Source organism: Rhizobium sp. BK289, from assembly GCF_014193575.1.
GTDB lineage: Bacteria > Pseudomonadota > Alphaproteobacteria > Rhizobiales > Rhizobiaceae > Rhizobium > Rhizobium tropici_C.
The window spans coordinates 171066-401751 of sequence record NZ_JACHZO010000004.1 but is presented as its reverse complement, the minus strand read 5'-3'; the positions used below and the strand labels follow the sequence as shown (position 1 = coordinate 401751).

General features: G+C 59.3%; 209 protein-coding genes and 3 pseudogenes (1 of these 212 running past the window's edge). 104 read left to right on the top strand and 108 right to left on the bottom strand.

The window, feature by feature from the left end; all coding sequences use genetic code 11:
• The first annotated feature begins 257 nt into the window (after positions 1-257).
• Positions 258-704, top strand: coding sequence for a hypothetical protein (locus FHT84_RS10350; RefSeq protein ID WP_112345904.1), 447 nt, complete (start codon positions 258-260; stop codon positions 702-704).
• A 218-nt stretch (positions 705-922) separates the two neighbouring features.
• Here FHT84_RS10350 and FHT84_RS10345 read toward each other — a convergent pair whose 3' ends face one another.
• Positions 923-1246, bottom strand: a complete 324-nt coding sequence (locus FHT84_RS10345; protein ID WP_112345588.1) for a DUF1236 domain-containing protein — start codon at positions 1244-1246, stop codon at positions 923-925.
• 91 nt (positions 1247-1337) lie between these two features.
• Between FHT84_RS10345 and FHT84_RS10340 the strand changes: the two genes are divergently transcribed.
• Positions 1338-1670, top strand: a complete 333-nt coding sequence (locus tag FHT84_RS10340) for a hypothetical protein (protein ID WP_245430527.1) — start codon at positions 1338-1340, stop codon at positions 1668-1670.
• Between the two features lie 87 nt (positions 1671-1757).
• Here FHT84_RS10340 and gcvA read toward each other — a convergent pair whose 3' ends face one another.
• Positions 1758-2654, bottom strand: a complete 897-nt coding sequence (gcvA, locus tag FHT84_RS10335; RefSeq protein ID WP_112345590.1) for a transcriptional regulator GcvA — start codon at positions 2652-2654, stop codon at positions 1758-1760.
• Between the two features lie 140 nt (positions 2655-2794).
• Between gcvA and FHT84_RS10330 the strand changes: the two genes are divergently transcribed.
• From FHT84_RS10330 to FHT84_RS10300, 7 genes are all read left to right on the top strand, one after another.
• Positions 2795-3061, top strand: a complete 267-nt coding sequence (locus tag FHT84_RS10330; RefSeq protein ID WP_183762058.1) for a hypothetical protein — start codon at positions 2795-2797, stop codon at positions 3059-3061.
• Positions 3062-3073: 12 nt separating this feature from the next.
• Entirely contained in the window at positions 3074-3526 is a 453-nt protein-coding gene (locus FHT84_RS10325) for a VOC family protein (RefSeq protein ID WP_112345592.1), read from the top strand.
• Positions 3527-3821: 295 nt separating this feature from the next.
• Entirely contained in the window at positions 3822-4841 is a 1020-nt protein-coding gene (locus FHT84_RS10320; protein ID WP_112345593.1) for an AraC family transcriptional regulator, read from the top strand.
• Between the two features lie 85 nt (positions 4842-4926).
• Positions 4927-6021 (top strand): efflux RND transporter periplasmic adaptor subunit, encoded by a 1095-nt coding sequence (locus tag FHT84_RS10315; protein WP_145644823.1) that lies wholly within the window; start codon positions 4927-4929, stop codon positions 6019-6021.
• The gene (locus FHT84_RS10310; RefSeq protein WP_112345595.1) at positions 6018-6728 is read left to right on the top strand and encodes an ABC transporter ATP-binding protein; all 711 of its coding nucleotides are present in this window, start codon (positions 6018-6020) and stop codon (positions 6726-6728) included. Before FHT84_RS10315 ends, FHT84_RS10310 begins: the two co-directional genes overlap by 4 nt.
• Positions 6725-7867, top strand: coding sequence for an ABC transporter permease (locus FHT84_RS10305; RefSeq protein ID WP_112345596.1), 1143 nt, complete (start codon positions 6725-6727; stop codon positions 7865-7867). The genes FHT84_RS10310 and FHT84_RS10305 overlap by 4 nt, the downstream gene beginning before the upstream one ends.
• 4 nt (positions 7868-7871) lie before the next feature.
• Positions 7872-9071 (top strand): ABC transporter permease, encoded by a 1200-nt coding sequence (locus tag FHT84_RS10300; RefSeq protein ID WP_145644824.1) that lies wholly within the window; start codon positions 7872-7874, stop codon positions 9069-9071.
• Between the two features lie 36 nt (positions 9072-9107).
• On the opposite strand, the gene FHT84_RS10295 is transcribed toward FHT84_RS10300, so the two are convergent.
• On the bottom strand, positions 9108-9431 hold the full coding sequence (locus FHT84_RS10295; protein WP_112345598.1) for a hypothetical protein: 324 nt from the start codon (positions 9429-9431) through the stop codon (positions 9108-9110).
• Positions 9432-9839: 408 nt separating this feature from the next.
• On the opposite strand from FHT84_RS10295, the gene FHT84_RS10290 reads away from it, so the two are divergent.
• Positions 9840-10337 (top strand): hypothetical protein, encoded by a 498-nt coding sequence (locus FHT84_RS10290; protein WP_112345599.1) that lies wholly within the window; start codon positions 9840-9842, stop codon positions 10335-10337.
• Here the strand turns inward: FHT84_RS10290 and FHT84_RS10285 are convergent.
• Positions 10331-10975, bottom strand: a complete 645-nt coding sequence (locus FHT84_RS10285) for a response regulator transcription factor (protein WP_112345600.1) — start codon at positions 10973-10975, stop codon at positions 10331-10333. The genes FHT84_RS10290 and FHT84_RS10285 overlap by 7 nt on opposite strands.
• Entirely contained in the window at positions 10972-12405 is a 1434-nt protein-coding gene (locus tag FHT84_RS10280; protein ID WP_112345601.1) for a sensor histidine kinase, read from the bottom strand. Before FHT84_RS10280 ends, FHT84_RS10285 begins: the two co-directional genes overlap by 4 nt.
• A gap of 277 nt (positions 12406-12682) precedes the next feature.
• Here FHT84_RS10280 and FHT84_RS10275 point away from each other — a divergent pair, with 277 nt between their 5' ends.
• A complete protein-coding gene (locus FHT84_RS10275; protein WP_112345602.1) occupies positions 12683-13354 on the top strand; it encodes a hypothetical protein in 672 nt (223 codons plus the stop codon).
• A 291-nt stretch (positions 13355-13645) separates the two neighbouring features.
• Here FHT84_RS10275 and FHT84_RS10270 read toward each other — a convergent pair whose 3' ends face one another.
• Complete coding sequence (locus FHT84_RS10270; RefSeq protein ID WP_112345603.1) at positions 13646-14044, bottom strand: DUF1236 domain-containing protein; 399 nt, start codon at positions 14042-14044, stop codon at positions 13646-13648.
• Positions 14045-14496: 452 nt separating this feature from the next.
• On the opposite strand from FHT84_RS10270, the gene FHT84_RS10265 reads away from it, so the two are divergent.
• Complete coding sequence (locus FHT84_RS10265) at positions 14497-15384, top strand: LysR family transcriptional regulator (protein ID WP_183762053.1); 888 nt, start codon at positions 14497-14499, stop codon at positions 15382-15384.
• Positions 15385-15414: 30 nt separating this feature from the next.
• Here the strand turns inward: FHT84_RS10265 and FHT84_RS10260 are convergent, their stop codons facing one another.
• Positions 15415-15807 (bottom strand): Ivy family c-type lysozyme inhibitor, encoded by a 393-nt coding sequence (locus FHT84_RS10260; RefSeq protein ID WP_112345605.1) that lies wholly within the window; start codon positions 15805-15807, stop codon positions 15415-15417.
• Between the two features lie 217 nt (positions 15808-16024).
• Complete coding sequence (locus FHT84_RS10255; RefSeq protein ID WP_183762050.1) at positions 16025-17080, bottom strand: DUF1176 domain-containing protein; 1056 nt, start codon at positions 17078-17080, stop codon at positions 16025-16027.
• Positions 17081-17238: 158 nt separating this feature from the next.
• On the opposite strand from FHT84_RS10255, the gene FHT84_RS10250 reads away from it, so the two are divergent.
• The 3 genes from FHT84_RS10250 to FHT84_RS10240 all read left to right on the top strand — a co-directional run bounded on the left by FHT84_RS10250 (position 17239) and on the right by FHT84_RS10240 (position 20199).
• Positions 17239-18297 carry a helix-turn-helix domain-containing protein gene (locus FHT84_RS10250; RefSeq protein ID WP_183762046.1) on the top strand — a complete coding sequence of 353 codons (1059 nt, stop codon included), beginning with the start codon at positions 17239-17241 and terminating at the stop codon, positions 18295-18297.
• A gap of 143 nt (positions 18298-18440) precedes the next feature.
• Positions 18441-19316, top strand: coding sequence for a hypothetical protein (locus FHT84_RS10245; protein WP_183762043.1), 876 nt, complete (start codon positions 18441-18443; stop codon positions 19314-19316).
• Positions 19317-19791: 475 nt separating this feature from the next.
• A complete protein-coding gene (locus FHT84_RS10240; RefSeq protein WP_112345609.1) occupies positions 19792-20199 on the top strand; it encodes a hypothetical protein in 408 nt (135 codons plus the stop codon).
• Positions 20200-20336: 137 nt separating this feature from the next.
• Here FHT84_RS10240 and FHT84_RS10235 read toward each other — a convergent pair whose 3' ends face one another.
• Complete coding sequence (locus FHT84_RS10235; protein WP_245430528.1) at positions 20337-20774, bottom strand: chromate transporter; 438 nt, start codon at positions 20772-20774, stop codon at positions 20337-20339.
• Between FHT84_RS10235 and FHT84_RS10230 the strand changes: the two genes are divergently transcribed.
• Both FHT84_RS10230 and FHT84_RS10225 read left to right on the top strand, forming a co-directional pair.
• Complete coding sequence (locus tag FHT84_RS10230) at positions 20773-21228, top strand: hypothetical protein (RefSeq protein ID WP_112345610.1); 456 nt, start codon at positions 20773-20775, stop codon at positions 21226-21228. The genes FHT84_RS10235 and FHT84_RS10230 overlap by 2 nt on opposite strands.
• A 27-nt stretch (positions 21229-21255) precedes the next feature.
• Positions 21256-21750, top strand: coding sequence for a hypothetical protein (locus FHT84_RS10225; RefSeq protein WP_245430547.1), 495 nt, complete (start codon positions 21256-21258; stop codon positions 21748-21750).
• Between the two features lie 85 nt (positions 21751-21835).
• Here the strand turns inward: FHT84_RS10225 and FHT84_RS10220 are convergent, their stop codons facing one another.
• Positions 21836-22648, bottom strand: a complete 813-nt coding sequence (locus FHT84_RS10220; protein ID WP_246698503.1) for a LysE family translocator — start codon at positions 22646-22648, stop codon at positions 21836-21838.
• 413 nt (positions 22649-23061) lie between these two features.
• On the opposite strand from FHT84_RS10220, the gene FHT84_RS10215 reads away from it, so the two are divergent.
• Complete coding sequence (locus tag FHT84_RS10215) at positions 23062-23634, top strand: cysteine hydrolase (RefSeq protein ID WP_145644829.1); 573 nt, start codon at positions 23062-23064, stop codon at positions 23632-23634.
• Positions 23635-23709: 75 nt separating this feature from the next.
• Positions 23710-23952 carry a hypothetical protein gene (locus FHT84_RS10210; RefSeq protein WP_246698504.1) on the top strand — a complete coding sequence of 81 codons (243 nt, stop codon included), beginning with the start codon at positions 23710-23712 and terminating at the stop codon, positions 23950-23952.
• On the opposite strand, the pseudogene FHT84_RS31400 reads toward FHT84_RS10210, so the two are convergent.
• Positions 23946-24137: pseudogene (locus FHT84_RS31400) on the bottom strand (hypothetical protein); the annotation flags it as partial. The gene FHT84_RS10210 and the pseudogene FHT84_RS31400 sit on opposite strands and share 7 nt — an antisense overlap.
• A 325-nt stretch (positions 24138-24462) precedes the next feature.
• On the opposite strand from FHT84_RS31400, the gene FHT84_RS10200 reads away from it, so the two are divergent.
• From FHT84_RS10200 to FHT84_RS10185, 4 genes are all read left to right on the top strand, one after another.
• Complete coding sequence (locus tag FHT84_RS10200) at positions 24463-25803, top strand: MFS transporter (RefSeq protein ID WP_145644830.1); 1341 nt, start codon at positions 24463-24465, stop codon at positions 25801-25803.
• Between the two features lie 80 nt (positions 25804-25883).
• Positions 25884-27770 (top strand): sugar phosphate isomerase/epimerase and 4-hydroxyphenylpyruvate domain-containing protein, encoded by a 1887-nt coding sequence (locus FHT84_RS10195; RefSeq protein ID WP_183762041.1) that lies wholly within the window; start codon positions 25884-25886, stop codon positions 27768-27770.
• A gap of 83 nt (positions 27771-27853) precedes the next feature.
• A complete protein-coding gene (locus tag FHT84_RS10190; RefSeq protein ID WP_112345617.1) occupies positions 27854-28525 on the top strand; it encodes a TetR family transcriptional regulator in 672 nt (223 codons plus the stop codon).
• Positions 28526-28666: 141 nt separating this feature from the next.
• A complete protein-coding gene (locus FHT84_RS10185) occupies positions 28667-29542 on the top strand; it encodes a shikimate dehydrogenase (RefSeq protein ID WP_183762038.1) in 876 nt (291 codons plus the stop codon).
• 28 nt (positions 29543-29570) lie between these two features.
• On the opposite strand, the gene FHT84_RS10180 is transcribed toward FHT84_RS10185, so the two are convergent.
• From FHT84_RS10180 to FHT84_RS10150, 7 genes are all read right to left on the bottom strand, one after another.
• Entirely contained in the window at positions 29571-29954 is a 384-nt protein-coding gene (locus FHT84_RS10180) for an NAD(P)H-binding protein (protein WP_348647344.1), read from the bottom strand.
• 23 nt (positions 29955-29977) lie between these two features.
• Positions 29978-31081: an NADP-dependent oxidoreductase gene (locus tag FHT84_RS10175; protein WP_246698505.1), complete on the bottom strand. Its 1104-nt coding sequence runs from the start codon at positions 31079-31081 to the stop codon at positions 29978-29980.
• Positions 31082-31239: 158 nt separating this feature from the next.
• Positions 31240-32610: an MFS transporter gene (locus tag FHT84_RS10170; RefSeq protein WP_145644834.1), complete on the bottom strand. Its 1371-nt coding sequence runs from the start codon at positions 32608-32610 to the stop codon at positions 31240-31242.
• 60 nt (positions 32611-32670) lie between these two features.
• A complete protein-coding gene (locus tag FHT84_RS10165; RefSeq protein WP_183762035.1) occupies positions 32671-35079 on the bottom strand; it encodes an FdhF/YdeP family oxidoreductase in 2409 nt (802 codons plus the stop codon).
• A gap of 147 nt (positions 35080-35226) precedes the next feature.
• A complete protein-coding gene (locus FHT84_RS10160; protein ID WP_183762033.1) occupies positions 35227-35529 on the bottom strand; it encodes a hypothetical protein in 303 nt (100 codons plus the stop codon).
• Positions 35530-35739: 210 nt separating this feature from the next.
• The gene (locus FHT84_RS10155) at positions 35740-37182 is read right to left on the bottom strand and encodes a CHAD domain-containing protein (RefSeq protein ID WP_145644836.1); all 1443 of its coding nucleotides are present in this window, start codon (positions 37180-37182) and stop codon (positions 35740-35742) included.
• 250 nt (positions 37183-37432) lie between these two features.
• Entirely contained in the window at positions 37433-37582 is a 150-nt protein-coding gene (locus tag FHT84_RS10150; RefSeq protein ID WP_112345624.1) for a hypothetical protein, read from the bottom strand.
• 347 nt (positions 37583-37929) lie between these two features.
• On the opposite strand from FHT84_RS10150, the gene FHT84_RS10145 reads away from it, so the two are divergent.
• From FHT84_RS10145 to FHT84_RS10125, 5 genes are all read left to right on the top strand, one after another.
• Entirely contained in the window at positions 37930-38460 is a 531-nt protein-coding gene (locus FHT84_RS10145; RefSeq protein ID WP_145644837.1) for a 2Fe-2S iron-sulfur cluster-binding protein, read from the top strand.
• Positions 38457-39446: a xanthine dehydrogenase family protein subunit M gene (locus tag FHT84_RS10140; protein WP_169645416.1), complete on the top strand. Its 990-nt coding sequence runs from the start codon at positions 38457-38459 to the stop codon at positions 39444-39446. The genes FHT84_RS10145 and FHT84_RS10140 overlap by 4 nt, the downstream gene beginning before the upstream one ends.
• Entirely contained in the window at positions 39443-41728 is a 2286-nt protein-coding gene (locus FHT84_RS10135; protein WP_145644839.1) for a xanthine dehydrogenase family protein molybdopterin-binding subunit, read from the top strand. Before FHT84_RS10140 ends, FHT84_RS10135 begins: the two co-directional genes overlap by 4 nt.
• A gap of 349 nt (positions 41729-42077) precedes the next feature.
• Positions 42078-42254, top strand: a complete 177-nt coding sequence (locus tag FHT84_RS10130; RefSeq protein ID WP_169645414.1) for a hypothetical protein — start codon at positions 42078-42080, stop codon at positions 42252-42254.
• 97 nt (positions 42255-42351) lie between these two features.
• A complete protein-coding gene (locus FHT84_RS10125; RefSeq protein WP_112345627.1) occupies positions 42352-42852 on the top strand; it encodes a ferritin-like domain-containing protein in 501 nt (166 codons plus the stop codon).
• Between the two features lie 77 nt (positions 42853-42929).
• Here the strand turns inward: FHT84_RS10125 and FHT84_RS10120 are convergent, their stop codons facing one another.
• The 3 genes from FHT84_RS10120 to FHT84_RS10110 form a co-directional block, all read right to left on the bottom strand.
• A complete protein-coding gene (locus FHT84_RS10120; protein ID WP_145644840.1) occupies positions 42930-44024 on the bottom strand; it encodes a PAS domain S-box protein in 1095 nt (364 codons plus the stop codon).
• Between the two features lie 181 nt (positions 44025-44205).
• Complete coding sequence (locus FHT84_RS10115) at positions 44206-44367, bottom strand: DUF1328 domain-containing protein (RefSeq protein WP_113248975.1); 162 nt, start codon at positions 44365-44367, stop codon at positions 44206-44208.
• A gap of 71 nt (positions 44368-44438) precedes the next feature.
• Positions 44439-44966, bottom strand: coding sequence for a hypothetical protein (locus FHT84_RS10110; protein WP_145644841.1), 528 nt, complete (start codon positions 44964-44966; stop codon positions 44439-44441).
• 344 nt (positions 44967-45310) lie between these two features.
• Between FHT84_RS10110 and FHT84_RS10105 the strand changes: the two genes are divergently transcribed.
• Positions 45311-45730 carry an HD domain-containing protein gene (locus FHT84_RS10105; protein ID WP_113248973.1) on the top strand — a complete coding sequence of 140 codons (420 nt, stop codon included), beginning with the start codon at positions 45311-45313 and terminating at the stop codon, positions 45728-45730.
• A gap of 67 nt (positions 45731-45797) precedes the next feature.
• Here FHT84_RS10105 and FHT84_RS10100 read toward each other — a convergent pair whose 3' ends face one another.
• Complete coding sequence (locus FHT84_RS10100; RefSeq protein ID WP_113248972.1) at positions 45798-46085, bottom strand: DUF3175 domain-containing protein; 288 nt, start codon at positions 46083-46085, stop codon at positions 45798-45800.
• Positions 46086-46308: 223 nt separating this feature from the next.
• On the opposite strand from FHT84_RS10100, the pseudogene treS reads away from it, so the two are divergent.
• From treS to FHT84_RS10085, 3 genes and pseudogenes are all read left to right on the top strand, one after another.
• A pseudogene (treS, locus tag FHT84_RS10095) lies at positions 46309-47955 on the top strand (maltose alpha-D-glucosyltransferase); the annotation flags it as partial.
• Positions 47956-48270: 315 nt separating this feature from the next.
• Positions 48271-48504 (top strand): DUF2934 domain-containing protein, encoded by a 234-nt coding sequence (locus FHT84_RS10090; protein WP_145644843.1) that lies wholly within the window; start codon positions 48271-48273, stop codon positions 48502-48504.
• Between the two features lie 196 nt (positions 48505-48700).
• On the top strand, positions 48701-48922 hold the full coding sequence (locus FHT84_RS10085) for a hypothetical protein (protein WP_113248969.1): 222 nt from the start codon (positions 48701-48703) through the stop codon (positions 48920-48922).
• A gap of 23 nt (positions 48923-48945) precedes the next feature.
• Here the strand turns inward: FHT84_RS10085 and FHT84_RS10080 are convergent, their stop codons facing one another.
• Positions 48946-49551: a hypothetical protein gene (locus tag FHT84_RS10080; RefSeq protein WP_246698506.1), complete on the bottom strand. Its 606-nt coding sequence runs from the start codon at positions 49549-49551 to the stop codon at positions 48946-48948.
• Between the two features lie 258 nt (positions 49552-49809).
• Here FHT84_RS10080 and FHT84_RS31395 point away from each other — a divergent pair.
• Positions 49810-50048: pseudogene (locus FHT84_RS31395) on the top strand (four-helix bundle copper-binding protein).
• 123 nt (positions 50049-50171) lie between these two features.
• On the opposite strand, the gene FHT84_RS10075 reads toward FHT84_RS31395, so the two are convergent.
• Together FHT84_RS10075 and FHT84_RS10070 are read right to left on the bottom strand one after the other, a co-directional pair.
• Positions 50172-51317, bottom strand: a complete 1146-nt coding sequence (locus tag FHT84_RS10075) for a DNA topoisomerase IB (protein ID WP_348647341.1) — start codon at positions 51315-51317, stop codon at positions 50172-50174.
• Positions 51318-51330: 13 nt separating this feature from the next.
• Complete coding sequence (locus tag FHT84_RS10070) at positions 51331-51534, bottom strand: hypothetical protein (RefSeq protein ID WP_112345637.1); 204 nt, start codon at positions 51532-51534, stop codon at positions 51331-51333.
• A gap of 252 nt (positions 51535-51786) precedes the next feature.
• Here FHT84_RS10070 and FHT84_RS10065 point away from each other — a divergent pair, with 252 nt between their 5' ends.
• The 4 genes from FHT84_RS10065 to FHT84_RS10050 all read left to right on the top strand — a co-directional run bounded on the left by FHT84_RS10065 (position 51787) and on the right by FHT84_RS10050 (position 57525).
• On the top strand, positions 51787-53574 hold the full coding sequence (locus FHT84_RS10065; RefSeq protein WP_183762028.1) for a thiamine pyrophosphate-requiring protein: 1788 nt from the start codon (positions 51787-51789) through the stop codon (positions 53572-53574).
• A 210-nt stretch (positions 53575-53784) separates the two neighbouring features.
• The gene (locus FHT84_RS10060; RefSeq protein WP_145644845.1) at positions 53785-54639 is read left to right on the top strand and encodes a WcbI family polysaccharide biosynthesis putative acetyltransferase; all 855 of its coding nucleotides are present in this window, start codon (positions 53785-53787) and stop codon (positions 54637-54639) included.
• Positions 54636-55700 (top strand): GSCFA domain-containing protein, encoded by a 1065-nt coding sequence (locus FHT84_RS10055; RefSeq protein WP_145644846.1) that lies wholly within the window; start codon positions 54636-54638, stop codon positions 55698-55700. Before FHT84_RS10060 ends, FHT84_RS10055 begins: the two co-directional genes overlap by 4 nt.
• 58 nt (positions 55701-55758) lie before the next feature.
• On the top strand, positions 55759-57525 hold the full coding sequence (locus FHT84_RS10050) for a hypothetical protein (RefSeq protein ID WP_183762025.1): 1767 nt from the start codon (positions 55759-55761) through the stop codon (positions 57523-57525).
• A 247-nt stretch (positions 57526-57772) separates the two neighbouring features.
• Here FHT84_RS10050 and FHT84_RS10045 read toward each other — a convergent pair whose 3' ends face one another.
• From FHT84_RS10045 to FHT84_RS10035, 3 genes are all read right to left on the bottom strand, one after another.
• On the bottom strand, positions 57773-59866 hold the full coding sequence (locus FHT84_RS10045; protein ID WP_169645412.1) for a catalase: 2094 nt from the start codon (positions 59864-59866) through the stop codon (positions 57773-57775).
• Positions 59867-59964: 98 nt separating this feature from the next.
• Positions 59965-60402, bottom strand: a complete 438-nt coding sequence (locus FHT84_RS10040) for a PPC domain-containing DNA-binding protein (protein ID WP_145644849.1) — start codon at positions 60400-60402, stop codon at positions 59965-59967.
• A 15-nt stretch (positions 60403-60417) separates the two neighbouring features.
• Entirely contained in the window at positions 60418-61182 is a 765-nt protein-coding gene (locus FHT84_RS10035; RefSeq protein WP_145644851.1) for an SDR family NAD(P)-dependent oxidoreductase, read from the bottom strand.
• Between the two features lie 192 nt (positions 61183-61374).
• Here FHT84_RS10035 and FHT84_RS10030 point away from each other — a divergent pair, with 192 nt between their 5' ends.
• From FHT84_RS10030 to FHT84_RS10005, 6 genes are all read left to right on the top strand, one after another.
• A complete protein-coding gene (locus FHT84_RS10030; RefSeq protein WP_112345642.1) occupies positions 61375-62232 on the top strand; it encodes an SDR family oxidoreductase in 858 nt (285 codons plus the stop codon).
• A 154-nt stretch (positions 62233-62386) separates the two neighbouring features.
• The gene (locus FHT84_RS10025) at positions 62387-62539 is read left to right on the top strand and encodes a hypothetical protein (protein ID WP_169645411.1); all 153 of its coding nucleotides are present in this window, start codon (positions 62387-62389) and stop codon (positions 62537-62539) included.
• 101 nt (positions 62540-62640) lie between these two features.
• Positions 62641-62823: a hypothetical protein gene (locus tag FHT84_RS10020; RefSeq protein WP_112345643.1), complete on the top strand. Its 183-nt coding sequence runs from the start codon at positions 62641-62643 to the stop codon at positions 62821-62823.
• A 9-nt stretch (positions 62824-62832) separates the two neighbouring features.
• Positions 62833-63030 (top strand): hypothetical protein, encoded by a 198-nt coding sequence (locus FHT84_RS10015; RefSeq protein WP_112345644.1) that lies wholly within the window; start codon positions 62833-62835, stop codon positions 63028-63030.
• 194 nt (positions 63031-63224) lie between these two features.
• A complete protein-coding gene (locus FHT84_RS10010) occupies positions 63225-63674 on the top strand; it encodes a DUF2231 domain-containing protein (protein ID WP_183762183.1) in 450 nt (149 codons plus the stop codon).
• Positions 63671-65002: a sorbosone dehydrogenase family protein gene (locus FHT84_RS10005; protein WP_183762022.1), complete on the top strand. Its 1332-nt coding sequence runs from the start codon at positions 63671-63673 to the stop codon at positions 65000-65002. Before FHT84_RS10010 ends, FHT84_RS10005 begins: the two co-directional genes overlap by 4 nt.
• A gap of 96 nt (positions 65003-65098) precedes the next feature.
• On the opposite strand, the gene FHT84_RS10000 is transcribed toward FHT84_RS10005, so the two are convergent.
• The 3 genes from FHT84_RS10000 to FHT84_RS09990 form a co-directional block, all read right to left on the bottom strand.
• Positions 65099-65536 (bottom strand): CBS domain-containing protein, encoded by a 438-nt coding sequence (locus FHT84_RS10000; protein ID WP_183762020.1) that lies wholly within the window; start codon positions 65534-65536, stop codon positions 65099-65101.
• 112 nt (positions 65537-65648) lie between these two features.
• The gene (locus FHT84_RS09995) at positions 65649-66317 is read right to left on the bottom strand and encodes a BON domain-containing protein (protein ID WP_210278828.1); all 669 of its coding nucleotides are present in this window, start codon (positions 66315-66317) and stop codon (positions 65649-65651) included.
• 190 nt (positions 66318-66507) lie between these two features.
• A complete protein-coding gene (locus FHT84_RS09990) occupies positions 66508-66789 on the bottom strand; it encodes a hypothetical protein (protein WP_113248957.1) in 282 nt (93 codons plus the stop codon).
• A gap of 217 nt (positions 66790-67006) precedes the next feature.
• On the opposite strand from FHT84_RS09990, the gene FHT84_RS09985 reads away from it, so the two are divergent.
• The 7 genes from FHT84_RS09985 (at position 67007) to FHT84_RS09955 (ending at position 75440) form a co-directional block, all read left to right on the top strand.
• Positions 67007-67381: a hypothetical protein gene (locus FHT84_RS09985; RefSeq protein WP_112345650.1), complete on the top strand. Its 375-nt coding sequence runs from the start codon at positions 67007-67009 to the stop codon at positions 67379-67381.
• Between the two features lie 501 nt (positions 67382-67882).
• Positions 67883-69364 carry a M81 family metallopeptidase gene (locus FHT84_RS09980; RefSeq protein ID WP_183762016.1) on the top strand — a complete coding sequence of 494 codons (1482 nt, stop codon included), beginning with the start codon at positions 67883-67885 and terminating at the stop codon, positions 69362-69364.
• An 82-nt stretch (positions 69365-69446) separates the two neighbouring features.
• Positions 69447-70964: an ABC transporter substrate-binding protein gene (locus tag FHT84_RS09975; RefSeq protein ID WP_183762015.1), complete on the top strand. Its 1518-nt coding sequence runs from the start codon at positions 69447-69449 to the stop codon at positions 70962-70964.
• 21 nt (positions 70965-70985) lie between these two features.
• Positions 70986-71927 (top strand): ABC transporter permease, encoded by a 942-nt coding sequence (locus FHT84_RS09970; protein ID WP_183762180.1) that lies wholly within the window; start codon positions 70986-70988, stop codon positions 71925-71927.
• Positions 71924-72784 carry an ABC transporter permease gene (locus FHT84_RS09965; protein WP_145644858.1) on the top strand — a complete coding sequence of 287 codons (861 nt, stop codon included), beginning with the start codon at positions 71924-71926 and terminating at the stop codon, positions 72782-72784. The genes FHT84_RS09970 and FHT84_RS09965 overlap by 4 nt, the downstream gene beginning before the upstream one ends.
• A gap of 2 nt (positions 72785-72786) precedes the next feature.
• Positions 72787-74589, top strand: a complete 1803-nt coding sequence (locus FHT84_RS09960; RefSeq protein ID WP_113248954.1) for an ABC transporter ATP-binding protein — start codon at positions 72787-72789, stop codon at positions 74587-74589.
• 551 nt (positions 74590-75140) lie between these two features.
• Positions 75141-75440 (top strand): hypothetical protein, encoded by a 300-nt coding sequence (locus FHT84_RS09955; protein WP_183762013.1) that lies wholly within the window; start codon positions 75141-75143, stop codon positions 75438-75440.
• Positions 75441-75658: 218 nt separating this feature from the next.
• Here FHT84_RS09955 and FHT84_RS09950 read toward each other — a convergent pair whose 3' ends face one another.
• The 6 genes from FHT84_RS09950 to FHT84_RS09925 all read right to left on the bottom strand — a co-directional run bounded on the left by FHT84_RS09950 (position 75659) and on the right by FHT84_RS09925 (position 82493).
• Positions 75659-77296 (bottom strand): GMC family oxidoreductase, encoded by a 1638-nt coding sequence (locus tag FHT84_RS09950; protein ID WP_112345656.1) that lies wholly within the window; start codon positions 77294-77296, stop codon positions 75659-75661.
• Between the two features lie 18 nt (positions 77297-77314).
• Positions 77315-78397, bottom strand: coding sequence for an ABC transporter ATP-binding protein (locus tag FHT84_RS09945; protein WP_113248951.1), 1083 nt, complete (start codon positions 78395-78397; stop codon positions 77315-77317).
• A 4-nt stretch (positions 78398-78401) separates the two neighbouring features.
• Positions 78402-79289 (bottom strand): carbohydrate ABC transporter permease, encoded by an 888-nt coding sequence (locus FHT84_RS09940; protein WP_113248950.1) that lies wholly within the window; start codon positions 79287-79289, stop codon positions 78402-78404.
• On the bottom strand, positions 79289-80176 hold the full coding sequence (locus FHT84_RS09935) for a sugar ABC transporter permease (RefSeq protein ID WP_113248949.1): 888 nt from the start codon (positions 80174-80176) through the stop codon (positions 79289-79291). The genes FHT84_RS09940 and FHT84_RS09935 overlap by 1 nt, the downstream gene beginning before the upstream one ends.
• A gap of 72 nt (positions 80177-80248) precedes the next feature.
• Positions 80249-81481, bottom strand: coding sequence for an ABC transporter substrate-binding protein (locus FHT84_RS09930; RefSeq protein WP_183762011.1), 1233 nt, complete (start codon positions 81479-81481; stop codon positions 80249-80251).
• A gap of 58 nt (positions 81482-81539) precedes the next feature.
• Entirely contained in the window at positions 81540-82493 is a 954-nt protein-coding gene (locus FHT84_RS09925) for a sugar phosphate isomerase/epimerase (RefSeq protein ID WP_183762009.1), read from the bottom strand.
• A 221-nt stretch (positions 82494-82714) separates the two neighbouring features.
• On the opposite strand from FHT84_RS09925, the gene FHT84_RS09920 reads away from it, so the two are divergent.
• A complete protein-coding gene (locus tag FHT84_RS09920; protein WP_183762006.1) occupies positions 82715-83785 on the top strand; it encodes a LacI family DNA-binding transcriptional regulator in 1071 nt (356 codons plus the stop codon).
• 73 nt (positions 83786-83858) lie between these two features.
• Here the strand turns inward: FHT84_RS09920 and FHT84_RS09915 are convergent, their stop codons facing one another.
• Positions 83859-84110 carry a hypothetical protein gene (locus FHT84_RS09915; RefSeq protein WP_145644870.1) on the bottom strand — a complete coding sequence of 84 codons (252 nt, stop codon included), beginning with the start codon at positions 84108-84110 and terminating at the stop codon, positions 83859-83861.
• A 239-nt stretch (positions 84111-84349) separates the two neighbouring features.
• Positions 84350-85546 (bottom strand): glycosyltransferase, encoded by a 1197-nt coding sequence (locus FHT84_RS09910; protein WP_112345663.1) that lies wholly within the window; start codon positions 85544-85546, stop codon positions 84350-84352.
• 376 nt (positions 85547-85922) lie between these two features.
• Between FHT84_RS09910 and FHT84_RS09905 the strand changes: the two genes are divergently transcribed.
• The 6 genes from FHT84_RS09905 to FHT84_RS09880 all read left to right on the top strand — a co-directional run bounded on the left by FHT84_RS09905 (position 85923) and on the right by FHT84_RS09880 (position 95450).
• Positions 85923-87209 carry a polysaccharide biosynthesis/export family protein gene (locus FHT84_RS09905; protein ID WP_246698508.1) on the top strand — a complete coding sequence of 429 codons (1287 nt, stop codon included), beginning with the start codon at positions 85923-85925 and terminating at the stop codon, positions 87207-87209.
• A 28-nt stretch (positions 87210-87237) separates the two neighbouring features.
• Complete coding sequence (locus tag FHT84_RS09900; protein ID WP_183762003.1) at positions 87238-90489, top strand: Wzz/FepE/Etk N-terminal domain-containing protein; 3252 nt, start codon at positions 87238-87240, stop codon at positions 90487-90489.
• A 4-nt stretch (positions 90490-90493) separates the two neighbouring features.
• Complete coding sequence (locus tag FHT84_RS31755; protein ID WP_348647342.1) at positions 90494-91801, top strand: glycosyltransferase family 4 protein; 1308 nt, start codon at positions 90494-90496, stop codon at positions 91799-91801.
• A gap of 131 nt (positions 91802-91932) precedes the next feature.
• Positions 91933-92625 (top strand): sugar transferase, encoded by a 693-nt coding sequence (locus FHT84_RS09890; protein WP_113248942.1) that lies wholly within the window; start codon positions 91933-91935, stop codon positions 92623-92625.
• Positions 92626-93058: 433 nt separating this feature from the next.
• Entirely contained in the window at positions 93059-94576 is a 1518-nt protein-coding gene (locus FHT84_RS09885; RefSeq protein ID WP_113248941.1) for an oligosaccharide flippase family protein, read from the top strand.
• 37 nt (positions 94577-94613) lie between these two features.
• Positions 94614-95450, top strand: a complete 837-nt coding sequence (locus FHT84_RS09880) for a methyltransferase, TIGR04325 family (protein ID WP_183761997.1) — start codon at positions 94614-94616, stop codon at positions 95448-95450.
• Here FHT84_RS09880 and FHT84_RS09875 read toward each other — a convergent pair.
• Positions 95432-97159, bottom strand: a complete 1728-nt coding sequence (locus tag FHT84_RS09875; RefSeq protein WP_183761994.1) for a GMC family oxidoreductase — start codon at positions 97157-97159, stop codon at positions 95432-95434. The genes FHT84_RS09880 and FHT84_RS09875 overlap by 19 nt on opposite strands.
• A 213-nt stretch (positions 97160-97372) precedes the next feature.
• Between FHT84_RS09875 and FHT84_RS09870 the strand changes: the two genes are divergently transcribed.
• Positions 97373-98557 (top strand): DegT/DnrJ/EryC1/StrS family aminotransferase, encoded by a 1185-nt coding sequence (locus FHT84_RS09870; RefSeq protein ID WP_112345671.1) that lies wholly within the window; start codon positions 97373-97375, stop codon positions 98555-98557.
• Position 98558: 1 nt separating this feature from the next.
• On the top strand, positions 98559-99296 hold the full coding sequence (locus tag FHT84_RS09865; protein ID WP_113248938.1) for a 4'-phosphopantetheinyl transferase superfamily protein: 738 nt from the start codon (positions 98559-98561) through the stop codon (positions 99294-99296).
• On the opposite strand, the gene FHT84_RS09860 is transcribed toward FHT84_RS09865, so the two are convergent.
• The 5 genes from FHT84_RS09860 to FHT84_RS09840 all read right to left on the bottom strand — a co-directional run bounded on the left by FHT84_RS09860 (position 99266) and on the right by FHT84_RS09840 (position 114383).
• Positions 99266-100867, bottom strand: a complete 1602-nt coding sequence (locus FHT84_RS09860; RefSeq protein ID WP_246698509.1) for a hypothetical protein — start codon at positions 100865-100867, stop codon at positions 99266-99268. The genes FHT84_RS09865 and FHT84_RS09860 overlap by 31 nt on opposite strands.
• Before the next feature lie 47 nt (positions 100868-100914).
• Positions 100915-103398, bottom strand: coding sequence for a condensation domain-containing protein (locus tag FHT84_RS09855; protein ID WP_183761988.1), 2484 nt, complete (start codon positions 103396-103398; stop codon positions 100915-100917).
• Positions 103395-111473, bottom strand: a complete 8079-nt coding sequence (locus FHT84_RS09850) for a non-ribosomal peptide synthetase/type I polyketide synthase (protein ID WP_183761985.1) — start codon at positions 111471-111473, stop codon at positions 103395-103397. The genes FHT84_RS09855 and FHT84_RS09850 overlap by 4 nt, the downstream gene beginning before the upstream one ends.
• Positions 111470-113383, bottom strand: coding sequence for a non-ribosomal peptide synthetase (locus FHT84_RS09845; protein WP_183761982.1), 1914 nt, complete (start codon positions 113381-113383; stop codon positions 111470-111472). The genes FHT84_RS09850 and FHT84_RS09845 overlap by 4 nt, the downstream gene beginning before the upstream one ends.
• 307 nt (positions 113384-113690) lie before the next feature.
• Positions 113691-114383, bottom strand: a complete 693-nt coding sequence (locus tag FHT84_RS09840) for a glycoside hydrolase family 16 protein (protein ID WP_246698510.1) — start codon at positions 114381-114383, stop codon at positions 113691-113693.
• Between the two features lie 309 nt (positions 114384-114692).
• Here FHT84_RS09840 and FHT84_RS09835 point away from each other — a divergent pair, with 309 nt between their 5' ends.
• From FHT84_RS09835 to FHT84_RS09820, 4 genes are all read left to right on the top strand, one after another.
• Complete coding sequence (locus FHT84_RS09835; protein ID WP_245430535.1) at positions 114693-116117, top strand: hypothetical protein; 1425 nt, start codon at positions 114693-114695, stop codon at positions 116115-116117.
• Positions 116114-117334 (top strand): polysaccharide pyruvyl transferase family protein, encoded by a 1221-nt coding sequence (locus FHT84_RS09830; protein ID WP_169645399.1) that lies wholly within the window; start codon positions 116114-116116, stop codon positions 117332-117334. Before FHT84_RS09835 ends, FHT84_RS09830 begins: the two co-directional genes overlap by 4 nt.
• A 255-nt stretch (positions 117335-117589) precedes the next feature.
• Complete coding sequence (locus tag FHT84_RS09825) at positions 117590-118261, top strand: Crp/Fnr family transcriptional regulator (RefSeq protein ID WP_246698511.1); 672 nt, start codon at positions 117590-117592, stop codon at positions 118259-118261.
• Positions 118262-118521: 260 nt separating this feature from the next.
• Complete coding sequence (locus FHT84_RS09820; protein ID WP_113249078.1) at positions 118522-119289, top strand: response regulator transcription factor; 768 nt, start codon at positions 118522-118524, stop codon at positions 119287-119289.
• A 508-nt stretch (positions 119290-119797) separates the two neighbouring features.
• Here FHT84_RS09820 and FHT84_RS09815 read toward each other — a convergent pair.
• Positions 119798-120223 carry a hypothetical protein gene (locus FHT84_RS09815; RefSeq protein WP_113248932.1) on the bottom strand — a complete coding sequence of 142 codons (426 nt, stop codon included), beginning with the start codon at positions 120221-120223 and terminating at the stop codon, positions 119798-119800.
• Between the two features lie 95 nt (positions 120224-120318).
• Here FHT84_RS09815 and FHT84_RS31385 point away from each other — a divergent pair, with 95 nt between their 5' ends.
• The 9 genes from FHT84_RS31385 (at position 120319) to FHT84_RS09770 (ending at position 126425) form a co-directional block, all read left to right on the top strand.
• On the top strand, positions 120319-120669 hold the full coding sequence (locus tag FHT84_RS31385; RefSeq protein WP_246698512.1) for a hypothetical protein: 351 nt from the start codon (positions 120319-120321) through the stop codon (positions 120667-120669).
• The gene (locus FHT84_RS09805) at positions 120620-121252 is read left to right on the top strand and encodes a hypothetical protein (RefSeq protein ID WP_162736898.1); all 633 of its coding nucleotides are present in this window, start codon (positions 120620-120622) and stop codon (positions 121250-121252) included. Before FHT84_RS31385 ends, FHT84_RS09805 begins: the two co-directional genes overlap by 50 nt.
• Positions 121253-121468: 216 nt before the next feature.
• Positions 121469-122557 carry a hypothetical protein gene (locus FHT84_RS09800; protein ID WP_162736923.1) on the top strand — a complete coding sequence of 363 codons (1089 nt, stop codon included), beginning with the start codon at positions 121469-121471 and terminating at the stop codon, positions 122555-122557.
• 27 nt (positions 122558-122584) lie between these two features.
• Positions 122585-123013 carry a curli-like amyloid fiber formation chaperone CsgH gene (gene csgH / locus FHT84_RS09795; RefSeq protein WP_113248928.1) on the top strand — a complete coding sequence of 143 codons (429 nt, stop codon included), beginning with the start codon at positions 122585-122587 and terminating at the stop codon, positions 123011-123013.
• A complete protein-coding gene (locus FHT84_RS09790) occupies positions 123010-123513 on the top strand; it encodes a hypothetical protein (RefSeq protein ID WP_113248927.1) in 504 nt (167 codons plus the stop codon). Before csgH ends, FHT84_RS09790 begins: the two co-directional genes overlap by 4 nt.
• A gap of 42 nt (positions 123514-123555) precedes the next feature.
• Positions 123556-123861, top strand: a complete 306-nt coding sequence (locus tag FHT84_RS09785) for a curli assembly protein CsgF (protein WP_246698513.1) — start codon at positions 123556-123558, stop codon at positions 123859-123861.
• A gap of 142 nt (positions 123862-124003) precedes the next feature.
• Positions 124004-124897, top strand: a complete 894-nt coding sequence (locus FHT84_RS09780; protein WP_246698514.1) for a CsgG/HfaB family protein — start codon at positions 124004-124006, stop codon at positions 124895-124897.
• 309 nt (positions 124898-125206) lie between these two features.
• On the top strand, positions 125207-125542 hold the full coding sequence (locus FHT84_RS09775; RefSeq protein WP_183761979.1) for a hypothetical protein: 336 nt from the start codon (positions 125207-125209) through the stop codon (positions 125540-125542).
• A gap of 250 nt (positions 125543-125792) precedes the next feature.
• A complete protein-coding gene (locus FHT84_RS09770; protein ID WP_113248923.1) occupies positions 125793-126425 on the top strand; it encodes an invasion associated locus B family protein in 633 nt (210 codons plus the stop codon).
• Positions 126426-126453: 28 nt separating this feature from the next.
• On the opposite strand, the gene ugpC (FHT84_RS09765) is transcribed toward FHT84_RS09770, so the two are convergent.
• From ugpC (FHT84_RS09765) to FHT84_RS09740, 6 genes are all read right to left on the bottom strand, one after another.
• Positions 126454-127509, bottom strand: coding sequence for a sn-glycerol-3-phosphate ABC transporter ATP-binding protein UgpC (gene ugpC, locus FHT84_RS09765; protein WP_113248922.1), 1056 nt, complete (start codon positions 127507-127509; stop codon positions 126454-126456).
• A 21-nt stretch (positions 127510-127530) separates the two neighbouring features.
• A complete protein-coding gene (locus tag FHT84_RS09760) occupies positions 127531-128385 on the bottom strand; it encodes a sugar phosphate isomerase/epimerase family protein (protein ID WP_183761976.1) in 855 nt (284 codons plus the stop codon).
• 31 nt (positions 128386-128416) lie between these two features.
• The gene (locus FHT84_RS09755) at positions 128417-129655 is read right to left on the bottom strand and encodes an ROK family transcriptional regulator (RefSeq protein WP_183761973.1); all 1239 of its coding nucleotides are present in this window, start codon (positions 129653-129655) and stop codon (positions 128417-128419) included.
• A gap of 38 nt (positions 129656-129693) precedes the next feature.
• Entirely contained in the window at positions 129694-130536 is an 843-nt protein-coding gene (locus tag FHT84_RS09750; RefSeq protein ID WP_113248919.1) for a carbohydrate ABC transporter permease, read from the bottom strand.
• On the bottom strand, positions 130533-131462 hold the full coding sequence (locus FHT84_RS09745; protein WP_183761970.1) for a sugar ABC transporter permease: 930 nt from the start codon (positions 131460-131462) through the stop codon (positions 130533-130535). Before FHT84_RS09745 ends, FHT84_RS09750 begins: the two co-directional genes overlap by 4 nt.
• 67 nt (positions 131463-131529) lie before the next feature.
• Complete coding sequence (locus FHT84_RS09740; protein WP_183761967.1) at positions 131530-132828, bottom strand: extracellular solute-binding protein; 1299 nt, start codon at positions 132826-132828, stop codon at positions 131530-131532.
• Between the two features lie 275 nt (positions 132829-133103).
• Here FHT84_RS09740 and FHT84_RS09735 point away from each other — a divergent pair, with 275 nt between their 5' ends.
• The gene (locus FHT84_RS09735; protein WP_183761964.1) at positions 133104-134150 is read left to right on the top strand and encodes a Gfo/Idh/MocA family oxidoreductase; all 1047 of its coding nucleotides are present in this window, start codon (positions 133104-133106) and stop codon (positions 134148-134150) included.
• A 28-nt stretch (positions 134151-134178) separates the two neighbouring features.
• Here FHT84_RS09735 and FHT84_RS09730 read toward each other — a convergent pair whose 3' ends face one another.
• Entirely contained in the window at positions 134179-135315 is a 1137-nt protein-coding gene (locus FHT84_RS09730) for an ROK family transcriptional regulator (RefSeq protein WP_183761961.1), read from the bottom strand.
• A 1252-nt stretch (positions 135316-136567) separates the two neighbouring features.
• Here FHT84_RS09730 and FHT84_RS09720 point away from each other — a divergent pair.
• A complete protein-coding gene (locus FHT84_RS09720) occupies positions 136568-139594 on the top strand; it encodes a glycoside hydrolase family 38 C-terminal domain-containing protein (protein ID WP_183762177.1) in 3027 nt (1008 codons plus the stop codon).
• Between the two features lie 109 nt (positions 139595-139703).
• Positions 139704-141344, top strand: coding sequence for an FAD-binding dehydrogenase (locus FHT84_RS09715; protein ID WP_183761958.1), 1641 nt, complete (start codon positions 139704-139706; stop codon positions 141342-141344).
• A 247-nt stretch (positions 141345-141591) separates the two neighbouring features.
• Here FHT84_RS09715 and FHT84_RS09710 read toward each other — a convergent pair whose 3' ends face one another.
• Positions 141592-142455, bottom strand: a complete 864-nt coding sequence (locus FHT84_RS09710) for an AraC family transcriptional regulator (RefSeq protein WP_183761955.1) — start codon at positions 142453-142455, stop codon at positions 141592-141594.
• A gap of 158 nt (positions 142456-142613) precedes the next feature.
• Here FHT84_RS09710 and FHT84_RS09705 point away from each other — a divergent pair, with 158 nt between their 5' ends.
• The 9 genes from FHT84_RS09705 to ehuA all read left to right on the top strand — a co-directional run bounded on the left by FHT84_RS09705 (position 142614) and on the right by ehuA (position 151106).
• Positions 142614-143459 carry an oxidoreductase gene (locus FHT84_RS09705; RefSeq protein WP_183761952.1) on the top strand — a complete coding sequence of 282 codons (846 nt, stop codon included), beginning with the start codon at positions 142614-142616 and terminating at the stop codon, positions 143457-143459.
• A 281-nt stretch (positions 143460-143740) separates the two neighbouring features.
• Positions 143741-144718, top strand: coding sequence for a hydroxyectoine utilization dehydratase EutB (gene eutB / locus FHT84_RS09700; protein WP_183762174.1), 978 nt, complete (start codon positions 143741-143743; stop codon positions 144716-144718).
• A complete protein-coding gene (gene eutC, locus FHT84_RS09695) occupies positions 144715-145731 on the top strand; it encodes an ectoine utilization protein EutC (RefSeq protein WP_183761949.1) in 1017 nt (338 codons plus the stop codon). The genes eutB and eutC overlap by 4 nt, the downstream gene beginning before the upstream one ends.
• The gene (doeA, locus tag FHT84_RS09690) at positions 145728-146906 is read left to right on the top strand and encodes an ectoine hydrolase DoeA (RefSeq protein ID WP_183761946.1); all 1179 of its coding nucleotides are present in this window, start codon (positions 145728-145730) and stop codon (positions 146904-146906) included. Before eutC ends, doeA begins: the two co-directional genes overlap by 4 nt.
• A gap of 9 nt (positions 146907-146915) precedes the next feature.
• Complete coding sequence (doeB, locus tag FHT84_RS09685) at positions 146916-147935, top strand: N(2)-acetyl-L-2,4-diaminobutanoate deacetylase DoeB (RefSeq protein ID WP_183761942.1); 1020 nt, start codon at positions 146916-146918, stop codon at positions 147933-147935.
• 104 nt (positions 147936-148039) lie between these two features.
• Complete coding sequence (gene ehuB, locus FHT84_RS09680; RefSeq protein ID WP_183761939.1) at positions 148040-148897, top strand: ectoine/hydroxyectoine ABC transporter substrate-binding protein EhuB; 858 nt, start codon at positions 148040-148042, stop codon at positions 148895-148897.
• Positions 148898-148990: 93 nt separating this feature from the next.
• Positions 148991-149656: an ectoine/hydroxyectoine ABC transporter permease subunit EhuC gene (gene ehuC, locus FHT84_RS09675; RefSeq protein ID WP_145644921.1), complete on the top strand. Its 666-nt coding sequence runs from the start codon at positions 148991-148993 to the stop codon at positions 149654-149656.
• Positions 149653-150345: an ectoine/hydroxyectoine ABC transporter permease subunit EhuD gene (gene ehuD, locus FHT84_RS09670; protein WP_169645386.1), complete on the top strand. Its 693-nt coding sequence runs from the start codon at positions 149653-149655 to the stop codon at positions 150343-150345. Before ehuC ends, ehuD begins: the two co-directional genes overlap by 4 nt.
• The gene (gene ehuA, locus FHT84_RS09665) at positions 150342-151106 is read left to right on the top strand and encodes an ectoine/hydroxyectoine ABC transporter ATP-binding protein EhuA (protein WP_112345704.1); all 765 of its coding nucleotides are present in this window, start codon (positions 150342-150344) and stop codon (positions 151104-151106) included. The genes ehuD and ehuA overlap by 4 nt, the downstream gene beginning before the upstream one ends.
• 20 nt (positions 151107-151126) lie before the next feature.
• Here the strand turns inward: ehuA and FHT84_RS09660 are convergent, their stop codons facing one another.
• From FHT84_RS09660 to FHT84_RS09640, 5 genes are all read right to left on the bottom strand, one after another.
• Positions 151127-152557 carry a PLP-dependent aminotransferase family protein gene (locus FHT84_RS09660; RefSeq protein WP_183761936.1) on the bottom strand — a complete coding sequence of 477 codons (1431 nt, stop codon included), beginning with the start codon at positions 152555-152557 and terminating at the stop codon, positions 151127-151129.
• A gap of 143 nt (positions 152558-152700) precedes the next feature.
• Positions 152701-154080 carry an aspartate aminotransferase family protein gene (locus FHT84_RS09655; RefSeq protein ID WP_183761933.1) on the bottom strand — a complete coding sequence of 460 codons (1380 nt, stop codon included), beginning with the start codon at positions 154078-154080 and terminating at the stop codon, positions 152701-152703.
• A gap of 31 nt (positions 154081-154111) precedes the next feature.
• Positions 154112-155608 (bottom strand): NAD-dependent succinate-semialdehyde dehydrogenase, encoded by a 1497-nt coding sequence (locus tag FHT84_RS09650; protein ID WP_169645384.1) that lies wholly within the window; start codon positions 155606-155608, stop codon positions 154112-154114.
• Positions 155609-155738: 130 nt separating this feature from the next.
• Positions 155739-156233 (bottom strand): Lrp/AsnC family transcriptional regulator, encoded by a 495-nt coding sequence (locus FHT84_RS09645; protein ID WP_112345708.1) that lies wholly within the window; start codon positions 156231-156233, stop codon positions 155739-155741.
• A 178-nt stretch (positions 156234-156411) separates the two neighbouring features.
• Positions 156412-157866, bottom strand: a complete 1455-nt coding sequence (locus tag FHT84_RS09640; RefSeq protein ID WP_113248903.1) for an MFS transporter — start codon at positions 157864-157866, stop codon at positions 156412-156414.
• 112 nt (positions 157867-157978) lie between these two features.
• Between FHT84_RS09640 and FHT84_RS09635 the strand changes: the two genes are divergently transcribed.
• Positions 157979-158854: a helix-turn-helix transcriptional regulator gene (locus FHT84_RS09635; protein ID WP_113248902.1), complete on the top strand. Its 876-nt coding sequence runs from the start codon at positions 157979-157981 to the stop codon at positions 158852-158854.
• An 84-nt stretch (positions 158855-158938) separates the two neighbouring features.
• A complete protein-coding gene (locus FHT84_RS09630; RefSeq protein WP_113248901.1) occupies positions 158939-160237 on the top strand; it encodes an MFS transporter in 1299 nt (432 codons plus the stop codon).
• An 81-nt stretch (positions 160238-160318) separates the two neighbouring features.
• On the opposite strand, the gene FHT84_RS09625 is transcribed toward FHT84_RS09630, so the two are convergent.
• From FHT84_RS09625 to FHT84_RS09595, 7 genes are all read right to left on the bottom strand, one after another.
• A complete protein-coding gene (locus FHT84_RS09625) occupies positions 160319-162415 on the bottom strand; it encodes a carboxy terminal-processing peptidase (protein ID WP_113248900.1) in 2097 nt (698 codons plus the stop codon).
• 273 nt (positions 162416-162688) lie between these two features.
• Positions 162689-163069 carry a hypothetical protein gene (locus FHT84_RS09620; protein WP_112345713.1) on the bottom strand — a complete coding sequence of 127 codons (381 nt, stop codon included), beginning with the start codon at positions 163067-163069 and terminating at the stop codon, positions 162689-162691.
• A gap of 212 nt (positions 163070-163281) precedes the next feature.
• Entirely contained in the window at positions 163282-163668 is a 387-nt protein-coding gene (locus FHT84_RS09615) for a type II toxin-antitoxin system HigA family antitoxin (protein ID WP_113248899.1), read from the bottom strand.
• Positions 163668-163964 (bottom strand): type II toxin-antitoxin system HigB family toxin, encoded by a 297-nt coding sequence (locus FHT84_RS09610; RefSeq protein ID WP_183761930.1) that lies wholly within the window; start codon positions 163962-163964, stop codon positions 163668-163670. The genes FHT84_RS09615 and FHT84_RS09610 overlap by 1 nt, the downstream gene beginning before the upstream one ends.
• Before the next feature lie 361 nt (positions 163965-164325).
• Positions 164326-165741: an MFS transporter gene (locus FHT84_RS09605; RefSeq protein ID WP_113248898.1), complete on the bottom strand. Its 1416-nt coding sequence runs from the start codon at positions 165739-165741 to the stop codon at positions 164326-164328.
• 41 nt (positions 165742-165782) lie between these two features.
• On the bottom strand, positions 165783-166820 hold the full coding sequence (locus FHT84_RS09600; RefSeq protein ID WP_113248897.1) for an L-idonate 5-dehydrogenase: 1038 nt from the start codon (positions 166818-166820) through the stop codon (positions 165783-165785).
• 97 nt (positions 166821-166917) lie between these two features.
• Positions 166918-167565, bottom strand: coding sequence for a GntR family transcriptional regulator (locus FHT84_RS09595; protein WP_348649336.1), 648 nt, complete (start codon positions 167563-167565; stop codon positions 166918-166920).
• A 191-nt stretch (positions 167566-167756) separates the two neighbouring features.
• On the opposite strand from FHT84_RS09595, the gene uxuA reads away from it, so the two are divergent.
• Positions 167757-168974, top strand: a complete 1218-nt coding sequence (gene uxuA, locus FHT84_RS09590) for a mannonate dehydratase (RefSeq protein WP_113248895.1) — start codon at positions 167757-167759, stop codon at positions 168972-168974.
• Positions 168971-170446 (top strand): mannitol dehydrogenase family protein, encoded by a 1476-nt coding sequence (locus FHT84_RS09585; RefSeq protein ID WP_113248894.1) that lies wholly within the window; start codon positions 168971-168973, stop codon positions 170444-170446. Before uxuA ends, FHT84_RS09585 begins: the two co-directional genes overlap by 4 nt.
• 338 nt (positions 170447-170784) lie before the next feature.
• Here the strand turns inward: FHT84_RS09585 and FHT84_RS09580 are convergent, their stop codons facing one another.
• Together FHT84_RS09580 and FHT84_RS09575 are read right to left on the bottom strand one after the other, a co-directional pair.
• On the bottom strand, positions 170785-171411 hold the full coding sequence (locus FHT84_RS09580; RefSeq protein ID WP_113248893.1) for a class GN sortase: 627 nt from the start codon (positions 171409-171411) through the stop codon (positions 170785-170787).
• A complete protein-coding gene (locus FHT84_RS09575) occupies positions 171408-173666 on the bottom strand; it encodes a marine proteobacterial sortase target protein (RefSeq protein ID WP_113249072.1) in 2259 nt (752 codons plus the stop codon). Before FHT84_RS09575 ends, FHT84_RS09580 begins: the two co-directional genes overlap by 4 nt.
• Before the next feature lie 169 nt (positions 173667-173835).
• Here FHT84_RS09575 and FHT84_RS09570 point away from each other — a divergent pair, with 169 nt between their 5' ends.
• Positions 173836-174597, top strand: a complete 762-nt coding sequence (locus FHT84_RS09570; RefSeq protein WP_112345721.1) for a helix-turn-helix transcriptional regulator — start codon at positions 173836-173838, stop codon at positions 174595-174597.
• Positions 174598-174612: 15 nt separating this feature from the next.
• Here FHT84_RS09570 and FHT84_RS09565 read toward each other — a convergent pair whose 3' ends face one another.
• The 13 genes from FHT84_RS09565 to FHT84_RS09505 all read right to left on the bottom strand — a co-directional run bounded on the left by FHT84_RS09565 (position 174613) and on the right by FHT84_RS09505 (position 186985).
• Complete coding sequence (locus FHT84_RS09565; protein WP_113248892.1) at positions 174613-175362, bottom strand: 2OG-Fe(II) oxygenase; 750 nt, start codon at positions 175360-175362, stop codon at positions 174613-174615.
• 262 nt (positions 175363-175624) lie between these two features.
• Positions 175625-176245 carry a YdeI/OmpD-associated family protein gene (locus tag FHT84_RS09560; protein WP_169645374.1) on the bottom strand — a complete coding sequence of 207 codons (621 nt, stop codon included), beginning with the start codon at positions 176243-176245 and terminating at the stop codon, positions 175625-175627.
• A 118-nt stretch (positions 176246-176363) separates the two neighbouring features.
• On the bottom strand, positions 176364-176795 hold the full coding sequence (locus FHT84_RS09555; protein ID WP_113248890.1) for an SRPBCC domain-containing protein: 432 nt from the start codon (positions 176793-176795) through the stop codon (positions 176364-176366).
• Positions 176792-177115 (bottom strand): metalloregulator ArsR/SmtB family transcription factor, encoded by a 324-nt coding sequence (locus FHT84_RS09550; protein ID WP_112345725.1) that lies wholly within the window; start codon positions 177113-177115, stop codon positions 176792-176794. Before FHT84_RS09550 ends, FHT84_RS09555 begins: the two co-directional genes overlap by 4 nt.
• Positions 177116-177294: 179 nt before the next feature.
• Positions 177295-178359: a sn-glycerol-3-phosphate ABC transporter ATP-binding protein UgpC gene (gene ugpC, locus FHT84_RS09545; protein WP_112345726.1), complete on the bottom strand. Its 1065-nt coding sequence runs from the start codon at positions 178357-178359 to the stop codon at positions 177295-177297.
• A gap of 52 nt (positions 178360-178411) precedes the next feature.
• Positions 178412-179710, bottom strand: coding sequence for a D-tagatose-bisphosphate aldolase, class II, non-catalytic subunit (locus tag FHT84_RS09540; RefSeq protein WP_113248889.1), 1299 nt, complete (start codon positions 179708-179710; stop codon positions 178412-178414).
• Positions 179707-180660, bottom strand: coding sequence for an SIS domain-containing protein (locus tag FHT84_RS09535; protein ID WP_113248888.1), 954 nt, complete (start codon positions 180658-180660; stop codon positions 179707-179709). Before FHT84_RS09535 ends, FHT84_RS09540 begins: the two co-directional genes overlap by 4 nt.
• Positions 180661-180672: 12 nt before the next feature.
• Positions 180673-181530: a carbohydrate ABC transporter permease gene (locus FHT84_RS09530; protein WP_113248887.1), complete on the bottom strand. Its 858-nt coding sequence runs from the start codon at positions 181528-181530 to the stop codon at positions 180673-180675.
• Positions 181530-182447: a sugar ABC transporter permease gene (locus FHT84_RS09525; RefSeq protein ID WP_113248886.1), complete on the bottom strand. Its 918-nt coding sequence runs from the start codon at positions 182445-182447 to the stop codon at positions 181530-181532. The genes FHT84_RS09530 and FHT84_RS09525 overlap by 1 nt, the downstream gene beginning before the upstream one ends.
• Positions 182444-183700 carry a sugar ABC transporter substrate-binding protein gene (locus FHT84_RS09520; protein ID WP_183761927.1) on the bottom strand — a complete coding sequence of 419 codons (1257 nt, stop codon included), beginning with the start codon at positions 183698-183700 and terminating at the stop codon, positions 182444-182446. The genes FHT84_RS09525 and FHT84_RS09520 overlap by 4 nt, the downstream gene beginning before the upstream one ends.
• Entirely contained in the window at positions 183693-184691 is a 999-nt protein-coding gene (locus FHT84_RS09515) for a BadF/BadG/BcrA/BcrD ATPase family protein (protein ID WP_113248884.1), read from the bottom strand. Before FHT84_RS09515 ends, FHT84_RS09520 begins: the two co-directional genes overlap by 8 nt.
• Complete coding sequence (locus FHT84_RS09510) at positions 184688-185482, bottom strand: DeoR/GlpR family DNA-binding transcription regulator (protein ID WP_112345733.1); 795 nt, start codon at positions 185480-185482, stop codon at positions 184688-184690. The genes FHT84_RS09515 and FHT84_RS09510 overlap by 4 nt, the downstream gene beginning before the upstream one ends.
• Positions 185483-185668: 186 nt before the next feature.
• The gene (locus tag FHT84_RS09505; RefSeq protein WP_113248883.1) at positions 185669-186985 is read right to left on the bottom strand and encodes an alpha-glucosidase/alpha-galactosidase; all 1317 of its coding nucleotides are present in this window, start codon (positions 186983-186985) and stop codon (positions 185669-185671) included.
• Between the two features lie 112 nt (positions 186986-187097).
• On the opposite strand from FHT84_RS09505, the gene FHT84_RS09500 reads away from it, so the two are divergent.
• From FHT84_RS09500 to FHT84_RS09490, 3 genes are all read left to right on the top strand, one after another.
• Positions 187098-187970 (top strand): helix-turn-helix domain-containing protein, encoded by an 873-nt coding sequence (locus FHT84_RS09500; protein WP_113249071.1) that lies wholly within the window; start codon positions 187098-187100, stop codon positions 187968-187970.
• Positions 187971-188111: 141 nt separating this feature from the next.
• Entirely contained in the window at positions 188112-188621 is a 510-nt protein-coding gene (locus FHT84_RS09495) for a cytochrome P460 family protein (protein ID WP_112345736.1), read from the top strand.
• A 514-nt stretch (positions 188622-189135) separates the two neighbouring features.
• The gene (locus tag FHT84_RS09490; RefSeq protein ID WP_113248882.1) at positions 189136-190419 is read left to right on the top strand and encodes an epoxide hydrolase family protein; all 1284 of its coding nucleotides are present in this window, start codon (positions 189136-189138) and stop codon (positions 190417-190419) included.
• A 155-nt stretch (positions 190420-190574) separates the two neighbouring features.
• Here the strand turns inward: FHT84_RS09490 and FHT84_RS09485 are convergent, their stop codons facing one another.
• The 3 genes from FHT84_RS09485 to FHT84_RS09475 all read right to left on the bottom strand — a co-directional run bounded on the left by FHT84_RS09485 (position 190575) and on the right by FHT84_RS09475 (position 193450).
• Positions 190575-191732, bottom strand: a complete 1158-nt coding sequence (locus tag FHT84_RS09485) for an MFS transporter (RefSeq protein WP_113248881.1) — start codon at positions 191730-191732, stop codon at positions 190575-190577.
• A gap of 226 nt (positions 191733-191958) precedes the next feature.
• Positions 191959-192870 carry an alanine--tRNA ligase-related protein gene (locus tag FHT84_RS09480; protein WP_183761923.1) on the bottom strand — a complete coding sequence of 304 codons (912 nt, stop codon included), beginning with the start codon at positions 192868-192870 and terminating at the stop codon, positions 191959-191961.
• Positions 192871-193168: 298 nt separating this feature from the next.
• A complete protein-coding gene (locus FHT84_RS09475) occupies positions 193169-193450 on the bottom strand; it encodes a type II toxin-antitoxin system ParD family antitoxin (RefSeq protein ID WP_183761920.1) in 282 nt (93 codons plus the stop codon).
• 345 nt (positions 193451-193795) lie between these two features.
• Here FHT84_RS09475 and FHT84_RS09470 point away from each other — a divergent pair, with 345 nt between their 5' ends.
• The 6 genes from FHT84_RS09470 (at position 193796) to FHT84_RS09445 (ending at position 197300) form a co-directional block, all read left to right on the top strand.
• Entirely contained in the window at positions 193796-193942 is a 147-nt protein-coding gene (locus tag FHT84_RS09470; RefSeq protein ID WP_162736897.1) for a hypothetical protein, read from the top strand.
• 29 nt (positions 193943-193971) lie between these two features.
• Positions 193972-194208 (top strand): 30S ribosomal protein S21, encoded by a 237-nt coding sequence (rpsU, locus tag FHT84_RS09465; RefSeq protein WP_112345742.1) that lies wholly within the window; start codon positions 193972-193974, stop codon positions 194206-194208.
• Between the two features lie 60 nt (positions 194209-194268).
• Positions 194269-194463, top strand: coding sequence for a hypothetical protein (locus tag FHT84_RS09460; protein ID WP_112345743.1), 195 nt, complete (start codon positions 194269-194271; stop codon positions 194461-194463).
• Between the two features lie 309 nt (positions 194464-194772).
• Positions 194773-195984 carry a glycosyltransferase family 4 protein gene (locus FHT84_RS09455; RefSeq protein WP_113248878.1) on the top strand — a complete coding sequence of 404 codons (1212 nt, stop codon included), beginning with the start codon at positions 194773-194775 and terminating at the stop codon, positions 195982-195984.
• A 16-nt stretch (positions 195985-196000) separates the two neighbouring features.
• Positions 196001-196987 (top strand): NAD(P)-dependent oxidoreductase, encoded by a 987-nt coding sequence (locus FHT84_RS09450; RefSeq protein WP_210260700.1) that lies wholly within the window; start codon positions 196001-196003, stop codon positions 196985-196987.
• 202 nt (positions 196988-197189) lie between these two features.
• Positions 197190-197300, top strand: coding sequence for a type II toxin-antitoxin system ParD family antitoxin (locus tag FHT84_RS09445; RefSeq protein ID WP_183761917.1), 111 nt, complete (start codon positions 197190-197192; stop codon positions 197298-197300).
• A gap of 278 nt (positions 197301-197578) precedes the next feature.
• Here FHT84_RS09445 and FHT84_RS09440 read toward each other — a convergent pair whose 3' ends face one another.
• The 6 genes from FHT84_RS09440 to FHT84_RS09415 form a co-directional block, all read right to left on the bottom strand.
• A complete protein-coding gene (locus FHT84_RS09440) occupies positions 197579-198160 on the bottom strand; it encodes an NAD(P)H-dependent oxidoreductase (RefSeq protein ID WP_113248877.1) in 582 nt (193 codons plus the stop codon).
• The gene (locus tag FHT84_RS09435) at positions 198157-199566 is read right to left on the bottom strand and encodes an FAD-binding oxidoreductase (RefSeq protein ID WP_113248876.1); all 1410 of its coding nucleotides are present in this window, start codon (positions 199564-199566) and stop codon (positions 198157-198159) included. Before FHT84_RS09435 ends, FHT84_RS09440 begins: the two co-directional genes overlap by 4 nt.
• Position 199567: 1 nt before the next feature.
• A complete protein-coding gene (locus tag FHT84_RS09430) occupies positions 199568-200881 on the bottom strand; it encodes a cytosine deaminase (RefSeq protein WP_113248875.1) in 1314 nt (437 codons plus the stop codon).
• Entirely contained in the window at positions 200881-201744 is an 864-nt protein-coding gene (locus FHT84_RS09425; RefSeq protein ID WP_112345748.1) for an ABC transporter permease, read from the bottom strand. Before FHT84_RS09425 ends, FHT84_RS09430 begins: the two co-directional genes overlap by 1 nt.
• Positions 201744-202568 carry an ABC transporter ATP-binding protein gene (locus tag FHT84_RS09420; RefSeq protein ID WP_113248874.1) on the bottom strand — a complete coding sequence of 275 codons (825 nt, stop codon included), beginning with the start codon at positions 202566-202568 and terminating at the stop codon, positions 201744-201746. The genes FHT84_RS09425 and FHT84_RS09420 overlap by 1 nt, the downstream gene beginning before the upstream one ends.
• Positions 202569-202713: 145 nt before the next feature.
• Positions 202714-203730, bottom strand: a complete 1017-nt coding sequence (locus FHT84_RS09415; protein ID WP_113248873.1) for an ABC transporter substrate-binding protein — start codon at positions 203728-203730, stop codon at positions 202714-202716.
• A 184-nt stretch (positions 203731-203914) separates the two neighbouring features.
• Between FHT84_RS09415 and FHT84_RS09410 the strand changes: the two genes are divergently transcribed.
• On the top strand, positions 203915-204883 hold the full coding sequence (locus tag FHT84_RS09410; protein WP_112345751.1) for a LysR substrate-binding domain-containing protein: 969 nt from the start codon (positions 203915-203917) through the stop codon (positions 204881-204883).
• On the opposite strand, the gene FHT84_RS09405 is transcribed toward FHT84_RS09410, so the two are convergent.
• The 6 genes from FHT84_RS09405 to FHT84_RS09380 all read right to left on the bottom strand — a co-directional run bounded on the left by FHT84_RS09405 (position 204871) and on the right by FHT84_RS09380 (position 213727).
• Positions 204871-205668 carry a creatininase family protein gene (locus FHT84_RS09405; protein WP_113248872.1) on the bottom strand — a complete coding sequence of 266 codons (798 nt, stop codon included), beginning with the start codon at positions 205666-205668 and terminating at the stop codon, positions 204871-204873. The genes FHT84_RS09410 and FHT84_RS09405 overlap by 13 nt on opposite strands.
• Before the next feature lie 257 nt (positions 205669-205925).
• Positions 205926-206975 carry a porin gene (locus FHT84_RS09400; protein ID WP_112345753.1) on the bottom strand — a complete coding sequence of 350 codons (1050 nt, stop codon included), beginning with the start codon at positions 206973-206975 and terminating at the stop codon, positions 205926-205928.
• A gap of 698 nt (positions 206976-207673) precedes the next feature.
• The gene (locus tag FHT84_RS09395; RefSeq protein ID WP_113248871.1) at positions 207674-209236 is read right to left on the bottom strand and encodes a glycosyltransferase family 39 protein; all 1563 of its coding nucleotides are present in this window, start codon (positions 209234-209236) and stop codon (positions 207674-207676) included.
• Positions 209237-209558: 322 nt separating this feature from the next.
• Entirely contained in the window at positions 209559-210752 is a 1194-nt protein-coding gene (locus FHT84_RS09390; protein WP_246698522.1) for an adenylate/guanylate cyclase domain-containing protein, read from the bottom strand.
• A 48-nt stretch (positions 210753-210800) separates the two neighbouring features.
• Positions 210801-212423, bottom strand: coding sequence for an MDR family MFS transporter (locus FHT84_RS09385; RefSeq protein ID WP_113248868.1), 1623 nt, complete (start codon positions 212421-212423; stop codon positions 210801-210803).
• A gap of 77 nt (positions 212424-212500) precedes the next feature.
• The gene (locus tag FHT84_RS09380) at positions 212501-213727 is read right to left on the bottom strand and encodes an HlyD family secretion protein (protein WP_113248867.1); all 1227 of its coding nucleotides are present in this window, start codon (positions 213725-213727) and stop codon (positions 212501-212503) included.
• 138 nt (positions 213728-213865) lie between these two features.
• Between FHT84_RS09380 and FHT84_RS09375 the strand changes: the two genes are divergently transcribed.
• Both FHT84_RS09375 and FHT84_RS09370 read left to right on the top strand, forming a co-directional pair.
• Positions 213866-214768, top strand: coding sequence for a LysR family transcriptional regulator (locus tag FHT84_RS09375; protein WP_113248866.1), 903 nt, complete (start codon positions 213866-213868; stop codon positions 214766-214768).
• A 255-nt stretch (positions 214769-215023) separates the two neighbouring features.
• A complete protein-coding gene (locus tag FHT84_RS09370; RefSeq protein ID WP_113248865.1) occupies positions 215024-215512 on the top strand; it encodes an Rrf2 family transcriptional regulator in 489 nt (162 codons plus the stop codon).
• Here the strand turns inward: FHT84_RS09370 and FHT84_RS09365 are convergent.
• The 5 genes from FHT84_RS09365 to FHT84_RS09345 form a co-directional block, all read right to left on the bottom strand.
• Positions 215495-216523 carry a mechanosensitive ion channel family protein gene (locus FHT84_RS09365; RefSeq protein WP_113248864.1) on the bottom strand — a complete coding sequence of 343 codons (1029 nt, stop codon included), beginning with the start codon at positions 216521-216523 and terminating at the stop codon, positions 215495-215497. The genes FHT84_RS09370 and FHT84_RS09365 overlap by 18 nt on opposite strands.
• A gap of 98 nt (positions 216524-216621) precedes the next feature.
• Positions 216622-217038, bottom strand: a complete 417-nt coding sequence (locus tag FHT84_RS09360) for a cupin domain-containing protein (protein ID WP_113248863.1) — start codon at positions 217036-217038, stop codon at positions 216622-216624.
• A gap of 67 nt (positions 217039-217105) precedes the next feature.
• On the bottom strand, positions 217106-217858 hold the full coding sequence (locus tag FHT84_RS09355; protein WP_113248862.1) for an SDR family oxidoreductase: 753 nt from the start codon (positions 217856-217858) through the stop codon (positions 217106-217108).
• A 157-nt stretch (positions 217859-218015) separates the two neighbouring features.
• Positions 218016-218933, bottom strand: coding sequence for an MBL fold metallo-hydrolase (locus FHT84_RS09350; protein WP_183761911.1), 918 nt, complete (start codon positions 218931-218933; stop codon positions 218016-218018).
• Between the two features lie 78 nt (positions 218934-219011).
• Entirely contained in the window at positions 219012-219491 is a 480-nt protein-coding gene (locus FHT84_RS09345) for a carboxymuconolactone decarboxylase family protein (protein ID WP_183761907.1), read from the bottom strand.
• A gap of 129 nt (positions 219492-219620) precedes the next feature.
• Here FHT84_RS09345 and FHT84_RS09340 point away from each other — a divergent pair, with 129 nt between their 5' ends.
• A complete protein-coding gene (locus FHT84_RS09340) occupies positions 219621-220532 on the top strand; it encodes a LysR family transcriptional regulator (protein WP_183761904.1) in 912 nt (303 codons plus the stop codon).
• 221 nt (positions 220533-220753) lie between these two features.
• Here the strand turns inward: FHT84_RS09340 and FHT84_RS09335 are convergent, their stop codons facing one another.
• The 4 genes from FHT84_RS09335 to FHT84_RS09320 form a co-directional block, all read right to left on the bottom strand.
• The gene (locus FHT84_RS09335) at positions 220754-221785 is read right to left on the bottom strand and encodes an ABC transporter substrate-binding protein (protein ID WP_183761900.1); all 1032 of its coding nucleotides are present in this window, start codon (positions 221783-221785) and stop codon (positions 220754-220756) included.
• Between the two features lie 33 nt (positions 221786-221818).
• Positions 221819-222589 carry an ABC transporter permease gene (locus FHT84_RS09330; RefSeq protein ID WP_183761897.1) on the bottom strand — a complete coding sequence of 257 codons (771 nt, stop codon included), beginning with the start codon at positions 222587-222589 and terminating at the stop codon, positions 221819-221821.
• The gene (locus FHT84_RS09325; RefSeq protein WP_183761894.1) at positions 222586-223404 is read right to left on the bottom strand and encodes an ABC transporter ATP-binding protein; all 819 of its coding nucleotides are present in this window, start codon (positions 223402-223404) and stop codon (positions 222586-222588) included. The genes FHT84_RS09330 and FHT84_RS09325 overlap by 4 nt, the downstream gene beginning before the upstream one ends.
• Positions 223405-223596: 192 nt before the next feature.
• Positions 223597-224157 (bottom strand): type 1 glutamine amidotransferase domain-containing protein, encoded by a 561-nt coding sequence (locus FHT84_RS09320; protein WP_183761892.1) that lies wholly within the window; start codon positions 224155-224157, stop codon positions 223597-223599.
• A gap of 124 nt (positions 224158-224281) precedes the next feature.
• On the opposite strand from FHT84_RS09320, the gene FHT84_RS09315 reads away from it, so the two are divergent.
• Entirely contained in the window at positions 224282-224788 is a 507-nt protein-coding gene (locus FHT84_RS09315; RefSeq protein WP_183761889.1) for a cupin domain-containing protein, read from the top strand.
• 9 nt (positions 224789-224797) lie between these two features.
• On the opposite strand, the gene FHT84_RS09310 is transcribed toward FHT84_RS09315, so the two are convergent.
• The 3 genes from FHT84_RS09310 to FHT84_RS09300 form a co-directional block, all read right to left on the bottom strand.
• A complete protein-coding gene (locus FHT84_RS09310) occupies positions 224798-225493 on the bottom strand; it encodes an isoprenylcysteine carboxylmethyltransferase family protein (protein ID WP_183761886.1) in 696 nt (231 codons plus the stop codon).
• A gap of 206 nt (positions 225494-225699) precedes the next feature.
• On the bottom strand, positions 225700-226341 hold the full coding sequence (locus FHT84_RS09305; protein ID WP_183761883.1) for a 4'-phosphopantetheinyl transferase superfamily protein: 642 nt from the start codon (positions 226339-226341) through the stop codon (positions 225700-225702).
• 8 nt (positions 226342-226349) lie between these two features.
• On the bottom strand, positions 226350-230393 hold the full coding sequence (locus tag FHT84_RS09300; RefSeq protein WP_183761879.1) for a Pls/PosA family non-ribosomal peptide synthetase: 4044 nt from the start codon (positions 230391-230393) through the stop codon (positions 226350-226352).
• Positions 230394-230632: 239 nt separating this feature from the next.
• On the opposite strand from FHT84_RS09300, the gene FHT84_RS09295 reads away from it, so the two are divergent.
• Positions 230633-230686, top strand: the beginning of a protein-coding gene (locus tag FHT84_RS09295; RefSeq protein WP_245430540.1) for a hypothetical protein. The gene runs 198 nt beyond the window's last position; only the first 54 of its 252 coding nucleotides appear in the window; it begins with the start codon at positions 230633-230635; its stop codon lies beyond the right edge, outside the window.

Genomic DNA, 230686 nt, shown 5'->3' with positions numbered 1-230686 from the left:
ATCCGATCGGATGATAGGGACTACCGCGATGCAGATCGGAAGTTTCGGGGACATGTATCGTGCTGAACTTCAGGAGCTCACCAGTGCCGGAAAGCAATTGGTCGATTCGTGGCTGGCGAATGCCGAGACTGCATCGCATCCGCCGTTCAAGAACGCTTGTCCACCTCGGGCACAAACCGGATCGAATGATCTCGTCGGAACCCCTCTCAAACTTGGAATGTCGCGAATGGACGGATATCGTCCGAAAGGAGCCTTCGATGAAACACCATGCCCTTCAAGAAATTCGGACCCGCGCCAACGTTAACCTCGAATATCGGCACGCGCTGCCTGCGACGCGCCGCGACCGCCTTGAGCGGTGGGCGGAGCTCCTCGAACGCCGCGGGCAACAAGCACTCTCGACGTTGCATGAAACGGAATTTCAGCCCGCCAGAGAGCGTGCGATCATGCGCGCTGACGATTCGCCGCTGTCGGTGGCATTTGCCGACCCCGTCCTGCGGGCAGCCGGGCTCAATGACGACACCTATGGCGAAATCAAGCAATTCTTCGGGCTGAGTCACAATCAGCTGCATAAGCTCGTCTGTTATTGTCACTTCGGAGCCACGATTAATGCCTCGGTAGCCGCCCATAGCGTTCGTGCGTTGATTGCTGCAGGCGATCGACCGGGCATTCTTGCCAGGCTGCGTGGGATGTTTCGCGATAGATAAAAATCCTTCGCTTCACGTTATGAGCGACGAGAAGCCGACACGGCGCAGCGATGTCGCCGTGTCGAAGGCGTCGCGATCACGTCTCAAACAGAGAGCAAGGGATATCCACAACCGTTGCCGCTTTCGAGCATGGTGATACCTATGACTGACAGCTGCGACTACCGGACCGCATTTTGCCGATAAAAGGCGCCGCAATCAACAGGTGCATACATGAGCGATCATTTGACGATTTCGATAATCTTATGAGTGTGAGGATTTACGATAACTCTCTTCTTGTTGATGATGGTGTAGGCATAGTCACTATTGCTTGGCACAGGATATACCTCGACGGAACTCGGCAACGCGCTACCAACTGCGATATCGCCTTCGTAAGTTACTGATGGGACCTCTTGTCCTGTCACGTATGTCGTGACATCTCCGGGAACAACCACGGTTGATCCGCTGGTGTCGGAGCTGTCCGGAGTTACAACCACACTGCTTTGAGCAAAAACCGTTCCGGATGCGAAGAGTGCCGCACTCATAACAGCGAGCAATCTTTTCATAGCGACCTCCATTGATCTCTAAAAATTCCCAACTGTCGTGAACCGCGAATGTTCCTGATCAAATGGGTGAACTTGCGCGTCGCTTCGCTGCATGAGCACGGTGATCGGGCCGCGCCATCGAAACATCTGTCATTTTTCTGCACGTCTTATCGACGCATCGGCACAAAACATCGGCCGAGGAGTTTTCAGGAAAAGGAGATTCGATATGGCAGACAAAAAGCTCACCACCGGTTTGAATGATCGGCCAAAGGATGCCTCGATCGGCCAGACGGCCGAGGGTTTTCCCGATGACAGCGGAAGGCCTGTCGATGTCGCCGACGAGAAGATCAAGGCGACCAGGAATAAACTTTCCGACGATCCGCGGGAAAAACTGCTGAAAGAAGTCAGACAACAAGAGGATGCATCCCGATCCGGATCGGAATGATTGGAAAAACTAGCCCGCATTGGCATTAAATGTGGTTAGGCATCCACGAACGCTGCTGGCTAAGACCTTGGCATGGCAGACGCCCCGTCAAGGCCCGGTAGCCGACGTCATTTCGCTAAATAGCCAGTCGCGGAAGGATCTGACCTTTTTCAGCCGCATGGCGCCTTCAGGATAGACGACATAATAATTCCACCGCGATTTAAGCGCGAGATCGAAGGGGCGCACCAAGCGCCCGGCTGCGAGATCGTTCGAGACCAGCGCACTCCTGCCCAGCAATACCCCTTCGCCCTGGACGGCGGCTTGGACCGCATAGGCGGCCGAGTCGAATCGGACGCCACTATCGGGATTGATATCGTCCAATCCAGCGGCCTTGAGCCAGGTGGCCCAATCAATGCGGAAGTTGTCGTGAATAAGCCTATGATATCTCAAATCAGCGGGCGAGCAGAGAGGATGCTCGCCTTCAAGCAGCTCCGGACTGCAGACAGGAGAGACATCTTCCTCTGCCAGCATCTCCGAAACCACTCCGTCATAGTCGCCCTCTCCATAGCGGATTGCGATATCGATCCCGTCTCTCAGGAAGTCCGCGAACCCTCCCGAGGTGGAGAGACGCACATCGATGTCGCGGTTGGCGCGGTGAAACCGATGCAGTCGCGGAACAAGCCATCTTCCGGCAAACCCGTCCGACGTGCTGACATTGAGCACGCCTGATGATTTCGGCGCCGTAGCGGCGCTGGTTGCGATTCCTATTCGATCGAGAGCCGCGCCGATTTCGGCGGCATAAGCGATGCCCGCGGGTGTCAGCCGGACGGATCGCGTTCCTCGCTCGAACAGCAGGGTACCGAGCCTTTCCTCCAAGTTCCGGATGGCGCGGCTGATCGCCCCATGGGTCACATTCAGCTCCACGGCTGCTTTCGTAAAGCTCAAATGGCGAGCCGCAGCGTCAAAAGCCGGAAGAGTTGTCAAGGGTGGAAGCTGGCGCGGCATCGATTACCTGTGAGTGAAACTCACATATCCTGCACGAATATTCGGTTGTCGTCCAGCCACCTGGAGGGCAATCTTTGGCTATCAGCATCGCTTTTTAAGCGTGGCGTTCGTTGCCAATGCAATTCAAACAGGAGGTTACTGTGAGTGTTATTCATGCATATACTGAGATGGTCGATCGCGCGGCTCCCGCCTCCATCGGCTTGCCCATCGCGGCAATCAGATCCGCGCTCACCATGATCGCGCGGCGAACGGCCTGCCTGGTTGCCCATGTCCAGCATATGTGGGCGATGCGCCTCGTCACCCGTTTTTCGGCCCATCGTCTGCGCGATATCGGCTTTGAGCGAGATTGGGACGGGTCGCTGATCCGGGCCGATGGTGGCCCTGTGTCGGCGTGCAACGGTCAGTGAGGGAGCGTTGCCATGAAAATCTATCCCCATCTCTGGTTCAAGGCGCAGGCCGAAGAGGCCATGGCGTTTTACATGTCGGTGTTCAGGGACTCGAAACTCCAGGGGCGAATCGACCTTCCGGATCCTGAATTGTCGAGGGTTCGGTTTGAATTGGCCGGACTGCCAATCGCTGCCCTTAATGCCAATTCTCACGTACCCTACAATGAAGCATTCTCCTTCCAGATCGAAACGGCCGACCAGGCGGAAACTGACTATTATTGGAATGCGCTTACGGCCGGCGGCGGCGAGGAAAAGCCGTGCGGATGGCTAACCGACAAATTCGGCGTCTATTGGCAGGTCACGCCGACGATCCTTCTGGAAATGATCGCCGATGCCGACAGAAGCAAGGCGACGCGCGTGCTGCAGGCCATGTACAAAATGAAAAAGATCGTCATCGCGGACCTCGAGCGCGCCTATTACGCATAGCGGCATCTCCACTGCGCCGCGCCATGCGGTTCCAAGTAGACCGAGGTTTCCGTGAGGATCAGAAAACCAAACTCCCAACTGAGCGTCTGGAGCAATGGCTGCCCTGGACGCTAGCCGCGCTCGCGAGAATTCTCCGATAGCCCCGAGTTTGGTATACGGGGCGCCCGCGCTTGACCGGCAGCGGGCGTCAATCTATGGCAATGACACGGTACTGAAACGCGATCGAGGTCGTGCGAGGCGGCAGTTGCTGACATGATTTCATTCTATTGCTTTCGAGCTGCCGAGGGTGACCGTCATGCTTTTTATTCCATTTCCTTTCGCGGTCGCCATCGTGCTGCTCGTGTTGTTTGCCATGGTGGCCGGGCGGGATGACGAACGGCCGGCCAATCTGCCCTTTCTGACCCTTATCCTGGTCAGTGCTTTTCAGTCCGTGTTGTCCGGTTTGCGATGGGGGTACGGGATCCAGGCCGTCATGTATGCGGCCCCTTTGGTTGCGGCCACCATGCCGCCGCTGGTCTATGCGGGCGTGTTTCAGCTGGTCAAGAAGAGCGTGAGACCGCCTTTCCTGCGCATCGGCATCCATTGTCTGCCCGCGGTTCTTGTTCTGATATCGATGATCGTCTGGCGCGACGCGATCGATATCGTCCTCGTTCTTACCTTTATCGGTTATGCGATCGCCATATTGCGCCTGATGCGACCGGGAATGGACGCCCTTCGCCTTGCCGCGCTCGACGAAGCCAGGCCTGCCTATCATGCGATCCTGTTGGCGGCCGCTTCGCTGCTTCTTTCTGCGGCGCTTGATACGGTCGTGGCCCTCGATTTTATGTGGGCGCATGGTCAGTACACGCCGGCCCTCATTGTCGGTGGGAACCTGGTGGCGCTCATCATCTTGTCGGCCGCGGCCGCAGCTGCCAGCCGCAGCGGCGCGGCAAAGGAAGCGCCTGAGATCGCCGAAGCTTCAAAAGCGGATGCGGGCGATATCGAGACGATGGCTGCCGTTCAAGCGCTGATGTCGGAGAGGCGGCTCTACGAGGATCACGATCTGACCTTGAACAGACTGGCGCGCAAGGCCGGCCTCTCGGCGCGTCAGATTTCCGAAGCGATCAATCGGGCCACGGGGAAAAACGTCTCGCAATATGTCAACGAGTTTCGTATCGCCGCCGCCTGCAAGCTGCTGACCGAAACCGAGAAGTCGGTCATCGAGATCATGTATGCAGTCGGGTTTCAGACGAAGTCCAATTTCAATCGCGAGTTTCGGCGCGTGACCGAGGTCACGCCTCTGGAGTGGCGGAAGAAGACCCTGGCCGCCGCCTAGGGGGAAAAAGTACCAGATCGCGATCGAGTACGATCTGGAACGCGTTTGAGGTCGAGTTTTCGGGCGTCTCGTTCATGCTGGCGGCATGAACACGAACACCGAACAAAATCGCAAACTCGCCGAAACGCTCAGGTCATTATCCCTTGAGCCTTCGTTCCAAACAGCGGAGCCGCCGGTCAGGAAAAGCCGGCGACTTTTCCTCTCGAGTGTTCTGCTCGCCCTTGGCGTCGGTGCGGTCGCATTCTTCTGGCCGGATATCGCGCCACGCCTCAAAACCGCCCTCCAGCCGCCGCCGGCGATCACGACGCCAACCACCCAGGCGGCGTCCGGTATTGGCTCGCCCATCCCTTCAGCCAATTCGCTGAGACCGGCATCCGCGCCGGAGATAACCGGGTCCGGGTTTGTCGTCGCGCCGCGTATCGTGACGGTCTTTTCCAAATACGAGGGAGAGATCGCATCGGTGGGTGTGCGCGTCGGCGATCGCGTCGAAGCCGGGCAGGTTCTCGTTGGGATCGGCGATATCAGCGCTGACTTCTCACTCGAGCAAGCGAGGGCTGATCGCGATGCCGCCAAGCTTGTCCTTGACGGCAAGATCCTAGCGCTCAAGCAGGCCGAGAGCTCGCTGCAGCGCAATGCGGCGCTTTCAGCAAAGAACGCTGTCTCCGTCCAGACCGTTGAGGAGGCGCAAACCGCAAGGGATGCGGCGTTGAATGCAGTCGATCAGGCGCGCCAAGCTTATGCCAGAACGCAACTCGGCGTGAAGATCGCGCAGGAGCATGTCGACGCGTTGACCGTTAGAGCCCCGATTTCGGGTACGGTGACGCGGCTCGACGCCCGTGTCGGTGGCCGGGTTCTGGCCCGGGTGGACGGTATCAAGGAAAATGAAAGCCTGCTGACGATTACCGATACCAAAAGCATGGTGATCGACGCCGACGTCGCCGAAACCAATATCGGCGAGCTTCGTCCGGGCCTTCGCGGCGAGGCCGTCCTCGACGGCTTTCCGGATAAGCCCTTCATGATCGAGATCCTGCAGGTTTGGCCGATCGCTTCGGCGGAAAAGGGCACGATCACGCTGCGCCTGGCGCTCCTCGATCCACCTGACGGCACCATGCCCAACATGGCCGCCCGCATTCGAATTTCGACCATTCCAGCACAACAGCCAGGAGACACTTCTCGATGACTGCTTCGACAAGCAACGAGCCGTATATCGTGCTCAACAATGTCAAGAAGGGATACAGGATCGGGACCGAGACCATCCCGATTTTTGCCGATCTCAATCTTGAGATAGCACAAGGCGAATTCGTCGCGATCATGGGGCCTTCCGGATCCGGGAAATCGACGCTGCTTAACATGCTGTCGGGCATAGACAGGCCGGATCAGGGCCGCCTGCGCATCGGGGTCAGCAATCTCGACCAAATGGGAGAGGCAGCCCGTTCGTCCTGGCGCGCCCATAACATGGGGATCGTTTTCCAGTTCTATAATCTCCTGCCGATGCTGAACGCGGCCGAGAACATCGAACTGCCGCTTCTCTTGAAGCCGCTCTCATCAAGGGAGCGCCGGGTCCGCGTCGACAAGGTCCTGGATCTGGTGGGACTTTCGGGTCGCCAGAAGCAGTATCCGAAGCTGATGTCGGGCGGCCAGCAGCAGCGTGTCGGCATCGCGCGCGCCATCGTCGCGGACCCGGCATTGCTGCTCTGCGACGAGCCCACGGGCGACCTCGACCGCCGGTCGGCGGACGAGGTGCTGGAAATGCTGCGCTTTCTGAACCGCGAGCTCGGCAAGACCATCATCATGGTGACCCACGACCCGCAGGCCGCAAGTTATGCCGGCCGAACGCTTCATCTCGACAAGGGCAGGTTCGTCGAAGAGCGGAGGGCCGACGCATAACATTCCTCGATCTCGTGCAAAAGAGCGCCTGGCGAAAGCCTTTGCGCACGATATTGCTGATGATAAGTGTCGCCACCGCCTTTCTCATCTACGGCCTGACGACGAGCTTCATCGACGGTAGCCAGGGCTCGTCGGCGGCGAGCGACGACATCCTCGGGGTCATGAGCGCGGCTGGCCGCGCCCAGCCGCTGCCGATTTCCTACCTGAACCGGATCGGCGCCGAGCTAGGTGTAGCCGCCGTCGGCTATATGTCGCGTTTGCGTGGCTTTGCGACGGTCGAAAAGAACATCATCGCTGTGAGTGCCGCCAATCCCGCGCGGCTTTACAGTTCGAACGGCAAGGAGCTCGGGCTAACGCCGGATCTGATCAGCGTGCTCGCCAGGGACCGCAGCACCGTCCTCGTCGGCCGGGCGCTTGCCGAGGCGCAAGGCTGGACCGTCGGCCAGAAGATCACTGTCACCAGCTTCGACATGGCAAAGCAGGATGGCAGCCGTGACTGGTCCTTTGAAATCGCCGGTATCTTCAATGGCGAGAACGCCTCGACCGACACCTATTTCGTCGTTGCCCAATACGACTATGTCAATGCGCTCAGAGCCCGCAACAAGGACACGGTCGACGCCTTCATCATCCGACCGCAGCCGGGTGTATCGGCCGCAGAGCTCGCCTCCGGGATCGATCAGCTGTTCGCCAATTCGGCGGCGCCGACACAGACCAGGTCGGAAAAGCAGTTCCTCGAGGCCTTTCTGCGCCAATATGCCGATATCGGATTGATCGTGAACATGGTCGTCGGGGCGGCATTCGTCACACTGCTGATGATCGTCGGCAACACCATGGTCTTTGCCATTCGCGAGCGCACCTTCGAGATCGGCGTTTTGAAAACCCTGGGCTTTTCCGGCTCCTGGATCATGGCGCTGATCCTCGGTGAAACATTCTTCATATTCGTGGTCGGCGGCACCATCGGCCTGCTATTTGCACTGCTTGCAACGGTCATCACGGGACCTGCGATCGGCCTCGTCTTTTCCCATGCGATTTTTGCAAGAGCCCTGGCGATCGTCACCCTGCTTGCGCTCGTAACCGGTGCCCTTCCGGCGCTCAACGCGCTCAGGATCCCGATCATTTCCGCATTCAGAACGAGGTAGATACATGTCCTCCAATGCCAGGCAAGCATTCGTCATGATCAGGGCAAATCTGTTCAGCCTGCCGCGACGCATCTCCATTTCCGCCTCGATGGTTCTTTCCGTGGCGCTCGTCGTCTGCGTTCTCGCGGGCTTCCTGGCCATGGCAAGAGGTTTCGAGACGGCCCTGCAAAGTGCCGGCTCCGCCTCCGTTGCGGTCGTCCTGGGTGGCGGCACCAACCAGGAGACCGGCTCCGATGTACCCGCCTCGGTCATTCGCACCCTGGGCGCAATGAACGACGATATCGGCGTGGCGCGAGACGCCAACGGCATGCCGATTTTCTCGCGTGAAATCGTCGTTGCCGTCGATACCAAATCGAACAGGTCGGAAGAGGGCCGGACCTTCGCTCTTCGCGGCATGGATCAGTCCGGTCCCTCCATCCGTGACCATATCGCCTTGTCGGCCGGCCGCCTGTTCACACCCGGCTCGCGCGAGATCGTCGTCGGGGACCGTCTCGCGCAGCAGTTCGGAATATCGATCGGCAGTACCTTGCGGCTCGGCACGGTCGGCTGGACGGTGGTCGGCTTGTTCTCGGCGCGAGGCAGTGCCTTCGAGTCCGAGATCTGGGCCGACCTCGACGCGGTTCGATCGGCCTTCGACCGGCAGGGGCAGGTCCAGAGCCTGCGCTTGCGGCTGTCCAATCCCGCCTTGTTGCCACGACTTCAGGCCAAGCTCGACACGATCAGGACCACGCCGCTTCGCGCTGTTGTCGAAGCCGACCTCTATACGGCGCAATCGGCCCGCACGGCCAGTCTCATCCGGCTGTTCGGCTGGCCGCTTGCGCTGTTGATGGCCGTTGGAGCGACCGCCGGTGCGCTCAATACGATGATGAATTCCGTGTCGGACCGTACCGTCGAGATCGCCACGGTTCGAGCGCTCGGCTTCAGCCGGATATCCGCGTTTCTCGGCACATGGATGGAGGCAGTCATGCTTGCCGCCCTTGGTGTGGCGGTCGGACTGCTGGCTTCGTGGCTGGCCTTCAATGGCTGGCAGGCAAGTACGGTTGGGACGAATGGCGCGCGTATGGCGTTCCAGCTCTCCGTGACCGGCGATGTCATGGCGACGGCCGGTCTGCTCGGACTTGCGATCGGCATTCTGGGCGGCGCCTTGCCGGCAACCGTTGCAAGCAGGCTTCCTTTGACTGCAGCCTTGCGATCACGCGGATAGGGTCTTGGCGCGACATGGCATGGTTTGACGAAAATCTCAGGCGGCTTGATCGCAACTGCTTTTCATGCTCCGTGTCGAGCAATATTCGAGTTCGATCTCGAGCAGCCTTGTTGCCTGGGCAAGGGCATCTTCCGCCTCCGCGAACAACAGCGATTTATCTCCTATTCTGGCCTCGCCATACCTCTGCGCGCGCAGCAGCACGAGCTCGGCCAGATCAATGCATTCCGGCGTCGGTTGGACGAGTTTCAGGCAATAACGAAGATTGACGGCAACCTCGATGGCAAATTCGGCGGCCGAGAAATCCAATATTGCGCCTGGCGGGGTTAAACGGGCCAGAAATATCCTCCATTGCTGGGTCATAATACTCCCCCATCGGACCGTTCGCGTAAGTGCTGCCGCACCGCGTGTGCCAATTTTTAAGAGACGTTATTGGGTCCCGACCACCGCATCCGCGTCGATAGAGTCCCGGCGAGCGCAGTCATATCGGCCGGGGAAAATTGCTTTCAATAATGCAACCACACAATTGGGCTTCGGTCGGTCTTCTTCTCCGACGTTGGTCTGATCCCACGTCGGCAAAAGGTCCCTGACGCGATTGCTGAAGTCCAAGCCGGGCTTTGTCCCGCGTGATAGAACTTGACCGCTCGCGGTGTTGCGACGATCTGATATGGAGATCGGAACTTGCCAATCGGCGATAGAGGGCGGCGCTTTCGCGCCAGGGGACGATGGCCGCCCGTCGCTTGAACGACTTCAAGCCTCAGGAGGCTACTGGTGTCATTGCGTCGAAAGCTTATTGCTGCCTTGCCATGCTTGTTGCTGACTTTCGTCAGCGCCGCGCTCCCTTACACCGTCAAAATCCATGGCGGTTCGGCGATATTTGCGCAGCAGATGGCGGAGGCCAAGGGCGGGAACGGCAATGGCGGTGGCAATGGTGGAGGCAATGGCGGAGGTAACGGAAACGGCGGAGGTAATGGAAACGGCGGCGGCAACAGCGGCAATGGAGGTAACGGCGGCGGTAACGGCAATGGCAATGGGAAAGGAAATGACAAGGGCCAGTCATCCAGTGCCAAGAGCGCGACGCAAAGCCAGGTCGATGCCGAGCAGTCCACCGACACGGGCAACGGCGCGATTACCGTTCGCCACAAGGATGGCATGAGCGAAAAGATACAGAGTGGACGTTATGTGATGCAGGATTCAAAGGGCCGCACAATCGTCAACCGCAATGCCACGATCGCCGATGAGCAGCGGCTCAAGTCCTTCCTTCACTGACGGCGCCTTTCAAGCTCGTCCCGGAACGCCATCGCCGCTTCCGTTCTATTGCTCACCTCAAGCTTGGTGAAGATCTGGGTCATGTGATGCTTGATGGTTTTCTCGTGCAGATCGAGCTTCAGGCCGATATGTTTGTTGCTCAATCCGGCTGAGGCCAATTCCAGCACCTCCCGTTCCCGATCCGTCAGCGTGTTGAAGGGATTTATTTGAGCGCTCGATCCGGTTTCCGAAATCAGGCGAGCCGATAGCGTCGGTGCGACATAGCTGTCGCCGGCGGCGATGCTGCGAATGATATCGGCTAGCATCCTGGATCCAACGCCCTTCAGCACATAGCCTTTCGCACCGCTCTTGAGCGCCGCCATCACGTCGTCGCTTGCCTCGGAGACCGTCAGCATCACGATCTTCTGGTTCGGTATCTGGGCGAGTATGAGAGGAATGGCGTCCAGCCCTCCTCCCGGCATGGAGATGTCGAGCAGCAGGATGTCCGGCCGGCACTCCGCCGCAATCCGCAACGCGTCCTCTCGGCTGCTTCCTTCGCCGACGACGCTAAATCCATCCATTTCAGTCAGACTTCGGATAACACCTTCCCTGAAAAGCGGGTGGTCATCGATGACTGCCAAGCTGATCGGAGCTGTCATGCCTGTTCCATTTCCTCGATGTTCAAAGACATTCGAACGGTTGTTCCACGGTTCGACGATAAAAGCTGAAACGTGCCGCCAAGGCTCTCGACCCGGTCCCTGAGGCCGGCGAGGCCGAGTTTTTGCGGGCCGACATCTTTCGGATCAAATCCCGGCCCTTCATCGGCGACCTCGATCACGATCTGGCCGTCTTCCAGGGATTGCACGACCTTTTGTCCGATCCCGCCGGCATGGCGATAGCCGTTGTTCAAGGCTTCTTGTACAAAGCGATAGATGCAGATCTTCGCCGAGGTGGAAAGGTCCGCCGGTATCGCGCCGACGGAGAGCGCGACGGTAACGCCGGTGCGCCGCTCATGGGCGCGGATTGCGCGCCCCAATAATCCGGGCAGATTATCCGTTTCGATGTGTGGCAGCATCAACCCGCCGCAGATGCCTCGGATCTCCGCCATCGCATCGTCGAGGCTGGCTTTGATGGTGCGCAGCGACGCCTCGCGTTCGTCCGGCGCAGTGGCGGGATTTGTCAGGGTCTGGCTATCCAGGCGCAGAGAGGCATAGGCGACCAACTGGGCAGGACCGTCATGCAGGTCGGCGCCGATGCGGCGCAAATAGCTCTCGTTGAGCGCGGCCGAGCGCTGTGTCGCCCGTTGAACGCGCGCGCGCAATGCCTCGTTCTGTCGAAGAAGCGTCGACAGTTCTCCGATACGGCCATTGAGCGCCTTGCGCTGATTGTCGATGGTGCGGCTGCCGCGCAGAACGATGATCGAGAGAAGCGCGAAGAATGTCAGTGTGAACAAGGCGACCACAAGCCAGCTCAACAGCCGCGCTTGTGTCAGGCTCCCCTCGAAGTCGTAGGCGACTTCGTAAAACTCGGAAACGGCGACGACCTTGCCCGACCAGGGCTGCAGCACCGGATTGTAGATTTCCAGCAGCGGTTTGCCGCTATTGCGCTCGGCAACGCTTTCCACATCGTCGAGCCGATTGAACTTGGCGACCATTTGGCCGGAGAAAGCGGTGTTGAGACTATCCGAGAGCGGAAACTGCTTGCCGGAAAGATTTTTGTCATTGGAATAAAGGATCGTCCCGTCGCTGCGCCACAGCCGGAATGAAAACAGCCGTGTCCCGAGCGCCCCCTGGCCGAGTGTCTCGTCAAGGGCCCGCGTTACCGTATCATCGAGAACCTGCGTGGTTTGCATATCGGGCAGAAGCGGGGCGATGACGCTGTCGACGTAAAGGGCTGTCGTCGCCGCTGAATTGCGCGTTACCGCGTTTTCGATCAGGCCCGCAACGAAGGAGCCGATGACGAGCATGGCACAGATCGCGACGAAGCCGCCGGCAAGCAGGAACTGTCTTGCCAAGGATTGAGAGTTCCAGCGTTCGATCAGACCTGCCAGAGATAGCTTGTGTGTACGATTTGCTCGCAGAACCGGCATAGTCAGCACTGATCTCCCAACCCCTTATAGCTATCCCAGCTGGATCGAGTGTCAACCGTTGCCCGTCCGCACCGGCCGGGTCGTCATCTGAAGATGGTAGCGCTATCCGGCCCATGCAATCTAAGGGACCATCGGGCGGGATCAATCGGACCATGGTCCTAATGCCCAAGGCATAAGTCCCACCAATGTAGAAACCTCGGAATTCAGCAATATTGTAGTGCGCATTGATTTTGCTGTCCGCTGTCCCGGACAACGGATTTTTTTGAAGGAAATGCGCATGAAAATCGGTTCTATCATCGGTACCGCAAGCCTCGGCCTGGTATTGGCGGTCGCTCCCATGGGAGGAACTGCCGTCGGCTTCATACAGACGGCATTCGCCAAGGGCGGCAATGGCGGCGGCAATGGAAATGGTGGCGGTAACGGCAATGGAAATGGCGGCAGTCATGGCCAGGGAAAATCCGACCACGCAAAGTCCGGTGACGACGATGCCAGCGACACTTCCGCGAATACGGCCACGGCCTCTGGCACTTCATCATCCTTGTTGGCACATCACCCCGACAAGCACTCCAAGTCCCATAGCGCAAGCGCAAAGACACATGTCTCGAAGCCCGGCCAAGGCAGCCTGAGTTCGCTCAAGAGAGATTACCACGCCTACTTGAATTCGAAGGACCCCAAGATGGCGGCGCTCTCAGCCTATGTGAGGGCATATGCAGAGTTCGAAATGCAATATGGAACGACGGCGGTGCCGACGGATCCCGCTCTCAGCGACAGCGCCTTGCGTTCGGCGCTGGCGCAGCTGTCGAACAAACCAGTGACGGACCAGACGTTTGCCGAGGCAAAGAGCATTCTCGGAGCCGGAACGGATACGGGAAAAATCGCAGAAGTGCGTGACGCACTGGAAAGGCAATCCACCGCCGCGTCTCAGAGCGATACCGAGATCGACGACTGAGGCGCTGCCATAGCGGATTTGCAGGATAAGCATATCGATTGCCGCGCGTCTGGCATCGGCGGTTCCTGGGGTTAACCTTTTGAGGGTTCCGCGCCGCTGACGCCACGTCATAGCCGGTCCGCCCGCCGGCTCTATCGCCGGGTCGAAGCTTTCCGCCCCGGACGCTGCTCGATCCGGCGATAGGCAATTTGCTCTTCACGTCATGATCATGCATGACCAGTCGTTTCTACCGGATGGGTAGCGCAACGACAAAGGGAGGATTGGAGAGCGTGTTTCCGCTCTCCAGCCTGGTCACTCAACGATCTGGATGACCTTGCGCGATGATGGTTCAACGATCACCCGTTCGTGGTTGACCACAGCATAAGCATATCGCGGATTCGTCGGAATGGTTCTTATGACGACCCTTTCCGGCAATGGTTGGCCGACAACCACTCGCTCACGGACAACCACTCCGTCATCGGGCAGGGGCTGTTCGCGCACATAGGTAACCACCTTCTGCGGCGGCGGATCGATGGCCGTGCCGACGATGGCACCAGCCACGCCGCCTATGGCAGCTCCGACAGGTCCACCGACCACGGCTCCGGTTGCGGCGCCGCCTGCCGCGCCAGTGACGGTCGACGACTGGGCGAAGGCACATCCGGCGGCCAGGCCAAGCGAGAGTGCCGCTATGCTAAGTACTTTGGTTTTCATCAGAATCTCCTTTCACCTGCTATTCGTCCGTCATTGACGGAGCTGTTGGTAAAACAGGGCCTGATTGCAATCGGTTCCTTTTCTCAGGCTTCAGTCGGTTGGATTGGGACGTGGGTCGCAAGGATGTTCGGACCAAAGTCTCAAGAGAATGGATTCACGCTCATTTGAAGCTCCATTGCGGTGAGCTCCTTGTCATTCATGGCATGAGACGCATGACAATGGCTGCCGACCTCGACCAGAGGCCCCGATTGCCGCACCAAGCGGAGCACGGCCGGCCATGAGGACGGCGTAACTGGGCGCCAGCGTCACGATGCTATCCGACAGGCGATCAGGGAGTGATTGCTGTGCCATGGCCGCAAGATAGACACTGCGCATTCCCATGGCTGGTCATTGCAATTTGTTCGGACTTATCAATCTTTGATATTAATCGATTGTCGAGTCGGAGATAAGAGATGAAGCGCGAAGACCTCAACGAGATGCTGTGGTTCCTGGCGGTCGCGGAGGAACGGAGCTTTACGAAGGCGGCGGCGAAACTCGGTACTTCTCAATCCTCAATCAGCCATGCGGTCAAGCGCCTGGAGGCTCGCATTGGACTCCGTCTTTTGACGCGCACGACCCGCAGCGTCGTTCCCACGGACGTGGGAGAGCGGCTTATCCGGTCGCTCGCACCACGACTTGCGGAGATCGACACCGAAATAGACGAACTCATGGCGTTTCGGGATAAACCTTCCGGCACCGTGCGCATGACGCTCTCGGACCATGCTCTCGACAGCGTCGTCTGGCCGAAGCTGCGTCCTGTCTTGAAGGAATATCCGGACGTAAAGCTGGACCTAAACATCGACAACGGCTTTCGCAACATCGTGGAGGAAAGGTTCGATGCAGGCGTCCGGCTTGGCGAAAGCCTGGACAGGGACATGATCGCCGTCAGGATCGGTCCCGATTGGCGTCTCGTCGCCGTCGCATCGCCGGAATACCTTTCCACGCGTGGGGTTCCTGACGATCCAGGGGAGCTTGTCTCCCACATCTGCATCAATCATCGGCAGGCGCGATCAGGTGGCCTTTATGCGTGGGAGTTCGAGAAAGGCGGCAGGGAATTACGCGTGCGCGTGGATGGGCAGCTGACCTTCAACACCTCTTACGCGATGATCGATGCAGCCCTGAGCGGATACGGGATCGCTTACCTGCCGGAAGATCTGGTTCAAGCGTCCATCGAATCGGGACGTTTGGTTCAGGTTCTGGACGATTGGTCGCCGGCCTTTCCCGGCTATTATCTTTGCTATCCGAGCCGGCGGCAGAATTCGCCCGCCTTCAGGATCGTGATCGATGCCCTCCGGCAGTGAGGGTGGCGCCGCGTGGGTGCTTTGGCGTGATTATTCCGCCAGAGCCTTGTCGAGCGCATTCTTTTGCGCTGCCGAGGGGTTGCCCAAATAGCGCTTTTGGCTTCCCTCTTCCTGGATTTCCGCCCATGCCTGCGTCCCATCCATGGTGAAGAGGATTGCCGCTTGGCCGTCATTGGTTGCATGCTGTTCGGCGATGATGCTGAGCGAGTAATCTGTCGAGCCAGCGGATATGGTTTTGACTGGTTCCGCAATAAACCTATTCTCGTCGCGGACCCAGGCCGGCGCCTGTTTTGCCGATGACAGCATGGTTTTCCATGACTGGGCGTGAACCGGGTCCTTCAGGAGGTCATAGAGATAGACGTCCTTGCCATAGGCGGCATCTGCAACGCCAAGAAGTGCAAGCAACAGTATAAACCTACGCATAAATCCCTCAGGCTCTTAACAGCAATGTGCTAGCGCACGAAGGCTCGGTTTGGCATGGGTCGTCACCCGAGCGGCAGCTCGTAGCTAACGTCTGCGGTGATCTTCCTCCAGCCGGTTCGCAAAATCCAAACGCATGTACACCTATCTCGGACAATCGTGCACCATGCGACTTTTCACCGGGGCAGGGCATCAGATCAGAGAGAAAGAGTATTACCCTTCACCTCGTCCGAAACAGAACCGGCCAATCTCCGAGTTGACTGCCGCCGCAGGTCCCCTGATAGGATACCGCCGCCAGCTGAAACCGCGCGCCATCCCATACCCATTCGGCGGTAAGCCCACAATCGCCGACCGCGCGCCCCCTGCCTGCCATCTGCAATGATCCGCTCTTCATGTCAAAGCCCGGTTCCGTTAGTATTTTCAGTTCGGTTCCGTCACCGCCGAGAGGAAGTATCGGCTGAAACGGAATGGGAGCACCCTTTCCGTTCCGTGGCACGATGAAAGCCAGCGATGACCCTTGATAAGCGCCCATGATGCAGGGAATGAATACAAGGGCGTGATCGGCGTCGAGCGGGTAAGCTTCCTCCATTAGATCTTCCCCTGATGCGTTGCCCTCGCATTCTTCCGCCTCAAACACGGCCTTGCCGGAATTTCTTGCCTGGAGGATAAGCCGCTGTTTTTCCACATCGGATAAAGCGATATCAATCTTTCGACGCGCGACGATGGGCAAGGCAGGAGCGGCTGCCACGCTTGATGCAGGAGCGGCGCCTCGCTTGATCAAAGCGGTCACATTGCCGAGGCGGCCTTGACGATCGTCCATATGCAACAGAGCAGCGACCATGCCATCGAGCGGGATCACGGCTTTATCGGCCCCAACTTCCAGTTGGGCGGCATTGCGTAAAGCCGAAAGCAGCTCCATGACCGCTTGGGGATTGCTGGTCGAGATCGTTGTGAGATTTTCATCGCGACTGAGCTGCCATGCCGATCCAAAATGCAAGGATACGCCATCGGCGCGAAAATCGTTCAAGCCGACCGGAAACGGGACTCCAATCGCCACCTCGGTGAGCGCATTAGGGCCAGCGGCGCGATGAAAGTGCATGTCGGGACGGCTTATGACGCCATTCTCGAAACCCTTGGCTTCGCAGGTCAAACCATTGTCGCATGCAATCAGCCAGGACTTGTAACGATCATAGGAAGGATCCGCCGCGTTCGCCGTGCCGCCCAGCGCGAGGCTCACCAGCAGGGGGGCGATGAGGCGCTTGTAGAGATGCTTCATGCAGATTTCCTTATCGATCGCGCTTCGAATAAAGTTGTGTTTTCTAATTTAGAAAAGGCAATTCTGATAAACACTCAATACGGTCCAACCAGCCTATTGCCACAAGCTATGGTTCGCCTATCTATGCTTGCAGGCCAAAAGGGGCCGGGATTGCATTCATGACGCAGACATCGTCCGATTTAGTCTACAATTTTTCAACCGTTAATTTCCCCGAGAAAGATCGGTTTCATCTCTGGGTAAAGGACAATCACTGCGACTGCAGGTTACAGGACTTTGAATCCGGCCCTTTTGACGCGGAGGCGACCGGTGCCGCGCTTGGTCCGCTCATCCTGTCCGGCAGAAGGCTGCTTCGCCAAGGCCGGTCTGCCGCCTACGAAGTCCTGAGATCCGAGCGGCGCATCCGGACCGACGGGTATGATTTTTACCGATTTACGTCAATTCTGAGTGGCCGCTTCACCTATCGATCGACCGACGCCTCATCGATCAAGACGGCCGGCGACTTGTTCATACTCGATGCCGCCCAGGTCAACGACTGCCTGGTCGAGGCCGACAGTACCATATCGCTTGCCGTTCCGCGGGATCTGCTGCCGAGCCAAACAGCGCTCCTGCATGGACATACGCTTTCAACTGGCGTCGCCCAACTCCTGACGGATCATCTCGTTTCGCTGCTGCGCAATCTCACCAGCTTGCGGCCGCAGGAAATCCCCTATGTGGTGCAATCGACACTGCAGCTCCTGATGGCCGCGGTTTCGTCCGCATCCGATGCGATGCAGGAGGCGGCCGGCCCGATACGCGAGCTGTTGCTTGGCCGCATCTTGCGCTATCTCGATGCCCATTTACTCGAATCCGATCTGACGCCGGACCGGATTTGCCGTGATATCGGGGTCTCGCGGGCGAAGCTTTACCATTTGTTCGAGGGCAATGGGGGCATCATGCGGCAGATACAGCGGAAGCGTTTGCGCCGGGCCTATCAGATGCTGGCAAATCCGAGCGGGCCAAGACTCCATATAGCGGAGCTTGCATGGAAACATGGTTTCTCGAACGAGAAGTACTTTTATCGTCTCTTCAAGGCTGAATTCGGCCATACGCCGGGTGAGACACTGGAGGTCGTCTCTCGATCGAATCCAGTGTCAGGAACGATTGCCCTCCACCCCCGCGAGAAGCCGGTCAACGGCCCCTTGGGCTGGACCTTGCCCTTTGGCGTGCCGGATCGCTAAGTTCGTCTGCGAGAGCACAAGATGTACGAATGTACACTCGAAATGGACATGGGCAAACCGGCCGTTAGTCAGCATGCCTTGAAGGATGTTTGGCCTTTCACTAGACATCACTGAGTTTTTCCACCGATCGGCACCCTCCACCCATGCTTGCCTTCAAACGTTTCTCCATTTTCCCGGCGGTCTATGCTCTGCTGATCTTCGCCCTGCTGACCTCGATGGGTTCATTCGCCGCTCCGGCGAGCGGGAAAGACCGGATTGCCCTGAAATCCGCCGTGCCAGGCCTGAAGATCACCCGTCTCGCAAAACTGCCCGAGGCACCGGACTCGGACACCTCCGGAGCGCCATCATGCGGTGTATTGCCCGAGACGAAAAGCGCCGGCGCCAAGATTGCCTCCGATCTCGGCTGGGGGGTGACCGGTGAGGCGAAACTCGGCCCATACGAGGCAGTCAGCTTCGCGGCCGAGTTCGATCAGGCGACCGGTTCTGCCTGCGCCATAGACCAAGGCAACATTGCGCTTTTTGACGGTTCGAACCTGCTGGCTCTGATTTATGCCGACAAGAACAGCAAATTGACGATCGGCAGGATTACCACGGTCAACGACCATCTGCGCATTCTCGACGGTGATCTCGTGCAGATGCCTATCGGCGAGATCAAGCTTAAAGGTGAGGATGTGGAGGTGAAACCGCTGGCGTCTGAAGAGCAGGTTTGCGACGGCAAGGCGGTGGTGCCGAATATCTATGGCAAGCCCATCACCGAAGTCCGACGGGCAATCATTGCCAAGGGATGGGAGCCATTTCAGAGCCCGCCGCCATCCTACCCGGATGCTTTCGGCGACAGTCTTCGCAAGATGGGGATCGTCGAGACGACCGATTGCGCCGGCACGGGTTTGGCCTATTGCAGTTACTACTACCGCAACGGTGACTTGGAGCTGGAGCTGAGCAGCTTTGGAGACGGCACACCGACGGTCTCGGATTATGACACGGCCTGCGAGCGTTCGAAATGGCATAAGGCGCAGTAGCGGCTGAGGGCCGGCGCCTTCCTCGGAATTCAAGCTCGATCGGCCTCGCTCGAGGTGACCTCGTGCTCCTCCGTGGGAGGGGAGATTACCGTAGATCGTCGTGCTAAGATTGGAACCTGCGTGCACTTGTTATGGACGAAGCTGCACAAGATGAACGAGCTGTTGTCGTTGCTCGGAAAAATTTTACTGCTATCTTCCTGAAATGGAATGGAAATTGGTCAGGGGCCGCAATTCCTTTTCAAAGGTGACAATTATGTGCGGGGGTATACGAATAGGCGGGTCCGCCCGAGGTCGCCTTTTATTCATCGTCGCAGCTGTCAAACCCGTTATGCTCCCAATCCCTGGCGCGAAGGAAACGAGTTCCTTTCAACGCTGCAGGAAACCAAGGGACAGTCAGTCGCAAAGCTTGGCCGTGACCACGGCATGAGCAATCACGGAAGTATGCATCAGTCATTCGTCAACAGAGGAAATTCCCTTGCGTAAGATAATTTGCGCTTTTGCATTTGTCGCACTTTCATTCACGTCCGCAGCAGCCAGCGTATGTTCGCAGCACTACCAAAGCAGCGGCGTCCCCCTCGTCACCGGTGTAACCTACAAGACCTGGATGGAATTCCCCTCCGTCGGTCCTGCCGCCGCCTTCGATAAGGTGTCGAGGGCGGTCCTGGCTGAAGGTTTTGTGGACGTGAATGTCGAGAAACAACTCGGCACGCTGACAGCTCAACAGGAAACGACCGGATCCGGCCGCCCTCAGACCTTGCGCGTCGTCGTCCGAAAGAGTGGCAAGGGCAGCCGTGTCGATGCCGTTTTCATGGTGCCGCAGGGGCAGGTGGCTCCCAGCATGAGCGACAATCTCTGCCGTGTCGTCAATGCCGTGGCAGAATAAGCGTTGCGGCCATCGCCAAAAGCAATTGGCGATGGCCGCATATCTCAAATGAAAGAGAGGTCTCCCGCGCTTATCGGGAACACCACCGCCCGTGGTGGCGAGTGTCAGGCGACGAGTAGCACGAAGCCTGGATCCTATTATAAAGCGCTGCATAAAGTGCTGCCCCGAGAATCCCGACGACCGCGGCACTTGCGCCGCCGCACAAGGCCGCCTGCGGCTAGGGAGTTGCGACGGAAATCATCCAAGAACGGCAAGAGAACTGGCACGAAGATCCCGACAAGCGCCTCGCCGCTCCGGCGGCGCCATGCGGGGGAGGGCCTGTCACGGCGCGAAATATGCCGCACGATGAACAGCGGTTCCGGGGCTGTCTGGGCTGCGCCATAGCCCGCCGGGAACGTGTCGGAATTGATCCAGCCGGTGCTGACCACTTCTGCCTTCAGGAGCGGCAGCACGACATCTCCGCCTCCGCTCGCCGTGATCACCCCGACAATCTCGAAATCCGGAACCAATTTGGTTGCACGGCAGTTAGGATCAAACGGAAGAAGGAGAGGGCAGGGATAGGAGAACAACAACATGTCGAATGTGTCGAGAACGGGAACCGACGATGTCAACAACGCAACCAGCCGCACAAGATTCGGACGTTCCGTCGAGAGCAAGGCCCAATTGCAGGATGCAGCTACCCTCTCATCCACGATCGATGGCGCGCAGACGCTGAATGTCTATCGCCTGGAACCCATCGCTGCCCCAGAAGATCCGCATTGGGATAATGCGCCCAATCAAGGCACGATCATCGTGGCAGCGAGAACCGCGGGCGACGCTCGCATTGTAGCGGCAGGCAGCGAGCTTGATTTTATGGAAGTCGATGCAGCACCGGCCGAAGATGTAACGACCAGTAACGCGAGCGCGTTTCGCGACGATAAGCTTTATACCGTCATCGAGATCGATCGCGGCCGAACCGACCTGAAACGGGGCATATTGGAAGGCGAGGTCTCGGTCGACACGATTCTTCCCACGCAGGTCGACCGTTGATCGTCCGGACTCAGAGCGAGCCTGCTGGTGTCGGGAGCCGACCGGGTGGTGCAAGCAAGTCGTTGGAACAAATCGATCAAATCGCCGTTGCCTTTACAGGAGTATCTATGCCGGCGGCAGCGTTCACCGAATATCTTCTTCCGATCCGATCTTTTGTTAACGGAGCGAAAAATGCCCGAGCGAAATGAATCACCAGCAGTTCAATCCTTGCGGAAAGAACAGAAGCGGCAGCAAAGAAACGGCCCGGCAAGCGAACTTGACAAAGCGCTTGAAAATACTTTTCCGGCCTCGGATCCGGCTTCGGTGACACACACATCAGCCATGGGTGCTATTGCCCTTGAGGATAAGGCTGGCGATACACCTGGGAGTGTCCTTGCACGCCGGAAGGATCAATCCGGTTCGTCAATGGGATCAAATACCGATCTCGGCACTTTGGGGATTGGGCGGCGAATTCGCGAAAAGCCGATCGCTTCCGTTCTGGCAGCCATGGCAATAGGATTTGTTTTCGGATTGACGCGCTGAAGACGCCGCGGGCGTCCTATGGCAGGCGATGGGAACGTCCAAGCATCGGACGGATCCGTTAAGGCGTTGGCATGCGGCGGAAGCGTCACGGCGAACGAGTGTCGCCGGCAAAGAGAAGCCGCAGGCCGAGCAATATCATGATGCTCCCGGCAAATCGCTCTTGCCACGCGATCAGGATCGGTCGGCGCGAAAGCCAGCTGCCGAGCGTACCAGAGCCATAAGCGACCGCGCTCAGGATGAGGAAGTTCGAGAGTTTTGTTACCATTCCGAGAAGAAGGATCTGCGCCGCCACGGGCCAAGAGCTCATCGGATCGACAAATTGCGGTAGAAAGGCAAACAGAAAGGCGAGTGCTTTCGGGTTGGTCAGATTGTTGATCGCGCCCTCGCGTAACGCTGCCGTATCCGAGATTGACGGCATTTCCGCCCGCCAACCTTGTTTGTTGTGCCGTATGGATTTCAAGACCAGTCTGATTCCGAGCCACACAAGATAGCCGCCTCCCGCCCAGCGCAAGATATCGAAAGCCAGCGGCGAGGCGCGCAGCAGCGATGCGATACCCAAGATCAGAAGCGAAATCTGGATGACGCCGGAGACAAGCGTCATGCCGAGGGCACTCAAAAAGGCAGTGCGCCGGCCCTGACCGATGCCTCGGCCAATGACTAAAACCATGTCCGGTCCCGGCGAGAGCTGAATTGCCAGAACGGCGACGTAAAAGGTCAGGAATGTCCTGATGTCCAGCATTACGGCACCTCCAGAGAGTGAATGACAATGCCGGGAAACTGCCCGTCTATGAACTGCCGACGATCTTAGGCTTGAGGCGCAGTTGGTTTGCACCGATTTTTCGCCTTCATTGGGTTTGATCGAGGGCATGGGGAGACGTTTGACCGGGCCGTCCAGCATCGCCGCGATAAAGGGCTATGCTACCGATAATCAGCACACATCCCACCACCACGATGAGGATGATGTATACGATCAATGCGCTGTATTTTCGGTTCTCTGTCGCTGGCATTGTCGTTCTTCCTCCGCGATCTATCCGCATCCAAACATCGACAGCACCCGAAGGTTCCTTCCCTTGCTTCGGCAGCTGCGCGATCCATTCGCCCAATTCGCGTCGGCGAAATAGATGGACATGGGCAAAATTCTATAATTCCGGAACATTATCTCATGTCGGCTGTTTGGCCGGTATCGGGATATTGGAGATCGCGTTATTGCAGATCGCGACGAAAGCATCGACTTGAGGCGGCAATGAAGAGTGGGAATCGGCCACCTCGACAAAAGCCCAGCTCACCATGGATCGCTAAGGCGGTGTCTGCATGAGGACCTGGCTGCATCTTTGTATCGATATGCAACGGATGTTCCTTGAAGAGACGCCATGGCATGTGCCTTGGATGGCGCGCACTTTGGACCAGGTGACCGAAGTGACGAGGCGGTTTCCCGAGCGTACGATCTTTACCCGCTTCATTCCACCGCCGAGTCCAGACGGCATGCCGGGGAAATGGCGGGATTATTACGAAAAATGGGAAATGATGACCACAAATCGACTTCCGCACGATTTGCTGCTGCTTACTGACCCGCTTCAGCGCTACGTTCCGCCGGCGCGCATCTTTGACAAGCACACCTATTCGCCCTGGACCGATGGTCGCCTCCAGCGCCATCTTGTTCAAGAACGCGTAGACACCCTGGTGATCACTGGAGGTGAGACGGATGTCTGCGTCATGGCTGCTGCGCTTGGCGCCATCGAGCTCGGATATGGGGTCGTCGTTTTAAAAGATGCGGTCTGCAGCGGCGACGACGATGCGCATGAAGCCGCACTTACGCTTTTCGAAAGACGGTTCTCCGTTCAATCTGAAATCATGACGGCCGAGGAGTTTCTCTCAGCCGGATGATGAAAGCGGCCGCTTCCTTGAATTGCTGCGAGGGTCCGCTACATCCGCCCCCAATAAGATCGGAGGAGATCTGCCATGCCTCATCGCGTTCCCACAGGAAACGATTGGCGAATGCTCGCGGAAGCTGTGGTGGAATGGTATAGTTTCTATGAAGTGCCGCCGGATGACGAGGCTTCGAGCGCCCTCGTCGGTGCGGCCCTCGACTTCTTTCGTGATGGTTATCACACGACAGAGGACATCGCGATGATGTTGATCGGAACCTATATCGGCATCTGGTCGACGAAGGTCAACGCGCCCACCTCCGCCGCTATTCATTGATCCTGGCGTTCACTGGCACCGTCTTCTGAGAAGAGTTTCGGGGCGCCCTCGATGTCGAGGCATGCGGCGTTGCCGTCCGCCATGCGAAACATGTGCATCACCCCTTTGTCCTTCAATCCGTGGGCCTGATCCTTCGGCGGCTGACCATCGAGATCGAATACCAGTTGAGTCACCTTAACGGCGACGACAGCCTCACGCCTTGCGACGTAGAGCCGTCATCACACACATCCCAGGCTTCGACAAAGCCGAGCAAGCGACCACGCGAGTAAAAGCCGAGCCGGCGGCGCGGTGCGTCGTCGCAAGCCATGCGTCGAGCCATCGCGAAATGCCAGAGCTTTACAAAACGAACTAGTTCGTACATTATTGGGCAGAGGAGTGAGGAATGCTGCCCTGGCAGCACCGATGACCGTCAGGATGACCTTGAATGTCCTGCGAGCGAGTGCGGGATAGAACCCTGCGCATCTCGGTCGCGGCGCTCTTTTGACATCGGAATTTCGGGGAGGAACGACAATGACAACACAGTTTGAACAAAAGACGCCCAGGCGGGCAGCGCTTGCGAGTTGGCTCGGAAGTGCCGTCGAGTACTATGATTTCTTCGTCTACGGGACAGCGGCTGCGCTGATCTTTCCGAAAATCTTCTTTTCGGCGGAAGATCCGCAAACAGCGGCCATCGCCTCATTTGCAACCTTTGGTGTAGCTTACATCATGCGGCCGCTGGGAGCGGTCGTTCTCGGTCATGTCGGCGACAAGTTCGGCCGCAAGAAGGTGCTGACCTTCACATTGCTTCTTATGGGCTTTTCGACCTTCATCATCGGTTGCCTGCCGACCTACAATCAGGCTGGCATTCTGGCGCCGATTCTTCTGGTTCTCGCGCGCCTGCTGCAGGGCATTTCGGCTGCCGGCGAACAGGCTGGCGCCAGTTCAATGACGCTCGAACATGCCCCTGAAAATCGGCGCGCCTTCTTCACAAGCTTCACGCTGAGCGGAACGCAAGCGGGACTGATCCTTGCCACATTGGTCTTCATCCCGCTTGGAAAGCTCGATGAGGCCGCATTGATGTCATGGGGCTGGCGCGTGCCCTTCTTTCTGAGCTTCGTGGTCGTCATCGTCGGATTCTGGGTCCGCCGAACGCTCGCTGAAACGCCCGCCTTCCTGCAGGAAACAAAGAAAGGTGAGGTCGCAAAAGTGCCGCTCGTCTCGCTTTTCACCAACTATTGGGCCGATGTTCTCCGCATCGTCTTCGCTGCGTTGATTTCCGTCGTCAGCACCATTTTCAGCGTCTTTACGCTGTCCTATGCGGTCAATACCATGCATATCGATCGCTCGACGATGCTGACCGTTCTGGTGCTTGCCAATATCGTGGCATTGGGCGCCATTCCGGCATGGGCCACTCTTGCAGATCGCATCGGCCGCAAACCGGTGTTCATCTTCGGTGCCGTCGGCTGCGCGGTGCTGATCTGGCCCTACATCTGGGCCATCAGCCAGAACAATCTCATGCTCATCTTCGTTCTCGGCATTCTGCTCTCGGGCGTGGTCTACAGCGCTTCCAACGGCATCTGGCCGGCGCTCTATGCGGAGATGTTCGATACCCGTGTGCGTCTGTCTGGCATGGCGGTCGGCACCCAGATCGGCTTTGCGCTCGGCGGTTTCGCACCGACGATCAGCGCCGCCGTGATGGGTACCGGACCGATGGGATGGGTGCCGGTTGCCGTGTTTACATCGATTACGGCCTTGATTGCTGCCGTCTCTGCGGCAACGGCAACGGAGACATACCGAACGCCGATCGATCAGCTCGGCAGGGACGGACGACGCTTTGCAGCCTCGGTTCGCCACGTCGATCGGACTGTCTAGCAGCTGGCTTCGGGACAGCGCTGACGGCCAGCGATCGCGGATGAGTTTGTTGAAAATCGCCAAGTGAACGGGATGAAACAATGAAAACCTCGATCGCGACCGTTTCGATCAGCGGTGACCTCAAGGAAAAACTTCAGGCCATCGCCAAGGCCGGCTTCGATGGTGTCGAAATCTTCGAGAACGATTTCCTCGCCTTCGATGAATCACCGCGCCAGGTTGGGCAAATGGTTCGGGATCATGGGCTGGAAATCACACTCTTTCAGCCCTTCCGGGACTTCGAGGGCATGCCTGAACCCTTGCGCAGCCGGACCTTCGATCGGGCCGAACGCAAGTTCGATCTGATGCAGGAAATGGGGACAGACCTCGTTCTCGTCTGCTCCAACGTTTCGTCCGCGGCGCTGGGCGGGATCGATCGCGCCGCAGCCGATTTCTTCGAACTCGGCGAGAGAGCGGCCAAGCGCGGCCTGCGCGTCGGATACGAAGCGCTTGCCTGGGGACGGCATATTCACGATCACCGTGATGCCTGGGAAATCGTCCGCCGTGCCGATCATCCGAATATCGGTCTCATTCTCGACAGCTTCCACACCCTGTCGCGCAAGATCGATGTCAATTCGATCCGGTCGATCCCGAAGGAGAAGATCTTCATCATCCAGCTTGCCGATGCGCCGCTGATCGACATGGATCTTCTCTATTGGAGCCGCCACTTCCGCAACATGCCGGGTGAGGGGGATCTTCCCGTTCTCGAATTCATGAAGGCCGTCGCCGCGACAGGCTACGACGGCTATCTGTCGCTGGAAATCTTCAACGATCAGTTTCGCGGCGGCTCACCGACCGCCATTGCCGTCGACGGCCGGCGGTCGCTCGTCTATCTCGGCGATCAGGTTCGCCGCGCGGAGACCAGCAGCCTGACTTTGCCGCCCATGCCTGCGCGTGCCGATGTGGCCGGCATTGCCTTTATCGAATTCACCGTCGACGAAGCCGAGGCGCCCGTTCTGTCCGATCGGCTGCGGGCACTGGGCTTTCGCCATGCGGGGCGTCACAAGACCAAGCGTGTCGATGTCTTCCGGCAGGGCGATATCAATCTGGTCGTCAATACCGATCCGGACGGGTTCGCCGGCGTCTCCTATGCTTTGCATGGGCAATCGGCCTATGCGATGGGATTGTGGGTGGATGATGCCGAAGCCGCAGTTGCGAGGGCTGTGGCCCTGGGCGCGGAACGTTTCGAGCAGCCATTGGATCCCGGTGAGATCGAAATGCCTGGTGTCAGGGGCGTCGGCGGTGGAGTCCTGTACTTTCTCGACCATAAAGGCCCCCTCGGACGCATATGGGAGATCGAATTCGATCCCGCCAACGACGAGACCGATCTGCGGCCAATCGGTCTGACGAGGATCGATCATGTCGCGCAAACGACGAAATATGAGGAGCTGCTGACCTGGTTGCTTTTCTATACGGCAATCTTGAATGCACATAAGACGCCGATGGTCGATATTATCGATCCCGCCGGCGTCGTTCGCAGCCAGGTCGTCGAAAACGAGCCGGGCAGTTTGCGCATCACGCTGAACGGCGCGGAAAATCGCAACACCCTGGCCGGGCACTTTATCGCCGAGACCTTTGGTTCGGGCATTCAGCATCTCGCCTTTGCAACGGACGATATCTTCGCGGCAGCGTCTGCCTTATCGGATAACGGCTTTGCCACCCTGACGATCTCGCCCAACTATTACGACGATCTGGAGGCGCGGTTTGGTTTGGATCCGGCTTTCACCGATCGTCTGAAGGCTCACAACATCCTCTATGACCGCGACGATCACGGCGAATACTTCCAGCTATACAGTCCGACCTATGGCGAAGGCTTCTTCTTCGAGATCGTCCAGCGCAGCGGCTATCGCGGATATGGTGCGGCGAACGCCATTTTCCGCATCGCTGCGCTCAGGCGTCACCTGCGGCCGATTGGTCTGCCGAAACTTTAGGCTCTCCCCATCCGTGTAAAGCCTGTGTTAAAGCTTTGATCTTCAATGATGGGCAGGGGCAGACCCAGGAAGACGGGCAGGGCATGACGAAAGCGCAAGCGGCCAAGATCGAGCGTCTGACGCGAAAGAACGATCCAGACGCGACCAAGGAAAATATTCTGAAGATCGCGACCGAGGAATTCGTCGCAGCCGGTTTTTCCGGTGCGCGCGTGGATGAGATCGCCGAGCGCACCAAGACGTCCAAGCGCATGATCTACTATTATTTCGGCAGCAAGGAAGGGCTCTATCTCGCCGTTCTCGAGCAAGCCTACACGAAGATCCGTACGCTGGAGAGCGAGCTCGATCTCGAAAACATGCCGCCCGTCCAAGCGATGGCGCAATTGATCGCAAGCACCTTCGATCACGATGATCAGAATCCCGATTTCGTGCGCCTCGTCAGCATCGAAAACATCCATCGTGCCGAGCATATGAAGCGTTCGGTCGTCCTTTCGCAGACGAACATCGCAGTCATCGATATCATCACGGACATTCTCGAACGCGGCTATGCCGACGGCAGCTTCGTGCGTCGTGTGGATCCGGTCGATCTGCATATGATGATCAGCGCCCAGTGCTTCTTTCGCGTTTCTAATCGCCACACCTTCGGAGCGATCTTCGAGCGGGATCTGTCCTCGGAGGAGCTGAAGAAGCGGCACAAGTCCTTGATCATCGACGCCATTCTCGCCTTTCTAAGACAGCCTTCTTCCGAATTGGCTTGACGGCGCCCAAAGCCGCCTGGTTTGCGGCTGGGGATTTTCCCGGGGCGGGAAAGTATGCCTCTTATTGACTTTACGTACTAGTTCGTACATTTTGCAGGCAAGCCTGTGGCATGGCTTCGATTTGCCGCTCGGGAGGAAAAATTGAATACTCAAGCCGCCATTATTCCGCGCCAGCTTCATGTCGGATTGATCGGTGCCGGCATTGGCCGTTCGCTAACGCCGGCCATGCACATGCATGAAGGCGAACATTGCGGCCTGTCCTATCGTTACGATCTCATCGACCTGGATGCGCGTGGCCTTTCCGTGTCGGACCTGCCGGCTCTTGTCGACGAGGCAGAGGCGCAAGGCTTTGCCGGCCTCAACATCACCCATCCCTGCAAGCAGGCGGCGGTCGCCCTGATGGACGAGCTGTCGCCGGATGCGCAGACGCTGCGATCCATCAACACGGTCGTTTTCCAAGGGAACCGCAGGATCGGGCACAATACCGATTGGTGGGGATTTGCCGAAAGTTTCCGGCGCGGACTGGCCGGCGTTTCACTCGATCACGTCGTGCAGCTGGGTGCGGGCGGGGCCGGCGTTGCCGTTGCCCATGCTGTGGCTGGGATGGGAGCAGGTTCGATCAAAATATTCGATCTCGATCCCTTGCGCGCAAAGGCACTCGTGGATCAGCTGCAGCCGGCTCACAGCACCTGCACTTTCTCGGTTGGCCATGATCTGGCCGCGGCCCTGGATGCTGCTGATGGCCTGGTTCACGCAACGCCGACGGGCATGGCCGCCCATCCCGGAATGCCGCTCGACACGCAACTCCTCTCGGATCGCCTGTGGGTCGCCGAGATCGTCTATTTTCCGATCGAAACCGAATTGGTGACGATTGCCAGAAAAAAGGGGTGCCGCGTTCTCGATGGCGGCGGTATGGCGGTGTTTCAGGCGGTGAAGGCTTTCGAACTGTTCACCGGTATCCGACCGGCGGCGGAGCGTATGATGCAGCATTTCAATTCGTTGCGCAGCACGATCTGACGGCAGATGGCCTCAGATGCTCGATGGCTTAAGTCATGAGCAGGATGATCATGTCTCTGGCGCCGTTCGATGAAACGAGATCAGGGAAATGATGTTGTGGTGCCGTCGGCAATCGGTTCGCTTGCCGCGTCACGCCGATTGGACGGGTCTGTTCAAGATTGTGAGTTCCATCCAGAATGGGGAAGAAATCGGTTTGCCAGCGGTGATAGGCGGCCATCGCACACATGAAGATCGCATCGGCCCCATCGCTGAGGCGCGCCAACGCTTCCACATCAGTCGCGTCCGTCGAAACGGTGCGCACCGCGCCGGCATCCATCGCCCCTGCGTTGCGGCTGGTAAGAGTGACTTTATGGCCCTCCTCGGCAAGAAGCCGAGCAGTTTCGCGACCTATAGGGCCTGCACCAACGACAATCTAAGTACCCACTTTCAATTCATTCAGTTCAGCACCTTCAGGACGATTTTGCCTCGGATATGATCTTCTTGAAGGGCCTCTTGCGCCGCCGCTGCCTCACGAAGCCCGTAGGTGCGATCGACGTGGACTTTCACCCTGCCGCTGTCGATCAGTTCGGCGATCTTCTGGAGCTGTGCGCCGTTCGGCTGGGCGGTGTAGCGGCCGGACCTGATGCCTCGGGCTTCGGCGCGCTGTCTATTGGGCTCCGTGAGGGTGGAAATCAACGCGCCGCCGTTTTTGATGATCGAAAAGCTCCGATTCTGTGTCTCGCCGCTCACAAGATCGAAGACGAGATCGACCGGTTCGACGACAGTCTCGAAGCGTTCTGATTTATAGTCGATGATCTGGTCGGCGCCCAAGCCATTTAGGAAATCCCGGTCAGCCGCTGAAGCCGTAGTCGCCACCCAAGCACCCTTGGCCTTGGCGAACTGAATTGCAAGGTGGCCGACGCCGCCTGCGCCGCCATGGATGAGAACGCGCTGGCCAGCTTCGAGCTTGCCGTGATCGAAGAGGCCTTGCCATGCCGTGATGCCCGCAAGCGGCACGGCAGCGGCTTGAACGTGGTCCAGTGATTGAGGCTTCGTGGCGATTTCGTCCGATTTGGCGATCACGAATTCTTCGTAGCCGCCGTGATCCGGTGCCAGAAAGGCGAAAACCTCGTCACCTATCAGAAAACTTGAAACCGACTGGCCCGCATCGGCAATTTCGCCACTGACGTCGCGACCGAGCACATACGGGAAATCTTTTTCGGTGACGACAGGATATTTGCCTTCGCGCATCTTCGCATCGACCGGATTGATGCTCGCGGCAAAAACCTTGATGACGACTTCGTCGGTCGCTGGTATCGGCTGCTCGATTTGGTCGAGCTGCATGACTTCCGGCCCACCAAAACGATGAATTCGTACGGCTTGCATCGTTGAATCTCCGTGCTGATTTGATCTGAGAACCGCAATCTGCCGATGAGACGCGGAGGCGTCTTCATGTTGTAGTGGCGATGCAATCAAAGCCTGCCGCGGCGCTTGGCAGCTTGCCTGAGAAGTAGGAGGTCTCTCCTTTTCTCGAGCATGTAATCGACATAGCCGATGCATGCACAGACAAGCAGGCTACCGCTTGCAGCCAGAATCATCAGCAATCCGATCACGATCGCTATCGTCATCATCGGCACCCGATTGAACCGCAACCGAACAAGCCACTCTGCCGGAAGTTCCAAAACCGGAGATATGAAGAATGCATGATCCGAAAGCGCTCATGTCCGTGACAGGTATCTCCACGCCGCGACGCTGCCGAGAAGCTGAGTGACGCCACCACATAGCATAGCTGTGATGAAGCCGAGCTGAGGCTCATGGAAACATGCAAAGACCGATCCGAGTGACGCCACGCCGATGGTAGCGCCGACCATCCGCGCAACGTTGATGAGTGCGCTTGCGGTTCCGGCTCGTTCGCTCCCCACGCTCGACACCGCGACTGCCGTGAGCGGCCCCGTCGCCAATCCCATGCCGATGCCGGTCAGCAGCAGGCCGAATTCCTCGGCGATCAACAGGTTTTCGGTAAAAGCAATGCCGAGCAGCATGTTTCCCAGACCCATCACAGCCAGCCCCAGCGTAGTCGTTCGCTGCTTGCCGAAATTTTCTGAAAGCGAGCCGGAAAAAGGCGATATCCCCACAAAGCTCAATGCCATAGGTAGGAGCGCCAGGCCGACATCGGTCGGGTCCAATCTGTCAAGACTGAGCGAGGTGAGTGGAAACAGAAAGAGCGTGCCATACATGCCGAAAGTCATTGCGGCCGTTCCCACCATGGCGCCGCTGAACCGCCTGTTGGAGAACATAGGGACCGGCACGAGAGCACGCTGATCCAGGCGCCGTTCCACCACAACGAAAAACGAGAGCAGAACCAAGCCGCAAGACGCCAGCAAGATGGTCCAGAGCAAGGGTAGATGCGAGGATTCAATGGCTGCGAGGGTGATTGCCCCCAGCGATACCACGCCCAAGATTTGGCCGAGCGCGTCGAAGGATCTTCCCTTTCGGCCCGCGCTCTCCGGAACCCAAAGCAATGCCCCGATGGCAGCCATCACACCGATGGGAACGACGACAAGAAAGACAGCCCGCCAACCGAAGCTGTGGATCAGATATCCGCCGAGGCTCGGTCCGATGGCGAGCGACATGCCGTTGCATCCCGCCCAGATGCCGAGCGCGCGCCCGCGAACCTTCTCGTCCGGATAGATCACCCGAATGAGCGAGAGAGAGGCGGGGATCAGAAGGGCGGATCCGCAGCCGGTTACCGCCCTGGCGCCGATCAGGATCGCGATCGCTGGAGCCAGGGCGCATCCAAGGCTTGCAATTGTGAAGATGATGCAGCCGATGATGAAAGTCAGACGCCGCCCATAAAGGTCAGCCAGCAGGCCGCCGGTAATGAGAAGGGCGGCGTAGACAAGATTATAGGCATCGACGACCCACTGCAATTGCGTGACCGAAGCCGCGAGGCTCTTGCCGATTGGTTGAATCGCCAAGTTGACGACCGATGTGTCGACTTGCGCAACGATGACGCCGAGGCAAAGAACGATGAGCGAGGAGGGATGCAGTTTCGAAAGGTGTTTTTCGCGTTGCTCGATCGAGTGCATGGTTTTTCCTCTCGGAAGCAAACGTAGCGCGATTAACGTGAAGGAGCAGGGTAACGAGCGTCATCCATCCACGGCGGTCGTACCGATCGAGCGAGAGACCAAGACCGGCAGAAGCTTGTAGGACGGCGTCTTTGATTTCTTGTCGTGATGAGCCAATGGAAACAGCGGATTGGCTTCAGGGTAATAGGCCGCGCAGCATCCTTCAGGGATGGCGTATTCAATGATCCGCAGGCCCGAGATGTGTCTGCCCGCCGCATCTGCAAGCGCGGTGTGAAGATCGATGCTCTCGCCCTCGACAAAACCGAGGCGGCGGATGTCCTCACCATTCATGAACACGACCATCCTGGTTCCTTCCACGCCGCGGAAACGATCGCTGTAGCCGTAGACGGTGGTATTGAACTGATCGTTGGAGCGCAGAGTCGCAAGATAAAGAAGGCGACTGGTATCGCCGCGGATATCGAATTCCGGAAACAGGCGGGCCGGCGCGATGAAGTTTGCCTTCCCTGTCGGCGTTACCCATTTGCGTTCGCGCGCCGGAAGCGGGCGCGGAAATCCCCCGGGCTGGAAAAGGCGTTTGTTGAAGTTCTTGAATGTCTCCGGATAGGTCTCTTCGATCGCGTCGCGGATTTCCGCATAGTTCGCGACCCATCTGTCCCATGGAACTGCAGTGGCGCCGAGCGTCGCCTTGGCGAGGCCGGCAATGATCGCCGGCTCCGAACGCAAACTTGTGCTTGCAGGTGTTGCTCGCCCTCGCGAACCGTGAAAATGCGCGATGGAACTTTCGATCGAAACCGCTTGCGGACCGCTCTCCTGTTCGTCGATTTCCAGGCGCCCAAGACACGGAAGCAAATAGGCGATCTCGCCATGGATGACGTGCGAGCGATTGAGCTTCGTGGCGATCGCGACCGTCAGGCGAAGCTTTCGCCACGCCTTTTCCATCAGGTCGGTGTCGGGCACAGCTCGCAGAAAGTTGCCGCCGAGGCCAATGAAGGCACGGCTCTCTCTACGCAAGATGGCACCGCACGTCTCGACCGTCGAATGTCCCAGCCACCTCGGCGGCTCGAAACGATAGAGCTGTGCCAGCTTATCGAGCGGCGCCAGGCCCGGCTTTTCCGTAATGCCGACGGTGCGCTGTCCCTGCACGTTTGAATGGCCGCGCACGGCGCATATGTTTGCCCCTGGCTTGCCGATATTTCCCCTCAGCAGGGCGAGGTTGGCTATCATGTGCACATTGTCGACACCCATGATGTGCTGAGTGACCCCCATGCCATAGGCAATGACCACCGCCTGGGCGTTTGCATAGGTATTCGCGGCCTGTTCCATCTGTTGCCGGCTGAGGCCCGAAATGCGTTCCAGCTCCTCCCAGGAATGGGCTCTCGTGATCGAGGCAAATTGCTCGAATCCCGTCGTGTGTTCCTTGATGAAGTCGTGATCCAGTATGTGTTTCTTGTCGGCCGCCACGATCGAGGCGGCGAAGGCGACCTGGGCAGCATTGGTCTGATCCTTCGGCTCGGCGTCCGCACCGGTGACCTTGCTGGTGCCAGTCAGGCGCAAGGCATCATCCGTTTCGATCAAAGCCTTGCAAATACCAAACAGAGCTGCGGTATCCCCACCGTTGCGCACCTGATAATATTCCGTGGAAATAATCGTCTCCTTGCCCGAGAGCATCTGACTCGGCGCCTGCGGATTCTTGAAACGCTCCAGTCCGCGTTCGCGCAGGAGATTGATGGTAACGATCCGTACGCCCCGATCCGCGGCATCCTGCAGGTCGTGCAGCAGGCGAGGGGAAGAAGTTCCGACGTTCTGTGCGATATAGAAGATGCAGTCGCAGTTTTGGAAGTCGGAGAGGATTGCGGTGCCCACGGACGCGCCGATGCTCTCCGGCAGCGCGACGGAGCTGCTTTCGTGGCACATGTTCGATGAGTCCGGCAGGTTGTTGCTTCCGTACATGCGCGCAAAGAGCTGGTACATGTAGGATGCTTCCAGCGAGGCTCGGCCGGAGGTGTAAAAATCCACCTGTTTGGGGGCCAGGGCGCGCAGTTCGCGGCCGATTTCGGCAAAGGCCGCCTCCCATTCGACGGGTTCGTACCGGTCGCTATCGGGATTGAAGCGCATGGGCTGCGTCAGGCGGCCCTGCTCCTCCAGATCGTGATCGCTCCAGCTCGCCAATTCCGTGAGGGAGTGTCGGGCGAAGAACTCCACATCCGCCCTGCGATCGGTGACTTCCCAGGCCGTGGCCTTCGCGCCATTCTCGCAGAATTCCAATGGATGAGGCTTCGCCGGTTTTGCCCAGGCGCAACTGACACACATATAGCCGTCAGGTTTGTTCTGATGCGCAAGCAGGTTCGGTCCCTTTGCCGGGATGTGCTCGCGAAGCAGCACTTCACCCACAGATCTTGCCGATCCCCAGCCACCGGCTGGACCGTCATAAGCTCGAATTTTGGGAGGATTTTTTGGGTTGCCGGTCATCCGCATGCGTCCTGCATTTGTCGAACCTAAATCGAACAAAGAGCAGAACAATTGGTTCCACGTATCGGGGACGTGAAATCACAGGGGCAAACGATTGGGCACTTGGCTTCCCATTCAACTTGCGGGAAGAGTTCGAAGCTGGAATTTTTACCGGAATGCCTGGTGCTGAATGTCACCCAACGGCGGAAGGATCGACATTTCCGTCTCAGAATGCCGTGCCATGGTCGAGTGGAGCTCATCCAATGCGTGCCGGTGCAAAAGGGCAAACAAGGCATCGTTCATGTTTGCGCCACTGAGGATTTCGGGATCGTCGCAGGCAACATTGATCGTCCTCTTCACGACGCGGTTTACAGCCGTTTCGCTGGCGAGAAACCGGCGTGCCCAATTCCGCAGCATGGCGCGGAGCGTCGGATCTTTTGGGAATTTTGCTGGTTTCAGGAGGATCACCATGCTCTCCCACGTCCTTGCAGGCGGGAGCACGTATAAACCCTCAGTCGTCACCGCCTACTTGATCGGTTGGTGACGATGTTTTGATAGTACTCCTTTGTGGACGGGAGTCCATGTCAAATGCGATGGCGAGGCAACGATGAATGGGTCTGCTGCGATATCCAAACCGCAGCCGAACTGCTCTAAAAGTCGACAATCGCGCGGGAGGCACGCCTATCGCCAGAAGCGCTTGGTGTCGAGGACGTCGTCGAGGGCCGCCTGCGCCGCCGCGATCAATGACCTCTTGTCGGCATGCAGGATGACCGATGCGGCCTCGGGGTGGTCCTGCAGGCCGTGCTTCTCCAGCACGCTGGGGCCGGTCGCCAGGTCGTTCAGCGCTCCAAGCTGGTCCTGCAATTCTTCCATGGCCTTGATGAAGCGCTTGTGGCGGCGAGCCTCCTTATGGTCGGCGAACAGCGTTTTGAAGAATTCCGCGGCGTAGCGCAGCTTTTTGGCATCCTTCCTTGCCTCGTGCCGCTGCTCGTCGTCGACATGTGCGAGATCGCGGCCGTGCTTCTTCAGCTTTTTCCGCATCTTGTCGAGCGCTTCGACCGCCTGTTCGCCGATCGTCTTGTCTTTCGCCGGTCCATCCAGATAGGCGCCCGTGTGCAGCCATTCATGGAAATCCAGCATCAGCGCTCTGGCGCGGGGCGATCCCAGCGCATTCTCGACCTCGTCATAGGCGGCTTCGCGGGCTTGCTGCAGCCTATCTGCAAAATCCCCGTCTTTCGCTTTCGGCAAAAGGACGTCGATGTTGCGGGCTTCGCCCAGCACACCGGCCAGCCAGCGGAATTCGCCGGATAGTCGGCGAGCTTCATCGTCCAGGACCGACTTGAAGAGTGAGATGGCGGATCGCAGCCGCCGCATCGCGACGCGCGCCTGATGAAGCGCTTCTGCGCTTCTTCGATGCAGCAGTACGTTTTCGTTCAATCGAAATTGGCGGAAACAGGCCTGCGCTATCGCCTTGAATCCATCGACGGCGCTCGACCGCCACTCCAGGTCGATTTCCGCCGATTTATGCACATGTTGCGCTGCGGCCAGCAGCCGGTACCCGCGCTCGGCCTTGGAGTGGACGCCGAACTTGAACGGAACGATCGCCTCGATCTTGCGTGCGAGAGCAAACAAATCCTTCGGATCGCCGTCCTTCAGTTCCAGTTCTATCTCGCAGATAGGCGCCTGTCGATCAGCCTCCGCGGCCGTGCCCCGATCGGCAGCGAGCTCGATTTTGGAGCCGTTCTCGACCAGGTTCCAAATCCGGCGGTCGATGGAAACCTCAAACTGGGGAAGGAGATCTTCCCGAATGTCGCCGAACTGATTGAGAAGAGGGCTCGTATGGTCGAGGGCAGGGACATCCGTCTCGACGGCGGTCTCCCATTCCGATCGGGCGAACAGCGACGCGCTGGGACCGGTTGCCTTCACCGTTTGCGTCCTCGCGGCGCCGGAGCGGCGGATACGGAGTGTGAAACCTGCGTTGAACAATCTGCGGTCGTCCGTATCGAAATAAATCGAATGCTGCTCGACCTTCTCGGCGGGTTCGCCGAGAAGGTCCGACGCGACGAGGCTGTCCATCTCCAAATGCGACAGATCAAGCTTCAGTTCGATTTCAGCCACCTTCATGCTCCCTATACCCAATATGATCTATGGAATGGTTTCCTGGTAGGGATAATTCAATCGTCTCACATTCAGATGAAAGCATGCTTTCTCCGCAAGATCACTGTCTGGCGTGATGAAATCGACCGAAAGCCAGGGTATGGCCACGATAAATCGGTAAGGCGGCCAAAAGCTCGCCTTCGATCATCGCGAGTCCTGGTCCTACCCATCATCGGCAGGCCTGGACGCTTCAGGCCGCTGCTTCGTTGGCAGCCGGCTAGTGGCGCTTGAAATATTGCACCTCGCGCTCGTGCTTTTCGGCAGCCTCACGCGTTTTGAAGGTGCCGAGATTCCTGCGCTTGTTTGTCTTCGGATCGACCTTGCGCGAGTAAAGCCGGTATTCGCCGGATTTCAGTTTGCGGATCATGGGCGTGTTCTCCGTTCAAGGAGATTTAATCCTCGCAGAGCTGTTCTGGTTCCAAGGGACCCGATCGGCGCAATGCCATTGCTTTCGTGCCCTGCCACATCGTGAAAGCCGGAACGAGCGCTGCGCGGTCCTCACTAAATCCAAGGCACGCGCAATCTTCCGGGAACAATTGGCCGCCCGTCTGGTTGTCGCTCAGGCAGCAGCGGAGGCTTCGAGATGAGCAAGCTTGCTCTGCCCCGGCTGCCAGGCAAAGGCGCGCGAGGTCCACGGATCGGATGCCGGCCTGGAAACACTGGCTGGACGCTATTACCCGATATGCATCGGTTGCCATCAGGGAGGCAAAGATCATGAAGTTCACGATCAACGGTGAAGACGTTGAGGTGCAAGCCGATATTCGCACATCGCTGCTCGATCTGCTGCGCAATATCCTTGGCTTTACCGGCACAAAGAAGGGATGCGATCAGGGCGCTTGCGGCGCCTGCACCGTCTTGGTCGACGGTGAGCGCATCAATTCCTGTCTGACGCTCGCAATCCAGTATCAGGGCCGCAGCATCACGACGATCGAGGGTATTGCTTCGGAAAGCGGGCTTCATCCGCTGCAACAGGCTTTCGTCGAATGCGAGGGCTTTCAATGCGGATATTGTACGCCGGGGCAGCTCTGCTCCGCGATCGGTATGATGCATGAGGTCGATCGCAACGTGCCGAGTGCGGTCACAAAGGACCTTTCGGCAGCGAGCGTCGTTCTCGATGAGATCGAGCTTCGCGAACGAATGAGCGGCAATCTCTGTCGATGCGGCGCCTATAACGGCATTGTCGAGGCCATCTCGCAGACCTTCGCGGAAAGTGAAAGCGAGAACGAGAGGAGGGTACGGGCATGAACCTCTTCTCCTACGAGCAGGCATCCAACGCCGCCGCCGCCATCGATCTTGCCAAAGCCGGCAACGCGCCGCGATATCTAGGGGGAGGCACGAATCTCGTCGATCTGATGCGCGAAGACATCGAACGCCCGGACATGCTGATCGATATCACGCAATTGCCCGCCGACATCGAGCCACGCTCCGACGGCAGTCTTCTGATCGGTGCCGCGGCAAAGAACACCGCGCTTGCGGCAGATTCCTACGTCCGCTCGGCCTTGCCGCTGCTTTCCCGCTCCATTCTTGCGGGGGCGAGTGCTCAAATCCGCAACATGGCAACCGTCGGCGGCAATATCTTGCAGCGCACGCGCTGTCGCTACTTTTATGACGATGCGGCTCATTGCAACAAGCGGCATCCGGGTGACGGCTGCGACGCCAGAGACGGTTTCAACCGCTATCATGCGATCCTTGGCGCTTCGCCTTCCTGTGTCGCGACCCATCCGTCCGACATGTGCGTCGCGCTTGCCGCGTTGGATGCGAGGCTGCACCTGAAGGGTCCTATCGGCTTGCGCAGCATGCCTTTCCTGGATCTGCATAGACTGCCCGGAGAAAGGCCCGATATCGAAACAGACTTGCAGCCGAACGAACTGATCACCGCAGTGGAAATTCCGCCGCTTCCCTTCGCCCGGCGTTCCACCTATCGCAAGGTGCGCGACCGGGCAAGCTATGCCTTCGCTTTGATCTCCGTCGCCGCCGCCGTCGACATCGACGAGGCGGGCAAGGTGCGCGATGCCCGGCTGGCACTCGGCGGCGTCGCCCACAAGCCCTGGCGCGCCTTGAAGGCCGAAGCGGTCCTGAAAGGCGCGCCTGCCAACGTCGAAAGCTTTCGCGCGGCAGCCGAAGCGGAACTCGCCGCGGCGATTGGGCTGAAGGATAACGGATTCAAGATCGAGCTGGCGAAACGAACGATCGTCGCCGTTCTCGATGAGTTGAAGGGAGAGGGCGCATGAGCGTACAATCCGATACCCCGAAAGGAATCCCCGGTAAATGGCAGCCGGCTGTCACATCCGATCCGCTGCTGCGCAAGCACGGTGCGCTCGGACGGCCGATCTCACGCGTCGACGGGCCGCTCAAAGTTGAAGGCAAGGCCCGTTTTGCAGCCGAATATCCTTATGAAAACATGTGCTACGCCGCTCTCGTCTTCAGCAAGATCGCGCGAGGCCGCATAACGGAGCTTGATACCGCCGCTGCCGAAAAGGCGCCCGGCGTCGTACTGGTGATGACCTACCGGAATGCGCCCCGGATGAAAGCGCCGTCCCTGATGATGTCCTCGCCCTCCGCCGCCGGCGCAAGCGATCTGCCCGTCATGCAGAATGACGAAATCCACTGGAACGGCCAGGCTGTCGCGGTGGTTCTCGCGGAAACGCAGGAGCAAGCCGACCATGCCGCATCGCTGGTCGCGGTGGACTATGCTCCGCTTCTCGCGGTTACCTCCTTTGAGGAAGCCAAGAGGAAGCCGCGTCAGCTGGAGACATTGCTCGGCCAGCCGCCGATCCTGGACATCGGCGATGCGGAAGCTGCCCTGAAGGCATCTGAAGTTCAGGTGGACAATATCTATCGGACGCCTCGGTACAATCACAATGCAATCGAACTGCACGCCGCAACGGCCGTCTGGAAAGGCGATGAACTGCGCGTGCATGATGCGACACAGATGATCGATCTGACCGCGGGACAACTCGCCGATATTTTCGGCATCGATCCGGGCAAGGTGCGCGTGACCTCTCCCTATGTCGGAGGAGGTTTCGGCGGCAAATGCCTGTGGGATCATCAGATCCTGGCATGCGCGGCTGCCAAACTCGCGCAGCGCCCGGTCCGCATCATGCTGTCGCGCGAGGGTGTCTTCCGTCTTGTCGGCGGCCGCACGGTGACCGAGCAGCGCGTGGCCTTGGGCGCCAACACCGACGGAACGCTCAATGCGCTTGTTCATACCGGCATCGTCGCGATGACGCTGCATAATTCCTGCCCAGAGCAGTTCACCTTTCCGGCCCGGCATCTCTATGCCGCCCAAAGCTTCCGCTTGGCCCAGGAGGTTGCCGACATGGATATGCTGGCGAATACCTTCATGCGCGCACCTGGCGAAGCCATCGGGACGTTTGCGCTGGAATGCGCGCTGGACGAACTGGCCGACAAGCTTGGCATCGATCCGGTCGAACTGCGCAGGCGCATCGAGCCCGAAAAGGATCCAACGAGCGGAAAGTCCTTCTCCTCGCGTCATTTGCTCGAAGCCTATGAGAAGGGTGCCAAGCAATTCGGCTGGCATCGCCGCGATCCGGAGCCGCGCCGGCGGCGCGAAGGGGAATGGCTGATCGGCATGGGCTGTGCGACTGCGACCTATCCCTATCATCGCTTTCCCGGAACTGCGGCAAGCATCAGGCTGACGGTTGACGGCCGCGTCACGGTTTCGACGGCGGTTCACGACATGGGTATGGGAACGGCAACGGCGCAGACACAGCATATCGCCGCGCGTCTTGGCATTCCGGCCGATCGCATCACCTTCGAATATGGCGATAGCGCCTTGCCTCGCGGCATCATCGCCGGCGGCTCGACACAGACGGCTTCGATCGGCGGCGCGATCATCGCTGCGACGGAAGTCTTCATCGAAGAGCTGATCAAGCTTGCAGGAAATGCCTCGCCGCTCGCTGGCCTTTCGCTTACCGATGTCGAGCCGCGCGATGGAGGGATCGGTCATCGCGATGATGCCGACCGCTTCGAGACGTATGAATCGATTCTCCGCCGTTCCGGCCGCAATGAGCTTGTCTGCCAGGCCGAAGCACCGCAGCCGGCCGAGATGGAGGCTTTCTCCATGCACTCCTACGGTGCGCAATTCTGCGAAGTCCGCGTCAGCGAGATTACCGGAGAGATTCGGGTTACGCGCTTCCTCGGTTCATTCGATGCCGGGCGAATTCTGAATGCCAGGACGGCGACCAGCCAGTTCAAGGGAGGCATCGTCATGGGAATTGGTCTCGCCTTGACGGAAGAGACGAATTTCGATGAGCGGACGGGCCGCATCGTCAATGCCTCGCTTGCCGAATATCATGTACCCGTGCAGATGGATGTGCCGCAGATTGATATCATCTATACGGATGTCGCCGATCCGCAGGCACCGATGGGAGCACGGGGCATCGGCGAGATCGGCATAACGGGCGTGGCGGCCGCCGTCGCCAATGCCGTCTTTAACGCGACCGGCAGGCGCATTCGCGAATTGCCGATCACGCTTGATAAAATGATCTAACGTAAGTGTAGCCTTAAACTAAGCGGATCACATCGCGTGATATCCGCCAATGAAGAATTCGCAAGATTGTGGGAGCAGGCGGCATGTTTCGGCCGCGGTAGCTATGCATTTATCCGGACTTCTTTCGCCGGTTATAGTCTGTCGAGTAGGTATTTCGCATGATGGCGAATACACGGCTCTTGAGAACGAAGCTATCGAGATGGGAAAGACCGCCGCCCTGTGTCGCTCGCATTCATTGGTGAAATAGGAAGACAGTATTTTTTGAAAGTCTTCGTGGAACCAAAGCCTAATCTGTCTGTTTGGAAGTCGAGACCGACAATGTCTCGCAATCAAACTAAGGAGAAAGAACATGGCAACTCAAGGCGGTTCACATGATCAGCATGTCAAGGCTGGCCAGCAGAGCCACAAGAATACCGGCACGAAGCAGCAAGCTTCGTCTCGGAACGAGCAGTCAAAAGAGGGAACGCGTGGTGGCAGCCACGAACAACATGTGAAGGCCGGCCAGAAGAGTCACAAGAACTCGTGATTCAGTTTTCATGCAATGCCGCGCAGGCGGTCTTTCTCTGCGGGCGGTAGGAAGCCAGCCGCCCGAAAGAACTCACCGATAATCGTTGGAGGAAACAATGGCATCCGAGAAGACGTTGAACGATCTGTTCCTGGATACTCTGAAAGACATATACTACGCCGAGAAGCAAATTCTCAAGGCCCTGCCCAAGATGGCGCGTGCGGCGCAAGCAGAAGAAGGCAAGCAAGGTTTTCTGCACCACCGCGATGAAACGCAAGGTCATGTCGAGCGCCTGGAGCAGGTCTTCGAAATGCTGGGGAAGCCGGCACGGGGCAAGACATGCGAGGCGATCCAGGGCATCATAGCCGAAGCCGACGAGATCACCGAAGAGTTCAAGGGTACGCCCGCTCTCGACGCTGGCCTCATCTCTTCCGCCCAGGCTGTCGAGCACTATGAAATCGCCCGCTATGGTACTCTTATCGAATGGGCCAAGCAGCTCGGGTTGAAGGACGCAGTGCCTCTTCTTCAGCAGACGCTGGCAGAAGAAAAAGCGACCGACCAGAAGCTTACCAAGCTTGCGGAAACGGCCGCGAACGCAAAGGCGAAAAGAGCGGCGTAGAAACCTGGCCGCATTTTCATGCGTCGATGCGCTGCCGAGGCAGCGCATCGCTCGCGATCAAACATGAAAGCACTCTGCTAACGACGCAGGACAGCCGAGGGAATTCGCAAGAAAATTTTCAGTCCCGCCGGATTCCATTCGCGTTCGATGGATCCCTGAAGCGACCCGATCGTTGCTTTTTCGAGCTGTGAACCAAAGCCGCCAGGACCGTCAGGCTGATGGACGGGAGGCCCTCCGATTTCCCGCCAGATGAGCGAGAAGTCCGTATCGTTGCGCACCTCGATTTCAATGCGGCCCTCCGGTGCCGATAAGGCGCCGTACTTCGTCGCGTTCGTCGAGAATTCGTGCAGGAGCAAGGCAAGCGACGTCAGCATGTTCCCGTGCACCGGCACATCCTGGCCTCTTATAGAGATACGCTCGACGCCGTCGACTTGATGGGCGGCAAAGAGAGCCTTGACGAGCGCAAAGAGCGTTGTTTCCTGCGACAGATAGCTTTCGGCAAGACCCACATCGGGGAGGGTCAGCTCGTTTGCAATCGCCAACGCGCTTATCCGGGCTCGCACGTCGCGCGCAAGTTCCTGGACCGTTGTCGCCGTGCGCTCGCTCAAGCCGACCACTGCGTTCGCAATAGCGAAAATATTCTTGATTCTATGGTTCATTTCCCGAAGCAGAAGGACCTGGCGTTCGGCGGCGCGCTTGCGCTCGGAAATGTCACGTGCGACCTTCGAAGCTCCGACGATACTGCCATGGCTATCGCGGACCGGGGAAACCGTCAGCGAAATATCCAGCAAGGTCCCATCCTTGCGGCGGCGGACGGTTTCATAGTGCTCGATCCTCTTTCCGCCGCGAATGCTGGCGATGATAACGTCTTCTTCATGCAGTCGGTCGGCGGGGATGATAATGGAAATATGCTGGCCGATCGCTTCGTCCGCGGTATATCCGAAAAGCCGTTCGGCGCTTCGGTTCCAGCTCGTGATGTGCCCGGTGAGGGATTTGCTGACGATCGCATCGTCGGAGTTCTCGACGATCGCCGCGAGCAGTGCCTGCGCCAAAGGAGCGCCGGCGCTACCGGGTTCCGCAGGCGAGACGACCGTGTTTGATGATGAGGAAGTCGTTGCCGTATCTTGTTGGAAATCTGTCGATTTCAGTAGATGAGGTGCTTCTTCACGCATTCGCTGCCTCCCGTTTCCGTCCTGCCGTTTTGGTGAACCACCATCTCCTGTATTTTTCGATACTCAAGGAGATGGGGCGGCCGGCTGCCAGACGCAAGGGCCTTCATGCTCAGCTCATGCGGGAACCAGGCGTTCGATTCTAGCGCTCAGGAGAGGGAAACCATCTCCGGCTGTTCGTGCCCTAACGCCTCATCACATTCATAACCAGGGAGACAACGAAGAATAGCAGGAAGATGAAGAACAGCACCTGAGCAATTGACGCCGACGCGCCGGCAATGCCGCCAAATCCGAGGGCGCCTGCGATCAGGGCTACGACCAGAAATACCAACGCATAGTAAAGCATCTTACTCTCCATTTGTTGCTGAAATGGAGAACGAAGCAGCTATGAGTTTGTTCCATCGTTAGTAATGAGGTCTAAGCGGCAAACTTCGCTTCCCGCGCGTAAGCCGTGCGGCCATCATCAGCCGGTGGCGGCGGTTCCGCGGCTTCCAGATACAGTCTTGCCGGCACGCTGAGTGCGAACCACAGACTGGCGCCGAGGAGAAACAATGCCGTCGTCTGATCGTCCACCTGGACGCAGAATGGAAAGACGACCGAAGTGAACAGCACCGTTAGGCGAACAGCCCATTCGGCTTCGCGCTTGCGAACCGCAATGGCCGCCAGCGCACGATAGGCACGGATATTATAGGTTGTCGTGGTGCGACCGAAGGCCAGCATTCGGAGCGATGGAATGGAGAGCATCAACAGACCGGCGAGCGTTATCCCGTAGGCGGTGCCTGCCAGGAAGAGACTGCTTGCGGACAGAAGCGACAAAATGATGAAGAGATTCCAGATAGGAGCAAGTTTCTGCGGTGATTGGCCTGTTTGCTCGTGCCACGTCCGCAGCGCCATCGCTCCGCAATGAAGCAATGGTCGATCGACATAACGATTGATGAATTCCATGCGGCGCCCTTCCAAAGTCATAGGGAGCCAAGATCAGAAAAATTCGGCATCAGCATGGCAGGCACCGAATTGCGATGAAAATAGACAGCGATCCTGCACCGCGCGGCGGCGAAGAGGGAACAATCCGTTTTGAACTTGGTTCATTGGCTGATTTCGGGGAATGCGCTTCCTTGGGGAGGCTCCTATGTTGCCGGTCTTCGTGTCCATCGAAAAGGAGGGTAAGATGTCGGCTTCGGCATTCCAGGACACCTTCCTCGGGCATTCACGAAGTTCAGATATCCTTGCAATCCGATTTATTGTGTCCGTTCGGCCGGTATCCCCGATGACTGGAGGCATTGAATGTCATGAAGCACCTTGACCAAGCCATACAGATTGCGCTCGAGGCGCATGAGGGACAGACCGACAAGACGGGGCGCCCTTTCTTCGAGCATTGCCAGCGGATCGCACTTCTCGTTTCCGGGGATGACGCCCGTACGGTCGCTTATCTTCACGATGTCGTCGAGAAAGGAAGGGGATGGACGCTCGATCGATTGAGAGAAGAGGGTTTTCCGCCAAAGATCATCTCCGCCGTGGATGCATTGACGCGGCGATCGGACGAGCCGTATGACGAATTCGTCACACGGGCGGCGTCGAATGCATTGGCACTGCCGGTGAAAAAGGCCGATCTGGAGGACAATCTGTGGCAAAGCGAGCAGATCGGCAAAAGCGGAGAGAAATATCAGCGCGGTTTGCAGATCTTGATTGGGATTATGGGGAAGATTTAGCTTCGATTCGCCCCTGAGCCAGCATTTCCGCTGTTCCATCCAAGCAAGAGCCGATCGCAGATGAGATCTAGGGTTTGCGGCCGAAATCCTTGCGCAACTCGGTCTTTGCCTTTTCCAGCGTTGTCCGTCTCGACTTGGAGAGCTGGTCGCCTGCCCGGTTGATATAGAAGTTCAGCATGGACATCGCCGATTGAAATGGGCCTGACTTGCGACGATGGCTTTGCTCGGAGGATTGCTTGAGAGAATCCGCGATCTTCTTGGCGCTGCGCTGTTTGAAGACGCCCTTGTCGAGATCCATCGCGTCGCTGTTATCCGTCACCTGCTGCGACCATTTTTTCGATTTCTTTTTTGACATCGTACCTTCCTCCTTGAGATAGCGCCCACAAGGGCAGCCGCGTCAGGGCTTCCCATGGTATCAAGCCAAACACGCAGAATTCTCCCCGGTTCCCGGTATATCAGCCGGTCGAACTTCAGCTTCGAAGCTGGCATTCACAATTGGTGGCCTTGAAGAGGCCGTTGGCGACATTAATTCCAGAAGAGTGGGATTGGCGAACAGGGATTGCCCGAGGAGCAGCCGATTGAACAGGACTGAACGTGAGCTTCGGTATCCGTCCTGGCACAAGGATGCCGTAATCTATCAGCTACATGTCAAATCCTTCTTCGATGCCAACGATGACGGATTTGGTGATTTCGAGGGTCTCACCCAAAAACTGGACTATCTGGCATCGCTTGGTGTCAACGCGATCTGGCTGCTGCCCTTCTATCCGTCTCCCCAGCGCGACGATGGCTATGATGTCCTGGATTACAAAAGCATCAGCCCGGAGTTCGGCAGCCTTGCCGACTTCAAGGTCTTCGTGGACGCTGCCCATGCGCGCAAGATGCGCGTGATCATCGAGCTGGTCATCAACCATACATCCGATCAGCATCCCTGGTTTCAACGCGCGAGACACGCACCTGCCTGCTCGCGCGAGCGGGATTTCTACGTCTGGTCGGATACGGACGACAAGTTTGCCGATACGCGCATTATCTTCGTCGACAGCGAAAGATCCAACTGGAGCTGGGATCCCGTCGTCGGGGCCTATTTCTGGCACAGATTCTATTCGCATCAGCCGGATCTCAACTATCACAATCCGGAGGTCATCGAAGCGCTCCTGGACATCATGCGTTTCTGGCTTGATCTCGGGGTGGACGGTTTTCGCCTCGACGCCGTTCCCTATCTGGTCGAGCGGGAAAACACCAACAACGAGAATCTTCCGGAAACGCATGAACTGCTCAAGCGCATCAGGAAGACCCTCGATGCCAGCTATCCTGGCGTCATTCTTCTTGCCGAAGCCAATCAGTGGCCGGATGAGGCACGGGATTATTTCGGAGAGGGCGATGAATGCCACATGGCTTTCCATTTTCCGCTGATGCCGCGCATATTCATGGCGGTCGCCACGGGAGACCGTCAGCCGATCGTGACGATTGTTGAGCAGACCCACGATATTCCGGAGGATTGCCAATGGGCCATTTTCCTCAGAAACCATGATGAGCTGACGCTGGAAATGGTCACCGAGGCCGAGCGCAATTTCATGTGGGACACCTATGCGTCCGACGAGCGCGCGCGGCTCAACCTCGGCATCCGGCGCCGTCTGTCGCCCTTGATGGATCAGGACAGGCGTCGCGTCGAGCTTCTGCAAGCGCTGCTGCTTTCGCTGCCGGGCAGTCCCGTCCTATATTACGGTGATGAAATCGGCATGGGCGACAATGTCGAATTGGGCGACAGGAACGGTGTCCGCACGCCGATGCAATGGTCCGACAGCAGAAATGGCGGGTTTTCGAATGGCGATCCGGAAATCCTCGCGCTTCCGCCCATCGACGATGCCCGGTATGGATTTCGCGCCATCAATGTGGAGGTGCAGGAGAACGACCCGCATTCTCTGCTGAACTGGATTCGCCGCACTTTGGCAATCCGCTCCGGGCATGAAGCCTTCGCACGGGGTCATATTCGTTTCGTGGATACGGATAATGCCGCCGTCATCGCCTATGTCAGGGAATATGGCGGCGACCATGTGCTTTGCGTCGCGAACCTGTCGAAAGTTCCGCAAGCCGCCGATCTCGATCTGCACTGTTATGCAGATCGACGCCCGAGGGAACTGTTTGGCGGTGCGGCATTCCCGATCATTGGCAAGCGGCCCTATATGCTCACATTTCAGCCCTATGGATATTTTTGGCTCCACTTGGAGCGCCATTCCAAGTGAGAGTGCTTTGCCGGTAGGCTCGACACCAGCGGCCCGGCGGCCGTCATTCTGGCGCATGCTCCTGCGCAGCCGGCGTTCATGAGCCCATGCCCTCGTCGAAATCCCTGAAATAGCAGCATTCCCACCAAAAATAACGGATCCAGTGGAACATCGGAGCGGTACCGCGGTTTGACAGATTCAGAGCATTTCCAGGGATGCAGCGGTTTTCTGCCCCGGATGCTCTGGTGAGCAAGCCGATGATACAGGTTTGCCGTGAGCGGAGATGGCCTTGCCGATATATCACCCGAAGGATTGCGATCGATGAGCCAGACTTCAAAGGAAGAAGCCATACGCTTGCGCGCCTACCAAATATGGCAGGACGAGGGCCAGCCGGATGGACAGGATCTTGTCCATTGGCATCGTGCAGCCCAAGAGATCCTTGCCGAAGACGGCCAGCAGCAGCCTGAAATGGATGAGACAGAGGCCGTGACGCAGGCCACGACATCGCCGCAAGCGCCGCCGGTGCTTTCGGTCGAGCAGAAGCCGCGCCCTTGAGGCTAGGACCCTCGGTCGGGAAAAGTGCTTCAGGGCTTTCCGTTCTTCTCTGCGCGTCTGTCGGGCGTAGGCGTCTTGTCCCGGCGAGGCGAGCGAAAGACGGCGGGATCGAACGTCAGGGCTGCCGACCTCAATGCCGGCGGTTCTCAGCAGCGCTCATGCCGTGTCTGATGGTTTTTATAGAAAAGAGAACGCAATGATCCGGAAATCCCTGCAACCCCGAACCTATCCGCTGACGCCTGCAGAGCTTAAGCTTTGCCAGCGCGCCTTCGACGCCTTCCTCCTCGAGCGCGATGCCAAGCGCGATAGCGAAGAAGCGGAAGCCGCGGCAGCGCTGATCATAGAGCTGTATCAAAAGGGCATCCGCGATGAGAAGCAGCTCCTGCTTTTGGCGAAGGCGGCCGACATACGAGCCTGATGGCTTGCGGTCTCCGCTTGGCCTCATACGCGAGGCGGTGGAGCATAATGTATGGGATCACGATCCGGCGGATCGTAAAGACCGCGCTTCTCGTCAAATTGGTCCCAGCCGCTTTGGTGGTAGAATGCGCGGCGCGCTGCAACATCGATCCGCGGCACACGGTCGAGAATTTCATTTGCAAGCGGAAGCTGGGCCTGTCCGACACGGGCGATAACCAGTGCACCACCGCGGCGTACGCTTTCGGCGTAAACGTTGGCGTCGTCTTCCGAAATGCCTGAACCGGTTAAAGCTCCTATGATACCTCCCGTTGCGCCGCCGAGGACAGCACCGCCCGCAGCGCCGATCAGCGTCGTGATAAGCCAGCCTGCGGCGACGACGGGACCGATACCGGGAATCGCGATGGCGCCGAGACCGGCCAAAAGGCCGCCTGCGGCACCTGCCGCGGCTCCGATGCCGGAGCCCGTCGTCGCATCCGCCGCCGTCTGATTTTCTCCTTCGTCGATCCTGCGACCATCAAGCGTGCGGGAAATGATGGAGATGTCCTTCGGTGCAATTCCCGCATCCTCCAGCAGCTCGACGGCAAGCTTGGCATCGTAATAGTCATCGAAAAGTCCGGCGATCATCGGCATGAGCCATCTCCTTTCGTGTGGGAACGAGCGCCTGCGGATTTAACTATCTGAAAGACAACATGTTCCGCGCTTACGCCGCCAATTGAAGGCGCATCGAGTTCCCGGCGGCAGGGGAAAATCGGCTCCGCCACCGGTTCGACGGCATCCCCGAGCGGCTGGGCAAGAAAGTCGAGGAGAACGACGACGCAACTGGATTCCAGCGTACAGCAATGTGTCGAGGCTTGTCTGCGCTGTTACAGCCGCTGCCTTTCAACGGCCATGCTTCATTGCCTGGAGGCCGGCGGCAAGCACACGGAACCTGCCCATTTCCGCTTGATGATGTCCTGCGCGGAGATCTGCCAGGCCGCCGCATATTTCATGCTGATCGGCTCAAGTCATCATCCCCATCTATGCCGCGAATGTTCGGAGATCTGCCTTGAATGCGCCGATGATTGCGCGGGCATCGGCGGAATGGCGGATTGCAATGTGCCGAGAGCTGCCGGCAAATGGTGGCGTGAGAATCGAAATCGCGGCCGCCGCTTAAAAGCAATCCCCGGAAATGGGCAGCGGTTTTCCCTTCGGATTTGCGTCACAACAAAAGGATAGAGCGTTTTCGCGCTTCGAAGAAAAGCGGAAATACTTTAGTCTAATGTTTCCAGCCAGCGCAGCACCGCCAATTCGTCCTCATCCATCCATTTGAGAATGGCCGAGCTTTTTCGCACCCGCATTTTGGTGATCTCGGCTAGACGGCCACTGTCGAAATCCTCGAACACGCGAGGGTGGATGTAGGAGCTGCGACAGACGGCGCGCGTGTTCACCAATTTCGCGGCGACGCTGTCGATGACCTCATTGATTTGTCTTGCTCTTTCTCTTGCCGCTTCTGCCGGCTCGATCGCCGAAAGCGCTGTTGCCGCCATGCGTGTTGCGCCCCATATGCGGAATTGGCGCGAGCTGAAGTTGCAGCTCGTCGCTTCGCGAATATAGGCATTGACGTCCTGCGAGCGGATCGGATGGGTCAGCCCGTTTTCGTCCGCATATTGAAACAAATGCTGGCCGGGCAGTTCCTGAAGCATACGAATGGCGCGGATGATCCGCTTGTCGGCGACATCGAGGCGCCATTCCTTGCCGGACTTGCCCTTGAAGCGGAACTGCAGGCGCGATCCGATCGCTTTGACATGGCGGCCACGCAGCGTCGTCAAGCCATAGGAACCATTTTCAAGCGCGTAGGTCTCATTGCCGATACGGATGAAAAGGTTGTCCATCAGCGTGACCACCGTTGCGAGCGCCTTCGTCAAGCTCGGCTTGCGTCGCCGGAGGTCGGCGTCGACGCGCTTGCGAATGGCCGGCAGCGATCGTCCAAACTCAGCCAGTTGCGCAAATTTCTCGCTTTCGCGGATGGCGATCCAGCTTGGGTGATAACGATATTGCTTGCGCCCTCGGACATCGCGGCCGACCGCCTGCAGATGGCTCTTCGGATCCGGCGATATGATCACATCCGTATAGGCGGGAGGAATGGCGAGAGCGGATAGCCGCTCGAGCTCTGTCGGGTCGGTTATTCTTTGTCCCCGTGGATCATGGTAGACGAAGCCCGCGCCGCTTCTTTTACGGGTTATGCCCGTCTCAAGACCTGCCAGATAGACGATCTCTTCGTTTTCAGAGGCGGAACGATTGTCGATCTGCTTATCCGATTGATCTTTTGGGGTATGGTCCACCGAATCCCGCTCGAGGCGGCCTTCCACCATCGTTGCGTCTCCGGTTTCACCGGGGATAATGGTCTCCGTTTTCACCTGTGCACCGCCGTCAATCGTCGCCCTTCTGTTTCAATGCGTCGGAGACGCGGCGCTTGCGGGGATGGTCGATATTCTCGCCATGCGCATCGCGCGCTTTTTCTCCACCATCCTTGGCGGGAAGATATCCGGCCGGCTTCGATCCGGCCGGTCCCTCCCATCGCGGTGATTGGTCCGTGGTCCCAGGTGCGCCGTCGCGTGGCTGCTGATGTTTCATCGCGGTTTCCTTTCGGGCGGTTCGATGCGTCAGATCATCCCGACGTCTCGCTTTCGCCAATGAAACCGTCCGCGTGGCGCATTGTTCCTTTCGGCTTGGGCAAAGCTGGGCCGTTGGGTGATCGCACGGGGATCGTTCAGGCTCCATAGCGAACCGCCTATCTCCCGCTGTTTACGGGAACATAAGCGGGGTCCACTTGTTGGGCGCCATCCGCGTCGGGGAATGGCGACGCGCAACAAGCGGAGATAGATCATGGCAAAGACGGTTGGCGATTTCATCGTGCAGCGCCTCTACGATTGGGGCGTGCGGCGCATGTTCGGCTATCCGGGAGATGGCATCAACGGTCTTTTCGGTGCGTTGAATCGTGCCGAGGGAAAGATCGAGTTCATTCAGGCCCGTCATGAAGAGATGGCGGCTTTCATGGCATCGGCTTATGCGAAATTTTCCGGTGAATTGGGGGTCTGCATCGCGACCTCCGGTCCCGGTGCCACGCACCTCGTGACAGGTCTCTACGACGCGCGGCTCGATCATCAACCGGTCCTGGCACTGGTTGGCCAACAAGCCCGCAGTGCCATCGGCGGTCACTATCAACAGGAGGTCGATCTCGCCTCGCTCTTCAAGGATGTCGCTGGCAATTTTGTCCATCAGGCAGCCGCGCCCGCACAGATCCGACACCTGATCGATCGCGCCGTGCGTATCGCTCTTGCCAACAAGACCGTGACCGCCGTCATCCTGCCGAACGATCTGCAGGAAATGCCCTATGAAACACCGCCGCGCAAACATGGTTCCGTGATGTCGGGCATCGGCTATACGGCGCCGAGAACCGTGCCGCACGAAATCGATCTGACGCGTGCCGCCGAGGTCCTGAATGCAGGCAAGCGGGTGGCGATACTTGTCGGCGCCGGTGCGCTCGGTGCGACAGAGGAGGTGATCGCTGTTGCGGATCGCCTCGGCGCCGGCGCCGCCAAGGCGTTGCTCGGCAAGGCGGCGCTGCCTGATGATCTCGGCTGGGTCACGGGCTCGATCGGCCTTCTGGGAACCGAGCCCTCGTGGAACCTGATGCGCGATTGCGATACGCTGCTGGTGATCGGCTCCGGCTTTCCCTATTCGGAATTCCTTCCCGAAGAAGGCGATGCGCGCGGTGTTCAGATCGATATACGGCCGGACATGCTTTCCCTGCGCTATCCCATGGAGGTCAATCTGGTCGGCGATGCGCGCGAAACTCTCGAGGCGCTGCTGCCGCTCCTGACGCAGAAGCAGGATCTTTCCTGGCGCAAGAAGATCGAAGCCGATGTCGGCAAATGGTGGAGAACCCTCGAGATACGGGCGCATGTGGAGGCAAATCCCGTCAATCCGCAGCGCGTTGTCTGGGAGCTTTCGCCCCGCCTGCCCGATCGGGCGATCGTCACCAGCGATTCCGGCTCCTGCGCCAACTGGTATGCCCGGGATCTGCGCATGCGTCGCGGCATGATGGCTTCCCTGTCCGGCGGTCTCGCGTCCATGGGCGCGGCCGTTCCCTATGCGATCGCGGCCAAGATCGCTCATCCGGACAGGCCCGTCATTGCGCTCGTCGGTGACGGCGCGATGCAGATGAACAACATGGCCGAGCTGATCACCGCTGCAAAATATTGGCGAAACTGGCCCGATCCCCGGCTGGTGGTCTGCGTCTTCAACAATGAGGATCTCAACCAGGTGACCTGGGAACAGCGCGTCATGGAAGGCGATCCGAAATTCGATGCCTCCCAGCGCATCCCGGATGTTCCCTATCATCGTTTTGCCGATCTCATCGGCCTGCAGGGCATCTTTGTCGATCGCCCCGAGAGCCTTGGGGCCGCGTGGGATGAGGCGCTCGCCGCCGAACGTCCCGTCGTGCTCGAGGTCAAGACCGATCCGGAGGTGCCTCCCATTCCGCCGCATCTGACGTTCGAGCAGATGAGCAATCTCGCTGCCGCCTTGCTGAAGGGAGATCCGGAGGAAAGCGGCGTCATCAAGGGTACATTGAGGCAGGCCCTCAGTGCCATTCTCCCTGGCCGCAAATAGGCAAAACAACACCCGCCGAACAGCTTTGGAACGTTAGGAAGGTTTTTCGCAAAACGCTCAATGCCGTCGGCATTGATATAGACGGCTTGGTTCGTGACTATAATAATGAGGATACTCAACCTTTCTTTTCCTATCAAGGAACGGATGATTGGTAATCCCTCGACGGCGAAGAGCTAATACGTTGAAAGTTGGTTGGTCGGATATCATTGGATGGAAACTTGGCTTGTTATATCGAATTGCCAGACCTTCGGCCTCACGAATTCCCTGAAACTTCTAGGCCCTCGTTTCCATATCGAGGGGGTTGATATCTGGTCGTTCAGACATAATATCCAGAAGTATAAGCAGGAAGTTTCTCAGTATTTCAGGGTAATAGTCCATCCTCAATTGCAGGACGGCGAGTTTGATTTCACCGCAGCGCAAAACCTGGATTTCATTCCGTCGATCCATTTTGACGCTTACCATCCGGATATTTGCTACGCCTTCTCGAATGGTCCGCTCGAAGGTCCGATGGGTTCATACCATTCGATGATCGTTCTTGCGGCGTTCGAAGCCGGACTGGATCTGGAGACAACCCGTAAGTTATTTAACCGGGATATTTTCGAAAGAAGCGGGTTTTTCTCACGTTGGGAACAGGAGCGAACGCAGCTCTTCCAGAACTTTGCGAAGTATGATCTGGATATCTCAGCCTCGTTTGCGAAATGGTCCCGCGGCGATTCCTTCATGTATTCGGTGAATCACCCGAAGGTTCGTTGCATCTACGATATTGCTCATGCCTTTATGAAGCGTCTGGGTGTCGAAACCGCAGATGGCGAGGTCATACCAGCTGACAATCTCCTGAACGGACCATGCTATCCGGTCTATCCCGAAATTGCCGAGAGGCTGGGCGTCAAGGGCTCGTACCTTTTCAAGCTGCCGAATGACTACCGCCTCATCCCGCTCGAAAAGTTCATCGAATTGAGCTTTGCGGTCTATGCCGGTCTTCCGGCCGGCTCAATTCTGGTCGAGCGTGGAGTTCTCCAGCGCTACGAAATGGTCAAAGCCGCGATAGCTGAGGCAAGCAGATGACGAATCCCTATGCCGTTATCGAGAATTTCCAGCTTTGGCGCCGTTCGGTGGCCCGTATCGAAACGCATCTCTTCGATCCAGTTGTTGATCCCAAGTTTCGCCTCACGAAAACATCGAAGATTGCGACGGCCGGAAGCTGTTTCGCTCAGCACATTTCCCGACAGCTTCAACGAATAGGTTTTCATTATTTCGTTCCGGAGAAGGGCGAGCGATTGCCGGAGGAGGAACGTATCCGGCGGAATTTCAGTGTCTTTTCCGCTCGTTATGGAAATCTTTATACCGCCCGTCAGCTGTTGCAATTGTTCGAGGAGGCTTTCGAAGAGAGGAAGCCTGAGGAAAAGGCGTGGCTGCGCAAGGACGGCCGCTATGTCGACCCTTATCGGCCGCAGATCGAGCCGGATGGGTACGAAACAATGGAGGCTGTAACAGAGGCTCGCGGGCAACATCTCGCCGCTGTTCGCTCAGTTTTTGCGGATGCGGACGTGCTGGTTTTCACGCTCGGTCTTACAGAGGCTTGGCGGTCGAAGCTCGACGGCTCGGTATTTCCGCTGGCTCCAGGCGTCGTCGCCGGATCATTCGACCCGACGCGGCACGAGTTTGTCAATTTTAAGGTTGCGGATGTTGAGGCCGACCTTTCGACGTTCCTGAAGAAGCTCAAGCGGAAAAATCCCCAGATACAAGTCCTCCTGACCGTTTCGCCGGTGCCGCTGATCGCCACCTATGAGAAGAGAAACGTTCTCGTTTCGACGACATATAGCAAATCCGTTTTGCGGGTGGCCGCAGAGCAAATCGTGTCGGATTTCAGCTGGGTCGATTATTTTCCTTCCTACGAAATCATTACGGGTAGCTATGCCGGCGGTCTGTACTATGAAGACGATTATCGCGAGGTGAATTCGCTCGGTGTGGCACATGCTATGCGATGTTTCGTCGAGAATTATGCTGTCGATCCGACAGATCGAGTTCAGCGCGAAAATGAAAAGGCTTCTCTGATACAAACTCCAGAACCCTCACGTCGCGATATCATTTGCGACGAAGAGGCGATCGATTCCATACGGGGATAGCTGCACCCCGCCTCAGTTGCAACGAGGGGCCTTAGGCTTGCTTTTTAGGTAGGAGTGCATGTTCTTACGCATTCGAACGGGTATCCTTACTTTATTGCTCCTACTATCAGTGCAAGTGCAGGCTCAAGATTTGCCCATTGCGGCAAATACAGCAGCCCTGCAAGCCTTTCCATCAACAATGGCGTCGGCAGTATTGCGATTAGACGCAGCTTCTGGCGTTGGAGCTCCCCCACAATTTTTCACCTCTTCGCCATCTGCATGTTCCATCACCGGCGGTGACGTTGGCTCGCAAGTGCCTCCATCAGATGGCAAATGTTGGATAGCTCAGTACGGCGCCGCCGGCGCCGATCTTAGGCAATGGGGCTGCGTTGGAAATGGCACGGCAGACAATTCGGCCTGCGTACAGAAGGCGATTAATGCGATGCAAGGAGGATTGCTCCGCATCAGCGGTGGGCTGTTCCGTGTTAATTCGGCGCTGACATCTGCTGGTCAGATCGTGATCGAGGGTGATGCTGGCGGTGGAGGTATCTACAACGCCGGATGTTCAACGGGCCTTCGGGCGGGGCCTGCGAATTTCGATCTCCTCACGCTTCGTGGTGCGGGCTCTGTGTTGAGCAGGGTATGCATTGACTCGGTCAACGGTGCGACCAGCACAAGTGGGGCAGCTGTGGTGCTCCCGGTAGACGCCAACTCGGTTCGTTTAGAAGGCAATCAGATTAACGGGATTTGCTGGGCAATCGATGTTTCAGGAATAGGCTCTAGGCAAAATGTAGAATCGATCATCACCCAGAATACGATCACGATATTGAGCGATTCTCCTTTGTGTGGGGGCATACGGGTTGGGGTAAGCTCAACGAAGGCCAACACGGTCGATCTCAAATTGACCAATAATGCGGTATATTGCAACTATAAGCCGGGGACAGGACTCCTGGTTCTCGATGCCGGAGGAATTGTCTCGGAAGGCAACGTCTTCAGTTTCAATTGCGGCGTGGGAACAAAAATATTTCCGGGTGCAGAGCATGCGGTGGCTTGGTCATCATTCGCGGGAAGCGTTCTTGGCGACACGGACACTGCCAGTGGTTTGGTAATTGATACGGGCTCGAGCACTGCCACTGTGTTCGGAAACAGGTTTACAGGATCTTGGGCGTCAAACTCCAATAGCGACGCCGCCATTTTAATCCAAAATACGGCCAACGCGCTTAGTTTTTCCGGGATATATTTTGTTCAGCAGACCGTTTACGCAAGGAGCAATCTGCCGGCCATAAGAATTAAGGGAGGCCGCAATATCCACATCAGGGATAGCACCATTTGCTCTGCTGGTCCGTCATCCAGCAGCGGTATTATCTATGAAGGAAATGCGTCGAATATCATGATACAGAATAATAGGATTGGGCAATGCGATAACTATAACGGCGGGACCGTAGCTGCCGGAATAACTATATCGACGAGTAGTACTGACATAGGCATGGTCACCGGAAACGATTTTACCTTCACCGTGACGCCAATAAATTGGTCGCCAACAGCGAATTCCAACAATATCAGATTTATCGCTAACGATAATTTTGGGATAGACGACACGTTTTCAAGTCCTATTCCAACTGCTTCAGCCATCTCCGTACCCGTCAATCCAATTGCGATAGTGTCGGGTAATGGCACCATATCCTCGATAACGCCGGTTTATCAGGGAAGGCGCATAAAGATGATCGTTCAAGGCATCGTTAATTTCACAACTGGCGGAAATATCTGCACCGCTCGCACAACCTCATTCAATCAAACGGTCGAGGGAATATACAATCCATCATATAACTGCTGGTTTTTGCAGTAGAGAGAGCAGGGGAAAATGTGTGACAAGTTATGCCACCCCAGCTTTTCGGAGCAGCCACGACTGGCAGTGGCTTTGGAAGCGGAAGAAAAAGCGCGCCAAAATACAGGCTAACGAAATTTCCGATATGCCTCTCGGCTGGCTTTATGTAACCGGTGTTAGACGCACCTTTCGGCAAGCAGCCTAGCTAGTCGTCGGCCGCCGACTGTCGCCGAACGAAGGCCTTCCGGTAACATGAAGGCCTTACCGTTCAGGCGAGCATGCGCAATCCCGGCTCACGATTCCAATAGCGCTTGGCTGCAGCGCCCGGGAATGAGGCAAGGTCCACGACGCCGGCATCGGGCTGAATGCCCGCCTTGTCGAGAAGCGCTTTGGCTGGAGCGTCATGACCGATCGCCTTCAAATGCCCGAACGCGTCCATCACCCATTGCACGGCGGCCGCCTCCTTGGCGAGCGCAGCGGCACCCTCCTTGGAAAGGATGACGGCAACTGCGTCGAAGATCTGCGAAGGCGACCCGAGAAGTTGCCCGTCGGCTCTGATCGTGTTGCCGTCGGAAAGCTTCGTATCGCCGATCTTCGGCGCTACGAGGAAGGGCGTTGCCTTTGCCTCGTTCAACAGATCGACAAGATCGGAAACCGCTTTGGCGTCGCTTCCGGCGGCAATCAGTATGCCTATTTTTCGCCCCTCCAGGGTTTCTTTCATATTCCTGTGAATGGACAGAGCAGGGGATGCGTCGAGATCGATCGGTTCGCGCGCCGGGGCGTTCTTCTGAGGCATAACCAGACCGAGGCCGGCTGCAACGCGATTGGCAAGCCCGCTGTCGACATTCATCAGATTGCCGACCATGCGTGGAGGCACCTGCTCCAATTGCACCTTCGACAGTTCGAAGACGAATGCCGAGGCGATATGGGCTTGCTCCGACGGTGTCTGCGACTTCCAGAACAGACGGGCCTGGCTGTAGTGATCGGCAAAGAGTTCGCCGCGAATGCGAAACTTGTCGCCTTGCTCCGCCTCCCCAGCCTGATGCTCGTAGGTTTGAAAGCCGCTGACGGGGCATTCACGCGGGCCGCCGGCTTCGCCATCAGCGCCAAGGCTGTTGGGTTCGTAATTGGCCCGCCCTTTCGGCACTGCCATCTGCATCTGCCCGTCACGCTGAAAATTCATGACCGGACATTTTGGTGCATTGATCGGCAATTGATGGAAGTTGGCAGTGCCGAGACGGGATTTCTGCGTATCGAGATAACTGAACAGGCGCCCCTGCAGCAATGGATCGTTGGTGAAATCGACGCCTGGAACGATATTGGCAGGGCAGAATGCCACCTGTTCCGTTTCAGCGAAGAAATTATCCGGATTGCGGTCGAGGACCAGGCGCCCGACGATCTTCAGCGGCAATATCTCTTCAGGAATGATTTTCGTGGAATCGAGGACATCATAGGGAAGGCTCTCGGCAAAGGCATCGTCGAAGAGCTGCAATCCCAGTTCCCATTCCGGAAATTGCCCTGCCGCGATGGCTTCGAAAAGATCGCGGCGATGATAGTCGTTATCGGCGGCCTGCAGCTTGAGAGCTTCGTCCCACACCAGCGATTGGATGCCGAGCTTCGGTTTCCAGTGAAACTTCACGAAGGTGGATTTGCCGGCCTCGTTGACGAAGCGAAAAGTGTGGATGCCGAACCCCTGCATCATGCGGAAGGAGCGGGGAATGGCGCGGTCGGACATTGCCCACATCAGCATATGCGTCGATTCCGGCATCAGCGAGACAAAGTCCCAGAAGGTGTCGTGAGCGGTGGCAGCCTGCGGATAGGCCCTGTCGGCCTCCATTTTGACCGCATGCACCAGATCCGGAAATTTCAGCGCATCCTGGATGAAGAACACGGGGATATTGTTGCCGACGAGATCCCAATTACCCTGCTTGGTATAGAATTTCACGGCGAAGCCACGCACGTCCCGTGGCGTGTCGACCGATCCCGCTCCGCCGGCAACCGTGGAAAATCGTACGAAAACGGGTGTCTTCTCGCCCTTGCGCTGGAACAGATCGGCGCGGGTTATATCGGAAAGCGGTTCGTAAAGCTCGAAGAAGCCATGAGCCGCCGAACCCCTCGCATGAACGATCCTTTCGGGAATTCGCTCGTGGTCGAAATGGAAGATCTTTTCACGCAGAACGAAATCTTCCAGCAGCGTCGGCCCTCGCTTGCCCGATTTCAAGCTGTTCTGGTTGTCTGAAACCCGTATGCCTTGATTGGTCGTCAGATGATCGGCACCGTCATGCGGTCCTTTCGTCGCGATGTGCTGATGCGTCTCGCCGCCTTCACCGCGCGATGTTTCGAAATTCGTCTCGCTCGCCATAGTATTCTCCTTCCGCCGGATTCATGCTCGTGTCGGGTTCGGCAGGTCGAACCTTTGCCGATCGGCATTGTTCCGGCGCAGAGGTGCGGCAATAGGCTTCAGAGCTCGATCAGCGCGATGCCAAGATCCTTTTGGTGGCGGCGATGCAGATGGGCGGGCGTTTCGACGATGGTTGCTTCCAATGTCGGATGAACGATGCCGTTGAGGAAGTGGCCGCCGCGGGTCGAACCATCCTCCAGGCCGAGAACCGCGTGAAGATGCAGACTTGCCCTGCCGTCGTCGCCTGTGGCGATATCGCCGACCAGGCTCAGCACTTCGCATTGCTTCGGGACCGGGATCTCGCGGTAATTGCGATCTGCGAAATCGAACCAGCCGACCGTCGCCCTTTCAAACGCTCCGATGGCGGTGATCGAGGCCGCGGTCAGTTCCTGCTCCGTGGCGAATGCCGAGAGCGTTGCGAAGGCTTCCTCATTGGTATCGAGCACGACGATATAGGTATTCTGTCCGTTCTGGAGTTCGATTTTCTTGAAGTTCATGACACTTACCTCCGCTCAATCTTGCGCCGGCTGGCCATTGGAAGCCGAGACCCCGCCATCGACGGCAATATTGGCACCGGTGACGAAGCTCGCGTCGTCGCTCGCCAGAAAGGCGATGACGGCGGCGACTTCGTGCGGCTCGCAAACACGGCCGAGTGCAATGCGCTGCGTGAATTTAGCCACCAGCGCTTCGTCCTTGAGCATGTCCTTGGTCATGCCTGTTCGCGTCAGGCTCGGACACACCGAATTGACGCGGATTCCCTTCTTGCCAAGATCAAGTGCGAGCGCCCGGGTGAGATTGACAACACCGCCCTTGGCGGCGTTGTAGGGGCTCATTCCCCAGTCGCCTCCTGTCCCTGAAACGGATGCGGTGTTGATGATCGCACCTTTTGTTTTCTCAAGGTGCGGAATGGCGGCACGGCATCCGAAAAATACGCCATCGAGGTCGGTTGCCATCACATTGCGCCAACGCTCGTCGGAAATGTCGGCAGGTTCGCCCGCCTCGTGGACGCCTGCATTGTTGACGATGACATCAAGCCGGCCGAACCTGTCCACAACCGCCGACACCATCGCATCGACCGCGGCCGATTGCGAGACGTCCACGACCTGCGTCATGCTGCGCTCCGGCGGCAGGTCGGCAACGACCTTGCCCAGCGCCTCGGCATTGCGATCGACAAGGACGACACTGGCGCCTTCCTCCGAAAATCGCCGGGCGGTCGCTTCTCCCATCCCGGAAGCCGCGCCGGTCACGATGACAACCTTGTCCTTGAAACGATGCATTGAAATATCCTTTCGAGACGGATGAAGCGGATCATCCGGAATTGGTCTTGCGGTCAGAACTGCAAGGGGGCGCCAAGGTTCCTGGGCTGGATCGTCCGAGGATTTTGCCAATCGTGGAACCAGGCGCGAATGAGAGGGTTCGGAACGAGGAAATCCAGCGAGGACGAAACCACACAGAATTCGGAGACAATCATGGTTACCTATCCCAAGCCGCCATTCCCGTCGCAGCAGCAGCCGATGCCCGGTCATACGGTTGCCATGGATCCGGCACCGGATCATGGAGAAGAGAGCTATCGCGGATCGGAGAGACTTGCCGGCAAGAGGGCGATCATCACCGGCGGCGACAGCGGTATCGGTCGCGCGGTCGCAATCGCCTTCGCGCGCGAGGGTGCCGATATTCTGATCTCCTATCTCAGCGAAGATGACGATGCGCATGAGACCCGACGCTGGGTCGAGAAGGCGGGCCGAAAGGCGGTACTGGTCGCAGGCGATATCCAGGATCCCAAGCATTGCCGCCATATCGTCGACAAGGCCGTGGCCGAACTCGGCGGGATCGACATCCTCGTCAACAATGCCGCCCATCAGGCAAGCTTTCACGAGATCGGCGACATCAGCGACGAGGAGTGGGAATTGACGTTCAAGGTCAATATCCATGCCATGTTCTATCTGACCAAGGCGGCCGTGGCTCATATGAAGCCGGGCAGCGCCATCATCAATACGGCGTCGATCAATTCGGACAACCCGAATCCGACATTGCTCGCCTACGCCACCACCAAAGGCGCCATCCAGAATTTCACTGCCGGTCTGGCGCAGTTGCTCGCGGAAAAGGGCATTCGCGCCAATGCTGTCGCGCCTGGCCCCATCTGGACGCCGCTCATTCCTTCGACACTGCCGGAGGACGCCGTCAAGGATTTCGGGAAGCAGGTGCCAATGAAGCGGCCCGGGCAGCCGGTGGAACTCGCAACGACCTATGTCATGCTTGCCGACCCGCTTTCGAGCTATGTCTCCGGAACCACAGTCGCCGTTACGGGAGGCAAACCGTTGCTATGACGGTGGACCGTCGTTGCACGGACATGCGCCGCGCAACCTCGGTCATCCCGGGGGAACATTATGGATAGGACACGGGTTAGACCTTCGTCGGTCATATGATGCCGAGAAAATGACCGCGCCTGGTGCGCGGGCGAGAAGCTCGTGAGGAGGCCAAATGGACCGAGAGCCGCAAGCACGTCGCCGCATGATGATCTTCGTTGCGACGATTTTCGTTCTTGCCTGTGTCATCGCCGTCTTTTTCGCCTTCGAGTTCCATCCCGGCGAGCCGACTCCGCCTGGCGCCGCATCATCGTCCCAGGCGCAGTGACACGACCCGCTCCGCCATTCTCCAGGCTCGCACAGCTTCGCGATTTTCCGCTCGATGGATGTCGCAGCGGGTCTCACCAAGAGCAACGATAGGAGGACATGATGAACAGCAAACCACCACCCGTTCCCGAAGAAAACCGGAGCGATAAGGGCGTCGGCGATCACGCCAGACCGTCCGTATCCGATCCTCGCAGGCCTGACACGTCCGTCGATCCCGAGAAGAAGGGCCAGCAGGGAAACAGCAGGATCAACACCAGCCACCAGGGTCATCAACAGGATCGATAGGAGGTGCCAATGTCCACTTCGACCAAGACGCCGGCCAGTATCCGCCAGGGCGGCCCTGGCGCATCGCATGAAAATGCCAAGGCGCCATTGAATATTCCAAAGCCGCCTGCCGAGCCCGATCGGCGCGACCGCAGCAAGGTCTCCGGCGGTGGCGGAGAACGCGATCGTCATCATAGCCACGATCCCAAGCGGAAGGGCGGCAAGTAGAACAGCCTAAAGACTTTCCGCTTTTGCTGAAACCGAAAAGCTCGCCTGTGGCGGGCTTCAGCTTGAACGGCTGCGTCTCACGCTCCAGTTTTGGCTATGAGATTCCTCGGGAATCCGCCCTTTGCCGAGTCCGGAACAAAGCAGATCGGCGGAAGTTGGATAGCAATCTCTGCGGGAATATTGGAGACACCGCCATGGTCGTTCGAGATCTTCAGGTGACGCGTCATGCTTCATATCGCCCTTTTCACACTCTTCTCGTTCCAATTCCAATGGTCTGCTTCGCCGGCGCGTTGGCGACGGATCTCGCTTATTGGAAATCCGCCGAAATGATGTGGGCGGACACCTCCGCATGGTTGCTGGCGGTCGGGCTCTTGTTCGGCTTGGTCGCGATCGTCGCTGCGGCTGTCGATGCTTTCGCCGGGCGCCTTTCCTCGATGCAAGGGCGACTATGGCCTTATGTGATCTGCAACGCTCTTATCCTTGTCCTCTCATTCTTCAACGCGCTGATACATAGCCGGGATGCGTGGACTTCCGTCGTTCCCATGGGGCTCATCCTTTCCATCGTGACGGTCGTTTTCATCCTTTTCAGCGGCTGGATACGCTGGGCACTGATCGACTACGAAAACCCGGGAGTCGAACCATGATCTTCAAGACAAGTGAGACGATGGCCGCGGTCCTCGTCTTTGGCGCGATCTCCGTTCTTTCCGGCTGCAGTCAGAACGAAGAGGATCCGACCGGCCAGATCGGACCGAATCCGACGCTGCCGGCTCAAACGCAATATCTTTTTCCTCCAATGCATGTCGCCAAGGTCATCGGCTGGCAAAATGGCGAAAAGCCGCAGGTTGCACACGGATTGCAGATCAAGGCACTTGCGACGGGGTTGAAACACCCGCGTTCGATCTATGTGTTGCCGAATGGTGACGTTCTTGCAGTGGAATCCGTCGCGCCGCCCGAAGCTTCGATCAAGCGGCCGAAGGACCTCATCATGGGCTGGATCGAGGCAATGGCGACGTCCGCGGGCAGCAACGAAGGTAGCAACCGCATCACGCTATTGCGCGATGCCGATGGCGATGGTGTTGCCGAAACGAAGAGCGTCTTTCTCGACCATCTCAATTCTCCTTTCGGCGTCGCCCTCGTCGGCAGCGATCTCTATGTCGCAGAGACGGACAAGATCACGCGCTACCCATACAAGACCGGGGAGACAAGTATCCCCGAGCCCGGAACGAAGCTGACCGATTTACCGGGCGGCCCCATCGATCACCATTGGACCAAGAGCCTTGTGGCTAGTCCGGACGGATCGCTGCTTTACGCTGGTGTCGGGTCCAACAGCAACATCACGGAAAACGGCATTCAGGCCGAGGTGGACCGAGCTTCCATCTGGGAGGTCGATAGGGCTACGGGACGTCATCGCATTTTCGCGGATGGCCTCAGGAACCCGAACGGACTGTCCTGGGAACCCGAGACCCATGCCCTCTGGACCGTTGTCAACGAGCGCGACGAACTTGGCCCCAACCTCGTGCCGGATTATATGACCTCCGTGAAGGAGGGCGGTTTCTATGGATGGCCATACAGCTATTTCGGCAAGAATATCGATCCCCGTGTCATGCCGCAAAGGCCGGATCTGGTCGAGAAGGCGATCGTTCCCGATTACGCGCTGAGTTCGCACGTGGCGCCGCTCGGCATGGTTTTTTACACGGGCGCCAATCTGCCGGCGGCCTATCGCGGCGGCGCGTTCGTCGGCGAGCACGGGAGCTGGAATCGCTACCAATTCAACGGCTACAAGGTGATCTTCGTACCCTTCGCGGGCGGCCAGCCGAAAGGCGCTCCGCAAGATGTGGTGACCGGCTTTCTGAACGGCGCTAACGAGGCAAGAGGGCGGCCGGTGGGGCTTGCGGTTGACAATGCCGGCGCCCTTCTGATTGCCGACGATGTCGGCAACACGGTTTGGCGCGTTAGCGCCTCCGGGCCGTGATCCCTCTGCAACGTCCGGACATCATACGAAGCGATCGCCCGCCCCATTATCGGGATGGGCGATCGACAAGGCTTAAGAAATCGGCAACTCTTCCGATTAGACGCCGGTTTGCGAGTGTCTGCCGCCTGGTCGCGAAATGCCTGAAAGCGCTGATCCGGCCGCACCATCGCTGGCTTTCACAGCGATATCAGCCAAAGACAGTATGCCGACCAGGCGTTTGTCACGGCTGACCACGGGAAGGCGGCGAAGTTGCTGGTCGCCGAGATTTTGCATGACGTGATCGATCTCTTCGTCCTCGAAGCAGTATTTGATATCGAAGCTCATCACATCGGCAATCCTGGCGTCCGGTCCCTTGCCCCGGGCAATGGCGCGGATGGCGATATCCCGATCCGTGATGACGCCGACCAGGTGGTCATTATCGCGGATCGGAACCACGCCGGCATCGATATCCGCCATGATCAAAGCGGCATCCCGGATCGATTGGTCGGGACGCGCAATGCGTACGTCTCGTGTCATAGCTTCACTGACTTGCATGATGGACCTCCATTCTTCGTTAGCGCCATCGGACTTATTCGTCTGAAGCCGATGGCACGAGCCGGCGCCCATTTGGGCGTGGCCGAACTTGCGCGCGGACAGGCCCCCGATATCAGGTATCGAGGCCGCCGACGCTTTCTCCGGCTGTCTTGACCCGAAGGTTGTTTTGAACATGCGAGACGCCGAAAACGTCGTCGACTATGTCTTCGGCCACTCGCTTGTCCTGACGATTGAAGACGAAGCCCGCGAGGATAACTTCGCCGCCCGCAACCGAAACCTCGATCTCGGAAGCGTCGAGCGACGGCGCGTAGGTCAGCCGATCATTGACATCCTCCAGGATCCGTTCGTCGGCGCGCTTGTATCCTTTCGGCCCCTTGCCACGAAACTTGTCCATCTCGCGGCGGCGAGCGGCATCATCGTCGCCGAACCATGATGCGATTTCATCCCCTGCGCGATCCATGAAATCGCGTGAGGGCCGGCCGGAGGAACGGTCGAAATTAGCTTGTCGCGCATATCCCCTCTCGCGATCGTCGAATGAACGCTCGGGATAGGCGCGAAGGCTACGGCGATCGCCATAACCATAATCCGAATAGCCTAGATCGTCCGTCGTCCAGCTATCCCGGTCGTCGGCGGAGTAGCGATCCGATGCGCGGGAGGAATAGGGACGATCGAACTCCGAACCATATCGATCCCAGTCCGGATTATTCCGTTCGCGGCTGCCATAGTTGCGATCCCTGTTTCTGCGGTACCGATCATTGCCGTCTTCATAGCCATATGCCATGGGTCGTCCTCCTTGATATCTCGATTTGCTTTGCATTCTATCCAATGGCGAATGCGCCGACGTCGAATGGACCAGGTGCCAACCCGGTAGTCCTTCTTCTTTCTGTCGGCTCCGCCGGGCAGATCAGGATCGATGCGGATTCAGGTGCGGCGTTGTTGAGCACGTCGTCTGCTTTGACATGTCCGAGGACTTATTTGGCTTGGTTCCTCGCCGCACGGCTGACGAACTTGTTGAAACGGCTTTCCGCACCTGCTTCAGTCTTGTCCTGATAGAGAAATGCCAAGTCGCTTCGATCGAAGATCTCGAAAAACTGATCCCAGGAGATCTCTTCGAGAGTTTCCTCCGGCTCGCCGAAATCGATCCGCAACAATCCGCCGTTTCCTGTTCCCTTGACACGAGCCGGATGTCCATTGCGGGCCTCCGCCCAGCGGCGTATTTCCTCATGATCCGTCGTTGTCTTCGATGCGGTCATGATGACTGTCCTCCAGAGTTTCAGCTGTGGCTTTGACACTTCCCATGTGCATGCCGAACAAGTGCGTGAGGCGAATGTTCCCGGCCGGATCGGCTTCCTGGAAGATTTGGGCGGCCGAGGCGGCCCTCGATGCGCTGATGCGGAAGATGACGTAGCGGCCTTGCCTTTGCCGGTCGCGCTCTTAAGTGAATCCGTAGCGTATCCAATGGAGGTTCCGGTGTTCAAACATCTGGTTTTGCTTACCCTTACGCTGATCCCGACGGCCGCATTCGCGCAATCGACCGATCTCGAGGCAACCTGCAAGATGGTGGCCAAGAATTTCTTCCTGTCGGATGGGCTCTCGATCGGCGCGATCCAATCCTTTCCCGAGCTGAAGCCGCCGGGCGTGCGCATGGCTTATTCCACCCGGCAGGGAACGGCGCCATCTGAGATGAGTGATACGTTCGAATGCGAGTTCGACAGGACAGACAAGCCTCATAACCTTGCCAAGTTCTGCGTATCGAGCACCTGCTACACGGCCAACGACCAGGATGCCGACCGGAAACGACGGTTCGAGGAAATGCGCATTCTTTTGCAGAGAGCAGAAAAGTAAGCTTTATCTTACGGTCGAGGAGGATGGCAGACGCCTTCGCCAATGGTTGAGGCGTGGCCAGTCATGCCGTCGTCAGGACGACAAAATACTGCAACGGTGATCGGTAGACTGTTTCGCCATATTTTTCCGATGAACGAAGGCGCGCTTTTCATTCCGCAAGCGCTTCCTCGATCGAAGATGAAAGCCTCGCGACGTTTTTTATCAACGAAGAAAAAAAATTACAAATTCCCTTGAAAATATTCAAGTGGCGTTGACTTCCCGTATATTTAACGCATTATGATGAAAATAAATTACATAAGAACGACGAATGGGTGAACTTACGAACGGGGGCTAAATCTGTCGATGAAGTCGATGGCGGCTGCGGTCGACCTTTGATTTCACGGACGGTCATTCCAACACGGCGGCTTTGGCAGTCCCGGGCATCGCTCGAACGCAACGGGTGAGAGGGTTCGGTGCTGATCAGTTTCCGGCTCCGAAACTCTGTTTATTCGGGTAATAGGTATGCGCATTTTCACCGCCTCATTGGCGACTGAAACAAACACATTTTCTCCCGTTCCGACCGATATGAACGCCTTCAAGGCGGCATTTTATGCTGGACCGGGCGAGCATCCGGAAACGCCGACCCTTTGCTCCTCGGTTGTACCGATCCTGCGCCGACGCGCCAAAGCGGAAGGGTTCGTTGCTATCGAGGGGACCTCCTGCTGGGCGGAGCCGGCCGGGCTCATCCAACGTCAGACCTATGAGACGCTTCGCGACCAAATCCTTGCCGAACTGACCGCGGCGATGCCCGTCGATGCCGTCGTTCTCGGCCTCCATGGCGCGATGGCGGCTCAAGGCTATGACGATCCCGAAGGCGATTTGCTGTGCCGGGTGCGCGATATCGTCGGACCCGATGTGCTCGTCGCGGCGGAGTTTGATCCGCACAGCCATCTGACGGCACTGCGCGTCGCCAATCTCGATATCATGGCGGCCTTTCTCGAATTTCCGCATATCGATTTCGAAGAACGTGGGGAGCATGTCGTCGAACTGGCGCTTCGGACGCTCCGGGGCGAAATTAAGCCGGTCATCTCGACGTTCGATTGCCGCATGATCACCATCTTTCCGACGAGCCGCGAACCGATGCGATCCTTTGTCGACCGCCTGAAGGCGATGGAGGGCAGGGACGGCGTGCTCTCGATCTCCGTTATCCATGGCTTCATGGCCGGCGACCTGCCCGACATGGGTACGCGCATCATCGTCTTGACCGATGATGACAAGGTTAAGGGCGATGCCCTGGCCGCTTCACTTGGTCGCGAACTCTACGGCCTGCGCAAGGAAGCAGCCATGCCGATGTTCGATACCGAGGCAGGCCTCGATCGGGTGATAGCAATCCGCGCTGCGCATCCGGAGCTGCCGGTGACGATCGCCGATGTCTGGGACAATCCGGGCGGCGGCGTTGCCGGCGATGCAACGCATATTCTGCGGCGGATGATACAGCGCGGCCTGGATGACTTCGCCGTTGCGACGATCTGGGATCCGATCGCGGTGAGCTTCTGCCACGCGGCGGGCGAAGGGGCAGTGCTTAACCTGCGCGTCGGCGGCAAGTCGGGGCCGGAAGGGGGTGAGCCGCTTGATCTTCGGGTCACCGTGCAGCGGCTCTTCCATGCCGGCTGGCAGAGCTTCCGCAATAGCCGCGTCGTGCTTGGCAGCACCGCTGTCGTCCGTCCGGTCGGAACCAGTATCGACATCGTGCTGATCACCAGCCGAACGCAGACCTACGAGCCGGATATCTTCTCCAATCAAGGCGTCGATTTTGCGGAGAAGGCCTATCTGTTGGTCAAATCGACTAATCACTTCCATGCTGGTTTCGTGCCGGTGTCCTCCGAAATCGTCTACGTCGCCGCGCCGACCTCCTATCCAACGGATCCAGCAACGACACCCTATCGCAAGGCGCGCCTCGATCTGTGGCCGCGCATTCCCGATCCCTTGGGATTGGACGCATGAACCGTCAGCCGAGGGGAACCGGCCGCCGGCCATAAGAGCAACGAACTCGACCAGATACCAACGAAAATAGAAGGGGAATGAGATGAAGAAGAGCGCATTCGTTTTGATCACGCTGGCCATGCTTGCCGGTACAAGCAGCTTGGCGACCGCACAATCTTCTGATGGCGTCCTGACTGTCGCCACCATCGGTGAACTGCCGACGCTCGATGCGATGCAGACGCCGACCGACATCGTGCTGACCGTCGATCAGCATATTTTCGAGACGCTCTATACCTACGACGCCCAGTGGAAATCCGTTCCGCTGCTGGCGACGGCCATGCCGACGATTTCGGATGACGGTCTTACCTATCGCATCCCGCTGCGCGAAGGCGTCAAGTTCCATGATGGCAGTGACTTTGATTCCAAGGATGTCGTGGCTTCGCTGAAGCGCTGGATGAGTGTCAATTCCAAGGGCAAGCAGGTTGCCGGCATCGTCGATAGCCTGACGGCCGATGGTGATCATGCCGTCATCATCAAGCTGAAGTCGCGTTATGCGCCGCTATTGGCAACACTGTCGCAGTCTTCAATCATCCTTCCCTCGGAAAAGGTCGCCGATACGCTTACCGATTTCATCGGCACCGGCCCCTATATGCTGAAGGAGCGCAAGCCCGACCAGTACACCCAGCTTGTCCGCTTCGATGGCTACAAGTCCCCCGAGGGCGAACCGAACAACTATGCCGGCAAACGCGAAGCGATCGCCAAGGAAATCCGTTTCGTGCCCGTGCCGGACGCCAATACCCGCGTGGAAGGCCTGATTTCCGGACAGTTCGATTTTGCCGACTCCCTGCCGGTCAGCGCCTATGAGCGCGTCGAGAAGAGCGGCAACGCTAAACCCGTGATCTTCGAAAATACCGGATGGGTGTCGCTCAACATGAACATGAAGCAAGGTCTGTTTGTAAAGAAGCCCTTGCGCCAGGCCGTGCAGGCCGCGTTGAACTCTTCCGACATGATGCTAGCCGCCTTCAACGATCAGCGCTTCTTCAGCGTCGATGGCTCCTTCTTCCCGAAGGGATCGTTCTGGCACACCGATGCTGGCGTCGTTCGCTATGGTGAGGGTGATCCCGAAACGGCGGCCAAGCTGCTGAAGGATGCCGGATATGACGGCACACCGCTCAGGCTTTTGACGAGCCGGCAATATGAATTCCACTACAAGATCGGCGAGGTCGCCAAGGCCTATCTGGAAGCTGCCGGTTTCAAGGTGGACATGCAGGTCGTCGATTGGGCAACGCTGACGACCCGCCGTGCCGACCCGAAGGAATGGGATATCTTCATTACCCACTCCAACTTCCCCGGCGACCCCACAACGATCAACACGATCACGGACAGCTATCCCGGCTGGTACGTGTCCGACCAGAAGGCGAAGGCCGTCTCCGCCTATATGGACGCCACGAGCGACGATGCCAAGCAGAAGGCCTGGGAGGGCATCCAGACCGTGATCTACGATGACGCGCCGCTTTACAAGGTCGGCAACTTCAATGCCCTTTCGGGGATTTCCGCGTCGGTCACCGGCTATACGCCGACCTATTGGCCACATTTCTGGAACGTCACCCCGAAGAAATAAGGCTGGAAGCACATGGCAAAGATCGCCCAGGCGCTTTTGAGACGTCTCGGAGGCATGGTGATTGTGCTCGCGCTCGTCGTCACGGTCGTCTTCATCATCGTCCGGGTTACCCCGGGCGATCCGGCGGCCGTGATGCTGGGGGCCGATGCCACGCCGCAGGACATTGCGCAGCTGCGCGCCAAGATGGGGCTCGATGCGCCACTGCTCGTTCAATATGTCCAGTTCGTCCTGGGCCTGCTGAAGGGCGACCTCGGGCAATCGATCTTTCTCAATCAGCCGGTGACCCAGGCACTGGCCGCCCGCGCCGAGCCCACCTTCTTCCTGACGCTGTTCTCCATTCTGATCGCAACGGCGATCGCGCTTCCCGTCGGGATCATCTCGGCGGTCAAGCGCGGTACGCTCTTCGATCAGATCGTCGTTGTTCTGACCATGGTCGCCGCGAGTGTGCCGAGTTTCTGGCTCGGCCTGATGCTGATCCAGATCCTGGCCGTCGGCCAGGGCTGGTTTCCAGCCTCTGGATATGGCGGTCCGGACACCGGCTTCCTCGAGCGGCTGCACCATCTCATCCTGCCAGCCATTACTCTGGGTATCGTCAACTCCGCCATGATCACGCGGTTCACGCGCGCGGCTATGCTCGACGTGCTCGGCGATGACTATGTGCGCACCGCCCGCGCAAAGGGCGCGAGCGAACGCCGCGTCATCCTGAAGCATGGCCTGAAGAATGCGCTCATCCCGATCATCACCGTTATCGGCCTTTCCGTTGCGATGCTCGTCGCCGGCGCTGTCGTCACGGAGACCGTTTTCGGATTGCCCGGTGTCGGCAATCTGGTCGTATCAGCCGTCCTGCGGCGCGATTATCCGGTGATCCAGGGCGCGCTTTTGGTGGTGGCTGCCATCTATGTCCTCATCAATTTCGTCGTCGACATGCTCTATATTGTCGTCGATCCGAGGGTGCGCCCATGACCGCCAGCTCCCTCACGCTTCCATTTGCTGCAAGCCTTAGACGCCTCTTCGGCAATCGTGCCATGCTGCTCGGTGCCATCATCCTGCTTGTTGTCATCGTCGCCGCCATCCTGGCTCCCTGGATCGCCCCTTACGCGCCGAACAAGCTCTCGATCATCAACAAGCTGAAAGGACCATCGCAGGCTCATATCTTCGGTACCGACGAGTTCGGGCGCGACATCTTTTCGCGCGCGATCTTCGCGGGCCGCGTTTCGTTGCTGGTCAGTCTTGGTGTGGTGTGCATTTCGACGCTGCTTGGCGTGTTTCTTGGTGTCATTGCGGGGTATTTCCGCAAGTTCGATGCGCCGATCTCGCGCCTGCTTGATGCCATGATGTCGTTTCCCGACATTCTGCTTGCCATCGCATTGGTCGCGGCACTCGGGCCGTCGCTGGTGACTGTGATCCTGGCGCTTGGGATCACCTATGCGCCACGGCTGGCCCGTATCGTCCGAGGCTCCACCCTGGTCTTGCGGGAACTGCCCTATATCGAAGCGGCGATCGCCATGGGCCTGCCGACCTGGCAGATCCTGTGCCGCCACGTCCTGCTCAATCTGGCGTCACCCATTCTGGTGCAGGCCACCTTCGTCTTCGCCTCGGCGATGCTGGCCGAAGCAAGCCTCTCATTCCTCGGCGTCGGCGTGTCCTCCGATACTCCAACCTGGGGCACCATGCTCGCTTCCGGCCGGGAATTCATGAACAACGCGCCCTGGCTCATGGTCTTTCCGGGCCTTGCCATCGTCTTCTCGGTCCTGTCGCTGCAATTGCTCGGCGATGGCCTGCGCGATCTGGTCGATCCGCGTCTTGTGAAGGAGAGCTGATCATGACCGACATGACCTCCGCTACTCAACCTGTGCTCGCCATCGAGAACCTGACGACGTCGTTCAGGACAAGCGAGGGCTGGCGTGCCGTCATCCGCAATATCAACCTACAGGTCGGTGCCGGGGAAACCGTCGCTATCGTCGGTGAATCCGGCTCCGGCAAGAGCGTGACGGCCCTCTCGACGATGCGTCTTCTGCCCGTGGGCAAAGCGCGATGCGACGGCAGGATCCTGCTTGCGGGCAAGGATCTCCTGAAAGTTTCCGAGGCGGAGATGCGCAGGGTTCGCGGCGGCTCGATCGGCATGATCTTTCAGGAGCCGATGACCTCGCTCAATCCGGTGTTCACCATCGGCAACCAGATCGCAGAGGCGCTTGTGCTGCACCAGAACCTGTCCTGGCAGGCGGCCGAGGCCGAGGCTGTGCGGCTGATGGAGCGCGTGCGTATTCCGGCGGCCAAAACCCGGCTGAACGAATATCCGCACAAATTCTCCGGAGGCATGCGCCAGCGCGTGATGATTGCCATGGCGCTTGCCTGTCGGCCCCAGCTGCTGATCGCCGACGAGCCGACGACGGCGCTCGACGTCACGATCCAGGCGGAAATCCTTCACCTCGTTCGCGAGCTGCAACGCGAAGAGAACATGGCCGTGCTCTTCATCACGCATGACATGGGCGTCGTCGCTGAAATCGCCGACCGCACGGTCGTCATGTTTCGCGGCGAAATGATCGAGACCGGCCCGACGCGCGAGATTTTCGCCGCGCCGAAGGCTGTCTACACGAAATCGCTGCTTGCTTCCATTCCGCGGCTCGGCACGATGGGCAATGCCGTGGCTCCACGTCGCTTTCCGCAGGTCGATCCCGCGACCGGCGAGGCGTCGGACGGCCGCGAAATGCGCAGCGTTTCCGGAACGGTTGCACCAATTCTCAAGGTCGATGATCTTTCGGTGCGGTTCGACCTGCCCAATGGCCGCATCCATGCCGTTGAGGGCGTTTCGTTCGATCTGCGCCCCGGCGAAACCCTTTCGCTGGTCGGCGAATCCGGCTGCGGCAAATCGACGACCGGTCGCGCGATCATTCGGTTGATCAATCCAACCGCAGGCTCGGTTATGATCGATGGGCGGGACGTCACGGAAGCGAATACGCGCGAATTGCGTGCGATGCGTCGCACGTCGCAAATGATTTTCCAGGATCCGTTCGCATCGCTCAATCCGCGTATCACCATCGGCTCGGCAATCGCGGAGCCGATGCTTGCCCATGGCGTGATAGGCAGGCGCGAAGTGAAGGGGCGGGTCAGCGAGTTGCTCGAACAGGTCGGGCTGTCAGCGAAAATGGCCGACCGCCATCCGCACGAATTTTCCGGCGGCCAGCGCCAACGTATCTCGATCGCCCGGGCGCTGGCGCTCGATCCGAAATTCATCATTGCGGACGAGGCTGTCTCGGCGCTCGACGTATCGGTCAAGGCGCAGGTGTCCAACCTCTTGCTTGAGCTGCAGGAAGAGCGGCAGCTCGCCTATCTCTTCATCAGCCATGATATGGCGGTCGTGGAGCGCGTAAGCCATCGGGTCGCGGTCATGTATCTTGGAGAAATCGTCGAAATAGGCCCGCGTGCGGCGATCTTCGATAACCCGCAACATCCATACACGCGGCGGCTGATTTCGGCCGTGCCGATCCCGGATCCGTCGCGCCGTGGTCAGTTGGCGCCGCAGCCTTCAGATGAGATCAAGAGTGCGGTAAGGCCCCTCGATTACCAGCCGCCGAAACGGATCTACCGGGAGGTTTCTCCGGGGCATTTCGTGCAGGAAGCATAGCGACCGGCTCGCGAGACGAATTGAAAAAAACGCCGCTGAGACAATCGGCATTCCAATCGCTTCCACCGACCACTTCGAGATAGAGACATGTACTCTTTTCCGGTGGGTAGGTGGCAGGCGAAGGCGGCAACCCATTCGGGTAGGTACGTCAAACCAACGCTTGATGCTAATATTCTAATTGTCGGCCCGGATGCCACCCGCGAGCCGAAGAGTGCAGCGTCCGGCGGCAATCAAGATGCCCCTTTCATTGTCGTCGGACGCACACCGACTTGATAGAGCGTCCGCTCCACAGCACCACCAAAAGGCGCCCAAATGCCCATGCTGATGCTTGTTGTATTCGTCGCTCGTCAAAAATGGACGTAGGAGCCGGGCAGGAATCTGCCTAATGTCCCAAGCCATGAAGGCAGGGTGATCGCGATGTGAGAGTGGACCATCGGCAGGCGTCGATCGGGGAAGATGGCCTGCTGGCCACCGAGCCATTGAGGCAACTCCCTTTCGAAGATGCAGCCGTTCGCGAAACGACACGGGCGATAGCGTTTGGAGAATGCGTAATGGAGCGTTTTCGCCGTGTTATGAGTGGCCGTCTGTCGCCGAAGCAGACCGATACACTCCAAAAAGTATTGGCCAGCATCATCAAACAGCCGTGGTTCGACAACAGTGAGCGCTCCTGCAACATCCTAGCCGAGCGATTGGCGATCTTGATCAAAATGGGAATAGAAGACGCAGCGCATCTCCAAACAATCGGTGTTTCCTGGGCAGTGAGCGACTTTATTCGCCACGGGGCAAAAATGGATCGGGCGCATCTGCGGAATGCTGCGCACGGGATCGAGCGGCTTTCGATTAACGGCTAACAGAAGCCAACGCCGGCGGCGGAGCTTCGACCTGCCCAAGAGGACTGCGCACGTCCGAAACGTCTCGATTGCACCAATGCTGATCGTGGCGCGGTTTCCCTACCCGAGTTCGAGGATAAGGGTTTTGAACGGCGCGTTGTGAGGGGCTTAATCCAAGCAACCGTTGCCGCTCTGGGAAGGAGACCGGTGTCTTCCGAGAGCGGCAACGTGTGGTGTGCCTAGTGTTTGCCGATGAGATGCCGGCATGCGCGGATCGTCAGGGCCATGACGGTGAGGGTCGTGCCCGCGATGCCGCTTCCGGGGAATGCGCTGGCGTCCGTGACGATGACGTTGGGTGCGTCCCAAAGCTGGTTATAGGGGTTGAGTACGGAATTGCTGGGATCATCTCCCATCCGTGCACCGCCTGTCTCGTGAATTGCCGCGCCCATGCACATGGTCTTGCGGAACCATGTGCGGAACATGAAACGGCTGAAGGGATCGGCGTCCGGGAAGGCGCCGCGCCCCATTTCCCTGAGGCCTGTCGGGGAGCCGATGAACTCCAGATCTCCGCCGACGCCGCGCACCATCTCGATCAGCACCTCTTCCTGCTGGCGCAGAAGCGCATGTTCCTCCTGGCCCATGACGCAGCGAATATGGGGAATGGGAATCCCCCAGGCATCTTTGCGCCTGGCATTGAGGCTTATGCGGTTATCCGCATAGGGCAGCATGCGGCCGAAGCCGAAGAATGCCAGCCGCGCGGGCTCATCATCGGGCGTGGGTGCCCGGCCGATGCTCCCCTGGTAGTCGAAATCACCGCGCCCTGTATCGCCGGTGCCGAAACGCGGCACGAAGATACCTCCTGACGGGTTATAGAATGGATCGACGGGCGCGGAATCGTCTACCGCCCATCCCTTTGCCTTCGAGAAGGAGCCGAAGGCAAGGCAGGGCAGCTGATCCATGAAATAACGCCCGAGCGCGCCGGACCTGTTGCCGAGACCTTCGGGATGGCGCGGGGATGCAGAATTCAAAAGCAGCCGCACGCTTTCGATCGGCGAGGCCGACAGCACGACGAGGTTGGCGCGCGCGGTCTCGACCCTACCGGTGACGCGATCGATGAATTCCGCGCCCGTGGCGCGAACCCCTTGCTCGTCGGTCTCGATCCGGCGGACGATGGCGTCGTGGCGGATGGTCAACCGTCCGGTCGCAAGCGCCTCTCTCAAGGGCTTCGGCATGCGTTCCGCATCCGGCGCGATATAGCGCCAGGACACGACATGCCGTTGCGGCCAGCGGCCCTCCACCTCATTCTTGAAGACCTGTTCGGCCGGCGTCAGTTTCGCCGGACTGATATAGATGCCGTCCGGCAGCGTCTCCACGCCGTCGGGATTGCCATAGAGGCCGAGGCTGGCCTCGACCTCCTCGTAGTAAGGCACGAGGTCGTCATAGACGACCGGCCAGTCCACGCCCTTGCCGGTTCGCGACCGGATCTTGAAGTCGTCGTCCGTCCAGCGCAGCAGCACGCGGCCGAAGCTGTGCAGGCGCCCGCCGCCCTGCCGGCCGCGGATCCATAGGAAAGGCGCATCTTTCGGGGTCGTATAGGGATTTTTCCGGTCATTGACGAAGAAATGGCTGAAGCGCTCGGTAAAGAAAGCGGCGCGGGCCTGTATCGGCTGCCCCTTCATGGTGGCGCGTGCGCGCTCCCAGATGTTGATGCTGCTGGCCGGCAGCTTCTTGCGTGCCGGATCGAAATCCTTGTGGCTTACCGCCGGACCGGCTTCGAGCAAAAGCACGGAAAGGCCCTGAGCGGTCAATTCCCTGGCGGCAAAGGAGCCGGCGGCGCCGGAGCCGATGACCAGCGCGTCATAAACAGTCTGAGACATAGATATTTTCCGTATATTTCAGAGACGGACGCCATCGGCGTCGAAGAGGGAGGCCTTGGCGATGTCGATACCGGGTGCGATTGCCGCGCCGGGCTGAAGCACCGTGTCGCCCATGATGCGATAGGAGAGGCTTTGCCCGGTCCAGTCGAACCAGACAATGGTGTCGGCACCCATCGGCTCGACCACCGAGACGATACCGGCGATGGTCGGCAGGGATCCCGTTCCTCCATCCGGAGCGATATGTTCCGGCCGGATCCCGAGCGTTACGGGACCCGGCTCGACGGGCGCCTGAAAGGGATAGTCGCTCAGCTGGACGGTGAGGCCGCTGCTTTCGAAGACCGGGGCAGCAGCCTTGATCGCGATCTCGCCCTTGATGAAGTTCATCGCCGGGGCGCCGATGAAGCCTGCAACGAAGAGATTGGCGGGCCGATGATAGATCTCCGAAGGGCTCGCAAGCTGCTGGATCACGCCGTCCCTCATGATGGCGATGCGGTCGGCAAGCGTCAGCGCCTCGACCTGATCGTGCGTCACATAGATCATCGTATTGCCGAGGCTCTGATGCAGCTTCTTGATCTCGACGCGCAGCTCGTTGCGAAGCTTGGCGTCGAGATTGGAGAGCGGTTCGTCGAACAGGAAGACATCCACTTCGCGCACCAGCGCGCGGCCGATCGCGACGCGCTGGCGCTGTCCGCCCGAGAGTTCCGACGGCCGCCGGTCGAGCAGATTTTCAAGATGCAAGAGGGATGCTGTGCGGGCGATGCGCGCCTCGATCTCCGGCTTGGGCAGACCAGCGACGCGCAGGCCGAAGGACAGGTTCCGGCGAACGGTCATGCGGGGATAAAGCGCATAGGACTGGAACACCATGCCTATGCCGCGATCCTTCGGCTCCTCCCAGGTCACGTTCTTTCCGGAGATCCACATCTCGCCGTCGCGGATGTCCTGCAATCCGGCGATTGCGTTGAGAAGCGTCGACTTCCCACAGCCGGATGGACCGAGAAGTACCAGAAACTCACGCGGAGCGATGTCGATGGAGAGTTTTTCGATGACGGTATGGTCGCCATAGGCAATCTTGAGGTCTTTTACCGATACGGCAGGCTGCATGGCATTACCCTTTGACGGCGCCGGCTGCGACACCGCGCAGGAACCAGCGACCGGAGAAGAAATAGATGGCGAGCGGAACGACAGCGGTCAGGATGGTGGCGGCCATGTTCACATTGTAGGCGCGTTCGCCCATGGTGGTGTTGACGATGTTGTTGAGCTGGACCGTCATCGGCAGATTGTCGCGGCCGGCAAAGACGAGGCCGATCAGGAAGTCGTTCCAGATGCCGGTGAACTGGAAGATGGAGGCGACGACCACCATCGGCACCGACATCGGCAGCATGATCTCTAGGAAGATGCGCCAGAAACCGGCTCCGTCGACACGGGCCGCCTTGCAGAGCTCTTCGGGGATTGCGACGAAATAGTTACGGAACAGCAGCGTGACCAGTGGCAGGCCGAAGATCACATGCACCAGGACGACGCCGGCCAGCGAATTGTAGAGGTTGAGATTGGCGAGCAGCCGCACCAGCGGATAGAGGAAGATCTGGTAGGGGATCAGGCCGCCCGCCATCAGCAGCCCGAACAGAAGATTAGAGCCCTTCGGCCGCCACATCGACAATGCATAACCGTTGATCGCCCCGATGAGGACGGAAATGGCGACGGCGGGCACGGTGATCTTGACCGAATTCCAGAAACCAATGCGCACGCCGAGGCATTGCGTGCCCATGCAGGCCCCAGACCAGGCCGTCTTCCACGCATTGAAATCGATGGTGCCGGGCAGGGCGAAGATATGGCCCTGGCGGATTTCCTCCATCGACTTCAGCGACGTCACGAGCATTGTGTAGAGAGGCAGCAGGAAGAACAGCGCCGACAGGATCAGGAAGGCATAGAGCCCGATCTGGCTGCCACTGAGCCTGGACGGCTTGGGACCACGAGGATGAGGGCGGATTGTCATCAATGCGCTCCCCTTCTTCTGGCGCGCATGGTGAGCGCATAGCGGAACGGGGCGACGGCCATGACGACGGAAAGCACCAGCACGGTGGCACCGGCGCTGGCAAGCCCGAGATTCTGGCGTTCGAACAGATTGTCCATGATGAATTTCGCCGGCACCTCGGTCGAATAGCCGGGGCCGCCGCCGGTTTGCGCCACGATCAGATCGTAGGTCTTGATCACGCCCATGGAGAGCAGCATTCCGGATGCCGCAAGGGCCGGTCCGAGTTGTGGCAGGATGATCGAAAGGTAGATGCGCCAGACCGGTATGCCGTCGATCTGGGCCGCCTTCCATTGCTCCTCGCCGATACCGCGCATGCCGGAGAGTGCGATGACCATGACGAGACCGGCGCCCTGCCAGACGCCGGCGAAGACGACGGTGTAGATTGCCATGTCGCGATTGACGATCCAGTCGAAGACGAAGCCGTGCCAGCCGAGCGCCCTTACGGTCGCTTGAATGCCGAGCGTGGGGTTCAGCATCCATTGCCAGATCAGCCCCGTGACCACGAAGGACATGGCATAGGGGTAGAGGAATATGGTGCGGAATACGCTTTCGAAACGGACCTTGCGGTCAAGCGCCGCTGCCAGCACGAAGCCGAGCGCCAGACATCCCGCGACATAGAGAACGCCGAAGATCAGTACATTCTCCAGCGATGCCAGCCAGCGTGAATTCTTGAACAGCCTGGCATACTGGGCAAAGCCGACATAGTTCGACGACGGGAAGATCGTCGAATCCGTGAAGGACAGCCGGACCGACCAGACCATGGTGCCGATGTAGACGAAGATCGCGGCAATCCATGTCGGCAGCAGTGCAAAGGTCGCAGCCACGGAACGTCTGCGCTTGGCTTGCATGAGCAAACTCTCTCAAAAGAACGGAAGGAGCCGATCGACGATCACATCGCCGACCAGCCCGAGGCAAAGGCGCTATTCGAAGATCCCGAAAAACTTCTCGGCACCGGAGGCGCTGTCTTCCGATGGGTTGCTCCAGAACTCGTCGACGAAGTCGTTGAGAGCGCCTGCCTGCTGCGGCGAGAGGATCAGCGCCTGGTCCGGAACGATCTTGCCGGCGCCCATCAGCTCCAACCCCTTCTGCGCGCACATATCGAGCTTCGACTTGTCGACGTCCGTGCGCATCGGCACCGAGCCCTTCTTCAGCGAGAACGCGACTTGAACCGCCGGGTCCATGGCGACTTCAGCCAGCAGTGCCTGTCCCTTTTGCGATGCCGCATCGGCGATCTTCGGGAAGGAGAAGGCATCGGCGACATAGACCATCCCGGGGGATTGTGGAACGAGCATGCAGCCGTAGTCCTTGCCCAACTGCTTGCCCGCCGCAACGAATTCGCCCTTGGCCCAGTCGCCCATGAACTGTACGCCGGCCTTGCCGGTGATGACCATCGCGGTGGCGTCGTTCCAGTTACGTCCCGCGGCACCTTCGTCGACATAACCGCGCAGCTTGCCGAGAATATCGAGCGTCTTCTTCACGCCCTCGACGGATGCATCGCCCTTGTCCTTGCTGGCATAGATCTTGAGGAAGCCATCGATGCCGACCTGCGTCAGCAGGATCATATTGAAGACTTTGGCTTCCTGCCAGGACTGGCCACCCCAGGCGACCGGCTGCACGCCGGCGGCCTTGAGCTTGTCGAGTGCGGCAAAGAATTCGTCCCAGCTCTTGGGCTCTTCGTTCACCCCGGCTTTGGCGAAGGCATCCTTGGAATAGAAGGCCCAGCTCTCGCCGTGAGCGCCGGTGGGGGAAAGATAGACCTGGCCATTATAGGTGATGAGGTCATGGATCGATTTCGGCAGTATGTCGGCCCATTTGCCGGCCTTCGCGAGATCGTCGATCGGGCTCAGCAGGCCCTGACTGACGAAATCTGCATTGGCAAGGCCGATGACCGCCTGCTTGGCGGTCGGCGGATCGCCGGCGACCAGCCGGTTCTGGAAGGCGGCATCGGCAGCGCCGAAGCCGGCAATGGACGAATCCTTCCAGTCCCCGCCGCGTTTTTCGAACTCCTGTTTAATGACATCAAGGGCGGCGGCTTCGCTGCCTGATGTCCATGACGTCATGACTTCAGCCTTTGCCTTGTCTTCGGCATGGGCCGGGGCGGAGGCTGCCGCGAGTGCTGCCCCCACCATGAGCAATTTCATCGTATTCTTCATCGTTCCACCTCTTCAAGAAGGCCCTCTTTGCGGGGCCATTGGTCTTCAGGTCATGAAATCAGCGATAGATCGGCAATAATGCCTGCCTTACCAGCGTCAAGCCGTTGGCGATGTCGCCGACGGGATCGGGAGCTGCATCCAGCTCAAGGATGGCCCAGCCTTCGTAGCCGCGATCGCGCAGCAGCCTGATCCAGCCCGGCCAGTCGACACGGCCGAGGCCGAAGCCGCAGAAATAGGGGCGATGGCGATCGTGAATATGCTCGTCGATCGGCGTATCTGCCGGCATCGGTCCGAGCGCATCCTTCCAATGGGCGATGATGACCCGCTCGTGATGGTGTTCGACGACCTCAAGCGGATCGGAACCGGCAACGATGATGTGGGCGGTGTCCGGGCACATGTGGACATAGGCGGGATCGGTCAGCAGCATCAGAAGATCGACATCGCGCGATGCGGCGAAGATCGAATGCGCCTCCGTGTGAAGGGCAAGCCGCACACCCTTTGCGTAGAGGATGGCGCCAAGGCGATTGAGAAAGTCGGCGATCTTGCGGGCCTGCTCGAAATCGAAGAACCGCACGGGCTCGGCGCCTGGCGTCTGGCGAAGCGGCGCGCCGATGACCATGATGTCGCTGCCGCAGGCCTTGAGAAACGCGGCGTACCTCTCCGCTTTCTCGATGATGGCCGCCTGCGCCGCTGCTTCGGTGAAGTCGCCCCCCGCCTCGAGCTCGGCAAAAAAGCCGCTTGCTAGTGTCAGGCCGCGCCTGGAAAGCTCGGCCGCAAAGGCTTCGACCGAACCATAGGTTTTCGTCGCATCCTGCCAGTTGAAAGGAGAGAAGGTCAGCTCGACACCGGTGACGCCGGAGGCTTGCACGGCATCGAGGATCTTGTCCCAGAAGGCGCGGGATTCGCTGCGCGACAGCGCGATAATGCCGTCGTAATCCTCGACGCCCCAGAAACCGGGATGGAAAAAGGTGACGAGATCCACGCCAAAGCGAAGCCGTTCGGTCGAACCCATGATGCTGTCCGTTCTCAAAGCCAAGGACAATCGTCTGCGGAACACGTCCAGCAGGGAATAATCCATAATGATTTCAATGCACTATGCTTTGGCAATCGTTTGCCATAACTTGATAGTAGACAAGTCGTTTCCATATGCAAGCGATTTTTGGCAAACGTTTGCTAAACGGCGGGAATTGCCATAGCATCCGCCGCGTCAGGCACCGGGAAGGAAACAGAAAAGTGAAAGATAACAAGGATATGCCCGTCGAGGAGCAATCCGGACCGTTGATGGCCGATGTCGCGAGGCTCGCAGGGGTCGCGATCTCTACGGTCAGCCGCGCTCTTGCTAATCCCGGACGTGTCAACGAGAAGACGCGCGCCAAGATCGATGCGGCAGCCAAGCAGCTGGGCTACACGCCTAACGCCATGGCTCGTGGTCTCAGGGTGGGTAAATCCAACACCATCATGATCATTCTTCCAGGATCGCTCTATTACGGCGTCTCCCAGGTCATTCCGCATGTCCTGCATAGCATCAACAAGGCCTTGCTGCAGAATGGCTATAACCTGATGATCGCCAATCTTGGCCGTGACCCGGAGTCGGAACGGCATATTCTCAATCTCGCCTTCGGCGGCACCATTCGTGGCGCCATCATCCTCTCGTCGAAGCTGCCGGAGATCGATGGCAGATCTCTGGCGAATGCCGGCCTGCCGATCGTTTCCATGCTGCTCGACATGAGCGACGCCGGCGTACCGAGCGTCGTGACCAATGATCGCGAGGCGATGCGTGACGCGGTGGCAGAGCTTATCAGGATGGGGCACCGGCGTTTTTTCTACATCGCCGGGCCGCAGGGCAATTATCACGATATCGAGCGCTATGGCGGCACCCTGGAAGCTCTGCGCGACGCCGGCATTTCGAAGCAGGCGCTGTCGCGGTCCGGAGGCGATCTCGATTTCCAGAAGGGCTTCGAGATCGGTGTTCAGGCTGCCGTCGATTTCGTGCGGCTGAAGGACCGGCCGACGGCGGTGATCGCCACCAGCGATGACATGGCGATCTCCTTCGTCAGCCGCATCCGGCGAACGGGCCTGCGCATTCCCGATGATCTGTCGGTGGTTTCCTTCGACGGCGCGCCGGTCTGCGAATTCTGCTTCCCGCCGCTCTCGACGATCGAACAGCCGTTCGAGGAAATGGGTCAGGCAGCCGTCGCCCGCCTGCTTGATACCATCGGACAAGCGGAGACGGAGAGGGACCTGCGCATCACTATTCGCAGCAGGCTGATCCTGCGGGAGAGCGTGGCGCCGCCGAACAATTAAGGCGACATGCGAAAGCGAACCCAAGGACGCGGCTTGCCGTGGAGGATCGCCACCGCAGGTGCTTTACGCGCTCTTACAAGGCAATGCTTCGCGGCTCGACCATGATGGCTTCGATTCCCGCTGCCTCTTCTTCGAAGAACGATCGCCGCGCTCCGTCTTGACGATACTCCCTCCATCTATGCTCATGACAGAAAAACTGGCTTTCTCCATCGCCGACATCGTAGCCGAGGCCACCTCGCTTCAGGCAGCCGGGATATTCGCAGTAATGGCTCTCCAAGGTCTGGATTTCGGATAGGAGCGTCATCTCGGCTGCATCGTCGGTCATCGTCGGATCCTTTTTGCCTTGTCCTGTCTTGCCGGAGCCGGACATGGAATCAGTTCATTTTCGGAAGCGTCGGTGTGAACGGTAGGTGTGAGATGGTTAACCGACGGTTTCGGACGCGCAGTCCGGCGAGTGTACAGCTTCGGCTGAAGATCATGATAGGGAAGTGAGCGGGCAGGAAAACCCGCGCGGAGGGAACGTGCCTATCCCGGCGGCAATCACAGGTGATGGTTCGGCATGGTCTATTGCAGCGTCGTGCTGTGCGGCTTTGCGGCAAGTGCGGGCAATTGTGCCTCAAGCCCGCGTTGAACCGCTGCGACGACCTGGGGATTGCGAAGCTTAACGGCCTTGCGGATCAGCAGCTCCTCGTTGATGATTGCCCGCATGCCCGTCGTGAACTTGTGCAGGCTGAACTGCTCCGCATGTGCTCGCAGCGCCTCGGGGCGGAAGCGATGCTCCGTTGCCTCGAAATCGAGCACGGCTTCGATCAGCGCGTCTGCAGACTGCGTGTTGAAGAGAACACCGCTCACGCCCGGCACGACCGTCTCCAGCGCCCCGCCGCTTCCATAGGCGATGACCGGCCGTCCGCTGGCCATGGCTTCGACCGGAACGATGCCGAAATCTTCCTCACCGGGGAAGATCAGGGCGCGGCACCGGGCCAGCTTCTCCTTCAGCACTGCAAAGGGGGTTCGACCCAGGAAAGTGACGGAGGGACCGGCGATGCGCTTCAACTCGTCCATCTGCTTGCCTTCGCCGATAATAACCAGCTTGCGGTTCATCCGGGTGAACGCCTCCACGGCGAGGTCGATCCGCTTATAGGGGACCAACTGGCCGGCGCAGAGATAGAAGTCCTCGATCGAGGTGGCCGGCGCGAAATCATCGACATTGACCGGTGGGTAGAGCACCGTTGCAGGGCGCCGATAATATTTGCTGATGCGATCGCAGACATGATGCGAGTTGGCGACGAAACGATCGACGCGCAGGCTGGTGTTGACGTCCCAGGAGCGCAAAAGCGGCGCAAGCATCGGCAGCATCAGCCGTGATGCCAGCCCCGCGTGAGATCGGTAGAAATGATAGTGATCCCAGAGATAGCGCATGGGCGAATGGCAATAGCAGACATGCGTTGCCTGCGGCGGCGGAATGATGCCCTTGGCCGGGCCTGATTCACTGGAGATGATCAGGTCGTAATCCGAAAGATCGAAACTCTCCAGCGCGAAGGGCATGAGCGGCAGAAGCGATTGGTAGCCTCTGACCGCGCCCGGGATCCGCTGCAGGAACGATGTGATGATCTTATGTTTGCGGATTTTCTCCGAAACGCGGCTTTCATCGTAGACGAGGGTGAAGATGTCGGCGTCCGGATACATGTCGCAGAGCGCCTCGACGACTTTCTCTCCACCTCGCATCGACACAAGCCAGTAATGCACGATCGCTATCCGCATTGCTCATCCCTCCATGGGTCGAAACAAGATTGTCAGACGGCAACTTTTGCGACAGGGCCTACATCGGTTCACTACGGCATCCAAATGGCCGAAGGGAGTAACCAAAAGATTTAGCTGGGGATCGAAGCCTGCACACAAGGATATATCCCCCCGACTAAGTGACTGCAGGAACGTCTTCCTCCCTGTCAGAAATGATAAGCCCTGTTGCTTCGGGAGGGGATTTACACGTTATGCGTTCAGCTGCTGATCTCGTTGAAGATTACGGGAGGGTGCGCCTCGGCTGCCCGACGGTGCAAGCGACACGAAAGCGAGATTTCGGCTCATGTTCAGAGTTTCAGCTTTGCCTTACCATTCCATCTCCAGGCCGCCCCGGCGCATGGCGCCATGGCTACTGGCATTGATGCTTTCCGGCGCGGGCGTGCTCGACATCGCCCACGCCGCCGCAGCCAGCGAGGTCTACCGTGTCGGCCCCCAGGCCCGGATCAAGGTCGCCATCGTCGAATGGATTGCCGCGACCGGCGAATATAAGGAATGGACGGCGCTGAACGGCGAATATGTCGTGTCGCAATCGGGCTCGATCTCGATTCCGATGATCGGGCAGATGCAGGTTGGCGACAAGACGGTGGACGACATCAGCGCGGCTATCGGCGAAAGATTGAAGCAGATCACCGGTTTGGCGGTGGCGCCCACGGCTTCGGTCGAAGTCGTCAAATATCCGATGGTTTACGTGTCCGGCGCGGTAGAGAAGCGCAGCGAGCTGGAATTCAGACCGGGCCTGACCGTCAGGCAGGCGATCGCCATGGCGGGGGGGCGCGAGCGCCGCTCAACCCAGGGGGGGGAATACTCAGAGGCGCAGCAGATCAGCTATGCGGGGGAAATCAGCCGCATGGAGCTGCAGCTGAAGCAGCTCGGAGCACGGCGGGCACGGCTGTTGGCGGAACTCAATGATCAGCCGGCAATCACATTTCCGCCGGAGATCAAGGCAGCACCTCAAGGGTCGGCGGTCTGGCAGATCATGATGAGCGAGCTCGACCTGTTCAATGCAAGGGCCGAGGCCTTGCGCCAGCAACTTGCCGCCGCCGCGGATCTCGAAGTGCTGCTGCGCAATGAAATCAACATTCTCGATGAGAAGATGTCGTCGCAGGACGAACAGGTGAAGATCGCGCAGGATGAATTGAACGATATCTCCAAGCTGGTCGATACCAAGATCCTGACGACGTCCCGCAAGACCTCGCTGGAACGGATCGTTGCCGAGATGCAGGCCGGCAAGCTGGACCTCGTCGTTGCATCGATGCAGGCGAAGCAGAAGCTGAGCGAGACCGAGCGCGATGCACTCAATCTCAAAGGCCAGCGCAAGACGGACGCCGGACAACAGCTCCAGATCGCCGAGACGGAAATCGAGGATACGAAACTCAAGCGGAACACGACCCTGCAGCTGCTGCAGATATCCGGCGCCTCGCTCTCTCGCAGCCAGAGCATGAAGGCGCTCGATCTCCAGCCGCTTGAATATTGGATCACCCGAAACGGCGACGAGGCCGCTGCCATCAAGGCGTCTGAAGCGACCGAGCTGCAGCCGGGGGATGTTCTCGACGTGCGCTACAACATTTCGGGAAGCCTGGACGGCACGACGCTCTCGTCGGCCGATACCGGTCAATCCCAATAAGGATAAGTGAGCCAAGGGGGCGATAGTCATGGCAGTTCACGAGATCGGCAAAGGCTTGCGCAGCATGCCGTCGGACAGCAAGAGCATGGGGGACGACGAATATATTTCGTTTCGCGACGTCTGGCGTTTCGTGCAGCGCCATTGGCTGCTTTTTACCCTGTTCACCGCGCTCGGCCTTGGCGCCGGCGTCTTCTACATGGCCACAACCAAGCCGGTCTATCTGGCGACCACACGCCTCGTCATGGATCCGGATCAGGGACGCATCGTCTCGCAGGATGCATTCACCGGCACGGTCATCATCGAGGCCGCCGAAATTGCAAGCCAGGTCGAGATCGTCAAATCGGAAGCGATCGCGCGCGCCGTCGTTCAGAAACTCAACCTCACGGAAGATCCGGAAATCATAGGCGGCATGTCATGGCAGGCGAGCCTGCGCGACAAGATGCGCGCCATCGTCAATTATTTCAGGCATGGCGACGATGGCGTGAAGACGGAAACCAGTGACGACGTGATGCGCCGGACCATGGCGTCATTCCTTTCTCGGGTTTCCGTCAATCGCGTCGGCCAGTCCTATATTCTCGAGATCGGGTACAGCTCGGTCGATCCCAACAAGGCGGCGCAGGCGGCAAATGCCATTGCGAAAGCCTATATCAGCACCGGCCTGTCCGAACGCGCTTCCGCCGCGCAAAGCGGCGCCAGATGGCTGGAGACGCGCCTGATCGAAGTCGGCAGGCAGGCGCGTGAAGCATCCATGAGCGTGGAGGAATTTCGCGCCAAGAACGGCATCATGGAGATCAGTAACTCCTCATCCCTCGATCAGCAGCAATTGTCCGAGATCAGCAGCCAGGCCGTTGCTGCCAAGGCGCAGACCGCGGCCGAATCGGCCAAGCTCGAGACCCTCAACCAGCTCATGGGGGGCGGCAAGATCGAGGGGGATGTCGACGAGACGATGAACAATTCGCGCATACAGAAGCTCCAGGAGGATCTCGGAGCAGCGACGACCAAGCTCAACAACCTGAGAAGCCGGTATGATGCCGACAATCCCGCCATCATTGCCGCCCAGCAGGAAATCGATCGGGTAAAGGGTGACATGCGCAAGGAGTTCGAGCGCATCCAGGCACTCTACAAGGCAAATCTGGATGTCGCCAAGACCCGCGAGAAGCTTCTGAGCAACGAGTTGACCTCATTGAAGGATGCCGGCACCGACAAGAATTTGGCGCGGGTGGAGCTGTCGGAGATGGAAAGCCGAGCCACCACCTATCGCCGGATGTATGAGAGCATATTGCAGCAGCTGATCGGCGCGCTGCAGAAGGAATCCTTTCCGCTTGGCAATGTTCGCGTCGTGACGGCTGCCGCGGTGCCGCTTTCGAAGACCTGGCCTAAATCCTCCTTCGTATTGCCTTTTACTGCCATGCTTGGTCTTGCGGCCGGTGTCATGGCGGCACTTTTGCGGGATGGCCTGGACCGGCGCGTCAGTTCCAGCGAGAAACTGCGGCGCGAATTGGGGATCAGCTCTCTCGGCCATGTTCCCGTCTATGTGAGCCCCTCGTTCCTGCCCGGAAGCATGGTGGCGGCGAATGCCACATGGCGGCGAACGATGCTGCCGCTCAGATCCGTGCTCGATACGCCCTATTCGCAATTTTCCGAGGCGCTGCGCGGCGTCAAGCATTCGATCGACTCAGCATTCCCCCCAAACGCGCCGATGGTGGTCGGCATCACCTCGGTCGGCACCGGCGAAGGCAAGACCACGATCGCCACCAATCTCGCCCAACTCTACCAGCATGAAGGCGCATCCGTCGTGTTGATCGATGCCGACTTCCTCAATGCCCGACTGAGCTGCGTCGTGACCGAGTCCGGCACGGAATTCGGCATGGAGGCGCTGAGCATCAATGATGTGCCGCGCCGCTATGCCGTTGCCCAGGAGGGTGGCCTGCTCGTCGCGAAGGCCGATCACGAGCCCGAGGCGGGAATCGTGCACGGCCATGGTGGTGTTCCGGTCGTCACCGTCGACGAGACCGAAAAATCCGTCGCCGCCTTCCAGCGCTATGGGCATCTGCCGGCGCTGAAGGCCGAGATCGATCTGCTGCGGCGGCAATACAAGGTCGTCATCGTCGATATGTCGGCTTTCGAGGATTCCGCCGATACCCGCGTCATCTGCACCTATCTCGAAGGTATCGTCGTGGTCGTCGGCCAGACGAACAAGATGACCGTCGAACGATTGTCGGATGCGCTTGCAAGCTTCGGCACGTCGGCGATCAATATCCTCGGCATCATCGCCAACCGCAGCTACGAGAAGCGCCGTCGCCAACCGATACGCCTCTGGCGCCGCAGGCAGGAGGGGCGTCCGCTGCGCGCGTCCGCAAGGCGCCTGACGGGTCACGCGACGAGCCGTCCCTTGAAGATCGCCATCGGCATTGCAAGCTCGGGCCGCCGCGATATCCTATCGTCCATTCTCCCGCATATCGCCAACCAGACGCGCAAGCCGGACGAGATCGTTGTCTGTCTGTCCTCACCGGAGGATATCGATCCAAGCTGCCTTCGGAATCTCGACATTCCGGTCCAGGTTCTGATCTCGGAGCGTGGCCTCTGCCGCCAGCGCAACAGGATCCTCGACAATGTGCAGGATGCCGATATCGTTCTGTTCCTTGACGACGATTTTCTGATGACCTCGACCTATGTCGAGGAGACGGAACGGCTGTTCCAGCTCCAGCCTGACGTTGCCATGTGCAGCGGCAAGGTCCTGGCGGACGGAATCACCGGGCCTGGTATCTCTGTTCGCGATGGCTTACGCTTGGTCGATGGCAAGCGCCGGCGGCGATCCGAGCCTGCCATGCAACTTCGGCCGATCTACAATGCCTATGGCTGCAACATGGCAATCCGCATGGCCATCGTCAGGGCCGCCGCTTTGCGCTTCGACGAGAACCTGCCTTTCTATGGCTGGCTTGAGGATGTCGATTTCAGCAGGCTGGTCGCCCATTATGGCCAGGTTGTCAGCGCCAGACAGCTGGAAGGCGTTCATCTCGGTACGAAGGGCGGCCGGGCCGGCGGCGTCCGTCTCGGCTATTCGCAGATCGCCAACCCGCTTTATCTCATGCGCAAGCGGACCATGAGCGTGCCGCAGGCGGCAGCGCAGATCGGCCGCAATCTTGTCGCCAATCTCATAAAGGTCTGGCGGCCGGAGCCCTGGGTCGATCGCAAGGGACGATTGAAGGGCAATGTTATCGCATTGCGCGATCTGCTCAAGGGCAGGCTGGCGCCACAGAATATCGAAGCGTTGGAATAGTGCGGTGGTACCTCCGTTTGGCCTTGATCGCGTCGTCGTCATCAATGATCGCTCCGTCCGGGTGGGCGGAGCATCCAATCTTGCGGTTCTTTCGGCCGATTTGCTGCAAAAAGCAGGGGTTGCGGTAACCTATTTCGCCGGCGATGACGCCGGCTCGGATCCACCAGCACCCGAAACTGTCAATCTGGCAGCGCGGCCGCTGATGCAGCAATCGCGTCTCGGTGCATTCGCCAGCGGCCTTTACAGCCGGCAAGCTCATGCCTCGCTGAAGGATCTTATTTCGCGCGTCGATACCGAAGGCACCATTTATCACGTCCATGGCTGGTCGAAGATCCTGTCGCCTTCGATCTTTCGCGCCCTGTGGCCCGTCCGCGAGCGCGTCGTCCTGCACGCTCACGACTATTTTCTCTCCTGTCCGAATGGAGGGTTCGCCAACTACCGCAAAAACCAGGTCTGCCCTCTGGCGCCGATGTCGATGGCATGTCTGACGACAAACTGCGACAAGCGCGGCTATCACGAGAAGATCTGGCGATCCGCGCGCCATCTTGTGCGGGAGCACTACTATCCCGTCCGGCAGGTTGCCGCCAATATTGTGGTCGTCCATCAACGCATGCGCGATTATTTCGAGCGCGGGCAAGTACAGACGAGCAACATAGAAACGATCCGCAATCCGGTCGAACCCTTCCTCGCACGACCGACGGATCCATGGAAAAAGCGCGATTTCTTCTTCGTCGGCCGGCTTGAGCCGGAAAAGGGGTTCGAAGACGCGGCGATCGCGGCAAGGCTCGCCGGCGTCAAATTGCATATCATAGGTGAGGGCGCCGGCCGGGCGCGCCTGGAGAAGGATTTTCCGGAGGTCATGATTTACGGCTGGAAATCCAAGGACGAGATGCGCGCCATTCTCGAGGAGGCGCGCGCGCTCGTCGTTTCGTCGCGGGTTCCTGAACCGTTCGGCCTGGCGGCTCTTGAAGCGGTGACAAGCGGCATACCCGTCATTCTACCCGACGCGGCACTTTTGGGTGAAGAGATTGCAACGCTTGGCTGTGGCCTTACGTTTCAAAGCGGCAAGGTGGAGACGCTCGCAAGCGGTATACGCAGGCTTGCGAGCGATGATATGCTACTCCGTTTGATGAGTGTGAATTGCATCCGCCGGTCTGGCGACCTGGCTCACACGCCGGCTTCATGGCTCGAGGCTCTGCTGAAGCTCTACGACGGCGTGCTGCAGCGCGCAAATACGGTCGGGATGCGCCCAGGGATTGTCATGGACACTGACATTCCGGCTGCGGGTCGGCTGATCGAGGAGAGGAGCTGACGCTTGTGGTTAGATGTGCGTTCTTCCCCTACGCCAATGGGACTAGCCCAATGCCCGCAGGGTCAATTGTCAATGATGAGGGCAGCTGGCAGCCTCTGAAAGAAGCATACGACTGGTTAGGGGTCCGAGCCATGTTATCGACTATTGACGGCGTTGCCCACGGCGAGAGAACTCGCCGCGACATGAAGCGGGCGGAACGGCTGGGCCGCTCCAAACGCATTGTCGACATTCTTCTTTCCGGAGCGGCATTGCTGTTTCTGGCGCCGGCGCTGCTCCTGATTGCGATCATACTGCTCCTGGTCGATGGCCGACCGATCATCTATCGCCACACACGCATCGGCCGCGACGGCCAGCCGTTCGAATGCCTGAAATTCCGCACGATGCGCAAGGATGCCGACCGGCAGCTGGCGGAGTTGCTAGCCCGCGACGAGAAGCGGAGGCTGGAATGGCTGTCGACGCAGAAGCTGACGAGCGATCCGCGCGTTCATTGGTTCGGAAAATATCTGCGCATGAGCAGTGCCGACGAATTGCCTCAGTTGCTGAATGTCCAGCGCGGCGACATGAGCATGGTCGGACCTCGCCCCGTCGTCGCCTCGGAGCTCGAGCGCTACGGATCCGATCTCTATTGCTATCTGGGCTTGCGACCCGGCATCACCGGCCTTTGGCAGGTCAGCCGCCGCGCCGACACCACCTATGAAGAGCGCGTTCAATTCGATGTGGATTATTTCCACAGCCGTTCAATGCGTACCGACTTCGCGATTCTCGTCAAAACCGCCGGTGTCGTCCTGCTCGCGCGCAATGAAAAAGAACGTCTCACCAAATGAAGAACGCGGCGACAGCAACCCATACGATGACACAGAAGAGTACCAGTATCCACCGAAGGAGGTACTTCTGTCTCGATCTGCCCGGCTGTCCTGCGGCGACGGGATCATGGTTATCGTCTTTCATAAGGGGCTCTGCGTGGTGTTTCATAATGTTTGCCGGCAAGCTCCTCTTTTATTGCCGAGAATTTCGATCCGACTCTGGGGGTCAGGGTAGAAGTCTTCGTGAAATAAGATCGTATAATTCCGGCTTTCCCTGCTCGCAGGCAGCGCTTCATGGCACGGAATCATGTCCTGAATGGGAACACTACACATTTTATCTGGTGCAAAACTGGATGAGACTATGCAACTTCTTGCTTTATTTCGCGAAAAATTCTTCATCAACTGGCCTGAAAACGAGTTTCGCCCCCTGTCCAGCCGCTGAAATGGTGCGCTGATGGACAATTTCCCGTTTCGCCGCAAGAGCGTTGGCTGGCCTGGCCTGCGGCATTGGCTCCGCTCTCGCCTGCCGTCGGTGGTCGGCGACGGAGCATCGACCCTCGTTTCGAAAATCGTCGCGCAGGTCGTCCAGCTCCTTATATTCCTCGTTGCCGCTCGCGTGCTGGAATCGGCGGAATTCGGCCTCTATGCCTTCAGCTCCGCCATCATGATCATGCTGGTCGTAATTGCGGAGGGTGGATGGGGCGAGTTCGTCATGAAGGCCGAATGCAGCGCGCGGGAGCTCGACCAGGTCGGCACGATTTCGATCATTGTCGGCATGCTCGTGACGATCGTCGGCCTCGCGGCTGCGGCCACTGCATGGCTTGTCTTTCGCCGGCCGCACGAAGCGGCGCTTCTGGTCCTCTTCAGCTGCTGGTTCTTGCCGTCATCGCTTTATGCCGTCTATGACGGGCTGCTGATTGCCCGAGGTCTCCTGCGCCGGCAGGCGGTCATCCGGATGGCGAGCGAGATAGCCGGACTTTGCTGCACCATGCTGGGACTGTGGTTGGGGTGGAGCATATTTTCACTCGTGGCCGGCCGGCTCATATCGCAGCTGGTCTGCCTTGGCGCTTCCGCGGTCGTGCTCGGCTGGTTCCCCAGAATATATCTGACCTTGCCCCTTGCCCGCGAGATCCTCGAATTCTCGCGCCATATCCTGTCGAACCGGCTGATCGTCTTTCTGCGCTCCTATTCCGGAACATTGGCGATCGGCAGCTTTCTCGGGCTTGCGGAGGCGGGCTATTATCGTGTGGCGGAGCGCATCGTCGCGGCATTTTCCGAGCTCATCGGCGAGCCGGCGCGGATGCTTGCCTGGACGCTGTTTCGCCGATCGGCGATGGTGATGAGTTCGGACGGAAGGCCTGTTCGAGACGCCGGCGCAGCTGCAACGGTTTTCATGATGGTTCTCATGGCAATTTCCACGCCGATCTATCTCGGCCTCTCGCTGATTTCGTCCAATCTGATCGAGGTCGTGCTCGGTGACAAATGGGCACCGGCCGCCGTTCTGGTGGCTATCCTCTCCATGAAGCAGGTCCTGCTGACGCCGGGCTATGTGACCGAGGCCCTCCTGTCCTTGTCAGGCAATATCAGGCGCATGCCCCCGACCTTGCTGCTCAATGCATTGGTCTCCGTCTCGCTCATTCTGCTTCTGGCGCCCTTCGGCGTCACGGCGGCGGCATGGGGCCAATGCGCGGCATCATTGATCTCCTTTTTGACCTCGATGCATCTGCAGAAGAATTATGGGGGCCTCGGCTGGGGAAAGGTCTTGCGCAAGAGTGGCTATGTCGTGGTCGCGATCGCCCTGATGGCGGCAGTGGTCTATGGGCTCGGCTATTTTGCCGAGACGCGCAGCATGCGGCGCATCCTGATCGTGCTGCTGCAGGTGGCGGCAGGCAGCGCGATCTACGCCTGCACGCTACTCGCTTTGGAAAAGATGTTCGGAGGCGCGGCCTCCATTCTACCGGTCAAGCGATAATGGCGGCGACCGGCTCGCACGGACAAGGAGGGAAATGATGGCAACGTCGTTGTGGTCGAGTTCATCGTGGTCGAACCATGCGCGCACGGTCTTCAGGGGAGTGAAGCAAACCGCCGCCCACGGACTTTCGCCCCTCAGGCTCGCAAGAGGACGGCTGAACTACCTTTCCCCTTTTCCGCGACGATTTACCGGCGCCTATGGTTCTTACGAGGCGGCCATGGCAGCCGCCCGCAGGCGGGAGTTGGCCGGCTACGATCACAAGGAGATCGCAACCGTTGCCTTTGCCAAAATGTGTCAAGTAACGCCGTGGGATTATCCGGTGCTGTTCTGGATTCGCAGCCTGTTGCCAGAAATCGACGGCCTCATCGATGCGGGTGGGCATATGGGAACGAAATATCGCGCCTTTCGCCCGTTGCTGCCGCTGGAAGGCTCGTTTCGCTGGATTGTCTATGATTTGCCCGCCATCGTTCATGCCGGACAGGATCTCGCTCAAAAGGAGGGCCTGACCGGTCTCGGTTTTGTCGAGCGGATCGAGGATGCGGGCGAGATGCCGTTGTTCCTCGGATCAGGGCTCATGCAATATCTCGATATGCCGCTCTCCGGCCTCCTGATGAAAATGTCCTCTCGGCCACGTCACCTGATCCTCAATAAAGTCGCGCTTCGCAAAGAAAGCACTGTCGTTACGCTTGAACGAATCGGCGGGTCGTACGTCCCCTACCACATGCGCAACGAGGCTGAATTCATCGCTGATATCACAAGGCTCGGATACAGGCAGGTCGATCGCTGGTCCATTCCCTCCCTGTCGCACGCAATCGACACGCATCCCGAACTCGGACGCAGCGAAAGCGCCGGCTTTTATTTCCGGCTTGGGTAGCCTTGAAGGAGGGAGAGATCCAGTTCGCTGACGCGCGGCTTGCGCGCTTGCGCGGCCGCGTGCCTCTGCTTGAGGTGGTCGGCGAGCCGGATCGCCAAGGCAAGCAGCATCAACGTCGGATTGGCGTGGCCCGGCGTCGGAAACACGGAACTGCCGGCAATGAAAAGGCCGTCGATGCCATGGACCATGGCATTGGTGTCGACGACGCTTGTTCGCGGGTCGGTTCCCATGCGGGTCGTGCAGGACGGATGAGCCATGTCCATGAATTGCGCACCGGCTCCGTCTGCAAGGATCCAATCCGGCAGTCGTGGTTTTGGCAGGCCGACACGGGTGAATTCATTCGAGATTGTCAGTGCAAGCCGCTTGACGCTGTCTATCTCGCGCGTACCGATCCTCCAGTCGATGCGTGCCAGGGGCTGGCCGAACGGATCGCACCGGTCCGCAAGCGTGATGCGGCTCTCGGAATCGAGCTGCTGTTCCACCATGACATCGAACCGCAATTCGGTCGAACGATGCGGAAGTCCTCGCTTACGGACAAGGCGATTATACAGTCCTGAGATGATCATGTCGGTCGATTTCGCGACCGCCAGCAGATCGCGCTTGACTGTCTTGCCCGCTCCCTTCGTCAAACGCTTCAGCGCCGCCCAGGGATCGTCGTCGGCGTGGACTTGAACGGGATAGGCCGCGCAATTGGTGAGGCCTTCGCGCGCCTGCATTTCCGGGCTCAGGGACAGGCCCCTGAGATAGAAATGCGTCCGCCCGCCATGGCCAAGGCCGTAGAAATTGAAATGCCGCGCAATGGCGTCAATATCACGCCCTGTGAAGCGGCAGAGCGACGTACGGGGATGATCGCAGAGATAGCGCCCCACGACGCCGTGCGCGTTGCCTATGCCCGCAGACTGGGCGGAATTCGATGCAAGCAGGAGCCGGGCATTCTCGACGCCGCCGCCGCAAAGAATGACCGTATCCGCACGCACGCTTGCGCTCCGGCCGGTCGCGCTTTTGAGATCCAGTGAGGTCACTCGCCGGCCGGGACTGTCGAGATTGATCTGGACCACCGTGGCATGCATTAGAAAATCTATATTCGTTGCCCTGATGTCGAGGGCAAGACGATTGAAACGCGTCGGCTCGGCGCGCGGATGGCGCATATGACTGAACTGCCAGAAGAAGGGCCGCAGCAGTTGTGTGTCCAGACCGAGATTATCGGGACGCGAATGCAGCAGGCCAAGCAGGCTTTCATCATAAAGATTAGGCCCGAGATTGAGCAGCTCCCCGGCGCGGTCGAGGGCCGGCAGCAGTTCGCGACGATCGATCGGCCAGCCGGATAGCGGCAGCCAGGGCCGGCTGGCGAAGTCGATGTCATCGAAGGCGGCACATTTTCCGATCCAAGTATGGCTGCTACCGCCAAGCATGCGATTTCGCAGCTCGAATGCCGGAATATCGTTCAGCCATGCCAGACTGCCATTATAGCCTCGCCCCTCCGGCGTACCCCCCGCCGAAGTGGAAGGCTGCCCAATATTTTCGACGGCGTTCAACGCCTGGACCTCGGCCTCGTAATCGTGGCCACCGCTTTCGATGACGAGGACGCGAATCTGCGTATCGGCAAGCTCGCGCGCGATCGCAATGCCTGCCGGACCACCGCCGATAATGGCAATATCTGCATATATTTCAATGCCATGTGGCATAGAGCTCAAGTCGCGGCTCATCATGGTCGTTTTCCATCCGCTTTTCCCGTTTTTACCAGTATCGCGAGCGCTCGGATAATTGTTCGATTGGCATAGGCGCGGATGACATCTACCGATTTCGGATAGGTGTTTTGATCGGTTGCGATGTTCTTTTTCAGTCGGAAAGCCATGCTGAAAATGGGTCGATCACACGCTAGGCTCTCCTGCAAATGCCGTGTTTCCTGGGGAGCGAAAACTATGGCCAAGGTTGGGTTACGGGAATGGTTGGCGCTCGCGCCGGTGTTTGCTTCTGGAAAACTGGCACGATACAGCGACGAGACCGGCGGTCCGCTGGGGCGTTTCGAGGCCGATTTCTGCACCAAGTTCGGCGTGCGGCATGCGCTGACGACAAGCAGCGGAACCGGGGCCTTGATTTCGGCCCTGGTGGCCGCTGGCGTCGGGCCTGGCGATGAGGTGCTTGTGCCGGCCTATACCTGGATCGCAACCGCTGCTGCGCCTCTGGCAGCCGGTGCTGTGCCCGTTCTGGTCGATGTCGACCATACGCTCACCATGGATCCGCAGGATATCCAGCGTAAGATCACCCCGCGGACCAGGGCAATCATTCCTGTCCATATGTCGAACATGGTCTGCGACATGGACAGCATCATGCGCATAGCCCGCGAGAATAATCTCGTCGTGATCGAAGATGCCTGCCAGGCTGTGGGGTTGCGTTACAAGACCAAGCGGGTCGGCACGATCGGCGATTTCGGAGCATTCAGCTTCAATCAATTCAAGAACATCAATTGCGGCGAGGGCGGCGCGGTCGTCACCAATGATGCGCGGCTGTTTGCACGCGCCCGCATGTATCACGACATCGGCTCCATGTTTCGCGGTCATCTCGACAATGCCAACGAGCCGCCCATGCTGGGCGTGAATTTCAAGGCAAGCCAGATCCAGGGGGCGATGCTGAACGTGCAGCTGAAGAAGCTTGATCCGATGATTGCCCGCATGCGCGAGCGTTATGACGTGATGAGCGAAATCTTTGCCAAGAACACGCGGCTGATGGTGGGTCCGCATAACGATGTCGGCAATGCGGCGGGGCTTCACGTCATCTTCGAGACCTCGGAAGAAGCAAAAAGATTCGCCGAGGAAAACAAGCGCGGCGTCTATCGGCTCTTCGATTCCAGCCGCCATGTCTACACCAACTGGCAACCGATCCTGCAGCAGCGCACCGGCCATCCGGCGATGAATCCGTTCCACTGGACAGATCGAAAAATCGAGTACACGCCGGACCTCTGCGCGCAGACGCTGGATATTCTGAAGCGCAGCTGCCGCATCAGTCTCGGAGAGAACTATCCCGTGGCGCTGGTTGCCCATATGGCGCGGCGCATGTCGCGACAGGCCAAATCCATACCTTCCAACCTCTTCTATGCAACAACCTAGCATGGAGAGTATCGGCCCTGACATTATCGATGTCTGGAGTTGGAGCCTGGACGCGCCGCTGATCGAGTTCGACGCGTCCACCACATTGCTGTCCCTTGACGAACGCGCTCGGGCGGACCGCTTCATTCACGACCGTCACAGGCTTCGCTTCGTCGCGGCAAGAAGCGGGATGCGGCTGATACTGGGTCGCTATCTCGGCCTTCCGCCGCAAGCGATCCGCTTCACCTATGGCGATCACGGAAAGCCTTCCGTATCGGCTTGCGGCACTCTCCCGATTCACTTCAATCTCAGCCATAGCGCCGATCTGGCCGTTCTTGCCGTCTCCGATCGTTACGAGCTTGGCATCGACATCGAGGAAATCCGGTTCTTGAAGGAAGATGTCGCAAAACGTTTCTTCTCACGCAAGGAATACGAGACGCTCCGGTCTTTGCCGGCGGAGTGCTATCTGGATGGTTTCTATCGCTGCTGGACGCGCAAGGAGGCCTTTATCAAGGCGCATGGTGCCGGGCTGTCTCTGCCGCTGGATAGCTTCGACGTTACCGTCGACGGGTCGGCGGAACCGCGATTGGAACGACTGGAAGGGGAGCCGGACGCGCCGGCAAACTGGATCGTTTTGGAGCTTGCGACACCGATCAACTTTGCTGGTGCGATTGTCGCCTCGACTGGAGGACGCCGGCTTCGCCTGCGCTATCGCAGCGAGGCTGCAGGTCAGATGGTCAATCTCGCATCAAGAATGTAGCGGCCGCCCGTCGCATCGAAATGGTGGCAACCGTGCAGTCCAGCCTTGAAGCCGGGCGTTATGGTACGGATGCGGCGCTCGCGATAGTCGTCGAGCGTCAACGTTTCGATCTCCATGATGTTGAGCCCGTAACCATAGATGCCGTGCGCATTGTTCTGCGAGGGCCGCAGGAGCCTGCCGTCATGTTCGAAGATGCGGCCGGCGCCGCGCGCTTCCGTGCTGCCGATGACGACAGGATTCCGCTTGTGCGGCTTGATGCCGGTGAGCGCCGGCCCATCGACCTCGAACAGATAGAGCTCGCTGCAATGATCTTCGTAGGCATGAAAGTCCGACAAGTTGGTGAACAGCCACCATTTGGCGCCATGACGGATAAGGATGCTGTCCGCAGGCGATTGGCCTTCGAAGGCGGTGGCATGCAGTTCCCATTTCAACGGAAACTCGGAGCACCGCCAGATCTCCAGGCGCCGCGCCTGATGCGTTTCCGGTATCATGAAGATCTGATCGCCGTCGCGGAATATGAACGGATAGGAAAGATGATAGGGGCGCTCCAGCGCCACCCCGACCTGCGTGAGCGCATCGCCGTCAAAGCGGCCGACGGCGATATGCGCCTTGCGATCGCCGCGGGCATAGGCCTCGTAGAACAGGTAGCATTTGCCTTCGTGCTCGAAGAGAAACGGATCGGCCTTGATGCTGTTGTCGGAAGGAGGGATCTCGACCGCCTCGCTCGGATCGAAATCATCGATCTGACCGTACCCCGTATAGAGGGTCCATATGGCGGAATCGGAATGGAGTCTCGCCTTGATCGATCTGAATGCCTTGGCGGAGACCGAACCTGCGACGATGCAGCCGTAGCGAACGAGGTCCCCGTATGATGGCGCATGCGCCTCGGTGGCCTCGACAAAAGCGGGCGGATTGAACTGTCTGGTGTCGGCAAGCCGCGCCAACTCGCGCAATAGAAGTGTCACGCTTCGCTCCCGCACGAAGGCGCTCAATCTCGCCGCGCTGGGCTTGATGTTGAATGCCGCCCTTGCAATCTCCCGCTTATCGGCCTTGCCGTCGCATCTTGCATAGAGAGCGATTTCCGCGGTCGGAGCACGTGCCAGAACCTCCGCATATCCGAACCAATCCGCTTCGGCGGATTGCTGGTCGGAGAAATTGAAAGCCCATTCTCCGAAAGGCAGGGCGGCAATTGCCTCGTCCGCCATCCCTTTCGGGGTCGTGCGGATGACAAGGTCAAGCTTCAGACGGCGCAGCATTGCCCCGGTGATGGTCTCGCTGGCACACCTCTTGTCGCCGTCGGTGTCGTAGCAATCAATAAAATGGCGGTGGCTATGGAAATATTTCGGCGAGTAGGCCGGTTGGCGCGCAAGGGTGCCGGCCTCCAGCCTCGCGCCCCAGGATAACAGCTTCGACGTCGTGCCATCCTCGAATGGATCGGGATGGGGGAAGACCGCGGCGAGCTCCAGAGAGGGTTCCGCCAGGATTCGATCCAGGATCATCAGCTCCCAATTCTCGAGCGCACGTCCGCGCGCGACAAGGATGCCGATCCTCAATGGCTTGGTCTCGTTCATCATTGCTTCCCTTTATGGCTCGCATCCTTGCAGACCGTCAGGCGGCTCTAGCCGCCGGCGAGTTTTCCGGAGAGCGTCGACGCCAGGTCGCGGATGCCGTTGCTGGTGAGCGAATCCTCATGCCAGCCATCGATATCGACTACCGGGCAGTCGTCTCCGATCGCATCACCCCATCCGAACCGCAATTTGCGTGCCCGAGGATTGGTCGCGCTGCTTCGCAGCAGCACGACACTGGGATCCTTCGTCTGCGGCGGCTTGTAGCGGCGCGCTGCCGCCACCAGCAACTTGGTGACGGTCTCGTTCGCTTCCTCTTCGGGCGAATATTGGCCGGCCTTGACGCCGAATAGCCTCAGGAGCGACAGTGAGATTTCGAACTCCTTGAGATAGTCGATCGGCCGGATACGGCCGGAGAGCAGTTTTCGGGTGAAATAGGCGAGCCGCTTGCGCCGCCGTTCACGGTTCCAGCGTGCCTGCTCCCGTTTCGGCAGGGATATGAAAAAGCCCGGAGCCCATGCATCGATGATTGCCGTGGTGCCGACATCGACACCTCTTTCCCGCAACTGCCGTCCGACCTCCAGCGCCAGGATTCCATTGACGCAGAGCCCGACGATGGCAACACGGCCCACGGCCTTGTCGATCCGCATGGCGTCTATCGCGTGGCTGGCTATATCCTCGATGTTCAGGCGATCCAGACCGTTTGCCAGATTCGCGTGGAACATATTGACATTATGCACGGAGACGCTGTCCGGCAGCTCGTTGGCGAGGCGATAATACAGGAACGGATGATTGAGCGTATAAACCGTACCGGTCCCCGTACCATGCTTGCAGGTGATCAATTCCCACGGGTTCACCGGCTTTTCCTGTGATGCCGGCGCCGTATCGACATTGAAGATCGCCGCTGCAAAGCCTGCAAACGTCGGCTGCTTGAATAGAAGTTGCAATGTCGGTGTTGCTTCGAATCTTGTGCGTATTTCCGATAGGAGCCGTAACGCGAGGAGCGAGTGGCCGCCGAGTGCGAAGAAATCATCATCCGGACGTATTTGCGGAACCTGTAGGACTTCTTTCCAAAGCTCAGCAAGCGTTTCCATTCGCGTATCCGCCGGCGATTTGCTTGTGACGGCGCCATCCACCGGCGCAGCCTCGGCGGAAGCTGCCAGGTGTCGCTCCGGCGCAGCGAGCGAAGAAAGCGGCGCCTCAGGGTGATCGAGAGCAATTTCATAAGCGTTCCTCCATAGTTGCAGGAGGCTTTCGATGGTGCTGGCTTCGAAAAGGTCGGCATTGTATTCGATCGACATGCGCCAGCCGGTTGGGCGGCCGATCATGATGAAGCTCAGATCGTAGATGACGCCGGGAGACTGCGAGGGCGAGCTGATCAGCTCGAAACCGCCATAGCGCCGATCCTCGAGAAACGCTTTCTGCAGGTTGAAGTTGACCGAGATCAGCGGATTGCGTGCCGGGTCGCGCACCGGATTGACGAGTTCCACAAGCTTGTTGAACGGCATGCGCTGATGGTTCAGTGCACCTTCGATTGTCGCACTGACGGAACGGATATGTTCGGCAAAGCTGGTATCGGAGCCGAAATCGAAGCGCAGGACCAGATTGTTGATGAAGACGCCGATCAGGTCTTCCAGATCGCTTTGCTCACGCCCGGCGATCTGCGAGCCGAACAGGACGGTCGGGGCCTGTGTCAGGCGATGGAGGGCAGCACTCAGAACCGCCGCCCCGAAGCTGTATTGCGAAACGCAACGCGCACGTGCCGCCGCATCCATGCGATCGGTGAAAGCGGGCGGCTGGGCGATGGCAAGGATATCGCCGCGATTGGTCTTGACCTGACCGCGCGGCCGGTCGGAGGCGACTTCGAAATAGGGAGCGCCCTGCATCGTATCCCGCCAGAAGGCCTTTTCCGTCTCGAAGCCATAGCTCTGCAGATATTCCTGCTGCCAGAGAGCATAATCGCCATATTGCAGCGGCAGTTCCGGCAGGACCGGCGCGCGTCCCGCATCGATCGCAGCCGCTATTTCGCCGACTTCCCGCCCGAGGACGCGGATGGACCAGCCGTCGAAGCAGCTCTGATGCGCGGTGATCAACAGAAAGCCGCGTTCGTTTTCGGCCATCAGCAGCGTGACGCGGAAGAGGCCCGGAACGCTCAGATCGAAGGGCGCTTGCGCGGTCTCCTCGCCGATCGACAGGATGCGTGCCTGGCGCTGCTCCGGCGGCATGCCGCGCAGATCGATCACCGACATCTTGAAATTGACGTCGCTGACGGCCTGCTGGAATGGCTGGCCACTTTTTTCGATGAAGCGGGTTCTCAGTATTTCATGACGCTGGATGATTTTTCGAAAGGCCGCTTCGAGGGTCGCGACTTTGAATGAACCGCGGATTTCCCACCGGACCGCGACATTGAGCGCCGGATTGCCGGGATTGAGCTGATCGAGAATCCAGCAGCGCAGCTGTGTCTGCGTACAGGGAAATTCGCCGATGATCTGCGGTTCGGCAAGGGGACCGCTTGGACTATTGTCGACTGTACTCATAGAGATGCCCCCAGTCCTCGGCGTGCGCCGTTACGAAAATCTCGCAGTGATGGAATGTGCAGCTGAACGGGATCGGCCGGAGCCTCCGTCTGGCTGTCGGCAAAGGCAGCCAATGCGGCAATCGTCGGATGACGCAAGAGATGCTTTGCTTCCAGCGGCAGGCCGTTGTCGCGCATGCGGGCGGCGATGCGGAAGATGGCAAGCGAGTCGGCGCCGAGCGCGTAGAGATTGTCATCCATGCCGATATCGCCAAGGTTCAGAACGTCCTGCCAGATCGCCAGCAGCCGCTGTTCCATCTCGGTTTTTGGCTGGACCTTGGTTGGCGCGGCTCCCCTCTGAGGCACGCCACGCTGCTGCAGGGTTTTGCGGTCGAGCTTGCCGTTGGCGGTCTGCGGCAGCTCGCTTTCCAGCACCCAGAAGCTCGGAACCATATGTCCGGGCAGATTGGCCTTGGCATGTGCCGCGATATCGGCTGTCAATGCATCGTTGCCGCCTGTTTCAGGCACGATATAGCAGACCAGCGAGCGATCGCCCTTGGCGTTCTCGGCGACGACGGTAGCACATTGGCGTACACCCTCCGCCTTGGAGATGACGGCCTCTATATCGCCGAGCTCGATGCGGAAGCCGCGCAGCTTGACCTGCTGGTCGCGCCGGCCGAGCAATTGCAGCGAACCGTCGGCCAGCCGCCGCCCGACGTCGCCGGTCCTGTAAAGCCGCATCGGCCTGCCGATGGCGAAGCAATGCGGGGCGAAGGCCTTCTCGGTGAGATCGAGGCGATCGAAATAACCTTCCGCCAGGCCGTCGCCGCCGATATGCAGCTCGCCGATGACGCCGACGGGTGCGATATTCTCGCTCTGGTCGAGAATGAAAAGCTGGGTATTGGCGATGGGATGGCCGATAGTAATCGGCTGATCGGCATCCGTGATGCGTTGCAGCGACGACCAGATCGTCGTTTCCGTCGGGCCGTACATGTTCCAGAGTTCGCCGCCGATACCAAGCAGCGAGCGCGCCAGCTCCCTGGGCAGGGGCTCGCCGCCGCAGAGCATTTTCAGTGTCCGCCGCTCCTTCAGGCCGGCTTCGACCAGCATCTGCCAAAGTGTTGGCGTGGCCTGCAGCACCGTGGCATCATGTTCGTCGATGAGCTTGACTAGCTCGAAGCCGTCCTGGACCTGGCTGCGGCTGGCGATGACGACCTTTCCGCCCGATATCAGCGGCAGGTACAGTTCCAGACCGGCTATGTCGAACGAGATGGTTGTGACTGCGACAAGCGTGTCATCCGCACCGAAGCCGGGCTCCTTCGCCATGGAGAGAAGGAAGTTCGTCAGGGATCGATGCGAAACCTCGACCCCCTTCGGCATGCCGGTCGAACCGGAGGTGAAGATGATATAGGCGGATGCGGTCGTATCAACAGGTAAGGTTTTAAGGGCAAGGCCGGTCATCGAGCCGATCGCCTTGGCATCCTGGTCGAGCCGGATAACGGGAATATCCTTGGAGGCAAGCCGTGCCATGTCGTCGCCGTCGCAAATCAAGCCGCCGATGCGGGCGATATCCAGCGTCTGCAGCAGGCGAGGTTCCGGGTGAGCGGGATCCATTGGGACATAGGTGTGTCCTGCCTTCATGACCGCAAGCAGGGCGACGATCATGTTCAGCGAACGCTCGACCAATATGGCAATCCGCTGGCCAGGATCCGGAAGCACCATCTGAAGGTAGAGAGCAAGCTGGTTCGAGCGCGTCTCCAGCTCGCCGTAGCTCAGCGTCTGACCGTCATGTTGCACGGCGACGGCGTTCGGCTGTTCGGCTGCCCGTTTGGAAAAGAGCGAGAAGACGAACTGATCGTGGTCGTAAGGTACAGCCGTACGATTGAGATCGTCGACCAGCCAGGATTTCTCCTCCGCCGACAAAAGCGACAGTTCACCGATCTTGTGATCCATGTCCTTGGCCAAGGTGGTGGCGAGCGTCGAGAAGTGACCGATCCATCGTTCCACGGTCGAACGGTCGAAGACATCGGCATTGTAATCGACATCAATGCGGATGTGGTCGGGCGCCTCGATCATGTTGAAAAATAGATCGAAATTGGAAAAAGCCTTCGCGTTCGGCTCCATGGTCGGCTTGAGATCGCCGAAGGATGATCCGCCGGCCATGCGTTCGAGATTGAACTGTATTTCGGTGAGCGGCAGGCGGCGCGGATCGCGCTTCGTATCCAGTTTGCGCACCAGCGTGCCGTAGGTGTAATCCTGGTGTTCGAAGGCCTGGAAGACCAACTGCTGCGTTGCCTTCAAATGATCCGTAAACGGCTCGGTCTGCGAGATAGCCTGGCGCAGCGGCAGCAGGTTGACGCAATGGCCAACGAGAATCTGGCCGTCGAGCAGGCTTTGACCGGCTGATGGAATGGCAATGACGATATCGTTCTGGCCCGACAGCCGCGATATCATGACCTGGAGGGTTGCGAGCAGCGTCGAGAACAGGGTGGCGCCGGATTTGGCTCCCTTCTTCTTCAGCGCCTTGTAGACATCGGCATCGATATAGCCGGTGCAGCTGCCGCCTGCGAAGCTGCGATATTCCGGACGCGGCCGATCGAGCGGCAGGTCGGGAAGGTCCGGAACCGTCTTGAACTGATCGAGCCAGAACTGTTCCGTCGCCTGGGATTTCTCCGGCCTGGGGGAAAGATCCGTCGAATAGGTGGCGAAGGAAAGGGCCGGCTGGAATTCCGGAACATTGCCCGTCCTGTAGGCCTCGTAGGCAGCGGTAAGCTCTTCGACGAAAGTGTTGATCGACCAGCCGTCGCAGATGATGTGATGGGCCGTGAAGACCAGCACGTGCCTGTCGGATGCCAGCTTGACGATGCTTGCGCGAACCAGCGGGCCGTTGATGAGATCGAAGGGCGTATGGGCGTCGTCGTCTATGAGAATGGCAAGACCCTGGTCATCGATATCCTCAAGGATCGGCACGTCGAGCTTGAAATCCGGAATGAAGCGGAAAGACTCGCCGCCGCGGTCGAAGCGAATATGAAACGCGTCATGGCGCGCAATGACCGTATCGATAGCCTTCCGGATGGCTGCCTCGTCGAGGGTTCCTTCCAGCGTCAGCGAAAAGGACTCGTTGAATGAGCAGGAGGCTTCGTCGCCCGCCTGGGCTGCGAGCCATATTTCCGTTTGCGCCTCCGTCAGCGGCGCGGATTCCGGCCTTGCCAGGGATGCCTGTATCGGCTTTGCCGATACGGACGATTCTTCCCTTGCGGTGAATATTCCGACCCGCTGCATGGCGTCGAGACTGTCGCGGAAGGCTTTCGCGATCGTGCGGAAGTCGTCTTCACTGTGGGCTGTCGTCAGGAAGCAGGGATAGCCATCCTGTATGTGGACGCCATTCAGCCGCATCTGGGCATAGAACAGCGCGCCGAGCGGATCCTGGCTGGAAAAGTCGGTGGCAAACCAGCTCTTGTAGCCATGGACCACATCGGCGATGCCGCGTCTGGCAAGATCGGCCTTGATCTCCGCGACCAATGCTTCGGTTCGTTCGGCGACACGGCTGTAGAGAGCGGAACCCTCTCCCTTGATGTGGTGCAGCACGGCGTTGGCGGCGGCAAGCGTCAGCGGGTGGCGCACGAAGGTGCCGGCAAAGAATGTCGGCGCCGTCATGGGCACGGAGCTGTCGCCGTAAGCCCAATAGCCGCCATCCAGCGCATCCATGAAACGCGGGCTGCCGACAAGCACGCCGATCGGCATTCCGCCGCCGACGACCTTGCCGTAGGTCGCCATATCGCCCTTGATGCCCCAGATCGCCTGCATGCCGCCGGGATCGACGCGAAAGCCCGTGACGACCTCATCGAAGACCAGAGCGAATTCGGACTTGGTGGCGATGTCGCGCAGTTCCAGCACGAACTCGCGCGGCTGCAATTCGGGATGACGGCTCTGGATCGGCTCGATGATGACGGCTGCTATATCGGCGGCGTTGGCGCGGATGAAGTCGAGGCTTTCCGGAGCGCCGTAGCGTAGCACGGTCATATTCGACACAGAGGCCATCGGAATGCCGGAAGCGACGGGCAGGGCGATCGGCTTGTCGGCGCGATTGCGGCCCTTGACCAGAACTTCGTCGAACTGGCCGTGATAATCATTGGCAAAGACCACGACCCGATCACGGCCGGTGACGGCGCGCGCAAGCCGCATCGCAGCCATGACCGCTTCCGAACCGGTATTGCAGAAGGTGACCCGCTCGTGGCCGGTCACGTCGGCGATCATCTTTGCGACGTCACCGGCAAGCGGCGTCTGCGGGCCGATGGCAAATCCCCGGTCGGCCTGAGCCTTGACGGCGTCGATGACGAAATCCGGCGCATGGCCGAAGGCCGTCTGCCCGAAACCGTTGACCAGATCGACATACTGATTGCCGTCGATATCCCAGATGTAAGCGCCTTTGGAATGATCGCAGACGATCGGGAACACCATCTCTTTCCAGTCTGCTCGGAAGCCCGAGGCGGAACGGGGATCGGCCAGATGCCCGCGATGACCCTGGGTAAAGCTCTTCGATTTGGCATTCTTGGTTTCATAGGCCCTGGTGAGGCTGGTGATGAAATCTTGCTTGGCCGCGGTAATCTCCGGCGCCAGGCTCTTGGCATTCGGACGATAGAGTTTGATGCGTTCGGTGCCGAAATCGCTTTCCACGGCGGCGGGGGCGGGGGGCGCACTCACTGCCGGTTGCGGCGCCGGTACAATGGGTGCCACTGGCATCACGCTCGGCGTCGAGGATGCCTGGGCGCCACCCTGCATGGCCTGCAGCATCAGCAGCTGTTGAGAGAACAGGGTTTGCGCCATCTGGATCTGGGATTGCAGCACGGTGGCGAGGTCAGATGCTGCAGCTGGCATGGCGGATGCCTGTGTAGCGACAGGCATGATTGGCGCTGACACGCTTGGTACCGATACGGCCGGCATCGGCGCGGCCGCAGCCTGGGGGGTGGATAGTACGGGTTCCGCCGCCTTGATTGCCTCGGGTGGCATTTGCTGATCGAGGTAGACGGCCAGATCGGCAACGGAAGGGATATCGCTCAGCAATTCCCGGAAGGAGATTTTGACCTTGAAGTCTTTTTCGATGCGTTGCGCAAACTGACCGACGAAGAGGGAATCGAAGCCTAATTCCAGGAATGTCGCCGCCCGTTCGTCGGGACCAAGCGTTTCACCTGACATATCGCTCAATAGCGTCAGAAGAGCCGTTTCCAATTGCGGCAGGCGGCTGGAGATGGAAATTGATGCTGCAACATTCATCGCTCGTTTCTCCTCGGTGAGGTTGACGTCAGAGACAAGGGGTTCGCTTTCAGGAGAGCTCTCCGGATTGGCATGGGCGCTCCGGCTCGATGCGCGACGCGCGGATGGGGGCGCATCGAGCCAATGACGCTGGCGTTGGAACGGATAGGTGGGCAGGGACAGTCGCTGCCGTGCAGCCGGCGGGAGAGCCGGCCAGTTGAGCCGGCAGCCCGCCATCCATAGCTTGCCGTGCGCTTCAGCGAGCGTTTCGGCAGCAGCGGAGGCCCGGTCATGCTCCGGCAGGGATTGCACGACGGCGGCAAGACCGTCACGGGTGATCGTCTGCGCGGCAAACACCGAAAGCGTCCGCCCCGGCCCGACTTCGAGAAGAAGCGGTTTGCGGTCGCGGCACAGCGTGACCAGGCCATCGGCAAAGTGGACGGCATCGCGGCAATGCATCGCCCAATAGTTGGGAGACGTCATCAGCTCGGCGGTTTGCCAGTCGCCCGTCACGCACGAGATGAAGGGGAGCGTCGCGGTGCCGTAGGTCACCTTCTCCGTCTCCTGGCGCAGGGCAAGAGCCGCATCCTTCATCATGACCGAATGAAAGGCGTGCGATGTGTGCAGGCGACTGAAGGCTATCTCGGCGGCTTCAAGCGCCGTGCACACCCTGTCGATGTCGGCGAACGGGCCGGAGATGACGCAGAGCTTCGGAGCATTGATCGCGGCAATTTCGACATCGCCTTGCAGATAGGAAGCCGTCGTCGTGGCGTCGGCGCGAACGGAGACCATCGCGCCCTGCGGCTGGTGCTGCATCAGCCGCCCGCGATTGGCCACGAGGCGCAGTCCGTCTTCGAAGGAAATGACGTTGGCGAGTGTAGCGGCAACAAACTCGCCAACGCTATGACCGATCATGGCATACGGCTTGACACCGCGGCTGAGCCACAATCGGGCAAGCGCATATTCGACAAGATAGAGACAGGGTTGAGCGATGCGGGTTTCACGCTGTTCGTCGGCGATCGCCTGCGTCACGGAGCCGGTGTGGCAGATATAGTCGCGCAGGTCGAGCCCGAGCGTCATTTTCAGAAGCTCGGAGCCGCGATCGATCCAGCGGGCGAATTCCGGCTCGGAGCTGTAGAGGCCGGCACCCATGCCGACATATTGCGCACCCTGACCGGGAAACATGAAGGCGACCGGCGGCTGATCTACCGCAACAAGGGGTTGATAGCTGTCCGTCGTCAGCTTGATGATTGCTTCCTCGGCACTTCCGGCGGCAACCGCCAGCCGATGGCCGAACTCGCGCCGACCCGTTTGCAGCGTGCTGGCGAGCTGCGCGATCGAAAGCTTCGGATTCTCAGCGAGATGATTGCTCAAATTGGTGCGCATCTGCGCAAGAGCCGGTTTATTGCGCGCCGAAAGGGGGAGGATATAATGCCCCTCTACCTCTTTGGGCGTAGTCGATGGATGAGGAGCCTCCTCCAAAACGACATGGACATTCGTACCGCCCACGCCGAAGGCGCTCACCCCGGCCCTGCGCGGCGCCTGCCCCTGCGGCCAGTCGGTCACTGCGGTCGGAATGTAGAAGGGACTTCCATCGAGATCGATGCGGGGATTGGGCCGACGATAATTCGGCATCGGCGGGATTTTTGCGCTGTGAAGCGCCAGCGCCGTCTTGATGAGCCCGGTTACGCCGGCTGCGGCATCCGTGTGGCCGATGGTGCCCTTGACCGATCCAAGTGCGCAGCCGGCAGTTCCCCGCGCGCCATCCGCGAAGGCTCTCGTCAATCCATTGAACTCGATGGGATCGCCAAGCGGCGTTGCGGTGCCATGGCATTCGATATAGCCGATCGTCGAGGGATCGACGCCCGCATTGGCGATCGCGGTGGCGATCGCTTCGGCTTGCCCGTCCACGCTCGGCGCGGTGAAACCGATCTTGTCGCTGCCGTCATTGTTGATGCCGTAGCCGCGAATGAGCGCATAGATGTGATCGCCATCCTGCACCGCATCCTCGTAACGCTTCAGGAGAACGACACCGGCTCCGCTGGCAAAGACCGTTCCGGCGGCGTCGGCGTCGAAAGGCCGGCAAGTGCCGTCCGGCGAGGCCATGCCGCCTTCCTGATAGATGTAGCCTCTTTTCTGCGGAATGGTCACCGAAATCCCGCCCGCAAGAGCCATGTCACAGCCATAGGTGAGCAGATTCTGACACGCCTGTGAAACGGCGAGAAGCGAGGTCGAGCATGCGGACTGCAGCGTGAAGGCGGGGCCGCGCAGATTGAACTTGTAGGCGACGCGGGTTGCGAGCGTATCGTTGAGCGCGCCGACGAGCTCGTGGAACGAGCCGATCTGGTAGTTCGACGTGAACTCTTCCGCCTTGGCGCGATCGTGCAGAACATTGTTGATCAGATAGGTCGGCATCGAGGAGCCGGCGAAGACGCCGATCGGGCCGGCATAGCGCTGCGGATCGTAGCCCCCGTCCTCCAGCGCCTCCCAGCATATTTCCAGGAAGATGCGATGCTGCGGATCGGTGACGGCAGCCTCGCGTGGAAACATGCCGAAGAATTCGGCGTCGAACATATCGGCATTCTCGAGATGAGGCCTTGCTGCGACATAATTCGGCTGCGCCCGCTCCTCGTCGGTGAATGCGTCTTCGATTTCATCCGGCGAGAAGCGGGAAAAGACGTTCTTCCCTTCGAGCACGAGCTTCCAGAGTTCATCGACGGAAGGGGCGCCGGGGAAACGGCCGGACATGCCGATAATGGCGATGTGCCCGGAAATTTGCCCGTTCAGATCTTCATTCTCCTCGAAATCACGCTGTTCGCCCTTCTCTTGGTGATTTCGTTTCATAAGGAGCTCCTGCGCATGTGAGAGATTGCCTTCTTCTGCAGGGCCGCGCGCTGAGCGGCCGCGGCGATCCGCGTCGGCCCGGCCGTCCTGCCGTCCAGGTAAAGGGCCAGTTCTCGGATGGTCGGATGGCGCAGCAGCGCAACCACGTCGATCGGACGACCGAGCGCTTCTTCAAGACCGGCATGAATTTCCATCAGTTGTAGGGAGGTGCCGCCAAGGTCGAAGAAGTTTCGGTCGACATCGACGCCGGCAAGGCTCAATGCATCTTGCCACAGCGTCGTCAGCAGCTCTTCCGTCCGGCTCCTGGTATCCATGGGCTTCGTCTGCATTTCGACGGGCGGCGGCAAGAGTTTGGAGCGGTCGACCTTGCCGGCTGCCGTGAGCGGCAGCGTATCGACGATGACGGCGGCGCTTGGGATCATATAGGCCGGAAGTGCCATGCGCAGCGTCGCCATGACGCCCTGCACGAGGTCGGCGCCTGCGCCTACATGGCTTTCCTTAGGGCATAGATAGGCAACGATGCGTTTCAGGTTTTCGCCCTGGACATGGCAAAGGACAATGCCATCGGCAAGACGCGGATCGCGCCTGAGCGCGGTTTCGATCTCATCGAGCTCTATCCGCTTGCCGTTGATCTTGACCTGCCGGTCGCGCCGTCCCTTGAAGGTAACGGTGCCATCCGGCTTCATGGAGGCCATGTCGCCGGTCAGATAGAAGCGCGCCGCGCCGTCCTTCGTGGCAATGGTCACGAATTTCTGCTCTGTCAGCTCCGGGCGCTTGAAATAGGCGATGGCCAGGCCATCGCCCGATATTGCCAGCTGGCCTTCGATCCCCGGCGGGACGATGCGCAACTCCTCGTCCAATATGGCGACGCCAGTATGCGCGATTGCCTTGCCGATCGGCAGCTCTCCGCCTGAAAAACTGGGCAGGACGGGGAACGCGGTGGCAAAGACCGTCGTCTCGGTTGGGCCGTAGATATTGGTGAGCTTGCAGCCGGGATGGTGCTCGAGAAAGCGCCGGGCATGAACGACCGATCCGACTTCGCCGCCGAAAAGAACATGGCGAAGCTTCGGCAGGGGTGTGCGGACATGATCGGCAAAGAGATTGAACAGCCCCGTCGTGAGGAAGGAGATGCTGACGTCCGTCGCCCGCATGAAGTCGGACAGGCGCGAAATGGAAAAATCGCCATCGGGCATGATTGCCATCGTGCAGCCATTGAGAAGCGCGCCCCAGATTTCGAAAGTCGACGCATCGAAGGAAATGGTGGCCGCATGAAGAATGACGTCGTCGCGGCGAAAATCGGCATAGTTCTGGTCGAGAGCCACCCGCGCGATGCTGCGATGGCAGATCATCGTTCCCTTGGGGCGCCCGGTCGAGCCCGACGTGTACATGATGTAGGCAAGATCGGCGCCGGTGATCGCCGTTGCTGGCGGAGCAACCCGCGGTTGGCTTGCCATCTCGGCGATAATGGCATTTGCCTCGATGACCTTTGCATTCATGCTCGGCACATTGCAAAGCTTATCGCCAAAGGCCGAATCGACGAAGATGACCTTCGGCAGGCATTCGCCGATGACGAAATCGAGATGGTCGACCGGAAGGGCGGGATCAAGCGGCAGATAGGCGCCGCCAGCCTTGAGGATCGCTATCTTGCAAATGATGGCATTGGCGCTGCGTGGCAGGAAAAGACCGATAATATCGGCCCTGTGCACGCCGATCCTGACCAGATGCAACGCGAGCGCGTCGGATACGCGATCGAGATCACGGTAGCTGAGCCTGGTGTCGCCGAACACAAGTGCAGTTGCCTCCGGCGTCGCCCGAGCCTGCATGCGCAGCATTTCGTGAAGGCAAAGGTTGCGATCGTAGTGCAGGCCTGCTGCGCTACCTGCTTCTGCTTGGGCCTCGGGATCAATCATCGTCACCCTCCAGATCATCCTGCGACTGACGACGGCACGATATGCGATGCCTGATCGTCCACCGCAGAATTTCACGCTGGGGCAAAAGCACCAGTTGATCATTGGTATGATCGCGCTCACCACCGAAAGTCGTAAGTCCCGGGGGTGCGTAGCCAATTCGTCGGAAACATCCGATAAGGCGGCAACAACTCGACCGAAAGCATTACGCACGGCGCCAGCGCGGGCACCTCTCGCCAAGCACCATGCACAGGATGGTCTCGATCACGCCGATCGAGATGGTAATGAGTTGGGTTTGGTGATGAGGCAGCTACCTGAACTGGTAGGCTCTGACATAATCGATAAACATGAAGGATGGATCGGCTGCGGCCATCTTCGTTATGCCTTCAACGATGCCGAGATCGACAAGCATGTACATCGGCTGGCGATGTTCCGGTAAAGCCTTGGTTTTCCAAACGAGCTTTCCATCGAAATACATTCGTATGAAGTCGGAATCGATCTTCACGCCATAGGTGTGCAGATCGCCGGGACTTGCGGAACCGAATGCATCGATACGAGCATAGTCGGAATCGTGGCGTCCATCCCGGTGCCAGACATGTACCGTCGAAGAATAAGCTCCCGGCTTATCGCCATAATACTCGATGACGTCTATCTCGGCTGTCGATTTCGAGCGATCCTTGCCGATCAGCCAGAAGGCCGGCCAAACACCAGGGCCATCGGGAAGACGCGCCCGCATTTCGAAATAGCCATATTGCTGAGAGAAGCCATCGCCATTTCGATCGACGGAAGCAATCAGGCCTGAACGCCACGAACCTTTATCATCACGTGCGGCGGTAATGCGCAGCATGCCTTCCTGTATTGCAAAGGGAAAGTCGTTACCCGGATTGGAGAATCGAGCACCTCCGAAATCACCATTCCATGGAGTATGGGCAATCCATCGGGTGCCGGGGCCCCAGGCAGAGATACTGAGATCATCGAAAGGATCTTCGAAGGTCAGCGTCATGCCGCTGATATCAAGCGCATCTCCCGTATCGCCGGCGCGTGCAAGATCGACGTCTACGAACGCAATGAGTGCAGCCGCAACGGATGCGTGAAGGAATCCGCGACGGTTGTAGATGCATCGAGAGCGACATGCTTTTGAGAAGCGATCCATGTGCATAAGCATGAACGGCACAACGTGCAGGGTATAGAACGTATTTCGGCCAGCATGTCCACCAAAAGACTTAGGTTCGGCGGAAATACAGCTTCATATCCGCATGCTACCTTTTGGCTATAAAGAGGAAAAACATTAGACAACATTAGGTTGCCGTCTATGAACGTCATGGGACTTCTAACATTAGTTGTCGGTATTGTGACACTGATCGTACCTGTTCGATTGTCATTCATCATCATGATCCTGTCGACGGTTTTTGGCGCTGCCGCGGCCTTCAGCGTGCCTGGTCTTGGCGGAGCATCCGTGCTGGTGCCAAGCTTCTTTCTGCTATTCTTCGCGGTTCGATTGTTCACAGCCTATGGGGAGTCACCTTTCCTCGCCGCCCTTGCCCCCTGGCGTCCAGGCTTCTTCCTTCTGCTCCTGACGGCATTTGGCATCTTCACCGCGATCTTCTTCCCGCGACTGTTCCAGGGGCTGGTGCAGACAATGACGGTGGAGCGCTCGGTCGGCGCGCGCAGCCTTATCGCGCTGGTGCCGCTGCGTTTTTCGTCAAACAATATTACCCAATCGGTCTATGCCGCCGGCGGGCTCGTCTGTTTCATTGCCACCTTTGCCTTCTTTCGTGGCAATGGCATTCCGAAAATTTTCATCAACGGTATTTTGATTGTGGCAGGCGTCAACCTCGGTTTCGCGCTTGCCGATATCATCACGTATTTCACGCACACGGATTTCCTGCTCGGCTTCGTGCGAACGGCCAATTACGCGCTTTTGACCAACGCCGAGAAAGGTGGGCTAAAACGTATTTCCGGGACCTTTCCCGAAGCCTCGGCATTTGCCGATTTCACGCTCGTCCTCTTTGCGGTCGTCACAAGCCTGTGGCTCGGCGGTATCCGTTCCGGTGTAACCGGTATTGTCGCAGGGTTGCTTCTGGTGGCCCTGATCCTGTCGACATCGGCGACCGCCCTGGTCGGGCTCGCCATCATCCTGCCGATCCTCAGCCTGCAGTCATTCCTGGCCTCCCGTCGCGACCCGGGCGCCGGCCGGCCTGTGCTGATCGTATCCATTCTCGCCAGCATGCCGCTCGTCATCTTCTTCGTTCTGATCGTCATGCCGGATCTTGCGAACAATCTGCAGGATTTTCTCGATGAAATGCTGTTTTCGAAGGCCGGCAGCCAGTCAGGGCGCGAGCGCTTCATGTGGAATAGCATGGCCTATGAGGCGTTCGTGGATACGATCGGGTTTGGTGCGGGTCTCGGAAGTGCCCGCGCATCGAGCTTCGGCCTCGTCCTGTTGTCCAATATCGGCATCTTTGGCACAGTACTCTTTGCGCTTTTTGTCGGCCGAGTGCTGATCGCCGATACGCGACCGGGGTATGCGTCATCACGCGAGGCCGTCGCGGTCGTGCGCGCGGCCAAGGCCGGCTTCATCACCGTCCTTGTTTCCGCTGTTATCTCAGGCACGGTCTACGATCTCGGATTAATGTTTTACATTCTCGCGGGCACCGTTTCAGCGTTCGCCGCCGGCGTGCGCGAGGTCAAGGCTGAATATAGCCCACACCTGAGCACTGCTGGAGATTTGAGATGAAGATCGTCGTCTTCAACGTCAAATACAGCGAGAATCTCGGTGATGGGCTGCTGGCGGAATGCGTCGAAGCCGCCTTGATGAAAAGCGGAGACGGGATCGAGGTGGAGACGATCGATCTCGCTGGGCGCCGGGCCTATGCCGCAACCAATGGCGGCCGCAGGCGCTTGGCGCTCGGGTTGCTTCGCAGGCTGCCTTTTTTTGCCCGGCGGCGGCTTGTCCGCCTGGTGCTGGAGCGCAGGCTGAACAGGCTCCGCGGCCTATGGGACGAAAAGATCGCCCATGCGGATGCCGTCATTATCGGCGGCGGCAATTTGTTTCAGGACGATGACCTCAATTTTCCGTTGAAAATCGGCGAGGTGCTCGATTGCGTCTCTCGTTACGATCGCCCTCTGGCGGTTTATGCCGTCGGGGTCAGCAAGCAGTGGTCGGAGCCTGCCTATGACCTCTTTGCGCGCTTGAGGCGGACGAGGCTTGTTCATCTCTCAGTGCGGGACGGCTTTGCCCAGGACAATTGGCAGGAACACTTTCCCGAAGGTCCGAGTGCGAAAATCGTACGGGATCCGGGATTATTGGTCCAAGCAATGGCGACCGTGGAAAAACCCGCTTCATCCACCAAGCGCCAGCTGACCGTTGGTCTGTGTGTGACCGATCCCGTCATCCTGCATAGGCACAGCGGGGATCATGCCTCCTCCCTCCCATTCTGCAGCATCGGTGCCTATAGGGATCTGATCGGAGTACTCCTGGAAGACGGCCAGCGTGTCGTCCTGTTCTGCAATGGCGCGAGGGAAGACCAGTTGTTTGCGGAGCGCATCCGAAATTCGGTCAGAAAACTTCGGGTCGTTGAAGCCGGCGCGCTCGATATTGCCAGTCGCCCGCGGGTTCCGGCTGATCTCATACAGACGATCCAGTCGATGGATGTGATCCTGGCCCATAGGCTGCATGCCTGTATCGCGGCCTATGCGCTCAAGGTGCCGCATGTCGGCCTGGGGTGGGACAGTAAGGTCGAAGGTTTCTTCAATTCTGTCGGGCGCGAGACCTTTTTCATAAAAGATTCACGCTCGCCGGCCATTCACGTCGCCCTGCTGCTGAAAGCGGCTGAAAAGGAAGGAATAGAGGCGCTCCGGCACCGTGTCACAATTGCGGAAGCTCAAGCGGGAATCTCGAATATGCGCCGTCATCTGGTGGGAAGCGACGAATGCGCCATATCGGGAATATAGCTGGCGAATTCGGAAAATACTGCGCGATTGGAATATATGTAACGCGCAGGTGAGTTCAGTACTATTACTGATACATTAAAGTTGCATTAGTCTGCAGGCGTCGACGGCTTACGTTGGCAGAATGACAAATATTGATTTGCATTAAAGACATCAGCGGATTTTTATGATATCCAATACTTGGAGATAGAGAAATTTATATTTTGCGATGGCCATCTGAGCATTCAGGATATGCTTGTTGACCGAGGGGACCATAGCATGACGGCGCAGATTTCGATCGAGCATATCCAGGGCATGGGTGGCATAGCGCGGACCTTTCCCGCTGGCAGCGTGATCTGCGATTACGAGAGCAATGCGCCGCGTCTTCTCTTTCTTCTGAACGGATGGGCGGCGTCCAGCAAGATGCTGCCGAACGGCACACGTTTCGTGACTGAATTCGTTCTGCGCGGCGATATGATCTCGACATCGCTGACGGCACTTTCACGCGAGACCGTGCAAGCCATCACCGATGTATCCGTGATGGCCTTCCCGGATTTCGCCTCCATCCCCAAAATCGATACGCCGGCCTTGTTCTATCGAATTGCCATTGCCGAATTGGTGCGGCGCCAGGCGCGCATGTCGGAAAGCCTTGCCAACATAGGGCGGCGTGACGCGCTGGAGAGGACCGGCTACCTGCTGCTCGAGCTCGGAACGCGGATCGGGACGTCGCAAGACAACCCCAGTTCGGAATGCTTCGATTGTCCATTGACGCAGACGGACATCGGAGATGCTGTCGGCTTGTCGACGGTTCATATCAATCGTGTGCTCAGGGACATGCGCGAAGCCGGTCTTCTGTCGTTCCGCAACGGTGTCGTTGCTTTTCTTGACCGCCCGCGCCTCATGGATCTTGTCGATTTTGACGAATCTTATTTCGACACAGCCATGATTTGAAGAATAGGGCGAATCAGATTCAGACCAAAGTCCGAAAAGAATTCTTTTAGTCAATATTTAAATTCATTATTAACATATGTTAATGCGCATAAAAACAAAATAAGCAATTACTGCAGTAAGAAAAACCTAAAACAAGGGGGACGATATGAGAAAGAAAGAAACGTTTCAATTTAGACAAAGTTCTTGCTGTCCGTGGGAAGTCAATACTGAGCTAGTTACAAGAAATACAGAGGCCACTTTAAGAGTTGGGGATGCCGGCCATGAATGGACAAATGCTCACAAGTGAAAAATTCACCTCCGATGCAGGCGCGCGCCTTATTTCGGTTCGGACGTCCGACACCTTGCGGCCGTTCATCGCGTCCGGCACGCCGGGCGTCGACGAATGGGAAGATTACATTCTTCTCGTCGATTCCCGTGCCCTGGATCGCGAATGCCTGTCGAAGAGCCTAAGCGAGTACGACGACGCCATGCATATTGTCACGGTGGGTTCGCTCGACGAATGGCAAATGCGCAATATGCAGGTCCTGCCATCAGCAGTTCTTTTCATGATCGGCGGCCGCAAAGTCTCCGACACGGATATCAGCGCAAAGATCTGCGCCTTGGTGGAGAGATTCCAGCCAAGCCCTGTCATCGTCGGCGCAGATGGCGACGAGCTCGCGCAGCTCCTGCATGCGCTGGAATGTGGGGCTCGTGGCTATATCCCGACCAGTGTCGGGATCCGGGTTGCTGCGGAAGCCGTTGCTCTTGCTCGCGCAGGTGGCGTCTTCGTGCCGGCAAGCAGTCTGCTTGCCGCCAAAGAGGCGATTGCCCCCGTAGCCAGCCGCAATGACTGCCTCGACAGCCTCTTCACGCCGCGTGAAGTCGTGGTCGCGGAGGCGCTGCGGCGAGGAAAGGCGAATAAAATCATCGCCTACGAGATGGATCTTTGCGAGAGCACCGTCAAAGTTCATATCCGCAATATCATGAAGAAGCTGAATGCGACGAACCGAACCGAAGTCGCCTATAAGATCCGGGAACTCGTCCGCTAGCGCATCCGCCGTGTCGGTCGCCCATCCGCGGGAACACTATGATGACCCCGCTTGATGTATTTTGCAGCTACCTGCCCCGGCACCGGGGCAGGGCAGGAAACAGAAATATCGGCCGGCAAATGCGCTGGCCAATTGCAGCCAATTGCCGAAGGTGACGGCGCCCATCCCGGCGCTGAAAGACTATATAGCGAAACCCCAGACATCCGCCAAGCTTGAACGATCCTGTCGAGATCCGAGCGATCCGGCCAGCCTGCCGAGCAACATGGCCGCCTTCTGGACCCTGCCTGCTTTTCTTAGAATTGCGGAAACAGTCATCCTATTGTTTTCACGCAATTCCGGACAGAAAACCGCTATGCACTTTTCTTGGAATTGCTTTATTTGGCCCCGACCAGGCGATTGGTGCGAAGGGGCGTGAATATCCTCCCAAAGCACGCAGCGCAACAAGATTGGAGAACGGACAGCAGCGGATGATCCCCGTGTCGATTGACGAGGGAATTTGAGAACTTGCTCAGCGCTGGGCTATGCGCAGGGAGGCGATTTCCGCCGGTTTGTCGTCGATGATCGCGCTCACGGTCAGCAGCCCGGGGCGGCGAAGTCTCAATGGTGAAAAGACAAGGCTGGCGCCGACGACGACATGCATGGGAATATCGTCTGTTTCGAACCCATCCGTCAGGTTGCTCTGCTCGTCGAGCTGGGCCGACTCCAGGCGTTCCTCGAGAAGCGGCTGTTGTTCCCCCGGGGCGACGCAGCGCAGCACGATCGACCGGTAAGGTTGCGCCGCCAAGGTGACCAAGTTCACATGCACGCAAAACTTGGCCAGTGAAATGGGAAATTCCGGCAGCATCAGCACGCCGCTATAGACCCCAATGAAGCTCAGCTTTTCGCCGACTTCGGTGCGAATGTCATCGCAGAAGATGCAATATCCGTAACGCATGCGTTTTACTCGTCCCTATCAGCGGTGGCGCGGGCAATGATGGTGCGCATCGCGCGCGAAGAGCTCCATGAGACGACCTCTCTGAAGCTAATGAAATGAACGGCTGCCCGCGCCTCGGCGCGGATCTCGTCCTGGATCTCGGTACGTGCCTCGGATTGAGCAAGGCCACCGCTTTTCGTCGAACCCGCCGGATCGCGCAGTTCGACATGAATCTCCTTGTCGAGCGCCCAGGCCAGATCCGCGATCGAGCGAAGCGGGAGCTCTCTCTGCCCGCAAAAATAGCGGTTCAACTCCTGCCGGCTTACGCCCACCAGCTGCGCGAGCTGCTGCTGTGTAAAACCAGTTTGGGATCGCCTTTCGACGGCGGCGGCAATGAGATCGCTGCGAACGTTTGCGATGAAGCGGCTGGCCGCGCGCGCACGCGCGCCTATCTCAAACCGAAATGACATCTTCCGGGTTTACTCCCTCAACGCACAACGCATCACCCACACCAAGCTCGCGGCGCAGTCGGCGCACTTCCAGCCGGTAGCCACGGTAAAGATCATGATCCTTCACATGGTCGGCCCAGTCCCCGAAAACCGCTACAAAGCAATCGCGCATGGCAAACCAGCCGAATATGCGCAGATCGACGGTCTTCAACTCCCAAACGGCATTTCGTTCGTTCCGGATTGCCCGGAATTGTCTGCAATGAATAAGCGGCTTCCCGGAGACGAATGTATAAAAGAGAAAATCAAGCTGTTCGATCGGGGTGAGGACGGCGCCAAGCGACGATGGTTCGTTCCTGGCGACGCGCTCGCTCAACCATTCCGCAAAGCCCGGCGTCGCGAAGAGCAGCCGCTTGGGCAGCTGCCCTCCACTAAGCTGAATCTCAACTTTAACGATTGCTTCGGATGCTACGAGACTGTCAAACGTAGTCATACCTGTCAACTAATCCATTATAATGTGGCAAGCCGTTCGCCGGGTCTCCTTGAGGGTATCATGAATTGCCGCACATTTGGATTGTATTTATTTGCCTTTCCGATGGCGTAGTTCCTTATAGTCAAAGAAGAGTATAGCCGATACGTCATGTCGATACATGTTTTATCCGTTACCCATTTTGAGGTATGGCATTTATATTTGATGCTATCCGATGTTGTCGTCCTAATACGAACGGTTCTCTTGTTCAGCTCTCCGTTGCCGGCTTATTAACAAGCTCGAGGGCGGCGAATGACCGCCGGCCCCGTCTTGGACAACAGGGAGGATCATATGAGGACGATTGCAGCTCTCTCTATTTTGCTGGCAAGTACGTCTTTGACTCTTGCCGGCCCCGGTGGCCCGCATAGCCCACCGACACCGGCGGAAAATGAATCGTTTATTGGTCAGGTGGGTGCCTTCAACGGCGCTTTCGTCAGCCAGAATAGCGGCAATAACCAAGCGCTGACATTGCAAAACGGCTTTGGCAATTTCGCGGTCACCAAACAGGATATGGCCAAGTCCAATACCTCCGCTATCCTGCAGTTTGGTTCCGGCAACTTCGCGATTGCCGACCAGAAGGGCAAAACCAACGACCAGAGCACCCTCCAGGTTGGCACCCTGAATTTCGCTTCGACGCTGCAGCGCGACGGGGCGCAGAACAACTCGACGATCAGCCAGTTCGGCTTCGGCAATTCCGCCTTCGCGGATCAGTCCAAGGGGGACAACTCCCAGGATACGCTGCAGGTCGGCGGCCTGAATTTCGCCTCGACGACCCAGACCGATGGCAAGCCCGGCTCCAACACGTCCGATATCATGCAATTCGGTTGGGGCAACGGGGCGATCGTGGGCCAGGACGGTGGCAACAACGATCAGACGACGTTGCAGGTCGGCACGGGAAACTTTGCCGCAACCTCCCAGTGGGGCGTTATCGGAAGCAACGGCAATTCCTCTTCGACAACGCAGTTTGGTTGGGGGAACATATCCTTTGCCGATCAGGCGGGCGGCAATAATTCGCAGGACACGTTCCAGGCCGGCGGGCGTAACTTCGCCGTCACCGGTCAGTCCTCCTTCTTCGGCGTGAACAAGTCGGCGACGGCGCAGTTCGGCGTCGGCAACGCCGCCTTGACCTCCCAGATCGCCAACCCGCTGGGCTCCAACGATTCGCTGATCGTGCAGGCCGGCTATCGCAATACGGCGATCGCATCTCAGACCGGCGTTCAGACCGTGTTCCCCTACGGAGGCTCCAACCTCCAGGGAACCATTCAGATCGGTACGGGTAACTATGCCGTTACCTCTCAGACCAGCGCGAGTGCACTGACGAACACATCCGTCACGGCGCAATTCGGCTATCGAAACATGGCCGTTACGGTCCAGCACTGAGTGAGCCCACGGAGGAGGCGAGAGCAAATGTCCGCCTCCTCCTACATGTCGACTGAGCCAGTTCCGCGCGCCGGAATCGATTGCGGGCGATCAGCGTTCACCTTGCTGCTGAAGCCTTTCTTTCTATCGATCCTGTTGTTCTCATGTGCCGTTCCGGCCGCATCGCAGACCGCTGTTGAGTGCTTGATAAAGACGGACAGGCAGGAACAGTTTCTGGTCGTGCAGGCGATCGCGAGGTCCGAAGCGGCGGTGTCCGGAAGATACAGGCTGGTTCTCGTCAAGCATAGCGCCGCGGGCACGAGCCAGAGCATTCAGCAGGGCAGTTTTGATTTGCAGCCCGGTTCGGACGGCCTTCTTGCCGCGACGATGGTCCATGCGGCGGACCAGACAGAACTGACTGCAAGGCTATTGATCGAAACCGATCGAGGTACATCACGATGCGGATTACCAGAATGAAATACCTGAATGGTTCGAGGCTCGCGCTCGGCGCCGTTGTCGCGTTGATTGCCCTGACGGCGGCGGAATGCCGGGCCGAAACCGCATATGTGGCCCAGATCCCGGCCAATGTGACGACGAGCGTACCGTTCAGCGGCGTGATGCCCCAGCAGCCGCCACAGCAATATCACCACTCGCCGCATTATGCTTCGGCCGGCGTCGCAGGCCTGCCCGAAGCTCCTGTCGCGACGCACGGTAACAATCTGGCGCAAACGCTGGAAATTGGCATGCGCAACAGCGTGTATCATCTTCAGTCAGGGGCCAATAATACTTCAACTGCGGGAATTATCGGAAACTACGGCAATATAAATGTGCTTCAGGCCGGAAATAACCTCAAGTCAAATGTCGTATTGCTGAATGGAGCGGGTCTGAGCGTAAGCGTTCTTCAGCCTGCCGGTTCCGCGCCGGTCAATGTCCTGATCGCGCGGTTGCCGGGCGGCGGTTTGCTTATCAAGCGTTGAGCGACGCAGCGGCGTCCGGAAACAGGGAGGGAAATGGCGATGATGATGCGTGTGACTATGGCTGCAATCGGTTTGGCTGCCGTCATGGCGGTGCCAGCTTTGGCGGGACAATTGGTCTACCAGCCGACCAACCCGACGTTTGGCGGTAATCCCTTGAATGGGTCATTCCTGCTGTCGACGGCGCAGACACAAGGCGATGGCGTCAAGTCCGGTCAGCAGCAGACGCCGGATCTCTCTGGTCTCAACAATGCGCTGGGCAATCTCGGGAACATAAATCAGGGTACGGGCTCGACCGGAACGTCTCCGATCATCGTGATTGGAAACGGCCAGGTGCCGGCCAACCCCTGAGCCACATTGATTGCGTAACGATTTCATTTGTTGGGGGCGATTTATTCGAGCGGCGATGTCACGTATCGGTTTTCCCGTTGCAGCCATTTTGTGCGGATTAGGGTTGGGCGGATGCGCTGCTGCCGGCAGCAGTCTTGATCCGATGAGTACGCCAGCAACCCTGATGCCTTCGACCAAGTCGGGCGTGGCGCTGGAAAGCCTGCCGCGGCCCAGGCAAAAGCTCGATGTGGCCGTTTACTCGTTTCCCGATCTGACGGGGCAAAACAAGCCCAATGAGAATTTTGCCGAATATTCCCGCGCGTTGACGCAAGGTGGCGCGCAACTGCTGACCGACGTCCTGACCAGGGCCGGAAACGGCAACTGGTTCAGCGTCGTCGAGCGCACAGACCTGCAGTCGCTTCTGCAGGAGAGACAGATCATCCAGAATACGCGGGCAGCCGTCTATGGCGCGAAGGCCGGCGGCATACCGCCGCTTCGCTTTGCTGGTGTCCTGCTCGACGGCGGCATCATAGGCTATGATTCCAACGAAACGACCGGCGGTGTGGGCGCCAACTACCTTGGGATCGGCGGAAACACGCAATACCGCAAGGATATCGTGACCGTATCGCTGCGGGCGGTGAGCGTCAGCACCGGCCGCGTGCTTGCATCCGTGAGCACGACCAAGACCATCTATTCCGTTCAGCTGCAGGGTTCGGCGTTCCGTTTCGTCGGCGTCGATCAGTTGCTCCAGATCGAAGGCGGCGTTACGCGCAATGCACCGACGACCCTCGGCGTTCAGGAAGGGATACAGCTCGCAGTCTATGCGCTGATCTTTGAAGGCGTGAAAAATGGCCTTTGGGAATTCGAGGATGCCGCGGCCGGTGCTGCATTCATGCGCTACCTGGATCAACATCAAAGAGCGATGACGTACAAGCTCGATACGAATGGCCGACCGATTGCGCCGGTCATCGATGTTCCCGTGGCCACCGCCGCACAACCGGCCGTCGAAGCGACATCAAGCCCTCCCGTGATCAAGGGCAAGCCGACGAATTCGTGATTGCCGCCGCGGCATCATTTTTTCCGGCAGAATTCGGATTGCGCGTTATCGGGTCCGCAGGTGGCGGTTCCGCCCTGCGCGTTTCCGCTTTGGCCTGGCTTGATGGCAGTCTTGGCGGCCGTTCCTTTTTCGAGATTGCCGCTCTTCCGGATGGGAACACGTCCATTGACCTGCGGAATACGGGTCTCCGAAAATCCGGGACGCCGAATAATGGGCTGGTCCGCGGCAAAGACATTCGCCGGACCAAGCGCGCCTGCAATCAGCGTGATGGCTGTGGCCCTAATGACTTTATTGGAGTTTACCATTTCGATGCTGCTCCTGGATCATGGCTGTGGCCGGGATCGAGCTATCGGCCTCTCCCGTCTGCCATCGCAATACCGTCAATGTCCGACCGTGCCCGACCCTACCGTCGGCAGACGATTGTCTGCAGGCCCCGGCGCGGATCGCTCCGTAACGCCGCTGCCCACGCTCGGAAAGATGCTGTTTGCCAAGAGGGCTGGCGGTCGCGCCCGCGGCGGCTGCCTTGGCCTATGCGAGAGCTTCCGGTTGTCGGCTGGCGGCCGCGGTGCCGGCACCAATGATGTCTCCGGCAACTGCTCGACGAAAGCAGGGTTCGTTTCCACAGGAGGTGCCTGCTGCAGGTAGCTTTCGCCAAATACAGCGCTTTCACTCAGTGCCAGCAACACGACCAGAGCGTGGTTTGCAATGATCATTTGCGTCATCTGAATTAATCCTTTGGAGGTATACTGCAATAAAAAATTCAAACACCCACATTTCCGCAGGAAAATTGAATCTATAGAATAATTATACACTATTGAAATGCAATCTTCTCGTGATTATTCGACATTATTATTAATTTACTGTAGGATTGCAAACTGAAATACGGGAGGAGCGCATGCGTCAATCTTGGCAGTCGGCTATAGGCTGTATCGCTTTTTTGCTTTTGCAGGCCGTCGCGCCCTCGGCATTCGGCGGCGACAATGCGGCGGCACCGCAATCCGATCCCTCCAAAGCGCTCGAAACCGACAAGAACAATCCGGCACCCGTTAGCCCGGCGCCGTTGGCAGGCTCAGCGGCAGCTTCGCCCGCCGATCCGCAGGTCACGGAACAGAAGTTTGACGCATGGACGCTGCAATGCAGCACGGACAAAGCACTTAAACCTCCCTGCCAAATCATGTACCGTCTGACGTCGCCGGATCAAAAACAGGTATTCATGGTGATCAGCATGGCGCGCTCCGCCGAAAACAAGGTCGGCATGCAGATGGCGCTTCCGCTCGGCTTCTCCATCCAGGCCGGTGTCAAGATCGGATTTGGCGCCAAATATTCGACGATGGCGAAAGTGTCGCGCTGCACCAACCAGGGATGCCTCGTGGAGGGGCTGTGTCCACCTGGAATGCTCGATGCGTTGCTGAAGGAAAAGTCGGGGAAGGTTTCAATTCGGATGATGCAGGGAAATACGGCCGAACTTCCCATATCCCTTGGCGGTTTCAGCGCGGCGTACCGGGCGATGGAAGCCAATAACGGATGATTGCATAGGCGATTTTCCGTCAATCCGTCTAATTGGTCTCTTTGGTAATGATGCGCTGTCCATCTTCGTCGAACAGATGGACGGCGCCGTGAACGGGCGCAATCCGCAGCACGTCGCCCGGCGCAGCCCTGATCCGTTCACGGAAAACGCAAGTGACCGTTTGCGTGCCCATACGCGCAATGACCATGGTTTCGGATCCTGTCGGTTCGACGACAACGGTTTCCACCTCGATGCCATCGGGGTCGAGCCTGATATCTTCCGGGCGAAGGCCATAGGTGACGGCGCCGGATGGGCGCCGTTCGCTCGGCAGGAGAAGCCCGTCTGTCGTGCGGAAGCCTTCGCTCGTCATGCTGCCTCTGATGAAATTCATGGAGGGAGAGCCGATGAAGCCCGCGACGAAGAGGTTGTTCGGCCGGTCATAGAGTTCGAGCGGCGATCCGGATTGCTCGATCAGACCATCCTTCATGACGACGATCTTGTCGGCCATCGTCATCGCTTCGATCTGATCATGGGTGACATAGATGGTGGTGGTTTGCAGCCGCTGGTGCATCTCCTTGATCTCGGATCGCATCTGGACGCGAAGTTTGGCATCGAGATTGGACAGAGGTTCGTCAAAAAGGAAAACGGCCGGATCGCGAACGATCGCCCGGCCCATCGCAACGCGCTGCCTCTGCCCGCCGGACAGCTGTTTCGGATATCGCTCGAGAAGATTTTCAAGTCCGAGGATTTTCGCGGCATTGCCGACACGCTGGTCGATATCCGTCTTCGGCATCCGCTTCAGCCGCAAAGAGAAGCCCATGTTCTTGGCAACCGTCATATGGGGGTAAAGGGCATAGTTCTGGAATACCATCGCGATGTCGCGGTCCTTCGGCGCGAGATCGTTGACGATATGCTTACCGATCTGGATATCGCCTGAGGTAATGTCCTCCAGGCCGGCGATCATTCTGAGCAGGGTGGATTTACCGCAGCCCGAGGGGCCGACGAGCACGACGAACTCGCCGTCGCGGATATCGACCGACACGCCCTTTATGGCTTTGAACGCACCATAGTCCTTGCGCGCATTGTTCACTCTCACATGGGCCATTTCCGTCCTCCCGGCTGCTGTTCAAAGCGTGTCCAAGATGTTTTTGAGATAGGCAAGGCCGAGGCGCTCGCCTTCCTTCCGCCGAGCGAGATCCTTGCCCGGCCAGCCATAGGCAGCATCCTCGTGCTCGATCGAGAGAGTGCCGTCGAAGTCGTTGGCGCGGGCCTGGCGCAGGAAGCGGGACCAATCGAGAAGGCCATGGCCCGGCAGCTTGTACTGCCACCAGCCCTTGCCGTGGTAGCCGACGGCCTGCTGCGCGGCGGCATCGATCATCGTATCCTTGGCATGAAGGATGGCGATGCGATCCCTGACCGCGTCCATCGCGGCATAGGGATCGACGCCGATGCGGATGAGGTGAGAGGGATCGAATTCGAGACCGAAACGCCGGTCCGGAATCCGCTTGAAGAGCTCCTGCCAGCCCTTCGGCGTGGTTCCGATGAAATTGTCCTTGGGACCTGGCCAATTCTCGATCGCAATGACGAGCCCGCTCGACGTCGTCTTCGCAATCAGCTGGTTGGCGAAGTCGGCGAAATCATCGTAATTGGCTTCGTCGTCCGCACTGTCGTCGCGGCCGGGAAAGATCACGAAGATCGGCACGCCGGCCTCGCCGATCGCCTGGGCAAACTCCTCGGTGCGGGTCCTGAGTTCGCCACGCTTGTCGCGATCGGCATCGAGCTGATTGCCGAAATAGGCAATGGAGGAAACGAAGAGATTATGGCTGCGCGCAAGCGCGACTGCGGCCTGCACCTTATCCGGGGTCTTGATGTGGCCGCGGACATCGATCTCGATCGCGTCGAAGCCGGCGGAAGCAGCGAAATCCACGACTTCCTCGAAGGGCCTGTCGTTGAATGTCGAGGTATAAAAGCCGATCCTCATCAAGTCCTCCCTGTGGCCTTGGGCGGCCGTATCAATTGTTCAGGCGATCCATGAATTTGAGTGGTGAACGCGTGCGTTGAACCTGATCGGCCGAGGCGAGCATGAGGGCTGCCGCCATGGGCATCGCCGCTGCACCGATCGCGCAGGCGTCCTCGCCGAGCGAAGCGCGATGGAGCGTGGGAAGCGTGGTGTCCCCGGCATCGAGATGCTCGTGGACGTAACGCAGCAGCTCATCGACTATGCGGATGGGCAAGCGGCCGCCAAGGATGATGGAGTCGGGGTCGACGATCATGCCGATGTGCTTGACCGCGACGGCGAGATGCGCGCTCATGGTCTTCAGCCATTGGGACACCAGCTTCCTGCCGCGCGTGTCCAGCGTAAGGAGATCCTGGGGCACGCTTGCCTCGATGCCGTGCTCTCCCAGAAACTTGTATAGGAAGAAGAGCGAGAATATTTCACCGAGGAGTTCGACCTTCTGCGCCTTCTTATCCCTGGGGTCCGCGATCGGAAGCCAGCCGATTTCGCCGCTGAGGCCCATGGCGCCGCGATGACCGTTGCCGTCGAGCACGAGGCCGCCGCCGGGGCAGGCATTGACCGAAATGTAGAAGAAACTGCGGCTTTCGGCACCGAGCCCATAATCGAGTTCGGCAAGCGCCGCCGCATTGGTTTCGTTTTCGATGAAGACCGGATGCGGCGTAAGGTTTTCCAGTGCTGCCCTAACGTCGAATTCCATCCACTCGCCATAGTCGTCGGGCTTGCCCAGGAAGGCAATCTCGCCAAGCCAGTCCGGCATGGCAAGCCCGATGCCGGCCAGATGCGCATCGTCGATCAGGCGGCTGCGCTGGAAGTGCGATATCGCATCTGCCGTCAGCTGCATGAACTCGGCCGGCAAGATGTAGCGTTTCTCGTGATGGACACGGGCGCGTACGTTGCCGACCGCATCGACGGCAAGGATTGTCAGATGATCGCGATCGATATTGATGCCGATGGCGAAGAATGCATCCGGGTTGATCTCAAGCTCGATCGCCGGTTGCCCTCTGAGGCCGTGGCGCCGGCGAGCCTCGATGATCAGGCCCTCATCGAGCAGGCGATCGACGATCCGGGCGATCGCCGGCTTGGTAAATCCAGTCTGCCTTGCGATTTCGGCGCGCGAGATCGGCGCCTGCCGATGAATGCAGCGCAGAACGACGGCCCTGTTATACTCGCCCGCATCCTCGACATTGGCGCCCGACAGATCGGGAGAGAGTTTGACGCCGGTCGTCTGGTTCATGGTCGGGATCCTCTATCAGCCACGGGCATGCAACCACCTTAACCCTTCACCGAGCCACTGGTCATGGAACCAAGGATCAATCGCTGGAGAGACAGGAACGCCACGATCGCGGGGACGACGGAGATGAGGCAGGCGGCTGCCAGCAGTTGGATGGACGAGTCGGTTTGCATCCCACGGAAGTTAAAGATTCCGACGCCGATCGGCATCAAATTGTTTTGCGTTAGGAGCAGAAACGGCACGAGGAACTGCGACCAGCCGGCAATCACGGTGATGATGAAGACGGAGGCTATCCCCGGCGCCGATAGTGGCAGGACGATGCGCCAGAAGACCGAAAAGCGGTTGCATCCATCGATCATCGCCGCCTCGTCGAGACTGCGCGGAATGCCGTCGACCGTGCTCTTCAGGAGCCATGTCGCAAGCGGCACGCCGAGCGCAATATAGACCATCGTCACGGCGAAATGCGTGTCGAGCAGGCCGAGGCGGTTCATGTAGCGGTAGAGCGGCACCATGATGACCAGCGGCGAAATCATCTGGAACAGCAGAAGGCCCATCATGGACAGACCCTTGCCCCTGAACTGGAAGCGCGAGAAGGCATAGGCGGCCGGCAGTGCGACGATCAGAACCCCGAAGCCGCTGAGCGTTGCAAGCTTCAGGCCGTTCCAGAGATAGAGCGGGAAATAGCTGTTGTTGAGAACGGTGACGAAGTTGTCGATGGTCGGATTATGCGGGATATAGCGTGCCACGCCACGGTAGATCTCCCGCCGGTCACGCAGCGCCAGCGACAGGAGGTAGGTGAGGGGGCCAGCAAAGAAGACGAACATCGCCAGCATGAAGAGGTAGCTGAGGAAATCGCCGAAACGTGTGCCGGTACGCCTGCTCATCTCTCTTCCTCCTTCGGCAGGAACGACGCATAAACAAGCGCCAGTCCGAGGCTTATGATCAGCATCAGCACGGAAAGCACGCTGCCGCCGGACAAATCATAATTGCGGAAGACGATGTTGAAGACATAGAGCGATATGACTTCGGTGGCGCGCCCCGGCCCGCCGCCCGTCAGCGTGATGATCGCGTCGAACGTATTCAAAGTCATGATCGTGATAAGGATCATGTTGACGAGGATGGCCGCGCGCAGCTGCGGGATGGTGATGAAGAAGAACTGCTGCGAACTCGTCGCGCCGTCGACTTCCGCGGCCTCGTAGAGCGAGGGGTCGATCGCCTTGAGAGCGGCGTACATGACGACCATCGAGAAGGCCGTTCCGCGCCAGATGTTCGAAATCAGGGCCGACCACGGGGCGATCGACGGATCGGAAAGCCAGGCGACCACGGGCAGATGCATGAGCCGCAAGATGCTGTTCAGCGCGCCATAGGGGGCTTCCGAAAACAGCATCTGCCAGATGATGCCGCCGGCAATCCCTGGAACCACCCAGGCAACAAGCGCCGTGGTTCGCAAGATCGTCGTGCCGAACAGGCCCCGCTTTTCTCCGCGGACAACGACGACGGCAACCGCAAGGCCAAGAATCTGCTGACCGATGACGCTGCCACCGACGAAGACGAGAGTTGCCCATAGAATATCGGGAAGCTGCGGCGAACTCAGCATGTTGGCGATCGAGCCGAGCGTATAGTCCTGATTGTTGCCGATGAGCGTGGCGTTGGTAAACGACAGGCGGAACACGTCGATCATGGGATAGAGATAGAAGACGCCGATGACGATGATTACAGGCATGATCCAGGGCAGGGGTGCCCCGGCGAAACGACGCATGAACGATCTGCTGTGCGGCCGGTCGGCAGCCTCGATGGCGATAGGGGTCATAGGCTTCTCTGTCCGGGTTTGACGCCACCGGTGGCGCCCTTTGCAGGCGCCACCGCGATCACAATCGTTAGAGACGCTTGTAAGCCTCCATCGTCGCCTTGAAGGCGGCGTCGAGAGCTTGTTCGGGCGGCTTGGTGCCCGACAGGACGTCGCCCATCATGATCTGGATCTGGTTGGAAATTTCCGGATAGATCGGAGCGCCCGGGCGGGCTTGGCCGTTGGCGAGCGCTTGGGCGAAGGTCTTGTTGGCGTCGGTCGCAAAGACCTGATACTTGTCAAAGAGAGACTTGCGCGTCGGCAATTGCTGCTGCAGCGCGTTGGCCGGTCCCATATAGACATCGCGCGCGAGATTGGCGCACATCTCGATCTTGTCCTTGTCCTTGCTGAACGAGGCGATCGTCCAGCCGCCGGTGCCGGTGGAGCGCTGATCGACTGTCGGGCCGGGGATCGGCGAGAAGGTCCAGTTGGCGAATTCGTCCTCATCCAGCGTGGCCTTCAATTGGGCAAGCTGCCAGTTGCCACCGATGAAGAGTGCCGTTGTTCCCGCGGCCGCAGCCGCGTTCAGGTCGTCATAGTTGGCAATCGTGGTCACGCGCTTGGGGGCGGCGCCGGAATCGACGAGATCCTTGTAATAGGCCAGGGCCTTGAGGAACTTCTGTTTGTTTTCGCCTTCGCCGAAGACCGGCTTGCCGCTATCGTCGACGAGCTTGCCGCCGAGCGCCCAATAATTCGCGAGCCAGTCGAAGGTGGAGCCCTCGTAGCGGCCGGCGTTGAAGAGGATGCCTTCCATGCCCTCCTTGACGGAAGCGATGCCGGCCTTCTTCAGATCGTCCCAGGTCTGCGGCGCATCCGGGACGATCGACTTGTTGCGATAGAGCACGCGAAGATCCGTATCCCACCACCAGGCACGGATCGTCTGGTCCTTGTCGGTAATGCCGTTGCGGATGAAGGGAAAGAGGTCGGCAACCTCGTCCTTCGAGAAATAGGGGGTGAAATCGGCCAGCACGTGGTTGACCATGAATTGAGAGAGAACGAAGGAGTCGACGGCAGCGCAGTCCGGAGCGTTGCCCGCCTTTGCCTGCTCGAGCATCTTTGCCTGTTCGGTACCGATATCCGTCGACATGAACTGCATCTGCAGCTTCCAGTCGGGATACTTCTTGATGAAGTCGATGAAGAGCGTCTGGTAGCCCTTGGCGATCGCCGGATCGGCATTGTTGGGACTGTCATTCGTCAGCCGGACCATGAGGGTTTTCGGCGCATCGGCAAGACCGATCCGATCCTTTGTCGCGATTTCCTGGGCAAATGCGGCAGGCACTGAAAACAACATCGTGCTCAGCGCTAGCGCGCTGACGAACGCTCTCTTCATGATGGGTCTCCTCCCCATTTTGAACGGATACAGCCTGGTGGCCGGTTGACCTCTCCTCATTTCCATGCTGCATTAAATAGATTAAGTTACTTTGATTTGATGTCAAGCCGCAGCTTCGGAGGATCAAGATGCCGGCGACATTCAACAGCAGCTAGCGGCGTGCAGCCGTATTTCCCGATTACGAAATAATCGAGCCATTGCGGACATCCGCGATGGTGGGAGGGTTTGCCTTGGCTGGCGAGGACCGGCCCACCCGACATCTTATAGAGGATCAGATGCGCTTACTCATTCTCGGTACGGGCGGAATGGCCAATAAGCATGCTGCAAGTTTCAAGGAAATAGAGGGCGTCAGCGTCGTCGGCGGGGTTGACGTCATTCCCGAGCGGCTCGCCGTCTTTTGTACGGAACATGCCATCCCTAATCATTTCAGTTCGCTTGAGGAAGCCCTTGCCTGGGGCGAGTTCGATGCCGTCGCCAACGTGACGCCCGACAGTGTCCACCACGCGACGACGCTTCAAGCGATTGCGGCCGGAAAGCACGTCTTCTGTGAAAAGCCGCTCGCGACCGACGCGATCAAGGCGATGGAAATGACGGAGGCGATCGAGAGAGCGGGTAAGGTCGGCATGGTGAACTTCACCTATCGCAACTCGCCCGCCCTGCAGAAGGGCCGGCAGATGGTGCTTGCCGGCGAGATAGGTGAGGTGAGGCATGTGGAAGCCTCACATCTGCAGAGCTGGCTTGTGGGACGGCATTGGGGAGACTGGAAGACCGAAAGCAAATGGCTATGGCGTCTGAGCAAGAAACATGGCTCGAACGGCGCGCTCGGCGACATCGGCATCCATATCGTCGATTTCGCCTCCTATGGCTCCGGCCTCGACGTTGCCCATGTCTTCGCGCGGCTGAAGACCTTCAACAAGGCGCCGGGTCACAAGATCGGCGACTATGATCTCGACGCGAATGACAGCTTTACCATGAACGTCGATTTCACGACCGGAGCGATCGGCACCATCCAGGCGACGCGCACCGCCGCCGGCCAGATGGATCAGCTTCGTCTCAGGGTCTATGGCGAGACAGGTTCGATCGAGATGATCTACGATACCGGAAAGTCGACATTGCGCGCCTGCCTTGGTGACGACGTCCATACCGCGACATGGCGCGACGTTCCCTTCGACGAGGTGGAGACGAACTATCAGCGGTTCGTTCAGGCCGTCAGGATGGGCAAGACGCAGGAACCTTCGTTTCGCCGTGCCGCGAATATCCAGAAGGTTCTGGATAAGGCGATCGCCTCGGACATCAGCCATGCGGACGAGGCGATCGCGTAGAGCCTTTTTGTTTTCCCGGCATGTCTGGTCAGGCCGAGACCGGCGGCAGCAGGGTGTTGAGGAACGGCAGGAATGCTGCCCCCAGCGCCACGCCGCCGCCACTGAAGCTTGCGGGCTTCATCGGCGAAATCCATGGCGTCAGGAAGGGTCGCTTCGACGTGTCGCGCCGCTCGACGGAAAGTTGATGGATCAGCGCCTCGATGGCACTTCTTGGCAGGTCGCCGCCGATCATGATGACGCTCGGCGCGATGAAACCGGCAATCGCGATGATCGGGTCGAGCAGGTGGCTTGCCGCCTCGCGGATCCATTGCGCCAGCAGCGGAGAAGGCGGTTCCTGACCCTGCAAAAGGCGGGCGAATTCGTCATCGCCGACGAGCGCACGCAGGACGCCGAAGCCGACAACGGTACTCAACGGAACATTGTCGGGGCCGGTGCGCATGTCGCCGATATTGCCAGCGCGCCCGTGAACACCCGAATAGGGAATGCCGCGAACGAGGAAACCGGCCTGGACATCCTCATCCACAATGATCATTGCCAGGCCGCCTTCGGGGGCAGGCGTGCCGATCGTCCGCTCGGCGAGCAGGCTTGCCGTGCATTCGTTCTCGACGTAACTGCGCGGAAGTTTCGACGCCGCATCAAGCTTGCCTGCTTCTTCTGCCGTCCAGTCATTCGAGCCGATCCCGACGCCGATGATCGGCAGGCCGGTATGACGGCCGATCATGGCTTCGATGGTTGAAAGGACGGATTCTACTCTCGTTGTTCGAACGAATGTGAAATAAACGCGGTCGTGAACCTGGCCGCTAAGATCGACGAGGACGGCTTCGCCCCGGTTTTGACGGACCCGGACGCCGATCGAGAAGGCTCCCTCCGGCCGCAGGGCAAATTCGGTCGCGGTCGCGCCGCTGCCCGCACCGTTGCGGCGATGCGACGTCACCAATCCTTCGTCGCCGAGGCGGCGCAGAATATTGGTGATCCCCGGACCAGTCAGCCCGGAGTGCCGGCCGAGCTCCATGCGGGTCAATGGGCCATGACGGCGGATCGCCTCCAGGATGACGCGAATATTTCTGTCGGCGATTTCTCCCGACCGCAGACCAAGTGTTTTCCCCCGCGCAACGTCCGTTTCCTCCGGCTGACGCCGCCGTGGCCCGGATCGGAGATACCGCATAACCGACTTCCCTCAGCACCCTCATGCTTGTGTATCACGGCAAACATCGACGCTCCCAGCTATTTTCCAACCGGCTCTTGCAAGCCATTGATTTGATTTGGGCCGCAAACGTATTGCGTCTGAGTGACTTTCAGAATGTTATGCATGCATCTGACGGTAACCAAACGCAAGCCGCGAAAAAGCCAACGATGTCCGCCTTTTCGTCCGATTTAGCCTTTTCGAGCTATCGGAACTGAAGCGGATAGTCGCAAAGCCGCTTATCACCTCTCAAGAGCATCGATATTTTCGGCTCTGCGAGATGGGCTGGTATGAGAACAGCACAGGATGGAAGCCATTTTCCGGCAACCTGTCTGACCATTGACGCATTGGTCCTGCCCATTGTGGCTGTGGCATCGTTAAGTTGGCTTAGCTCGCATACTGCTTATATCGGAATTTACTCGGTCCGAGGCTGGCGCCATTCTTCCTGTCGATAGCGATTTGAAGGAGGATATCCCTATGCCTGTTGATGGTGAGCTTTTCGAAACGTCGGCCGGAAAACACGTGGTTTCCCCAGGCATGATTCCTTTGAGCCATCCATCTGCCGCCACGACGAGACGCAAATCCGAAAACGTGCTGCGTCTGAAAGCTGACGGCAGATCGACCGATGATATAGCAAGAGAGGCTGGCGTCAGCCGAGCGACGGTAACCAGAATCTTGCGCTATGTTGAAAGAGCGGCCGCTAGTTAGCTGAGTTTGACGCAGCGGAAGATGGCTGAAGGTCCCGAGCCGGCTCGGTCGCAGTCCGGCGAGCCGCGCCATCGGCGCCGCATCCCGCGTCGTTACAAACGCGAAATACGTCTCTGAGCCATGCTGCGAGCGACCGTATGTGATCCGGTCGATCACGATTGCCGGACCTGCGAGAAGCATGCGAACTTCCGAAGTTTTGCCTGCCGTTCAAAGCCATGTCATGCGCCGTTATACAATAGTGTCCGTTGAGATCGGGAATGATCCTGTCAACGGACATGTTGCGTTGATCTCACGAAAGATCGTCGATCGATGTCGCCCACGCTTCCCACGATGATCGTAACCCAGGACATCGCCGGCCAAAAACTCTCGTAACTCATGGCTTGGCCGCTTGACGCGAAAACAAAGTTACTTAATCTAAAATTCGGCTATGCGATCCGCCTGGAGGAGACGGCGCGTGGCGATTGCGATCTATTGCATCGGTTTATTCTCCTTCACCGCCAATTGCCGATTTTCCGATAGGACCGCCATGTCTCTCACCATTGCCCAACGTCTCGATCGTCTCAAGGTCCGCATAGCCGAGCTCGCCCATTGGCGCGACAGACAGAGCCGTGACATCGACGGCTGGACCTTTGATGGCGAGCCGATCGCGCATCGCCAGGACTGGCCGCACCGCAAGGGAACGGTTCATTTTGCCGCGGCGGCAAGGGCTCCCCATGACTGGCCGCTCGAGCAGACCCGCCTGCAGCTCGATCTCGGCGGCGAAAGCCTACTGACCTTGCGCTATCCCGATGGCCGGACCGAGACCTTCGGACTGGATCCCTATCACCAGGAGTTTCCGATCAAGGATCGGGACTTTTCGATCGCGGCGGAGAGCGTCGCTCGCTTTCCTTTCGGAGAACCGAACCGTGCCCCGCGATTGAACAAAGCCCGGCTGATCTGGCTGGACGAGCCGGTCCACCGGTTGCATCTCCTGCTGAAACAGATCGGTGAGGCGGTCGATGCGCTCGACGGTCACGACGTCGTACCGCATCTCATCGATGCGGCCGAACGGGCGCTGCGCAGCCTCGATTGGCCCTCCGACACGGCTGCCTATATCGCGCGCACATCGGGTGCGGAAATGCAGCAGAAGATCTGGGAACTGCCGGAACTCCAGGACAATCCAGCCGGTCTCAGCGAAGCTGAGAGCGCTTCAGCCTCAGCCGCCCATGATCGGCTGCTTGAGCGATTGAAGGAGCTTCAGAAGCGTTTTCCGCAAAACGGCGAACTACTGCTGACCGGCCATGCCCATATCGATCTTGCATGGCTTTGGCCCTATGGCGAGACGCGCAGGAAGATGCGCCGCACCTTCAATACGGCGCTTTCGCTGATGGAGCGCTCCGACGATTTCCGGTTCAATCAATCGACTGCCCACTACTACGCGCAGATGGAGGAGGACGATCCGGATCTCCTCGAACGGGTCAAGAAGAAGGTCGCCGAGGGCAAGTGGGAAACCGTCGGCGGCATGTGGGTCGAGCCCGATACCAATATGCCGACGGGTGAGAGCCTCGCCCGTCAGGTGCTCTATGGGCAGCGCTATTTCGAAAAGCATTTCGGCCTGCGCCATACCGTCTGCTGGCTGCCGGATTGCTTCGGCTTTTCGGGTGCCCTGCCGCAGATCCTCCGACTCGGGGGCATGAACAGCTTCTTCACGATCAAGGTGAACTGGAGCGAGACCAATCACATTCCCTCCGACCTCTTCTGGTGGAGGGGGCTCGACGGTAGCAAGGTGCTGACGCATACCTTCGACAATCCCATGCAAGGCTATAATGGCTTCGTGCAGCCGGATTGCTTCGTGCCGACATGGAAGAATTTCCGCGGCAAGACTGAGCACGACACCTCGCTATTGGCCGTCGGCTATGGTGACGGGGGCGGCGGTGTCACACCGGAAATGGTCGAGCGCGAAGTTCAGCTGCGCGATTTTCCGGCAATCCCCAGGGCACGCTGGGGCACCGTGAAGGACTATTATGACAAGGCGCATCACACGGCAACGGAAAAGGACCTGCCGGTCTGGGACGGAGAAATCTACCTCGAACTGCATCGCGCGACGCTGACGACGCAAAGCGGCGTCAAGCGCAAGCACCGCCAGGCCGAACGCGCCCTCATCACGGCCGAGACGCTGGCTTCGCTCGCCCACATGCTGGGGGCTGCGAAACCGCAAAGCCTCGAGGCGGATTGGCGCACCGTTCTGAAGAACGAGTTTCATGACATCCTGCCGGGGTCGAGCATTCGCGAGGTCTATGTCGATGCCGAGCGGGAACTTGACGGCGTGATCGGCAATGCCAAGGCGGAGCAGGGCAAGGCGCTCAAGGCATTATCGGCCCATCTTCCGACGGGCGGCGTCACGGACGCATTGATTGTCGTCAACCCGTCCCTTTCACCGCGGCCGCTCACAGCCGCGCTGTCCGACGGAACGGTTCTGTCGTCTGCCGATCTTGTCGCGCCTCTTTCCGTCGCCGTTTTCGATCGCAAGATGCTCAAGCCCGCCAGCATGCTGAAAGCCGACGCCCATCACCTCGAGAACGAGCATCTATCCGTTGTCATCGGCAAAGATGGGGCCGTGTCGAGCCTTGTTCACAAGGCGACGGGGCGGGAGGCAATCGAAGGCTCCGCCAATCAGCTCTGGGCCTATCCCGCCGACAAGCCCCGCAACTGGGATGCCTGGGATGTCGACGCCGACTATGCCGAGAAAGGCATTCGCCTCGACCAGCCCGAAAGCATCGCCCTGGTCGAGGAGGGGCCGCATCGCGCCGCGGTCCGTGTTGTCAATCGATATCGCAACTCGACCATCACCCAGCTTTATGTTTTGACGGCCAATGCCCGCCGGCTCGATATCGAGACGACGATCGACTGGCATGACCGGCGTACCCTGCTCAGGACCCTGAACCCGGTCGCTGTGCATTCTCGCGCAGCCACTTTCGAATGTGCCTTCGGCATCGTCGAGCGGCAGACGCATACGAACACCCCCTGGGAGCAGGCGATGTTCGAGGCAGCCGCCCATCGTTTCGTCGATCTCAGCGAACCCGGCTTCGGTGTTGCCTTGCTCAATAACGCCAAATACGGACACAGCGCCCGCGGCAATGTCATCGGCATGAGCCTCGTGCGGTCACCGATCTATCCCGATCCGCTTGCCGACGAAGGCCGGCAGAGCTTCACCTATGCGTTGATGCCGCATGAAGGCGCCTGGCATGAAGGAGGCGTTCTGCCGGAGGCGATCGATCTCAACCAGCCGCTCGTCACCATGGAGGCAAGCGGGCTTTCGCAGGGCACGCTCTCGCCTCTCGGCATCGAGGGCATACCGGTCGCTTTCTCGGGCTTGAAACCGGCGGAGGAGGGGGAGGGCCTTGTTCTGCGGCTCTACGAGCCGGCCGGCCGCCGGGGCCGCCTGTCGCTGAACCTGGCGCCGGGATGGCAAGCATCGGGGCCGCTGAATATCCTAGAAGAGCCGATCGAACGCAAGGGACCCGCCGATATCATGCCGTTCGAGATCCGGACGTGGCGGCTGCAGAGAAGCTGACGACGGAAATCGGCTTCGCTGGACGAGCGGCGAGAAAGCCGTTCCTCGTTTTACTTTTACGTAAGTGTCGTTAGAATTCTCGGCGAATAACTATTCGCTGGGAGGTCGGATGGACAGTTACGCGGATGTCGTCATCGTTGGAGGAGGTTTGTCTGGTCTTGTTGCCGCCTCGGAGCTGATTGAGCGTGGGAAACGGGTGATCCTCATCGATCAGGAGCCGCGCACAAGCCTCGGCGGCCAGGCCTTCTGGTCTCTCGGTGGGCTCTTCATGATCGATACGCCGGAGCAACGGCGTATGCGAATTCGCGACAGCATCGAACTTGCCCGCCAGGACTGGCTGGGCTCGGCCGCCTTCGACCGGGCTGAGGATTTCTGGCCGCGTGCCTGGGCGGACGCCTATCTCGACTTCGCCGCTGGCGAGATGCGTGGATGGCTGCACGAGTTGGGCATGCGCTGGTTCCCCGTCGTCGGCTGGGCGGAGCGCGGCGGAAGCCTTGCTCATGGCCACGGCAACTCCGTGCCGCGCTTTCACGTCACCTGGGGCACGGGTCCGGGCGTGCTTGATCCGTTCGTGAAGCGGGTGCTGGCGGCCGAGAAGGAGGGAAAGATCGAGCTAATGTTCCGCCGGCGAGTGACGCGGCTGATCGGCGACGGCAGCGGCATTGCCGGCGTAGAAGGCGAGATCCTGGCAGAGGACAATATTCAGCGCGGCCAGCGATCGAACCGCGATGTCGTCGGGGATTTTCGCATTCACGCAGCCGTGATCGTGGCGAGCGGCGGCATCGGCGGCAATCCGGAACTGGTTCGTCGCGCATGGCCTGCCGAGCGCCTCGGCACACCGCCAGACCGGATGCTGAGCGGGGTGCCTCACCATGTCGATGGCCTGATGATCGGCCATGCCGAAGCGGCGGGCGCACGGCTCATCAACGGCGACAGGATGTGGCACTATACCGAGGGCATCCGCAATTGGGACCCCATCTGGCCGAACCATGGCATTCGCATCCTGCCCGGACCATCCTCTCTCTGGTTCGACGCCACCGGCAATCGTATGCCCGCTCCCTGTCTGCCTGGTTTCGACAGCCTCGCGACGCTACAGCATATCTGCAAGCTCGGGCATGGTTACAGCTGGTTCGTAACCACTCAGAAGATCGTCAAGAAAGAGTTCGCGCTCTCGGGGTCCGAACAAAATCCCGATCTCACGGGCCGCGACATCGGTCTCCTCCTGCGCAGCCGGCTCGGCCGCTCGGCGCCTCCGCCGGTGGAGGCTTTCAAGGAGAAGGGCGAGGATTTCATCGTCGCGCAAACGCTGGAAGAGCTCGTCGCCCGCATGAACCGCATCGGGGATCATCCGATCGATTTTGTCCACCTGCTCAGCCAGATCGAGGCCCGTGACCGCGAATTGGACAATCCCTTTGCCAAGGACGCCCAGATCGTCGCATTGAGACAGGCGCGTGGCTATCTCGGTGATCGGTTCATGCGCACCGCACCGCCACACCGGATCCTGGATCCCAAGGCCGGGCCCCTGATCGCCGTGCGTCTCCACATTCTCACCCGTAAATCTCTGGGCGGGCTCGAAACCGATCTGAACAGCCAGGCGCTCGGGCATGACGGCGCGCGCATACCGGGACTGTACGCCTGCGGCGAGGCGGCAGGTTTCGGCGGCGGCGGATATCATGGCTACAATGCGCTGGAGGGCACGTTCCTGGGAGGCTGCATCTTTTCCGGACGCAATGCCGGGCGGGCGGCATGAGCCGCGCGTTCGCGGCCGGTGTTTCCGGTAAAGACTGATCCAGCTCCATATCATCGATATGGCCGCGGGCTGCAGTCCTCGTCACTGGCATTCATTCCCATGGGGGTGTCCGACGACACTGCGAGGGCATGCAGTCTCGTCGGACGCTGTAGTGATCGGTTCGGGGGTGGCGTCCGAACCGACAGCAGAAACAATAGCGGCCACGACGATTTAGTGAACCTACCCGAATGGACGGCTGGCCTGCGTCTCAGCGAGACAGGTCTGCACCAGGCGGTCTCCCGAACAGTTTCCGATATTCCCGATTGAACTGCGACTGATTTTCGTAGCCGACCGCAAAGGCGACGGATCCGATCTTCTCGACGCCCAACTGCAGCCGTCGTCGCGCTTCATGCAATCGCAACCGTGCCCGGAATTGCAAGGGACTCATCGCAGTAGCGGCCTTGAAGGCGCGGTAATAGGAGGTCTGGCTCATGCCGGCGATATCTGCCAAGGTCGCGACATCGACAGGCTGATCGAAGTTGGCTTTAAGCCAGGCGGTCGTGCGGGCGATGCGCGACAGGCGGGAATTTCCCATTCCGCTTTCGATGACCATGTCGCCGAGGCTGCCCTGGATGAGCCTGTAGAAAAGCTCGCGTTGCGCAAGCGGTGCCAGCGTTTCGATGTCCATGGGCCGATCCAGCAGCCGCACCAGCCGCTCGAGAGGCTCCAGAATGTCGGCGGTGAGGCCGGCAATGGCGGCGCCCTTCGTCTTTGCCGCCGATCTCGGTTCCCTTTTACCTGCCACCAGCTCGGCAATGATTGCCGGATCGAGATCAAGCGTTATCGCATAGTGCGGGTGACCAGGGCTTGCCTCGGCAACACGTGCCGTCACCGGAAGATCGAGGACGACGACGAGATAGTCGCGCGGCCCGATTTCAATGTGTTGCCGATCCAGAATGAGCTCCTTTCGACCCTGCAGGACGACGCAAAGGCGCGGATCATAAAGGCTGCGAACCGGCTCCGTCGGTGCTTCATTGCGAAAGAGCGTCAAACCGGGGACCGGCGTTTTTTGCTTGGGCGCGCTGCAATGAAAGCGCATCAGCTCGATCAAGCTTCGTCGTATGGCTTCCATCGCTTTCCCCTCTTCTGCCTATTGTCGAGATCAAGATAGGCCAGGATGGTAGGATTGTGCAAAACTTCGAAAGGATCGGCCTAAGCCTCCGCCATTGCCGAGCGTATCTCTTCCGCAAGCGGGATCATCATGATCGCAGCATTTGGAAGGATAATGGAATGAGATATCACCGATCGATATGGCTCATCACGGGAGCCTCATCAGGACTTGGACGCGCGATTGCTCAAGCGGTGCTGGAGGCGGGCGATATCGTGATTGCTACCGCACGCGACCCGGCGACGATCCGCGAACTCGTTGAAAGATTTCCGGATCAGGTCGTTGCCGCGCGGCTTGACGTAACCGATCGCACGACCATCGCACAGGTGGTCGGCGAGGCCGAGCGGCGTTTCGGCCGGATCGACGTGCTCGTCAATGCGGCGGGCTATGGCTACCTCGCGGCGATTGAGGAGGGAGAAGATAGTGGCATACGCGCCCAATTCGAAACCAACGTCTTCGGTCTGCTTGATGTCACCAAGGCGGTGCTTCCGGGTATGCGCGCAAGGCGGCGCGGCTGCATCGTCAATCTTTCCTCTCTTGGAGGATTGGTCGCATTCGCCGCAACTGGATATTATCACGCGACGAAATTTGCCATCGAAGCGCTTTCGGAATCGCTGTCTCATGAAGTCGGGCCGCTCGGCATCAAGGTTCTGATCGTGGAACCCGGTGCCTTTCGCACCGATTGGGCCGGGCGTTCGATGATCGAGTCCCCCGTTATCATCGACGACTATGCAGAGACGGCGGGGAAAAGGCGGACCGCGACGCGTGCGGTCTCCGGCTCGCAGCCGGGAGATCCGAAGAAGGCAGCACAAGCGATCCTGAACGCGGTCAAAGCCGAGCAAACGCCGCTTCGGCTTCTCCTTGGCGCATCCGCGCTGAAGGTCGCCAGGGCACGGATGGAGACGCTGAAGGCTGAATTCGAAGCCTTGGCTGAGGTGACGACAAGCGTTGATTTCGAAAGCCGATAGTTTGCGCAACCGCGCATTTCCGGCGGTGCGATAGTGCCCCGCTGGAAACGGCGTGGGTGATATCCTCCTATAATTGACCACTATGCAACGCTTTCGGGGCTTACCGCTCGGCCCCACGTCGGAAAAGAACGTCTATAATTGTAATGAAACAATATACAGATTGACATGATCCATTACCTCTTTCACGCTGATGTCATGAACATCCAGCGCGACAGAGGAATGAAAATCGTCATGGTATCGCTCACCTCGACAGCGAAGCATCGGTGCGCGCCATGACGAGGATGGTCATGCTGCAGAATATCGAGGCAGCACAGCCGCGCATTGCCGGATATGTGCAGCGCACGCCGCTACGGTCGTCGCATGCATTGTCTCAGCGCATGGGCGTCCCCGTTCATCTCAAACTGGAAAACCATCAGGAGACCGGCAGTTTCAAACTTCGCGGTGCCACCAATGCACTTCAATGCCTGAGCGATGAAGCGCGCTCGTGCGGCTTGGTGACGGCGTCGACCGGCAATCACGGCCGGGCTATCGCCCACGCCGCTAGGGCAATGGGTGCACGCGCGACCATCTGCCTGTCGGCACTTGTTCCCGCCAACAAGGTCGAGGCCATCCGAAGCCTCGGGGCAGACATCCGCATCGTCGGGCATTCGCAGGATGACGCCATGTGGGAGGTCGAACGTCTTGTCCGTGAAGAGGGCATGTGTTTCGTGCCTCCCTTCGATGACGCCGCCGTCATTGCCGGCCAGGGCACCCTCGGGCTTGAGATCGCCGATGATCTGCCTGAGACCACACTTGTTCTCGTGCCGCTCTCGGGAGGCGGGCTGGCCTCCGGTGTCGCCGCCGCGATCAAGGGCCGCCTGCCGGCCGCCAAAGTGATCGGCGTTTCGATGGAACGGGGTGCGGCGATGGCGGCGAGCCTTGCAGCAGGGAGGCCGATCGATGTTCAGGAGGTCGAGACCCTGGCGGATTCGCTCGGAGGCGGCATAGGGCTCGACAATCGCCTGACATTCCCCATGTGCCGTTCGCTGCTCGATGACGTGATCCTGCTCAACGAAGACGAGATTGCCGCGGGCATCCGCCATGCAGCCAGGATCGAGGGCGAGACCGTCGAAGGGGCCGGTGCCGTGGGCATTGCCGCACTGCTTGCCGGCAAGATCAGGCCTGATGGTCCGACTGTGATTGTTGTTTCCGGGGCCAATATCGATCCGGCGGTCCATCGGGCAATCGTCGATGATATCAAGGCGGAGGTGGCGCCATGACGCGTGTGCTGATCCTGACGGAAACAGATCTTCGCAAGATCGTTGAGCTCGATGGCGACGCCGTCGATTGCGTCGAGCAGGCCTTTGCGGCGCTGGCGACAAAGGCCGTGGAAATGCCGCCGATCATGCGGCTCGATATAGCAGCCCATCGCGGCGAGGTCGACGTGAAGACGGCCTATGTTCCTGATCTCGACAGTTTCGCGATCAAGGTTAGCCCCGGCTTTTTCAACAATCCCTCGCTCGGCTTGCCGAGCACCAACGGGCTGATGATGCTGTTATCAGCGCGCACCGGACTGGTCGAGGCGCTCCTGCTCGACAATGGCTATCTGACGGATGTTCGAACCGCCGCGGCAGGGGCCGTTGCCGCGCGACACCTGTCCCGCCCAGATAGCCGGATCGCAGCGATTTTTGGCGCCGGCATGCAGGCCCGCCTGCAATTGCGTGCGCTCACGCTGGTTCGGCCGATCGAAGCTGCTCGGATTTGGGCGCGCGATCCGGTAAAGGCGGAAAAACTCGCGACAGAACTGACGGCGGAACTCGGCTTTCCCATCGTGGCGGAGGCGGATGCCAAGCAGGCCTGCCGCGACGCGGATATTATCGTCACCACCACGCCGGCGGACAAGCCGATCCTCGATGCCACCTGGCTGCAGCCGGGCCAGCACGTGACTGCCATGGGTTCCGACGCCGAGCATAAGAACGAGATCGACCCGGCCGCCATCCTGAAGGCCGCGCCTTATGTTGCCGACAGCCTGAAACAGACGCGGCGGCTGGGCGAGCTTCATCATGCGATCGCCGCGGGCCTTGTGAGCGAGGCCGCCGACTTTCCAGAACTCGGCGCCATTGTCGCCGGCAAGGTGCCGGGCCGCCGTTCGCCCGAGGCGATCACCCTTTGCGATCTCACTGGGACCGGCGTCCAGGATACCGCCATTGCCACGTTTGCCCATCGCCGTGCCGTCTCGGCGGGCGTGGGCCAAGCGATTGAAACGACAAAAGCATCAGGAGACCCAGCGTGAGCGAACCGACCCTCAATTTCACCCGCGCCGAATATGCCGAGCGGCTCGAGAAGACGCGCCGGGCCATGGAAAAAGCCGGTGTCGATCTCGTCATCGTCACGGATCCCTCCAACATGCACTGGCTGACCGGTTACGACGGCTGGTCCTTCTACGTACATCAATGTGTGCTGGTGCCTGATACCGGCGAGCCGATCTGGTATGGCCGCGGCCAGGATGCCAATGGTGCCAAGCGTACCGCCTATCTCGCCCATGACAATATCATCGGCTATCCCGATCACTACGTGCAGTCCAATGAGCGCCATCCGATGGATCTGCTCTCGAAGATCATCGAGGAGCGCGGCTGGGGCAATGCCTCGATCGCCGTCGAGATGGACAATTATTGGTTCACCGCCGCGGCCTATGCCTCGCTCGTCAAGCACTTGCCGAATGCGCGCTTCAAGGATGCCCAGGGGCTCGTGAACTGGCAGCGTGCCGTCAAGAGCAAGACCGAGCTCGATTATATGCGTAAGGCCGGCCGCATCGTCGAGGCCATGCACCAGCGGATCGTCGAAAAGGTCGAGCCGCGCATTCGCAAATCCGATCTGGTCGCAGAAATCTATGATGCCGGCATTCGCGGCGTCGACGGCTTTGGCGGCGATTACGCTGCCATCGTTCCCTTGCTGCCGTCGGGCGCGGATGCCTCCGCTCCGCATCTGACCTGGGACGACAAGCCGATGAAGAGCGGCGAGGGCACCTTCTTCGAGATCGCCGGCTGCTATCGCCGCTATCATTGCCCGCTGTCGCGCACCGTCTTCCTCGGCAAGCCGACGCAGGCCTTTCTCGACGCGGAGAAGGCGACGCTTGAGGGCATGGAGGCCGGCCTTGCCGCCGCCAAACCAGGTAACGTCTGCGAGGATATCGCCAACGCCTTCTTCGCGGTCCTGAAGAAATACGGGATCGTCAAGGACAACCGCACCGGCTATCCGATCGGCCTTTCCTATCCGCCGGATTGGGGCGAGCGGACCATGAGCCTGCGCCCCGGCGATCGCACCGAATTGCTACCGGGCATGACCTTCCATTTCATGACCGGCCTCTGGCTGGAGGACATGGGCATGGAGATCACCGAAAGCATCGTCATCACCGAGAGCGGCGTCGAGTGCCTCTCCAACGTGCCGCGGCGGCTTGTCGTGAAGTGATCGCCAGAGATGAACAGCATGAGCATATCCAAACGTCCATCGCCGATTACACCGTCAGTCGATTTCGACCAGGACGGCATTCAGCACGGGCATCTGCGCCTTCCCTGGTCGCGCGACGATTCCGCCTGGGGTTCGATCATGATCCCCATCTGCGTCATCAGGAACGGTGAGGGGCCGACGGCGCTTTTAACTGGCGCCAATCATGGCGATGAATATGAGGGGCCTGTTGCCCTCTTTGATCTCGCCCGTACGTTGAAGCCGGAGGAGGTCAGGGGCAGGGTCATCATCGTTCCGGCGATGAATTACCCTGCTTTCCGGGCGGCCACCCGTACCTCGCCGATCGACAAGGGCAATCTCAATCGGAGTTTTCCGGGCCGGCCCGACGGCAGCGTGACCGAGAAGATCGCGGACTACTTCACGCGCTACCTGCTGCCGTTGGCCGACATCGTGCTCGATTTTCATTCGGGCGGCCGTACCCTCGATTTCCTGCCCTATGCCGCAGCGCATGCTTTGCCGGATAGGAACCAGGAGAAGGCCTGCTTCGATGGGGTTGCTGCGTTTTCCGCACCCTATTCCATGCGGATGATCGAGATCGATGCCGTCGGCATGTATGACACCACGGCCGAGGAGATGGGCAAGGTCTTTGTGACGACCGAGCTTTCGGGCGGTGGAACCATATCGGCGCGCACGGCTTCCATTGCCAAGCGCGGCGTTCTGAATGTCTTGAAGCACGTCGGAATCGTTGCAGGCCCCCCGGAGGTCGAAGCGACGCAATGGCTCGATATGCCGTCCTCCGATTGCTTCGTCTTTGCCGAAGCTGAGGGGCTTTTCGAGCCGCTGAAGGATCTTGGCGACACGATTGTCCGGGGCGAGATCATCGCCCGCATCCATCCGACCGGCCGCACGGGAGCCGCACCCTTTGACTATCGGGCGGCGCTGGACGGTGTTCTCGCCGCACGTCATTTCCCCGGCCTCATCAAGACCGGGGATTGCCTGGCCGTCGTCGCAACATTGACGGAGGCGCCTTGAATTCCCGCGCCGCGACAGCGCGGCGCGGGTCACCACCCCGTTATCGGCAAAGATCCGGAAAACCGGACAGCCGATGACGAATTTCAACCACAGAGGAGTGAACCATGAGATCGAATTTTTACCGTAGCGCAGCCGTCGCGGCTCTTGCCATTGGCTTCGCCGCATCCGCCCATGCCGCCAGCCTCGAGCAGATCAAGAAGGATGGCTACATCCGCGGCGCCAGCGCCAATGAGGTTCCCTACAGCTATATGGACGAGAGCGGTGCCGCCAAGGGCATTGGTCCCGATGTTGCCGCCGCCGTGCTGAAGTCGATGGGCGTCAAGGAAGTCGAGTGGACGGTGACGCCGTTCGGGTCGCTGATCCCCGGCCTGAAGGCCAAGCGCTTCGATTTTGTCGCCGCCGAGCAGAACATCCTGCCGGAGCGCTGCAAGCAGGTGCAGTTCACCATGCCGAACTCCAGCTACGGCGAGGGACTATTGGTGCCGAAGGGCAATCCGAAGAAGCTGCATTCCTATGAGGATATCAAGAAGGATCCGTCGCTCAAGGTCGCGATCGTATCGGGTGCCGATCAGCTCGATTTCTTCCATGGTCTCGGCATTCCGGAGTCCCAGATCGTCATGATCCAGGCGAATGCGGATGCGCTGTCCACGATCCAGACCGGCCGCGCCGACGCCTATGCGGCAACCGAGCTGACCGTCGCCAAGCTCGTTCAGGGCAGCACGAATGTCGAGCATGCCGAGCCCTTCACCGATCCGGTGATCAACGGAAAATCCGTCAGAAGCTATGGGGGCTTCGATTTCCGGCCCGAGGACAAGGAACTCTACAAGGCCTTCAATACCGCTCTCGAAGCCTTCAAGAAGACCGACGACTACAAGAAGATCCTGATGTCCTACGGTCTCAGCGCCGAAAGCGTCGAGGCCGCACGCACGAAGAGCACCGAAGATCTGTGCGCGGGCAAATGAGCCTATCGATAATCAAGAACGACCTGGCGGCCGTCTGCAGACGATCGCCAGGTCGTTCGGCCCCTCCCATACTGGAACGGAGGTGACCCGGACATGAGCTGGACACATTATCTGCCGGCATTGCTAAAGGGCGCGGAGATGACAGCACTCATCGCCGTAGCCTCGATGTTCCTCGGCGCAATCCTCGCCTTTGCCGCTGGTCTTGCGCGCTTTGCCGGAGGACGCCTGCTCTCCGCAATCGCAATCGTCTATATCGAGATCTTTCGCGGCACGTCGCTTCTGGTGCAGCTGTTCTGGCTCTATTACGCGCTGCCGCTGATCGGGATCTCCTTCGATCCCATCACCACGGGTATCGCCGGCCTGGCGCTCAACATCGGCGCCTATGGCGCGGAGGTGGTGCGCGGCGCGCTGCAGGCGGTACCAGACACACAGCATGAGGCGGCGCGCGCCCTGAATTTCAAGCAGAGCCAAGCGCTCTTCCATGTCGTCCTGCCGCAGGCCGTGGTCGAAATGATGCCGGCTTTCGGCAATCTCGCCGTTCAGAATCTGAAGGACACCGCCTTGGTGTCGCTCATTTCGATCAGCGATCTCACCTTCCAGGCGCAGCAATTGCGCAACATCACGCTCGACAGCGTGACGATCTACTCGCTGACGCTCATCGGATATTTCATCATGGCTCTCATTTTGGTTGCCTTCATGCGCTGGCTGGAGACCGTTCTTCGTCGTGGCGCCGCTTTCCCGGGGAGGGCGCCGGCATGATGTATGGCTTCACCTGGGATACGTCGACGACGCTGTCCTTCGCATTGTCGATCCTGCCGATCCTCGGCATCGGCCTCATCGTCACGCTGGAGGCGGCAGCCGCAGGCTTTGCGATCGCGCTTGTTCTCGGCCTTGTCTTCGCCTTGCTGCGGCGTAGCCGCTTTGTGGCGATCTCCTGGCCGACGGCTTTCGTCATCGAGTTCCTGCGCGATACGCCACTGCTCGTCCAGCTCTTCTTCCTCTATTATGTCCTGCCGATCTACGGCATCGTATTACCTGCTTTCCTGACCGGCGCGCTGGCGCTCGGGCTGCAATATTCCGCCTATACGTCGGAGGTCTATCGCGGCGGTCTGGATGCCGTGCCGCTCGGACAATGGGAAGCTGCGACGGCGCTCAATCTCAGCCGCGGCCGCGCCTATTGGGATATCATCATCCCTCAGGCCATTCCTCGCATCGTTCCGGCTATGGGCAATTATCTCGTCTCCATGCTGAAGGAAACGCCCGTGCTTTCGGTCGTCACGGTGGTCGACATGCTCAACCTCGCCAATCTCATCGGGGATCGGACGTTCGAGTATCTGGTGCCGCTTTCCCTTGTCGGCCTGATCTTTCTCATCCTCACGCTCGTCTGCTCGGCAGCCATTCATTGGCTCGAAAAGGCGTTGCCGAAAAACGGAATTGCTCTCAAATGACGCAACCATTGATCCGCTTTCAAGATGTGACCAAGCGCTACGGCCACCTCACCGTGCTCGACAATTTCTGCTTCGACGTCACGCCCGGCGAGAAGGTGACATTGATCGGCCCTTCCGGCTCCGGAAAATCAACTGTCCTGCGCATCCTGATGACGCTCGAGCCCTTCCAGGAGGGAACCCTGCATCTGGCCGGCATGTCCTATCATCAGGACAACGGCCGTGGTCGTTTCCTCGCCAGCGAGGCGCATCTGCGCCAGATCCGTACCCATGTCGGCATGGTCTTCCAAAGCTTCAATCTGTTTCCGCATATGACCGTGCTGCGCAATGTCGTCGAGGCGCCGACACGCGTGCTCGGACTTGGCCGGGCGGAGGCCGAATGCCGCGCGGTCGAGCTTTTGCGCATGGTCGGGCTCTCGGAGAAGAAGGATCATTATCCGAGCCAGTTATCTGGTGGCCAGCAGCAGCGCGTCGCGATCGCCCGTGCGCTCGCCATGCGACCACGCGTGCTGCTGTTCGACGAGCCGACATCGGCGCTCGATCCGCAGCTTGTCGGCGAGGTGCTCGGCGTCATCCGCGATCTCGCACATGAACACGATCTGACCATGCTGCTGGTCACACACGAAATGCGCTTTGCCCGCGAAGTCTCCGACCGCGTCTGCTTTTTCGACAAGGGCCGCATCTGCGAACAGGGCAAGCCGGAAGAGATCTTCAGCGCGCCGAAGGAAGAGCGCACCAAGGAATTTCTGGGCTCGATCCTTTGAAAGATCGACCTGCGGCAAGGTTAAACGATCGATCCCACATCGAAGACGGGCGGCAGCTGTTCGAACGTGCCGCGAACGGTTTCGAGCGCCGAGCGAAGAGCGGAATGCGAGAGGCGGCCGCCGAGACAGATGCGGATACCGCCGACCGGCCGCTCTCCACCCGCGACGAACGGATCGGATGGCGTTACCGCCACACCCTTGCGGGCCAGCGCCCGCACGAGGCCTTCCTCGGTCCAACGTTCGGGAACAGACAGCCAGGCGCAAAGCGACAGCGGATGGCTGCCGGCGACGAACGGCGCCAGCACATCGGAGACGATCGCCTGCCGGGCCTCCGCCTCGTTTCGCTGGACGGCAAGCAGGGCTTCCGCCGTTCCATCCAGCACCCAGCGCGACGCCATTTCGGCAACGACGTTGGTTGCACTCCATCCGGTGACGCGCAGGATCGAAGCGGCGCGGATCGAATAGTGGGCGGGCACGACGAGATAGCCGATGCGCAATCCCGTCATCACGGATTTCGTGAAGCTGGTTACGAAGAAGCCGAGCTCCGGTATGAGGTCCGCCATCGAGGGGAGGGGATCGCGCAGCATCGGCTTATAGACCTCATCCTCGACGACGAAGATGCCGTGCCGACGGGCGATATCGGCAATTGCGCGCCGCCGCTCGGCCCCCATGACGTGGCTGGTGGGATTGCCGAGCGAGGAAACGATGACAAGCGCGGTCACGTCGCCGATGGCACAGGCCGCCTCGAAGGCGTCCGGCAGGATACCCTCGCGATCGGTCGGAAGGCCACGCAGCGTGAAACCGAGAACATTGGCAAGACCGATGATGCCGTGATCGGTCAAGCTCTCGGTCAGGACCACCTCGCCTGGCCGAACGACCGAGGCGACCGCAAGGAAGAGGCCGTGCGCCGCGCCGTTGGTGATGAGGATGCGATCCGGATCGGTTGTGACCGATAAGCCGGCGAGCCAGACCTGTGCTGCCGCGCGATGAGCATCGAGGCCGGCGATCGGACGGCAGGGCCGCATGAAGCTGCTATTGTCGCTTTCCGCAAGTGCCTGCATCAGTTCACGGGCCGATCGCTCATGCGCCTCGGTATAAACAGCCCGGATGATGGAGAGATCGGCGCTGCCGCTCGGATCACGATCGAGCATGAAGCTGTCGGCGCGTTCGGTGACGCGGCTGCGCACGAAGGTGCCGCGCCCGACCTCGCCGCGCAGATAGCCGCGACGCTCCGCCTCCTTGTAACTCAGGCTCACGGTTTGCACCGAAATTCCCAGTGCATGCGCGAGATCGCGATGCGTCGGCATCTGCGCGTGCACCGGCAGAATACCCTCATCGATGTCGGATATAATCTTGTCGGTGAGCAGCTTGTGCTTGGTCGCACCCTTGCGATGCTGAAGGACGGGTTTCCAGGCACCATTGTCCTGAGATTTTGAATCATGACGATACATGGATTGATCCGGTACAATTACAGGAATCCATGTACACCATTCGGTGCCGGATGGCGACGTCCGAATGCAATGGCGGGGCCAATTGTCAACAACGGGCCCCGCCATCGGCGTAGGGTGTATAGGATCGTCTCGTCAGGATCGGATCAGCGGTTCGAAAATACGCTTTCGATGGCGCCTGCCGCTGCCTTGACGACGGTATCGGCTTCCTCGCGGGTCAGGCACAGCGGCGGTGCAAAGCCGAGGATGTCTCCCTGCGGCATGGCGCGGCCGATGACGCCGCGCTCGAGCAGTGCCGTCGCCACCTGCGGACCGATCTTCGGCGCGGGATCGAAGAACTTGCGATCGTCCTTGTCCTCGACGAATTCGATTGCTGCCATCAGCCCGTCGCCGCGAACCTCGCCGACATGCCGGTGGCCACCGACGGCCTTGGCAAGTTCAGAGCGGAAATAGGCACCGGTCGAGCCCGCATTCTCGACGATGCCGAGTTCGTCGACCAGCTCGAGATTGGCGATGCCGGCAGCCGCGCAGATCGGATGGGCGGAATAGGTCCAGCCATGGCCGATGGCGCCGAGCTGATCGGATCCCTGGACAAGCACCTGCCACATCTTGTCGGAGACGATACTGCCCGACAGCGGCGCATAGGCAGACGTGAGACCCTTGGCGATGGTGATCAGATCCGGCTTCATGCCGTAATGATCGGAGCCGAACATCGTGCCGAGACGGCCGAAGCCGGTGACGACCTCGTCGGCCACGAGCAGCACGTCATATTTGTCGAGGACGGCCTGGATCTTCTGCCAATAGGTCTTCGGCGGCGGAACGATGCCGCCGGTTCCGAGGATCGGCTCGCCGATGAAAGCCGCGACCGTTTCAGGACCTTCGGCGAGGATCATCTCCTCCAGCCTGTCGGCACAATGCTGTGCGAACTGTTCCTCGGTCATCGAGCGGTCGGCGCGGCGAAAGAAATAGGGCGCCTCGGTGTGGAGGATCGGCGCGCGCGGCAGGTCGAAGGCCTTGTGGAACAGTTCGAGGCCGGTGAGGCTGCCCGTCATGACGCCGGAGCCATGATAGCCGCGCCAGCGCGAAATGATCTTCTTCTTTTCCGGTCGGCCGAGGATATTGTTGTAGTACCAGATCAGCTTGATGTTGGTCTCGTTGGCGTCAGACCCGGAAAGACCGAAATAGACGCGGCTCATACCCTCAGGCGCGCGATCGATGATCATCTTCGAAAGCGTGATGGAAGCTTCCGTGCCGTGGCCGACATAGGCATGGTAATAGGCGAGGTTCCTTGCCTGCTCGGCGATCGCATCGGCGATTTTCTGCCTGCCGTAACCGACATTGACGCAGTAAAGGCCGGCAAAGGCATCGAGGCTCTTCTTGCCGGCGGTATCCGTGATGTAGACGCCTTCGGCGCCGGCGATGACGCGGGTCGGCGTTTCGCCGCGCGCATGCATTCCCATATGGGTCGAGGGATGGAAGAAATGGTCCCTGTCCCAGGCGTTCAGTTCGTTGCGCTTGTCCAGCATATTATCGTTCCTTCTTTTTCTATTCGCGGCGTCAGGCTGTCGTGTCGACGCAGAGATATTTGAGTTCGGTGAAGGCCTCGATGCCATGGCGGGAGCCTTCGCGGCCGAGGCCGGACTGCTTCCAACCGCCAAAGGGGATCGGGCCGCCCGTGATCTTCACGCGGTTGATGGCCACCATGCCGTATTCGAGCGCCCGGCCGAGCCGCATCTGCCGCGCGCCGTTGGCCGTCACGACATAAGCGACGAGGCCGTATTGGGTGTCGTTGGCCCGGGCGATGACCTCGTCTTCGCTATCGAAAGCGGTCACGGCGGCGACCGGTCCGAATGTTTCCTCGCGCATGATCAGCGCGTCCGGCGAGGGATCGACGAGCAAGGTCGGCTGGAAGAACAGCTTCCCGGCCGGGTGCCGTTTCCCGCCGACGACAAGCCTTGCGCCATGTTTCAATGCGTCGGCGACATGCTCCTCGACCTTGGTAATGGCGCGTTCGTGCATGAGAGGCCCGATATCGACGGCACCGTCCAATCCATGGCCGACCTTCAAGGCGGCAACGCGCTTGGCGAACGCTGCAACAAAGGCGTCCATGATCGGGCGCTGCACGAAAATGCGGTTGGCCGCGAGGCAATCCTGGCCGGAGGTCGCGAATTTGGCATTGATGGCGATATCGACGGCGCGATCGAGATCGGCATCGTCGAAGACGATCAGCGGCGCATGACCGCCAAGCTCCATGACGAGCCGCTTCATGCTTGCGGCACATTGGCCGGCGATCAGCCTGCCGATCTCGGTCGAGCCGGTGAAGCTCAATGCCCTGACCCGCTGATCGTCGCAGAAGGCCCCGACGATGGTTGCGGCATCACCGGTCAGTACGTTGAAGACACCTGCGGGAAGCCCGGCGCGTTCGCCGAGTTCGGCGAGCGCCAGTGCCGACAAAGGCGTTTCCGACGACGGATGGGAAACGACCGTGCAGCCGGCTGCAAGCGCCGCGGCGGCCTTGCGCGTGATCATGGCAGCCGGAAAATTCCAGGGCGTGACGATCCCGACGACGCCCAAGGCTTCCCTGCGGACGAACATTTCGGTGTCGGGCAGATGGCTGGTCACGCTTTCGACATTGATCCGCTTGGCTTCCTCGGCGTACCATTCGACAAAGCTTGCGGCATAGTCGATCTCGCCGCGGGATTCATCGAGCGGCTTGCCCTGCTCCAGAGTCATGATCAGCGCCAGATCTTCGCGCGCCTCGATCATCAATTCGTACCACCTGCGCAGGATCGACGCTCGTTGCTGCGGCAGGAGTGAGCGCCAGGCCGCAAAGGCATCCGTTGCCGCGTCGATGGCCTCGAAAGCTTCTCTCTGGTCAAGGCTGGTGACCCAGGCGAGCGTTACGGAGGATGCGGGATCGGTGACCTGGAAGCTGCGGCCGGCCTTGCCGGCGACCCAGCGGCCGGCGACATAGGAGAGGTCTCGCAGCAAATGACGGTCGTTAAGCCGCGAAAGGGCTTCATGATAGGTGGCGCGGGCATGGAGCGCAGTCATGATCGGGTCTTTCTTTCCAGATGGTCGCCAGATGTCCAATGCTGTCACGGAATGCCGCGAGAGATTGTCCATTGCAGGCAGCTGGAAGAGAGAAAGCACCTAAAGAGAGAGGCGCCGATGGAGAATCTCTCTATTCGCCGCCGGGCACATCCGGGGAAAGCAGATCCGTGACGGGCAGCACCGTCTCCTCTTTCACGGTCTTGGTGACGATGTAGGTGAAATAGCGCTCGATACCGAGATCGCGATCGAGGAGATCGTCGATCAGGCGTTGATAGGCATCGATATTGGCCGCCATGATCTTCAGAATGTAATCGACGCCGCCGCCGACGGCCCAGCAGGCAACGATTTCCGGAATGGCCGCGACGGCCCGCTCGAAACGATCGAAATCGGCCTGGCGATGGTTGGCAAGCGTAAGCTCGACCATGACATTGGCGATCGGGGCGAGCCGGCGCAGCGACAGGCGCGCGTGGTAACCTGTGATGATGCCTGCCTTTTCCAGCTTGCGAAGGCGAAGCCAGCATGGCGTCGGCGAGAGGCCGACCTTTTCGGCGAGTGCAAGCTTTGTGATGCGTCCATCGCGCTGAATGGCATCCAGTATCCGCAGGTCGATTGCATCCAGTTTCATTTAAAGCCGCTTGTCTGTCATCCGAGGTTTCAAGAGCAATGGCATTCGAAAACGGCACTGACAAGCAGGCTGAGCGGAATTGAATGATCGGCTACGCCGGCGGCAGGTCCGGCATGGAAGCATGTCTGGCGTAAAGCCGCTGCAACTGGTGGCGCAGCAGCAGCGGCCTCATCGAGTATCATTCGGGCGCCACGACCAGCGTCTCGTCGATTTTGGCGTCTTCTTCCGAAAGGCTGCGCTGGCGAGCCAGGCGCAGGAGCGTGGCCAGCAGCAGAACGGCCATCAGTCCGAGCTCGACGGCGATGGCCGTTACTCCCGCCGTGAGATAGACGCTGTCATATTGCAGGACCTGTGCGAATACTGCGCCAAGGATCGCTGGCCCGAGGCCCAGCGAAACCTGCTGCATGGTGGCGAGCATGGCGCTGCCTGCTCCTGCATGTTCATGCGGCACATCGGCGAGCCCGAGGCGATAGAAGCAGTTGACGATCAGTGCCTGACCGAACCCGATCAGGATCGTGGAGGGGATGAGATTGATGACAGCGGGCCGCGGCCAGACGATTTCCAGCGTCACGATGAGCAGGGCAAGCCCGGTCATCTGGATGAGGCAGCCCGTCACCAGCATGGCCTCGCGGCGCATGCCGGCAAGCCGGCGCGTGACGAAGGCGGCCGAGACGAAATAGGAGCCGCCGAGCGCGATCAGTGCATTGCCCGATTGCAGCGGCGTCAGGCCGGCGCCCGCCTGCAGCGTCAGGGCGAGGACGAACATGAAGCCGCTCCAGCAGGTGAAGAAAATGATGGCGATCAGCCCGCCGAAGCGCATGCTGGAGATGCGGGTCAGCGACGGTGGCAGGATCGGGAAGGCGCCGCGCGCTTCCTTGGCCCGCTCGATGCGCCAGAGAAGCGCCGTTAGCGGCAGGATCGGCACGAAACCCGCCAGGCAGAGCCAGTTCCAATGCAGAGACGGGCCAAGCGCCGTCGGCAGCAGCACCGATAGCGTCAGCAATGCCAGCGTGATCATGCCGGACCAGTCCACCGGCACTCTGCCTTGTCCGCGCGTCTCCGGAACGTGGCGCCACATGCAGAAGAGGATCAGGGCGCAGATCGGCAGGTTGATGAGGAAGATGCTGCGCCAGCCGGAGCCGGCGATATCGGCGGAGATAAGAAAGCCGCCGAGGACTTGGCCGATGATGAAGGCGATGCCGCCGATTGCGCCGTAGAGCGCAACCGCGCGGGCGTGGTCGCGCCCGGTGAGCGTGACGTGGATCGTCGCCAGCACCTGCGGCACCATCAGCGCCGCCGCAATTCCCTGCAGCGTACGAGCGACGATGAGGAAGGCGACGGATGTCGCGACGCCGCAGAGCAGCGAAGCAAGGCAGAACAGCAGCACGGCCAGACCGAACATGCGTCGGCGGCCGAAATTGTCGCCGAGGCGTGCACCCATGGCCAGGCAGACGGCGAACGCCACGCCATAGGCGGCAACGAAGAGCTCGAGTTCGGTCTCGCCGGCATGCAGCGAGGCGGAAATGGCGGCAAGGCCGACATTGATGATGGAAAAATCGAGCTGCAGCAGCAATTGCCCGGCAAGCAGGATCATCAGGCCGACTTGGCCGAGCCGGATTGGTGCGGATGACATGAAGACCTCAAAGGATTTCCGAAACTGAGTCCACAGTCTTCTACACCCATGTTAAACTGGTACAAGATACCTGTTTAGACTGGTATAAAAAGTATCAGGCTGGAGAATGAAAATGCACGGCACGCTCGATATTGCCCCCAATCACATGCTGTCGCGAGCCCAGGAACTCGGCGAGCTGCTGCGTCGGCGGCGGGAAACGCTCGATCCCGTGCGTTTGGGCCTCGGCCGCGTCGGGCGAGTTCGTACACCCGGATTGCGGCGCGAAGAAGTGGCGGCGCGCGCCGATATCGGCATCACCTGGTACACGAAGCTGGAACAGGGCCGGCCGATCCGCGTGTCGCCGCGCGTGCTGCTTTCCGTCGCGCAGGCACTGGAATTCAACGAGGTCGAAACCGAGCATCTGTTCAGGCTGGCAAACCTGCCCGTTCCGCCCCGGCTCGATTCTCCCCAGGTGTGCAAGCCGCTGACCGCGGCAAGCCAGCACATTCTCGATCAACTCTGTCCCTATCCCGCTCTCATCCAGACGCAACGCTACAATATTCGTGGCTTCAACGAAGCCTATCGCCGTCTGGTCGGAGTGGACCTCCATGCGATCCCGGCTGAAGATCGGAACTGCATCTATCTGTCCCTCGTCAATCCTGCCTGGCGCGCAAGTCAGGCCGACCCCGACGAGATGCTGGCCCACATGGCTGCCTTGTTTCGCGCCTCCATGGCCGAACATCTCGACGATCCCGTCTGGGAGCGGCAGCTGGAGCGCTATATGAGCGCCTCGGATCAGTTCCGTATCGTATGGGACCGCTATCAGCTCAAGGGCATCGAGAATGCCGTGAAACGCTTCCGTCTTGCCGATGGTACGATCCTTGCGCTGCAATCCAACAACTGGTGGGCAAGCCCCAGCAACGACGACCGCATGATCGTCTACACGCCTGTCGATGAGGTCGGAGCCGAAAGGCTGAAAGCCATGATGAAACGCAGGCGGGCCTGCTAAGGGCAGGCGGCACTCCACCCGCGGGAACCTTTTTGCGGCCGAGTGCTTTTCGTCTGACGATTTCAAGAACGATATGGTTATCCTTTGCCGCGCTCATCTCCTTTTGACCAGCAAGCCCGCGCACTCATCCCACTCGCGCTCCTCAACTTCTTCATGGCCGATGTTCAGGCGGGCATCGGCCCCTTTCTTGGGGTCTTCCTGACCGCGCATGGCTGGCAAAGCGGATCGATCGGCTCGGTCATGACGATCGGCGGCTTTGCCGGCATGCTGATGATGGCGCCGGCCGGCGCCTTCATCGATGAGACGACGCACAAGCGCGCATGTATCATCGTGCTTGGCATCTGTACCGTCCTGGCCTCCATGACCATATTACTGTCACAGGCCTTCTGGGTTGTGGCGCTGTCCCAGGTTGCGACTGCCGTTGCGGGTGCCGCGATCGGCCCGGCTCTCAGCGGGATTACCCTCGGCATCGTCCGGCAAGCCGGCTTCAATCGGCAGACCGGTTACAACCAAGCTTTCAACCATGCCGGCAATTTGGTCGGCGCCGCGCTATCAGGATGGCTCGGCTGGATGTTCGGACTGACGGCGGTATTCTGGCTTTCCGCCGTGTTCGGCGTGCTCACCATCGGTTCCGTTCTGATGATTCCCTCTGCCGCGATCGACGATAACGAGGCGCGGGGCGCCGTTTTCACCGTGATCGGCCCGCAAGGAAAAACGGAAACTGCAATGCAGCGCAAACCGAGCGGTTTCATGGTGCTTGTGGAATCAAAGCCGCTGCTGATCCTGGCCGGTGCTCTCGCATTATTCCATCTCGGTAACGGAGCGATGCTGCCGCTCTACGGGCTTGCCGTGGTCTCCGCCAAGCGAGGCGATCCCGCAGCCTTCGTTGCCCTGACCGTCGTGGTGGCACAGGGCACCATGATCATCACCTCGTTGATTGCGATGCATATGGCGGAAAGGAGAGGGCAGTGGCTCGTGCTGCTGATCTCCTTCATGTCTTTGCCGGTCCGCGGTTTTGTCGCAGCCCACCTGATTACCGCCTGGGGCGTCTATCCGGTCCAAATCCTCGACGGCGTCGGCGCGGGCCTGCAGAGTGTCGCCGTGCCGGCGCTGGTCGCGCGTATCCTGAACGGAACCGGCCGCATCAATGCCGGCCAGGGGATTGTGATGACCGTTCAAGGTGTCGGCGCATCCTTGAGCCCAGCCATTGGTGGTTGGCTCGCGCAGGAAATCGGTTACAGCGCGATGTTCGTTATTTTGGGGAGCTTCGCGCTCGGCTCGATTGCGCTTTGGATCGGCTTTCATGGCGTTCTGCGAGCCGCTGCGGCGGTGCCTGAACCCATTCAGGTTGCATCGCCCAGATTACCAGAGGGGACGTCCTAGGCCTATTGCGGCGCCCGCCAGTCAAGGGAGATATCGCGGTTCACCGCGATGTCTCCCTTGTGCAAACCCTTTGTTTCCGCGCTACTGAGCCGCCGTCCTCGGCGTTCCAGCCTGCAGGTCCGCTTCGTCCGCGAGGATCGCGGCTGCCTCGTTCAGCAGCACGTCCTTTGCGTTCTTGCGGGCTTTCTCGATGGCGATATCGGCACTCAGGCTGCGCTCGTTGGCCTGCAGGCCATCATCCTCTCCAGTGTCCACGCCGTCGTTGATCTGGTCGCGCGACTTCAGGCGATTTGCCTGGGCGGCCATTTCGTTGCGGCGTTCGGTTTCGTTGAGAGAAATGACCTGTCTGTCTCGCTGTGCTTTCAGCACGGCAATGTCTTCGACAAAGCGCTGGAAATCCTTGTCGTTCTGTACGCGTTCATCATGGCGGCTTTGAAGCTGCGGCAGCAATGCCTTTATGTTGCCGGCGGGCGTATATTTTGCCGGCTTGACCTGTGTCCACGGCAGGGCATTGTCATAGCTCGATTCACCAAAGCTCTTGGGGTCCGAAAGGCCCGGCAGGCTAATGTCGGGCGTCACGCCGCGCAGCTGGGTCGTGCCGCCATCGACGCGGAAAAACTGGGCCACGGTCAATTTCAGCTCGCCGAATTTCGGCTTGGCGTTATGGGCGACCTGGTCGAGATTGACAACGGTTTGCACCGTGCCCTTGCCGAAGCTGGGTTCGCCGACAATCACGCCCCGGCCATAATCCTGTATTGCCGCGGCGAAGATCTCGGACGCGGAGGCCGAACCGCGATTGATCAGCACACCGACCGGGCCGGTCCAGGCGGGGGTTGAAAGATCGTCGTTTTCCACCTCCACTTGACCGTCTGCATTGCGTTGCTGAACCACCGGACCTTTGCCGACAAACAGACCCGTCAGATCGATCGCTTCGGCGAGCGAGCCGCCGCCATTGTTTCGCAGGTCGATCAGAACGCCTTCGACCTTGTCCTGCTTCAGTTCGTCGAGAAGCTTGGCGACGTCACGGCTCGCGCTTCGGTAATCCTTGTCGCCTTTTCGCCGCGCTTCGAAATCTTCATAGAAGGCCGGCAGGGTGATGACGCCGATCTTGCGGGTGGCATCGCCATCCTTGACAGACAGGATGGTTTTCTTGGCAGCCTGCTTGTCAAGGCTGATCTTGTCGCGCACCAGGCTGATGACGTGATGCTTGCCGTCGGGGCCGGCATCGGCCGGCAGGATATCCAGGCGCACGACGGAACCCTTCGCGCCGCGTATCATCTGCACGATTTCATCGAGGCGGGTCCCCACGACTTCCTTGATCGCACCGTTCTCGCCTTGGCCGACGCCGATAATACGGTCGCCGACCGCCAGCTTGCCTGACAATTGCGCCGGGCCGCCCGCGACGAGCTCGCGGATCGTCGTGTAATCGTCTCTTTCCTGGAGCACCGCGCCGATGCCGACCAGCGAGAGCTTCATGGAAATATCGAATTCGGCCGAAGCGGTCGCGCCGAAATAGTCGGTATGCGGATCGACCGACGTCGTATAGGCGTCCATGAACGACTGGAATACGTCGTCGCTCTTGTATTTGTAGGCCCGCTCGAGCGAGTTTTCATAACGCTTGTCAAGCGTGTCGCGAATGGCGGCATCATCCTTGCCGGCCAATTTCAGGCGCAGCCAGTCGTTCTTGACACGTTTGCGCCACAGGTCATTGCTTTCCGCTTCGGATTGCGGCCACGGCTGCTTGTCGCGCACGAGGGGATAGTCTTCCTGCACGCTGAAATCGAACTTCTGCTTGAGCAGGCTGCGCGCATAGCTCATGCGATCGACCACCCGCTGCTCATACGTGTTGAAGATCGAGAACGGGATATTCAGGTCTTCCTGGTTGATCGCGTCGTCGATCTTGGTGCTGCCGGCCATGAATTTGTCGATATCCGCCTGCAGGAAGATGATCCGGTCCGGATCCAGGGATTTGATGAACCGGTTCATGACCTTGGCCGACAAAGCATCATCCAGGGGAACCGGCCTGTAGTGGAAACGGGTGAGGAATTCCGCGCTCAAATGAGCGGCCTGCGCCTGTTGCGGCAGTGGCGTCAAAATTGGCGGCGAACCTGCTTCCAGAGCATATGCCGACGGAGCAATTGCCAGGAAAAGGCAGAGTAAACCATATTTCATACGCATCAAATCTTGGCCCGATTCTGGATCATTGAATGTTGGATGTATGATCTTAGGTGGAACAATTATGGTTTTTTGGCAACCAGACAGGTGCTTTCCTTGCGGAAACATTTTTCCAAATGTCGCCAGGAGAGCTGATGGACACCACGTTCTAGGGCTGCCGAAAGGAAGTTCAGAACGGGGACGGAGGTTGTCTGTGTGGGTGGCGTTGGAGACTGCGGAAGGGGCCGTGAACGACCCGCAAGGGCAAAATATCTGCAAAATCCCCGCTGGCGCTCGCTAGACTTCCATGACGTCTTCGAAGGCTTCCGGAAAATTTTCACGTGCCAGCTTTTCGTTGATCACAAGCATCGCCTCATAGGACATCGGATCGAAATCCTTGTCCGCCGCCACGACCTCGCGTCCAAAGAGCAGGTTCAAGCGGGCCGCGTCGAGGTTGCCGCGCTCGAAAGGTTCGGTTCCGAATTGATGCCAGAGCGCGTGCAGGAAAGCCGCGTCGACACGGTGTTCCTGCGATCCCGGTCGCGCGCGGCGCGGGAGCTGTTTGATCGGCGTGACACCCCTTGGATTCGCACGGCGAATGGTGAATTGGATGCCCGTTCCCGGCATGCCGGATGGAAAGCCGCGGTGCTTTGTCATATCGGGAAGCTGCTTGGCCATGGCTATCGTTCCTGCTCGCTACGAGGTTCTGTCGGGCCCTTCCAACGCCAGGGCAACTCGATGGAGAGGGGTATACAGGCGCACTCTGTCGTGATTTCCGTCGTTCCGTCAATCCCGGGACCCAGGCTTTCAAAGGCATTGGTCCGCTGGCCGGGTTCGGGCTGATGTACCGCGTTCACGCGCCACATCGGGATGGCTTGGTCGGCGGCACTTCAAGCCGCATCAGTTAAAAGATGATATGGCTGCACGAGGGAATCGGCTGGAATGCCCCACTCCTTATGTAGTTTGTGGATCATATCCACTGTAAGGGCGCGCCTCCGGTTAAGCACCTCGGAGGCGCGAGACTTGGAGTTGAATAGATCAGCCAAGTCGGACTGCTTGCGGCCCATCATCTCCATGTGAGCCTTGATCAGCTCTATCGGCCCTGGAGCTTCGATCGGGTAATAACGATCCTCATAGGCTTCGATGAGAGTGGAGAGAATATCGAATCGGTCTGCCTCCGGGGTGCCAAAATCGGGCGGCGCATCGAAGTATTGTTCAACCTCGCCAATAGCCCAGGCAAGGTCTTCATCGTTCCTGATGGCGCGGATGTTGTCCATTACACGGTCTCCGGGTTGATATTATCGTATTCTTTACGAGTGCCGACAAATTTGATCAGCACCTGTTGGTATGGATAAGCGACGTGGACAATCAGACGGTATTTGTTCCCCCCAATATCGAAAATAATGCGGTTATCGCTGAAGAAATCGACATTCGCTCCGAACATCATTTTGACATCGGTCGGCCCGCTCCACATCGCCTTGTCGACCACTGCGTACCAAGTCCTTAATGGGGTTTCAGCTTGGGGATGGATTTCCCAAAACTTCCTCAATGTGGACTTAGCGATGATCTGCATGAGCAGTATGTAGCATATTCCCATATCGGGAACAAGGAAAATTTCCCGAAATGGGAACTCCCTGAAAGTCTCTCTTAAAAAATCGAAGTTCAAAGCAATGACGGTTTCCCGGAGCCAGCTTTTTTATGCCCAATGAGCAAACATGGTGCGGTATTTTCCTCTGCGGTTGCTGCCAAGATAAGCTCCTCCATACCTTTGCGTTTCTCATTTCCTCCAAATGAGCAGCACGAGTTACGGCGTCCGGCTCCGCATGATTTTATAGAAGAATGCGAAACAGTTTACCGATGGGCAAAGGACCAGCATGGCCTGCGCCTGATGCCACCGGATGTTCGGGTCCGGTGGCATCGGTCGTCAGAAGCCTCTATCGGGGATCGGATAGTTCTTCGGTTTCGACGTAGCCATAGACCTCGGGCAATATGAACTTGGCCGCGAGGAAGCCGATCAGCGACAGGATCGCCACCGAGAAGGTCGCGCCAGCCTTGCCGAACTGCTCGCTGAGGATGGGGAACACGAAGGCGCCGAAAAAAGACGCTCCCTTGACGAAGACGTAGCCGAATCCCGAAGCCGTTGCCTTGAAACGGCTTGGGGCGACCATGGACGATATCGTCATGCCGTTGGACGCATCCCAATAATGGCCCCACATGAGAATGCAGGCTCCGACGACGATGATGATCTTCCAATCATATTGTATGCCGAGGCCGCCCAGGATAAGGCCGAGGAATGCCAGGCCGAAACCCCACATGGCAACGCCGCGATGGCCGATTTTGGGTAGCATGAGAGGCGCCACATAACCGGAAATCGTCGCAAGGCAGAAGATCAGGGCGGTCACCATGTTCGTGCCGGTAATATTGCCGTCGCTCGACACACCGACACCGCTCAGCACCAGGATGACCGGCAGGTAGAAGCCCCAGGCCGTGAATTCCGCGCCTTGGCACGCGTTGGAAATCCACGAGAAGATCGTCGCCCGCTTCTTGATCGGATCGGCCCAGATAACCTTGAGGAAATCGCCGAGCTTGGGCTTGGCGAGTTGCACATCCTGGTTCGGAAGCATGTCGAGCGGATCGTCGAACAGCCGCTTGGAAACCTCCTTGGCTTTTCTGAAGTGACCGCGCTGCAGCAGGGAAAGAGGCGTCTCCGGCAGGTCGAGGCGCCAGAACAGGAGGATCGCCGCTGGAACGGCGCCGAGCGCGAGAGCGACGCGCCATAGCAGCGAATGGTCCATGCCGCTGATATACATCACCGTGATGATGATGATGGCGAATACCTCGCCGAGCCCGAACATGAACTGCCAGCGGCTGCCCATCTGTTCGCGCTTGCCCTTGGACATCGATTCCATGATGTAGGCATAGCCGTTGGAGATGTCGCTGCCGAGCGGAATGCCGATCAGGAAGCGGATGAGGATCAGTTCCCATATGTCACGCACGAAGGCCTGCGCGAGCGCCAGGACGATGAACAGGATCATCGTGCCGATGAAGACCTTCTTTCGTCCGAAATAATCGGCAAAGACCCCCCCGAGCAGCGCACCGATCAGGGCACCGCCCTGGACGGCGGCGGTGGCAAGACCGAGCTGTGCCGCCGTTGGATTGAAATCCGTCTTGATGAAGATCAGCACAAAGGCGATGGCATAGAGATCCCAGGCCTCGATGAGAATGGTTGCGATCATCATCCAGCCGCCCTGCGTGCTGGATAGCGTATTGGGCTTGTTTAACAGGACTCTCGTCGCTTCATCCGACAATTTCCGTATGGCTGCCGGATCTTGAGTATCAATTGCTGCCATTCACTCCTCCTCCACATGGTCGATCATTGCGCCTTGATTGCTTATGTCGCGAAGCTGAGTTGCACCTTCATTTGCGTGGTCCGGTCGCGGACGATATCGAACGCCTCGCGGATGTGTTCCATCGGCACCGTCGAGGTGATGATCGGGCGCACATCTATGCGTCGCTCCGCTATCATCCGGGCGGCCAGGGCATATTCGCTATGGAAGCGATGTGTGCCGACCAGGCGGATTTCCTTTCCGACCAGGGCATTGAACGGAATATGCGAGCCGTTGCTGACGCCGACCGCGACGATGGTGCCGCGCGGCTTCACGATGGGAAACAGATTGCCCAGCGCGATGCCGGATCCGGTGCATTCGAAACCGACATCGAAGTATCCCTTGTCTTCGGAATAGCCAGCGAGACGGTCGCCGTCGCCCCCATTGATGGCCAGGGTGGCTCCCATTTTCTTCGCCGCCTTCAACGGGGCTTCCGCCAGATCGACGGCAACGACTTCACGCGCGCCTGCCATGCGTGCAGCACCGATCAGAAGGGCACCGATCGGACCCGCTCCCATGACCACCACGCTCTTGCCCAGCAGGCTGCCGGCATTGTTGATGGCATGAAGGCCGACCGAGAGCGGCTCTGCACAGGCTGCCTCGTCCAATGCTGCCTCGCCGACGGGCTCGCATTGAAAATCCTCGACGACGATGAGATCGCGAAAGCCGCCATCGCAGTGCGGCTTGCGCATCGCGCTTCCGAAGAATTGCATTTCCAGGCAATGCTGCTGCTGTCCGGCCTGACAAAAACGGCAACGGCCGCAGGGCCGGCTCGGGCAAAGCGCCACCCGATCCCCTGGCTTTACATTTCCAACGCTTGCGCCGATGGCTTCAACGGTGCCGGCGACCTCGTGACCCAGGATGATCGGTTCGGTGACACGGATCGTGCCGATCCCGCCATCCCAGAAATAATGGATATCCGATCCGCAGATCCCTCCGGCACCGACACGCACCAGGACCTGGCTGTCGCCGACAGCACCGACGTTACGCTCCTCGATACGTATGTCGCCTTGAGCGTGAAGCACGCAAGCTCTCGTCTTCATGAGCTCCCTCCTGTGTTTCTGGGACGCTATCTTCCGTCAGGCAGGATGGAGCAGCCAATCAGCCGCCGCTGCCTTGGCTGTGCCGATTGCCAAACGGCTAGGTCGATAGCGTGAAAAAATCGGGATATTGCGCCTCGACCGACGGCAGATCCTCCAGAATGAGCTGCAGGTGCTGCCTCATCTCGCGCTCGGCCTCGTCGGGCGCGGAGCGTTCGATGCTGTCGACGATGGCGGTATGCTGTCGCACGAGCTTTTGTTGCGGGAAGCTTCTCAATGTGAGGTGACGCACGCGGTCCATCTGCAGCTTCACGTCCTCGATGACCTTCCAGCCATAGGATCGGCCCGCCGCGTCGGCGAGGGTCCAATGAAACTGCTCGTCCAATTTCATGAAGTCGTCGGGCCTGTCGATCGGGATTGCCGTCTGTTCTTCCAGCTGCAGACGAAGATGTCTGACCAGGCGAGCGTCGCTCTTGGCCGCAAGCTCGCGTACGATATGGGTCTCGATCGCTTCGCGGACGAAACGCGCGTCGATCACCTGAGCGATGCTGATTTTTCGGACAAAGGTACCGCGCTGCGGCCTGACTTCGAGCAGACCATCCTCGGCAAGCTTGATAAAGGCCTCGCGCACCGGCTGGCGGCTCGTGGCAAATCGCCCCGCGATGTCCACTTCCGACATCGCCGTGCCCGGACTGAACTCGCCTCGAACAATCAGCCGGCGGAGGGCTTTATATATTTGCGGTCCCACGGGGACTGTCGGCTCCAGCGACCATGCGGTCGTCCGGGTCTCGTCCGTGCGTTGCGCCGTTGTTCGGGTTGGGTGGTCAATCGTCGCCATGTCGCATTCAATATAGTGGACTACCATACTAGTCAATCACAATCCTGCATGCTAATGCAATCGCACATGCAGATCATGCCGTCTCGAAAGGGAGTAATATCGTGAAGCAGACTTGGCGATGGTTCGGGCCGCGAGATCAGGTTTCGATCGACGATATGCTGCAGGCTGGCGTGCAGGGTGTTGTAAGCGCACTGCATCACGTTCCGACGGGGGCCGTGTGGTCCGCAGCCGAGATTGCGAAGCGTAAGGCCGAAATCGGCCGCATGACGGATGGCAGCCCCTCCGGCCTCGCCTGGGATGTCGTCGAAAGCCTGCCTGTTTCGGAGGATATCAAGAAGCAGAAGGGCGAGTGGCGCGAGCATATCGCAAACTACAAGCTTAGCCTTGGCCATCTTCGCGACGCCGGTATCGAGACGATTTGCTACAATTTCATGCCGGTGCTGGATTGGACGAGAACGCATCTGCGATGGCGCCTTCCCAATGGAGCAACCTGCATGCGGTTCGATCTGGTCGATTTTGCCGCCTTCGATCTGTTTATCCTCGCTCGTGCTGCCGCTGCAGAGGAACTGCCCGACTGGCTCGTGGAGCAGGCGCGCAAGCGGCATGCGGGCATGAGCCAGGAGGAACGGCAGCAGCTGGCAAACAATATTGTCTGCGGCCTGCCTGGTGCTGCCGAAAATTTCACGCTGGCGGATGTGCGCGCCCATCTGGAGGATTATGACGATGTCCCGGCGGACCGGCTGCGGGCTCATCAGATAGATTTTCTTTCCGAAGTGGTTCCCATGGCGGAAAAGCTCGGTATGCGGCTGTGCTGCCATCCGGATGATCCGCCGTTCGCGCTTCTCGGACTGCCACGCATCATGTCGACGGAGGCGGATTATGCGGCGCTGATGAAAGCCGTCGACAGCCCGGCAAACGGCATCACGCTCTGCACGGGATCGCTGGGCGCCCGGCCGGACAATGACCTGCCCGGCATGATGGAACGGCTCGGCGATCGCGTCCATTTCCTGCATCTGCGCAACGTCAAGCGCGAATCCAGCAACGTCTACGGCTCCTTCTACGAGGCCGAGCATCTCGGAGGAGGCACCGACATGGTGGCGATGATTGCCGCCATCCTGCGCGAGGAGCGCCGTCGTGCCGCCATCGGGCGCGCTGACTGGCAAATTCCGATGCGGCCGGATCACGGGCAGGATATCCTCGATGACCTCAAGCGGGAAGGCCAGCCCGGCTATCCCGCCATCGGGCGGCTCAAGGGCCTTGCCGAACTGCGCGGCATCGAGACGGCACTGTCTCACCCCTCGGCAGGGCTGCAGGCATGACCGATCGGAAGCGCCTGTCTTCGCTCGCCGACATAGCCGGCCCGGCATCAAGGCCCGGCTATGAGCCCGGCCGTCACGGCCGCGGCATCGTGCATTTGGGAGTGGGCGCATTCCATCGTGCGCATCAGGCCGATTATACGGACGCAGCCCTTGCCGCTCGCGGCGGCGATTGGCGTATCGTGGGCGTGAGCCTTCGCGGCCATGACGTTGCCGACGCCCTCAATCCGCAAAACGGCCTCTACACGCTGATCGAACGCGATGCTGCCGGAGCACGCGCAAGGGTCATCGGCAGTATCGAGCGCGTCATCGCTGGGAGCCGCGAGCTTGCTGCCGTGATGCAGGCGCTTGTGGATCCGGCGACGCGCATCGTGTCGATGACCGTGACGGAGAAGGCCTACGGCATCGATCGCGCCAGGATGATGGCCGATCTCAACCATTCCGCCGTCGCGGCGGATCTGGCAAAACCCGCGCAGCCGACCGGTGTGCTCGGCGTTCTGACCGAAGCGCTGAAGCGTCGGCGTGCTTCCGGCATTTCGCCATTTGTCGTGCTGTGCTGCGATAATCTGCCTGACAATGGAGCTTTCGTTCGGGCAGGGGTTATCGATTTTGCCCGCAGATCCGACCCGGCGCTTGCCGACTGGATTGCAACCGATGTCGCCTTTCCGTCGAGCATGGTCGATCGCATTACACCCGCAGCAACCCAGCAGACGCTCGACGACGCCCGGCAAATGACCGGTTGTGTGGACCACGCCGCGATCGAAACCGAGCCTTTTCGGCAATGGGTGATCGAGGATCGCTTTCCGAGCGGACGTCCGGCCTGGGAGACGGGCGGCGCATTGTTTGTCGATGACGTGCGTCCCTATGAGGCGATGAAGCTGCGCATGCTCAACGGATCGCATTCGATGCTGGCCTATGCGGGGTTTCTGACCGGCCGACGCTATGTCCGCGATACGGTCGGCCCGGCCGGCTTTCGACCGTTGATCATGCGGCATCTGAGCACCGCGGCTTCCACGCTCCGGCCGCTGCCGGGCATAGAGCTCGACGCCTATGCGGCGGATATTCTTGCCCGCTTCGCCAATCCCGCCATTGCCCACGAAACCCGCCAGATCGCGATGGATGGCACCGAGAAGTTGCCGCAGCGCCTGCTGGCACCGGCCGTAGAGCTATTGGCCAAAGGCGCGGATACAGAGCCCTTTGCCTTCGCCGTCGCAGCCTGGATGCGCTATTGCCTCGGGCGTCAGGACGACGGCACGGCTTATGCGCTCAACGACCCGCGCGAGGCCGATATCGCCAAGGCTATTTCGGGTGTCCGCTCGCCGTCGGATCTAGCCAGGGCATTGCATGCCCTTCCGGGGTTATTTCCCGAACGCCTTCGATCTGACCCCAAATGGCTGGATGCCGTGTCGTTCAGGCTTGGCAGAATGATGATGGATGGGATGCGGGCGGCAGTCGCTTCCGAGCTGGCGCATTAGCATACGGCCGATGCCGTCTCTGATGACGCGCAAGTCTTCAAAATATCCCCTGTGGACGAATCACATGCTTCCCTTGTCGAAGGGCCGATCGGCTCTAGTTTGCGAATCTCTAATGATTTTCTAGGGTTAGTGATTGTGAGTTATGACTGGAGCGGCGTCCGGACACGGCGCATCAAGGCGATCAAAATGGCGGTTTCGGCAGTAATCGCCATGGTAATTCTGGGTGCGCCGGCAATGCTTTGGCTGAACGGTTCGTTCTGAACGATCCGGAACTTTAAGAGTTCAAACAATATTCAACGAGGCGAAGGCCGAATTCCCTGCCTTCGCCCTTATTCTCTTCAAGGTGCGGCTGCGCCACCCTCTTCCAGATCGGCATAGACCAGATAACGCAGCGGGCCGGATGTTACGGCGTCGAAGGGAAAGCATGTCGCGAGCACGAGATGAACACCATGCGCATCGGGGTCGATCCCGGCCTCATCCCAGCGTGCGACGGCCATATGCGCCACGCGGAAGGTGAAAATCCGGCCATCGCGGCGCGTGATCGTGATCTGGTCATTTTCCTTGATATTTCGCAGGAAGGTGAAGTGCGTGTCGCGATGCGCCGCGTAAACCGCCGTTCCGTTCTCGCCGGCTTCCGGCGTATTGTCGAGATGACCGGGACCGAAGGCCAGCGCCTGGCCGCTTGCGCCATTGAGGGCGATGGCGGAAACGCCAAGACGCGGAACCTCTATGCGCGCCGCGGGCCAGGTGTCGGCCCAGCTCCAGGGCTTGACCGGCAAGCCGGACGTCACGCTCTCGGCAAAGGCGCGCTCCAGCAGAACCTGAGCCAGGGCTGCCTTCGCGTAGATCCATCCGCCCTGGGCAGCGAGGAAGAGGCCTATGGCTATGAAAATGCCGGCGGCCAGGGACAGAAGGGAGCGCGCTGGCGCGCTCCCGATCGATTGGATCCGAGCGACGGCGCTCATGCCTTGCTCCTTCGCGATATGAAGATCAGCAGCGACGCTCCAAACAGCAGGGCAAGCAATCCCTGAAGGATGAGAAGCATTGCGGGTGTTGCCGTCTGCGGCAGGGGCGGGCTTGCCGAAGGCGGTGCCGAGATCTCCTGAACATCTGCATCGCCGTTGACACTTTGCGACTTGTCGCCCGTCTGGTGGTCCCTGGTGTCTGCCTTCGCTTCCCGCATCGCCTCGATGCCGAGGAGCTTGTCGTAATCCCAGCCGGCCGGCAGCTGCAGCGGGATATCGGCCGTAGTCAGAGGTGTGTTTGCCGGGCGCAGACGCTTGCTGTCGACCGCGACGAGGCTCGTGAGGCGTGTCACCAGATGATGCTCCAGCGCCAGCTGCAGGATGCGCTTGTCCGCTTCCGTCTGCGTGATCTTGCCAAGGGTGAGATTGACTTCGGCATCGTCGATCTGGCGGCGTGCCCAGATCTTGGAGATGCCTTTGGCGTTGCTTGCCTGATCGAGCGGCAAGGAGATCGTCCACGGGCGGTCACCGACCATGCCGCTGATGGTCAGGCTGCCCGCGGCTTTCCCCATGCGGGCGGCCAGGACCAGCGGTTCGCCATGATAGATGTCGGGCAGGAGGCTGGGCGACAGGTTGACATTCTTCTCCGAAAAGGCAGCCGCGACATTGGTGACTGCCGGGTTTTCCAGCTTGTCGAAGAGGATGCGCATACGCTCATCCACCTCGGCGACCGAACCGATATGGGTGAAGCTGCCGCGGCCGAGCTCGGCGGCACGGCTCATCAGGTAGGTGTTCGGCGCGGAGCCGATGCCGACCATGAAGATGCGCGAGCGTCCACGCGATTGGGCGATCGCATCGAGAAGCTGCTGCTCGTTGTTGACCTCACCATCGGTCAGGAAGACGACCTGACGCAATCCCGAAGCCTGATGGCTGTCATCGAGCGCTGCCTGGAGCGGCGGCAGCATTTCAGTACCGCCGGCAGCGTCGAGGCCGGTGACGAAGCGGCGTGCGGAGGCGATATTGTCCGCCGTCGCCATGACCGAATCCGGGAAGAATTTGGTCATCGTGTCATCGAAGCGAATGACGTTGAAGCGGTCATTCGTTTTGAGCCGGGACAGGGCATAGTCGAGGCTCGCCCTTGCCTGTTCGATCGACGTGCCACCCATGGAGCCGGAATTGTCGATGACGAAGACCACTTCTCGGCCGGCTTTTTGCGGCGTTGCCACAGCCGGCGGCGTCACATAGGCAAGCACATAGTCATCCTTGCCAACACGTTCGCGGAAGAGACCGACGCTCGGCGCACTGCTTGCGACAGCACTCCATTCGAGTACGAAGTCACGATCGGCCGTCGTATCGCCATCCAGAACGATCCGGCGCGCACCGTCGCTTACCCTATCGATCTCGACTGTGTGATAGAGGCTTTTGACGTCGTCGAGCGGAAAGCCGGCATTGAGATTGACCTTCAGCGTGACAGGATTGGTACGATCGCTCTCCGGCGCCAACAGCGGCGCGGAAACGGGCTTGCTGACGCCATTGCGCGACGAACTCTGCTTGGTCTGTCCCCAGCCGGCCTTCAGGTCTGCCCGCTGCGTGATGGCTTCGGCATTTTGCGGTGTATAGCGAGGAGCAACGACCAGCGGAACCCGCAAGGAGAAGCGGCCATCGGCCAGGTGTACGGCCTGCTGATATTCGATCTGGACGACGATCTTTTCATGCGGACCTATGTTGGCAACCGCATTGGTGAAGACATTCGGCCGTTGCTGCTCGACCAGGGACGCCTTCTTTCCTTCTCTGCGCGCCTTCTCATAGATGGCGCGTGCGGCCTGCTTTTCCTTGATATCGGCGACAATGACCCGGTTGCCGACGATCATCTTCAAGGAATAGACGGCGCTGTCCTCCGGAAGAGGAAATACGTAGAGGGCTTCGACCCATTTGTCGGTCGAATTTTCGAAAGCCTGGGTCAGGACCGCACGTGCCGTCGGTCCGTTGACGTCGATGTCGACATCGGTCGCAAGGCGCGGCGCCTCGGTGTATTTGCCATCCTGTGCCGTCTGGAGAAGAAGGCTGCCCGCGCCCATGTCGTTTGGGGTGACGAAGGCCGCCGGCTGCGCCTGCGACTCCAAGGGATGAAGCAGGGCGAGAATGACGGCGAGCACCGGCAGCAGGATGGCATTGCTGAACCATAGGAACAGGCCGGCTCCTGTAAGGACGGCGTACTGATTTCGATTGCGTGAAAGGCTTGGCGAGGCTGACATGACAGGCTCCTTGTTCGCTGTGGAATGACTGAAGCCATTGTGAACAAAGGCTATTTTCCCGCCAGCGTAAGCTTTGCCCTGTTTCGTCCGCATCTTGCCGCAAACGGTCTTGCCGGTGGCGGTCATGTGTGGAATTGTGAAGAAAATTACGCAATCAGGAAACGAGTGAATGGTCCAGGGCGACCCGTATCTATCCGAACATCAGAACAGCGCCGTGGCGGCGCGGGTTCGCGAAGAGATCGCCCGCCGGCGCATTTCCCGTCAGCGTCTTGCCAACGATGCGCGCATCAGTCTTTCGACCTTGGAGAAGGCTCTTTCCGGCCACCGGCCCTTCACGCTTGCGACCCTTATCCGCCTTGAGCAGGCGATGGGTGTCGTCCTGCGCGATGCGAGCGGAGCACAATCGACTGTCATCAACGACAAGCCGGGCCATGCCCCTGAGGAACTCGGTGCCTATTCCCGCGCTTCGGTCTCGTGGCTCGAAGGCACCTACCTGACGCTGCGTCCGTCCTTCGGCGATCCGAATGCGATTTTCGCCTATTGTACCGAGATCGCCTGGGACGGAGAGCGTACCTGTTTGAGCTTCCGGGAACGCGAGCGCAGTGACGCCTCGTTTTCGCAGCATGGCTCGGTCTCCGTTCCGCATCTGTCGGGGCATATCTATCTGGTGACGAATTCGTCCGGGCAGTACCGCATGGCCATATTGTCGCGGCCCAGCATCACGGGCGAGATGTTTGGCCTTCTGACGACCTTGCGCGCCGGGCAGGGCTCGCATCTCACGCCCGTCTCGACGCCGCTGGCCCTGCTGCCGATCTCGGCCTTCGCGCAGCCCTCGCTGGGGCGCGTTTCGGCGGGAGACCAAAATCACGAGGCCTATACCGCGATCATGCGCAGGATTACCGGCGAGAGCTACGCCGGTTTCGTGGGCTGAGAATGGTGGCAGCCATTATCGGGCATCGTGAAAGATGATGCCGACAGTGTGACGCATGCCAGAGCGAACCCGGCTGACCCCATGCCGGAGATTGACTCGGTAGTTCCCCTTTGTTCCTCGCACCGGGCGGTTATGAACCGCGAAGGCGACGGCATCGCCTTGGCGAAGGGGCACGACCTCCACACGGCTTTGCATGCGCGGCCGCTGCTCCGTCAGAACAAACTCGCCCCCGGTAAAGTCTCGGCCCGGCTCGGAAAGCAGGATCGCGACCTGGATCGGAAAGGCAAGCTCGCCGTAGAGGTCCTGGTGCAGGCAATTGAAGTCTCCGGGCACATATTGCAGCAATAGCGGCGTCGGGCGTGCCTGGCCGGCCGCATGGCATTGCTTCAGGAAGGACGCGTGCTCATCCGGATAGCGCTCGTCCGCGCCCATGCGCTCGTTCCATTCGTTCGCGATCCCGGCCAGATGAGGATAAAGCGCAGTGCGTAATCCGCTAAGAAGTTCGGGCAACGGATAATTGAAATAGCGGTATTCGCCTTTTCCGAAACCGTGACGCGCCATGATGACATGGCTGCGGAAGTGGCGTTCCTCGGGGTAAAGGCGGGAGATTGCATCGCATTCGCCGGGTGCGAGAAGCTTCGGAAGGATGGCGCAGCCGAAACCGTCGAGTTCTCCAGCAAGGGTCTTCCAATCATAAGCGTCGACCCGCGCTTGGACAGAGCGTTCCATCGGAGATGGAGCAAAAGTGGATAGCAAGGTGTTCATGTCATGTCCTCGGTTTGGGTGGGCTACCGCGAGCGTTGGAAGCGCCCGGTCGCCGCGAGAACCTGAAGCCTAGCGTCCGAACTGGAACCGTGGCCACCCGATTTCCGATGAGCCGTTTATGCGAAGGGAACTCAATCTCCGCCGTTACCGATCCGCCGGCCTGTCGCTCCGTCGATAAGGTGAAGCTTGCCAAGGTCGGGCTTCGGGGAAATGACGTCGAAGCCCACGACGAAGAGGTTGGCCGGCCGGTCGAGGGGATCGGCTACCGCTCCAATGCACCTTTTCCGGCGAGAATATGATCGCGGAACTTTACTATGCGCGCGACCCGCGTTTCGGACTTCTTCACGGAGCCGAGGTTGATTACATAGCTTTTCTTTCGCCCTGGTGTCAGATCGTGAAAAGCCTCCGCCAGCTCGGGATCGGAATCCAGCGCCTCGATCAACTCGTCTGGCAATTCGATTTCGGCCACCTCTTTCGCAGGCCTCATGCCCGCTTCCGCATATCCCATTGCCTCCTTCAGATAGGCGCGGATGATGGGTTCCAGTTTTGCCACGGCGGCATTGTTCACGAAGCGGATCATATCGGGATGCCTGGTATTCTGCCCTTGTTTTTCGAGCACGCCCTCGGGGTCCTTCATCAGTGCCGCGTTGAAGAAAGTGAGGCGAAAATCGCCGCGAAATGCGCCGATGATGACGATATTGCGGCCCTGATGCATGTAGCATGGATGTGCCCATTTTACCGTCTCGATGAGCCCCGCTTCCAGACAGATTCGACGCAGCTCGTTCAGACCACCAATCCATTGTCTGGTCGAACAGTCCGGGGTCGCAAAGCGTTCGCAGCGTCCGCATCCCTTGCTGAAGAAATCCTCGATATCGGTAATCATTTCCTCATCCACCTCCAAATTTTGCTAGTCGACGCGTCGAAACAGGATAATGGGCCCGATGAAAGCAAGCGGCAGGACGGTGCAAGCATGATTACACCCCCGGCTTGCCGCGATGGCCTCAACTTACGCTCGTCAGCACCTGTTCAAGCCTTCCAAGAAACCGCCGCCATCCAGCTTTGGCACCTCCGTAGGCCTGTTTCTGATCCGGCCGGAAGCCGCGCTGCTCCACGCGCAGATGGGTTCCGTTCTCCGTCGGTGCCAGCGTAAAGGTCACGACACTCTTCAGATCGAAAGCCGGGTCATCATGTGTGAAATTCCATGTGTAGGACAGTCTGCTGTTCGGCTCGATGACGAGCACCTCACAATCCAAGACACCGCCCCAGTCGCTGCGAAGAGTAAACCTGTGGCCCAAGGCGGGAACGAAGTCGTTCTTCATCAGCCATTCCGCCATCAGATGCGGCTGAGTTAGGGCGCGCCAGACCCGTTCCGGCGGATGAGCGATGTCTCGCTCGACGACGGCGGCGCGCACCTCGGGCGATGCTTCTTTCATTGATCCATCCTGCCGAGCAGATCTTCGAGATCGTCGAGCTTGTCCTCCCAAAAGCCAGCCATTTGGCTTGCCCAATCAACCAGCGGCTTAAGAGCGTTTCGCCGTACGCTATAATGGGTCTGGCGTCCTTCATGCCGGTCACCCACCAGCCCCGCCTGTTTCAGGACGGCAAGATGCTTCGAAACACCTGGTTGGGATACCCCGGCATAAGCGGTGAGCGCAGCAACGGTCTGATCGCCATTGTGGCACAATCGCTCGAAAATCGCCCGCCGCGTCGGATCGGCGAGAGCCCTGAAAATTGGATCGTGACCGTTGGCCATGGCAATTCATAACTCTCCAGCTATTGGTTGGATGAATAGCTGGAGAGTTATGAATAAGTCAAGTATGCATATGGCCTTTCATCAGAAGCTTCAGAACACGCACCATCGTGGCATTTTCCATTGATCGTCTTTTTCAGGCGGTCACGAGTCGCGATGAGCTTCGATCGGGAGAGGTTGGCTCATTCAAGCCGACGGCCGGTCGCTCCATCGAAAAGATGCAACCTTCCAAGATCGGGCATTAACGAGAGACGCTCTCCAACCCGCGTACTTACCCGCTCGCGTAACGCCGTCACGAGATCGTCCGATCCCATGCGGGAGACGATCAGCGTCTCTGCTCCCGTGGGCTCAACCACGACGACGTCGGTATCGATGCCGGCTTCGCTGATCGAGATGTTCTCCGGCCGAATACCATAGATGATCTCGGCTCCTCGCGTGACATCGAGCCCTTGCGGCAACGGCAGGCGTCCGCCGCCATCAGCGACGAATTCCAGCGGGCCGGCGCTGCTGATCTTGCCGCGAATGAGATTCATCCCCGGAGAACCGATGAAGCCGGCAACGAAGAGGTTGGCGGGTCGGTCGTATAGCTCCAGAGGCGAACCGATCTGCTCGACATAACCGTCGCGCATGACGACGATGCGGTCCGCCATCGTCATGGCTTCGATCTGATCATGGGTGACGTAGATCGTGGTCGTGCGTAAACGTTGGTGCAACTGCTTGATTTCCGAGCGCATCTGCACGCGCAGCTTGGCGTCCAGATTGGACAACGGTTCGTCAAAGAGAAATACCTGTGGCTGACGCACGATCGCGCGGCCCATGGCAACGCGTTGGCGCTGGCCGCCGGACAGATTGCGCGGATGGCGGTCGAGCAGGTTTTCCAGGCCGAGGATCTGCGCCGCATCGCGTACGCGCTGCCGGATCTCTTCCTTCGGCGCCTTGGCCAGCCGGAGCGAAAAACCCATATTCGCCTCGACGGTCATATGCGGATAGAGAGCGTAGGATTGGAACACCATGGCGATGTCACGTCTTTTGGGCTCGACATCGTTGACCACCTTGCCGCCGATGGCGACATTGCCGCCGCTGATCTCCTCAAGTCCGGCGATCATGCGAAGCAGGGTCGATTTTCCGCAGCCCGAAGGCCCGACGAGAATGACGAACTCGCCGTCTTCGATATCGATATCCACACCATGCAGAACTTCGAAGTGACCGTAGCTCTTGCGGACATTCGCCACGCTGACCGATGCCATATTGATCTCCAATTAGAAAAACGTGTTGTTTGATCGCCCGCGCCCTGCCGACCTATGCGATCGTTGCGGCGGAATAGGGTGCGAGGGCGGCATCGATCGACGCAATGCAGAGATCCCGCGCGCGAGGTGGAACCTTCTTTTCAACCACCGCCGGATAGATCCGGGGGAGGTATTGGCTGATCAGCGTTTCGGGAATATCACCGTCGAAGCGCGCAAGCAGCGTCTCGACCGCTGCTGCTGCCCGCTCGTCCGGCCAATAGTAACGGATGCGGTCGCTATAGCTGAAGTGGCGCTGCAAGCGCTGTTCCTCGACCAAGCCGCCATAATGGGAATTCCAGTGACCCGGACTTTCGAGCATGACGGTCTCCATGGTGGCATAAAGCGTGCCGGGTAAGGTCTCACCGGCGAGAATAGACGCGATGGCATCGAGGCCGTAGAGCGCTTCGCGCAAGGCGAAAGTCAGACCCGGGCCAACCTTGAGGACCGCAAATCCGTCGTTCACGAGGGCGGCAAGCGCCTCCGCAGGCTGGTAGTCCGTGGAGTGAGCCTCGAAAAGTAGGCCAGGCATCTGCTCCAGCGCGCCGGTCAGAAATGACGCCCGATCCGGCCTGTAGATGGCGACATTGGCATTGCCGAACTCGACGCCGGGCTGGACGACAATCGCGATCACTCGCTCCAGGGCTTTCTCGACGCCTGCCTTGGCGAAAGCTTCGCGATGCACTGCCAACGTGTTTATCGCCGCCTCGGGTCGCGTCACCTCAAGCTCGTCGAGGGCATGGGTGGCACCACCCGGCGGCGGGACCTCGGTGCCAATAATGTAGATTGGCGAGCGGCGGCCGGAGCGGCGAGCAGCCTCTTCCGCTACGCGCGCCAACCTTGCTGCGCGCTCCGCCGTCAGCTCGTCCGGCAAGGCGGCGGGCTCGCCGGCGCAGCCCATCGATGTATCGAGATGGATCTTTTCGAAACCCGCCTCGATGTAGGCCATTATCATCGCCTCGGCCTTCACCATTGCCTGTTCCGCGGGCAGCTTCTTCCATGGGTTCGGCCCGAGATGGTCGCCGCCGAGGATGAGGCGATCGATCGGAAAGCCGACCGTGGAGGCGGTGTCTTCCACGAAACGCCGGAAGTCGCGCGGCGTCATACCGGTATAGCCGCCCTCCTGATTGACCTGGTTGCAGGTCGCTTCGATGAGAGCGGCCGCATCCTCGGAAGTCGCGCGCCTCAGTGCCGCCTCGATGACAAGCGGATGTGCGGAGCAAACGGAGGCGATGCCGCGCGGCAATGTCTTGATGCGATCGCCGAGAAGCTTTTTCAGCGCCGCACGGCGATTGTGTTCGAGGGACGCGTTCATCCGAGCATCACGACCTTGGTCAGGTGGCGGGGCGATACCGTATCGACACCCTTCGACTGCGCTGCCCGTTCGCCGAGGATCTGCAGAGCCGGCAACACGCAGAGGCCCGCAAGTGCCGGATCGCAATCGACAGTCAACTCCAGATCGCCTGGGCCGCCAAAACCGATGACGGTGGCCCCCTTTTGCCGCAGCTCCTCGACCAGCAGCGTTTCCGCGGTCTTCTGGTCGGCGCTGTAGAGCATGACAACAGCGGTCTTTTCATCGACGAGGCTGATCGGTCCATGGCGGTATTCCAGGGGATGGAAGCCCTGAGTGATGATCTGGCTCATCTCCATCAGCTTCAAGGCGCCTTCCAGAGCGATGCCGTAGAGCGATCCGCTACCGAGGAAAACGAAATGCGACCGCCCCTCGATGATACCGGGGAGGGCCTTGTCGAGCCGATCGGCCAGGACGCGCGCCGATTGGACGATCGACAGCGGAATCTCCACGCCGACCATCTGCATGCCCAGGAGCAGCATCAGGCTTGCCGAGACCGTCATGACGATGCCTTCGTCGCCATGGGTCGCCGCTTCGATCAGCCGGTCGCAGTTCTTGGCAAGCGAGCTTTCGGGCTCGACCGTGATGGCAGTGACGAAAACGCCGGCTTTGCGGCTTGTCTTGGCGGCAGCAACGGTTTCCGTCGTTTCGCCGCTGCGGGAAAGGGCCACCAGATGGACCTTCTGCCAGCGCGGCCAGAAGGCGGCCGGCCGGTTCAGCCATTCCGCACCCGGTACGGCAATCGCCGGATAGCCGGCAAGATTGGCGTGAGCCGCAAGCGACAAAGCAAGATTGTAGGATGTGCCGCAGCCCAGAAAAACCGTCAGTTCGGCATCATGCGGGGCGGAGACCGGTCCAATCGCCTTTTCCCAATAAGGGAATTGTTCGAATATCACCTTTTCCGTCGTATTCATATCAGCTCCGATTTACTTGACCGATCCGGCCAGCAGACCGCTGACGAGGTATCGATTGAGAAAGATGACGACCAGGGCGGGGATGATGATGGCAATCGATCCGCTTGCCGTGATCAGCCCATAGTCAATGAAGTTCTTGGTGACGAATTCCGGGATCAGCACCGTCAGGGGCTTCGTCGCCTGCGGCGAGAAGATGAGCGGGACGAGATACTGCCCCCATGCGCCAAGAAAGGTCAGGATGGCTGCCGCCGTCAGGCCGGGACCGGCAAGCGGCAGGACGATGTTGAAGAAGATGTAGAGCCTGCCGGCGCCATCGAGCTGTGCCGCCTCTTCAAGCGCGATCGGCAATGCCTCGAAGACGCTGCGCAACAGCCAGAGCGACAGGGGCAGGTAAGCCGAGACATAGATCAGCGCCACGCCCACATAAGTATCGACCAGATGCAGGCTGATCATGATCCGATAAAGCGGAATGAGCACGGCATAACCGGGGATTGCGAGCGTCGCGACGACGGCGGCAAACAAAAAGCCCCGGCCTGGAAACTGGATCCGCGTGAAGGCGTAGGCACCGAGTGCCGATATCGCCACGCAAAGAAGCGTTGCAGCCACCGAGGTGACGATGCTGTTGATCAGTGCGGCGCGAAACTGCGACCAGACCTGAACACCGCCAATTCGAGCGATATCGATACCGAACAAGCGCGAGAAATGATCCAGCGTCAAATGCTGCGGAAAGAAATGGATGGGTCTAGCTGAGAAGTCCTCGGTCGGCGTGACGGAGCTTGCGAGCGTCCAGTAGATCGGCCCGAGCGACCAGATCAGAAGAACCGCGACACCGGCCCAGATCAGCAAACGATAGGAAAGGCTCTGTTTCATCAGTCAAACCGAGTGTTGCGATAGACGCGCAGGACATAGACGAGCGAGACCAGCAACGAGACCAGCGTGATCACGAGAGACAAGGCCATGCCGTAGGAGAAGCGCAGGTTTTGGAAGGTCTCGAGATAGATCTGGACGAGAACCGGTCGCGTCTCGAGGCTCGAGCCCGCCAAGACCCAGGCTTCGTCGAAGAGGTTGAATGCATTGACGGTCGCGTTGGTCATGGCAACGGCAATGGCGCTGCGCACCAGCGGAAGCGTAACAAGGGCGAACATCTGTGTGCGCGTCGCACCATCGATGCGCGCGGCCTCATAGAGATGAGCGGGAATGCTCTGCATGGCGGCCAGCACGATGACGACGGTCAGGGGCATCATGCGCCAGACGTGGACCACCGTGACTGCAATGATGGCGCTGGTGCGATCGTTGAACCAGACGTGGTTTTCGAATGGCAAGCCGACCGCCGAGAGAATGCCGTTCAGCAATCCCGCACCGGGTTGGTAGATCCAGAGCCAGATCACCGCATTGACGACACCGGGCAGCGCCCAGGGCAGGACGACAGCTGCGAGTAGCCATTGCCGGCCGACCTTGACCTGATTGATAAGAGCGGCGGCAAGCACGCCGAACACGGTCTCGGCCACGACTGCGAGCACAACGTAGAGAAACGTATTGATCCAGGTCGTGCCCAGTTGCCCGTCGGAGAGCATGCGCGTGTAGTTTTCAAGCCCGACAAAGGGCGTTCCCGCCTGCATCGGATTGACCCTGTGCAGGCTGTCCCACACCGTTCTTCCGATCGGGTAGAAGACAAGGGCCGTCATCGTGATCAGGATCGGCGAGATAAGCAGGATACCCAGCATGGTGTCGGCCTTGACGCCGGCACCACGCTTGCTCCTGCCACTGGCAGAGATTGCGATTGTCATTGCGCCGATGCCTGCTTTGCCGCTTCGGCGATGTTCTGCATGGCCTGATCGACGGTGACCTGGCCTTTTGCGGCGCTATTGATCGCCGTATTTACCGCACTCGAGAATTCCGGATACCAGGGGGGAGTGCCCTGTCGGAACAGCGGCTCGACGGTCTTCGATTGCGCAACGAGTGTATCGCCGCTCAACAACTGGCCGGCGGCATTGAGCTCCGACAATGCCGAAGTGCGGGTCGGCAATGCACCATTGGCCGCGTTCTTCTTCTGGAACTCCTTGCTGGTGAACCATTTGACGAAGGCAATGGCGGCTTCCCTGTTCTGCGAAACGCGGGGGATGGCGAGCGCTTCGGGAAGGCCGAAGCTGCGGGTCTCGCCGCTTGCCGTCGGCACCAGGATCGCCTCGATCTGACTGGCCACTTTCGACTGCTTGGGATCGTTCATCTGGCCGATCCTGCCCGGCTCACCCGAGATCATGATGCTGGTGACACCCTGGGCAAACATGCTCTCATTGATCTGGCTGTCCTTGAGGCCGGTGGAGGCGGGATCGACGAGACCTTCCTTCAACAGCATCAGCTCGAAGGCCAGCGCCTTGTAGCCGGCGGAATCCTTCGAGACGAAAAGCGGCTTGAAATCCTTGTCGAACAGTTCGCCGCCGAAGGCCTTGGTTAGCAGGTACCAGCTCGTCGACGCACCTTCGGTCGCCGAAAGCGGCAGGCCGATCGGATAGGTCGTGATCTTCTTTTCCTTGATCTGCTTGGCAGCGGTGACAAGCTCGTCGAGTGTCTTCGGCATTGTCGTGATGCCCGCATCAGCGAAATGCTTCTTGTTGATCAGCATGACGCGGAAGTCGTTGGTATAAGGCACGCCGAGCAGATTGCCGTTGACCGTGAAGATCTTGGAGACACCGATATCCTTGACCGTGTCGGTGTCGATCACGTCGTTGAGCGGCAGATACCAGTCTGCGGCGCTGAACTGGCCGGTCCACGACCAATCGAATTCGGTGACATCGGCCGGCGCTGTTCCCGCGATCAGCGATGTGACGAGCTTGGGGCGGATATCGTCCCAAGATAAGGTTTGCATGTTGACGTGGATGCCGGTTTCGGCTTCGAAGTCGCCGGCGATATTCGGCGCTTGCGGCGAAGGCATCAGCACCGTGATCGATTGGCCGGCAAGCGGCTTCGCATCCTGAGCGAGAGCCGGAACGGCGGCAACGAGCGCCGCCAAGGCGACGAATGGCAAAGTTAATTTACGCATGTTCCCTTCTTTCCTTGTTATTGAGGTCTGCTTCACCTGAATGCACCGCTGCGGTCTTTGCCGTTGCGGCGATTTGCGTGATCCAGCCGTCATTCACCGGCCAATCGAGAAGACGGGCGGCCGCCAGAAGAGCGCCGCCGATGGGAGGAAGTTTGGGGCTCACAGCCGGACGGCCGATGCGCCGCTCCAGTGCGGCAAGCAGGGCGCGGCTTGCAAATGTTCCGCCGGCATAGGTCCAGTCTGCCGCCGGATCGCAATGCGGCGCTATGGCTTCGGCATGCTTTGCAAGCTCGGACGCCGCCTCGCCGATCAGCTGCTTTGCCGCTCGGTCGCCGGCACGTGCGACGCGATCGACGAGAACCGAAAGGGCAGCGATATCAGCACGAGGGTTTTTGAGTTCACTTACCCAGCCTCCCAGAGCGTTGACCGGGTCGATACTGTCGAGGTTCAGGAATTCGAACATGGCCTTGGCCAGCGCGGTCGGGCCTGCACGGCCGTCGAGACTCTGGCTGACGAGACTGAGTGCTGTCCGCCCGATCCAATAGCTGCTGCCTTCGTCGCCGATGACATCGCCCCAGCCGCCGACGCGTGCAGAAACCCCAGCGCTGTTGCGCGCCCAGGCCATCGAACCTGTGCCGGATAGGATCAGAATACCTGGCTCTCCGGCAAAGGCGCCAAGATGTGCTGCGTCGACATCGTTGAGAATATGCCGCTTCGCCTTGGGAAAGCTGGCCTCGATCGCCTCGCGCTGCTGCTCCGACAGGCGGGCCACTTCGCCATAGGCCGGCAATGCGGCGGCGACAACCGCCGGCTGGTCCCGCTCCAGGAAGGGGCACAGCGCAAGATCCAGTTCGCGCCGCCAGTTCGGATTGTCCATTGGATTGACGCCGCCGCTGCGCGACATCTGGAGTATGTTGCCGGCTCGATCAGCGAGCGCGACCAGCACCTTGCTGCCGCCGCCATCGATGCCGAGGATCAGCTCGTCGCTCATTCCGGCGCTCCGAGATCCGCAATCGTCATCTCGACGCCGAGATTGACGAGTTCGCTGCGCCAATGCGCGGAAAGGCCCGCATCGGTTATCACCTTGGCGGCATTCAGGGGAGCGACCTTATAGGTTGCCATCGTGCCGAACTTCGAGGAATCGGCGAGCACGAAACGATGCGCTGAACGGCTGAGCATGCATTTGTTGAGGCTCGCTTCGGCGCTGTCGACACTATAGATCGCGCCATCCGGGCTGATGGCGCTTGCACCGAGGAAAAGCTGATCGAACCAGATGCTCTCGAGCATCGCTTCGGCCTGCGGTCCGACGAGCGAAGCGTTTTCGCTGCGAAGCTGGCCGCCGAGCAAGACGACTTCCAGATTGGGGATATTGAGGAATTCTTGCGCCACCGTCAGGCCATTGGTGAAGATGCGAAGCGGCATCGGGTTCAGGCGGATGAGCCGTGCCAGTTGCAGAACCGTCGTGCCAGCATCGAGAAAAATGGCCGTGCGCGGCGTTAGCAGATTGTAGGCAGCCGTTGCGATCGCGCGCTTGGCCGACAGATGGCGCTTGGCCCGCTCCTGAAAGGCAAGCTCCACCGACGACCCCTCGGCGATCCGGGCGCCGCCATGCACGCGGTCGATGGCGCCTTCCCGCTCGAGGACCTGCAAGTCCCTGCGCACCGTTGCCAGGGAGGCGCCGATGGCATCCGCGAGCGCCTGAATGGTCGAAAATCCATTCGCATACAGATGGCTGCGAATAGCGTCGAGGCGATCCACTTTCACTCCCCCGGCTTGGCTCAACGAAAACTCCTGTCCCACGAAGGTTTCTATTTCGCTCAAGTTTCCATTCAATAAGATCAATGTCAATCATGATTCTGATCTTTTTTGATCTAATTTCTAATCGGCGGAAACCACAAAATGTGAGCGCGCGGCATCCTCTTGCGAAGAAGCCGCGCGCTCACATGATGTCTGGGACGCCCAAATGGACTAATGATAAGCGGGCAAGAGATTGCCGTGCTGCTCGATCATGTCGTCAACAAGCGTCCATATTTGATCAGGCGACAGCTCCGCCGAGGTATGCGGATCAAGCAGAGCCGCCTGATAGATGCGATCCCGTTTCTTCGTCAGCGCCGCCTCGACCGTCAGTCCTTGCACGGAAATACTCAAGTTCATTACGGCGGCGAGCTGCGAAGGTATCCGCCCGATGCGCATGGGCTGAACGCCGTTGTGATCGACATGGCATGGAACTTCGACAATGCACTCGTCAGACAGATTTTGGATCAGTCCGTTGTTCGGGACATTTCCGTAGATCAGCGCGGGCTGGCCGGTGACTGCCGCGTGAATGATGCCGGCCGCATATTCATTGCTCCGGCAGACATCGATCGGCTTGCCGCCTTCAAGGTCGCGGCGCAACTCGTGCCACTCGGCGATCTGCACCTCGCAACGGCGGATATATTCATCCAGGGGAATGTTGAGCCGCTCGATCAGATCGCTACGGCCTTCCTTGATGTACCAGGATGTATATTCCGAAAAATGCTCGCTCGATTCCGTCACGAAATGGCCGAGCCGCTTGAGAACATCAAAACGGACCCGATCATCCGAAGGGACGCGTCCTTCCTCGGCCAGGGTGCGCAGGCGCGGATAGAGGTCCTCGCGGCTGCCATCGGCACGCAGCTTTTCATATTTGAGAAAGAAGGCGATATGGTTGATGCCGGCCGAGAGATAATTGATGTCGGCGACATCCTCGCCAAGGCAATCGGCAAGATGGGCGGCTGTGTGCTGTACGCTGTGGCAGAGACCAACGGTCCGGATGCTCGGAGCAATCTCCTTGATCGCCCAGCAATTGATCGCCATCGGGTTGACGTATTGCATGAGCAAGGCATTCGGGCACACTTCTTCCATGTCGCGGCAGATCGCTTCGAGAACGGGAATGGTGCGAAGCCCTCGGAAGATGCCGCCAATCCCAAGCGTATCGGCAATGGTCTGCCGGAGCCCGTACCGTTTCGGGATTTCGAAATCGGTCACCGTGGCCGGCTTATAGCCGCCGACCTGCATCATCAGAATGACAAAATCCGAACCTCGCAGCGCCTGCCTGCGGTCTAGCGTCGCCTCGACGTGCACCTTGTCGAGATGAAGCGCCTCGCATATGCGCCGTGCAACGATTTCGGATGTTTTCAAACGTTCCGGATCGATGTCGAAGAGGCTTATGACATAATCGCCACCGCTTTGGCTGGAGAGGACGTCGCCCAGGATGTTCTGGGCAAAGACGGTGCTGCCAGCACCGATCAGGCAGATCTTTGGCATGGAAAAGCCTCCACAAGAGATATCTGTGAAGCTGAATGCATCTTTCAAAATCGGATTTCTTCCCGATAATAAGCAGATTATTCCCGGATTCGCGCCGCGGTGCCGAGTAGTCATGCCAAAACTTCACATATCCGCCGAGGAGGGTGCTCTTCTCGCATCCCAGGGCGATTTCATGATCGAGCGTCACATCGCCGGCGCCATGAACGCAGCGCATTGGCACGATCATGTCGAGCTGAACTATCTGCTCGATGGTCAGATGACCTACATCTTCAATGGGAGGCAGGAACAGGTCGAGGCGGGGCGGCTGGTGCTCTTTTGGGCGGCTATTCCCCATAGAACGGTCGCGGTTACGCCGAATGCTCCGCTCGTCTGCATCTATCTTCCGCTCGTTGATTTCCTCGGTCTGCCGATCGATCGCGGCGTTCGCCAGTCGATGATGCAAGGACGTTTTTTCGCGGATGCGCGCGCTTATGCAGCCGACGCAGTCCTTTTGCCTCAGTGGGTGCAAGACTGGCAATTTGGCGATGCGGCCAAGCGCCAGCTGATTGTGGATGAGGTCAAACTCAGAATACGGCGCTTCGTTCTCGATGCTCCCATCGACGATCATTCTGTCGCCCGCCAATCCTCGGCATTGGGCGGCGGCGCCGCCATAGGTCGAGCCGAGACGCTGACCGACCTCATTCACGCCCGTTATTCCGAGCCGGTCAGCCTGCCGATATTGGCTGGGCTTGCCGGCATGCATCCGAGCACCGCCAACAAAATCTTCCGCAGCTTCCTTGGCATTCCTGTCAACGAATATCTCACGCGCTATCGTCTGGCGCGGGCGATGCAGCAGCTTGCGGAAACGGAGGCGCCCATTCTCCAGATCGCCTATGACTGCGGTTTCGGTTCCAGCAGCCGGTTCTACGATATCTTCAAGCGTCGAACGGGAACGACGCCAAGGCTATTCCGTTCGTCCCTCGCGCGCGATGGGAAGGGGGACTGATGTTCGATTCCCCGAACAGATAACGGCCCGCCGCCGCTTGTCGAGGCTACATTGCGATACAATCGGGCTGCTTCCTGAAATCTGGCAGATACAATTCGGCGCGATCCTCCCGTCAAATCATCGATCGGGCAGGAGTCCAAAATGAAACTCGCATTCCTTGGCGCATTTGTCGTCTCAAGCCTTGCTGTCGGCGTTGCAGCTTCGCAGTCCGCCGACCCCGCGACGCCCTCCGAAAACGCCTCGCCGATTTATGGCGTAAACATCCCGGAAGGTTATAGAGACTGGAAATTCATTGCGCCGGCGCAGGAGGCCCCACCGCTCGACGAGCTTCGCGCGGTGCTCGGCAACGATATTGCCGTCGACGCCTATAAGAAGGGTACCCTGCCTTTTCCCGATGGTTCGATCCTTGTCAAGCTGGCCTACAAGCGCAAGCAATCGACGGAGTTTGCGCCGGCAACGGTGCCGGGAGCGCCGACAACGGTGCAGGTCATGGTGAAGGATTCGAAGAAATATCCCGATAGCCACGGTTGGGGCTTCGGGCGGTTCATCGATGGCAAGCCGGTGGATATTGCGCAGCACGAGACCTGTCTCAGCTGCCATGTCGGCAATGTGAAGGATCACGACTACGTCTTCACGCGCTATGCACCATAAGGTGCGGCGATATTGCGCAATTGGAAATCGCCGGCCCGATTTCTTTAAATCAGGCCGGCCGGCTATCCACGGTCTCCTCCTCCCGCCGGGATAGCCGCTCCTATCGCTCCTGGCGCTCAGCCATGAGGCCATTCCGCTATTGCGGAAGGAGGTCCTGACAAGCCCAGGCAAGTCGATGATCTTGCGGACTTTGACGTTCCCGCCGCTGCGTCTTGTATCCCACACCGAACCCAATATTCGCCATCAGAGGCTACGTATGGCGCGGCGCGCTTGCCCATGCGGCTGCGGCTTTCCGGCGGACATCCTCTCGCCGACCAATCCGGCTGGAGGCACGTTGTGTGCATTTCCTCTTTGCCGACAAAGCCTGAAAACGCGGCTTCTGTAATCCATCGTAGCCTTCCTCGGTCTTGATACGGACGGATACAATTCGATACGGTTGAAGACACAACGCAGATACACGCGGAAAGCAGAACTTCACGGCATTCAACAACCTCCCAAATATATGGAGTTCCTGATGTCGTCTTCATCCTTCTCATTGAATCGACGCGCCTTCGTCACCGCGGCTGCTGTCGCCGGTGCAGCGGCGCTGCTCAAGCCTGCGATGTCCTTTGCCGGCTCGGAGGCCTTGCCCGATGGCGTCAAGCCCTTCAAGGTTCATATCCCCCACAGCGCGATTGCCGAGTTGAAGCAGAGACTTGCGACGGCACGCTGGCCGCTTAAGGAAAATGTCGCCGATGATTCCCAGGGTGTGCAGCTCGAGCGCTTGCGCGATCTCGTTGGATATTGGGCCGACGGCTACGATTGGCGAAAGGTGGAGCAGAAGCTTAATTCCCTTCCGATGTTCATCACGGAAATCGACGGGCTGGATATCCACTTCATTCACGTGCGCTCCCAGCATGAAAACGCAATGCCGATGATCATGACCCATGGCTGGCCGGGCTCGATCCTGGAAATGCTCAAGGTGATCGATCCTTTGACGAACCCGACGGCCCATGGTGGCAAGGCCGAAGACGCGTTTCATCTCGTTGTACCGTCGATTCCCGGCTTCGGCTTCTCGGGCAAGCCGACGACGACGGGCTGGGGCTCGGATCATATCGGCCGGGCATGGGGTACGTTGATGCATCGCCTTGGCTATGAGCGGTTCGTCTCGCAGGGCGGCGATTGCGGCTCGGTCATCTCGCAGCGCATGGCGCTTCAGAAGGTGCCGGGATTGCTCGGCATCCATCTCAACATGCCCGGCATCGTCCCGAAGGAGATTGCCCACATCCTTGCAGCCGGCGATCCCGCTCCGGCTGATCTGACGGACAAGGAGCGCGCCTGTTTCAACAAGCTGGCGGCGTTCTATCGCGACAGCTCGGGCTACGCCAATATGATGGTCACCCGTCCGCAGACCATCGGCTATTCGCTCGTCGACTCGCCGGTCGGCCTGGCCGCTTGGATCTACGACAAGTTCGTCACCTGGACTTACAGTAATAAGCAGCCGGAAAAGGTCTTGAGCCGCGATGAAATGCTGGATGACATCTCTCTCTACTGGTTCACGGAAACCGGAACGTCCGCGGCCCAGATCTATTGGGAAGATCATTCCAACAACTTCAATGCCATTCAGATTCCGACGCTGCCGGTTGCCGTCAGTGTCTTTCCCGGTGAAATCTACCAGGCCCCGAAGAGCTGGACCGAACGTTGCTATGGCAACCTGATCTACTTCAACGAGGCCGACAATGGCGGGCATTTCGCCGCCTGGGAACAACCGGCGATTTTCACCGATGAAGTCAGGGCGGCATTCCGGTCGCTGCGTTAAGGGGTTTCGGCCTCCTGCCTGGTGAAAACCTCGCAGGCGAGCGATGCCTCAAGCCGCCTGCGGGCGAGGGGAAGCGGTATGGCGTATCCCCTCGACAGACAGCCGGCTTCGCAGGTCGAACTTGTGAAGCCGATGCCTGATTTGATCCGCGAGTTTCAAGAGGTCGCAAAGGCGCTGCGGCGCGCCGAGAGCGAACCGACACCCATCAGGGCGGCAAGGATGACGGGGATGCATACGAGATAGGCCGTGCGAATGCCCGCATGTTCGGCGACGAATCCAAGCAACGGCGGAGCCAGGAAAAAGACGACGAACGACATTTGCCCGAGAGCGGCAACATTGACATGTGCCGGACGATCGGTGCGCTGTGCGGCGGCTGAAACCGCCAGCGGATAGACCGCGCTGCAGCCGGCGCCCATGAAGGCAAATCCCACGAGAGCCACATTGGGATGCGGGGCAAGCCAGACGGCGCAAAGCCCGGCGGTCGACAGAAGCAGCAGGAAGAGCGCAACGGCCCTGGAGCCGTAGCGATCGACAAACGGGTCGGCGAACAATCTTGCCAATGCCATGAAAAAGGTGAACAGCGTCAGGCCGAGCCCCCCGATGAACGGCTCGGCGTGAAAGACGTCGCGCATGTAGATCGCCGACCAGTCGATGCCGGCGCCCTCGACCAGGAATGCCGCGATCCCGATCACGCAAAGAGGCAGCAGGCCAAGCGTTGGCAGTGCGATATGGCCTTTGTCTGCATGGTCATGCGTCGCGCGTGCGGGGGTATTTCGCATACCGGCGATCGTGATGAAGCCGACGATGAGGACAAAGGCGAATGTCAGGGCAAGATGCAGCTGCATCGGCACGCCTGTTTGACGGACCGCGGAGGATACGAGAGCGGTGACGAAAAAGCCGAGGCTCCAGAAGCCATGCGCCCTGTTCATCACACCCCGGCCGAGCTGGGCCTCGATGCGATCGATTTCGACGTTAAGATTGATTTCGAGAGCGCCCGCCAGCAGGCCTTCGCAAAACAGCACGGCAAAGACCAGAGGCGCCGCACCCATCCATGGCACGAGCGCGAGCATCGCCGATGTCCCGAGCACGGTAACGAACGCGGTTTTGCGCGCGCCAAGGCGCGCTACGACCGGTGACGCCAATGTCAGCGATATCAATGCGCCGATGGCGGCACCGATCAACGTCAGGCCGAGCTCGGATTTGTCGATCTGCAAGGCGTCCTGCAGATCGGGAAGGCGCGACAGCAATGCGCCCATCGATACCGCAAAGAGGAAAAAGCAGACATAAATTCGCTGCTGCGGTTGAAGGCGCATTTCGGATGCTCCGGAGAATCTGAACACGGGTGAGATGGAACGGGTCTATCTCAAAGCAACCAGTGCTGGCAATACACGCGCGTCTAAATGATCCTACCAATTGGCGGCTTTTCTTCCGACCATTTCCGCTGGGTGCGGCGCAGCCTGTAGTTGGTCAGCGGCGGGAGGCGATGGAGCGGCGATGAAACCGTCCGCGCGCTCCGTCGCCGCTTTCTTAACGATCAGACTAGCTCGACCTCCTTGCCTGCATGTCGGAAAGGTCGATCCCATGCGTATCGAACCACCATTCCGGACTCATCTCAGGATATTTGTCGCGAAGGCGCAGATATTTGGAGTGTAGTCGCTCCTGGCGCTCAACTTCCTGCTCGAAATAAGGATGGTCGAGTTTTCCGCCGAGCACATGGATGCGACGAAGGAGTTTTCGCAATACATATCCTTGCTCCTTGCTTCCCGGTCGATAGCCGCTCTCGACGATCTTCATGACGGTGTCGCTTAGCGTGCTGAGCGCATCGCTGGGCGGCGTGCCGTTCAAGATCATGTCAAGGCGTTCGGCACCAAACCCGACGTCGATACAGGTCCCGAGCGGATTGACGATATTCCCGATCTCAATGCCGTTCTTGTAGAACTCGGTGCAGTAACCGCTGACGCTGCCATCGCTCCATATGCATCCGTCATCCGGTACGATGGGGATACGGTCTCGATAAAGCGGCGACCATTCCTCCAGGCGGTCCGGATGGATCGTGACATGGTCTGGCACCAGGCCAATCGAGCCGAGAAACTCGATCCAGAAATCGATCGCGTCACCGACGCTCATTTCTCGGAAGGAGAAGAGACCGAGCATCGTGAAATGAAGGAAATGCGTCCCGTCCCCGATTTCGTCGAGATCGCCCATTCGCAGGCAGGCCTGAACGTTGGCAACGGTTCCAATGTGGGAGGGATCGGAGAAGAGTTGTTTGTACTGCTGCATCCCAGCGCTGCAGAAAAGCGTGGTATTGTCGTGCGGCCATACGGATTCTATACGTGTGAAGTCGATGTCTTTGGAAAGACAGAAGTCTTGGTATTGCTGGATCAGGCGTCCCGCGATGACATAGGCAACCTCCTTTGTAGTAAATGTGCCTGGGCTCAAAGATAGTGGCATATGGTGCTGACGGCAATCCATATACGCCGGGTCATGTCCGAGCTGGGCCTGAGATCGTCTTCTTCGGCCCGTCAGATTATTGTCGACACAGCCAATTACTGCTTTGGCAGATAAATCCTCGGCTATCCCGCTAGATTGTGCGTCGTTCTCATCTTCGAACAGGGATATCGAGCATCGGCCAAAAGGCCGATTTTCTGCCTAAACTGCTCATAATAGCGTTCAGCAGCTGTGGTTGGTGAAGACCTATCTCGACATAATACTGATAACGCTGTCCTCGGCTTGAGGCGACCAAGCGAGCTTAACCGCCATGACCGCGAGCGGCGTTTAATTTCTGCCGGGCTTTTTCGCGGGTTGCGTCGAAATCAACAGCTTGCGGCGCGCCGCTGGCTTTACCCTGCGCCCACAATTCGCGCAGATGCTGAATATCGTTCTTCCGGCTAGCCCATTTCGCAGACCAGTCACGCATGGCTTCGCGGACAATTTCGCTGCTACTGGCATATGCACCACTCTCGACCGCATCGCGTAAAAGCTCAGCTTGCTGCGGCGTTACTGCAATGCTGACCTTTGAGACATTAGACATGGCTGTCCTCATCCGCTTTCTGGTAGGAAGTTTACCACCAAACCGATGCTCCAGCTAAGCAGATTGCGGGGAGAATGTAAGATCCATTTCACTGGCCCGAATCCTCTGGGTTAGTCTCTTCCGCGCGCTCGGTAGCATCTAAACCCATATAGGATGGCACAACATCCCGTTTTCCAGCCGTGCGCGCGGCTGCCTTGTAATATGACAGGGCGCTTCCTATCTTTTGGCCATCACCCAAATTTCACACACGGCTGTGGCAGACGTTTCAAGGACGTCGATAATTTTGCGCGTCAAGCGCTGCCGAGCCATTTCGCCGCCTCGGGCGGCCAAGGATTTCGATTGAACATGCAAAACACTGCCGCCGCGCCGGCGGCGGTAAAGCCGCGCGAGCGCGGCGAAGCCGTCAAACGGCCGGACACGAACTGGAAGCCATATCCCTGTCTTCTCACGAGGCAGGAGCTTCAGGCCATCATTGCCGATCAGCTCGGCTGAATTCAACAACGACAACAAGGAGAAAGAAGATGCAGGTCATCGTCAGAGACAACAATGTCGAACAGGCCATGCGTGCCTTGAAGAGGAAGATGCAGCGGGAAGGTCTCTTTCGGGAAATGAGGGAGCGTCGCGCCTATGAAAAGCCTTCCGAGCGCCGGGTTCGCGAAAAAGCACAGGCGGTTGCCCGGCAGCGCAAGGCTGTGCGCAAGAAGCTGCAACGCGAGGGGCTCTTGCCGACTGCCAAGCGCCGGGCTTCGGCTCGATAACAGCTCAACGGCGGCCGGTGCATCGAGCCGGCCGCGAATATCTTTTGAAGAGGGCGCGAGATGGAAGAATTGAATAATATCACGGTCTCCGATGAGCGGCTCGAAGATTGCCGTGACGTCATCGAGCCCGATCTGCGGGATTTGATAGACGATACGATCGCCGCCGGCTTCACGGCCGAGGAGGTCCTGATCGCAATCAGCGAACTGGTGGCGGAAGATTTCGCCGCGGTCGTGAAGATTCCCAGCGTCCACTAGGAGCTGGTGACGAATATTGTGATGCGCGCAACCGCTATCGAGCGATTGCGCAAATCCCGTTCACCAGCGCCTTGATTTCGTAGACATATAGAATCAGCGGAGCCGAGCGTAACGGTAAGCGCGCGAGCGGCGCTTCTGTCCTTTCAAGTGACGAAATCCTGTGGATTCAATCTGAAAGCGGGATGTCCTCGTGCGAATGGATGAATTGAAAAGTCATTGTGTTAGGGCGCTTTATGTAGCGGGCGTGAACGTGAGAGGGCGGTTTCTTCGTTCAACCCGGATAACACAAGCGGACGAGTTGCCGATCTCATGCGTCTCATCCTTGTCAATGATGTCTCGACAGTTCGCGGTGGCGCCACCAAGGTGGCGTTGCAATGTCTCGATGCAAGCCGGGATGCGGGCCTGACCTGCGCCATACTGGTCGGCGATGACGGGGAAGGTCTCAAGCCGCGGTTCGCCGGTATCCGCACGGTTGCGCTTGGCGAACGACCCCTTCGAGAAGGTCCGGCGTTCGGGGATATCCTCGCGAAAAACTACAATCGGCGCGCTCATGAGGCGATGGAGGGTTTGCTTCGGGAGTCGGATGAGGAGACCGTCGTCCACGTGCATGGCTGGTCCCAGATCCTGTCGCCGTCGATCTTTTATGCACTTGCCAAACACGAGGTCAAAGTCATCGTCACGGCGCATGACTTCTTCCTGAGCTGTCCGAACGGCGGGCTCATCAATTTCCACAGCGGCGATGTTTGCGATATCAAGCCACTGTCTGCCGCGTGTCTCACGACCAATTGCGACAAGCGCAATTATTTCCATAAGCTTTGGCGTTTCCGCCGCACCCTGACACAGCGGGGTGTCGGCGAGGAATTCTGGAGCCGCGTCGGTATTGTGCTCGCCCATGAAAACATGGAGGCGCATCTGCGCTCCGGCCCTTTGCAGCACTTCATGACATTGCGCACGCCGACCGAGCCGTTGACGCGGACGCCGGTGGAGGCGTGGCGCAACCGCCGCACCGTCTTTCTCGGCCGCATGTGCTGGGAAAAAGGTGTGCGGACGCTGGCGGATGCCCTTAATCAGACCGGCAGAACCGCCACGCTCATCGGGCGGGGGCCGTTGCTTGAGGAAATGCAGCGCGCGCTGCCGCATTGCTTCGTGCCCGGCTGGCTGAGCGATGAAGAGGTTGCGAGGATTGCCGGCGAAGCGCGTGTTTTCGTCATGCCGTCGCGCATGCCCGAGCCTTACGGCCTGGTTGCCGCCGAAGCCTTGATGTCCGGCATCCCGGTCATCGTCAGCAGCAACGCGCTGATTGCAGAAGAGGTCGAAAAGCATGGCGCGGGTCTGGTTTTCACAAGTGGCGATGCCGCGTCGCTGGCGGAGAAATTGGCGCAGACCGATGACGACCACCTGATGCGGCGGTTAAGCGAAGGAGCATTGGCCCTCGGCCAGCATATCGCACCGAGCAGAGCGGAATGGGGACGCCGCATGGTGGATATCTACATGGGGCGGGGCAGCTTTTCGGAACATTAGGTTGGGGGGAACAATAATGCGCGCTTTGGTGACAGGCGGTTGTGGCTTCGTCGGCCGACATCTGATCCAGCGACTTCTTGCCGAGGGATTGGATGTCGTCTGCGTCGATTCACTGGTTACAGGAACAGGGGCGCTTCATCCTGATCTATGGCAGCGCTTTACGCGTTCGCGCTTCAGTTTCCATGAGGAAGACTGCCGCACGTTCTTCACGCGCGCGCCTGAGCATTTTGACTATGTCTTCCATCTGGCGGCGCTGGTCGGCGGCCGGGTGACGCTGGAAACGCGGGCACTCGATGTCGCCGAGGATCTGTCGGTCGATGCGGAACTATGGCAGTGGGCGTCGCGGGCCAAGCCGGGTTCGGTGATATTCTTCAGCTCCAGCGCAGCCTATCCGGTCTCGCTACAGACCGTCGACAATCATCGGCTGCTGGCGGAGGACATGATCAATTTCGACGCCGCCGTCGGCGTGCCCGATCTCAGCTATGGATGGGCGAAACTCACCGGCGAATATCTGATGAAACTCTATGTCGAGCGCTATGGCCGGCGAGCCATCGCCTATAGACCGTTCAGCGGCTATGGCGAAGATCAGGATCTCGCCTATCCTTTCCCGGCGATCTGTCGCCGGCTGCTGGCGGAAAAGGGCGCGGCGGAAGTCTTCGTCTGGGGCTCCGGCCGTCAATGCCGCGATTTCATCCACATTTCCGACTGCATCGAATTCATCTGGCAGACGCGGGAATTGCTCCCCGATGGTGCGAGCCTCAACCTATCAACCGGCATCGCCACCTCCTTCATCCAATTGGCCGAGACCATCAGCCAGCAGATCGGTTGGCAACCTGCCGTCATCGGACGATCGAGCCACCCGGAAGGCGTCTTCTACCGCTGCGGCGATACGGCCCTGCAACGCTCCTACGGATTAACTCCCTCGATCAGCCTGGAGGAAGGGATCGCACGGATGCTCGAGCATCTGCGGGTAGAGCAGGCGTCCTATGCGCTGGCCATGTGAGTGATGAGCAATCAGTTCAATGTGGCAGATGTCGGCGTGGAAAATCGCCTCGGCGGTATCACCGCCGGGTCGATGATTTGATGTCGCATCTGAACGCGGCGCGAAGCGGGATAACGTATCGATCTCCTCGATGGTTTGCCGGTGCCGCAAAACCATTGCAGAAATCCGCTTCCCACCCCACAATCAGGGTAAGGAGATCACAATGCGCAACCGCCAAGCCTTGACCGATCACGACGAGCCGTTCATCCAGCGCCAGCTTGAATCTGGCCGTTATCATGACCGTAACGAAGTCATCCACGCCGGCAGAGCTTGACCAGATTTTTGACGACGTGGCTGCCAATTTCGGCCAGTGATTGCCGGCAACTAGTGTCGGCGGTATTATGAGCTTATTGAGGGCTTGCAACGTTTGCGGAGCGCGGGACCGTTCACGAAGGGCCGGTGCCGGGGCTTCGTGTTATCGGCTACCGCCGCACAACGTCGATTGCTTTCGTCGTTGAACGCGATCAGGTAACGATTTTGGGTGTTTTCCGGCGTGGCCGGAACGTCACCGCGGATATGCTTAGAGATCGGCTATAACAAGCGCGTTCAATCTCAGAAGCGAGCCATTTCCCGCTTTACCTTGTCAAGGAAGAGCCCTCTCGTCTCGTCGGTCGAGCGGTTCATGTCGTAATGGGCAAGGAAAACGACCGGGGCGAAGGGCTTGATCTGGGCGCGCAGGACACGCTTGACGATCTTCTTCGGAGGGTTGCCGGCGATGAAGGCGCGGAACGGGTCGGCGCCATAGGTCAGCACCGCCCCAAGCTTGCGGATGTGCTGCAGCTTTGAGCGCACCTTGCCGTCAACGAGTTCGAAGGAGACGCCGGGCAGCCAGACCCGGTCGAAATAACCCTTGAGGATCGCAGGAAAGCCGAAATTCCAGACGGGCGTGACGATGACTAAGGCTTCCGCGCGCTGCAACCGCTCGACATAGGATTTTACCGCCTCGATATTGCCAGGATAGTCATGATAGATCACGCGGTCTTGGCGTGACAGTACGGGATCGAACCCTTCCGCATAAAGATTGCAATCGTCGACCTCGTGGCCGGCGCCCTTCAGGCTCTCGACGGTTTGCCGGTGCAGCGCGGCGCCATAGCTTTCCTCGACCGGATGGGAATGAAGGACGAGAACCTTCATGAGGCCTCCATCAGCGCTGCAAGGCCGGGGAAGAGGTAATTCTTGCCGGATTTGAAATCGAAATTCGGATCGTCCCAGGCAATCATCTTGCCAGGGTTGAGCAGGCCCTTCGGGTCTGTTTCCTTCTTGAAGGCAAGCTGCACGGCGTCCGTCTGCTTCATGCCGCCTTCCTCCAGCGTATAGCGATGCGGGTTGAAGATCGGGCAGCCGTGGTCCTGATGAATCCTAATGATCTCCTCAAGCCGCGCCTCTGAGGTATAGCGCACCAGCGGCAAGCCCGAGCACTGGATCTGGCCGTCGAACTTGATGAATTCGAGATGACCGGGCACCTCGTCGCCGAAAATCTCCACCATCTTCTGGACTTTGGCGACGTGGTCCGGCCCCGGATACTGCACCTGCAGATAGGTGATCGACGGATCGACCTTGATAGCGCGCAGCGTCGTGTGGTTCCAGGCGAGTTCATAGGCATGCGGAATGCCCTTCATGCTCTCCACCTTGTCGGAGCGGAAGGTGATTTCACCCTTCTGCTGCATGGTGAAGGCAACGAAAGGATCCATCGAGTGCGGCGCGATCATCAGCGCCACGATCGATTGCCCCTGACGGATATAGGGCTTGTGGCGGGTAAAATATTCGTGCGGAATGGGAGCGGCGATCGGGGCGATCTCCTTGACCAGAATGCCGTTGCATTTGGCGAGCGCATCGGAGAAGCGCACGGCATCCATGAAGTCGTCATAACCGACCAGCACATCGACCCAATCATAGGCCGGCGCCAGCGGCATCTCGATTTCGGTGATGATGCCGTTGGTGCCGTAGGCATGGCTGACCTTGGTCAGATCCCAGCCGGTGAGATCGAGAGTGCGGGGTTCTGCTTCCATCGTCACGACGCGCAGCCGCAGGATGTTGCCGAGATCGCGCAGGCCGCCCCAGGTGATCGAGCCGACACCGCCCGAGCCGCCGGCGATGAAGCCGCCGATCGTCGCCGTCTGCGCGGTCGAAGGATGGAAGCGCAGTTCCTGGCCCGAATGGGCCCTGGTCTGGCGGTCGAGTTCGGCAATAACGATTCCGGGCTCGCAGACGACGCGGCCGGGATGGATCTCCTTGATCCTGTTCATCGCGGCGAGATTGAGCACTATACCGCCGGAAAGCGGCATCGCCTGGCCGTAATTGCCGGTGCCCGCGCCACGCGGCGTGACGGGTACGTCATGCGCGTAGGCGACCTTCAAAGTGCGGATCACCTCTTCCTCGGTCTTCGGCGTCACGACGAGATCGGCTGTGACATTGTCGAGCTGGGCCTTCAGGATCGGTGAATACCAATAGAAGTCGCGGCTCTTCTGACGCACGAGCGCCGGATTGTCTTCGACGGCGATGCCTTCGAGTTCTTTCTTGATGCGCTGGTAATCCGGCATGTCAGGCTCCAATGACGCTGTCGAGTTCACGGTAATCCGGCAGGCTACGGTCGATCACCTTGCCCTTGCGAAGGACGACGCGGTCGGACTGCGGACGGGAAAGGAATTCGCTCCATCGCCTGGCGCTGAAAAGCACGAGATCGGCGGGGCTGCCGACGGCGATCCGCCCGATATCCGGGCGGCCAAGTATCTCTGCGGGCGAGGTGGTGATGACCCTTGCGGCCGTATCCAGCGGATGGTCGAGATGCAGGATGCGCACGGCTTCCCGGAACACTTCGACTGGATCGAGATCGCCATAAGCATAGAAGGGATCGCGGGTATTGTCGGAGGCAACGGCTGTGGGAACACCGGCGGCGGCAAGCTCATGCAGAAGGGTGACACCGCGCCAGCGCGGTGTGCGGCCGGCATGACGGTCCTGCAGATACATGTTGCACATCGGCAGCGAGACGATGGAAATCCCGGCCTTGGCGACGAGTTCGATGGTGGCGCTTGCCACATCCTCGTCCTGCCGGGCAAGCGAGCAGCAATGGCCGGCTGTGACCTTGCCCGTGAAGCCGTTGCGAAGCACGGCTTCGGCAATCGCCTTCAGCGTCAGCACCTCCCTGTCTTCCGTCTCGTCGACATGCAGATCAATGTCGAGACCGTTGTCGGCGGCTGCGCGGATCAGTTTGTCCAGCTGGCCCTCAAGGTCCGGATTCATCTGAGTGACACCGCCCATCAAGCCGCCGGTGTCGCGAACGACGCGAAGCAGATCGGCGAAGAAGGCATCGTCCACCATGCTGTCGAGCGGAAAGAGAGCGACGGCCTGCAGCGCGATCTTGTCCTTCCAGGCTTCGCGAACCGAGGCGAAAACCTCGAAGGAAATGCGGTGCTGCGGCGCTAGTGAATCCAGATGGGTACGGATCAAGCCTGTGCCATGGGCGTAAGCCGAGCGCAGCGAGAATTCCATGCGCTTGCGCACATCATCGGGCGACCAGTTGGCTTCGCGGTCGGTGCGCACGGCATCAAGCGCGCCCATGAAACTACCGTCCGGGTTGGAGCGGCGCTCCCATATGTGGCCCTTGTCGAGATGGGTGTGCATGTCGGCGAAAGTCGGCCAGACCATGCCCTCCCTCATATCGACCTTGGCATATTCCACCGGCGATGTACCCGGCGCGCGGATATCGCTGATAAGGCCGTCGGCCACGACGATATCGGCCTTGACGAGGCCCTCACTGGAGGGTGCCGGAAAGCCGGACAGCGTCACGGCGGGAACGGTAGCATTGCTCAGCACGAAGCGAGCGGCATTCGGCGGCGACATGAAGGCGTGGGACATCAGTTCTCCCGCTTGAGGCTGCTCTCATGCCAGCGATGCAGGCTCAGCCATGAGATGAAGGAGGTGAAGGCGAAGATGGCGACGCCGAGCGCCGACAGAAGCAGCAGTGCCGCGAAGAGCCGCGGCATGTTCTGGCGGTATTGCGCTTCCAGCAAGCGGAACGCCAGGCCCGAATTCGGACCGCCGGAGCCGGCGGCGAATTCCGCGACGACCGATGCGATCAGCGACAGGCCACCGCCGATCCTCAAGCCCGTCATGAAATAGGGCTGGGCTGCCGGCAGCTTCAGATGCAGCAAGGCCTGCCAGCGCGAGGCACCGTAGAGATCAAAGAGATTAAGCAGATTATGGTCGACGCTTTTCAATCCCTGCACCATGTTGGACAGGATTGGAAAAAAGGCAACGAGGAAGCCGCAGATTAAAAGCGCTGCTTCGCGTGTCGGCGCATAGATCAGGATCAACGGTGCGATCGCGACAATCGGCGTCACCTGAAGAATGACGGCGAGCGGATAGAAGGCGAGTTCGATCCAGCGGGACTGCACAAGGAAGATGGCAAAGCCGACGCCGCCGATCAGCGCCAGGACGAGGGATATGAAGGTGATTTCGGTCGTCACCCACAGCGCCGGCCAGAGAATGCCCCAATCGGAGACAAGCGCCTTGGCGACGGCGATCGGGCTCGGCAGAATATATTGCGGAATGCCGGTGCCGACGACGAGAAGCTGCCAGAGGATGAGAAGCACGAGAACGGTCGCGATCGGTACGACGACGCCGAGCGCGCGTTCTAGATTGCGCTGCCTGGCGGCGGTAGCCGGCGCATTGATTGTTTCAGCGGAAAGAATGGCGGGCAGGCTGGTGCTGTCGCTCATCAATGGGCCTCCGGCCAGCCGATGGCCTCGATCAGGGAACGGGATACTTTTTCGCACACCTCCCGGTATTCTTCCGATGAGCGATAGAGCGGATCGCGTTCGCCGCTGGTTTGCAGGGGGAAGTCGGTGTGGACGCGGCCCGGCCGCGCCTTCATGACGACGATGCGGTTGGAGAGATAGGCGGATTCATAGACGGAATGCGTGACGAAGATGACGGTGATGCCTGTTGTGTGCCAGAGGCGCAGCACGTCGTCATTGAGCTTCTGGCGCGTGATTTCATCGAGCGCGGCAAAGGGCTCGTCCATCAGCAGCAGCTTCGGTTTCGTTACCAGCGCACGCGCGATCGAAACCCGCATCTTCATGCCGCCGGACAGCTCCCGCGGATAGGCATCGGCGAAGTCCTGAAGGCCGACCGTCGCCAATGTTTCCATGATCTGTTCATGGGCGGCAACTTTCGAAATTCCCCTTAGCTTCAGGGGCAGGTGGACGTTGCCGAACACCGTCTTCCAAGGGAGCAGCGTCGGTTCCTGGAAGACGAAGCCGATATCGCCCTCCGGCAGGCCCTTCGCGTTGATGCGTGAACTCGGCCAATCGATCCTGCCGCTGGAAGCACCGCCGAGGCCGGCGATGATACGCAAAGCCGTCGACTTGCCGCAGCCGGAAGGTCCGAGCAGGCTTATGAATTCGCCGCTCTCCACATGGAGCGACATGTCCGACAGCGCCAACGTGCCGTTCGAGAAGGTCTTGGAGACCTGCTCCATGATGACGAGCGGCCGCTTGCGTGCTTCCGTTCGATTTGTCGCAATGGTTTCCGATAGTGTCATTGTTCGGCTCTTTGTTGATCCACCCTCCCGTTGAGGGGAGGATCGGAGCGAAGCTCCGGGGTGGGGTGATCTTTTGCAAATCCGAGAAGATCACCCCCACCCGCCGCTTTACGGCGACCTCCCCCTCAAGGGGAGGTGTCAAGGCTTACTTCTTCAGCGACATGCCGACGCCCTTGCAGACGAACTGCGTATCGAAAGCTTTCTTGTAGTCGATATCGGCATCGAAGATCTTGATCTGCACCATCTCGTCGAAGAACTTCTTGTAATGCGCCTCGGTGAGGCAGCCGATGCCCTTGTCGAGAGCGTCACCGGATTCAACGATGCCATAGTCCTTCATCTTGGCGATGGAATAGGCGATCTGGCCATCCGTCATATCGGGATTGTCCTTTTTGATCAGCTCGTTGGCCGCCTTGTTGTCGCCGTAGAGATAGTTGTACCAGCCTTCGATCGAGGCATTGACGAAACGTTGCACGAGATCGGGATTCTTGTCGACCAGCGCCTTCTGCGCGGTGATCATCGTCGAATAGGGCGAATAGCCGGCATCGGCGATCAGGAAGACTTTCGGCTTCCAGCCAGCCTGCTTCTCGATCTCATAGGGTTCCGAGGTGACATATCCCTGCTGCGCCGACTGCTTGTCGGCGAGGAAGGGCGCCGGGCTGAAATTATAGGGCTTGAACTGCTCGTCCTTGAAGCCCGGGAAATTCGCCTTCATCCACTCGAAATAGGTGATATAGCCGTCCTTGCTCAGGAATAGCGTCGGCAGCTTGGCGAGATCCTCGAATTTCTCCACGCCGGCATCCGGATGGGCGATCAGCACTTGCGGGTCCTTCTGGAAGATCGCCGCGACATCGACGATCGGAATGCCCTGCTTGACCGCATCGATCTCTTGCTGCGGGCCGCCCATGTAGAAATCAAGCTTGCCGGAAATCAGCAAAGCCGAATTGGCGGCATTGGGGCCGCCCTGGACGATGGTGACGTCGAGGCCATATTTTTTGTATGTGCCATCGGCAATGGCCTGATAGAAGCCGCCATGCTCGGCCTGGGCAAGCCAGTTGGTGCCGTAGGTGACTTTATCGAGTGCGTTTGCGGGTCCAGCCGAGACGATTGCTGCGGCCAGACCCATGGCGGCGAAAAATGCTTTTATCTTCAATGTATTATGCATGGCTGACTGTTCCCCTTATCTGCCATGGGACGTCATTGTTGAGGCCCATTTCTTGCATTTGAGCGATTGCCTTGCGCTTTGAAAAGCATCAAAATTCGTCCGCATTGATGCTTTTTCGGCATCTCTTCCCAGGTCTGTGCCTAAATTGTGCGGCCTGGGCAAAAATTAAGCAATGGGAACGCATATGCTGCATTCGAGACGGCTTCTCTACATCAATGAAATTGCCCGCTGCGGCTCGATCCGCAAGGCGGCGGCGCGGCTCAACGTGGCGTCATCGGCGATCAACCGGCAGATTCTGGCGTTGGAGGAGGAAATGGGGGCGCCACTCTTCGAGCGTCTGCCGCGTGGCTTGCGGCTGACGGCGGCAGGCGAGCTCTGCATCGAGCACATCCGCGAGGTGCTGAAGAATTACGAGCGGCTGGAAGGGCGCATTCGCAGCCTCAAGATGCAGCAGGCCGGCAAGGTCAGGATCGTCGCGACGGTCGGCCTTGCCGCCGGACCTCTGCCCGAGATCATCGCCCGCTTCCTCCTGGAACATCCGAGGGTCTTCATCCAGCTGCGCAACGATGCCGGCTCCACCACCATGGCGCCGGTAGTCGCCGGAGAGGTTGATATCGGACTGGGCTTCAACATACCGGCAACGCCCGGCATCCGCTCGCTCGGCAATTTCGACATACCGATCGGTGTCGTGCTGCCTCCCGGTCACCCCTTGATCGGACCGGGGCCGATCAATCTCGCCGATGTCGTCGAGGAGCGGCTGCTGCTGGCGCAGCCTGGAAGCAGCCTGCGCGATATCATCAATCTGACGTTGGCGCGCCTCTCCGTGCAGGTCGAGCCCGTGCTGGAGAGCAATGCGTCGGAAATGCTCAAGCAACTCGTGAAATGCGGGGCGGGGCTGACGCTGCTCAACCCGCTCGACGTTATCACCGAGTGTCGCCGCGGGGAGCTGGTCTTTCGGCCGATCGCCGAGCCCCACTCACGGCCCCAACCCATGAAGCTTTTCGCCCGGACGCGTGCGCCGCTCGATGCCGCCACCAGCCTTTTCGCCGAGTACCTGCTGGCGGAACTTGCCGGAATGGTGGAGGAGCTGCACGCGAAGGGGCATATCATCGCGCCCTCCGAGCGCCGCCGTTCGGACACCTATTTCGAATAGAGGTTGGAGAGCGGATAGTCGCGCAGGTCGCGCAGCATCTCGATGAAGCCGGCGATCTGGTGCCGGCAGATGAGCGCGCCCTTTTCGGCCGTGCCGGCCGCGGCATTGCCGACCACGCCGTTTGGATTGAGATCATGCGCGATCCAGGCGAGCGAATGCGGCGGCAGCGGTTGCAGATATTTGGAATGTTCCTTCATCCATTCCGCTCTGGAGGCGAAATTCTCAGCCTTGTCCATCCGCACGAGCTCGGGCCGGAAATGCAGCATGAGCGAGGTTTCGACATCGCCGCCATGAATGCCGAAGCGCTGCTCATGGTCGTCGATCATGCCGTCAGGCGTGCCGAAGCGGCTCCACTGCGTGGCGACGACGGCCATCCGATGACGCACGCGCAGCTCGCGCGCGACGATGCCCATAATATCGAGATTGCCGCCATGGGAGTTGACGATGACCATCTTGCGGATGCCGGCCTCTGCGACCTTCGCGCCGATGGCGGTCCAGACCGGTATCAACAGCTCAGCGCTGAGCGAAAGCGTGCCGGGACCGTAGATATGTTCGTTGGCCTTGCCGATTTCCTGCGTCGGCAGCACAAGGAAATCGAGATCGGCGGAGCGCTGGACTTTCAGTTCCGCCAGCATGCCCGTAGCGATCGCGACATCGGTTGCGATCGGCAGATGCGGGCCGTGCTGCTCCGTCGAGGCAATCGGCAGGATCGCGATCGTGGTGTCGGCCGAGAGATCGGCGAAATCATATGTGTTGAGTTCATTCCAATAGAAGGGCTTCGCCATGGCCGTATCCTCTCGCCAGCGTGTCGTCGCTCAACGGATACGGCAAGGTTGGTGGCGGTGGAAAGCATCAATTTGCGGCCATGCCGCTGCCTTTTTGAGCACGCCCGTGCGCCCGGGAAAGGTGCCGGCTTCGGAAGAGCCAGCCGGAATATCATGATCTCCAGAATGCAAAAAAGAAAGAAGGTCCGGAGGGAAACCGAACCTTCCTCCCTTTCTGATCGGAGGTCTATTTCAGATCAGATTAGATCTGGATAGGCTTAGAAGCTACGCTCGAAGCGGAGAACGCCAGCCCACTGGTCTTCGTTGATCGAATCCCAGTTGGTGTAGGTGACTTCCGGCTCGATGAGCAGGTTCTTGACCGGCTTCCACTTGACGTTCGTGGTTGCCGAGAAGGTCTTGTTGTCGGTGTAGGCGAGCTGCAGGTTCCACTTCAGCTTTTCGTTGACCGGTACGCCAACGCCGCCCCAAACTGCCCAGTCGCCCCAGCTCTGGCCGATCGAATCGCCATTGGCATACTTGTTCAGCTTGTCGCCGTCGGTGTTCCAGCCGCCCATGACGAAGGCATCGAATACGCCGAAGTCGGCATCAACGCGAGCCTTGATGGCGCCTTCTTCAACGATCGAGTCGTAGCCGCCGACGACCTTGAAGCCCCATGCGCCGGCCTTGTAGCCAACACCTGCGACAACGTCCGGAGCATAGTGGTCGGAGCTGTCTTCGCCATTGGCGCCGGTAGCACCCGGGCCCGAATTGCTGTCTTCAACCGAGATCACAGCCGTGAAACCGTTGCCGGCGTCGTAGTTGTAGGTGATCTGGTTCAGTTCGTACGGGCCATCGCCGATCACGTCGTCGTTGATGACGTCGCCGGCATAACCGGTGAAGACGTTGAACTGCGAGTCTTCCTTACCGATGGTGAAGCCACCGAGGCTGATGCTTGCGTGCAGCAGGTTGGTGGAGGTGGCGTTGCCGTCATTCCAGTCCCAACGCAGTTCGGTGTTGGTCTTCAGAGGACCATATTCGGTGTCGGTTGCCGTCTGCAGCTGCAGCTCGGCACGAGTGTGCCAGAGAGTGCCATAGCGTGCATCCGGGTCATAAGCGTCATACCACTTGCCTTCGGTACGAACCTTACCACCGATCTTGAGGCAGGTTTCCGTGCCCGGGATGAAGAAGTAGCCAGCGCCATATGCATCGCAGATGCGGACGTATTCCAGGGGCTCCGGCTCAGCAGCAACGATAGCGTCAGCCGCGTGAGCACCGGAAACTGCTACGAGTGCAGCAGCGGAGCCGAGAAGAAGGCTCTTGATATTCATTTTTTCTCCAATCGCTTTGCCGGATCAGAACGATGTCGGTAACTACCCGCCACATTCCATCTATCCGGCTGTTCCCTCTTGCGGAACGTCACAGGATGTCCGCGCACGCAAACTAGCGAGGCCGCGCCGGCATCGAAATACAATAGTTTCGGATTTTTCTGTAAGTAACGACATAAAAGCGTCATAGATGCAAAAATACATCAGAATCCATAAATATAAATAAGTCTGCCTTAAGAACATTTGTAGGATATACTATATAAACATACGAGATGTATATTATTTTCCTCAAAAATCCGCCAAATAGTAAGTCTTTATTACAAACTATACTGATTTTCCCCTCGATTCGGGCGTTCAGATGCGAGAGATCGGAATCGTCGATACCGGGCAGGCGATCCGTCAGCGGTGATCGTGGAACGGCGCATTTAGCAGCTGCATTCAAATTGATTGCGACGCCGCACCGATGGATCGGAGAAAGGCTTCGGTGGCCAGGAGAAATTGCCATGGGTGTCCGCGTGACGTCGTCCGGGGCCATGCCGGGGAAGAGAGAGCATAGAATCAATGCGCGGCGGCTCAATGCCGCGCTTACGCGTCATCGCCTTCGCGATGCGGCCGGCTATACCGAACCGAAGAGGTCATCGGCAATCATGAGAGATTATGTGTCCTGGGCGCCGGTCCGGGAAATGGGGCAGGCGCGTTCCCTAGCCCGCGGCCGGGTAGAACCACGCATAGCCGAAATGGAACCGATCCGGATCTTTCCCATAGTAATACGGAATGGCGGCATCGTTCTGCGCGGGCAAGGTGATCGAGTTGCCGAATTTCGCCGTCAGCCACCGCTTGAGCTCATCGGGCATGGACGAAGCGTGTCCGTCACGCTCATTCCAGACCAGCAAGATCGGTCCGTTCCCCAAAGCCTGGCGGTCAAGATCGGATGCGGGATATGCCGTGGATATTACGGCCGTATCCGGCATATTGGCGCGGATGTTGCCCGCCTTGAGCCATGCTGTCGTCACCACCGCCACCGGCTGCTTGCCTTCCGCGGCGATCGTCTCCTTCAGAAACGCGCCATAGGGCGTGTTCAAATGCTGATATGAATCGAACAGCTTCGGAAAGATCGTGCCTGCCGTCAGGATGAGGGGGAGGGCGATCATCAGGCCGAAAGGCACATAAAAGGATTTCTTTATGTCGGACGGGTTTTGTGCGCCGGCGGCCTCAAGCTTCAGGCAGAAGTAAAGCGGAACCAGAAACAGAAAGGGCAGAAGCCAGCGGTCGCGAAATTCCGTGAGCGTCGTAACCAGGATCAGCGCGAACAGTATGGCCACCGTGCTCAGGAATATTCTTTCAAAGAAATTCACCCATTCGCTTTTAAACCGAAGCGACTGCAGAAACGGCCGGCGAAAGACGATCAGGAAGATCGCGGCGGTAGGCGCGATGATGACGATGCTGGTCTTGATCAGTTCGACAACGCCATGACCGATATCGGAAAGCTTCCCCCCTTGTCCCTGTTCCGACATGGTTGCGACGGTGGAGGTAAGGACCAGGTCCATGTTCGACAGCATCCACACCGCATGCGGCAGGAACACGAGGATGGCCAGAGCCAGCGTCATCACAAAGCGTTTGTCCAGCAGCCTTGAGCGCCCTTGCGGATGAAAAACGACCGCAACAAAGACGCTCGCGATGATCAGTACGAAATTGTACTTCGTGAGCATTCCAAGCCCTGCCCATAGGCCCATCATGGCGTAGGAGGTGAATGTCGGCTTGCGAATGGTCTTCACGACGAAATAGATGAAAGCGGTCACTGCGAGGAGCGTGCCGACAGTGTGCGTCAGGTCCCGCTGCGCCTGCCAGAACATTTGGGGGATCGTCAGAAGCGACAGCGTGGCGACCGCGGCCAGGCGCTTGTCCTCCAAAAGAAGTCGCGCCAGTTGGTGATAGGCGAAATAGACGAGGAAAAGCAGGATGTTTTTCAGCACGGCAAGCGATGCGACGCTGGTGCCGAAGACGTCAAACACTCCGTATTGAATCCAATTGTAAAGCGGCGGCTGCGCGTCATATCCCCACGCCAGCCACTGGTTGACCACGAATTGCTGCGCTTCGTCTATTCGCACCGAGCTCGAAAGAGAAATCCGCACGACGGCCTGCACCGCGAAATATATCGCAAGGATCCAGTTCACCCACCGAAATTCATCGGACGATCGACTGGTCGCGGCGGATGCTCTTCGGGCGGCGAAGCGCGAAGAAAAGACGTTCGGTAAAATGCTCATTCAATTCTCCATGCTATCGGCTATCGCGACCCAGGCGCATCTGTCAACCATGCTCAGGGCGCCGGGCCTTCATAAGGCTATCGTGACTTCGGAAATATTTATATTTTAATTTCAAATACTTAAATGAATGACTGTAAGGATTCGCGGACTGCACAGGAATCCTATGCCAAGTGTGCGACGGGATTTTTGCTGAATGATTTCAACTATGTCGCCCGAAGGGCGTCGTCGCCGCTGCCGATATCGGGATCGACTACCGCGACCTTCGGAAATGTCGAGCGGATGCAAAAACGCGCGTCGATCCTTGTCTTCGATTGAGACGGGATCACTCCGCGCGCGTTAGCGCGAAAAGCTCCATCGTTTCGCCGAAACCCTTCAAGCGCTGCTGACCGATCGAAATTGCGTCGGTGATCCCCGCCTTTTGCCGGAAGGGGGCCGAGGTCAGGAGCGCTTCGCCCCTTTCGCTGCAGATACTCTGTATGCGGCTGACGATATTGACGTCGGGGCCGATCAAGGTGAAATCCAGCCGGTTGCCGGAGCCGACATTGCCGTAGCTGACCTCGCCATAATGCAGCGCGATGCCGACCTTGACGCGGATGCCATCATATTCGAAGCTGCCTATTTCATCGAGGATTGTCTTCGCTGAAGCCAGGGCGGCCCCACAGGCACCGGCCGCATCGGCGCCAGGGAAGAAGGCGAGAACGGCATCGCCCATGAATTTCAGCACTTCGCCGCCCTCGCGGGTAATTGCGGGTACCACCTTGTCGAAATAGGCGTTCAGGAGGCTGAGGACGGTGCTGCCGGGCAGCCGGTTGGAAAGTTCGGTGAAGCCGCGCAGATCGCAGAGCAGAAGCGCCGCCTCCATGGATTCGATCTCGCCGCGGCGGATATGTCCGGCAAGGATCCGGCTTGCTGTCATCGGGCCGATATAGGTATCGAGAAGGCTGAGTTCGCATTGCCTGAGAACGCGCAGCTCGCAGGTATTGCGCAGCGCCGGGAGAATGCGCTCGATCACGTCCCGTTCGGCCGATGTGAAACCACCGGGGCGGCGCGTGCCGAAGGCGGCGGTGCTGATCGGCCCGTCGGCATTGCAGAGCGGCGCCACGATCAGCTGCACCAGTCCGCGGCCATAAAAGATGTCGATATGCTGCCAGCGCCCATGCGGACTCTCGCCCGGGCCGACGACCAGCAGTTCGCGCATGTCCTGCGCCTTCACGAGCGGCGTATTGGCCAAAGCGAGGCGCGTGCCATGCTCCCGATCATGTATCTCGACCGGCTCGCCCGGCGCCCAGGCAAAGGTGCGGCCGATGAACTCAGGATGCAGCGTCGTCAGGTGCAGCGTCAGCCGGTCAACGGGAAGGCCAAGCGCCTGCAGGCGGCGGCCAAGACCTGCGACAAGGCCTGCCTCGTCGAGGGCGTGGCATTCGTCGCCGGTCAGCCATTCGATGAGACTCAGGATTGCCCCGATATTGATGCCGCCGTGCGGCGCTCTGGGGTTTGCTGTTGTGGCTTTTGGCATGTCGTGCAGCAAGGTCATCGTTATTTCCTCCTCTTCGAGGTGCACCGCTCAGTGCGCTCCGCCGCCGGAAAGCTGACCGGGTTTCTTGAGAAGCAGGCTGGCGACGAGGGCAATGACAAGCGCAACGCCGAGCAGGAAGAACGTGTCGCTGAAAGCCATGATGTTGGCCTGCTTGCGAAGGCTGGCGGCGATGGCAACGATCGCCTTGTGCGTGGCAAGCGCCTGGTCGCTGACACCATGGTTCATGAAGTAATTCGTCAGATTGGCGACGCGGGCGCGGGTAGCCTCTTCGAATATCGAGACCGAATCCGTGAGGATGTTGGAATGGAACTGCTCGCGCTTGGTCAGGAAGGTCTGCAGCGCGGCAATGCCGACCGCACCGCCGAGATTGCGCATCATGTTGAAGAGCGCCGAGGCGGAACCGGCATTTTCCTGCTCGATGCCGGCGGTGGCGATCGCCGTCAGCGGCGTGAAGGCGAGTGCCTGGCCGATGGCACGCACGATGTTCGGCCAGAAGAGCTGATCGCTGGCATAGTTGCTCGTCATGTAGATATTCATGAAGTTCGAAGCGGCAAAGAGCGCGAAGCCGACGATGATCAGCAGCCGGGCGTCGACACGCTTCATCAGCCGCGGCACCAGCGGGATCAGGATGAGCTGCGGAATGCCGGTCCAGGCAAGCACCATGCCGATCTGCTCGGAATTATAGCCCTGGATGCGCGTCAGATAGATCGGCAGGATGAAGACCGAGCCATAGAGGGCGACGCCCATCAGGAAATTGGCGACGATGCCGAAGCCGAAATTGCGGCGTGCCAGCAGACGCAGGTTGAGGAGTGGATGGGCGGCGCGCAGCTCGATGATGAGAAAGAGCGTCAAAGAGACCGCGGCGATGACGGAGAGGCGGACGATGAACGGCGAGCCGAACCAGTCGTCCTTGTTGCCTTCTTCAAGCACGGTCTGCAGCGCTGCAAGGCCAACCGCCATGGTGATGATGCCGGGCCAGTCGCCCTTGGCGAGCAGCGAAAGGTTCATCGGGGCGGGGTCGAGCGAGACCCAGAGCATGCCGACCATCAGCATGCCGGGCACGAGATTGACGTAGAAGATGTATTCCCAGCCCCAGTTCTCGGTGAGATAGCCGCCTATGGTCGGACCGATGGCCGGCGCGAAGGTTGCGGAAAGGGCGAAGAGCGCAAGACCCATCGGCTGCTTGGGCTTCGGCAGCAGCGTGATGATGATGGTAAAGGCCATGGGGATCAGCACGCCGCCGGAAAAGCCCTGTATGGCGCGCAGGACGATCATCTGCTGCAGGTTTGCAGCAAAAGCGCAGCCGACCGAGAAGGCGAGAAAGAGGATGGCGTTGGTCAGCAGATAATTGCGGACCGAAAAGACGCGCGCCAGCCAGGCGCTAAGGGGAATGACGACGATCTCGGCGATCAGGTAGGAGGTCGAGATCCAGCCGCCATCGTCGGTTCCGGCGCCGATCGCGCCCTGGATGTCGGCGAGCGAGGCATTGACGATCTGGATGTTGAGAACGGCCATGAAAGCGCCAAGCGTGGAGCCGATCACCGCGGTCCACATGCGCAAAGGGCTCATGGCGGGCCGGGCAGCCGGCGCGAGGGCAGCGTTCACGGGTATGGCGGAATTGTTGTTTGCGGCGATCTGAAGAGTGGCCACGATGTTTCTCCATCCGGCTGATGCCGGAACAATCTCATGACGGTGTCGAGCAGATGATCGACAAAGGAGGGGAAGGGTTATCCGGCGTCGCTGGATAATTTCTCGGCATTGGCGGTCGATGTCTGCACTGCCTTGGTATCGATTTCAGGCTCGACCGACATGCCAGAGCGCAGCAACCCTGCCAGGTGTTCGTCATCGATGACGATCTTCACCGGGATGCGCTGGACGATCTTGGTGAAATTGCCCGTCGCATTGTCCGGCGGCAGCAGCGAGAATTCCAGTCCGCTTGCCGGCGAGAGGCTGTCGACGTGACCCTTGATGGCCACATCCGGGAAGCTGTCGACCTTGATCTCGACCGATTGGCCGGGGCGCACGTAGGTTAACTGGGTTTCCTTGAAATTCGCGACGACATAGACGGAGTGCAGCGGCACCACCGCCATCAGCTGCGTGCCCGAGGTGACGTATTGCCCGACGCGGATCGAGCGGGCGCCGACCGTGCCATCGACGGCCGCGACGATGTTCGTATAGGACAGGTTGAGTTCTGCCTGCTGAACTGCGGCCGCGGCACGGTCGCGCTGGGCGACCGCCTGATCGCGCTGGGTCTGCAGCACCGGCACCTTGTTCTCGGCCGCAATGACTGCAGCCTGATCGCGTTCGACGGCGGCGGCGGCCTGCTTGCTGGCAGATTGCGTCTCTTCGGCACGCGATTGGGTGCCGACGCCGTTGGTGATCAGCCGTGCCGATCGCGCTGCGTCCGAGACTGCGTAGTCCAGGGAAGCCTTGGAAGAATCGACCGTTGCCTTGGCCTGCGCGATCAGCGATTGCTGCAGCAGGATCTGGGCGTCGATATTGGCGATTGCCGCATCGGCGGCTTTGAGATCAGCCTTTGCCTGGGAAAGAGCCGCCTGGAAATCGCGGTCGTCGATGCGGGCAAGCACCTGGCCGGTCTTGACCGTGTCGTTGTCGTTGACGAGCACGTCCTTGATGTAGCCGGCGACCTTCGGTGCGATGGTCGTGTAGTCGGCCTTCACATAGGCGTCGTCGGTCGATTCGATGAAGCGTCCGACCGTCCAGTAGCGATAGCCGAAATCGGCGCCAAAGGCGACGCCGGCCAGCAGCGTGGCGGCAAGCATGCCGCGCTTGACCAGCTTGCGGCCTGTCCTGGCAGCAGCGGCGGTGGCAGGTGTGCCGACGGTCGGGCCTTGCGGCGCCTCGGCAGCTGGAGACTTTGCCACTTCGCCGGCTGGTGCGGCCTCGGCCTGGCTCGCGTTTCTGAACGCCTCGTTGCGGGGTAGTTCGACCATGGTCCGTTTCCTTCAGCATCGAGCCCGTTTGCATGGGCTCCTTTTTTGATGCGATGAAGATGCGTCCGAACGATCTTTCTGATAATCTCCTCAAATCTGGAAGGATCATCAACTCACAGCGGATAATCCGAGGACGATATGGATCGGTTGACCAGCCTGATAGTCTTTGGCCGGGTGGTGGATTGCGGCGGCTTTTCCGCAGCCGCCCGCCGGCTCAACATGTCCGTCACCATGGTGGGCAATCATGTGCAATCCCTCGAAGATCGTCTCGGCGTGCGGCTCCTCAATCGCACGACGCGCAGGGTCAGCCTGACGGAGACAGGCAAATATTATTATGAGCGTTCCTCGCAGATCCTTGCCGATCTCGAGGAGGCCGATCGGACGGCGGGCGCTCTCAGCACCATGCCGCGCGGTACGCTGAAAATCTATACCAGCGGCGCCATCGTCCGTTTCCTGCTTCCCGTCATCAATGAATTCATGACTCAGTACCCGGCGATCTCGATCGACTTCAACGTCGGCGAGCGCTCGATCGACATGATCGAAGAGGGCTACGATCTGATGATCCGCACCTTGCCTGCCCAGGATTCGACACTGGTCGCACGCAAGCTTACGCCTTGGCGCCACATGCTCGTCTGCTCGCCCGAATATCGCGACACGCATTCCTTGCCGAAGGTGCCGGCCGATCTCGCGGCGCATAATTGCCTGCAATATACGCACTATCCTTATGGCGACGAATGGCGTTTCGAGGATGCCGACGGCAAGCAGCAAGGCGTCAAGATCGCGGGCAATGTCGTCTCCAACAGCGCCGAGACTTTGCGTTATCTCCTGGCCAGCGGGCACGGCATCTTCCTTGCCCCGAGCTTCATCGTCTTCGAAGATGTCGCTGCCGGGCGCCTCGTGCGCGCCATGCCCGATTATCGTGCCGTGGAGTTCACGATCAGCGCGATGTATCCGAACCGCAGTCATCTGCCGACGAAGGTACGATTGTTCATCGACCTTCTGGCGGAACGCTTCATCGAGCACCGCAAATGGATGACCTGAGCGGTCACGTCTCAAACTCCGCTGAACATGCTGATAGCTGCGTAACGTCCGCGTTGCCGAGCGGAGACAAGTTAAACTCCCAGTCGTCCAATCCGGCGGCGAGAAAATCCGGATTGTTGCTTGTTGGCGGCAAGTGACGCAGATGTGTCCGGCTTGCACAAGCGATACGCGGCGTTCGGTTTACACTTTGGCGAAATAAGGATATCCTTTGTCCTTGATAGGAGCCAGCGAAGATCGGCCCCGTGGAATAAATTCATGATCTTGAAAAGCCAAGTCGAATGGGCGCTTCATTGCTGCGCCATTCTAGCCGGTCTGCCCGACGGTCGCTATCTTTCCACCAAAGCATTGGCCGAATTCCATGGACTTCCCAAGGAATATCTTTCCAAGGCTCTGCAAGGCCTGTCGCAGGCAGGGCTTGTCGATACGACCCTCGGCCCTTCGGGCGGCTACCGGCTGGCGAAACCACCGGCCGAGCTGACCTTTCTCGAGATCGTCGAGGCCGTCGAGGGCCGGCAGCGTACCTTTGTCTGCACCAATATCCGGGCCAACAACCCCTGCCGGCCAAAGGGCTATTGCGAAAGCAGCCCATGCGCGGTCGCGCGCATCATGTGGGAGGCTGACGAAGCCTGGCGGGAAAAATTGCGCGGGGTCAAACTGTCGGATCTCGTCGGCATCCTATCGCAGGAAGTTTCGCCGGAGCTTTGGAAGAGCTCTTTCGAATGGGTGCTAGAGCGTGCCGGATGAAAGCTGCCTGACAATCGCTGCAGCGGGCTCGGCACCATCGGCGGGCGGCAGCCAGAAAAAGCTTTGTTCCGGCATCGCCAATGAGAGACCGTTTGTCTTGCAGTGCCGATAGACGAGATCAATGACCTCGTTTTTAGCCGGCATTCGGCTCGCCGGGCTTGCCACGCAAAACTGCAGCTCGACCTCGATGGCCACTGCATCGATCGCCTTGAGCGCCACGGACGGCGGCGGAATTTTAACGATCCGCTCGCAGCTCCGCAGAACGCCGAGCATGAGGTCTTCAATGACGGACGGCGGCTGGGTGGCGGCAACATGCACGGCAAGTGCAATCCAGTGCGTTTCGTCGGGGCGGCTGAGATTGGTCATTCCCTGTTTTGCAAGGACGCTGTTGGGTAGGACGACGACATTGTGCCCGCCGGTCAGCAGGTTGGTCGAGCGCCAGTTGGTTTCGGCGACGCGCCCTTCCGTGCCATCGCCAAGCTGGATCCAGTCGCCGATGACGTAAGCACGACCGAGCGTGAGCGCGATCCCGGAAAAGACATCGGCCAGCGTGTTCTGCAGCGCCAGGCCTATGATGATGGCGACCACGCCGGAGGTGGCAACCAGAGGGCCGATCGGCGCTCCGAAGACGAAGCCGATGACCGCCAGAGCCACGCCGAGATAGACGACACCGACGATCAGATCCTGCAGCAGGTGGGCTTCCCGCGGCTTGTGGTTGAGCGTGATATAGATCTGCACGAAGCCGATCATCGTCCAGGCGAGATGGAGCCACCAGAGAACCCTTGCGGATTTGGCGAGCAGCATGCCCGCCTCCTGAAGCTCGGCATCGTCGAGGCGATAGGGCGAAATACCGGCCAGCCAGAGCACGAGGCTCATGCCGGTGAAGAACAGGATTTGCACGATCAGGCGCCCGGTCGGACGGCTGCGTCCCTGAATATGCCAAATGACGATGCCGGCCAGCCCAAGCAGATTGATCAGGACGAGCGGAAGGGAATGATGTTCGCCAAACATGACGGGCTCACCGACGATGATTTCCTACGGGTGGAGGGGCAGGTGGAGTTGGGGCGAATGCGATCGGCATCCGCCTCAACTCTGCGATTTCCTGGCAGTTATTTCTTGATCGGGAAGGTCAGTTCCTTCTGGCTGCTGTCGACGACGAAGACAGCCAGGAGCTTGGCCCGCTTGGTCTTGCTGGCATTCTCGCTGACGCCGTGGCGGTCGCCCGGCATCTCGGAGAAGTTCTCGCCAGCCTTGTAGACCTTGACAGGACCGTCATTGACCTGGCTACGGATGGCCCCTTCCAGGACGGTCGCATAGATGAAAGCCGAGTTCGGATGGGTGTGACCCGAGGAGAAGCCTCCAGGGCCGTATTCCACGAGGACGCCCTTGATGCTCTTGCCAGGAACGTTCGGCAGTTCATGCTCGTAGACGAGCGTGACCTTGGCATCCTTCTCGCCTGCAGCGTGTGCAACGGCGGTGGTGGACAGCAGAGCGGCCAGGGCGAGGCCGAGAATTGACTTGATCATCTCGAATTCCTTTCTTGAGATCTTGAGAGCTGAAGGTGCGGCACCCGCGGCGCTGCACCTTGTTCATTCATTTCCGTGCAGAGGTCGCGAACCACTGTTCGAAGGCGATATGGCCGAGGCGGGGATTGTTGTCGGAGACAAGCGAACCGTCCTCCAGCTTGGTGCCGAAATAGCGCGCATCGGGATCCCCTTCGACATTGCGCGCATCACCCATGGCCTTCAGATAGCGGGCGACCAGCTCGTTCATCCGGACGCGTTCCGGGCCTGAGATTTCGATCACGCCATTCATGGGCGCCGCCGTCGCGACGGCGGCCATGGCGTCGGCGACGTCGTCCGAAGCGATCGGCTGCACGTAGGCCGTCGGCAGCCGCACAACGTTCCCGATGGTGGCGGATTGGGCGATACCGCCTAAGAATTCCATGAACTGCGTCGAGTGGACGATCGTATAGGGGATGCCGGATTCCCTGATGACCTTTTCCTGCGCGACCTTGGCACGCATGTAACCGCTGCCAGGCAGTCGATCAACGCCAATGATGGAAAGGGCGATGTGGTGCTTTATGCCGGCCGCCTTCTCCGCCGCCATCAGGTTACGGCCCGAGGTCTCGAAGAATTCGAGCACGGCCTTGTCCTCGAAGGAGGGCGAGTTTGCAAGGTCGATGACGACGGAGGCGCCGGCAAGTGCCTCGGCCAATCCCTCGCCGGTGATCGTATTGACGCCCGTATTGGGGGAGGCGGCGATAACCTCATGGTCTTGCTTGCGAAGGCGGTCGGCTGTCTTCGAACCGATCAGGCCGGTTCCGCCGATGATGACGATTTTCATGTGCTTCTCCATGTGCGGCCGCTTCGCGCACCGCATTGTTCATTCGCTTCTGAATGATTGGTCGAGGACCGGGCCGGCCTTGCCGGTTCCGCATATCCACTCGGCCGAGCCGGGGCGTGGCCTTAAGGGCCGTGCGCCGACTCAGCTCACCAGGCGGTTAGTAGTCCCAGAAGACCGGCACCCAACGGAAGTGATCGCCGTCGGCCGCCACATGGCCGACGGAGGGGAACGGCATGTGAGTGGCCACCAAAAACTCACCGGTCTCCACCAACTCGCGCAAAAGACGGAGGCGGACGCGGGCAGCTTCTTCCGGATCATGTTCGAAGCCGTTGAACCAGTCGGGGTGATCGAAGCCGACCGCGAACACCGCATCGCCGGCAAACATCAGCCGATCCTTGCCCGATGCCACGCGGACCACGCTATGGCCCGGCGTGTGCCCGCCGGTTCGGGAGACGACCACGCCCGGCGCCACCTCATACTCATCATTGAACAATCTGAGGTGACTGTCGTACTCTTTTCTGAATTGCTTGGCGGCCGCCCGAAGGGCGTCCGGGAAGCCGGGCGGCATGGACACATGCGAGAAGTCAGGCGCCTCCCAGAATTTGACCTCTGCCGTTGCCACGTGGATTCGCAGGTCCGGACGCAACCGCTCCTTCACTCCGTCGACGAGCAGCCCGCCAACGTGATCCATATGCATGTGGGTCAGTACGACATCGGTAACGGATTCCAAGTCGATGCCGGCGGCTTCCAGTCGCTTGATCAATTGCCCGGCCCGCGGCAGGTTCAATTCCGGGTCCAGCCCCAGGCCGGCATCGATGAGGATCGTCTGCTTGCCGCTGCGCACCACGACCACGTTCAGCGCCCAGTCGAAAGCGTCCGGCGGCAGGAACATGTCGTTCAGCCAGGCTGCGCGGTCGGCCGGATCGGCATTGTATCCCAGCATCTTGGTCGGCAGCGGCAACACGCCGTCGCTGATCACGAGCACCTCGATATCACCGATCTGCACCGCGTAGCGCGACGGGACCAGTTCGTCGCGCCCTGAATTAACGGGCTTTGCGGGGTTATTCATGTTCATGTCGGTCTCCTGTCAATTGTGATCGTCGCGCCGCCGATGCGGACGCGTATCGTTTGGTGGGCACTCAGGGAGAAAGGTTCAGTTGAGGCCGGCCCTGTCGAGGCCATAGAGCTTGTCAGCCGAGCCCGGCACGGCATTGAAAGCGATGCTCCCGCGGTTCCAGGCATTGATGACCATGATCGCGAAAGTCAGATCGGAAATCTCCCTCTCCGAAAGCTGGCCGCGCACACGCTCATAGAGCTCGTCGGGAATGCCGCCTTCCGGCAGCTTCGTCACCGCTTCGGTCCAGGCGAGGGCGGCGCGTTCCCGCGGCACGAAAAGATTGGATTCGCGCCATATGGCGATGTGATAAAGCCGGAGCTCGCTCTCGCCGTGGATCTTGGCTTCCTTCACATGCATGTCCAGGCAGAAGGCACAGCCGTTGATTTGCGAGGCGCGGATCTGCACGAGATCATGAATCTTCTGGTCGATGGCGCTGTCTTTCAGAGCCATGCTGAGATCCGACAATTTCTTGAAAAGTGCCGGCGATTGCTGGGCATAGTTCACACGTTGCGTCATAGGTCATCTCCGTTATTAAGGACATTTAATATCCTTATGGATAAAAAATATCCGTAATTGCTGGACAGTAAAGCCCTTCGCGATTAAGCTGGGTACATAAGGCTTATGCGCAAAAGTATGGGGGTGGGGATGGACATCGTAGGTGCGCTACAAACGTTCATGAGAGTGGTGGAAACCGGCTCCTTCTCGGCGGCCGCGGTTCACCTCAGCGTGACGCAGCCGGCGGTCTCCAGGCAGATTTCGGCGCTGGAGGCGCATCTCAAGACGCGTCTCCTGCACCGCACGACGAATGCATTGGCCCTGACGGCGGAGGGAGAGCAGATCATCCCGATGGCGCTCAAGGTCATCGAGGCGGTCGAAGCGCTCAGTGAAACGACCTGTCGTGGCGGTATGGCCGCGACGGGTAAAGTGCGGCTTGCCCTACCGACGCCGTTGGGGCTTTGCATCAGCGATCGCCTCGGGATGCTGTTTGAGCAGCATCAGGGACTCTCCGTCGAGTTGCTCTTTCGCGAGGAGCCATCCGACCTGGTAGAGGAGGGGATCGATCTCGAGGTGCGCCTTGGGGTGGTTGCGGACTGCAGCCTGATGTGCCGCCGGATCGGCTGGACGACGGCATTTCTCGTCGCTGCGCCTTCCTATCTGGAAGGGCGAAAAGCTCCGAAAACACTTAACGATATCGGCGCCCATGATTGCATCTGCTACAAGCGCGCCGGCGACGGCAGGTCATGGTCTTTTTCCAATGGTGCCGAGGACGTGGCCGTGCGCATCGCGCCGCGCCTGATCGCCAGCAATTCCATCGCTGCCCACCGCGCCGCACTCGCCGGCAACGGCCTTGCCGTGCTTTCCCATATATTGGCCGTGCCCGATATCGAGGCGGGTCGGCTGATAAGACTCATGCCGGATTTTCCGCCGAGCCGATTGCCGATCAATGTCGTTTACCCGTCCCGGCGAAACCTGCCGTTGCGCATCAGGGCCGTGCTCGACTTTCTAATCGAGGTCGTCAAGGAAGATCCTTTGATGGCGCCGTCGCTTTCCCATTGAAGCTTTGCCATCGGCATCCCACGATGTTGTGCAGAGGGCACCTCATGCCAGTTCTGCGGGATGATGGAAAAGCGCCGCTGAATTTCGCTCTCTTCTGGCGAGGGGGCAGGGATTACCTGTCGATGATCCGGCAACGCCTGAAGGGCCGGCTCATCGGGCATCATTCAACCTCCTGCCATGCGGAATAGCGTGGCGGGAGGTTAGCACGCGGGATGCCTTGCTCAGATCTTCGCAGCCTTGGCGAAGGTCGGGTCGAAGGTCTTTTCGAACGGCACGTCGGCATTGGCAAGTTCAGGATCGAGCGTCTTCAGGACGCCCATCATGGAATGATAGCCTTCCATCGTGACCATGCCGTCCGGGGAATACATTTCCTTGGAATTCTTGAACGCCTGCATATAGAGGTCGCGATTGCCGAGCAGAAATTCTTCTGGAACGACGCCCGCGACGTCCTCCGGGCTGGCGGTTGATATCCATTTCAATGCCTTCATGAAGGCATTGACCGTCCGCTGTGTCGTGATTGGGTTGGCTTCAGCAAATTCACGCTTGATATAGACGGTCGCGGCCGGGTTCGGACCACCGAAAAGCGCACGCGTACCGGCCTCGGTGCGTGTATCCAGAAGCACGGTGATGTCGCCGTCATATTGCAATTGTGCGATAACGGGGTCGAGATGGGAAAGGCCGTCAATCTGACCGCTCTTGACCGCGGCCACCGCGCCGGCCCCGCCGCCGACGCCGATCAGCGATGCATCGTCGGTCTTCAGCCCGTTCTTCAGCATGGCATATTGAAACATCAGCGCCGTCGAAGAACCCGGCGCTGTCACGCCGATCTTGCGGCCCTTCATATCGGCCATGGACTTGATCTCGCCGGCCAGATCCTTGCACACGGCGATGACGATCCCCGGGAAGCGGCCGAGATTGCAGATCGCGACAATGTCCTGCCCCTTGTTCTGCATGCGGATCGTATGCTCGTAAGCGCCGGCGACGACATCAAGGGAGCCGCCGATCAGACCCTCCAACGATTTCGAACCGCCGGCGAAATCATTGATGGTGACATTGAGACCCTCTTCCTTGAAGAAGCCTTTCCGCTCGGCGATCGTCAGCGGCAGATAATAGAGCAGGGGCTTGCCGCCCACGCCGATCAACAGGTCCGGCTTTTCCGGTTTCGCATCCTGTGCCGCGGCGGGCAGTATGCCTGTGAGCGATGCGCCGATGCCGAAGCTCGCCGTCCCGATCAGAAATGTCCTGCGCTCCATGCTTTTTCCTCCACTTCGCTATTTTCCTAGGCGCTACTGGCCGCGCCAGGCCAGAAGCCGCCGTTCGACCAGAGTCATCACCCAATCCACGATCAGGACGAAGGCCGTCAGCACGACCATGCCTGCAAAGACACCGGTGACGTCAAAAACACCCTCGGCCTGCTGGATGAGATAGCCGAGCCCGGCGGCAGAACCCAGATATTCGCCGACAACGGCGCCGACAACGGCAAAACCCACCGATGTATGCAGGCTGGAAAATACCCAGGAAAGCGCCGAGGGCAGGTAGACATGGCGCAGCAACTGCCGCTCTTTCATGCCAAGCATGCGGGCATTGGACAGGACCGGCTGGCTGACTTCCTTTACGCCCTGATAGACATTGAAGAAGACGATGAAGAAGACAAGCGTGATGCCGAGCGCGACCTTGGACCAGATGCCGAGGCCGAACCAGAGCGCGAAGATCGGGGCGAGCACGACGCGGGGCAGGGCATTCGCCGCCTTCACATAGGGGTCAAAAATGGCCGCGATCAAAGGTTTGCGGGCGAACCAAAAGCCGAAGACGACGCCGCCGAAAGCGCCGAGCAGAAAGGCCAGGATCGATTCCGATAGCGTGATCCAGAGATGATACCAGATCGATCCGCTGGCAAACCACTGAATGACGCGCTGCGCCACCTTGAGCGGATCGGCGAAGAAGAAAGATATGGTCTTCGGGTTGCCGAAAAGGCCGGTATTCGTCGCGAGATGCCAGATAGCCAGGATGGCCACGGCCACAAGGATCTGCAGCGAAAGAAGGAGAGTGCGGTTCATGCGATCTCTCCGCTGCTCTGGCGGTAGGCCGTCATCACCTCATCGCGCAATGCCCGCCATATATCGCGATGCAGCTGGATGAAGACAGGATCGTGCCTGATCTCGCCGATCTCGCGCGGCCGTTCCAGCGGCACCATGAAATCGCCGATGATGCGGGATTTCGGTCCGGCCGACATGATGATGACGCGGTCGGCAAGGGCAATCGCCTCATCGAGGTCGTGCGTGACGAACATGACGGCCTTGCGGTCTTCGGACCAGAGCTTCAGTAAGAGGTCGCCCATGATCAGACGGGTCTGCGCGTCGAGCGGGCCGAAAGGCTCGTCCATCAGGAGCAATTTCGGATTGCGGATCAGGACCTGCGCCAGCCCGACGCGCTTGCGTTGGCCGCCCGACAGCATACGCGGAAAGCGGTCCGCAAACCCAGCAAGCCCGACGCGCTCCAGCCATTCTCGCGCGCTCTTCCTTGCTTCCGCATGGCCGATACCGGTAATCTCAAGGCCGATCGCGACATTCTCCAGCACCGTCTTCCACGGCATCAGCGAATCCTGCTGGAAAAGATAGCCTGCCTGACGGTTGATCGATTTCAGCGGCTGGCCGAAGACTTCGACCGTTCCGGATACAGGCGCCAAAAGTCCTGCAGTCGCGTTGAGAAGCGTGGACTTTCCGCAGCCTGTCGGGCCGACGATTGCCACGAATTCATGCGCTTCCACATTGAGGTCAGTAGCCGCAACGGCATCGAACCGCGTCTTGTCGGCCATTTCAAACGAAATCGCCACCTGTTTCAGGCTGACCGCCCGCACAGCCGTCATCATCATGCCCTGCTTTTCCTCCCGGACATCCGCCAGCCTCCAAGGACCGGATGTCAGGCATTGCCATTTCGGCCAAAAGATCAAAGCAGGCCGCGTCAGTCAATATGCGAATGATGGCGAAACCGTTATGCCACAAGTCGTTCCGGCGCAGCGGAGGAGAGACCCAGCCGCGATTGCCACGTCTCGAAGGCTCTTGTTCTAGGCCACACGCCGCTCGTGGCGCCCCTCCTGCACCTCCTCGACGATTTTGTCGACGAAAGCGTCCAGATCCTCGGGCGATCGCGATGTGATGATGCCTTGATCGGTCACCACTTTTTCATCCTGCCAATCGGCTCCGGCATTTTTGACATCGGTCTTGATGGACCAGTAGGAGGTTGCCCGACGGCCGCGCAATGCATCGGCTTCGACCAGCAGCCAAGGCGCATGACAGATGGCGGCAACGACCTTGCCGGACCGTAGGAATTCACGGACGACACGCATGGCGTCATCATCGACGCGCAATTTATCGGGATTGATCTGGCCGCCTGGCAGCACCAGCGCATCGAACTGGTTCACGTCGACATCTCTTGCCAGCAGATCGACGTCGACGCTGTCGCCCCAATCGGTCTTGTCCCAGCTCTTTATGCTGCTCTCCTTGATGGAGGCGACTTTCACATTAGCGCCGCGCTTCTGAAGTTCGTCCAAGGGGACGCGAAGCTCCGACCGCTCATAGCCATCGGTGGCAAGGATGAGAATATGTGCGGAGTTGATGGAAGGCATGATTTATCCTTTCGAAATTCATCGGATACCCTGTCCGAACCGGAGCGGCGGACGATCGTTCCCAATTTTCTCGTGGAACCGGAATTGTCCTGTGCGGTTATGAAGCGGCTGAGAGGAGAAAGACATGGAGCAGGCAATCAGGCTCGAGCCAAGGGAATGGCTGCCGAACAACCAGCGCTTTCCGGTCATCGTTTACCGCGGGGCGCTTGCTGGTCGGAACCGGGCGGAAGGATTCGAGCAGCTGTTCCGGGCGAACGGATGGGGTGGACTATGGCGAAATGGCGTTTACGACTTTCATCACTATCACTCCACCGCCCACGAAATACTGGGTATCGCCGAAGGACAGGCTCGACTGATGATTGGCGGGCCGGGCGGCAAGGATATCGAGGTCAAGGCCGGCGATGCGCTGTTATTGCCAGCGGGAACAGGACATTGCCGCCTTGAGGCCAGCGGCGATTTCCTCGTGATCGGCGGGTATCCGCCGGATCAGGAGGCTGACCTGTGTCGCGAAATGCCGTCGGCGGAGCAGAAGGCCCGGATCGAAAAGCTTGGGGTACCCGCGACCGACCCCTTGAAGGGAAAGGCCGGTGGGCTTCGGTCCTTATGGTCTGACAGTACCGATGTTCGCTGAAAATGAACCTCACCAAAGACCGGGCGCGAGCCGAAACCGGACGTGTCGGGCATAGTCGGCATAGCCTTCGAGTTCGGCATGCAGCAGGGCATCTTCCCAGCTCGTGCGCAGGATCAGTAGGGCGGTTGCCCAGGCGGCCGGGATCAAGGCCCACCACGAGGCGAGCGCCAATGCCAGACCGGCGAACACCATGATCGCGCTGACATAACCCGGATGGCGCACAAACGCATAGGGACCGGTGCTGATGACGTGCTGGCCGCGCTCGCGTTGCAGACGGACGCCGGGCTCGAAGAAGCGATTGACCGCTTGCGCCCAGGTGCCAAGCGCGATGCCGGCGCCAAGGATATAGCCGAGGATCACGACGGAGATCGGCATCGCCGACCATGACATCCTGCCGGAATCCAAGGTCGCTACCGGAATTTCGGCGACCAAGCCGAGGCAGATGAGCGAGACGAGATTCACATCCCAGCGTTTGGTGCCGGCCTGAAAGCGATTGCGAGCCCGGAAGATTGCCGGGTTTACCCGTTTCAGAACCAGGACCGCTACACCGTAGACCGTGAAGAGAAAGAGGATAAAGATCCATCCGGGCGTCCAGTCGAGGCGGCCGACCGGCAGAAAAATGAGCGCGAGCAAGGCGAGCGGCAGGCCGATCGCATAGGATATGGCCGCTGTTCGGGACATAGGCGGTGGTTCGGTGACCGTCATCCGTTACTCTCCGTACATGGCAAGCGTGGGCTTGCAATCGCTGTTCCTCTTGAGTCATGCGGCTGCATCGTCCGTCGTTGAAGATGTAGTTCTCCCTTTACGTGCGCCAAGAGCCATCGATGAACAAGGTTTCAATCAATCATCCGCAATCGCGCTCCGGAAAGCGGAGCAATCGGACGTATCCGATCACGCAATGAGAGCGGGCGTTAGGCAATGGCCATCTGCGCCTTCGGCGTCAAATCACGGGCAAGGGCGCAATAAATCGGCCGATCCGCAGGCCCGGCAAGTCGGATGACCGACACCGCAATCGGCGGCAGTCGCGATCCGGCTTCAAGGCGGACGCTTGCGCCGTCGATGCGAATGAGATCGAGATGCTTTGCCAGGTCCGGTTCGTCCAGCCCATCGAAAATGCCGCGGCCGCCGATCTTCAAGGCCGCCTCTTTGATCACCCAAAGGCGGTAGCAGATCTCGCGTGCCGTGCCGCTAGCGAGCCCGGCAATGGCGGCTGCCTCACCTTTGGAGAAATGGTCGGCGGCAAAGGCGATCGGGTCGAAACCATTGTTATCCTCGATCTCGATATCAGCGCCGACAGCGGCGTCGGGCGAGAAGCCTGCCAGCAGCAGGTCGGCCCGATGCGAAAGCGAAACGCCGAGTTCGTGAAGGGGAGGATTCAGCGCCGGGCGATTGCTCGGCCGCCGATAGATGACAAGATCGTCCCGTTGCGCTGCCCTTCTCAAAGCGGCTTGCGCCGCCCTGTCGCGCTCCATCCGCCCGTCTGGAGCCGGGCGGACAAGGACGGCGATCGCATCCGCAACTCGCAGGACGACCTCGAACCGAGGAGCCGTCATGGCGCCGCTCACGCGGCGGCGGAGGGCAGGATCTCTTTTTGAACCGCAGGCGCAGGCTCCTGCTCTGCTTGCACGGCCTGGGCGGGCGTGCCGACCCATGAAGTGCCTGCCGGGATGGCCTCGCCCTTCATGACGAGGGTCAACAGGCCGATCTCGGCGAAATCTCCGACATTGGCCTCGTAGAGGACCGTGCTGCCCGAGCCGACGGAGACGCCGTTGCCGATCGTGATGCGGCCGACTTTCATGATGCGGTCTTCATAAAGATGCGTCTGCGGGCAGGATCCCATGTTGAGCACGGCATGGTCACCGATATGAGTGCAATCGAATTCGCAAATGTCGGTGCTGTTGAGCCATGCGCCGCGGCCGATCTTCGCGCCGAAGGGGCGCAGCAGCCAGGGCAGGAAGGGCGTGCCGCGCAGGTAGTCGAGCAGCATCTTGCTGGCGAGCCCGCCGTAAAAGACCGCGACGGCCTCTGTGCGCATCGCCCACCAGGACCACATCGGCCGGTTCATGGGCTTGTAGGTGCCGATGAGCGTCCATTTGAAGGCGACCGCAACCAGATACAGGATACCCGAAGTTGCCAGGCCGGAAGCCATCAGCGTCCAGAACAGCCTGCCCCAGGCGCCATCGTCGATCGCGCTTGCCATCAGATCGGACATCGCAAGTGCCATGACGATCAGGATGGCGGTCGGCAGGGACGTGTGCATGGCCTCGAACGCGATGCGCACGAGCCGCATGCGCAAAGGCGGCGCATAGGTGCTCGTGGCGGCAGCCTGCAGCCGCTCGCGCGTCGGGAACTGGAAGGCGGGGCTGCCGCACCAGGTTTCACCCGTCTTGACATGCAGCGAGTCGGGCAGGCGAGTCTTGATACCGACGAGTGAATCGCTCTCGATCACGGCACCCTGCGAGATGACGGAGGAATTGCCGAAGAAGCAGCGGTCGCCGGTCTTCAGGCGCTTGAGCACCATCCAGCCGTTCTGGATTTCCTCGTCGCCGAAGATGGTTTCGTCGCCGATGAAGTTGTCGCGGCCCATTTCGATGAGGTCGTAGCGACCGGCGAAGTTGGCGGAGATCTCCGTGCCCTTGCCGATCTTGGCGCCCATCAGGCGGTACCAGTTGCGCATGAAGACCGTGGCATAGAGCGAATTCAAGGTTTCCAGCATGGCCTCGGTGGTCAAGCCGACGATCCATTTGCGGAAATAGAGGTTGCCGAAGATGGAGTAGCGGCCCGGCACGACGCGGGGCAGCAGCACCCATCGGAACGCGACGACGACAGCCATCGACACGATGATCAGCAGCAGGGCGGCCGGCCAGGAGAGCGCGGCGATCATTCCCCAGGACAGAGGCTCATCAGTGCCCGGAGAGAACATCTGCTGCACGGCGGAGAACAGATAGAAGGCCGGGAAGATCGGCAGGAGGCCGACGACGAGGCTGACATTATAGGCGACGAAGTAAGCGACGAACTGGAATACGCGCCCGACGATTCCCAACTCCGGATGCGCCGGCATCTCCTCATGTTCCGCATGACCGGTCTGGCGAGCAGGCGAACCGTCCCAGCGCGTATGGGCTTCGACATGCGTGCCCGCGGCAATCGCCGTCAGATCGCCGATGACGGCGCCATCGCCGATCTTGACATTGTGACCGATGACGCAGCCATTGCCGATCTGCACGCCTTCGCCGATATCGATCGTGCCGACATGGATTTCATTGCCGATGACTTCGACATTGGCGAGCTTGATCTTGACGCCGAGGCTGGACCTTGCGCCGACGCGCACGAGATCGATTGCGCCTTCTTCGAACTCATCGATCATCGCATCCTGGCCGACCTTGGCACCCAATGCCCGCATGTAGAGGCGGATGAGCGGCGAGCCCTTGAGGAATTTCGGAGCCGTGAGCTGAACGATGCGCTGCATCAGCCAGATGCGGAAATAATAGCTGCCCCACAGCGGATAGACGCCGGGGCGCGTGCGGCCGATGACGAGCCATTTAAGCGCAACCACGACAAGCTTTTCGCCGAGATTGAGGGCGAGGTAGACGCCGCCGAGGATGAGAATCTCATTCCAGAGGGACGCGCCGTCGTCGATCAGCAGGATCGAAGCGAGCAGCAGGCCGATCCATTGCAGCGTCGCGAGCGCGACGATGAAGGGCAGCACCGCGGCCTGCGCCAGGCCGCAGAAGAAGCGCCGACGCCAGGGAGCCGGCTCGAAATTCTTAGGTTCCTCCCCGGGGGCACGCTCGGTCCGTTGCTCGAGGATCGTCGCGATGCCCCGCAGGGAGCGGCCGGCGTAGACGTCGCGCAATGCGATCCCCGCCAGCAGCGGGATCTTGCGGACCTCGGACACGAAGCGGGCGGCCAGCATGGAATGGCCGCCGAGCTCGGTGAAGAAATCCGCCTCGAAATTAATGGAGCGCAGACGAAGCGCCTCGGTCGCCGCCTTCAGCAGCTGCGCCTCGGTCCATGTGCGTGGAGGCTCCTGCGCTTGTGTCGCCTGATCGCTCACCAGCGGGATAGCGGCAAGCGTCTTGCGGTCGATCTTGCCGGAGGGCAGCCGTGGCAGCGACACGTGGCTGTGCCAGGCAGCGGGCACCATGTAGGGCGGCAGCTTGGCCGCCAGTACGGCGCGCGCCTTCTCCCGATCGAAGCTGTTGCCAGCCGTTACGACATGGGCGACCAGCATTTCCTCGCCATCCGGCGGCCGGTGCACGACGACGGAGGCCGCCTTCACGTCCGGAAGCTCGCCGACGACGGTCTCGATCTCGCCGAGCTCGATACGATAACCGCGAATCTTGACCTGGTCGTCGATGCGTCCGAGGAAATGGAGCTGACCATCCTCATCCATCAAAACGGCGTCGCCGCTGCGGTAAAGCACCGGATCGTCGTGGGCCACGAAGGGATTGGCTATGAATTTGGCGGCGGTCAGCTGCGGCAGGTTTCTGTATCCGGCGGCGACACCCGGCCCGCCGATCAGCAGCTCGCCGGCATCGCCACGCGGAACAAGCTGCAGGTTTTCGTCGACGACATAGGCGGTCGTATTGGCGATCGGACAGCCGATCGTGATCGGCCACGACGGGTCGAGTTCGGCAAAGGTCGCCACGACGGTCGTCTCGGTGGGGCCGTAGGTGTTGATCAGGCGTCGGCCGGGTTTGGAGAATCGGCTCACGATCGCAGGCGGGCAGGCTTCGCCGCCGACGATGATGACGCGCAGGCTTTCGACGTCGCGCTCCAGCATGGTGAGCAGGGTCGGCACGGTGTCGATGACCGTGATCTTTTCCGCATCCAGGATGTCGGCCAGCCTGTCGAGCTCGGCCATGACTTCCGATGTCGCGACCTTCAGGGTCGCGCCGACCAGATAGGGGATGAATATTTCTTCCAGAGAAAGATCGAAGGCGACCGAAGCCTGCTGAAGGACGACATCCGATTCGACAAGCCCAAGCACATCGTTACCTGCCCGCAGATAATGGCAGATGTTCCGGTGCGTGATGACGATCCCTTTCGGCTTGCCGGTGGAGCCGGAGGTATAGATCGCATAGGCGGGATCGTCGTGAGTGGAAACGCGCGGAACGATGTCCGCATTGTCTTCGGAAAGCAGGCTCTTGAGGAGAAGCGTCTGGCCATCGAAGGAGGGCGCAAGCGCGGCCTTCTCTTCATGCGTCAGCAGCCATTTCGCGCCGCAGTCGGTAAGGCTGACAGCGAGACGATCCGCAGGGGCGGCGGCATCGAAGGGGATGTAGGCAGCACCCGCCTTGAGGATTGCCAGAAGCGCGACGTGGAGCTCGAGGGAGCGCTGGAACCACAGGCCGACAAAATCGCCGGGACCGATGCCGCGGCGGCTCAGCGCGCGCGCGGCTTCATCGGAGAGCCGGTCGAGTTCGGCATAGGTCATCGCCTCGTCGGTTTCAATGAGGGTCAGTGCCGTCTTGTCCGGGCTGGCCGCGACCGTTGCCTTGAAGATGTCTACGAGCGTCTCGTTGCGGACGAACTCGGGTCGGATGCCGCCTGAGGAAACCGAGAGGCTGGCATTTGAAGTAATCGACGAAATCTGGATAGTCATGGTAACTTCTGCGGAACGAAACTCAGCACGATCAGCGTGCCATTTGTCAACGCTTATACACCCTCCAATTTGCAGCTCTCTTACGGGGGTTGTCAGGGAACTGTAATGTTGAGAAAGTTATGGTTTACCGGTGCAGGATGCGACCTGCGAGCATGTGAAGAAGGATTGATTCGTTGCGCATATTCGAGCGAAGAGCCGGCAGGCCCCGCCGACTGTCCGTTCTCCTGGTGGCAGCTTCGTTGAGTTCCATAGGCATGGAGGCATCGGCCCGTCCGCATAGCAGCGTGCTGGTG

Excerpts from the sequence above, each read along its gene's own strand:
- FHT84_RS09740 (WP_183761967.1), bottom strand. The coding sequence starts at position 132,828 with ATGAAGAGAGCGTTCGTCAGCGCGCTAGCGCTGAGCACGATGTTGTTT.
- FHT84_RS09655 (WP_183761933.1), bottom strand. The coding sequence starts at position 154,080 with ATGCTGGACAAGCGCAACGAACTGAACGCCTGGGACAGGGACCATTTC.
- FHT84_RS09960 (WP_113248954.1), top strand. The coding sequence starts at position 72,787 with ATGACCGACATGACCTCCGCTACTCAACCTGTGCTCGCCATCGAGAAC.
- FHT84_RS10300 (WP_145644824.1), top strand. The coding sequence starts at position 7,872 with ATGTCCTCCAATGCCAGGCAAGCATTCGTCATGATCAGGGCAAATCTG.
- ehuB (WP_183761939.1), top strand. The coding sequence starts at position 148,040 with ATGAGATCGAATTTTTACCGTAGCGCAGCCGTCGCGGCTCTTGCCATT.
- FHT84_RS09990 (WP_113248957.1), bottom strand. The coding sequence starts at position 66,789 with ATGACCGCATCGAAGACAACGACGGATCATGAGGAAATACGCCGCTGG.
- FHT84_RS09480 (WP_183761923.1), bottom strand. The coding sequence starts at position 192,870 with ATGCCACTATCTTTGAGCCCAGGCACATTTACTACAAAGGAGGTTGCC.
- FHT84_RS09645 (WP_112345708.1), bottom strand. The coding sequence starts at position 156,233 with ATGAAACTGGATGCAATCGACCTGCGGATACTGGATGCCATTCAGCGC.
- FHT84_RS09820 (WP_113249078.1), top strand. The coding sequence starts at position 118,522 with ATGAATGGACAAATGCTCACAAGTGAAAAATTCACCTCCGATGCAGGC.
- FHT84_RS09865 (WP_113248938.1), top strand. The coding sequence starts at position 98,559 with ATGGAGAGTATCGGCCCTGACATTATCGATGTCTGGAGTTGGAGCCTG.
- FHT84_RS09815 (WP_113248932.1), bottom strand. The coding sequence starts at position 120,223 with ATGCGTTACGGATATTGCATCTTCTGCGATGACATTCGCACCGAAGTC.
- FHT84_RS09615 (WP_113248899.1), bottom strand. The coding sequence starts at position 163,668 with ATGGACAACATCCGCGCCATCAGGAACGATGAAGACCTTGCCTGGGCT.
- FHT84_RS10035 (WP_145644851.1), bottom strand. The coding sequence starts at position 61,182 with ATGCATCGTTTCAAGGACAAGGTTGTCATCGTGACCGGCGCGGCTTCC.
- ehuC (WP_145644921.1), top strand. The coding sequence starts at position 148,991 with ATGAGCTGGACACATTATCTGCCGGCATTGCTAAAGGGCGCGGAGATG.
- FHT84_RS09470 (WP_162736897.1), top strand. The coding sequence starts at position 193,796 with ATGCAAAACACTGCCGCCGCGCCGGCGGCGGTAAAGCCGCGCGAGCGC.
- FHT84_RS09320 (WP_183761892.1), bottom strand. The coding sequence starts at position 224,157 with ATGCCTTCCATCAACTCCGCACATATTCTCATCCTTGCCACCGATGGC.
- FHT84_RS09460 (WP_112345743.1), top strand. The coding sequence starts at position 194,269 with ATGGAAGAATTGAATAATATCACGGTCTCCGATGAGCGGCTCGAAGAT.
- FHT84_RS09875 (WP_183761994.1), bottom strand. The coding sequence starts at position 97,159 with ATGATGAGCCGCGACTTGAGCTCTATGCCACATGGCATTGAAATATAT.
- FHT84_RS10320 (WP_112345593.1), top strand. The coding sequence starts at position 3,822 with ATGCTTTTTATTCCATTTCCTTTCGCGGTCGCCATCGTGCTGCTCGTG.
- FHT84_RS09325 (WP_183761894.1), bottom strand. The coding sequence starts at position 223,404 with ATGATGATGACGGCTGTGCGGGCGGTCAGCCTGAAACAGGTGGCGATT.
- FHT84_RS09855 (WP_183761988.1), bottom strand. The coding sequence starts at position 103,398 with ATGAGTACAGTCGACAATAGTCCAAGCGGTCCCCTTGCCGAACCGCAG.
- FHT84_RS09860 (WP_246698509.1), bottom strand. The coding sequence starts at position 100,867 with ATGAACGAGACCAAGCCATTGAGGATCGGCATCCTTGTCGCGCGCGGA.
- FHT84_RS09610 (WP_183761930.1), bottom strand. The coding sequence starts at position 163,964 with ATGCAGATCATCGCTAAGTCCACATTGAGGAAGTTTTGGGAAATCCAT.
- FHT84_RS09490 (WP_113248882.1), top strand. The coding sequence starts at position 189,136 with ATGTCGTCTTCATCCTTCTCATTGAATCGACGCGCCTTCGTCACCGCG.
- FHT84_RS09420 (WP_113248874.1), bottom strand. The coding sequence starts at position 202,568 with ATGACACTATCGGAAACCATTGCGACAAATCGAACGGAAGCACGCAAG.
- FHT84_RS09380 (WP_113248867.1), bottom strand. The coding sequence starts at position 213,727 with ATGGTCGAACTACCCCGCAACGAGGCGTTCAGAAACGCGAGCCAGGCC.
- FHT84_RS09500 (WP_113249071.1), top strand. The coding sequence starts at position 187,098 with ATGCCAAAACTTCACATATCCGCCGAGGAGGGTGCTCTTCTCGCATCC.
- FHT84_RS09935 (WP_113248949.1), bottom strand. The coding sequence starts at position 80,176 with ATGCAAGCCAAGCGCAGACGTTCCGTGGCTGCGACCTTTGCACTGCTG.
- eutC (WP_183761949.1), top strand. The coding sequence starts at position 144,715 with ATGACGCGTGTGCTGATCCTGACGGAAACAGATCTTCGCAAGATCGTT.
- FHT84_RS10080 (WP_246698506.1), bottom strand. The coding sequence starts at position 49,551 with ATGCCGATGATCGCCGGACTTTTCGATGACTATTACGATGCCAAGCTT.
- FHT84_RS09785 (WP_246698513.1), top strand. The coding sequence starts at position 123,556 with ATGATGCGTGTGACTATGGCTGCAATCGGTTTGGCTGCCGTCATGGCG.
- FHT84_RS10150 (WP_112345624.1), bottom strand. The coding sequence starts at position 37,582 with ATGATCCGCAAACTGAAATCCGGCGAATACCGGCTTTACTCGCGCAAG.
- gcvA (WP_112345590.1), bottom strand. The coding sequence starts at position 2,654 with ATGCCGCGCCAGCTTCCACCCTTGACAACTCTTCCGGCTTTTGACGCT.
- FHT84_RS10145 (WP_145644837.1), top strand. The coding sequence starts at position 37,930 with ATGAAGTTCACGATCAACGGTGAAGACGTTGAGGTGCAAGCCGATATT.
- FHT84_RS10120 (WP_145644840.1), bottom strand. The coding sequence starts at position 44,024 with ATGCGTGAAGAAGCACCTCATCTACTGAAATCGACAGATTTCCAACAA.
- FHT84_RS09605 (WP_113248898.1), bottom strand. The coding sequence starts at position 165,741 with ATGGCAGCAATTGATACTCAAGATCCGGCAGCCATACGGAAATTGTCG.
- FHT84_RS09565 (WP_113248892.1), bottom strand. The coding sequence starts at position 175,362 with ATGAACACCTTGCTATCCACTTTTGCTCCATCTCCGATGGAACGCTCT.
- FHT84_RS09370 (WP_113248865.1), top strand. The coding sequence starts at position 215,024 with ATGATCTTGAAAAGCCAAGTCGAATGGGCGCTTCATTGCTGCGCCATT.
- FHT84_RS09705 (WP_183761952.1), top strand. The coding sequence starts at position 142,614 with ATGAGATATCACCGATCGATATGGCTCATCACGGGAGCCTCATCAGGA.
- FHT84_RS09355 (WP_113248862.1), bottom strand. The coding sequence starts at position 217,858 with ATGAAAATCGTCATCATCGGCGGAACCGGCCTGATCGGTTCGAAGACA.
- FHT84_RS10045 (WP_169645412.1), bottom strand. The coding sequence starts at position 59,866 with ATGGCGAGCGAGACGAATTTCGAAACATCGCGCGGTGAAGGCGGCGAG.
- FHT84_RS10340 (WP_245430527.1), top strand. The coding sequence starts at position 1,338 with ATGAGCACGGTGATCGGGCCGCGCCATCGAAACATCTGTCATTTTTCT.
- FHT84_RS09475 (WP_183761920.1), bottom strand. The coding sequence starts at position 193,450 with ATGTCTAATGTCTCAAAGGTCAGCATTGCAGTAACGCCGCAGCAAGCT.
- FHT84_RS09300 (WP_183761879.1), bottom strand. The coding sequence starts at position 230,393 with ATGACTATCCAGATTTCGTCGATTACTTCAAATGCCAGCCTCTCGGTT.
- FHT84_RS10190 (WP_112345617.1), top strand. The coding sequence starts at position 27,854 with ATGACGAAAGCGCAAGCGGCCAAGATCGAGCGTCTGACGCGAAAGAAC.
- FHT84_RS09890 (WP_113248942.1), top strand. The coding sequence starts at position 91,933 with ATGTTATCGACTATTGACGGCGTTGCCCACGGCGAGAGAACTCGCCGC.
- FHT84_RS10325 (WP_112345592.1), top strand. The coding sequence starts at position 3,074 with ATGAAAATCTATCCCCATCTCTGGTTCAAGGCGCAGGCCGAAGAGGCC.
- FHT84_RS09750 (WP_113248919.1), bottom strand. The coding sequence starts at position 130,536 with ATGAGCAGGCGTACCGGCACACGTTTCGGCGATTTCCTCAGCTACCTC.
- FHT84_RS10285 (WP_112345600.1), bottom strand. The coding sequence starts at position 10,975 with ATGACAGCTCCGATCAGCTTGGCAGTCATCGATGACCACCCGCTTTTC.
- FHT84_RS09620 (WP_112345713.1), bottom strand. The coding sequence starts at position 163,069 with ATGGCCAAGCAGCTTCCCGATATGACAAAGCACCGCGGCTTTCCATCC.
- FHT84_RS09530 (WP_113248887.1), bottom strand. The coding sequence starts at position 181,530 with ATGAAACAGAGCCTTTCCTATCGTTTGCTGATCTGGGCCGGTGTCGCG.
- FHT84_RS09840 (WP_246698510.1), bottom strand. The coding sequence starts at position 114,383 with ATGACGCTGACCTTCGAAGATCCTTTCGATGATCTCAGTATCTCTGCC.
- FHT84_RS10140 (WP_169645416.1), top strand. The coding sequence starts at position 38,457 with ATGAACCTCTTCTCCTACGAGCAGGCATCCAACGCCGCCGCCGCCATC.
- FHT84_RS10135 (WP_145644839.1), top strand. The coding sequence starts at position 39,443 with ATGAGCGTACAATCCGATACCCCGAAAGGAATCCCCGGTAAATGGCAG.
- FHT84_RS09575 (WP_113249072.1), bottom strand. The coding sequence starts at position 173,666 with ATGTCAGCCTCGCCAAGCCTTTCACGCAATCGAAATCAGTACGCCGTC.
- FHT84_RS09415 (WP_113248873.1), bottom strand. The coding sequence starts at position 203,730 with ATGCATAATACATTGAAGATAAAAGCATTTTTCGCCGCCATGGGTCTG.
- FHT84_RS10220 (WP_246698503.1), bottom strand. The coding sequence starts at position 22,648 with ATGCTGGACGGCCCGGTCAAACGTCTCCCCATGCCCTCGATCAAACCC.
- FHT84_RS09305 (WP_183761883.1), bottom strand. The coding sequence starts at position 226,341 with ATGACGGCTCCTCGGTTCGAGGTCGTCCTGCGAGTTGCGGATGCGATC.
- FHT84_RS09570 (WP_112345721.1), top strand. The coding sequence starts at position 173,836 with ATGGTCCAGGGCGACCCGTATCTATCCGAACATCAGAACAGCGCCGTG.
- FHT84_RS10050 (WP_183762025.1), top strand. The coding sequence starts at position 55,759 with ATGTTCTTACGCATTCGAACGGGTATCCTTACTTTATTGCTCCTACTA.
- FHT84_RS10350 (WP_112345904.1), top strand. The coding sequence starts at position 258 with ATGAAACACCATGCCCTTCAAGAAATTCGGACCCGCGCCAACGTTAAC.
- FHT84_RS09430 (WP_113248875.1), bottom strand. The coding sequence starts at position 200,881 with ATGTCCCACGCCTTCATGTCGCCGCCGAATGCCGCTCGCTTCGTGCTG.
- FHT84_RS09715 (WP_183761958.1), top strand. The coding sequence starts at position 139,704 with ATGGACAGTTACGCGGATGTCGTCATCGTTGGAGGAGGTTTGTCTGGT.
- FHT84_RS09485 (WP_113248881.1), bottom strand. The coding sequence starts at position 191,732 with ATGCGCCTTCAACCGCAGCAGCGAATTTATGTCTGCTTTTTCCTCTTT.
- FHT84_RS09800 (WP_162736923.1), top strand. The coding sequence starts at position 121,469 with ATGAGGACGATTGCAGCTCTCTCTATTTTGCTGGCAAGTACGTCTTTG.
- ugpC (WP_113248922.1), bottom strand. The coding sequence starts at position 127,509 with ATGGCCCATGTGAGAGTGAACAATGCGCGCAAGGACTATGGTGCGTTC.
- FHT84_RS09350 (WP_183761911.1), bottom strand. The coding sequence starts at position 218,933 with ATGAACATGAATAACCCCGCAAAGCCCGTTAATTCAGGGCGCGACGAA.
- FHT84_RS09915 (WP_145644870.1), bottom strand. The coding sequence starts at position 84,110 with ATGACCGACGATGCAGCCGAGATGACGCTCCTATCCGAAATCCAGACC.
- FHT84_RS10040 (WP_145644849.1), bottom strand. The coding sequence starts at position 60,402 with ATGAACTTCAAGAAAATCGAACTCCAGAACGGACAGAATACCTATATC.
- FHT84_RS10105 (WP_113248973.1), top strand. The coding sequence starts at position 45,311 with ATGAAGCACCTTGACCAAGCCATACAGATTGCGCTCGAGGCGCATGAG.
- rpsU (WP_112345742.1), top strand. The coding sequence starts at position 193,972 with ATGCAGGTCATCGTCAGAGACAACAATGTCGAACAGGCCATGCGTGCC.
- FHT84_RS09345 (WP_183761907.1), bottom strand. The coding sequence starts at position 219,491 with ATGACGCAACGTGTGAACTATGCCCAGCAATCGCCGGCACTTTTCAAG.
- FHT84_RS09335 (WP_183761900.1), bottom strand. The coding sequence starts at position 221,785 with ATGGAGCGCAGGACATTTCTGATCGGGACGGCGAGCTTCGGCATCGGC.
- FHT84_RS09975 (WP_183762015.1), top strand. The coding sequence starts at position 69,447 with ATGAAGAAGAGCGCATTCGTTTTGATCACGCTGGCCATGCTTGCCGGT.
- ugpC (WP_112345726.1), bottom strand. The coding sequence starts at position 178,359 with ATGGCATCGGTCAGCGTGGCGAATGTCCGCAAGAGCTACGGTCACTTC.
- FHT84_RS09495 (WP_112345736.1), top strand. The coding sequence starts at position 188,112 with ATGAAACTCGCATTCCTTGGCGCATTTGTCGTCTCAAGCCTTGCTGTC.
- FHT84_RS09980 (WP_183762016.1), top strand. The coding sequence starts at position 67,883 with ATGCGCATTTTCACCGCCTCATTGGCGACTGAAACAAACACATTTTCT.
- FHT84_RS10255 (WP_183762050.1), bottom strand. The coding sequence starts at position 17,080 with ATGAAGCATCTCTACAAGCGCCTCATCGCCCCCCTGCTGGTGAGCCTC.
- FHT84_RS09805 (WP_162736898.1), top strand. The coding sequence starts at position 120,620 with ATGAAGCGGCTGGCCGCGCGCGCACGCGCGCCTATCTCAAACCGAAAT.
- FHT84_RS09845 (WP_183761982.1), bottom strand. The coding sequence starts at position 113,383 with ATGATTGATCCCGAGGCCCAAGCAGAAGCAGGTAGCGCAGCAGGCCTG.
- FHT84_RS09365 (WP_113248864.1), bottom strand. The coding sequence starts at position 216,523 with ATGTTTGGCGAACATCATTCCCTTCCGCTCGTCCTGATCAATCTGCTT.
- FHT84_RS09940 (WP_113248950.1), bottom strand. The coding sequence starts at position 79,289 with ATGACAATCCGCCCTCATCCTCGTGGTCCCAAGCCGTCCAGGCTCAGT.
- FHT84_RS10055 (WP_145644846.1), top strand. The coding sequence starts at position 54,636 with ATGACGAATCCCTATGCCGTTATCGAGAATTTCCAGCTTTGGCGCCGT.
- FHT84_RS10025 (WP_169645411.1), top strand. The coding sequence starts at position 62,387 with ATGGACCGAGAGCCGCAAGCACGTCGCCGCATGATGATCTTCGTTGCG.
- FHT84_RS09830 (WP_169645399.1), top strand. The coding sequence starts at position 116,114 with ATGAAGATCGTCGTCTTCAACGTCAAATACAGCGAGAATCTCGGTGAT.
- FHT84_RS09760 (WP_183761976.1), bottom strand. The coding sequence starts at position 128,385 with ATGAGGATCGGCTTTTATACCTCGACATTCAACGACAGGCCCTTCGAG.
- FHT84_RS09965 (WP_145644858.1), top strand. The coding sequence starts at position 71,924 with ATGACCGCCAGCTCCCTCACGCTTCCATTTGCTGCAAGCCTTAGACGC.
- FHT84_RS09745 (WP_183761970.1), bottom strand. The coding sequence starts at position 131,462 with ATGACCCCTATCGCCATCGAGGCTGCCGACCGGCCGCACAGCAGATCG.
- FHT84_RS10200 (WP_145644830.1), top strand. The coding sequence starts at position 24,463 with ATGACAACACAGTTTGAACAAAAGACGCCCAGGCGGGCAGCGCTTGCG.
- FHT84_RS09375 (WP_113248866.1), top strand. The coding sequence starts at position 213,866 with ATGGATCGGTTGACCAGCCTGATAGTCTTTGGCCGGGTGGTGGATTGC.
- FHT84_RS09635 (WP_113248902.1), top strand. The coding sequence starts at position 157,979 with ATGCACGGCACGCTCGATATTGCCCCCAATCACATGCTGTCGCGAGCC.
- FHT84_RS09930 (WP_183762011.1), bottom strand. The coding sequence starts at position 81,481 with ATGAAGAATACGATGAAATTGCTCATGGTGGGGGCAGCACTCGCGGCA.
- FHT84_RS31385 (WP_246698512.1), top strand. The coding sequence starts at position 120,319 with ATGAACGGCTGCCCGCGCCTCGGCGCGGATCTCGTCCTGGATCTCGGT.
- FHT84_RS10085 (WP_113248969.1), top strand. The coding sequence starts at position 48,701 with ATGATCCGGAAATCCCTGCAACCCCGAACCTATCCGCTGACGCCTGCA.
- eutB (WP_183762174.1), top strand. The coding sequence starts at position 143,741 with ATGGTCATGCTGCAGAATATCGAGGCAGCACAGCCGCGCATTGCCGGA.
- FHT84_RS10010 (WP_183762183.1), top strand. The coding sequence starts at position 63,225 with ATGGTCGTTCGAGATCTTCAGGTGACGCGTCATGCTTCATATCGCCCT.
- FHT84_RS09400 (WP_112345753.1), bottom strand. The coding sequence starts at position 206,975 with ATGAATATCAAGAGCCTTCTTCTCGGCTCCGCTGCTGCACTCGTAGCA.
- FHT84_RS10100 (WP_113248972.1), bottom strand. The coding sequence starts at position 46,085 with ATGTCAAAAAAGAAATCGAAAAAATGGTCGCAGCAGGTGACGGATAAC.
- FHT84_RS09405 (WP_113248872.1), bottom strand. The coding sequence starts at position 205,668 with ATGGCGAAGCCCTTCTATTGGAATGAACTCAACACATATGATTTCGCC.
- FHT84_RS09835 (WP_245430535.1), top strand. The coding sequence starts at position 114,693 with ATGAACGTCATGGGACTTCTAACATTAGTTGTCGGTATTGTGACACTG.
- FHT84_RS10160 (WP_183762033.1), bottom strand. The coding sequence starts at position 35,529 with ATGGTGATCCTCCTGAAACCAGCAAAATTCCCAAAAGATCCGACGCTC.
- FHT84_RS10215 (WP_145644829.1), top strand. The coding sequence starts at position 23,062 with ATGAGGACCTGGCTGCATCTTTGTATCGATATGCAACGGATGTTCCTT.
- FHT84_RS09580 (WP_113248893.1), bottom strand. The coding sequence starts at position 171,411 with ATGAGCGCCGTCGCTCGGATCCAATCGATCGGGAGCGCGCCAGCGCGC.
- FHT84_RS09340 (WP_183761904.1), top strand. The coding sequence starts at position 219,621 with ATGGACATCGTAGGTGCGCTACAAACGTTCATGAGAGTGGTGGAAACC.
- FHT84_RS09995 (WP_210278828.1), bottom strand. The coding sequence starts at position 66,317 with ATGGCATATGGCTATGAAGACGGCAATGATCGGTACCGCAGAAACAGG.
- FHT84_RS09660 (WP_183761936.1), bottom strand. The coding sequence starts at position 152,557 with ATGTATCGTCATGATTCAAAATCTCAGGACAATGGTGCCTGGAAACCC.
- ehuD (WP_169645386.1), top strand. The coding sequence starts at position 149,653 with ATGATGTATGGCTTCACCTGGGATACGTCGACGACGCTGTCCTTCGCA.
- FHT84_RS09455 (WP_113248878.1), top strand. The coding sequence starts at position 194,773 with ATGCGTCTCATCCTTGTCAATGATGTCTCGACAGTTCGCGGTGGCGCC.
- FHT84_RS10115 (WP_113248975.1), bottom strand. The coding sequence starts at position 44,367 with ATGCTTTACTATGCGTTGGTATTTCTGGTCGTAGCCCTGATCGCAGGC.
- FHT84_RS09720 (WP_183762177.1), top strand. The coding sequence starts at position 136,568 with ATGTCTCTCACCATTGCCCAACGTCTCGATCGTCTCAAGGTCCGCATA.
- FHT84_RS10030 (WP_112345642.1), top strand. The coding sequence starts at position 61,375 with ATGGTTACCTATCCCAAGCCGCCATTCCCGTCGCAGCAGCAGCCGATG.
- FHT84_RS10000 (WP_183762020.1), bottom strand. The coding sequence starts at position 65,536 with ATGCAAGTCAGTGAAGCTATGACACGAGACGTACGCATTGCGCGTCCC.
- FHT84_RS09775 (WP_183761979.1), top strand. The coding sequence starts at position 125,207 with ATGCTGCTCCTGGATCATGGCTGTGGCCGGGATCGAGCTATCGGCCTC.
- FHT84_RS09625 (WP_113248900.1), bottom strand. The coding sequence starts at position 162,415 with ATGCGTATGAAATATGGTTTACTCTGCCTTTTCCTGGCAATTGCTCCG.
- FHT84_RS09395 (WP_113248871.1), bottom strand. The coding sequence starts at position 209,236 with ATGAGCATTTTACCGAACGTCTTTTCTTCGCGCTTCGCCGCCCGAAGA.
- FHT84_RS10280 (WP_112345601.1), bottom strand. The coding sequence starts at position 12,405 with ATGCCGGTTCTGCGAGCAAATCGTACACACAAGCTATCTCTGGCAGGT.
- FHT84_RS10130 (WP_169645414.1), top strand. The coding sequence starts at position 42,078 with ATGGCAACTCAAGGCGGTTCACATGATCAGCATGTCAAGGCTGGCCAG.
- FHT84_RS10315 (WP_145644823.1), top strand. The coding sequence starts at position 4,927 with ATGAACACGAACACCGAACAAAATCGCAAACTCGCCGAAACGCTCAGG.
- FHT84_RS10260 (WP_112345605.1), bottom strand. The coding sequence starts at position 15,807 with ATGCGTAGGTTTATACTGTTGCTTGCACTTCTTGGCGTTGCAGATGCC.
- FHT84_RS09450 (WP_210260700.1), top strand. The coding sequence starts at position 196,001 with ATGCGCGCTTTGGTGACAGGCGGTTGTGGCTTCGTCGGCCGACATCTG.
- FHT84_RS10210 (WP_246698504.1), top strand. The coding sequence starts at position 23,710 with ATGCCTCATCGCGTTCCCACAGGAAACGATTGGCGAATGCTCGCGGAA.
- FHT84_RS09585 (WP_113248894.1), top strand. The coding sequence starts at position 168,971 with ATGACCGATCGGAAGCGCCTGTCTTCGCTCGCCGACATAGCCGGCCCG.
- FHT84_RS09410 (WP_112345751.1), top strand. The coding sequence starts at position 203,915 with ATGCTGCATTCGAGACGGCTTCTCTACATCAATGAAATTGCCCGCTGC.
- FHT84_RS09600 (WP_113248897.1), bottom strand. The coding sequence starts at position 166,820 with ATGAAGACGAGAGCTTGCGTGCTTCACGCTCAAGGCGACATACGTATC.
- FHT84_RS10090 (WP_145644843.1), top strand. The coding sequence starts at position 48,271 with ATGAGCCAGACTTCAAAGGAAGAAGCCATACGCTTGCGCGCCTACCAA.
- FHT84_RS10065 (WP_183762028.1), top strand. The coding sequence starts at position 51,787 with ATGGCAAAGACGGTTGGCGATTTCATCGTGCAGCGCCTCTACGATTGG.
- FHT84_RS09425 (WP_112345748.1), bottom strand. The coding sequence starts at position 201,744 with ATGAGCGACAGCACCAGCCTGCCCGCCATTCTTTCCGCTGAAACAATC.
- FHT84_RS10270 (WP_112345603.1), bottom strand. The coding sequence starts at position 14,044 with ATGAAAACCAAAGTACTTAGCATAGCGGCACTCTCGCTTGGCCTGGCC.
- FHT84_RS09650 (WP_169645384.1), bottom strand. The coding sequence starts at position 155,608 with ATGACTGCGCTCCATGCCCGCGCCACCTATCATGAAGCCCTTTCGCGG.
- ehuA (WP_112345704.1), top strand. The coding sequence starts at position 150,342 with ATGACGCAACCATTGATCCGCTTTCAAGATGTGACCAAGCGCTACGGC.
- FHT84_RS09525 (WP_113248886.1), bottom strand. The coding sequence starts at position 182,447 with ATGACAATCGCAATCTCTGCCAGTGGCAGGAGCAAGCGTGGTGCCGGC.
- FHT84_RS09870 (WP_112345671.1), top strand. The coding sequence starts at position 97,373 with ATGGCCAAGGTTGGGTTACGGGAATGGTTGGCGCTCGCGCCGGTGTTT.
- FHT84_RS09435 (WP_113248876.1), bottom strand. The coding sequence starts at position 199,566 with ATGCCGGATTACCAGCGCATCAAGAAAGAACTCGAAGGCATCGCCGTC.
- FHT84_RS09330 (WP_183761897.1), bottom strand. The coding sequence starts at position 222,589 with ATGAACCGCACTCTCCTTCTTTCGCTGCAGATCCTTGTGGCCGTGGCC.
- FHT84_RS09390 (WP_246698522.1), bottom strand. The coding sequence starts at position 210,752 with ATGCCAAAAGCCACAACAGCAAACCCCAGAGCGCCGCACGGCGGCATC.
- FHT84_RS10015 (WP_112345644.1), top strand. The coding sequence starts at position 62,833 with ATGTCCACTTCGACCAAGACGCCGGCCAGTATCCGCCAGGGCGGCCCT.
- FHT84_RS09540 (WP_113248889.1), bottom strand. The coding sequence starts at position 179,710 with ATGAACGCGTCCCTCGAACACAATCGCCGTGCGGCGCTGAAAAAGCTT.
- FHT84_RS10005 (WP_183762022.1), top strand. The coding sequence starts at position 63,671 with ATGATCTTCAAGACAAGTGAGACGATGGCCGCGGTCCTCGTCTTTGGC.
- FHT84_RS09770 (WP_113248923.1), top strand. The coding sequence starts at position 125,793 with ATGCGTCAATCTTGGCAGTCGGCTATAGGCTGTATCGCTTTTTTGCTT.
- FHT84_RS09560 (WP_169645374.1), bottom strand. The coding sequence starts at position 176,245 with ATGATTACCGATATCGAGGATTTCTTCAGCAAGGGATGCGGACGCTGC.
- FHT84_RS10175 (WP_246698505.1), bottom strand. The coding sequence starts at position 31,081 with ATGCATCGGCTATGTCGATTACATGCTCGAGAAAAGGAGAGACCTCCT.
- FHT84_RS10250 (WP_183762046.1), top strand. The coding sequence starts at position 17,239 with ATGACGCAGACATCGTCCGATTTAGTCTACAATTTTTCAACCGTTAAT.
- FHT84_RS10230 (WP_112345610.1), top strand. The coding sequence starts at position 20,773 with ATGTCGAATGTGTCGAGAACGGGAACCGACGATGTCAACAACGCAACC.
- FHT84_RS09535 (WP_113248888.1), bottom strand. The coding sequence starts at position 180,660 with ATGAATACGACGGAAAAGGTGATATTCGAACAATTCCCTTATTGGGAA.
- FHT84_RS10295 (WP_112345598.1), bottom strand. The coding sequence starts at position 9,431 with ATGACCCAGCAATGGAGGATATTTCTGGCCCGTTTAACCCCGCCAGGC.
- FHT84_RS10060 (WP_145644845.1), top strand. The coding sequence starts at position 53,785 with ATGGAAACTTGGCTTGTTATATCGAATTGCCAGACCTTCGGCCTCACG.
- FHT84_RS09880 (WP_183761997.1), top strand. The coding sequence starts at position 94,614 with ATGGCAACGTCGTTGTGGTCGAGTTCATCGTGGTCGAACCATGCGCGC.
- csgH (WP_113248928.1), top strand. The coding sequence starts at position 122,585 with ATGTCCGCCTCCTCCTACATGTCGACTGAGCCAGTTCCGCGCGCCGGA.
- FHT84_RS09310 (WP_183761886.1), bottom strand. The coding sequence starts at position 225,493 with ATGACGGTCACCGAACCACCGCCTATGTCCCGAACAGCGGCCATATCC.
- FHT84_RS10170 (WP_145644834.1), bottom strand. The coding sequence starts at position 32,610 with ATGCACTCGATCGAGCAACGCGAAAAACACCTTTCGAAACTGCATCCC.
- FHT84_RS09360 (WP_113248863.1), bottom strand. The coding sequence starts at position 217,038 with ATGATCAAGTCAATTCTCGGCCTCGCCCTGGCCGCTCTGCTGTCCACC.
- FHT84_RS09850 (WP_183761985.1), bottom strand. The coding sequence starts at position 111,473 with ATGAAACGAAATCACCAAGAGAAGGGCGAACAGCGTGATTTCGAGGAG.
- FHT84_RS09550 (WP_112345725.1), bottom strand. The coding sequence starts at position 177,115 with ATGGCCAACGGTCACGATCCAATTTTCAGGGCTCTCGCCGATCCGACG.
- FHT84_RS10235 (WP_245430528.1), bottom strand. The coding sequence starts at position 20,774 with ATGTTGTTGTTCTCCTATCCCTGCCCTCTCCTTCTTCCGTTTGATCCT.
- FHT84_RS10245 (WP_183762043.1), top strand. The coding sequence starts at position 18,441 with ATGCTTGCCTTCAAACGTTTCTCCATTTTCCCGGCGGTCTATGCTCTG.
- FHT84_RS09910 (WP_112345663.1), bottom strand. The coding sequence starts at position 85,546 with ATGCGGATAGCGATCGTGCATTACTGGCTTGTGTCGATGCGAGGTGGA.
- FHT84_RS09955 (WP_183762013.1), top strand. The coding sequence starts at position 75,141 with ATGGAGCGTTTTCGCCGTGTTATGAGTGGCCGTCTGTCGCCGAAGCAG.
- FHT84_RS09950 (WP_112345656.1), bottom strand. The coding sequence starts at position 77,296 with ATGTCTCAGACTGTTTATGACGCGCTGGTCATCGGCTCCGGCGCCGCC.
- FHT84_RS10070 (WP_112345637.1), bottom strand. The coding sequence starts at position 51,534 with ATGAAACATCAGCAGCCACGCGACGGCGCACCTGGGACCACGGACCAA.
- FHT84_RS10195 (WP_183762041.1), top strand. The coding sequence starts at position 25,884 with ATGAAAACCTCGATCGCGACCGTTTCGATCAGCGGTGACCTCAAGGAA.
- FHT84_RS10020 (WP_112345643.1), top strand. The coding sequence starts at position 62,641 with ATGAACAGCAAACCACCACCCGTTCCCGAAGAAAACCGGAGCGATAAG.
- FHT84_RS09315 (WP_183761889.1), top strand. The coding sequence starts at position 224,282 with ATGGAGCAGGCAATCAGGCTCGAGCCAAGGGAATGGCTGCCGAACAAC.
- FHT84_RS10110 (WP_145644841.1), bottom strand. The coding sequence starts at position 44,966 with ATGGAATTCATCAATCGTTATGTCGATCGACCATTGCTTCATTGCGGA.
- FHT84_RS09905 (WP_246698508.1), top strand. The coding sequence starts at position 85,923 with ATGGCGCCATGGCTACTGGCATTGATGCTTTCCGGCGCGGGCGTGCTC.
- FHT84_RS09885 (WP_113248941.1), top strand. The coding sequence starts at position 93,059 with ATGGACAATTTCCCGTTTCGCCGCAAGAGCGTTGGCTGGCCTGGCCTG.
- FHT84_RS10345 (WP_112345588.1), bottom strand. The coding sequence starts at position 1,246 with ATGAAAAGATTGCTCGCTGTTATGAGTGCGGCACTCTTCGCATCCGGA.
- FHT84_RS10265 (WP_183762053.1), top strand. The coding sequence starts at position 14,497 with ATGAAGCGCGAAGACCTCAACGAGATGCTGTGGTTCCTGGCGGTCGCG.
- FHT84_RS09900 (WP_183762003.1), top strand. The coding sequence starts at position 87,238 with ATGGCAGTTCACGAGATCGGCAAAGGCTTGCGCAGCATGCCGTCGGAC.
- FHT84_RS09710 (WP_183761955.1), bottom strand. The coding sequence starts at position 142,455 with ATGGAAGCCATACGACGAAGCTTGATCGAGCTGATGCGCTTTCATTGC.
- FHT84_RS09440 (WP_113248877.1), bottom strand. The coding sequence starts at position 198,160 with ATGAAGGTTCTCGTCCTTCATTCCCATCCGGTCGAGGAAAGCTATGGC.
- FHT84_RS09790 (WP_113248927.1), top strand. The coding sequence starts at position 123,010 with ATGAAATACCTGAATGGTTCGAGGCTCGCGCTCGGCGCCGTTGTCGCG.
- FHT84_RS09515 (WP_113248884.1), bottom strand. The coding sequence starts at position 184,691 with ATGAGCGACGAGCTGATCCTCGGCATCGATGGCGGCGGCAGCAAGGTG.
- doeB (WP_183761942.1), top strand. The coding sequence starts at position 146,916 with ATGAACAGCATGAGCATATCCAAACGTCCATCGCCGATTACACCGTCA.
- FHT84_RS09505 (WP_113248883.1), bottom strand. The coding sequence starts at position 186,985 with ATGCCAAAGATCTGCCTGATCGGTGCTGGCAGCACCGTCTTTGCCCAG.
- FHT84_RS09555 (WP_113248890.1), bottom strand. The coding sequence starts at position 176,795 with ATGAAAGAAGCATCGCCCGAGGTGCGCGCCGCCGTCGTCGAGCGAGAC.
- FHT84_RS09925 (WP_183762009.1), bottom strand. The coding sequence starts at position 82,493 with ATGGGTTCGACCGAACGGCTTCGCTTTGGCGTGGATCTCGTCACCTTT.
- FHT84_RS09445 (WP_183761917.1), top strand. The coding sequence starts at position 197,190 with ATGCGCAACCGCCAAGCCTTGACCGATCACGACGAGCCGTTCATCCAG.
- FHT84_RS09640 (WP_113248903.1), bottom strand. The coding sequence starts at position 157,866 with ATGTCATCCGCACCAATCCGGCTCGGCCAAGTCGGCCTGATGATCCTG.
- FHT84_RS10310 (WP_112345595.1), top strand. The coding sequence starts at position 6,018 with ATGACTGCTTCGACAAGCAACGAGCCGTATATCGTGCTCAACAATGTC.
- FHT84_RS09520 (WP_183761927.1), bottom strand. The coding sequence starts at position 183,700 with ATGCGTAAATTAACTTTGCCATTCGTCGCCTTGGCGGCGCTCGTTGCC.
- FHT84_RS10165 (WP_183762035.1), bottom strand. The coding sequence starts at position 35,079 with ATGACCGGCAACCCAAAAAATCCTCCCAAAATTCGAGCTTATGACGGT.
- FHT84_RS09755 (WP_183761973.1), bottom strand. The coding sequence starts at position 129,655 with ATGAACCAGACGACCGGCGTCAAACTCTCTCCCGATCTGTCGGGCGCC.
- FHT84_RS09825 (WP_246698511.1), top strand. The coding sequence starts at position 117,590 with ATGACGGCGCAGATTTCGATCGAGCATATCCAGGGCATGGGTGGCATA.
- FHT84_RS10275 (WP_112345602.1), top strand. The coding sequence starts at position 12,683 with ATGAAAATCGGTTCTATCATCGGTACCGCAAGCCTCGGCCTGGTATTG.
- FHT84_RS09945 (WP_113248951.1), bottom strand. The coding sequence starts at position 78,397 with ATGCAGCCTGCCGTATCGGTAAAAGACCTCAAGATTGCCTATGGCGAC.
- FHT84_RS09730 (WP_183761961.1), bottom strand. The coding sequence starts at position 135,315 with ATGCGGTATCTCCGATCCGGGCCACGGCGGCGTCAGCCGGAGGAAACG.
- FHT84_RS09735 (WP_183761964.1), top strand. The coding sequence starts at position 133,104 with ATGCGCTTACTCATTCTCGGTACGGGCGGAATGGCCAATAAGCATGCT.
- FHT84_RS10125 (WP_112345627.1), top strand. The coding sequence starts at position 42,352 with ATGGCATCCGAGAAGACGTTGAACGATCTGTTCCTGGATACTCTGAAA.
- FHT84_RS10155 (WP_145644836.1), bottom strand. The coding sequence starts at position 37,182 with ATGAAGGTGGCTGAAATCGAACTGAAGCTTGATCTGTCGCATTTGGAG.
- FHT84_RS09780 (WP_246698514.1), top strand. The coding sequence starts at position 124,004 with ATGAGTACGCCAGCAACCCTGATGCCTTCGACCAAGTCGGGCGTGGCG.